Source organism: Psychrobacter sp. NZS113 (genome assembly GCF_015864825.1).
In the GTDB taxonomy this organism is placed as follows: Bacteria; Pseudomonadota; Gammaproteobacteria; order Pseudomonadales; family Moraxellaceae; genus Psychrobacter.
On the sequence record NZ_JADYWL010000001.1, the window covers coordinates 57,672 to 288,357 of the forward strand.

General features: G+C 41.8%; 195 protein-coding genes, 2 tRNA genes and 2 riboswitches (2 of these 199 only partly in view). Of the genes, 117 read left to right on the forward strand and 80 right to left on the reverse strand.

What is annotated here, in order from left to right:
- The 12 genes from I6E61_RS00265 to fmt form a co-directional block, all read right to left on the reverse strand.
- Nucleotides 1-238: the beginning of a hypothetical protein gene (locus I6E61_RS00265; RefSeq protein ID WP_197128428.1), read on the reverse strand. The gene continues 263 nt to the left of window position 1, outside the view; the window shows 238 of its 501 coding nt (coding positions 1-238); it begins with the start codon at nt 236-238; the stop codon falls past the left edge of the window.
- Nucleotides 239-350: 112 nt separating this feature from the next.
- Nucleotides 351-812, reverse strand: a complete 462-nt coding sequence (locus tag I6E61_RS00270; RefSeq protein ID WP_197128430.1) for a hypothetical protein — start codon at nt 810-812, stop codon at nt 351-353.
- Nucleotides 813-856: 44 nt separating this feature from the next.
- The gene (locus tag I6E61_RS00275) at nt 857-1,306 is read right to left on the reverse strand and encodes a hypothetical protein (protein ID WP_197128432.1); all 450 of its coding nucleotides are present in this window, start codon (nt 1,304-1,306) and stop codon (nt 857-859) included.
- 41 nt (nt 1,307-1,347) lie between these two features.
- Nucleotides 1,348-2,301 carry a fatty acid desaturase gene (locus tag I6E61_RS00280; RefSeq protein WP_197128434.1) on the reverse strand — a complete coding sequence of 318 codons (954 nt, stop codon included), beginning with the start codon at nt 2,299-2,301 and terminating at the stop codon, nt 1,348-1,350.
- Nucleotides 2,302-2,455: 154 nt separating this feature from the next.
- Complete coding sequence (locus I6E61_RS00285) at nt 2,456-2,974, reverse strand: GbsR/MarR family transcriptional regulator (protein WP_110922156.1); 519 nt, start codon at nt 2,972-2,974, stop codon at nt 2,456-2,458.
- A gap of 152 nt (nt 2,975-3,126) precedes the next feature.
- Entirely contained in the window at nt 3,127-3,765 is a 639-nt protein-coding gene (locus I6E61_RS00290; RefSeq protein ID WP_197128436.1) for an L-threonylcarbamoyladenylate synthase, read from the reverse strand.
- Between the two features lie 158 nt (nt 3,766-3,923).
- Nucleotides 3,924-5,162 carry a DNA-processing protein DprA gene (gene dprA / locus I6E61_RS00295; RefSeq protein WP_197128438.1) on the reverse strand — a complete coding sequence of 413 codons (1,239 nt, stop codon included), beginning with the start codon at nt 5,160-5,162 and terminating at the stop codon, nt 3,924-3,926.
- A gap of 62 nt (nt 5,163-5,224) precedes the next feature.
- Nucleotides 5,225-6,322 carry a LysM peptidoglycan-binding domain-containing protein gene (locus I6E61_RS00300; RefSeq protein ID WP_227685610.1) on the reverse strand — a complete coding sequence of 366 codons (1,098 nt, stop codon included), beginning with the start codon at nt 6,320-6,322 and terminating at the stop codon, nt 5,225-5,227.
- A 354-nt stretch (nt 6,323-6,676) separates the two neighbouring features.
- Nucleotides 6,677-8,098, reverse strand: a complete 1,422-nt coding sequence (thrC, locus tag I6E61_RS00305) for a threonine synthase (RefSeq protein WP_197128442.1) — start codon at nt 8,096-8,098, stop codon at nt 6,677-6,679.
- Between the two features lie 50 nt (nt 8,099-8,148).
- Nucleotides 8,149-8,682, reverse strand: a complete 534-nt coding sequence (locus tag I6E61_RS00310; RefSeq protein WP_197128444.1) for a hypothetical protein — start codon at nt 8,680-8,682, stop codon at nt 8,149-8,151.
- A gap of 9 nt (nt 8,683-8,691) precedes the next feature.
- A complete protein-coding gene (locus I6E61_RS00315) occupies nt 8,692-10,275 on the reverse strand; it encodes a transcription antitermination factor NusB (RefSeq protein ID WP_197128446.1) in 1,584 nt (527 codons plus the stop codon).
- 66 nt (nt 10,276-10,341) lie between these two features.
- Nucleotides 10,342-11,412 carry a methionyl-tRNA formyltransferase gene (fmt, locus tag I6E61_RS00320; RefSeq protein ID WP_197128448.1) on the reverse strand — a complete coding sequence of 357 codons (1,071 nt, stop codon included), beginning with the start codon at nt 11,410-11,412 and terminating at the stop codon, nt 10,342-10,344.
- 217 nt (nt 11,413-11,629) lie between these two features.
- On the opposite strand from fmt, the gene I6E61_RS00325 reads away from it, so the two are divergent.
- The gene (locus I6E61_RS00325) at nt 11,630-14,467 is read left to right on the forward strand and encodes a hybrid sensor histidine kinase/response regulator (protein WP_197128450.1); all 2,838 of its coding nucleotides are present in this window, start codon (nt 11,630-11,632) and stop codon (nt 14,465-14,467) included.
- A gap of 82 nt (nt 14,468-14,549) precedes the next feature.
- Here the strand turns inward: I6E61_RS00325 and I6E61_RS00330 are convergent, their stop codons facing one another.
- The 8 genes from I6E61_RS00330 to rpmH all read right to left on the reverse strand — a co-directional run bounded on the left by I6E61_RS00330 (nt 14,550) and on the right by rpmH (nt 21,973).
- Nucleotides 14,550-15,224 carry a riboflavin synthase gene (locus I6E61_RS00330; protein ID WP_197128452.1) on the reverse strand — a complete coding sequence of 225 codons (675 nt, stop codon included), beginning with the start codon at nt 15,222-15,224 and terminating at the stop codon, nt 14,550-14,552.
- Between the two features lie 422 nt (nt 15,225-15,646).
- Nucleotides 15,647-16,702 carry a bifunctional diaminohydroxyphosphoribosylaminopyrimidine deaminase/5-amino-6-(5-phosphoribosylamino)uracil reductase RibD gene (gene ribD, locus I6E61_RS00335; protein WP_197128454.1) on the reverse strand — a complete coding sequence of 352 codons (1,056 nt, stop codon included), beginning with the start codon at nt 16,700-16,702 and terminating at the stop codon, nt 15,647-15,649.
- A 78-nt stretch (nt 16,703-16,780) separates the two neighbouring features.
- A complete protein-coding gene (nrdR, locus tag I6E61_RS00340) occupies nt 16,781-17,257 on the reverse strand; it encodes a transcriptional regulator NrdR (protein ID WP_197128456.1) in 477 nt (158 codons plus the stop codon).
- Between the two features lie 84 nt (nt 17,258-17,341).
- Nucleotides 17,342-18,775 (reverse strand): tRNA uridine-5-carboxymethylaminomethyl(34) synthesis GTPase MnmE, encoded by a 1,434-nt coding sequence (gene mnmE, locus I6E61_RS00345; protein WP_197129410.1) that lies wholly within the window; start codon nt 18,773-18,775, stop codon nt 17,342-17,344.
- Nucleotides 18,776-18,996: 221 nt separating this feature from the next.
- A complete protein-coding gene (gene yidC / locus I6E61_RS00350; protein WP_197128458.1) occupies nt 18,997-20,685 on the reverse strand; it encodes a membrane protein insertase YidC in 1,689 nt (562 codons plus the stop codon).
- A gap of 210 nt (nt 20,686-20,895) precedes the next feature.
- Entirely contained in the window at nt 20,896-21,279 is a 384-nt protein-coding gene (gene yidD / locus I6E61_RS00355) for a membrane protein insertion efficiency factor YidD (protein ID WP_197128460.1), read from the reverse strand.
- Between the two features lies 1 nt (nt 21,280).
- Nucleotides 21,281-21,652, reverse strand: a complete 372-nt coding sequence (gene rnpA / locus I6E61_RS00360; RefSeq protein ID WP_197128462.1) for a ribonuclease P protein component — start codon at nt 21,650-21,652, stop codon at nt 21,281-21,283.
- Nucleotides 21,653-21,838: 186 nt separating this feature from the next.
- Nucleotides 21,839-21,973 (reverse strand): 50S ribosomal protein L34, encoded by a 135-nt coding sequence (rpmH, locus tag I6E61_RS00365; RefSeq protein WP_007394757.1) that lies wholly within the window; start codon nt 21,971-21,973, stop codon nt 21,839-21,841.
- Between the two features lie 612 nt (nt 21,974-22,585).
- Here rpmH and dnaA point away from each other — a divergent pair.
- The 5 genes from dnaA to I6E61_RS00390 all read left to right on the forward strand — a co-directional run bounded on the left by dnaA (nt 22,586) and on the right by I6E61_RS00390 (nt 30,594).
- Nucleotides 22,586-24,028 (forward strand): chromosomal replication initiator protein DnaA, encoded by a 1,443-nt coding sequence (gene dnaA, locus I6E61_RS00370; protein WP_194196268.1) that lies wholly within the window; start codon nt 22,586-22,588, stop codon nt 24,026-24,028.
- A 170-nt stretch (nt 24,029-24,198) separates the two neighbouring features.
- Nucleotides 24,199-25,374: a DNA polymerase III subunit beta gene (gene dnaN / locus I6E61_RS00375; RefSeq protein WP_197128464.1), complete on the forward strand. Its 1,176-nt coding sequence runs from the start codon at nt 24,199-24,201 to the stop codon at nt 25,372-25,374.
- Between the two features lie 168 nt (nt 25,375-25,542).
- Nucleotides 25,543-26,748 (forward strand): DNA replication/repair protein RecF, encoded by a 1,206-nt coding sequence (locus tag I6E61_RS00380; protein WP_197128466.1) that lies wholly within the window; start codon nt 25,543-25,545, stop codon nt 26,746-26,748.
- A gap of 503 nt (nt 26,749-27,251) precedes the next feature.
- Nucleotides 27,252-29,858 carry a DNA topoisomerase (ATP-hydrolyzing) subunit B gene (gyrB, locus tag I6E61_RS00385; RefSeq protein ID WP_227685611.1) on the forward strand — a complete coding sequence of 869 codons (2,607 nt, stop codon included), beginning with the start codon at nt 27,252-27,254 and terminating at the stop codon, nt 29,856-29,858.
- A gap of 106 nt (nt 29,859-29,964) precedes the next feature.
- Nucleotides 29,965-30,594 (forward strand): manganese efflux pump MntP family protein, encoded by a 630-nt coding sequence (locus I6E61_RS00390; protein ID WP_197128468.1) that lies wholly within the window; start codon nt 29,965-29,967, stop codon nt 30,592-30,594.
- 212 nt (nt 30,595-30,806) lie between these two features.
- Here I6E61_RS00390 and rlmF read toward each other — a convergent pair whose 3' ends face one another.
- Nucleotides 30,807-31,865, reverse strand: coding sequence for a 23S rRNA (adenine(1618)-N(6))-methyltransferase RlmF (gene rlmF, locus I6E61_RS00395; RefSeq protein ID WP_197129416.1), 1,059 nt, complete (start codon nt 31,863-31,865; stop codon nt 30,807-30,809).
- Nucleotides 31,866-31,894: 29 nt separating this feature from the next.
- Entirely contained in the window at nt 31,895-32,626 is a 732-nt protein-coding gene (locus I6E61_RS00400; RefSeq protein ID WP_197128470.1) for a LysE family translocator, read from the reverse strand.
- Nucleotides 32,627-32,955: 329 nt separating this feature from the next.
- On the opposite strand from I6E61_RS00400, the gene I6E61_RS00405 reads away from it, so the two are divergent.
- Together I6E61_RS00405 and I6E61_RS00410 are read left to right on the forward strand one after the other, a co-directional pair.
- On the forward strand, nt 32,956-33,756 hold the full coding sequence (locus I6E61_RS00405) for a crotonase/enoyl-CoA hydratase family protein (protein WP_197128472.1): 801 nt from the start codon (nt 32,956-32,958) through the stop codon (nt 33,754-33,756).
- Between the two features lie 25 nt (nt 33,757-33,781).
- The gene (locus tag I6E61_RS00410) at nt 33,782-34,468 is read left to right on the forward strand and encodes a tetratricopeptide repeat protein (RefSeq protein WP_197128474.1); all 687 of its coding nucleotides are present in this window, start codon (nt 33,782-33,784) and stop codon (nt 34,466-34,468) included.
- A gap of 151 nt (nt 34,469-34,619) precedes the next feature.
- Here the strand turns inward: I6E61_RS00410 and I6E61_RS00415 are convergent, their stop codons facing one another.
- Nucleotides 34,620-35,471, reverse strand: coding sequence for a hypothetical protein (locus I6E61_RS00415; protein WP_197128475.1), 852 nt, complete (start codon nt 35,469-35,471; stop codon nt 34,620-34,622).
- 367 nt (nt 35,472-35,838) lie between these two features.
- Between I6E61_RS00415 and I6E61_RS00420 the strand changes: the two genes are divergently transcribed.
- Nucleotides 35,839-37,002: a MalY/PatB family protein gene (locus tag I6E61_RS00420; RefSeq protein ID WP_197128477.1), complete on the forward strand. Its 1,164-nt coding sequence runs from the start codon at nt 35,839-35,841 to the stop codon at nt 37,000-37,002.
- A 132-nt stretch (nt 37,003-37,134) separates the two neighbouring features.
- Here the strand turns inward: I6E61_RS00420 and I6E61_RS00425 are convergent, their stop codons facing one another.
- Complete coding sequence (locus I6E61_RS00425; RefSeq protein ID WP_265091271.1) at nt 37,135-39,003, reverse strand: BCCT family transporter; 1,869 nt, start codon at nt 39,001-39,003, stop codon at nt 37,135-37,137.
- Between the two features lie 522 nt (nt 39,004-39,525).
- On the opposite strand from I6E61_RS00425, the gene guaA reads away from it, so the two are divergent.
- From guaA to I6E61_RS00440, 3 genes are all read left to right on the forward strand, one after another.
- The gene (guaA, locus tag I6E61_RS00430) at nt 39,526-41,121 is read left to right on the forward strand and encodes a glutamine-hydrolyzing GMP synthase (protein WP_197128480.1); all 1,596 of its coding nucleotides are present in this window, start codon (nt 39,526-39,528) and stop codon (nt 41,119-41,121) included.
- Between the two features lie 348 nt (nt 41,122-41,469).
- Complete coding sequence (locus I6E61_RS00435) at nt 41,470-42,156, forward strand: zinc ribbon domain-containing protein (protein WP_197128482.1); 687 nt, start codon at nt 41,470-41,472, stop codon at nt 42,154-42,156.
- Nucleotides 42,157-42,199: 43 nt separating this feature from the next.
- Complete coding sequence (locus tag I6E61_RS00440; RefSeq protein WP_197129516.1) at nt 42,200-43,021, forward strand: hypothetical protein; 822 nt, start codon at nt 42,200-42,202, stop codon at nt 43,019-43,021.
- A gap of 81 nt (nt 43,022-43,102) precedes the next feature.
- Here I6E61_RS00440 and I6E61_RS00445 read toward each other — a convergent pair whose 3' ends face one another.
- From I6E61_RS00445 to I6E61_RS00455, 3 genes are all read right to left on the reverse strand, one after another.
- Nucleotides 43,103-43,999 carry a hypothetical protein gene (locus I6E61_RS00445; RefSeq protein ID WP_197128484.1) on the reverse strand — a complete coding sequence of 299 codons (897 nt, stop codon included), beginning with the start codon at nt 43,997-43,999 and terminating at the stop codon, nt 43,103-43,105.
- Nucleotides 44,000-44,175: 176 nt separating this feature from the next.
- The gene (locus tag I6E61_RS00450; RefSeq protein ID WP_197128486.1) at nt 44,176-45,180 is read right to left on the reverse strand and encodes a YhdH/YhfP family quinone oxidoreductase; all 1,005 of its coding nucleotides are present in this window, start codon (nt 45,178-45,180) and stop codon (nt 44,176-44,178) included.
- Between the two features lie 175 nt (nt 45,181-45,355).
- Entirely contained in the window at nt 45,356-46,333 is a 978-nt protein-coding gene (locus I6E61_RS00455; RefSeq protein ID WP_197128488.1) for a zinc-binding dehydrogenase, read from the reverse strand.
- A gap of 1,004 nt (nt 46,334-47,337) precedes the next feature.
- Here I6E61_RS00455 and I6E61_RS00460 point away from each other — a divergent pair.
- The 5 genes from I6E61_RS00460 to oppF all read left to right on the forward strand — a co-directional run bounded on the left by I6E61_RS00460 (nt 47,338) and on the right by oppF (nt 53,360).
- Entirely contained in the window at nt 47,338-49,008 is a 1,671-nt protein-coding gene (locus I6E61_RS00460; RefSeq protein ID WP_197128490.1) for an ABC transporter substrate-binding protein, read from the forward strand.
- A 189-nt stretch (nt 49,009-49,197) separates the two neighbouring features.
- Nucleotides 49,198-50,118, forward strand: coding sequence for an oligopeptide ABC transporter permease OppB (oppB, locus tag I6E61_RS00465; protein ID WP_194363336.1), 921 nt, complete (start codon nt 49,198-49,200; stop codon nt 50,116-50,118).
- Between the two features lie 110 nt (nt 50,119-50,228).
- Nucleotides 50,229-51,134, forward strand: a complete 906-nt coding sequence (gene oppC, locus I6E61_RS00470; protein WP_010197600.1) for an oligopeptide ABC transporter permease OppC — start codon at nt 50,229-50,231, stop codon at nt 51,132-51,134.
- Nucleotides 51,135-51,161: 27 nt separating this feature from the next.
- Nucleotides 51,162-52,331: an oligopeptide ABC transporter ATP-binding protein OppD gene (gene oppD / locus I6E61_RS00475; RefSeq protein WP_197128492.1), complete on the forward strand. Its 1,170-nt coding sequence runs from the start codon at nt 51,162-51,164 to the stop codon at nt 52,329-52,331.
- A 3-nt stretch (nt 52,332-52,334) separates the two neighbouring features.
- Nucleotides 52,335-53,360, forward strand: coding sequence for a murein tripeptide/oligopeptide ABC transporter ATP binding protein OppF (gene oppF, locus I6E61_RS00480; protein WP_320158554.1), 1,026 nt, complete (start codon nt 52,335-52,337; stop codon nt 53,358-53,360).
- Nucleotides 53,361-53,482: 122 nt separating this feature from the next.
- Here oppF and I6E61_RS00485 read toward each other — a convergent pair whose 3' ends face one another.
- The gene (locus I6E61_RS00485; protein WP_194363338.1) at nt 53,483-53,737 is read right to left on the reverse strand and encodes a DUF2798 domain-containing protein; all 255 of its coding nucleotides are present in this window, start codon (nt 53,735-53,737) and stop codon (nt 53,483-53,485) included.
- Between the two features lie 97 nt (nt 53,738-53,834).
- Here I6E61_RS00485 and I6E61_RS00490 point away from each other — a divergent pair, with 97 nt between their 5' ends.
- Together I6E61_RS00490 and I6E61_RS00495 are read left to right on the forward strand one after the other, a co-directional pair.
- A complete protein-coding gene (locus I6E61_RS00490) occupies nt 53,835-54,545 on the forward strand; it encodes an aspartate/glutamate racemase family protein (protein WP_197128494.1) in 711 nt (236 codons plus the stop codon).
- Between the two features lie 198 nt (nt 54,546-54,743).
- Nucleotides 54,744-55,691 (forward strand): alpha/beta fold hydrolase, encoded by a 948-nt coding sequence (locus I6E61_RS00495; protein WP_197128496.1) that lies wholly within the window; start codon nt 54,744-54,746, stop codon nt 55,689-55,691.
- Between the two features lie 2 nt (nt 55,692-55,693).
- On the opposite strand, the gene I6E61_RS00500 is transcribed toward I6E61_RS00495, so the two are convergent.
- The 3 genes from I6E61_RS00500 to I6E61_RS00510 all read right to left on the reverse strand — a co-directional run bounded on the left by I6E61_RS00500 (nt 55,694) and on the right by I6E61_RS00510 (nt 60,012).
- Complete coding sequence (locus I6E61_RS00500) at nt 55,694-56,737, reverse strand: nitronate monooxygenase family protein (protein ID WP_197128499.1); 1,044 nt, start codon at nt 56,735-56,737, stop codon at nt 55,694-55,696.
- Between the two features lie 183 nt (nt 56,738-56,920).
- Complete coding sequence (locus I6E61_RS00505; RefSeq protein WP_197128501.1) at nt 56,921-57,949, reverse strand: hypothetical protein; 1,029 nt, start codon at nt 57,947-57,949, stop codon at nt 56,921-56,923.
- A gap of 287 nt (nt 57,950-58,236) precedes the next feature.
- The gene (locus I6E61_RS00510; protein ID WP_197128503.1) at nt 58,237-60,012 is read right to left on the reverse strand and encodes a hypothetical protein; all 1,776 of its coding nucleotides are present in this window, start codon (nt 60,010-60,012) and stop codon (nt 58,237-58,239) included.
- Between the two features lie 302 nt (nt 60,013-60,314).
- Here I6E61_RS00510 and I6E61_RS00515 point away from each other — a divergent pair, with 302 nt between their 5' ends.
- On the forward strand, nt 60,315-60,674 hold the full coding sequence (locus tag I6E61_RS00515; protein WP_197128505.1) for a hypothetical protein: 360 nt from the start codon (nt 60,315-60,317) through the stop codon (nt 60,672-60,674).
- A gap of 13 nt (nt 60,675-60,687) precedes the next feature.
- The gene (locus I6E61_RS00520) at nt 60,688-61,596 is read left to right on the forward strand and encodes a viperin family antiviral radical SAM protein (protein ID WP_227685612.1); all 909 of its coding nucleotides are present in this window, start codon (nt 60,688-60,690) and stop codon (nt 61,594-61,596) included.
- Between the two features lie 252 nt (nt 61,597-61,848).
- Here the strand turns inward: I6E61_RS00520 and I6E61_RS00525 are convergent, their stop codons facing one another.
- The 4 genes from I6E61_RS00525 to I6E61_RS00540 form a co-directional block, all read right to left on the reverse strand.
- Nucleotides 61,849-62,226 carry a DsrE family protein gene (locus tag I6E61_RS00525; RefSeq protein WP_197128510.1) on the reverse strand — a complete coding sequence of 126 codons (378 nt, stop codon included), beginning with the start codon at nt 62,224-62,226 and terminating at the stop codon, nt 61,849-61,851.
- A gap of 193 nt (nt 62,227-62,419) precedes the next feature.
- Nucleotides 62,420-62,962, reverse strand: a complete 543-nt coding sequence (locus tag I6E61_RS00530) for an acyl-CoA thioesterase (protein ID WP_197128512.1) — start codon at nt 62,960-62,962, stop codon at nt 62,420-62,422.
- A gap of 49 nt (nt 62,963-63,011) precedes the next feature.
- Nucleotides 63,012-64,142 carry a YheT family hydrolase gene (locus I6E61_RS00535; RefSeq protein ID WP_197128514.1) on the reverse strand — a complete coding sequence of 377 codons (1,131 nt, stop codon included), beginning with the start codon at nt 64,140-64,142 and terminating at the stop codon, nt 63,012-63,014.
- Between the two features lie 193 nt (nt 64,143-64,335).
- Nucleotides 64,336-64,932: a YigZ family protein gene (locus I6E61_RS00540; RefSeq protein ID WP_197128516.1), complete on the reverse strand. Its 597-nt coding sequence runs from the start codon at nt 64,930-64,932 to the stop codon at nt 64,336-64,338.
- A 302-nt stretch (nt 64,933-65,234) separates the two neighbouring features.
- Here I6E61_RS00540 and I6E61_RS00545 point away from each other — a divergent pair, with 302 nt between their 5' ends.
- Nucleotides 65,235-65,939: a pseudouridine synthase gene (locus tag I6E61_RS00545; RefSeq protein ID WP_197128519.1), complete on the forward strand. Its 705-nt coding sequence runs from the start codon at nt 65,235-65,237 to the stop codon at nt 65,937-65,939.
- Nucleotides 65,940-66,294: 355 nt separating this feature from the next.
- Nucleotides 66,295-67,359 carry a disulfide isomerase DsbC N-terminal domain-containing protein gene (locus tag I6E61_RS00550; protein WP_197128521.1) on the forward strand — a complete coding sequence of 355 codons (1,065 nt, stop codon included), beginning with the start codon at nt 66,295-66,297 and terminating at the stop codon, nt 67,357-67,359.
- A 32-nt stretch (nt 67,360-67,391) separates the two neighbouring features.
- Here I6E61_RS00550 and I6E61_RS00555 read toward each other — a convergent pair whose 3' ends face one another.
- A complete protein-coding gene (locus I6E61_RS00555) occupies nt 67,392-68,381 on the reverse strand; it encodes a homocysteine S-methyltransferase family protein (protein WP_320158561.1) in 990 nt (329 codons plus the stop codon).
- Nucleotides 68,382-68,760: 379 nt separating this feature from the next.
- Nucleotides 68,761-69,411 (reverse strand): DUF2939 domain-containing protein, encoded by a 651-nt coding sequence (locus I6E61_RS00560; RefSeq protein ID WP_197128525.1) that lies wholly within the window; start codon nt 69,409-69,411, stop codon nt 68,761-68,763.
- 739 nt (nt 69,412-70,150) lie between these two features.
- Here I6E61_RS00560 and dnaJ point away from each other — a divergent pair.
- The 3 genes from dnaJ (at nt 70,151) to I6E61_RS00575 (ending at nt 73,260) form a co-directional block, all read left to right on the forward strand.
- A complete protein-coding gene (dnaJ, locus tag I6E61_RS00565) occupies nt 70,151-71,290 on the forward strand; it encodes a molecular chaperone DnaJ (RefSeq protein ID WP_197128527.1) in 1,140 nt (379 codons plus the stop codon).
- Nucleotides 71,291-71,463: 173 nt separating this feature from the next.
- Nucleotides 71,464-72,294 carry a 4-hydroxy-tetrahydrodipicolinate reductase gene (gene dapB, locus I6E61_RS00570; protein WP_197128529.1) on the forward strand — a complete coding sequence of 277 codons (831 nt, stop codon included), beginning with the start codon at nt 71,464-71,466 and terminating at the stop codon, nt 72,292-72,294.
- Nucleotides 72,295-72,354: 60 nt separating this feature from the next.
- Nucleotides 72,355-73,260 (forward strand): hypothetical protein, encoded by a 906-nt coding sequence (locus tag I6E61_RS00575; RefSeq protein ID WP_197128531.1) that lies wholly within the window; start codon nt 72,355-72,357, stop codon nt 73,258-73,260.
- A gap of 98 nt (nt 73,261-73,358) precedes the next feature.
- Here the strand turns inward: I6E61_RS00575 and I6E61_RS00580 are convergent, their stop codons facing one another.
- From I6E61_RS00580 to erpA, 8 genes are all read right to left on the reverse strand, one after another.
- On the reverse strand, nt 73,359-74,534 hold the full coding sequence (locus I6E61_RS00580) for a type III PLP-dependent enzyme (protein WP_197129420.1): 1,176 nt from the start codon (nt 74,532-74,534) through the stop codon (nt 73,359-73,361).
- A gap of 141 nt (nt 74,535-74,675) precedes the next feature.
- Entirely contained in the window at nt 74,676-75,224 is a 549-nt protein-coding gene (def, locus tag I6E61_RS00585; protein WP_197128533.1) for a peptide deformylase, read from the reverse strand.
- A gap of 218 nt (nt 75,225-75,442) precedes the next feature.
- Nucleotides 75,443-75,697 carry a GlsB/YeaQ/YmgE family stress response membrane protein gene (locus I6E61_RS00590; protein WP_197128535.1) on the reverse strand — a complete coding sequence of 85 codons (255 nt, stop codon included), beginning with the start codon at nt 75,695-75,697 and terminating at the stop codon, nt 75,443-75,445.
- 328 nt (nt 75,698-76,025) lie between these two features.
- Nucleotides 76,026-77,495, reverse strand: a complete 1,470-nt coding sequence (mpl, locus tag I6E61_RS00595) for a UDP-N-acetylmuramate:L-alanyl-gamma-D-glutamyl-meso-diaminopimelate ligase (RefSeq protein WP_197128537.1) — start codon at nt 77,493-77,495, stop codon at nt 76,026-76,028.
- 297 nt (nt 77,496-77,792) lie between these two features.
- The gene (locus I6E61_RS00600) at nt 77,793-78,437 is read right to left on the reverse strand and encodes a copper resistance protein NlpE N-terminal domain-containing protein (protein WP_197128539.1); all 645 of its coding nucleotides are present in this window, start codon (nt 78,435-78,437) and stop codon (nt 77,793-77,795) included.
- 475 nt (nt 78,438-78,912) lie between these two features.
- Nucleotides 78,913-79,440 (reverse strand): disulfide bond formation protein B, encoded by a 528-nt coding sequence (locus I6E61_RS00605; protein ID WP_197128541.1) that lies wholly within the window; start codon nt 79,438-79,440, stop codon nt 78,913-78,915.
- A gap of 55 nt (nt 79,441-79,495) precedes the next feature.
- Entirely contained in the window at nt 79,496-81,070 is a 1,575-nt protein-coding gene (gene gshA / locus I6E61_RS00610; RefSeq protein ID WP_197128543.1) for a glutamate--cysteine ligase, read from the reverse strand.
- Nucleotides 81,071-81,420: 350 nt separating this feature from the next.
- A complete protein-coding gene (erpA, locus tag I6E61_RS00615; RefSeq protein ID WP_110922102.1) occupies nt 81,421-81,801 on the reverse strand; it encodes an iron-sulfur cluster insertion protein ErpA in 381 nt (126 codons plus the stop codon).
- Nucleotides 81,802-82,277: 476 nt separating this feature from the next.
- Here erpA and I6E61_RS00620 point away from each other — a divergent pair, with 476 nt between their 5' ends.
- Entirely contained in the window at nt 82,278-84,299 is a 2,022-nt protein-coding gene (locus I6E61_RS00620; protein WP_197128545.1) for an ATP-binding cassette domain-containing protein, read from the forward strand.
- 115 nt (nt 84,300-84,414) lie between these two features.
- Here I6E61_RS00620 and I6E61_RS00625 read toward each other — a convergent pair whose 3' ends face one another.
- Nucleotides 84,415-84,777 (reverse strand): septal ring lytic transglycosylase RlpA family protein, encoded by a 363-nt coding sequence (locus I6E61_RS00625; RefSeq protein WP_197128547.1) that lies wholly within the window; start codon nt 84,775-84,777, stop codon nt 84,415-84,417.
- Between the two features lie 697 nt (nt 84,778-85,474).
- Between I6E61_RS00625 and I6E61_RS00630 the strand changes: the two genes are divergently transcribed.
- The 4 genes from I6E61_RS00630 (at nt 85,475) to I6E61_RS00645 (ending at nt 87,855) form a co-directional block, all read left to right on the forward strand.
- Complete coding sequence (locus I6E61_RS00630) at nt 85,475-85,774, forward strand: Bor family protein (RefSeq protein ID WP_197128549.1); 300 nt, start codon at nt 85,475-85,477, stop codon at nt 85,772-85,774.
- 9 nt (nt 85,775-85,783) lie between these two features.
- Entirely contained in the window at nt 85,784-86,077 is a 294-nt protein-coding gene (locus I6E61_RS00635) for a Bor family protein (RefSeq protein ID WP_197128551.1), read from the forward strand.
- A 309-nt stretch (nt 86,078-86,386) separates the two neighbouring features.
- Nucleotides 86,387-87,388 carry a DnaJ C-terminal domain-containing protein gene (locus I6E61_RS00640; RefSeq protein WP_197128552.1) on the forward strand — a complete coding sequence of 334 codons (1,002 nt, stop codon included), beginning with the start codon at nt 86,387-86,389 and terminating at the stop codon, nt 87,386-87,388.
- 143 nt (nt 87,389-87,531) lie between these two features.
- Nucleotides 87,532-87,855 (forward strand): chaperone modulator CbpM, encoded by a 324-nt coding sequence (locus I6E61_RS00645; protein ID WP_197128554.1) that lies wholly within the window; start codon nt 87,532-87,534, stop codon nt 87,853-87,855.
- Between the two features lie 111 nt (nt 87,856-87,966).
- Here I6E61_RS00645 and sstT read toward each other — a convergent pair whose 3' ends face one another.
- From sstT to I6E61_RS00665, 4 genes are all read right to left on the reverse strand, one after another.
- Nucleotides 87,967-89,169, reverse strand: coding sequence for a serine/threonine transporter SstT (sstT, locus tag I6E61_RS00650; protein ID WP_197128556.1), 1,203 nt, complete (start codon nt 89,167-89,169; stop codon nt 87,967-87,969).
- 324 nt (nt 89,170-89,493) lie between these two features.
- Nucleotides 89,494-89,994, reverse strand: coding sequence for a DNA polymerase III subunit chi (locus tag I6E61_RS00655; RefSeq protein WP_197128559.1), 501 nt, complete (start codon nt 89,992-89,994; stop codon nt 89,494-89,496).
- 7 nt (nt 89,995-90,001) lie between these two features.
- Nucleotides 90,002-91,648 carry a leucyl aminopeptidase gene (locus tag I6E61_RS00660; protein ID WP_197128561.1) on the reverse strand — a complete coding sequence of 549 codons (1,647 nt, stop codon included), beginning with the start codon at nt 91,646-91,648 and terminating at the stop codon, nt 90,002-90,004.
- A gap of 409 nt (nt 91,649-92,057) precedes the next feature.
- The gene (locus I6E61_RS00665; RefSeq protein WP_197128563.1) at nt 92,058-92,675 is read right to left on the reverse strand and encodes a cysteine hydrolase family protein; all 618 of its coding nucleotides are present in this window, start codon (nt 92,673-92,675) and stop codon (nt 92,058-92,060) included.
- Between the two features lie 541 nt (nt 92,676-93,216).
- Here I6E61_RS00665 and lptF point away from each other — a divergent pair.
- Together lptF and lptG are read left to right on the forward strand one after the other, a co-directional pair.
- Entirely contained in the window at nt 93,217-94,488 is a 1,272-nt protein-coding gene (gene lptF / locus I6E61_RS00670; protein ID WP_197128565.1) for an LPS export ABC transporter permease LptF, read from the forward strand.
- Complete coding sequence (lptG, locus tag I6E61_RS00675) at nt 94,488-95,744, forward strand: LPS export ABC transporter permease LptG (protein WP_197128567.1); 1,257 nt, start codon at nt 94,488-94,490, stop codon at nt 95,742-95,744. The genes lptF and lptG overlap by 1 nt, the downstream gene beginning before the upstream one ends.
- Nucleotides 95,745-95,929: 185 nt before the next feature.
- On the opposite strand, the gene I6E61_RS00680 is transcribed toward lptG, so the two are convergent.
- Nucleotides 95,930-96,538, reverse strand: a complete 609-nt coding sequence (locus I6E61_RS00680; RefSeq protein ID WP_197128569.1) for a class I SAM-dependent methyltransferase — start codon at nt 96,536-96,538, stop codon at nt 95,930-95,932.
- Between the two features lie 240 nt (nt 96,539-96,778).
- On the opposite strand from I6E61_RS00680, the gene I6E61_RS00685 reads away from it, so the two are divergent.
- Complete coding sequence (locus I6E61_RS00685; protein WP_197128571.1) at nt 96,779-97,222, forward strand: PH domain-containing protein; 444 nt, start codon at nt 96,779-96,781, stop codon at nt 97,220-97,222.
- A 63-nt stretch (nt 97,223-97,285) separates the two neighbouring features.
- Here the strand turns inward: I6E61_RS00685 and I6E61_RS00690 are convergent, their stop codons facing one another.
- The 8 genes from I6E61_RS00690 to recN all read right to left on the reverse strand — a co-directional run bounded on the left by I6E61_RS00690 (nt 97,286) and on the right by recN (nt 103,882).
- Nucleotides 97,286-97,624 carry a DUF3817 domain-containing protein gene (locus I6E61_RS00690; RefSeq protein ID WP_197128573.1) on the reverse strand — a complete coding sequence of 113 codons (339 nt, stop codon included), beginning with the start codon at nt 97,622-97,624 and terminating at the stop codon, nt 97,286-97,288.
- A gap of 38 nt (nt 97,625-97,662) precedes the next feature.
- On the reverse strand, nt 97,663-98,601 hold the full coding sequence (gene xerD, locus I6E61_RS00695; protein ID WP_197128575.1) for a site-specific tyrosine recombinase XerD: 939 nt from the start codon (nt 98,599-98,601) through the stop codon (nt 97,663-97,665).
- Nucleotides 98,602-98,625: 24 nt separating this feature from the next.
- On the reverse strand, nt 98,626-99,807 hold the full coding sequence (locus I6E61_RS00700; RefSeq protein ID WP_197128577.1) for a methyltransferase: 1,182 nt from the start codon (nt 99,805-99,807) through the stop codon (nt 98,626-98,628).
- Between the two features lie 120 nt (nt 99,808-99,927).
- The gene (tusA, locus tag I6E61_RS00705; RefSeq protein WP_197128579.1) at nt 99,928-100,254 is read right to left on the reverse strand and encodes a sulfurtransferase TusA; all 327 of its coding nucleotides are present in this window, start codon (nt 100,252-100,254) and stop codon (nt 99,928-99,930) included.
- 66 nt (nt 100,255-100,320) lie between these two features.
- Nucleotides 100,321-100,836, reverse strand: coding sequence for a hypothetical protein (locus I6E61_RS00710; protein ID WP_197128581.1), 516 nt, complete (start codon nt 100,834-100,836; stop codon nt 100,321-100,323).
- A 90-nt stretch (nt 100,837-100,926) separates the two neighbouring features.
- A complete protein-coding gene (ruvX, locus tag I6E61_RS00715; protein WP_197128583.1) occupies nt 100,927-101,463 on the reverse strand; it encodes a Holliday junction resolvase RuvX in 537 nt (178 codons plus the stop codon).
- Nucleotides 101,464-101,520: 57 nt separating this feature from the next.
- On the reverse strand, nt 101,521-102,084 hold the full coding sequence (locus I6E61_RS00720) for a YqgE/AlgH family protein (RefSeq protein ID WP_194196217.1): 564 nt from the start codon (nt 102,082-102,084) through the stop codon (nt 101,521-101,523).
- 118 nt (nt 102,085-102,202) lie between these two features.
- Nucleotides 102,203-103,882, reverse strand: a complete 1,680-nt coding sequence (recN, locus tag I6E61_RS00725) for a DNA repair protein RecN (RefSeq protein ID WP_197128585.1) — start codon at nt 103,880-103,882, stop codon at nt 102,203-102,205.
- Nucleotides 103,883-104,685: 803 nt separating this feature from the next.
- Between recN and I6E61_RS00730 the strand changes: the two genes are divergently transcribed.
- Together I6E61_RS00730 and rlmB are read left to right on the forward strand one after the other, a co-directional pair.
- On the forward strand, nt 104,686-105,021 hold the full coding sequence (locus I6E61_RS00730; protein WP_110922080.1) for a pyrimidine/purine nucleoside phosphorylase: 336 nt from the start codon (nt 104,686-104,688) through the stop codon (nt 105,019-105,021).
- A 255-nt stretch (nt 105,022-105,276) separates the two neighbouring features.
- Nucleotides 105,277-106,047, forward strand: a complete 771-nt coding sequence (gene rlmB / locus I6E61_RS00735) for a 23S rRNA (guanosine(2251)-2'-O)-methyltransferase RlmB (protein ID WP_194196215.1) — start codon at nt 105,277-105,279, stop codon at nt 106,045-106,047.
- Here the strand turns inward: rlmB and coaE are convergent.
- The 4 genes from coaE to pilB form a co-directional block, all read right to left on the reverse strand.
- Nucleotides 106,010-106,702, reverse strand: coding sequence for a dephospho-CoA kinase (gene coaE / locus I6E61_RS00740; protein ID WP_197128587.1), 693 nt, complete (start codon nt 106,700-106,702; stop codon nt 106,010-106,012). The genes rlmB and coaE overlap by 38 nt on opposite strands.
- A gap of 123 nt (nt 106,703-106,825) precedes the next feature.
- On the reverse strand, nt 106,826-107,725 hold the full coding sequence (locus I6E61_RS00745; RefSeq protein ID WP_197128589.1) for an A24 family peptidase: 900 nt from the start codon (nt 107,723-107,725) through the stop codon (nt 106,826-106,828).
- A gap of 25 nt (nt 107,726-107,750) precedes the next feature.
- Nucleotides 107,751-108,974, reverse strand: a complete 1,224-nt coding sequence (locus I6E61_RS00750) for a type II secretion system F family protein (RefSeq protein WP_197128591.1) — start codon at nt 108,972-108,974, stop codon at nt 107,751-107,753.
- 220 nt (nt 108,975-109,194) lie between these two features.
- On the reverse strand, nt 109,195-110,910 hold the full coding sequence (gene pilB / locus I6E61_RS00755; RefSeq protein ID WP_197128593.1) for a type IV-A pilus assembly ATPase PilB: 1,716 nt from the start codon (nt 110,908-110,910) through the stop codon (nt 109,195-109,197).
- A 451-nt stretch (nt 110,911-111,361) separates the two neighbouring features.
- Here pilB and tpiA point away from each other — a divergent pair, with 451 nt between their 5' ends.
- The 14 genes from tpiA to pnp all read left to right on the forward strand — a co-directional run bounded on the left by tpiA (nt 111,362) and on the right by pnp (nt 125,194).
- Nucleotides 111,362-112,174, forward strand: a complete 813-nt coding sequence (gene tpiA, locus I6E61_RS00760; protein ID WP_197128595.1) for a triose-phosphate isomerase — start codon at nt 111,362-111,364, stop codon at nt 112,172-112,174.
- Nucleotides 112,175-112,378: 204 nt separating this feature from the next.
- The gene (gene secG / locus I6E61_RS00765; RefSeq protein WP_197128597.1) at nt 112,379-112,687 is read left to right on the forward strand and encodes a preprotein translocase subunit SecG; all 309 of its coding nucleotides are present in this window, start codon (nt 112,379-112,381) and stop codon (nt 112,685-112,687) included.
- Nucleotides 112,688-112,829: 142 nt separating this feature from the next.
- A tRNA-Leu gene (locus I6E61_RS00770) sits at nt 112,830-112,913 on the forward strand.
- Nucleotides 112,914-113,037: 124 nt separating this feature from the next.
- Nucleotides 113,038-113,114, forward strand: a tRNA-Met gene (locus I6E61_RS00775).
- Nucleotides 113,115-113,574: 460 nt separating this feature from the next.
- On the forward strand, nt 113,575-114,075 hold the full coding sequence (rimP, locus tag I6E61_RS00780) for a ribosome maturation factor RimP (protein WP_110922072.1): 501 nt from the start codon (nt 113,575-113,577) through the stop codon (nt 114,073-114,075).
- 169 nt (nt 114,076-114,244) lie between these two features.
- Nucleotides 114,245-115,729, forward strand: coding sequence for a transcription termination factor NusA (nusA, locus tag I6E61_RS00785; RefSeq protein WP_110922071.1), 1,485 nt, complete (start codon nt 114,245-114,247; stop codon nt 115,727-115,729).
- A 151-nt stretch (nt 115,730-115,880) separates the two neighbouring features.
- Nucleotides 115,881-118,604, forward strand: a complete 2,724-nt coding sequence (gene infB, locus I6E61_RS00790; protein WP_197128599.1) for a translation initiation factor IF-2 — start codon at nt 115,881-115,883, stop codon at nt 118,602-118,604.
- Nucleotides 118,605-118,807: 203 nt separating this feature from the next.
- A complete protein-coding gene (locus tag I6E61_RS00795; RefSeq protein WP_110922069.1) occupies nt 118,808-119,197 on the forward strand; it encodes a ribosome-binding factor A in 390 nt (129 codons plus the stop codon).
- 9 nt (nt 119,198-119,206) lie between these two features.
- Nucleotides 119,207-120,268, forward strand: coding sequence for a tRNA pseudouridine(55) synthase TruB (gene truB / locus I6E61_RS00800; RefSeq protein ID WP_197128601.1), 1,062 nt, complete (start codon nt 119,207-119,209; stop codon nt 120,266-120,268).
- 406 nt (nt 120,269-120,674) lie between these two features.
- Nucleotides 120,675-121,199 carry a type 1 glutamine amidotransferase domain-containing protein gene (locus I6E61_RS00805; RefSeq protein WP_197128603.1) on the forward strand — a complete coding sequence of 175 codons (525 nt, stop codon included), beginning with the start codon at nt 120,675-120,677 and terminating at the stop codon, nt 121,197-121,199.
- Nucleotides 121,200-121,273: 74 nt separating this feature from the next.
- On the forward strand, nt 121,274-121,435 hold the full coding sequence (locus I6E61_RS00810) for a hypothetical protein (RefSeq protein ID WP_197128605.1): 162 nt from the start codon (nt 121,274-121,276) through the stop codon (nt 121,433-121,435).
- A gap of 119 nt (nt 121,436-121,554) precedes the next feature.
- Entirely contained in the window at nt 121,555-121,731 is a 177-nt protein-coding gene (locus I6E61_RS00815) for a hypothetical protein (RefSeq protein WP_197128607.1), read from the forward strand.
- A 366-nt stretch (nt 121,732-122,097) separates the two neighbouring features.
- Nucleotides 122,098-122,364 (forward strand): 30S ribosomal protein S15, encoded by a 267-nt coding sequence (gene rpsO / locus I6E61_RS00820; RefSeq protein WP_110922066.1) that lies wholly within the window; start codon nt 122,098-122,100, stop codon nt 122,362-122,364.
- Nucleotides 122,365-123,091: 727 nt separating this feature from the next.
- On the forward strand, nt 123,092-125,194 hold the full coding sequence (gene pnp, locus I6E61_RS00825) for a polyribonucleotide nucleotidyltransferase (RefSeq protein ID WP_197128609.1): 2,103 nt from the start codon (nt 123,092-123,094) through the stop codon (nt 125,192-125,194).
- A 230-nt stretch (nt 125,195-125,424) separates the two neighbouring features.
- Here pnp and I6E61_RS00830 read toward each other — a convergent pair whose 3' ends face one another.
- From I6E61_RS00830 to I6E61_RS00845, 4 genes are all read right to left on the reverse strand, one after another.
- Nucleotides 125,425-125,988 (reverse strand): hypothetical protein, encoded by a 564-nt coding sequence (locus I6E61_RS00830; protein ID WP_197128611.1) that lies wholly within the window; start codon nt 125,986-125,988, stop codon nt 125,425-125,427.
- A 34-nt stretch (nt 125,989-126,022) separates the two neighbouring features.
- Nucleotides 126,023-126,523: a hypothetical protein gene (locus tag I6E61_RS00835; protein ID WP_197128613.1), complete on the reverse strand. Its 501-nt coding sequence runs from the start codon at nt 126,521-126,523 to the stop codon at nt 126,023-126,025.
- A 120-nt stretch (nt 126,524-126,643) separates the two neighbouring features.
- Entirely contained in the window at nt 126,644-126,901 is a 258-nt protein-coding gene (locus tag I6E61_RS00840) for a YheV family putative metal-binding protein (protein WP_197128615.1), read from the reverse strand.
- Nucleotides 126,902-129,061 carry a M3 family metallopeptidase gene (locus I6E61_RS00845; RefSeq protein WP_197128617.1) on the reverse strand — a complete coding sequence of 720 codons (2,160 nt, stop codon included), beginning with the start codon at nt 129,059-129,061 and terminating at the stop codon, nt 126,902-126,904. It lies immediately after the preceding gene.
- 645 nt (nt 129,062-129,706) lie between these two features.
- Here I6E61_RS00845 and I6E61_RS00850 point away from each other — a divergent pair.
- From I6E61_RS00850 to I6E61_RS00895, 10 genes are all read left to right on the forward strand, one after another.
- Nucleotides 129,707-130,819 carry a hypothetical protein gene (locus I6E61_RS00850; RefSeq protein ID WP_197128619.1) on the forward strand — a complete coding sequence of 371 codons (1,113 nt, stop codon included), beginning with the start codon at nt 129,707-129,709 and terminating at the stop codon, nt 130,817-130,819.
- A 666-nt stretch (nt 130,820-131,485) separates the two neighbouring features.
- Nucleotides 131,486-131,599, forward strand: a riboswitch (guanidine-I (ykkC/yxkD leader).
- 45 nt (nt 131,600-131,644) lie between these two features.
- Nucleotides 131,645-132,409: an urea amidolyase associated protein UAAP1 gene (locus I6E61_RS00855; RefSeq protein WP_197128621.1), complete on the forward strand. Its 765-nt coding sequence runs from the start codon at nt 131,645-131,647 to the stop codon at nt 132,407-132,409.
- Nucleotides 132,410-132,595: 186 nt separating this feature from the next.
- Complete coding sequence (locus I6E61_RS00860) at nt 132,596-133,297, forward strand: urea amidolyase associated protein UAAP2 (protein ID WP_197128623.1); 702 nt, start codon at nt 132,596-132,598, stop codon at nt 133,295-133,297.
- A gap of 59 nt (nt 133,298-133,356) precedes the next feature.
- Nucleotides 133,357-137,010 carry an urea carboxylase gene (gene uca, locus I6E61_RS00865; protein ID WP_197128625.1) on the forward strand — a complete coding sequence of 1,218 codons (3,654 nt, stop codon included), beginning with the start codon at nt 133,357-133,359 and terminating at the stop codon, nt 137,008-137,010.
- Nucleotides 137,011-137,089: 79 nt separating this feature from the next.
- Entirely contained in the window at nt 137,090-138,916 is a 1,827-nt protein-coding gene (atzF, locus tag I6E61_RS00870) for an allophanate hydrolase (protein ID WP_197128627.1), read from the forward strand.
- A 124-nt stretch (nt 138,917-139,040) separates the two neighbouring features.
- The gene (locus tag I6E61_RS00875; RefSeq protein WP_197128629.1) at nt 139,041-140,066 is read left to right on the forward strand and encodes an ABC transporter substrate-binding protein; all 1,026 of its coding nucleotides are present in this window, start codon (nt 139,041-139,043) and stop codon (nt 140,064-140,066) included.
- A gap of 72 nt (nt 140,067-140,138) precedes the next feature.
- Nucleotides 140,139-141,080, forward strand: a complete 942-nt coding sequence (locus tag I6E61_RS00880) for an ABC transporter permease (RefSeq protein WP_197128637.1) — start codon at nt 140,139-140,141, stop codon at nt 141,078-141,080.
- A 15-nt stretch (nt 141,081-141,095) separates the two neighbouring features.
- Nucleotides 141,096-142,016: an ABC transporter ATP-binding protein gene (locus tag I6E61_RS00885; protein ID WP_197129422.1), complete on the forward strand. Its 921-nt coding sequence runs from the start codon at nt 141,096-141,098 to the stop codon at nt 142,014-142,016.
- Between the two features lie 246 nt (nt 142,017-142,262).
- The gene (locus I6E61_RS00890; RefSeq protein WP_197128639.1) at nt 142,263-143,018 is read left to right on the forward strand and encodes an endonuclease/exonuclease/phosphatase family protein; all 756 of its coding nucleotides are present in this window, start codon (nt 142,263-142,265) and stop codon (nt 143,016-143,018) included.
- Nucleotides 143,019-143,160: 142 nt separating this feature from the next.
- Nucleotides 143,161-144,156 carry an NADP-dependent oxidoreductase gene (locus tag I6E61_RS00895; RefSeq protein WP_197128641.1) on the forward strand — a complete coding sequence of 332 codons (996 nt, stop codon included), beginning with the start codon at nt 143,161-143,163 and terminating at the stop codon, nt 144,154-144,156.
- Here I6E61_RS00895 and I6E61_RS00900 read toward each other — a convergent pair.
- From I6E61_RS00900 to I6E61_RS00910, 3 genes are all read right to left on the reverse strand, one after another.
- Nucleotides 144,153-144,770, reverse strand: a complete 618-nt coding sequence (locus tag I6E61_RS00900; protein WP_197128643.1) for an alpha-ketoglutarate-dependent dioxygenase AlkB — start codon at nt 144,768-144,770, stop codon at nt 144,153-144,155. The genes I6E61_RS00895 and I6E61_RS00900 overlap by 4 nt on opposite strands.
- 20 nt (nt 144,771-144,790) lie before the next feature.
- The gene (locus tag I6E61_RS00905) at nt 144,791-145,693 is read right to left on the reverse strand and encodes an alpha/beta fold hydrolase (RefSeq protein ID WP_197128645.1); all 903 of its coding nucleotides are present in this window, start codon (nt 145,691-145,693) and stop codon (nt 144,791-144,793) included.
- Between the two features lie 90 nt (nt 145,694-145,783).
- Complete coding sequence (locus tag I6E61_RS00910; RefSeq protein ID WP_197128647.1) at nt 145,784-147,691, reverse strand: ABC transporter ATP-binding protein; 1,908 nt, start codon at nt 147,689-147,691, stop codon at nt 145,784-145,786.
- Between the two features lie 348 nt (nt 147,692-148,039).
- Here I6E61_RS00910 and I6E61_RS00915 point away from each other — a divergent pair, with 348 nt between their 5' ends.
- From I6E61_RS00915 to I6E61_RS00925, 3 genes are all read left to right on the forward strand, one after another.
- Nucleotides 148,040-148,888 carry an EamA/RhaT family transporter gene (locus tag I6E61_RS00915; RefSeq protein ID WP_197128649.1) on the forward strand — a complete coding sequence of 283 codons (849 nt, stop codon included), beginning with the start codon at nt 148,040-148,042 and terminating at the stop codon, nt 148,886-148,888.
- Nucleotides 148,889-149,070: 182 nt separating this feature from the next.
- The gene (locus tag I6E61_RS00920; protein WP_197128651.1) at nt 149,071-149,961 is read left to right on the forward strand and encodes a fructose bisphosphate aldolase; all 891 of its coding nucleotides are present in this window, start codon (nt 149,071-149,073) and stop codon (nt 149,959-149,961) included.
- Between the two features lie 125 nt (nt 149,962-150,086).
- Entirely contained in the window at nt 150,087-151,160 is a 1,074-nt protein-coding gene (locus I6E61_RS00925) for a hypothetical protein (protein ID WP_197128653.1), read from the forward strand.
- A 55-nt stretch (nt 151,161-151,215) separates the two neighbouring features.
- On the opposite strand, the gene thiC is transcribed toward I6E61_RS00925, so the two are convergent.
- On the reverse strand, nt 151,216-153,324 hold the full coding sequence (gene thiC / locus I6E61_RS00930; protein ID WP_227685613.1) for a phosphomethylpyrimidine synthase ThiC: 2,109 nt from the start codon (nt 153,322-153,324) through the stop codon (nt 151,216-151,218).
- A gap of 252 nt (nt 153,325-153,576) precedes the next feature.
- Nucleotides 153,577-153,721: riboswitch (TPP riboswitch) on the reverse strand.
- A 292-nt stretch (nt 153,722-154,013) separates the two neighbouring features.
- Between thiC and pstS the strand changes: the two genes are divergently transcribed.
- The 5 genes from pstS (at nt 154,014) to phoU (ending at nt 159,334) form a co-directional block, all read left to right on the forward strand.
- Nucleotides 154,014-155,186, forward strand: a complete 1,173-nt coding sequence (pstS, locus tag I6E61_RS00935) for a phosphate ABC transporter substrate-binding protein PstS (RefSeq protein WP_194196190.1) — start codon at nt 154,014-154,016, stop codon at nt 155,184-155,186.
- Nucleotides 155,187-155,352: 166 nt separating this feature from the next.
- Nucleotides 155,353-156,306, forward strand: a complete 954-nt coding sequence (pstC, locus tag I6E61_RS00940) for a phosphate ABC transporter permease subunit PstC (protein ID WP_194196189.1) — start codon at nt 155,353-155,355, stop codon at nt 156,304-156,306.
- A 99-nt stretch (nt 156,307-156,405) separates the two neighbouring features.
- Nucleotides 156,406-157,320 carry a phosphate ABC transporter permease PstA gene (pstA, locus tag I6E61_RS00945; protein ID WP_194196188.1) on the forward strand — a complete coding sequence of 305 codons (915 nt, stop codon included), beginning with the start codon at nt 156,406-156,408 and terminating at the stop codon, nt 157,318-157,320.
- 346 nt (nt 157,321-157,666) lie between these two features.
- Entirely contained in the window at nt 157,667-158,425 is a 759-nt protein-coding gene (gene pstB, locus I6E61_RS00950) for a phosphate ABC transporter ATP-binding protein PstB (RefSeq protein ID WP_227669196.1), read from the forward strand.
- Between the two features lie 126 nt (nt 158,426-158,551).
- Nucleotides 158,552-159,334: a phosphate signaling complex protein PhoU gene (gene phoU / locus I6E61_RS00955; protein ID WP_197128655.1), complete on the forward strand. Its 783-nt coding sequence runs from the start codon at nt 158,552-158,554 to the stop codon at nt 159,332-159,334.
- 87 nt (nt 159,335-159,421) lie between these two features.
- Here the strand turns inward: phoU and I6E61_RS00960 are convergent, their stop codons facing one another.
- Together I6E61_RS00960 and argH are read right to left on the reverse strand one after the other, a co-directional pair.
- Nucleotides 159,422-159,712 carry an oxidative damage protection protein gene (locus tag I6E61_RS00960; protein WP_197128657.1) on the reverse strand — a complete coding sequence of 97 codons (291 nt, stop codon included), beginning with the start codon at nt 159,710-159,712 and terminating at the stop codon, nt 159,422-159,424.
- Nucleotides 159,713-159,851: 139 nt separating this feature from the next.
- The gene (gene argH / locus I6E61_RS00965; protein WP_197129426.1) at nt 159,852-161,225 is read right to left on the reverse strand and encodes an argininosuccinate lyase; all 1,374 of its coding nucleotides are present in this window, start codon (nt 161,223-161,225) and stop codon (nt 159,852-159,854) included.
- A gap of 206 nt (nt 161,226-161,431) precedes the next feature.
- On the opposite strand from argH, the gene I6E61_RS00970 reads away from it, so the two are divergent.
- From I6E61_RS00970 to I6E61_RS00995, 6 genes are all read left to right on the forward strand, one after another.
- Entirely contained in the window at nt 161,432-162,478 is a 1,047-nt protein-coding gene (locus tag I6E61_RS00970) for a histidine kinase (RefSeq protein ID WP_227685614.1), read from the forward strand.
- A 332-nt stretch (nt 162,479-162,810) separates the two neighbouring features.
- Nucleotides 162,811-163,548: a LytTR family DNA-binding domain-containing protein gene (locus I6E61_RS00975; RefSeq protein WP_197128661.1), complete on the forward strand. Its 738-nt coding sequence runs from the start codon at nt 162,811-162,813 to the stop codon at nt 163,546-163,548.
- A 281-nt stretch (nt 163,549-163,829) separates the two neighbouring features.
- A complete protein-coding gene (gene hemC / locus I6E61_RS00980) occupies nt 163,830-164,864 on the forward strand; it encodes a hydroxymethylbilane synthase (RefSeq protein WP_197128663.1) in 1,035 nt (344 codons plus the stop codon).
- A gap of 97 nt (nt 164,865-164,961) precedes the next feature.
- Nucleotides 164,962-165,924 carry a uroporphyrinogen-III synthase gene (locus tag I6E61_RS00985; RefSeq protein ID WP_227685615.1) on the forward strand — a complete coding sequence of 321 codons (963 nt, stop codon included), beginning with the start codon at nt 164,962-164,964 and terminating at the stop codon, nt 165,922-165,924.
- Nucleotides 165,925-165,980: 56 nt separating this feature from the next.
- The gene (locus I6E61_RS00990; protein ID WP_197128665.1) at nt 165,981-166,922 is read left to right on the forward strand and encodes a hypothetical protein; all 942 of its coding nucleotides are present in this window, start codon (nt 165,981-165,983) and stop codon (nt 166,920-166,922) included.
- A gap of 115 nt (nt 166,923-167,037) precedes the next feature.
- On the forward strand, nt 167,038-167,526 hold the full coding sequence (locus tag I6E61_RS00995; RefSeq protein ID WP_197128667.1) for a thioesterase family protein: 489 nt from the start codon (nt 167,038-167,040) through the stop codon (nt 167,524-167,526).
- A 138-nt stretch (nt 167,527-167,664) separates the two neighbouring features.
- On the opposite strand, the gene ribBA is transcribed toward I6E61_RS00995, so the two are convergent.
- Both ribBA and I6E61_RS01005 read right to left on the reverse strand, forming a co-directional pair.
- Nucleotides 167,665-168,777 carry a bifunctional 3,4-dihydroxy-2-butanone-4-phosphate synthase/GTP cyclohydrolase II gene (gene ribBA, locus I6E61_RS01000; protein ID WP_197128669.1) on the reverse strand — a complete coding sequence of 371 codons (1,113 nt, stop codon included), beginning with the start codon at nt 168,775-168,777 and terminating at the stop codon, nt 167,665-167,667.
- A 349-nt stretch (nt 168,778-169,126) separates the two neighbouring features.
- Nucleotides 169,127-170,416, reverse strand: a complete 1,290-nt coding sequence (locus I6E61_RS01005; RefSeq protein ID WP_197128671.1) for a replication-associated recombination protein A — start codon at nt 170,414-170,416, stop codon at nt 169,127-169,129.
- A 518-nt stretch (nt 170,417-170,934) separates the two neighbouring features.
- Between I6E61_RS01005 and I6E61_RS01010 the strand changes: the two genes are divergently transcribed.
- Both I6E61_RS01010 and I6E61_RS01015 read left to right on the forward strand, forming a co-directional pair.
- Nucleotides 170,935-171,468: a type IV secretion protein Rhs gene (locus I6E61_RS01010; protein ID WP_227685643.1), complete on the forward strand. Its 534-nt coding sequence runs from the start codon at nt 170,935-170,937 to the stop codon at nt 171,466-171,468.
- Nucleotides 171,469-171,733: 265 nt separating this feature from the next.
- A complete protein-coding gene (locus I6E61_RS01015) occupies nt 171,734-172,723 on the forward strand; it encodes a hypothetical protein (RefSeq protein ID WP_197128673.1) in 990 nt (329 codons plus the stop codon).
- A gap of 87 nt (nt 172,724-172,810) precedes the next feature.
- Here I6E61_RS01015 and gltA read toward each other — a convergent pair whose 3' ends face one another.
- Nucleotides 172,811-174,091 carry a citrate synthase gene (gltA, locus tag I6E61_RS01020; protein WP_197128675.1) on the reverse strand — a complete coding sequence of 427 codons (1,281 nt, stop codon included), beginning with the start codon at nt 174,089-174,091 and terminating at the stop codon, nt 172,811-172,813.
- A gap of 1,083 nt (nt 174,092-175,174) precedes the next feature.
- On the opposite strand from gltA, the gene sdhC reads away from it, so the two are divergent.
- From sdhC to I6E61_RS01160, 28 genes are all read left to right on the forward strand, one after another.
- Complete coding sequence (gene sdhC, locus I6E61_RS01025; RefSeq protein WP_197128677.1) at nt 175,175-175,561, forward strand: succinate dehydrogenase, cytochrome b556 subunit; 387 nt, start codon at nt 175,175-175,177, stop codon at nt 175,559-175,561.
- Nucleotides 175,562-175,581: 20 nt separating this feature from the next.
- Complete coding sequence (sdhD, locus tag I6E61_RS01030; protein WP_227686587.1) at nt 175,582-175,968, forward strand: succinate dehydrogenase, hydrophobic membrane anchor protein; 387 nt, start codon at nt 175,582-175,584, stop codon at nt 175,966-175,968.
- 352 nt (nt 175,969-176,320) lie between these two features.
- Nucleotides 176,321-178,171 carry a succinate dehydrogenase flavoprotein subunit gene (sdhA, locus tag I6E61_RS01035; RefSeq protein WP_194363423.1) on the forward strand — a complete coding sequence of 617 codons (1,851 nt, stop codon included), beginning with the start codon at nt 176,321-176,323 and terminating at the stop codon, nt 178,169-178,171.
- Between the two features lie 212 nt (nt 178,172-178,383).
- Nucleotides 178,384-179,094 carry a succinate dehydrogenase iron-sulfur subunit gene (locus tag I6E61_RS01040; protein WP_194196177.1) on the forward strand — a complete coding sequence of 237 codons (711 nt, stop codon included), beginning with the start codon at nt 178,384-178,386 and terminating at the stop codon, nt 179,092-179,094.
- A gap of 789 nt (nt 179,095-179,883) precedes the next feature.
- A complete protein-coding gene (locus I6E61_RS01045; RefSeq protein ID WP_197128679.1) occupies nt 179,884-182,769 on the forward strand; it encodes a 2-oxoglutarate dehydrogenase E1 component in 2,886 nt (961 codons plus the stop codon).
- 153 nt (nt 182,770-182,922) lie between these two features.
- The gene (odhB, locus tag I6E61_RS01050) at nt 182,923-184,149 is read left to right on the forward strand and encodes a 2-oxoglutarate dehydrogenase complex dihydrolipoyllysine-residue succinyltransferase (RefSeq protein ID WP_110922032.1); all 1,227 of its coding nucleotides are present in this window, start codon (nt 182,923-182,925) and stop codon (nt 184,147-184,149) included.
- A gap of 221 nt (nt 184,150-184,370) precedes the next feature.
- Nucleotides 184,371-185,825, forward strand: coding sequence for a dihydrolipoyl dehydrogenase (lpdA, locus tag I6E61_RS01055; protein WP_197128681.1), 1,455 nt, complete (start codon nt 184,371-184,373; stop codon nt 185,823-185,825).
- A gap of 152 nt (nt 185,826-185,977) precedes the next feature.
- Nucleotides 185,978-187,144 (forward strand): ADP-forming succinate--CoA ligase subunit beta, encoded by a 1,167-nt coding sequence (sucC, locus tag I6E61_RS01060; RefSeq protein WP_197128689.1) that lies wholly within the window; start codon nt 185,978-185,980, stop codon nt 187,142-187,144.
- Between the two features lie 149 nt (nt 187,145-187,293).
- The gene (gene sucD / locus I6E61_RS01065) at nt 187,294-188,169 is read left to right on the forward strand and encodes a succinate--CoA ligase subunit alpha (protein WP_110922029.1); all 876 of its coding nucleotides are present in this window, start codon (nt 187,294-187,296) and stop codon (nt 188,167-188,169) included.
- A 97-nt stretch (nt 188,170-188,266) separates the two neighbouring features.
- Entirely contained in the window at nt 188,267-189,334 is a 1,068-nt protein-coding gene (gene galE / locus I6E61_RS01070; RefSeq protein WP_197128691.1) for a UDP-glucose 4-epimerase GalE, read from the forward strand.
- A 329-nt stretch (nt 189,335-189,663) separates the two neighbouring features.
- Complete coding sequence (gene rfbB, locus I6E61_RS01075) at nt 189,664-190,740, forward strand: dTDP-glucose 4,6-dehydratase (RefSeq protein WP_197128693.1); 1,077 nt, start codon at nt 189,664-189,666, stop codon at nt 190,738-190,740.
- Nucleotides 190,737-191,648, forward strand: coding sequence for a dTDP-4-dehydrorhamnose reductase (gene rfbD / locus I6E61_RS01080; RefSeq protein WP_197128695.1), 912 nt, complete (start codon nt 190,737-190,739; stop codon nt 191,646-191,648). Before rfbB ends, rfbD begins: the two co-directional genes overlap by 4 nt.
- A gap of 54 nt (nt 191,649-191,702) precedes the next feature.
- Entirely contained in the window at nt 191,703-192,572 is an 870-nt protein-coding gene (rfbA, locus tag I6E61_RS01085) for a glucose-1-phosphate thymidylyltransferase RfbA (RefSeq protein WP_197128697.1), read from the forward strand.
- A 51-nt stretch (nt 192,573-192,623) separates the two neighbouring features.
- On the forward strand, nt 192,624-193,304 hold the full coding sequence (locus tag I6E61_RS01090) for a hypothetical protein (RefSeq protein WP_197128699.1): 681 nt from the start codon (nt 192,624-192,626) through the stop codon (nt 193,302-193,304).
- 60 nt (nt 193,305-193,364) lie between these two features.
- Nucleotides 193,365-193,907, forward strand: coding sequence for a dTDP-4-dehydrorhamnose 3,5-epimerase (gene rfbC / locus I6E61_RS01095; RefSeq protein WP_197128702.1), 543 nt, complete (start codon nt 193,365-193,367; stop codon nt 193,905-193,907).
- 45 nt (nt 193,908-193,952) lie between these two features.
- Nucleotides 193,953-195,776, forward strand: coding sequence for a glycosyltransferase (locus tag I6E61_RS01100; RefSeq protein WP_197128704.1), 1,824 nt, complete (start codon nt 193,953-193,955; stop codon nt 195,774-195,776).
- A gap of 18 nt (nt 195,777-195,794) precedes the next feature.
- Nucleotides 195,795-198,248: a glycosyltransferase gene (locus I6E61_RS01105; RefSeq protein WP_197128706.1), complete on the forward strand. Its 2,454-nt coding sequence runs from the start codon at nt 195,795-195,797 to the stop codon at nt 198,246-198,248.
- Between the two features lie 20 nt (nt 198,249-198,268).
- Complete coding sequence (locus I6E61_RS01110) at nt 198,269-199,624, forward strand: glycosyltransferase family 2 protein (protein ID WP_197128708.1); 1,356 nt, start codon at nt 198,269-198,271, stop codon at nt 199,622-199,624.
- A gap of 35 nt (nt 199,625-199,659) precedes the next feature.
- A complete protein-coding gene (locus I6E61_RS01115) occupies nt 199,660-200,622 on the forward strand; it encodes a hypothetical protein (protein ID WP_197128710.1) in 963 nt (320 codons plus the stop codon).
- Between the two features lie 95 nt (nt 200,623-200,717).
- Nucleotides 200,718-202,319 (forward strand): aldolase catalytic domain-containing protein, encoded by a 1,602-nt coding sequence (locus I6E61_RS01120; RefSeq protein WP_197128712.1) that lies wholly within the window; start codon nt 200,718-200,720, stop codon nt 202,317-202,319.
- On the forward strand, nt 202,319-203,011 hold the full coding sequence (locus I6E61_RS01125; RefSeq protein ID WP_227685616.1) for an acylneuraminate cytidylyltransferase family protein: 693 nt from the start codon (nt 202,319-202,321) through the stop codon (nt 203,009-203,011). Before I6E61_RS01120 ends, I6E61_RS01125 begins: the two co-directional genes overlap by 1 nt.
- A complete protein-coding gene (locus I6E61_RS01130; protein ID WP_197128714.1) occupies nt 203,008-203,676 on the forward strand; it encodes an HAD family hydrolase in 669 nt (222 codons plus the stop codon). The genes I6E61_RS01125 and I6E61_RS01130 overlap by 4 nt, the downstream gene beginning before the upstream one ends.
- A 51-nt stretch (nt 203,677-203,727) precedes the next feature.
- Complete coding sequence (locus I6E61_RS01135; RefSeq protein ID WP_197128723.1) at nt 203,728-204,900, forward strand: nucleotide sugar dehydrogenase; 1,173 nt, start codon at nt 203,728-203,730, stop codon at nt 204,898-204,900.
- A 19-nt stretch (nt 204,901-204,919) separates the two neighbouring features.
- Nucleotides 204,920-206,347, forward strand: coding sequence for a hypothetical protein (locus I6E61_RS01140; RefSeq protein WP_197128725.1), 1,428 nt, complete (start codon nt 204,920-204,922; stop codon nt 206,345-206,347).
- 213 nt (nt 206,348-206,560) lie between these two features.
- Nucleotides 206,561-208,072, forward strand: a complete 1,512-nt coding sequence (locus I6E61_RS01145) for a glycosyltransferase family 2 protein (RefSeq protein ID WP_197128727.1) — start codon at nt 206,561-206,563, stop codon at nt 208,070-208,072.
- 240 nt (nt 208,073-208,312) lie between these two features.
- Nucleotides 208,313-209,194 carry a UTP--glucose-1-phosphate uridylyltransferase gene (locus I6E61_RS01150; RefSeq protein WP_197128729.1) on the forward strand — a complete coding sequence of 294 codons (882 nt, stop codon included), beginning with the start codon at nt 208,313-208,315 and terminating at the stop codon, nt 209,192-209,194.
- Between the two features lie 19 nt (nt 209,195-209,213).
- The gene (gene pgi, locus I6E61_RS01155; RefSeq protein ID WP_197129437.1) at nt 209,214-210,878 is read left to right on the forward strand and encodes a glucose-6-phosphate isomerase; all 1,665 of its coding nucleotides are present in this window, start codon (nt 209,214-209,216) and stop codon (nt 210,876-210,878) included.
- Between the two features lie 40 nt (nt 210,879-210,918).
- Nucleotides 210,919-212,331: a UDP-glucose/GDP-mannose dehydrogenase family protein gene (locus tag I6E61_RS01160; RefSeq protein WP_197128731.1), complete on the forward strand. Its 1,413-nt coding sequence runs from the start codon at nt 210,919-210,921 to the stop codon at nt 212,329-212,331.
- Nucleotides 212,332-212,429: 98 nt separating this feature from the next.
- Here the strand turns inward: I6E61_RS01160 and I6E61_RS01165 are convergent, their stop codons facing one another.
- Nucleotides 212,430-213,917, reverse strand: coding sequence for a phosphomannomutase CpsG (locus I6E61_RS01165; protein ID WP_197128733.1), 1,488 nt, complete (start codon nt 213,915-213,917; stop codon nt 212,430-212,432).
- A 228-nt stretch (nt 213,918-214,145) separates the two neighbouring features.
- Between I6E61_RS01165 and mazG the strand changes: the two genes are divergently transcribed.
- The 8 genes from mazG to yjgA all read left to right on the forward strand — a co-directional run bounded on the left by mazG (nt 214,146) and on the right by yjgA (nt 221,731).
- Nucleotides 214,146-215,027: a nucleoside triphosphate pyrophosphohydrolase gene (mazG, locus tag I6E61_RS01170; protein ID WP_197128735.1), complete on the forward strand. Its 882-nt coding sequence runs from the start codon at nt 214,146-214,148 to the stop codon at nt 215,025-215,027.
- Nucleotides 215,011-215,385 (forward strand): ComEA family DNA-binding protein, encoded by a 375-nt coding sequence (locus tag I6E61_RS01175; RefSeq protein WP_197128738.1) that lies wholly within the window; start codon nt 215,011-215,013, stop codon nt 215,383-215,385. The genes mazG and I6E61_RS01175 overlap by 17 nt, the downstream gene beginning before the upstream one ends.
- 166 nt (nt 215,386-215,551) lie before the next feature.
- The gene (pcnB, locus tag I6E61_RS01180) at nt 215,552-217,780 is read left to right on the forward strand and encodes a polynucleotide adenylyltransferase PcnB (RefSeq protein ID WP_197128740.1); all 2,229 of its coding nucleotides are present in this window, start codon (nt 215,552-215,554) and stop codon (nt 217,778-217,780) included.
- Nucleotides 217,773-218,306, forward strand: a complete 534-nt coding sequence (gene folK / locus I6E61_RS01185) for a 2-amino-4-hydroxy-6-hydroxymethyldihydropteridine diphosphokinase (RefSeq protein WP_197128742.1) — start codon at nt 217,773-217,775, stop codon at nt 218,304-218,306. The genes pcnB and folK overlap by 8 nt, the downstream gene beginning before the upstream one ends.
- 83 nt (nt 218,307-218,389) lie before the next feature.
- On the forward strand, nt 218,390-219,190 hold the full coding sequence (gene panB / locus I6E61_RS01190; protein WP_197128743.1) for a 3-methyl-2-oxobutanoate hydroxymethyltransferase: 801 nt from the start codon (nt 218,390-218,392) through the stop codon (nt 219,188-219,190).
- Between the two features lie 39 nt (nt 219,191-219,229).
- Nucleotides 219,230-220,129: a pantoate--beta-alanine ligase gene (gene panC, locus I6E61_RS01195; protein WP_194196154.1), complete on the forward strand. Its 900-nt coding sequence runs from the start codon at nt 219,230-219,232 to the stop codon at nt 220,127-220,129.
- Nucleotides 220,130-220,203: 74 nt separating this feature from the next.
- The gene (gene rapZ, locus I6E61_RS01200; protein ID WP_194196153.1) at nt 220,204-221,169 is read left to right on the forward strand and encodes an RNase adapter RapZ; all 966 of its coding nucleotides are present in this window, start codon (nt 220,204-220,206) and stop codon (nt 221,167-221,169) included.
- 49 nt (nt 221,170-221,218) lie between these two features.
- Complete coding sequence (gene yjgA, locus I6E61_RS01205) at nt 221,219-221,731, forward strand: ribosome biogenesis factor YjgA (RefSeq protein ID WP_110922009.1); 513 nt, start codon at nt 221,219-221,221, stop codon at nt 221,729-221,731.
- 186 nt (nt 221,732-221,917) lie between these two features.
- On the opposite strand, the gene I6E61_RS01210 is transcribed toward yjgA, so the two are convergent.
- Nucleotides 221,918-222,541, reverse strand: coding sequence for a thiol:disulfide interchange protein DsbA/DsbL (locus tag I6E61_RS01210; protein ID WP_194196152.1), 624 nt, complete (start codon nt 222,539-222,541; stop codon nt 221,918-221,920).
- 506 nt (nt 222,542-223,047) lie between these two features.
- On the opposite strand from I6E61_RS01210, the gene ubiG reads away from it, so the two are divergent.
- The 4 genes from ubiG (at nt 223,048) to I6E61_RS01230 (ending at nt 226,020) form a co-directional block, all read left to right on the forward strand.
- A complete protein-coding gene (ubiG, locus tag I6E61_RS01215) occupies nt 223,048-223,875 on the forward strand; it encodes a bifunctional 2-polyprenyl-6-hydroxyphenol methylase/3-demethylubiquinol 3-O-methyltransferase UbiG (protein WP_197128745.1) in 828 nt (275 codons plus the stop codon).
- Between the two features lie 77 nt (nt 223,876-223,952).
- The gene (locus I6E61_RS01220; RefSeq protein ID WP_197128748.1) at nt 223,953-224,663 is read left to right on the forward strand and encodes an HAD family hydrolase; all 711 of its coding nucleotides are present in this window, start codon (nt 223,953-223,955) and stop codon (nt 224,661-224,663) included.
- Nucleotides 224,664-224,816: 153 nt separating this feature from the next.
- Complete coding sequence (locus I6E61_RS01225; RefSeq protein ID WP_197129440.1) at nt 224,817-225,602, forward strand: YciK family oxidoreductase; 786 nt, start codon at nt 224,817-224,819, stop codon at nt 225,600-225,602.
- A 151-nt stretch (nt 225,603-225,753) separates the two neighbouring features.
- On the forward strand, nt 225,754-226,020 hold the full coding sequence (locus I6E61_RS01230; protein ID WP_194196149.1) for a DksA/TraR family C4-type zinc finger protein: 267 nt from the start codon (nt 225,754-225,756) through the stop codon (nt 226,018-226,020).
- An 83-nt stretch (nt 226,021-226,103) separates the two neighbouring features.
- Here I6E61_RS01230 and I6E61_RS01235 read toward each other — a convergent pair whose 3' ends face one another.
- Nucleotides 226,104-227,282, reverse strand: a complete 1,179-nt coding sequence (locus I6E61_RS01235; protein WP_320158555.1) for a GTP-binding protein — start codon at nt 227,280-227,282, stop codon at nt 226,104-226,106.
- Nucleotides 227,283-227,361: 79 nt separating this feature from the next.
- Nucleotides 227,362-228,120 carry a two-component system response regulator OmpR gene (ompR, locus tag I6E61_RS01240; RefSeq protein ID WP_110922003.1) on the reverse strand — a complete coding sequence of 253 codons (759 nt, stop codon included), beginning with the start codon at nt 228,118-228,120 and terminating at the stop codon, nt 227,362-227,364.
- 379 nt (nt 228,121-228,499) lie between these two features.
- On the opposite strand from ompR, the gene I6E61_RS01245 reads away from it, so the two are divergent.
- Nucleotides 228,500-230,686, forward strand: partial view of a Tex family protein gene (locus I6E61_RS01245; RefSeq protein ID WP_197128752.1) — the 5' portion only. It continues 351 nt past the right edge of the window; only the first 2,187 of its 2,538 coding nucleotides appear in the window; it begins with the start codon at nt 228,500-228,502; the stop codon falls past the right edge of the window.

Sequence of the window (230,686 nt, forward strand, 5' to 3'; positions counted from 1 at the left end):
AATCACCGCGCCATATCTGTTGACTTGCAACGATCATACCCGTTAATAAAGCAGGAATAAAACCAAGTAATCCAACATACAATAATGGCTGATAACCAATTTGAGCAAAATCAGCATCTCTAAAGATAAATAATAAAAACAGCTGCGCTACCAGCCCACCAACCAAGCTACCAATCCCTGCAAACAGAACAACCACTTGTACATAAGGATACGCACCTAACTTATTATTCGTTTTCATTCTATTTATTCCATTAACATTCGTCGTTAATTTAGTATAAATATGGCGTTGGCAAAGCCCATGAAATTACTGTGGATAATTGATGATTAATTATGTAACTTATCTCCGTGAATCATACCTTTGGTAAGACAAACAACCCTGTGAAATATCCACTAGAACTTCCAATCAAGGTAGCAAAGATACAAGCAGCAAATGAAAAAGGGATATCGTTAAAAACCATGAGTAGAAAAGTACAGATAACCGTCGATATTGTACCGATGATAGCTGAATACGATAAACCTTTATGATTGCGGTATAACTTCAAACTCGCGACTAAACAACCAGTCAATGTTGCAGGGATCAGACCTATCATGAAACCAAAGAATGCACAGATAGGTACTGCTAATACAGCTAGCACTATTGATCTAACGATATTCTGCAAGACATCACTTTGCAAGACAGCCTCTAAGACCATCAGCATAGCTATTATTAATCCTATTAAGCTGCCACCAATGGCTCCACCAAAGAATAAATAGGATGCTATGACATTTGCTTTTGAATAATTTTCATGACCTTTGTTAGAATCTGAACCCATGACGATATCCTTAGAGACAGTTTTTTAGCTATTTTTCCAGTCGATTAGCTCAAGCATTCAACATTTTCTTCTAAAGTAGGTAATGCTGACATGCCTGCTAACACAGCACTTATACCTCCCGTTAAACCAATCCCTAACAAATAAGGGATACCTGCTATAGAACTTAAAAAAAGAACATAGAATATAGTCGTGACAATATAGCCAACTAAGAAAGTCTGTATCCACCATCCTTTTTTGATAAATCGCTTTTTACTGACGTGCCAAGCACTAATGATAGACATCATACTCATCCCAAGTAGCCCACCACCTATGATATATACTGGAAAAAACAAGATAACCAATAAACCTATGCTTTCATCAAAGGTGAATAAAATCGCTATAAATGGAAATAAGATTAGCTGAAATAAAGTACCCGAAAGTATGAACGTTCTATGCACTTTCTTCTCAGGGTAAATATTCAAACTATTACTTGGCTGAGTCGATGATATTTGCATACAACTATCCTTTTATTTGACTACCCAATTTGATAACCACACTAAGCAAAACGCTTACGAATAGGACATTCACTATCATTACTATTTTGATCTTTGTCTTTTAACTTACTTGCATAATGATTTATAAATTCCATTATAGTAGCCATATTTGGCAATACATGTGCCTTAGTCAGATATGGTGCTGCTGCATCTAAACGCTTAGCAAGCTCAGGTAAATGATTGGATGGCACAGCAGGAAATAGATGATGCTCTACGTGATAAAGTAAATTAAAGGTCAGTAAGTTGACCAAAGGATTGCGCTCGGTGCGAGCAACTGTCTCATCACAATCGTGATGCACGCCCCACACAGCGATGATACCAACGCTGGCATTGGCCAACATCATCGTCAGTAGGTGATATATCAGCACTTGCGCCAACGTTGCAATAGCAGGAACAGCCACAGGAAGCACAGTCAGTACCAGCGCCGTGATAATAACAAGGAAAATCAAGCCAAATTCCAACCATGCAATATGTTGGTTACGACGGCTGCTAAGAAGCAGTCCTTGGCGATAAATATCCAATCGATACGCTATTCCGCCAAGCAGCGCTTGCCACCATGAACCTTTTGCCAAACGGCCTTCGATATCACTGTCACCCAATGGATTGCGGTGATGTTCCATATGGGTGGCTCGGATACTATGCAAACTGGTCATCGATAGTACGCTGAGCAATAATAGTATGCCGGTAACGGTACGTTTGCTCACGCCCAAGCTATGGTGATAACCGTCGTGCGCTTGGCGAAAAGCAGCAGCGAAAAACAAATAAGAGGCGCCACATGCCAACACATACCAAGACTGACTGGCGAACCACCAAGACAACAGTAAAAATGGATAAGGCAAAATGAGGTTATAAGCAATTTGAGCGCGCGTTAGTTGGCGCAAATCCTGCCACTCAACTGAAGCCATTACATTTTTAATGGCTGGTTCTTTATTAGCGTGTGTCTTATTTGCGTTCATTTTACACGTCCATTTGTCGTTGCTGTTTCTTGCTGCTACTTTGACTGAAACTCGCATCATTTAAACTTGGCTAGTCTTTATATTTCTTACATAAATTTCTGTCTAAACAGAAATAATTACTCAAATTTTTTATTTTAGATAACACATATCACTATCAACGTAGAATTTTTTTAATACTCGCACCCAGTTTAAGGACTTTTTTGAGAATACTGGTAGGTAGCTTGAGCATCTCAGCTGACCAAGTGGTTAGCGTACTAACGAACTCTTGGGTGTCACGGATGCGTGCTTTTACGTCACTATTCTCATGTTCGAATTCAGGACTGTCCATCAGTTCTTGTAAGAATTGCACCGTTGGCTCTAACTCGCGCTTTTGTCGTTCGACCACAATGATGCGTGCTAACTCCCAAACATCGGTATTGGTTGTGAAATGATCGCGACGATCGCCCAATATGGATACCTTTTGTACCAAGCCCCAGTGCTGCAATTCTTTAATACTGTTTGAGACGTTAGAGCGAGCAACGCCAAGTGTTTCGGTAATTTCCTCAGCATTTAACGGCTTACCAATGATGAATAACAATGCATGAATCTGTGACATAGTGCGATTGACGCCCCACTGCGAGCCCATTTCACCCCAATGTAAGATAAATTTTTCGGTCACAGGATTTAGTTTCATAATAGTTATTCACTTAATATTTTATAAGATATAGGTAATCCTTTAGCTCATCTTGCGCCATTCTTTTATTTCTGTCAATAGTGAAATATAAAAACAATACTTATCATTTATATAGTGACGCTTACTCATTATGTTTAGATGACTGCTACTGTTTAGCGAATAACTAAGCCAGTGATTGCATCACGAATTTGACTCGGCAAGGTATAGCCCAGCGTTTCAGCTTGTAAGTAACTGATGTGCTCGCCAAAATAGGCATAAGCATCGTCGAAGGACATGGCTGGCTGCTGTCCTGATGGATTGCAGCTGGTAGAGACCAATAGCCCAAATGGATTGTGTGCGCTGACCAATTGCTGGCACAACTGACGAATAATAGGATGAGCAATGACCCTTACTGCGACTGTCTGATGCTGCCCCGTTATCCAAGGAGGAATAGTAGTAGCCAGTGTCTGCGGGATAGGCAGCAACCATGTATGTGCTTGCTTATATTGCAAACCATCATCGTTATTATGACCACTATCTATCTGCCAACTCTTTAGAATAGGGTTGCGCTGTTCATCCGTTAAAGAAGACAGCAAAGGAGCCAAACGTTCTGCGCTGTCCGTAATGACAATCATGCCTTTGGATTGTGGACGCTGCTTAATATCTAGAATACGTTGAACAGCTTGTTGATTATAAGCATCACAACCAATGCCCCACACGCTCTCGGTAGGATACGCGAGCAACTGCCCTTCTTTGAGGCTGTGAGCTGCTTGTGAGATAGAATCGGTGATAAAAGGTGTGAGATGGTTCATGGCTGAAATGGTTTAGACTAGTAAAAGATTAGGTACTAATCATAACACAGGAAAAAGTTGGGCTCAGACAACAAATTTCAAAAGTTGCCAATTTTTTATTGAAATTAATGACCTAAAGACTAGAATGCTGAAAAGCTTCAAGTAAGGTAAATATAGTGTTAAACGCGTAAATAACGCCCGCCCTGTACACTGATAATACCCAGTAACTCAAGCTCCATCAACTGTCCAATCAATTGTGGTGGTGCAAGCGTAGTTGCTACGATAAGCGCATCTAAATCCTGCCCATGCCAATCAAGCTGCTCATAAATAAGCGTTAAATGCTCAGGTACGACGATAGCGCTAGGAGGAGTTTTGATATTAGAGGGTGATGAAGTAACATGGCTAGCTGCTACTTCGCTTCTATCCGTACCTATCGTTTTTTGAGATGAACTGTCATTCGATTGCGATACACTTGTTGTTTTATAAGAACCACGGTCATAGTTCAACTGACCGCTGACATCTTCTAATACTTGCTGAGGATGATAAATCAATGTAGCGCCTTCACGTATCAAGTGATGACAGCCCTCAGCATTGCTATTGTCAATATGACTGGGAATCGCAAAGACTTGCTTACCCTGCTCAGAGGTTAGGCGTGCAGTAATGAGTGATCCGCTTTGAATAGTCGCTTCTGTCACGATTGTCGCTAGTCCAAGTCCAGCGACCAAACGGTTGCGACGTGGGAAAGTATGTTTGTGCGGCTGCGTATGAGGCAAGAGCTCACTGATAATACAGCCACCTTGATCGATAATTTGAGCAAACAACTTATCATGATGGTTAGGATAATTAACATCAATACCCGTACCCATCACCCCAACTGTTCGACCTTGGTATTCAGCGTCCGCTTGAGCCAACGCACCTAAATGCGCTCGTTTATCCACACCCATAGCTAAACCACTGGTGATGATATAGCCTGCCTGCGCCAAATATTGAGCGATATCAAAAGTGATTTTCTGTGCATGTGCGGTGGGTTTTCGGCTGCCGACGATAGCGATTTGTGCTTGATGTAGACGTGCGTGATTGCCACGATAAAATAACAACGGTGGTGGATCATAAATTTGTAAGAGTTGGGCGGGATAGTCGGACTCATCAGCAAATAGTAGGCCGTAACATCCCTCTATAAGAGCTTGCTGAATTTTATCAATATTGGCAAGTGTTTGCTCTGGCTGTTCATGACGTTTGAGATGAGTATGGTGAATCCCTGCTTGCCGCCATGCTTCTACTTTGGCTTGCCAAGCAAGTTCTGCATTTCCAAAAGAAGTAAGGAGCTTATGGTAAGCAGATAATGACGCATTCACTTCATACCACAGCGCCAGTACGGCGCGCTGATCGTCTGTTAAAGAAGAAGTGACTGCTGTCATAGTCATTTATCTCTTATAGGCGGATTTGGAATGGCTAGCCTTCCAGTAATCCTTTTACTTCCTTATAGATAAGGAGGTGGTAGTAACTGATCACCGACACTAAGCGGCAGCTCAGAACTAAGTACATAAGCATAGCTAATATGATCAAAAGTATTAAAGACCATCACCATACCCGTTTGTTCATTTGGCAGACGTACAGGCGTATCTTCATCTTTGATATCACGTACCAAAGCGCCTTTTTGATAGACCGTCAGTACATCACCAGGCTTAGCACCTTCTATACTGCCTAGATTAATAGCGACCACACTACCCTTCGCCGCTGAACTGATTGAATCCATCACACGTACAATCATACCACCACGAGTAGTACTAGCAGGCGTTGGATAAAACACAGGTGGAATGGAGTTATTCAATTCAACAAATACGCGGTCACCTTCACGCACTTCTTTACCATAGCTGTCTGTCAGCTGTAAGCTGGTAACGCCATTGGTTTCAGTAGAAGTAACCAAGCCTGTTGCCACTTGCGTGACCTCTAAACCAATAATCTCTTTGGTCGTAGAATCTGTATATAACTCACCCTCACGATAGATACCATAACGCTGTCCGACGATAAGCGGCACACCCTTGGCATATATCTTGTCACCAGCTGCAGTGATTAGGTTGCCTTTTTTGGAGGCAAGTATATAAGGAGTCGTATTAAAATCTTGTTGATTGACAATAACTGTCTTGTCTAGCCAATGTTGAATAGCAGACTGAGGAATAGAAGGAATGCTGTTGGCAGTTGAAGTAACCGTTACTCTATTGGCAACCACATTGCCCGTAAGCTGCTTTTCAACCCCAGCACAACCTTCACCTGTATCTACACCAATGAGCGTCTGACCTTTAATCACACACAAGATAAGAATGTCATTAGGATAGATAAGATTGGGGTTTTTGATTTGCTTATTGGTCGCCCAAATCTCTTTCCAGCGCCATGGACTGTCTAGATAGCGCCCTGAGATATCCCACAACGTATCACCCTTTTTGACAGTGTAGCGATTGGGTGCATCTGCTTTGAGAGTGGGTGGTGGATTGTTAGCGTGGGCAGTGCTCATCAGCATTGCACTGCTAAATGTCGTCAGTAACAGTGCTTTTGCTATCTTTTTTAAGCTCATCTTCATTGTTATATCCACAATATGTACCGCTATTGTCGCCATTAAAATCGCATTAGAGTCTATTATTCTGAAGGCTCTTTTTTTGATGCCTAAGCGAATAAGCCAGCATCAAGATCCAAAAAAACTATAGACTTAACTTTACGTTTGTTGTGACGCCTAGAGGGCAGCTGTTCAGTGTAGTTGACTGGTTTTATTCCTAAAAAAGCGCCTAGCACAATGATCACTCGCCGACGCTGTTCCTAATATTACAATTATATCTACCATAACACAATCATAAACACTTTATTACAATAGTGTAACCTTTATGTGGATACTTTCTTTACTTTTTCTGTTGGATATAAGCTCACCATTAACAGTGGACTATGCAGGGTTTGGCGTGACATGCTGACGAATTTGCTCCGCGACCAGTTCAGCATTGTTGTCTAGCACGACTACATACTGCGGTAAACTCTCTAACCCTTCAGTATGAGCGGGGCGAGCGATATTTATCTGACCAATAGCCTCAACGATGGTATCTGCAAACTTAACGGGTAATGCTGTCTCTGCACAAATAATGATTTCACCCTCTTTCTGCAACTCTTTAGCGACCTTGATACCATCAGCAGTGTGTGGATCAACCAGTTCACCATGTTGCTCATACAGTGCTTTGATGGTCTGCAAGCGATCGTTGTGAGTCGATTTACCAGCAGCAAACCCATAGCGAGTATTAACCGCTTCCATTAACTCAGATAAATCAAAACCTTGACCAGATTTTACGCCGTCAAATAACTCATGAACACGCGCGCTATCTTTTTCTAATAGTAGATAAACAAAACGCTCAAAATTAGAGGCTTTTGAGATATCCATCGACGGGCTTGAGGTGATATAGGTTTTTTCAGTTGGACGCGGCTGATAAGCACCTTGATTAAAAAAGTCATTCAGTACGTCGTTTTCATTGGTTGCGACAATCAAACGGTCGATTGGCAGACCCATTTCACGAGCGATGTGACCGGCACAGATGTTACCGAAGTTACCTGATGGTACGCTAAAGCTGACTTTTTCATCATTGCTCGTCGTAACCGCAAAGTAAGCTTTAAAGTAGTAAACAATCTGCGCTAGGATACGGCCCCAGTTGATAGAGTTTACCGTGCCTAGGTTATAAGCCGCTTTAAACTCAGCGTCTTGCTGTAGCGCTTTAACGATGTCCTGACAATCATCAAACATACCATCGATAGCAATGTTATGAATATTATCATCGGTCAAACTATACATCTGCGCACGTTGGAATTCACTCATCTTGCCATGCGGTGATAGCATAAACACTTCGACATTTTCTTTACCGCGCAGTGCATACTCTGCTGCACTACCCGTGTCGCCACTGGTCGCACCAATGATCGTAATACGCGCATCTTTTTTCTTGAGTACATATTCAAAGGCATTACCCAAAAACTGCATGGCAACATCTTTAAATGCCAATGTCGGACCGTTTGATAACCCTAGAATATATAAATTATCTTCAAGCTTGCGGACAGGAACAATCTCGTCAGAGCCAAACACCTCAGTGGTATAAGTGCGCTCAATGAGGTCTTGCAAATCAGCCACAGGAATATCTGTCGCAAAACGCTGCATAATCGCCATCGCAAGCTGTGGATAGCTGAGCGTACGCCACTCATCGAGGGTTGCACTATCGATGTTCGGATAATGCTCAGGCAACATTAAACCACCATCTGGGGCAAGACCCATCAAAAGCACATCACTAAAATCCATCGGAGCTGTCTGACCACGGGTACTGATATATTTCATGGTTTATCCTATATAAGCTTAGTTTTATATGACTTCAGTCTGTATAAGTATCAACTGATACAAAATTTCGTTGGGAAATCAATATCTGCAAATTCATCTCGGTGTTGATAAGCTTCAGTGAATTCTTTCATAAACTGACTGAACACTTTTTCAAAATCATCTTTAGCAAACGTTAATTCAGGTACAGTAACAAACCAATCAATAGCTTCTGAATTTTGCCTCTGAATTAGACCTGTAAGTAGTCCGAAACGCTTCCATACCACTTTATCATCCATAACATATTGCTCAGTTACAACGACGGTACAAGACAAATCATTGTCTTCAGGGCAGACTAATAGTGGTACATAGCTAACATTACCATCATCTAACTGCCCTAAATAGTGCCAAACAATCTTAGTATCGGAATATAAATCTAGATTCAAACTTAACCCTAGCTCTTTGACACCTAATTTTTTTAACTGAGTACTTTTATCTATATATTTAGCAAGCCACTCACTAAGTAATACACCATCAACTATAAGCTCTGAATAAAATACTTCAGGGTTATATTCTTGCTGAATATTAATCATAGAAAGGTTGTTCATGCTATTACATTAACTCTTCATCAACAACGCATAATAGAAACCATCGCCGCTTGCGCTATCAATCGGTAAGCACTGACGACCGATGGCTTGTTCGATACCCCAACTGCATTCCTCGGTAAACTCAATCGCTACTGCATCATTATGATGAGTGATAAAGTCCTGCATTTGCTCGACGTTCTCTTGCTTTAAGATAGAACATGTCACGTACAGCAGATAACCACCAGCTTTGAGTTGTGGCCATAAGTTATGCAAGATATCTGCTTGCAACAGTGCCGTTTGCTCGATGTCTTCTTCGGTACGCAGGATACTGATATCAGGATGACGACGGATCACGCCCGTCGCGGTACAAGGAGAATCTAATAATATCGCATCAAATACGGGTTCATTTGTCGCCGCTTTTTTATTCTTGCCATACTGCCATCTGGTGGCATCTGCACAGACGATATTCAATGCGATGCTGTTATCTACTTGCTGCAAATCATGCTGACTCAGATTTAGACGCTGTAAATTCTCACGAATACGCTCGATACGTGGTGCTTCATTATCGATAGCCGTTACCTTGATATCAGCAGTCACAAGTGACGTTTCAGCATCATCTTGTTTCACGTGAAACAACGATGATTCGTCATTAGCGCTTATGAGCTCTAACCAGTGAGCCAATTTACCACCAGGTGCCGCACAAGCATCTAAAATGTGTAGCTCATTATTATTACTTTCATCACTGTCGCTGTCAGTATTCGCACTTTGAGCAATGAGCTTAGCCATCAATGCTTGATTAATAATCGGTGCCGCTAGCTGGGCATGCAGGTCTTGGACGCTAGCCGTTCCTAAAGCGAAATCAGGCAAAGCGTTAACGGCAGTGCTTTGATGTAGTCTAAGGCCTTTGGTTGATAGCGTGGTAGCAGCGGCAGACTCTGACGAGCTCGCTACCTTAAAACCAGTCGTTAGCTCAACGATGTCTGCATCAATTTCTGCCCCATCCAATGCATGCTGATAATCCTCTACCGACGTAACCGCAGAGTTCACTCGTAAAAACATCGGTGCTGGTTGGCGCAAGCCTTGTGTCAGCTCATCATACTGCTCGCTCCAGTCTTGCTTAAGCTGATAAGCGAGCCAATTCGGTAGACTATGCTTTTTATCGCACTTCTTACGGAATTTGCTTGAATTCTTCGCGACTTTACGCAAAATAGCATTTACTAAACCAGTCGAATGAGCAAACTCAATCTCTTTGGCAGCTTCAACGGTTTCATGAATTGCAGCATGGTCAGCCACTTCTAAATACAGCAACTGTACTAAACCTACTTGAATGGTGGTACGTACCTCAACTTCGTCGATAGGGTTGTCTGCTAAGCTGTCGAGCAAACGTGCCAGCGCATGCCACTGACGCAATGTCGTGAGCAGTAAGGCATGGGCAAAGCCTTTGTCGCCATCATGCAAACTGTTTAGTAACGGATCAAGGACGCTTGAGAGCGACTGGCCATTTTGAATAGCCAGTAAGGTGCGAATCACACGCACGCGTACGCTACCATTCATAATAAGGTTGCTTGATGGTTTGAGCTTATTGTTTCTAGGCGCAGTACTGTTTTGTCTCATTAAATTTCATTTCCTTGACGTATCATCGATAGCGTCTTGTGCAAGTAGGTTAAATATAAGTAAAAATTATTTTGATTCTGTCGTAAATTGATCACCGTCATTTAATTGGTTGCCGTGGCAAACTTGTTCAGCAGTCATTGGCTTACCGCCGGCAAACTGTAAGTGAGTAATGGCTAAAGTGGTGGCTGATGATTCAGTTTCACTCTTTTTACCACAAGCGACTAAAATCGCTTTACGTCCGACACTGATCACAGTTCCAGCAGGTTCATTAGTTTGCTGAGATGTATTCACAGGTAAGCTAGCCAAGACTTTGACACGTTGCCCTGCCAAAAAAGTATAAGCGCCCGGCCATGGGGTCAGCCCTCGGATTTGGCGTTCAATAGCGGCAGCAGACTGCGACCAGTTAACTTCGCCTTCCGTTTTGACTAATTTCTCAGCATAGTTGGCTTGACTATCATCTTGAGCGATAGCTTGCGCTTGATAGGTAGATAAGTCTTTTAGCACCGTACTGATGGCTGTTGCACCAAGCGTAGCCATTTTATCGTGTAGACTGGCAGCAGTATCAATAGGATCAATACTAGCGCTGACTTTATAAATCATGTCGCCTGTATCCAATCCTTTGTCCATCTGCATAATAGTAATACCCGTCTCATCATCTCCTGCCAAGAGTGCGCGATGGATAGGTGCAGCACCACGCCAGCGTGGCAACAGTGAGGCATGGATATTTAAGCAACCATGAGTAGGCGTCTCTAATACACCGATAGGCAAAATCAATCCGTAAGCGGCGACGATCATGACATCAGGCTGGTAAGTGCGCAGAGTTTGCCTAGCGGCCAATCCTTCGGTGCTGGATTTTTTAAAGGTGAGCGGTTGCTCTACAGGGATATCGTTTGCGAGGGCAACCTCTTTTACCGCAGAAGCCGCCAGCTTTTGGCCGCGACCTGCCTTGCGATCAGGCTGTGTGTACACCGCGACAATCTCTATATTTAGTACGTCTTGCTGACTGATTAGTGACTCAAGACTAATCGCTGCAAACTCAGGAGTTCCAGCAAATACTACCCTCAATCGGCCAGTAGATAGAGGATTATGGGGAATAGATGGCGTAGATAGGTCTGAGGTAGAAGCAATTATAGTCATAATCATGCATTATATAAGGTTAAGTTGCTCATTATAGGTGAGTTTACAACGTTGTGCCATGATTGTAACCGTAGCAATGGGACGTTACTAATGACACCGTTTGTCTTTATAATAGCTAAAGAACTTAAAACCATAAGGAATTAAGCAAACCAACTACTGATTTAAACTTATAATTCACTCACTATGTTTTTTCGTGTCGATATAGGACCACGTTTTCATGCAACAATTTCAGTCCTTAAAACGCCTACTCATATTTTATGCACTGACGTTGCTAGTGATGCTAGTGCTGTATTACTTCTCGCTCTTTCACGAGATAAAAACAAACAGTGAACAACAAAGTATCGATACTTTTTACTCATTACAACATGAAATTACTGAGCATACGGGCCCACTAAACCCTGAAATTGACAGATTTTTGAAGCAGCTTGCTTTTGAAGGTACTAGCTATCAATTGGTATTTATGATGCCATCTGGTCAGACTTACATTCACCGCTATACCCGTCCAAATGAGCGTGCCTTCCCTACCGTCAGCTTTCCTACTATTACATCATCACCTCCTGATAACAGTAGTCATAGTGCCTATAAGTTGAACAGCCGTAACTTGACAGGTACCATCAAGCTTAAAAGTGGGCATCAAATTTATATTATATTGCGCCATAGACCATTTATTATTGACTGGATATCTTACCGCTATTGGTTACCGCTAATGACAGCGATTATACTTTTTATCATCGCTTTGCTTTACATGCTCAATCGTCGCATCAACTGGGAACAGCTATTAAGTTATACCGACAACTTGAACAGTCATAAACAAGAAGTTTATAGCACACCACCTTTCTTATATAAAAAATCCACGCCTGAGTTTTTGCGTTTGGGGCATACTCTGAGCCGTGTCAGCTACCAACTACACAGCAACCATCGCCGTATAAAAACCCTCACACATCGTCTTGAACGTTTGGTAAACCAAGCACCATTGCCGATGATCATGATTATGCGTCACGGTCAGATTAGTTTTTGTAATCAACGTTTTGACCAAGTATTTATTTGCCCTGATGAAAGTGAAAAAGATTATGAGCTAACAGATTTCGTCGCAGGTAAAGACGAATCTACTCAACTACTATTACACTCATTATCTAATTTGCGTGTCACTCGTACATTGACTGTCTATGGATTAGAGGATAAACAAGCCTATCAATTAAATATTACGCCATGGTTTGGTGAACACGGACAAGTTCACGGCTTTACAGTGATTTTTAACAACATTAATGAAATCGTTAAGCAAAACGAGCAATTGCAGCAACAAAATGAACAGCTGCAACACAAACTTGATGAATTCTATAAGCTTCGTCTTGTTATCGGTCATAAGCTACGTATACCGATAGAGGCAATGATCGACACTCTTGAGCCAATCGATCCCAACAATTTGGATGCTAGGCAGAATAAGACGTTAGACACTCTGATAAGAACCAGCCAAGACATGCTAACCGTCCTCAATGATACGCTGCATATTGGTAATATTGAAGTTAGGAAAAGTCGACTGAGTATTGAACGTGTTGATATTTATAAACTGAGTAAAGAAATTAATAATCTAGTCGTCAATGACATAAGACAGCAGGGGTTGGAATTGATTTATTTCTTTGCCCCAGACTGCCCGCGTTACATTGATACTGATGAAGTTCGTCTACGCCACATCCTATTAGATTTATTGAAAAATGCCATAAAATTTACAACTTCAGGCTATGTCGCACTTACTATAGACCGCGTCACAGAAGAGCAAATCAAACACATAAATAGTGACCGTGTACTTGCTACCCATAATGCTATGGCACCTACTCACGCTTCCCACTGGGTTCATTTCAGTATAAAAGATACAGGGGTAGGCATCGATACTGATAAAAAAAATCAGCTCATCACTGTTTTTAATCAAAAAGACAATCAAAATAATAGCGAATCAAGTCAAGATACTGGGCCGGCAGGTGCAGGATTAAATAATGCCAATAGCTTTGCACAATTATTGGGCGGTTTCATCCAATTGCAGAGCACGATAGGTAAGGAGAGTATATTTAATCTGTACCTCCCTTGTCGCCGCCCTAACTATCAATCGGTATACCATCATAGTTCGCATTTGAGTGGTATTCATCTTATCGCTGTCATCGATCAACCGCTGGTTGCTGAAAACTTACAGCGCTTGTGCACGCACTTAGCTATATCGATGACTATTTATAGCACTTTAGATTTGGCCACATTAAGACAGCTAACAGATACATTGGTACAGAACGAGCAGATGCTCACGCCTATACTACTACTGGATTATGAGTACTATAAAACCATTACATTAACTAACGACGACAACTCTCAAAAGATAGAAGTAGATATATTAGAGAAGCAAATAGAGTCGAAAGATAAAACACTCAATAATGACGATAAGCTTCACGCTTTAAACGACTTACTAGCGACACCTTCGTTACCAAAGATATTGTTTAGTATGAAGCCCGAACGTCATATTCCGTCTGTATTATTAGACAAATATGATGGCTTTCTAACCAAACCGTTAGATGCTAATTTACTGATTTCTGAATTGCTGCGCTTAACGGTATCCGCTAGGCAGAAGCTTGCGGCATCTGTAGGTTCCGAAGACCGTAGTTGTCAGCAGTTGGTAGATATAGATGAACCAAAAGACGAAACCCTATCGCCACTTATTTTGGTAGCAGAAGACAGTCCGACCAATCAGAAAATAACTTGCAAGATACTAAGCAAACTTGGTTATCGTAGTGTTGTCGCAGAAGATGGTCAGCAAGCATTACACAAACTGAAAGAGCAGCGTCAAGATATTTCCCTTATCTTGATGGATTGTAGAATGCCTATCATGGACGGGTTACAGGCTACTCGGGCTATCCGTGCACAAGATGACGATATTCCTATCGTGGCGCTGACAGCAAACAATGCACAAGAAGATCGTGATGCATGTATGCAGGTAGGAATGGATGATTTTTTATCTAAACCGATTAACAAGAAAGAATTGGAAGCCGTATTAGAACGCTTGATAGAAGCATAAAAATCACGCTAATTGCAACTGAGTAGCATGGTTATTAGACAGCTACTCAGTTGCTCAATCAGCTATTTTATATAATTAGCGATTACTTCATAAAGCCATTATCTGCTAAGAAAGCTTCTGTAATCTGACTTTGTGGATTTGGCGCATTCATACTGCTAGCTTGCGACTTGTTTAATAGACGCTCTAAATAACGTGCAACAATATCCACTTCGACATTAACTTTGTTTCCAACCAGCCAATGTTTAGCGATATTGGTTACTTGTGATGTATGTGGAATAATATTTAAAGAAACAATGTTGTCACGTACAAGGTTGGTCGTCAGGCTAATACCATCAATCGTAATAGAGCCTTTCGTCGCTGTGTAATGTGCCAGCTCTTGTGGTATTTCGATTTCAATATAGATAGAGCGTGCATCTTGCTGGAGCTTGCTGACTACCCCGACGCCATCTACGTGACCAGCCACAATGTGGCCACCAAAACGTGTTGTTGGTAACATGGCTTTTTCTAGATTGACAACATGTCCTGGTTTTAATGTCTCTAACGCTGTACGAGCGATTGTCTCACGTGAAACATCGACAGAATAATGATTGCTACCGAACTCTACCACCGTCAAACAAATGCCATTTGAGGCAATCGAATCTCCCAGCTTTACATCACTGAAATCCAAATCATTAGATTCTACTGTCAAACGTATATCACCGCCCGTAGGCTGCATAGATTTTACTTTTCCGACACTCTCTATAATTCCAGTAAACATATTGGCCTCATCTCTTTGTAATATTGCCGTTATCGACAATATATTTTAATTCATTCATATTTTAGCGGTATTTATCCACACTAGGTTTTTAGTGAAACCTAAGCTAATTCTATGCTCATTATGGGATAACTTGTGGATAAGTAATGATAAATCAACCCTTAGCAAGCCAAAACCCCTCGATAATATCAAGTTATCCACAGGAAAGTAAAAATTGAGACTAGGATTAAAAAGTTAGGATTGATAGTTAAGTTATTGATTTTAATAAAATTAAAACTATTATCACACAGAGAAAGAAATAATAAGTTCCATGTGAAACGAAGTTATACACAGTTTCATGTGAAACCTGAGCTATATAGCGTTACTTATCCACATTTAGCCCACATCAGATATAAATTATGGATAAACCCTTTATACTCAATGGCTTATAGAGGTAACAGCGTTAACTTAAGATCAGAGCCTACCTGTTCATGGCTACTAACACTAAAACGTAGCTGCTCTGCTAAAGACAGCGGATTGAACTCGACCATAGGTTTGGCCTGTGCGCCTAATAAACAGGGAGCTTGATAGACGATTAATTCATCCACTAACTGTTGGCTTAGAAAGCTGCCAGCGACGCTAGCACCAGCTTCTACCAATACGTCGTAACACTGATATTCACTCACTAAAGTTTTTAATAACGTAGTCAGATCATCTGTACGCCAATATAGCGTACTTGGAAGACGACATAACTGATGACTAGACTCTGGATTATGCGCTAGCCGTTGACGTCTATCGAGTACTACTACGAAAGGTGGTGGCACTTGTTCAGGTAAAATCCCTAATTGTCCAGAACGTACATTGAGCTGTGGATTATCAGCAATGACCGTTTCACTACCCGTAATAATTGCGCCACTTTGGGCACGTAGCTTTTGCACATCTTCACGGGCAGCTGTTGAGGTAATCCATTTTGACTCACCAGATGCCATCGCTGTGCGACCGTCCAGACTAGTAGCAATCTTAAGACGTACATAAGGCATCTGAGTACGCATCGCCTTTAAAAACCCACGATTCAATGCTTCTGCTTGCTCTGTCAGTACACCAACGACAACCTCAATACCAGCCTGCTCTAACAACACTACACCGCGTCCAGCAACCTGTGGATTGGGGTCAAGACCCGCAATCACAACACGCTTTATACCCACATCGATGAGACCCAATGCACAAGGTGGTGTGCGCCCCGTATGACTACAAGGCTCTAAGGTCACATAAGCAGTTGCCCCTACAGCTTTCATACCTGCTTCTTTGAGCGCAAATACTTCTGCGTGAGGCTCACCTGCTTTGGGATGAAACCCTTGACCAACCACTTCTGTTGCTTGGACAATGACACAACCCACTGCAGGGTTGGGTCTTGTGGTATACAAACCTTGCTTAGCCTGTTCAATAGCAAGCATCATAAAGTAGCAATCTTGGGCATCTTGAGCATGGTTCTGAATAGACATAGCGGTAAACTTAATCAATGATTGAGGGTTCTATATAGAAGAACACAGACTTGAGATCTGACCAATAATTGGGGGTTACTAATCAGTTTCGTTCGATTGTTTTTCATTTGGGCGGATATTCGCAATTTCTTGATGAAAAGCATCAATGTCTTGGAAGTCTCGATAGACACTAGCAAAACGCACATAAGCGACATCATCTAGCGTTTTGAGCTCACTCATGATGATTTCACCTAAGACCTTACTGCTGATTTCGCGCTCACCCATTTGTCTAACACGTTTCTCAATTCGGCTAATCATCGCCTCTTGCTCATCAATTGTGATGGGACGCTTTTGTAGAGGCAATAAAATAGAACGACGTAATTTTTCATTATCATAAGGCTCAATCTTACCACTTGACTTGATAATTCTTGGCATCACGACTTCGACCATCTCAAAGGTAGTGAAACGCTCTTGGCAGCTATTGCATGAGCGGCGGCGGCGAACTTGTGCACCTTCCGCAGCAAGACGCGAGTCAATAACTTTAGTCTCTGACGCATTACAATACGGGCAGTGCATCGCATTTTCCTTGTTTTAATATTGAGAGTAAAAGTCTTTATTTATGAGACCCATGCTAGACTAATACATCATAGTATTACTTTATTATTTGCCAATACAAAAGCTACCAAAAATCTTACCTAGTAAGTCATCCGCACTAAACTCACCCGTAATCTCGCCTAGACTGCGCTGTGCTTGACGTAAGCTATCAGCGACTAATTCTCCTGCTTGAAAGACCGTTAACTGTTCGTGTGCTTCGCCCAAATAATCAGCCGTCCGCCTAAGGGCATCTAAATGTCTTGTACGAGCAATGAGACTGTTTTCTGGTGGATGAAAACCCACTTTAGCACACAATGTTTCGACCAGATTATCGATACCAATACCTGTTTCACATGAAACGTTCACTTGTTCATAGCCACGACTTTCTATTTCAGCTTGCGAAGTGGAAGTAGCTCGCTCGCGCTTACTGTCGTTTAATAAGTCGCTTTTATTAGCAATGATTAATAAGCGTTTAGCCTCTGGCAACTCGCCAAATAATTGCTCTGCAAGCTGTAGCGGTGTACTTTCTTCCTCAAGATCACGGGTGACATCATAGACCATGAGTAGCATATCAGCCTGAGTAATGGCCGTGCGTGCACGCTCAATACCAATACGCTCTACTGTGTCTTCTGTGTCACGTAGACCTGCTGTATCAGTCAAATGAAGCGTGAGCCCATTGAGAACTACTGTCTCTTGCAGCGTATCACGAGTAGTCCCTGCTACGTCAGTAACGATAGCCCTCTCCTGACCTGCTAGACGATTGAGCAGGCTTGATTTCCCTGCATTTGGTCTACCTGCTAGTACCACATGAATACCATCACGTAGCAGCTGGCCTTGTTTTGCCGTTGCCAGTACTTGCTGTATTTTTTCTTGTGTTTGCTCAAGCTTATTTTGTATCACACCATCAGATAAAAAGTCGACGTCCTCTTCATCAGGAAAATCAATAGCCGCTTCAACGTGCAAGCGCAGATGAATAAGTTGCTCTAACAATTGATTAATTTTTTGTGAAAACTCACCGCTGAGAGAGCGAATAGCACTACTAGCTGCCGCCGCACTGGTCGCATCGATCGCATCAGCGATAGCCTCTGCTTGAACCAAATCTAATTTGTCATTATCAAAAGCTCTATAAGAGAACTCCCCTGCACTGGCTTGTTTTGCACCCAACTCAAACACACGGGCTAGCAATTGGTTTTGCAAAATCATTCCACCATGCCCTTGCAGCTCAATCACATCTTCGCCAGTGAATGAATGTGGGCCTTTGAAATACAGTACCAAACCTTCATCAATCACTGTGCCGTCAGCCTGATAAAATCGGCAAAAACTGGCCATACGTGGCGTAAAGGCAGACTTACCTGTTAAGGCACAGGCCATATCATACGCACGCGCACCTGACAAACGTATAATGCCGACACCACCACGGCCAAGCGGTGTTGCAATGGCTGCAATCGTAGCCAATCCAGCCGAGCTAGGTTTATTAGATGAGTGATGCGAGGTTGACACGTTTTCTAGGGAATCCACTATAACTCTCAATAACTAAAAACCCCATTATAGACGCCTCAGCGCAGACTGACAAAGCAAACTTTACATAGTGATACTTTGAGCATGTGGCACGTTTCTTTTATTTTTTATTGAGAATAATTTAAAGGCGATAGATATGTGCCACGCATAAAAAAACCACCGCCGTAGCGATGGTTTTCTATCAATTCATAAGCTAGAGCTAGTTAGTCCAGTACTTTCACAGTACGGCGCTTTTGCTCTTCTTCAACTTTTTTATTGACGATATATTGCTGAGTCATACTAAACAAGTTGTTCACAGTCCAGTATAGAACCAAACCCGCTGGGAAGAACAGCATGAATGCAGTAAAGATAATCGGTAAGAACTTCATAACCTTTGCTTGCATTGGATCAGCTGGTTGTGGATTAAGCTGTTGCTGAATAAACATGGATGCGCCCATTAGCAGCGGCAAAATGAACCATGGATCCATCGATGACAAATCCTGAATCCACAAGATCCAAGGAGCGTGACGCAGCTCAACACTTTCGACCAATACCCAATATAACGCCAAGAAGATTGGCATTTGCATCAGAATAGGCAAACAACCCGCCATTGGATTGACTTTCTCTTCTTTATAAATGGCCATCATCTCTTGCGACATCTTCATACGATCATCGCCATGCTCTTCTTTGAGCGCTTTGAGTTTCGGTCCGATAGCTCGCATTTTCGCCATTGAGTAATAGCTCTTGTTAGAGAACCACATCAAAGCAATTTTAACTAAAACCGTCAATAGAATAATTGACCAACCCCAATTACCAATGATTTTGTGGATACCATCCAAGATAGCAAACAAGATCTTAGATATTGGCCATAACAGACCATAATCGACCGTTTTGTTGAGGCCTACCGAAACTTCTTTTAATTCAGACTGTACTTTTGGACCAGCATATAACGTGGCATTCAACGTCAACTGCTTGTTTGGTGCTACATTAATAGGCTGACTATTAAAACCAATAAAGTAATCATCACCCGTTTCGCGGCTGAAGAAATTACCGGTAAAGTTTTCAGGCGTCCATGCAGATACAAAGTAATGCTGCACGATACCAACCCAACCTTTATCACTGGTAGTCGTCAACTCGCCATCACTAAAGTCACCAAATTTCAGCTTATTATAAGGATCGTCAGGAGTACCCCAAGCGCCGCCCAAATAAGTAGCCATGCTCAATGCGCCTTTGTCAGACGTACCAGGGTCTTTACTGTCATCACGCTTTAACTGCGCAAACATCTGACCTTGCCAAGCATTAGTAGAGGTGTTTTGAATTTGATAGCTAATATCAATCGGATACTTACTTTCAGTAAAGGTGAATGTCTTGGTAATTGTCACGCCATCTTTTTTGTAAGTTAGCGGTACAGACAGTGTTTGCTGCCCTTCTTCCATTACATAATTATTGGCAGTATGACTGTAATTGGCACGACCTTCTGCCGTATCAATACCATCTTGACCAATTAAACCAGACTGAGCCACGTATACACGATTGCTATTATTTTCTAGCAATACGAAAGGCTTATCGCTATCGAGCTTCGCGTTATATTGCTTAAGAGCAGCATAAACAATATCGCCGCCTTCTGGATTGATTTTTATATCATAACGATCGGTCGTAACCGTGATTAGACCTGTGTCTTTAGCAGGAGCAGGGGTCGCAGTCACTGTGTCGCTATCGACAGGTTGTGTCTGTGCCGGAATATCACCTGCTGCACCGGTCGAAGATGGAATATCAGCACCCACTGAAGTGGTCGTTTCTGGCAGCACATCTACCGCTGGTGCATCGGCATAATCATCTCGCCATGCCAAAATCAGCAGATAAGCGGTGATTAGCATCGCAATGATGATCATCACCCGAAATATCTTTTGCATAAACCTTTCCTAGATTAAAAAATTAGGGAATGAAAAATTAGGGCATGTGTCATGACTCTACAGCACGGCTGTTCTCATATTCAACAACAGTATTGCGAGTCATTTACATAAAATGTGCATTATTTTACTAAAAATTAGCCTCAAATGATACCAAGAGTGTGGATAACTTGTGGGTAACTTCTTGGTCTCTATATGAAAGCAGACCGACACTCACTTTGATTCTAACGTCATCAAATGATTAAGACGTGGAACATAGCTTTTGCTATCTCGATAAACACCCAGTCCTTGAACATTTATATTATGAGGTAAGCATGCAGAAGATACATAATTATATTGATAAGAGGCTAAAGGTAACGGCACGAAATCAATACCATGTCCACCTAAAGGGTGACATCTACTGATACGTTTTAAGAGTAGCCAACTGCCAGATCGGACACCATGCCACATCAAGGCATGTTTGCCATAATTAGAACAAGTTGGATAATATCTACAACGAGCAGGTATCATTGGGCTAACTATTTTTTGATAAAGAATAATTAATTTAAATAAAAATATATAAATAATTTTTTTATTTAAATTTATAAAAAAATTCATTTTATTTTATTTCTATTTTTTTAAAAATGTTATTTATTTGATTTTTTAATTCTTTTCTATCTATATCTTTTATTGATTTCTTAACGATAAACACAATATCTTTATTTTCTATTTTAAAAGCCTTTGATCGAAACTGTTCACGTATTTGTCGTTTGATTAAATTTCGAGCGACTGCAGTAGGTACTTTTCGCTTTGTAATAGCCATACCGACTCTCGGTTTATCATGAGTATTGGTACGTATAAAGGCCATCAAATGGCTCTGATGAATCTTACGTTCAGGCGCATCAAAAACCTCGCGAAAAGCCGCTGGAGTTAGCAGGCGCTGCTCTTTAGTAAAATTGGCAGCAGGTGTAGCTGAAACAGTATGTGGCATATTAAGACCTAGTATAAGAGCTAATAGCAGGATTAGAAATAATAGTAAAATATAAAGACAAAAAAAGCGCCTATTTGGGCGCTTTTAATATATGGCTAAGTGTCAGTTGTGATGATTGACTATCGCAATCTATGCATAATATAGACACAACAAGCACAATTAGCCATGCTTATCGCAATCTACTGATTATACAGTAAGGCGATGACGTCCTTTAGCGCGGCGACGAGCTAAGACCTGGCGGCCTTTTTTAGTTGCCATACGAGCACGGAAACCGTGAGTACGTTTACGCTTGATCACGCTTGGTTGGAATGTACGTTTCATAACTCACCTATCAAAATAATGGACTAAATTCGTAATAACGGAGGATTATACCACCAGATATTGTCTTGGTCAACGAACTAATTTAATTCATGTTTGTACAAGTAGAAATCACTATTGTCAAATAGCAAGTTTTTAGTAGCTGTTTTCTGATAAGTAGAAATATACCGCGTTAATTTAACTGCTCAGTAAACCTAATTTTTGAAACTAATATTAAAAAGTTATCCACAGTTTCTGTCGAACTCTATAATAATTAACTATTAATATATATAAGTATTGTTGTTATTGGGAGCCCTATTATCTGTGGTTAACTAAGATTTTCCTTTTACAATCAAAATACTAGGCTATGGGTAAACTTGTGGATAACCTGTGGGTTAAATATGGATAACTCAAGGTATGAAGTTGTCCACAAAACTATCCACAGTCTTATCCCCAAAAAACAAGGTTTTATCCACAGGGTAACTGTGTTAAATTAGCACCCTACTCGACGTCTAGTTTTACTCGATCTACGGGGACTGTCTTTGGTTTAGCGATCAGACACTGTATTAGTGTTTAATAGCAATTTATACCGTTGATATATATCTATTGTTTCAAATTATAGGGTTAGTATTTTTCATGATAGACACTGCAAATATTTGGGATAAATGTTTAAACGATTTACGCTATAACGTAAAAGACAATGTATTTACTATGTGGTTGAGACCTTTATCAGCCCATCAGGAGGCTCAAACCCTTATCATACTTGCTCCTAACGATTATTTTGTCACTTATATTAAAAAAAACCATTTGCAAGATATTCAGCAATTGGTTGCTAAGCATAGCCAAGGAAGTATTGAAGAGGTTATCGTACGTGTTGATAATGTGGGTCGTGATACTGATGATAACCAACCACAGTCAGGATCTTTATTTGCAGAAGATAAGCCCTCCCCTCCCCCAGTGGAACATAATTTTGAAACGATCCATCATAACAATGCGAAAGCGGATATTGATGCCAACATGCGTCATGCAGAACTAGTTGATTCTGCTGATGCTAAGTCACTTAGCTATCTCAATCCTGAGTTTACTTTTGAGACATTCGTGACAGGCAAATCTAATAACCTTGCTTACAAAGCCTGTTATGAGCTTGGTAAGCGCCAGTCGAAAAATCGCCACAATCCTCTTTTTATATATGGACCTTCTGGTTTGGGGAAAACGCATTTAATGCATTCTGTAGCACACCGCTATTTAAAAAATAATCAAAGTTTTTACTATTTCACTTCTGAAAAATTTATTAATCAATTAGTTTATTCATTAAGAAATAATAAAATAGAAGATTTTAAAAAGAAAATTAAAAAAGTAGATTTATTAATTGTAGATGATATTCATGTATTAGCAGGAAAGACTAAAAGTAGTAATGAGTTTTTGACGTTGTTTGCAGATTTTACTAGCGGTGACAAACAACTTATTTTGGCCTCTGATCGTCATCCATCACAAATGACTGAGTTTGACGAGCGCTTTAGATCAAGATTCTCTTGGGGTTTGACCGTAGCAGTTGATCCACCTGAGATTGACACTCGTGTTCAAATTTTGCAGAAAAAAGCAGCATCATATGGAATGGTGTTACCTAAAGAATGCGCCCTATTTATCGCACAAAATGTGGTATCAAATGTTAGGCGATTAGAAGGTGCGCTAAATCAAGTCTTTGCCAATGCGAATTTAACAGGGGCACAGATAACGCTTGAAATGGTGCAATATGCGCTAAAAGATATTGTCGCGATGCGTGTACAAGCCGTTAACATGGATAATATTCGTAAAGTAGTCGCTGAATACTATGATGTAACTATCAAAGATATGATGGGTCGTAAGCGCACGCGTAGTATTGCTAGACCTCGTCAAATTGCGATGGCACTATCACGTGAATTGACGGGAGATAGTTTTCCTGAGATTGGCCAGTCATTTGGTGGACGTGATCACACAACGGTGATGCATGCCTGTGATAAGGTCAATGAACTGCGAGCCGCAGACCCCGCATTTGATAAGGATTACAAGACCCTAGCGTTGATGCTGCAAGCGGGTTAGCAGGCCGCAGTATCACTATGTTTTAGTAGGATGATATGGTTTATAATATTGACAATATACGCACACAGATAGCTAATGGATTATAGTCCGTAGACAAGGTATTATTAAGCAGCCTAAGCCATTGTTCTGAATTGATAAAAATACAGTCATTTAAATAAGAGTAACTAAGCATGCAATTATCGATTAATCGAGAGTCGTTACTGAAAGCCATTAACTTGATCGCCAAGGCTGCTGATAAACGCCATAATATGGTTATTTTGGGCAATATTAAGCTACAGCTGTCTGAATCAGCACTTATTTTAACTGCCTCTGATTTGGAAGTAGAGTTGACGTCGACGTTGAAATTGCCTGCAGGTGCTTGTGTTGAAGCTGGAACAACCACCTTACCTGCGACGAAGCTGAAAGATATTTGCAAATCATTACCAGCACAAGCACAAGTTAATCTGGCAACTCAAGCGAATGAACGTTGCCTACTGACTAGCGGTAAGAGTCGCTTTACATTAGGTACATTGCCAGCCGAAGACTATCCAAGCTTGGGTAACCCAGAAAACATCACACCATTAATTATCAGCCGTAGCCGCCTTACTGATTTGATCCATAAAACTCAGTTTGCGATGGCGATTCAGGATGTGCGTTACTATCTAACCGGCATGTTGTTTGATGTATCACAGCAGCAGCTAACCACGGTTGCAACTGATGGACATAGATTGGCTTTAGCGCGTAGTGTCATCGATGTGAGTGCTGATCTGAATATGCAGGCTATCTTGCCACGCAAAGCTGTCATTGAGCTTGAGCGTTTGGCTTCTGAGCTTGGTAAAATGCTTGGTGATAAAGATAATCCAGTTACCTTAAGTTTTGGTCGTGAGTTTCTGCAAGTCAGCTTACCGTTTGGTGATGTTGATAGTGTAGGGCAGGTGAGTGATAATTTAATGGTCACTTTTACGGCACGCCTGATCGATGGTAAGTTCCCAGATTATCGCCGTGTCATGCCAAGTAATACGGATAAATTGGCTTTGTTCAACCAAGAAAAAATGACTGATGTGCTACGTCGTGTTGCGATTTTGAGTAATGAAAAATCTCGCGGTGTGGTTTTTAACTTTGCCAGTGACGGTATGGTAGAAGTACGTGCTAATAATGCTGAGCAAGACGAAGCGGTGGAAATGATACAAGCTAAGTATCAAGGTGAGCCAATGGAGCTATCGTTTAACGCTGCTTACTTACAAGATGTATTGGGCGTTATTCAAGGTGATTTGCAAATGCATATGAGCCAATCAAATGCTTCAGTGCTGGTTAACCAGCTGAATGATGAATTTCATCAGTATGTCATTATGCCAATGCGAATATAGTGATATTCATTTTATAAGGGTGGCAGAGTTGGATGTTGGAGCTTTATTTAAGTGCAAATTTACTCTTAGAGTGGATTTGCATTTTTAGAGTTTAGCCTCCTATATTTATATTTTATTCAACTTATGCCTGCTTTTTATATGCTATTTTAATAGGCGGTTATCGGTATTATGATTGAACGTCTGCAAATATCACACCTTCGAAACCTAACGCAAGTCAATCTACAGTCCGCTGCCTGTAACGTCATTATCGGCGCGAATGGTAGCGGAAAAACATCCTTACTTGAAGCCATATTCTTGCTGTCTAGAGGCAAAAGCTTCCGTCATCATCAGCCCAAGCGTTATATTCAACATTATCAAAATACCGTTACTGTACATGCTAATCTTAATGATAGCAGTACATTAGCTATCCAAAAACAAGCTGATGCTACCACACTCTTGCGTCTTAATCAGACGACTGTCTACAACCAAAGTATCTTAACTGAGCAACTGCCAACACTACTGATAGATCCTTCAACGATGGATATGTTAGAGCAGGGTAGCGCCAGTCGTAGACAGCTATTGGATTGGCTAGTGTTTCACATGAAACAGGGTTTTCACCCGCAGTGGGTTGCTTATCAGCGATTGCTAAAACAGCGCAATAGTTTACTAAAAAAATCGCGTCATTTGACTCAGGTGCAGCTTGCTGAGTTGAAATCATGGGATAAGGGCTTGAGTAGTCATGCAGCACTTATTCATCATTATCGCGAGCGGATATTTGCCGAATGGCAGCCTTATTTTGCTGAAAGCATTGAGCAGTTACTACCATCTTATGCTGAACAGTTGAGCTTAAGCTACAATGCTGGCTACGATACGAGTATTGCATTAGATGTGCAGCTTAACGAGCGACTAGAGCAGGATCTGCAGCTGGGATACACTCGTATTGGTAACCACCGAGCTGATGTTCATGTGCATTGGCATTCTGATGATTCAGTAGAGATGAATAGTGAGTATGCAAGTGCAGCGCTAAAAAAGGATGTTAGTGCTAAATTGCCGACTCTAAAAGAACAGGCCGCTAATGTACTGTCTCGTGGTGAAAAGAAGCTACTAATCACTGCACTACGGTTGTCTCAGTTACCGCTATTGCTCAATGCTGAACAGGATATTGATTCACAGAGAGACGGATTTAATACTAGAGCTACGCCAGTCGTATTGCTAGACGATATAACGGCAGAGCTTGATGGTAGGGCAATAGAGATTTTATTATCAACTTTATCGCAGTTACCCTGTCAGGTATTTATGAGCAGTTTGACCGATGATATCGTACCATTGGTCAAAGAATTATGGTCGAACCCTAATATGTTTCATGTGAAACAAGGCAACATTCAACCTCTTTAGTAATGTTCCTATACTACCTATTTCACCCTCACTTATTACCTCGTAACTCCTTTGTACCTACCATTACTTTCCTACAATACCGTTTATTTTTTGAGAGTCACTCATACTAAGAAAACTGTCAGTAAACAGTGACTTAGAAGCAAAAAAATGCTAAAATTAGGCTTTATTTTTATCCTGTTTTCAGCAAGTTGTTTAATAGCGTTATGTAGATATTTTTTATTATCTATAGGTTTCTAAGTGTTTGATAAGTATGTGTTTAATTGATTCTGCTAGCTTTAATAATGTTTAAAAAAAAGAAGCTGATTGTGAAGTTATAATGCACTGACTTTGTGTTCTCTGAGTCAATATCATCTCTGACGAAATTTTGGTTAATTATGTTTTAGCCAATGATGCGTATCGAAGATTTTTACTACAACAGTTGAGTCTAAAATAACGTTATGAGGCATCATCGTAGTGGTGAGTCCATAGCAAACGGCTGATTATGGCTAGATTAAGGAAGACACATGAGTGATTCATTACCTACCGACCACGAGCAACTGACATCAGATAGTATTGCTGCAACGACGGTGCCAGCTGTGGCGCCTGGAGTATTGCCCTCTGATTATAGCTCTAAAGATATTCGCGTATTACGTGGGCTAGAAGCGGTACGTGTACGTCCTGGTATGTATATCGGTGATACCGATGATGGTACAGGCCTCCACCACATGGTCTTTGAGGTAGTGGATAACTCTATTGACGAAGCGCTTGCAGGCCACTGTGATCAGATTGACATCATTATCCATGAAGACGAATCTGTCAGTGTGATGGACAACGGTCGCGGTGTGCCTGTCGATATCCATCCAGAAGAGGGTGTATCTGCAGCACAGGTCATTATGACGGTACTGCATGCGGGTGGTAAGTTCGATGACAATAGCTATAAAGTGTCAGGTGGTCTGCATGGCGTAGGCATTTCAGTGGTCAATGCCTTATCTAGAAAGCTAGAGATGAATATCTGGCGTGAAGGCTATCATTACAATCAGACTTATACTGATGGCGTACCAGATAGCGATATTCAACAGATGGAAGCGACGAATCAAACAGGTACGCAAATCCGTTTTTACCCTAGCAGTGATGTGTTCACTGGTACTATTTTTGAATATGACATTTTGGCAAAACGCTTACGTGAGCTATCATTTTTGAACTCTGGTGTGCGTATTGTATTGACTGATGAGCGCATTGATAAGCGTCATGAGTTTGAACATAAAGGTGGGTTGCTCGAGTTCGTTAGTTATATTAATGCTGGCAAAGACGGCGTCAACGAAGTCTTCCATTTTACCAGTCAACAAGACGACGGTATCAGCGTTGAAGTTGCACTTCAATGGACAGACACTTATAACGAAAAAGTACTGTGTTTCACCAACAACATCCCTCAAAAGGATGGTGGTACTCACTTATCAGGTTTCCGTTCAGCATTGACGCGCTGCCTGAATAGCTATATGGATCGTGAAAATTTATTCAAAAAAGAAAAAGTAGCTGCAACTGGTGATGATGCCCGTGAAGGTCTGACGGCTATCGTTTCTGTAAAAGTACCGGATCCAAAATTCTCTAGTCAGACCAAAGACAAGCTAGTATCAAGCGAAGTAAAATCAGCTGTTGAATCAGCGATGCATGATAAGTTTAATGATTATCTACTAGAAAACCCAAGTGCAGGTAAAGCGATTGCGAGTAAGATTATCGATGCGGCACGTGCACGTGACGCTGCTCGTAAAGCGCGTGAGATGACGCGTCGCAAGACGACTTTGGATATCGCAGGCTTGCCGGGTAAATTGGCTGATTGCCAAGAAAAAGACCCAGTATTATCAGAGCTATATATTGTGGAGGGTGACTCTGCAGGTGGTTCAGCCAAACAGGGTCGTAGCCGTAAAACCCAAGCTATTTTGCCATTAAAAGGTAAAATCTTGAACGTTGAGCGTGCTCGTTTTGACAAGATGCTATCTTCTGCTGAAGTAGGTAATCTGATTACGGCACTTGGTTGTGGTATTGGCCCTGATGAATATAATCCTGATAAAGTACGCTATCATAAAATCATTATCATGACCGATGCCGATGTTGATGGATCACACATTCGTACGTTGCTGTTGACTTTCTTCTTCCGTCAAACGCCTGAATTAATCGAGCGTGGTTATGTTTATATCGCTCAGCCACCGCTATATAAAGTGAAAAAAGGTCGTCAAGAGCTATACCTAAAAGACGATGAAGCACTTAAAGCGTATCTACTGTCATCGACAATTGACAATACTAAGCTACATATCAGTGCTGATGCGCCTGCGATCACTGGTCAAGCGCTTGAGACACTACTGAATGACTATAACCAAACGCAGCTGATCAAAGCCCGTTTACAGATTCGTTTCCCAGCGGTGCTTTTGGATGCATTGACGCATACACCAAAGCTGACCACGGATATGACTAACGATAAATCTGCTATGCAAGCATGGAAAGACGCTATGCAAACGCAGCTAGACCATTTCGGTAGTGATCTAAGTCCTGAGATTGAACTGATCAATATCCATGCACCGCAGCCAAAAAATATGGACGCGGCAGCAGCTGATTTACTGGGTATGAAGCCAGAAGTAGTAGAAGAAACTATCGACGGTGAAGCGTTATCTACCAAAGCACAGTGGCTACCACGTATCACGGTCTATGTGCATCAGTTGGCTCATCATTATCTACTGGATGCGAGTTTCATTAGTTCAGGTGAATACAGCAAGCTGTTGCGCTTGTCTGCTGAATGGAACACGTTGCTTGAGAGTGATGCCTTTATCCGCCGTGAAGCAACAGCGAGTACGACTAAAGACATCCCAGTACGTGACTTCGATTATCTCTGGCAGCAAATGATGGTTGATGCACGTCGTGGTCTAGCCATTCAGCGCTATAAAGGGCTAGGGGAGATGAACGCCGATCAGCTTTGGGACACAACGATGGATCCTGAAAACCGTCGTATGCTGCGCGTCACTATCGAAGATGCGATCGCCGCTGACCATATGTTTACGTGCCTAATGGGCGATCATGTTGAGCCGCGCCGTATCTTCATCGAAGAGAATGCACTGACAGTGTCAAACCTAGATATCTAAGTCTCAGACTATCATTAATGATATATAAAACACCGCTTCGATACTCGAAGCGGTGTTTTTGTTTCACGTGGAACAAAAAAACTGACTATTTTATGAGAAAAACAAAATGATTGAAGTCGTACTACTCGCTATCGCATTGGCAATGGATGCATTCGCTGTGGCTATTGGACTGGGTGCTAAGTCACAAAAACAGAGTAAGTCGTATTTACTACTATTAGGTATTTATGCAGCATTATATTTTGGAATCGCGCAGGGCGTAATGCCGCTTATAGGTTACTTGTTAGGTGCAGCATTATTAGGTTGGTTGGCAGCAGCTGCACCTTGGATTGGTGGATTTATTCTGATCGCTCTCGGCGGAAAGATGCTTTACGAAGTATTTACTGCGGATGAGGAGGATGCTGTTGATAGTGCACTTCACACAAAGGGCGATGCTATAAATGCTGATAGTGAGGCAATGTCAGTTAGTCATAACGGTCATAAAACTATCAATCACCGCACCTTATTTACGCTCGCCATTGCGACGAGTATTGATGCGATGGCAGCAGGATTTACACTTAATTTGTTAGAACTAAATGCATGGTTAGCTTGTTTAATCATAGCGTTGATCACTGCTGGATTTAGTTTGTTTGGTGTTTATTTAGGCTGGCGATCTGGTACATGGCTAGAGGATAAAGCAGAAGCGCTAGGTGGGTTGGTACTTATATTAATTGGGTTAAAGGTGATGTTTTTTAGTTAATATAGTCAAAGAATTACTAAATTGCTACGGCGTTACCCTCCTTAGATGTACGAATTGTACTATCTGCAGTCGGCTGCCTTGTATCTATTTTAGATTTCTTTGACTATCAGTTGTTTTCCAAATTTATTATTCTCAATAAAAAGCACCGCTCTAAACTGTAGAGCGGTGCTTTTTTGTTTCACGTGAAACTTAAGTAGATAAGCTTCTAACGGTTACTCTTCGTCAGTGTTAAAGCGCCATGCCAATACACGGGTGCTCTTTTGACCCTGACTCATCTCGATAATACGCATTTGAGCGACATCAAGTTGCTTTAATAATAGCTGTAGAGGCTTTACGTTTTCAGACTTTGATACTAGGGTCGTAAACCAACCGACATGCTCTGCAAAATCTTGGCTCTCTTTTGCCATTTTGGTCAAAAAGGCAATCTCGCCACCTTCACTCCATAGCTCTTTATGCTGACCACCGAAGTTTAGGTTTTGTGCCGCATTACCTGTCTTCGACGAACTGCGGCTTATTTGCTCGTTTTCATTTTTGCCGCGATGTCTTTGCAAGTTATGCTGCTTGCGGCTGTTGGATTCCATCGCTTCTTCTAATGAGGCATGGAATGGAGGGTTACAGACCACCACATCGAAGTAGTCTTGACGACCGATGATGCCTGCGAACATATGCTTAGGATTGGTTTGCAGTTTTACTTTTACCGCACCTTTTAGCTTTGGATTGGCATCGCAAATCAGCGCGGCGGTATTGACCGAAATTGGATCAATATCGCTGGCAGTAAAGCGCCAACCGTAGCTTTGGCTACCAATAATTGGATAGATAGCACTGGCACCCGTTCCAATATCTAAGGCGTGGATTTCTTTACCTGTCGGCGGTGTGTTATCTGCATTCACATGAGTGGTTTGCGCAAGCAAATCAGCGATATAGTGAATATAATCAGCACGTCCTGGGATAGGCGGACACAAATAGCCTTCTGGAATGTCCCAAAACTTCACGCCATAATAATGGGCCAATAGCGCCTGATTGAGAACACGTACAGCTTGGTGATCCGAGAAGTTAATCGTCGGCTCGCCTTTAGGGTTGGTAATAGTATGATTGGCAAGCTCAGGCAACGCGCGAGTCAATACCGCAAAGTCATAACGACCTTGATGCGGGTTACGCGGATGTAGCTGACCGAGTTTTTTGGCGGTCGCCGGCGATCTGTTTCTGTGTGTACTATTTGCTGGAATACGGGTCATAGTGTGTGGCTTTGATGTTTGAATATAATCAACCATTTTAGCAGATTTCACGAGTAACGAATGTCTTATCGACTACGTAAAATCAGATTTAATCCCAATACTATCATCGCTGTACCCAATATGCGGTCGATCCAATGCTCAAAACGTTGAAAGCGGCGATGAATAGCAGGAATAGAAAGAAGCATCACGACCGTACTAAACCATGCCATTTGTAAGACCATCATCCATACGCCATAAATGGCCAACTGCCACAGCGGTATATCAGGTGACAATACGAGTGTGAATATCGCGACGAAATATACGGGCGCTTTTGGATTAAAGACATTGCAAAAAAATCCACGACGCAACGTAGCAAAGGTGGATTCGCTATTGCTTGGTAACTTTTGGGTAGAGATATCTTTAGTTAGAGGTATGGTTTGGCTAGTAAGCGCATCCTGTGAAACGTGAGCGCTTGAACTTACTTCTGAATCTGCTGCATTTGTTAAGTTGGCTAAATCTGATGGCTTTTTAGGCTTGGCTTGTATGCCCTGCCAACCAAGATAAATCAGATAACCACCGCCCAACCATTTGATAGTAGTCAATAGTGGCTGCGAATGTGCGATGACCGTCGCCAGTCCCAACACTGAATAGATAATGTGTACGGCAAGACCCAAGGTAATACCGAGACTACAGATCAAACCTGTGCGTCGACCCTTTGCCAACGTCTGCTGCGATACCAAGACAAAGTCAGGTCCCGGGGAGGCTGCAGCCAGTAAGTGGACTGTAGTAATCAGCAAAAAACCGTGCCAAAATTCCATAGAATGCTCTGAGTAATGCCTATATTTTCCTTATGGTTACACTTAACATGAATTGGGTCAACTGATATTGATATGAGCTTTATTCGTAGCAGTTCTACTGCTTGTGTTATCGCGCGAGGATGTCTATATTAAAAGTGGGTTTATCGACAAATTTCTATGAATCTATTGCCGAATTATCATCTTCATTGGCAAGACCTGTATTGGTAAGAACTGTATGGAAGATAAATGATCGCTGTGACTGAGGATATATCAAGGCTATCAAGGATATCGAGGCGCAACGACATAACCACCCATTACATAATAATGATTATTTCAATAAGGACAGAACCATGACTACGGACAGCAACGCAACAGAAAACCGCATCACTTATAACACGCAAGGCCATGTTTGCCTTGTCGGACTCAATCGCGCCAATAAACGTAACGCCTTTGACAGTCATATGATTGGCCAGTTGTCTGATGCGATGACACGCTACGAGCAAGACGACAACTTACGCTGCGCATTGATATTTGCGCATGGTGATCACTTTACCGCTGGGCTGGATTTGGTCGAGCTACAAGATAAGCTAAACGATGGTGTGTTTGAATTTGATGGTAACCAAATTGACCCATGGGGCATCAGTGGAAAACTGCGTACTAAGCCAGTAGTGGTCGCGGTAAAAGGCACATGCTTCACCGTGGCTATTGAGCTAATGCTAAATAGTGATGTGGTCATCGCTAGTGACAACTGCAACTTTGCACAAATGGAAGTCCAGCGCGGCATCATGCCTTTTGGCGGGGCGACGGTACGCTTTGTCGCGGCAGCAGGCTGGCAAAAAGCCATGCCGTATCTACTCACTGGGAAAGCATTCGATGCGCAAACGGCTGATAGGTTAAATTTAGTCAGCGAAGTGGTAGCCAATGGTACTGAATATGAGCGTGCATTGACGTTGGCGCAAGAGATCTGCAAAGCCGCGCCTTTGGGTGTGAGAGGGGCCTTGTCTTCAGCACAAGATGCTAGCCGTAATGGGGCAGCGACTGCATTGGCTAATATTCATAGCTATCTGCCACCGCTCTTTCATTCAGAAGATGCGAAAGAAGGTGTAATGGCGATGGTTGAGAGACGTGAGGCTGAGTTTAAGGGGTGTTAGACTTAATAATATAAGGTCAACTATGATGAAAGGATTATTTCTATCAGTAGGTTTGTTTTTGTGGATATCATCAGGGCATGCATATATTCAAATGCATGAGAAAAATCATGCCCAAACGAAAGTACAAAGCTGCGACATGATCGACGCTTATGATGACCATCTCCATGAGAGATATAATGCTCCAGAACCAGATATAGAAATCCAAGGGATGATTGAGGCATGTCAACAATCCGTATTAGAAAACCCTAATAATCCGTATTATATCTATCAACTGGCACAAGCTTATTATAATCATAAAGATTATGCCCAAGCCTACTCTTATTACCTGAAAGCAGCGCAGCAAGGTTATGCACCTGCTGAGCAAAGTGTAGGTAAGCTTTATAGAATGGGCAGAGGGGTTGCTCAATCTGATACTGAAGCGGCTAAATGGTTTTTAAAAGCAGCAAAGCAAGGAGATACCCATGCGCAGTCTGATTTAGGTGGAATGTATTATCAAGGTCGTGGTGTGGTGCAATCTCATGAACAAGCGCTAAAGTGGACGCTGTTAGCCGCTGAACAGGGCGATTCTTATGCTCAGTATAATGTGGGGCTAATCTATGAGACGGGTAGAGGGGTTGCTCAGTCATACGAGAAAGCCATAGAGTGGTATCAAAAATCTGCTGATCAAGGTAATGCTTCTGCACAATCCAAACTGGACTACCTACAACGCTAGGTTTATGTATCTCGCACTTGTATACACTCTTATCAGCCAAAAATTCATCATACAAACTAGCTATACCAACCAAAAAAACCTCGCAATCGCGAGGTTTTTGTTTTATCTATTATGACTGGCTATAACGTCAGTGTTAACCACTCAACTACAATCATTTAGCTTTTTGGTAGTAATCAACCATCATAGTGCCTAAAGTGCCGTTGTCATCGATCGTGACTATTCTAACGGTACCTGATTGTGCTGCTGTACTTGATTGTACTTGTCCGGCACTACCTAAGACAACTTGGTTGTTTTTAGCTGCCTTTGCCTCGTTACCGATAGCGATGCTATTCATGCCAGCTGCCATAGATTTATTACCGACCGCGACCGAGTTTGCACCTTGTGCTGCTGCCGCTTCACCGACTGCCGTAGCACGAACGCCACTAGCGTCAGCCAAATGACCGAACGCTTGTGCACGCTCGTTTGTGGCTTTAGATTTCCAGCCGATAGACGTTGAGCCTAGACCAGCAGCGTTTGCTTCGCCACCCACAGCCGTTGCTGAGTTTAGACCTGCATTGGCTTTGTTACCGACAGCGACTGTATCGTTAGTACCACCAGCCATGGCTGCTTCACCAACTGCGGTAGAGCGTACACCGCTAGCATTGGCTAGATGACCGAACGCTTGCGCGCGTTCAGCGGTGGCTTTTGATTGCCAACCGATAGAGGTTGAGCCTAGCCCTGCTGCATTGGCTTGACCACCGACAGCCGTTGCTGAGTTTAGACCTGCATTGGCCTGACTACCGATAGCGACGGTATCATTAGTGCCGCTAGTCGTGGCAGCGTTGCCAAGAGTGATGGCGGTACTGCTAGTCGCAGTTGCAGTGATTGGAGCGTCTGACATTTTATGCTCAGCACCTGTTGCCATTGTCGTGCATGCCGTGGTTGCGGCGATAGCTAAAGTAAGGGCGCTAATCTTGAGTGCTGTACTCTTAAGTGCTACGTTTGATAGAAAGTCCATTTTCATTATGCATCGTCCTGTAAAAAAGCCATAGAGACTTTATGGTGGGGTTATAGGTGACTTGGAATCATCAGGTTGTTAGTATTAATATACTGTGATGACATGAGTTCCAATCGGTACGTAAAATTAACTATACGACTTTCACATTAACTTATAATGACAATTCAATCAATAAATGCTTTATACCCTTTATATGCTCAAAGAGTGGTCAAGCGGAGAATAGATAGTTATGCTCTAAAGGCACGCTAAAAAGGCATGCTAACTATTCGTCTATTGATACAAATACAATAAAGTATATCGGTAACGTAGTACATATACGGCACTGTATTTTTTTTACCCAAAACCATTATTTTTATAATTAAGAAGAAGTCCAATGCAATACAACTTTGATGAGATAATCGACAGACGTGATACAGGCTCACTTAAATGGCATTATACCGATGACACGATTCCGTTGTGGGTCGCAGACATGGACTTTAAAGCCGCCCAACCCATCTTAGATGCCGTTGAGAAGGTCGTGCAGCACGGCATATTGGGTTATACCAAACCCACCGATGCCTTATATGACTCAATCATTAAATGGCATGGCAGTCGTTATGATTTGCAGCTTACCAAGCAAAATATTTTATTCTCTCCCGGTGTCGTCCCAAGTTTAGCGCTAATGATGACTGTCTTTACCGAAGTAGGCGAAGCAGTATTAGTGAATGATCCTATTTATACACCTTTTATGAGCAAAGTTGAGCAAAATGGTCGCAAGCTTGTGCTCTCTGCATTAAAGGAAGTCGAGGGTAAATATCATTTAGACTTGGCTGATATCGAAGCCAAAATTATCGAGCATGATGTTAAGCTTTATCTACTCTGTAATCCACACAATCCGGGTGGGCGCGTGTGGACGATTGATGAGCTTGAAGCATTACTTTCTATTTGTAAAAAGCATAACGTAGCGATTGTCAGTGATGAAATCCATCAAGACTTGACCTTGAACGGTCACACATTTATACCGTTTCTAACGCTAGCAAAAGGCTATGAGCACAACGTGGTTAGCCTGACATCAATGACCAAAACCTTTAACATCGCAGGCATCAAAGGCTCGATGATATTTGCGACAGATAAGGCATTAGTCAAAAAAATTAGCCAGCAGCAGCACTTAAATGATGAATACGAGCTAAATTTATTTGCTTATACGGCCATGCGTGTGGCTTATGAGCAGGGCGATGAGTGGTTGGCGCAGGCGCTGAGCTATATCGAAGCCAATATTGATTTAACGGTGCAGTTTTTAGAAGAGAAGTTGCCTAAGATTAAGGTCATGCGCCCAGAGGCCTCATACTTAATTTGGGTAGATTGCTCAGCATATGCTAAAGACGATCAAGTGCTTTATGACACGCTTAGAGAAGCTAAAATTGAGCTGAGTGCGGGATTTAAATATGGTGAGGAAGGGCATCTTAAAATGCGTATTAACGTCGCATGTCCTAGGGCATTGCTGCTAGAAGGGCTCAATCGTATGCATGCAGCGTTGGCTGATGTTGTTAAACCCTGAGTGATAGCGTCAAGCTTTTATAAAGTGGCTATATAACAAAAAATCTAGATAACAAAAAAGGCTGGACTATCAAGGTAGTCCAGCCTTTTCCTTACTTTAAAACAAGGTTAATGGTGATTTTATTAGTAATAATTAATCATCATTTTTCGCGTTCTCAGCATTTTCATTATCCTCACGCATTTGCTCCCACTCTTCATGTTGATGCATAACCGAGCCTTCGAGTGATTCTGAGGTTTTGCCTACTTCCCACGGCGCATTATCTGGTAGCTCTTCGATATGGATGGTTTTTAGACCATAATCAGGCTGATAAGCCAGATCATATCGAGCGGCTTTGATCACAGATATCATCATCATACACAGAATGACAATGAGCGGTGCCCCCGCGATAATAGAAGCCGTCTGCAAGGTTTGCAGATCTCCTAAAAACATCAAAATGGCGGGTAATAAACACAAAGTAAATGCCCAAAACAGGCGATTCCAGCGATGCGGCTCATCATCTACTTCTATCTGTACGACAGATGCCAAGATATAAGAGATTGAGTCAAAGGTTGTGGCAGTAAAGATAACGGCCAAAAAGGTAAACACAGCGATGACTAAATAAGACATCGGTAAGCTGTTTAATATCGCAAAGATGGCAGCCGTTGGAGATTCATTATTGAGTACTGCAACCACATCGACCGTACCTGTCAGCTGTAGATACAAACCATAGTTACCTAAGATAATCATAAACATGGCACAGCCAAGCGAGCCATAGAACATGGACCCCAAGACCATATTGCGTATGGTGCGTCCTCTAGAGATTTTGGCAATAAATAGACCGATAGTTGGTGCAAATACTAGCCACCATGCCCAATAGAAAACCGTCCAATCTTGTGGAAAGGTCGTGTGCTCAAAACCGAACTCTGGGAAGTCTTTAAAGGGTTCGATATAGGTCATCATGCGCGGCATTTCAGTGATAGAACGCCCTAGCGCTTCTAAGCCCGTATTCAAAATAAAGACGGTTGGCCCGACAATTAGAATAAATAATAAGAAGGCGACCGCTAAGTAAAAGTTAATGTTGGAGAGTTTTTGAATACCGCCTTTTAACCCTTGATAGGCGCTATAAGCGAAAATCATGGTAGTCACTAACAACACGACAATCTGCATCGTGGTGTTACGTGGCAGACCAAACAGGTTGTGTAAGCCTTCATTGATAAGCGGAGAGGCCAGACCTAGCGTCGTCGCGCCACCACCAACCATACCGAAGACAAATAGTACATCAAGCATCTTGGCCCAGTTACTGCCAGCCAGCTTTTCACCCAACAATGGCATGAGTGTTTGGCTAACTTTGAGTATGGGTGTCTGACGCACGTAATAAAAATAAGCGATAGGCACAGCAGGTACTAGGTAGATGGCCCAAGCAACAGGACCCCAGTGAAAGATACCGTAGGTAGTCGCCCAGCGGATGGCGTCTGGTGAGCCGCCCGGTAGATTAAAAGGAGGGCCTTGATAATAATAAGCCCACTCAATCAGTCCCCAATACAGGATACTGGCACCAATACCGCCGCAAAATAACATGGACGCCCAAGAAGAATCTGAAAACTCAGGAGTTTCTTCTGGGCGGCCTAGTTTGATCTTACCGATGTCAGATATCACGATGTAAATGACAAACATCATGGCGAGCGCACCGAATGCTAGATAAGCGAAGCCAAAGTTATCAACCACAAAGCTTCGTGCTATTCCTACCCAAGCTTTGCCTTGTTCGGGGAATAATATCAAAGGTATGGCGATACTGAAAAGGATGGCCAGCACCATAAAAAACGTGAATTTGTCGATACGGGTGTCAGGTACGTGGTCAGGTCGCCACTGTGGTACCGACATCCCGACATCGAAGGTGCCTAGGTGTGGAGGTTTGTGGTGCTTTGATCGTGCTTTTACATAATCTGGAAGGTATTCTTTTGAAGATTTATTCATGCCCTTATCTGGTTTCTGACGATTTTGCTCGTTATCAAAGTTACTCATTTCATTGTCTCTTTATATTGCTCTTTGTATTTGATGTTACTGTCTATCACCTACTATTTATCACTTATTCAGTTTTTAAATCTAGAATTCCTTTTTCTCGTGGTTGATATATTTCCTGCAATTAATGTTTGGATATTCTAAAGTACTAATCAATTTTCCAAGACTACTCACTAGGTAGCCTTCATCTTCATTACTACTACTATGTGTATTATATTTTTATCGTAATGGTCAGTATGGTAGATATAAGCCTACCTTCTATGAGCATAACCACTACGACTATAACTACTATGAGCATAGTAGCGGTAAATACATGGTTTTGTTTGTTTAATTGCAATACTCCCGTAATGAACTGGTTTTGATTTTCTTTATTATTTACTTTAGGTCGGGTTGTTTTCGAGCACTTACCTTCTAAAAATTCAAATATTTATGCATAACTGTTAATAATCGAACATCTAATAGCCAATAGAGGGCGTAAACTTGTTAAAATAGGGCACCAATTTATCTATTGATGGACATCGATTTATGACCACTGCCGCTGCCACTCCTACCATTAAAGAAGACCGCATCTTAATTCTCGATTTTGGCTCGCAGTATAGCCAGCTGATCGCTCGCCGTGTACGTGATTCTGGCGTATTTTGTGAGATGTTCCCTTATGATATCGACGCTCAACGCATCATCGATTTTGGCGCAAAAGGCGTTATCTTATCGGGTGGCCCTGAGAGCGTCCATGCTGAAAACAGCCCACGTATCAACGACGCTGTGTTTGATTTGGGCGTACCAGTACTAGGTATTTGCTACGGTATGCAGGCGATGGCAGATCGTTTCGGCGGGCAGGTTCATGCCAGTGATATCCATGAATTTGGCGCAGCGACTATCAATATCAATGGTACCTCTACCTTGATCGATGGTATCGAAGATGCGGCTGGCACGCTCAATGTCTGGATGAGTCATGGTGACAAAGTGGTAGATGCACCAGCTGGCTTTGATATTGTGGCCAGCACACCAAGTTGCCCAATTGCAATTATGGCCAATGATGACAAGCAATATTATGGTCTACAGTTCCACCCAGAAGTGACGCATACTCTACAAGGTCAAGCATTGCTTGGTCGTTTCGTCCATCAGATTTGCGAGTGCGCTGGTGAGTGGACGCCAGACAATATCGCTGATATGCGTATCGCACAGTTAAAAGAGCAAATCGGTGACAAGCAGGTATTGCTGGGTCTATCAGGCGGTGTCGATAGCTCAGTAGTAGCCGCGCTATTGCACAAAGCGATTGGTGATCAGCTTACCTGCGTATTTGTAGACAACGGCTTACTTCGTTTGAACGAAGGCGACCAAGTGATGCAAATCTTTGCAGAAAACATGGGCGTAAAAGTCATTCGTGTTGATGCCGAAGATTTGTTCTTAAACGCACTAGCAGGCGAGTCTGATCCAGAGAAGAAACGTAAAATCATCGGCAAAACCTTCATCGACGTATTCGCTGATAGTGCGCGTCAAGTGAGCGAGCAGAGCGATGGTAAAGTCGTTGAGTTCTTAGCACAGGGTACGATTTACCCAGACGTCATCGAATCTGCTAAGTCACATCAAGGCAAAGCACACGTCATTAAAAGCCATCATAACGTAGGTGGTTTGCCAGACGACTTAGCATTCAAGCTGATTGAGCCATTACGTGATTTGTTCAAAGACGAAGTGCGCAAGCTTGGTATCACTTTGGGCCTACCAGCCAAAATGATCTATCGTCATCCGTTCCCAGGTCCAGGTTTGGGCGTGCGTATCCTTGGTGAAGTGAAAAAAGAATACGCTGATATCCTGCGTTTGGCTGATGCCATCTTTATGGCAGAGCTAGAAAAATCAGGCTGGTACGATAAGACTGCACAGGCCTTTGCCGTATTCCAACCCATCAAATCAGTCGGCGTGGTTGGCGATGGTCGCCGCTATGCGTGGGTAATCGCGCTGCGTGCCGTTGAAACCGTAGACTTCATGACGGCTCGCTTTGCGCATCTGCCGTATGATTTGATTGAGACGGTATCGAACCGCATTATGAATGAAATCGCTGAAGTATCACGCGTGACTTATGATGTTTCGAGCAAGCCACCTGCGACAATTGAGTGGGAATAAATCGTTTAAGTATTCTAAACGGTAACGGTGTTAACCTCGCTAGATGTACAAACACGTACTATCTGCGCTCGGTTGCCTTGTTACCACCTTAGACTACGTAAACTTATCTAAATAGCTTTTCAACTCAGGTTTTTTGAATTGATATACAGCTTGTCGTCAACAAAAAATCACTCAACTTGATTGGGTGTTTTTTTTGGTTTGAATAAACAGGCAACTAAGAATGCTTTAGTTTTTTATTGAACATTTGTTTTTATTATCTATAATATAGCCAACTTTAATTGGCTATTGATTATTGAAGTCGAGATAAGACAACTAACCGTTCAGTATTTATTAAAACTAAGGGATAAGATGCTTTGTAATAATTGTGGTCAAGAAAACTCAAGTGAAGCAGGATTTTGTTCGAAATGTGGGCATCAGCTGTCTAATACTCAAGCACAAACACCACCACCGCTCACTGCCGTAAATATCTCAAAAGATGCGCAAAGCCCACAAAACACAGTATCTTCTGACTCTGAGACAGCGGACACTTTACTGGCGGCCTTCGTTGGTGAAAAGTATGATGGTTTTTACCGTGATAAATGGTTTAAGGACAGTGAGCCACGCCTAGAAGTTAATAACGATGGTTCGAGCATTCACAGTTTTAATATTGTCGGACTTCTCTTGGGAACATCATGGTTGTGTTATCGCAAGATGTACCTAGTAGCCCTATGTATTGTAGTTAGTATAAATACGGTCGATTTGATTTTAATGTATACGCTCGGTATGGAAACGTATAACTCTCTTGGTCAAACCAGTTTTTTTATCGCATGGGCAGTATTGACGGGTATGTTAGGTAATTATTTTTACTTTAGTCATAGCGTTAAAAATATTAAAACAGCCATGAGTGGCACAGCAGATCCAGTTACGCTTAAACAAACATTAGCGGAAAAAGGTGGTACATCATGGGTTGGCGCAATCGTGGGTAGTATATTGGCGGTGTTGCTATCAATGGGTATGTCCTACTTTTTTGCCCCTGATTGGTATTGGTTGGTGTAGCTTGTATGATATAGATAGTGCTAAATTAAAAAATGGATAATTAATGATGGAAGCGTTAACACAAGCATTCGATTTGGAACTAACGGACAAAGATCATGGGCAAGGCTGGGCCTTTGGTCATCCTGTTGGTATTGCCACTAATCAATGGCCACGAAGTAGAATAAATGGTCTACCAATGGCGCACTTATGGACGATATTAGTACCTGAAGCGTATCGCGTAAAAGGAAGGGCTCTGGTGGCAATATCATTTTTTCAAGCGGATGATGCCTTTGAAGATAGGGTTGATGGTGTCGAGGAAATGATTACTAACCTCACTGAGATGAATAATATAGACGCTAAGGATTTTTGGGCGTCATTGAGTCATTACGCCAACCATCGCCATCCACAAGAAACTTATCTGGAAGATATTATTGGTGGTGGCTGGGCATTGATTTGGCTAACGGAAGCAGAGTTCTCTGGTGGGTCCACACCGATGCCCAATAAAGAAAATACTATATGTCCAAGCTATGAAGTAGAAGAGTGGAGTAGTACTTGCTTTGTCAAAGATGCACCTGCTCAGTTTATTAAGCACGTTATCCGAATAGATGATCCTAATATTGGCAAGATGCTCGATGAGTGGCCAGATGAAGATGAAGATGATGAGAATGCTTATATTTCGATGTTCCCTGAAAAAGGTGAAACGTTAGGGCTTGATAGGTTTCATGCAAAAAATCATTTTGGTGGTACGGCCAATCCCATTCAGGGCATGCCAGAATTTAGTCCATTTTATATTGAGTTTGAAGAAATGCTTGGTGATGCCAATATGGGCGGTGGTAATGGGCAAATTGATTTGCTGAATGATCAGTTTGACTGGGCGTGTGGCTAGTTTTTGATTGGATTAGGATGGTCATGTCAGCTCAATATAGCAATAAAAAGCACTCAACTTGTTTGGGTGTTTTTTTATTACTTATCTTCGGTAAAGTCCTTTAATTATTTGTACTGACTTTTCAAAGTCACTATTATAAAAATAAGCATTATTTTTGTTATTATTAATTTTCCATTGATTAAACTCAGCTCTATCATTATCGAAACCGAAGTATGTTACTTTAGCTTTTGAGTTGCCAAGTATGCTCCAAATATGCTTGTCTATTTCATGAACGCGTACACCTACTACAAAAATGTTAGACGATTTATTAACTTGTTCTTTCCACATCTCATATTGGTTTCGAACGTAATCAGGACTAATTCTTACAGCTTTTCCTTCAGCAAACATTGCAATGGCAGGAGCAACACTGTCTTCTTGCTCACATTTATTAAGAGTATCAATTTGATTTAATGGTCTAATAGGGCAAACTATATCAGCTATACCGCTACCAGAAAAGTTGCAATTACTAAAACTTCCCGTAGGAATGTCAGGCCAAAAGTTACTTGAACCATGAATCTTTAGAAGTCTGACGCCTCCCTGATGGTATTCAGATGAATAAGTCGTAAACAAACCTAGTTTGGCTGCTGACAATTCAAAAAGAAGGTCGTAGTTTAAACTGCTATAAACAACTCTCTGGCAACCTAACTCTCTTATAAGTCTCAAATATACGTTAAATTCTGTTGGTTTAAAGTGAGCTAAATAGTAGGCCAATTCTCTTTGAAATGACATTATGTTCTTATTGGAATACTTGAAATATTCTGCCATTCCATCTTCAAAGTTATTCTCAAAAAGATGCTTTATATATTCTGGTAAAGTCGCCGCCACTCCACCCCTTTTTACTAAATCATTAAACAAGCCATTACCGAGAGGCGGTGTATAAGGTTCGACACCGACACTACCAAAACTAGCACCTGCCCCTAATAATACAACTACAGCCATTAAAACCTCCTTAGAAGATAATCTTTTTTATCAATTTAGGAAATCATTATAGTTGATGCTAAAAAGGTTATGTTATCTTACTGATAAGCTTTGATATAATTTCTTTCAAATTAAAAAAGGCAGCACCTCAAAAGAGATGCTGCCTTTTTATAATGTTCAACCGCTAAGCTAAAATTCTAACCCTTCACATTCACCACATAACGCCCAACCACTTTGCTCGACATAAAGCGATCTAAGTATTCTGGCGTTTGCTCTAGCGTAATCTCTTCACCATAGCTCTCAAGATTAGGCAGCTTCATATCGGTGGCAACACGTTTCCAAATGGCTTCTTTATCAGCCAGTGGAATATAGACCGAATCGATACCCAATAATGACACCGCGCGGGTGATAAAAGGTATTACCGACATCGAAAAATCAGCGCCACTGGCTAGGCCGCAACTGGTCACTGCACCGCCCGCTTTAGTTTGCTTTAGTAGGTTGGGTAAGTAGTCACCACCAATGGTATCAATGGCGTTTGCCCATAGCTCACGGCCGACAGGTTTGTTACCAATTTCATTGATGGTATCGCGATGACGTACTTCGCTCGCGCCCAATGCTTTTAGATGCTCGCTTTGCTCAGGCTTACCTGAGAACGCAATCACCTCATAGCCGAGCTGCTTTAGGATAGCGATACTGATCGTACCGACGCCACCTGTTGCGCCAGTCACAGCGACTGGACCATCACTTGGTTTTGCGCCCATTTTCTCTAGCTTTTGCACACTCAGCGCTGCGGTCAATCCGCCAGTACCATAAGTCATTGCTTCTTTTAGCGTGAGCGTTTCTGGACAAGCCAGTGCCCAATCTGTTGGGATTGAGATCATCTGACCCAGACCACCATCTGTATCCATACCGAGATCATAGCCGAATACCAATACTTCTTGCCCTACGGTAAACGTGCCTGATTTGTCACTGACGACCACGCCTGCTGCATCGATACCAGGGGTATGTGGATACTGTTTGGTGATTCGTTTATTACCCGATGCCGACATTGCATCTTTAAAATTCAATGATGAGTAATGTACTTCGATGAGCAAATCGTTTTCTGGTAGGTCACTGATTTTGCGTTCTTGAATGCTTTTTTTAAATTCGCCATCGCTGGTTTCTTCAACGACTAAGGCTTTGAAAGTTGTATCGTTTGACATGGTTATATCCCTATTCAGTTTTATTATTTGTGTTCATTAACTTAGCGATATTAGTACTGCAGAATGGTTAAAAAAAGCCCATCGTATCTTATTGTTCATACACATGGGCTTTCTTATTTTTTCTAATACCGCTAGTTTTTGCACTCATTACGAGATTAAGAGACGAGTGCAGGAATTAAGGTTTTAAAAGAACTTTGCCTTTTTTACCTGATTGCACTTTTCCAGACACTGCGGTGGCGATATCGTCCAGACTATAGATAGCTTCGATTGGTAGTTTTAGATCGCCATTCGTTGCGCGTTCTAGTAGCTCATCGATCAGACGTTGTTTGTTGTCTAGATCCATTTCTTGGCTGGTTTTGCTGCCCCAGAATCCTTTTACAGTCGCTTGCTTAAAGATTAAGCTGCCAGCGTCCAGTGCCATTGGCTTGCCTGACATGATACCAAATGAGACCAGCGTTCCTTTGCTACCAAGTAATGATAGTAGCTCGTTGCTCGACTCACCACCGACCGAGTCAACGGCTGCTGTAATCTTGTCATCACCAATGATGGCGCGAACTTGGTCTTTCCAGTCATCGTCAGCTGTGACGACATTGTTTTTGATATCAAGTGAGGTCAGCTCTTCTATCGCGTCTTTACTACGTACGAGGTTAATCGTATTTACACCGCGCGCTGCTGCTAGCATCGCAAGGGTTTTACCGACAGCACCGTTTGCCGCGTTGTGGATGATCCATTGACCGCTACTCACTTCTAAGAATTCTAATAACATTAAGGCAGATAGTGGCATAGCAATCAGCTGTGCAGCCAGTTCGTCTTCGATGCTATCAGGCATGTTAAATACCATACTAGCAGGGGCGACAAAATACTCCGCCCACGTCTCATGCACACTGGCACACGCCACACGCTGACCAACACTAAATTCTGTCACATCATCGCCTACGGCATCGATAATGCCTAGCGCTTCACTACCGCCGATGGCTGGCATCTCAGGCTTATAGCCATATTGTCCACTCACTGTCAGCATGTCATGGTTGTGAATAGGTGAGAGGATAGTTTTGATACGGACTTCGTTGGCAGCAGGCTGCGGCATAGGACTGTCGCCCACGCTCAATACGTCAGAAGGTTTGCCAAAGCTGTTATGAATAGCACTACGCATAATAATTTCCTTTATGTATTTATGATTTGGTTTATTTATAAGTGTATGAATAACCGACTATAAATATCATGTTATCAAGGTCATTCACCAATGTATTTTTTCTTCTAGTAGAAACGATACCATGATAATGATGCTTATAGGTTATCGACTCACAAAGACACTATACTTAAAAATAGACTGGTCGTCTAGACGTTGGATACATTTGCGCTAACGGGATTTTATTATAGAAAGCTTGGCTTACATCGGTAGTATTCTTGGCGATACCGTTAGTATGGATGTAAAGCCGTTTATAGTATTTGATTATGGGCTTCAGCAAGATTCTGTAGTTAGTATGACCTTTGGAAAAGAAACTAAAAAGAAAAATTATTGGTAACATGACTCAATAAATTATGGCGAATATAGCAATTAATTACTTATGTTAATTAACCACCATGCTACTCGCGGTCGCATTAGAAATTGTTACATTACGTGACATGAGCAGTCTTCGATATGATTCTCTAAATTCTCAGATGTCTTACACTCGATAGCATATCACTACTTCAAACATTAATTCGTCAGCACTATAAAGTTTCAAATAGATGTCAGCTACAATTTATCACAACAGAATAATATTTTAATGAGTGATGGGTTTTTATGAAAAAAATGTATAAATCCTTGTAAAATTCTATGAATGAGTATGTTTTTCGTTCGTTTCTACTCATTATTAGTACATGCAGATGTTTGACTATATTTACATTTCTTCTATGAACTGAAAAATTGTTGACATAGATGGCTTTTTTGATTATTACTATTACTAATAACTTTATAACGTTCATTATTCACAGATGTTAGTCATCAGAAATTTAGATATTCGAAATGTCTGATTAATCATCGCTATGAGGTTAGTGGTCAGAATATGACCCCTAACTACGTAATAATGAATATGAAAACGATAAACTTTCAACTTTAATGGATTTATGAACAGGTTGATTAATCTGTTCGCCATCTGCCCGCTAGGACGCCATATGACCCACAACCCTGTCTCATTCCGTACTGCTATCTTTTTACCCACTTCCCTTGTACTTGCTATGTTTATGACCGGTTGTAGTGACGATACGGCAAACAATAATGCCAGCTCATCAGCTGATATTGATCCAAGCGTACTGGCAGAGACTCAGGAAATGGTCATCAATAACGGGACGGAACCTGAGTCGCTAGATCCTCATAAGGTGTCTGGTGTACCTGAGTCTAATATTGGTCGCCAATTATTTGAAGGATTGACCAATACCGATGCAGACGGCAAAACCATTCCAGGAATGGCAACTGAGTGGGAGAGTCCAGACAACAAAGTCTGGACGTTCAAACTGCGTGACGCTAAGTGGTCAAACGGCGATCCTGTGACGGCGCAAGATTTTGTCTATAGTATGCGCCGATTGGTCGATCCAGATACCGCATCCCCTTATTCAAGCTATTTGGTTGATGCAAAGGTCGTCGGCGCTGACAAAATCGTCGAAGGCGCTGCTGGCATCGAGACGCTTGGGGTAAAAGCAATCGATGACAAAATATTGCAAATCACGTTGTCAGAGCCCGTACCTTATTTTCCAGATATGCTGATTCACAACTCCGTCAAACCTGTGCATCAAAAAACCATCGAAGCATTCGGTGATAAATGGACAGATCCTGCCAACATCGTCGTCAATGGTCCTTACAAAGTCAGTAAGTGGAAGATCAACGATGAACTCGTTTTGACACGTAATCCTTCTTATTATGACGATGCCAATACGACGCTGAACACCATCACGATACTACCGATTCCTTCTAGCACCACCGATGTTGCGCGCTATCAGGCTGGTGAAGTGGATGTCACTTATAACGAGATTCCAACCGAGCAGTTCGCTTCCTTAAAAGAGAGCAATGGTGATGAGCTTAGAGTCTCTCCTTATCTTTGTACGTATTACTATGAATTTAATACGGTCAAACCGCCTTTTGATAATCCAAAAGTACGTCGCGCGTTAGCCTTGGCATTGGATCGCGACACTATTGCAGATAAGGTGATCGGTCAAGGACAAACGGCGGCTTATCAGCTCACGCCTACCGCCGCGAATGGAGATGTGGCTAATACACCAGAATGGTCTACTTGGGATAAAGAAAAGCGTATCGCTGAGGCTAAAAAACTCTTGAATGAAGCCGGCTACAACGAGAGTAATCCACTCGCGTTTGAGCTGCTGTATAACACCAATGACAACCATAAAAAGGTCGCAGTTGCTGCCACTTCGTTATGGACGCAAGCACTTGGTTTTGTTGATGTGACATTGACGAATAAAGAGTGGAAAACCTATCTGGATACGCGCCGCAACGGTAACTATCAAATCGCTCGTGCTGGCTGGTGTGCGGATTATAACGAACCTTCAGCCTTTTTGAATATTGCCAAATCTGACAATAGCGGTAACTACGGTAAGTATGCTAATGCCAATTTTGATAGCTTAATGGCTCAAACGTTAAAAGCGGGTGTCACACCTGAGCAGCGTGCAAGCTTGTATCAAAAAGCTGAGGCACAGTTAGATCAAGATATGGGGCTACTCAATATCTATCATTACGTCAGCCCTCGTTTGGTAAAACCTTACGTCATCGGCTTTTCAAAGAACGATCCTCTAGATAATTGGCAAGGTAAAGATATCTCTATCGCCAAGCACTGATCATTAAGCACTGATCATCAAAGAATGACCATCCAATAGTCTTATCAGCAGGCGCTATGAAAAGGAGTAATTCCGATTGATAGCGTCGGTCTGCTATGGATTAGAGAAAATCTGAAAGCAGCGTAAATACTCAAAACGAGCATTTTAAAATCAGGCATCGTTGTACAGGTAATATTATAAAGAGGCATTATGCTAAAGCTTATTTTTCGGCGGATTTTAGAAGCCATTCCGACCATGTTTGTGTTGATAACCGTGTCCTTTTTTATGATGCGGTTAGCACCGGGCAGTCCTTTTAGTAGTGAGCGCAGCTTGTCGCCAGCGGTATTGGCCAATATCGAAGCCAAATACAATCTTAACGATCCTATGTGGCTGCAATATATCCACTATCTACAGCAGCTGGCAGTAGGCGATTTTGGCCCGTCTTTTAAATATAAAGACTATACGGTCAATGAGCTATTGTCGCAGTCGTTTCCAGTGTCTATGGAACTGGGTATGTACGCTTTTATATTGGCACTGGTGTTAGGACTTATCCTTGGTGTGATAGCGGCGCTCAAGCAAAACTCGTGGATGGATTATGTACTGATGGCGTTTGCCATGACAGGTGTTGTGATTCCAAGCTTTGTGAAAGCCCCACTATTGGTACTTATTTTTGCCATTATTTTGCAGTGGCTGCCAGCAGGTGGCTGGAACGATGGGGCCGTGCGAAATTTGATATTGCCCGTCACCGCCTTGGCATTGGCTTATGTCGCCAGTATCGCGCGTATCATGCGTGGCTCTATGATTGAGGTGATGAACAGCCAGTACATTCGCACGGCCCGGTCTAAAGGCTTGCCGATGCGACAAATCGTGATGAAGCATGCGCTCAGACCAGCTTTATTACCCGTCATCTCTTATCTAGGTCCTGCTTTCGTGGGTATTATTACCGGCTCTATCGTGATCGAGACTATTTTTGGTTTGCCGGGTATCGGACAGTTATTTGTGAATGGAGCGCTCAATCGTGATTATGGGGTCGTGCTCAGTTTGACCATTTTGGTTGGTGTATTAACGATCGCCTTTAACGCCATCGTCGATATTTTATACGCCATCATTGATCCGAAAATCCAGTATTGATATTAATATTGATGGCCGCTTAAAACACACCGTATAAATGCCAATCATCGCTTAAAAATAAATATCAGATTTTCAATTAGACCCTCAATTAGATAAGTAAAAGGACGACTATGAGCCTGACCGTAGACCAGCCAACCGAGCTTATGGATACGCCTGTTAAAGAGATTAAAGGTCGTAGCCTGTGGCAAGATGCGTGGCGACGTTTTTATCAAAACAAAGCAGCAGTGACGAGCTTTTTTATCTTATTACTCGTCGGTATGTTTGTCATCTTTGTGCCCATGCTAGCGCCTTTTGGTTATGCAGATACCGACTGGAACTTTATGCAGTCTGCACCCTCGATTGAAAACAAGCATTATTTTGGTACGGACTCGCTGGGTCGAGATTTGCTCGTGCGCACAGCAGTCGGCGGGCGAATATCTCTATTGGTGGGTATCGCTGGTGCAACGGTGGCGGTACTGGTTGGTACGGTATATGGTGCAACATCAGGCTATCTGGGCGGCAAAGTCGACATGATTATGATGCGCTTTTTAGAAATCCTTAGCGCCTTTCCTTTTATGTTCTTTGTGATTTTGCTCGTGACGATATTTGGTCGTAACCTTATTTTAATTTTCGTCGCTATCGGATTGGTCTCTTGGCTAGATGTCGCTCGTATCGTCCGTGGTCAGACGCTCAGTCTAAAAAGCAAAGAGTTTATTGAAGCGGCACACGTCGGCGGGGTATCCGGCTTTAATATTATCCTGCGTCATATCGTGCCCAACGTGCTTGGCGTGGTGGTGGTTTATGCTTCGTTACTGGTGCCAACGATGATTTTGTTTGAGTCGTTTTTGAGCTTCTTAGGACTTGGTGTACAAGAGCCTATGACCAGTTGGGGTGCGCTACTCCAAGAGGGCTCACAAACGATGCAAGTCGCCCCTTGGCAGATTTTGATTCCCTCGGCTTTTTTGGTCATTACTTTATTTTGCTTTAACTTTATTGGCGATGGTCTACGTGATGCATTCGACCCCAAAGACCGCTAGGCTCAAGCTCGCTAGGAGAACAACATCATGGCAACTCAAGATATTAATAGTGCACCTAAAAAAATAGATTCTACTGTCCGTAAGATAGGCGCTGAGTCAGAGCTCAATAATCAGGGCAATCCAGCCAGCCAAGCCAATCAAGAAAGCAGCTTGTTGGCGGTCAAAGATTTATCTGTGCAATTCACGACCGAAGATGGACTTGTGACCGCCGTGAATGGTTTAAATTTTAACCTGCATGAGGGTGAGACGTTGGGCATCGTCGGCGAATCAGGCTCTGGCAAGTCGCAGACGGCGTTTGCCATCATGGGTTTGCTAGCAAAGAATGGCCGTACCAAAGGTTCCGTAAAATTTGAAGGCAATGAGTTGCTGGGCTTATCACAAAAGGCACTGAATAAAATTCGCGCTGAGCAAATCGCTATGATCTTCCAAGATCCAATGACCTCACTCAACCCATATATGAAAATAGGCGATCAGCTTGCCGAAGTGTTGATCCTGCATAAAGGTATGAGCAAAAAAGACGCATGGGCAGAGTCGATACGTATGCTCGATGCGGTCAAAATCCCTGAGGCAAAAAACCGTATTGGCATGTATCCGCATGAGTTTTCAGGTGGTATGCGTCAGCGGGTCATGATTGCTATGGCGCTGCTGTGTCGGCCTAAACTACTGATTGCCGATGAGCCAACGACCGCACTTGATGTGACCGTACAAGCACAGATTATGGTGCTATTGAATGAGCTAAAGCGTGATTTTGGCACCACTATTGTCATGATTACGCATGATTTGGGTGTGGTGGCAGGTATCTGTGATCGGGTGCTTGTGATGTATGCTGGTCGTACCATGGCATATGGTGAGACGGAAGAGATTTTTTATACGCCGACGCATCCTTATACTATCGGGCTATTAAAAGCCATTCCGCGTCTGGATGATGATAAAGGTAAGCTTGAGACTATTCCTGGCAGTCCGCCTAATCTACTTAACCTGCCGACTGGCTGTCCTTTTCATGAGCGCTGTACGCATGCGATGGATATCTGCCGTGATGTACCGCCGCCACTTGAGTTTCTGCCTAATGAGCGTCAACGCGCTTGTCATTGGCAGCCTGAGATGCAAGTCGATAAGTCAGCAGATATTAAAGAGAGTGTTTCAGCAGACACCGATACTGATACGGGCACCAAAAATCCATCAACGCTGGAGGGCTAGAGCATGACACTATCAAATACAGAGATGGTCAAAAACAGCAGCCAAGCCCCGCTATTACAAGTACAAAATGTGCATACGACATTCAATATTAAGCAAAAAGGCACGTACTTTTGGCAAAAGCCCGATACCTTAAAAGCCGTCAATGGCGTCTCGTTTGAGCTATTCGCTGGCGAGACTTTGGGCGTGGTAGGTGAGTCGGGATGCGGTAAGTCGACGCTGGCAAGAACGATCATCGGCCTCATACAAGCCAATTCCGGCAGTATTAAATTCGGTGATGAAGAGATCGTGGGCGCTTCCAAAAAAACCATGAGAATGAAGCGCAAAGACATTCAAATGATATTCCAAGATCCGCTAGCCTCGCTCAATCCGCGTATGACCGTAGGGGATATCATCGCAGAACCGCTGCGGACGTATTATCCAAACATGAAAAAAGCAGAGGTGCAGGATGAAGTACGTGCCCTGATGAAAAAGGTTGGCCTGCTGTCCAATCAGATTAACCGCTATCCGCATGAGTTCTCTGGTGGTCAGTGTCAGCGCATTGGTATTGCTCGTGCATTGATACTAAAGCCTAAAATCATTATCTGTGATGAGCCAGTCTCCGCCCTTGACGTCTCTATTCAAGCGCAGGTCATTAATTTATTGCAAGACATACAGCAAGAGATGGGATTGGCGCTGATTTTTATCGCTCATGATCTGTCAGTGATTAAGCATATCGCCGATCGGGTACTGGTCATGTATTTAGGTCATGCGGTTGAGCTAGGGGTAGACAAGGCCGTGTATAGCAATCCGACGCATCCATATACCCAAGCGCTGATGTCTGCGGTGCCATTACCTGATCCTATCGCCGAACGTAATAAAACCATTCAGTTGTTAGAAGGGGATTTGCCAAGTCCGATCAATCCACCGTCAGGCTGCGTATTCCGTACTCGCTGCCCGATCGCTGACAGCGAGTGTGCCCAAATCAAACCTGAGTTAGAAGGTACGTTGAACCATAGAGTCGCTTGTCTAAAGAATAAAGTTGCGTCTTAGTCCATTCACAGCTATAGCAATATCCACAATGATATTGATACGAGAAAAACGCGCGCAAGCGATACATCAGTACGGCTTGCGAAGTTAACGCTATAGCGGTTTGATAATGGTTAAATTGCGTCTCAATAAAACTCTATTCTACTCAACACATGCTCTTGTACCAGATAAGCACAAATATAAGCGCTTGGCCAAGCAAAACCAAAGGCCAAAACCCAAGAATGCATCAGCTCCATAAAGAAGCCATCGATAAAGCCTTGTTTGACCACCAATAACGCTGTTGAGATGATAAGCGACATCATCAACGCCATGATGCCAGTAAAGATCAGTCGGTAGTATTTACGGCGAGTGCGGAGTTTGATAGCGGTAAGTTTTGCCATAGGTTTATGTCCTCCTACATAGTAATCGTCATGCCCCATGGGCAGTATTTCTGATACGATAAATGAGAATTAAAAAATAATAAATAGGATAAATAGCATGGGTTACCAAAAACAACGAACACTAGGTATTATTGGCGGCATGAGCTGGGAAAGTACAGAAAGCTATTATCGACTAATTAATGAAGGTGTCAAGAATAAGCTTGGCGGCTTACATTCAGCTGACTTGTTCATCCATAGTGTGGAATTTGCTTTAATCAATGAGCTACAAGAGCAGGGAATGTGGGACGAGTTGGGTGTATTGATGGCAAGTAGTGCACAGCGTTTGCAAGCTGCTGGCGTAGACGGGCTAATGATTGCTTCTAATACGATGCATAAGTTGGTTGATGATGTTCAGGCAGTCATCCATGTACCTCTCATACATATCGCTGATGCGACTACGGACACCATTAAGAAGAATAACCTAACTAAGATAGCCTTATTAGGTACGCAGTTTACGATGACACAAGACTTTTATAAACAGCGTCTTATTGATGCAGGTTTGCAAGTATTGATACCAGTAGAGGATGCGCGTGCAGAGATACATCGCATCATCAAAAAAGAGCTATGCGTTGGTCAGTTTAAAGACAGCTCACGAGAGTATTATAGCCAAGTGATCAAAGACTTGGCGGAGCAAGGTGCTGAGGGCGTGATATTAGGCTGTACCGAGATAGGCTTACTCATTAGCCAAGCCGATAGTGTGATTCCTATCTTTGATACCACGGCTATTCATGCTGAAGCTGCGGTAGCGTTTTTGCTGGATGAAGACTAACGCGCTTCATCCATTCGCTCATTTAAAACACCATCAATTGCATAGGGTGTTGTCGATCGAATAAAGTAGATACCCTGATATTCTCGTTGTTGTAAAAACACTGACTTACGCGTAATCACAAATCAATTTGCCCTAAATAGGCTTGTGCTAAGATTATCTATTCAAGTTGTTTTGCCAACCATAAATGAGGATGTTTTGATGGTATTACTGCGCACGAGTTTGGCTGCTCTACTGGCTCTTTCTGTCGTGGGATGTACGACGCCCAACACCTTTACCATCGCTACGACCCAAAAGCTAGTGCAGTACGAACGCAACAAGTCAGACCTTGAGGCCAAATCATTAACGCTGGCATCTGGCGATCAAATGACGTATTTAGAAGGCGGCAACTTAGCTGGTGAACCCTTACTATTGATTCATGGTTTTGGTGGCAATAAAGACAACTTTACTCGTATTGCAGATAAGTTAGGCGATTATCATCTGATCGTTCCTGACCTGCTAGGTTTTGGTAATTCTAGCAAACCACCAGAGGCGGACTACCGCGCTGATGCCCAAGCAAAGCGTTTGCATGAACTATTACAAGCGAAAAAAATGGCCTCGGGTATTCATGTCGGTGGCAACTCAATGGGCGGGGCTATCAGTGTCGCCTATGCAGCGATGTATCCTGATAGTGTCAAAAGCTTGTGGTTACTCGATAGTGGTGGGTTTTGGTCAGCTGAAACACAACGAGAGTTTAAAGCATTAGACCTTGATAACAGTCCTTTGTTAATTGACAACACTGAAGCATATTTTACGATGTATAAGACGGTCATGTACAAGCCACCTTATGTTCCAAAGACGATACAAGCTGTTTTTGCCCAAGAGAGTATCGCTAATCGGGCACTGAATACTAAAATACTCAAACAGATCATCGAAGACAATGTAGAAGAGCGTGCAAAAATTATCGCACAATATAATATTCCAACGCTGATCGTTTGGGGAGAAGAGGACAAGGTCATAAAACCTGAGACTGCCGAAATAATGAGCGAGCTGATGCCACAAGCACAGGTCATCATGATGTCGGAAGTGGGTCATGTACCGATGGTAGAGGCGGTAAAAGATACGGCCGAGGATTATAAAAAATTTCGTGCAACGCTAAAAGATGAATAAATCTATAACTCTTTTACCAACCGCTCAAGCAGTCTAAGCGTGCTCTCTTGTTTGACTAAGGCAACCCCTTGTCCTGCCCACAAAGAGAGGTGTTCTGCATCAGAGTTCTTACTAGCATGAGCTCGCATAAATTTCGTCATGGCATTTAAATGCGGGTAGGGCGGTAGCTTATCAGCGCTTTCAAATTGGGCAAAGTCACGTAGATAATCATTCAATAAACCACGAGCGAGCTTACCTGAGAATAATCGAGTTAGTCGCGTTTCTGAGCTGCGCTTATCTTGACTGGCATCGAGTAAAGCTTGTTTATAAATGTCATTGATGCCGCATTTGTCTGTTGTCAAAAACGCTGTTCCTATTTGAGCCAGCTCGGCACCAGCTGCCTGAATAGCTTTGATGGCTTGACTATTCATAATGCCGCCTGCTGCAATCAAAGGAATATCGGTACAGGCGCGCGTTTGGCTCATTAGTGTCAATAGCCCCAATGGATCGCTTTCACTTTGCGGCAGCCAACCACCGCGATGTCCGCCAGCTTCGACCCCTTGTACACATACCGCATCAGCACCAATATCTGCCCATGCTTTTGCTTCTAATGGATGATTAGCGGTGCCGATGACGCGCGTACCGAGACTTTGCAGACGTTGGACTTGCTCGGCACTGATAATGCCAAAGGTAAAACTGGCGACAGGAACAGGATTGTCAAAGAGCACTTGTAGCTGATCTTCGAAACTTTGAGCAGGGCGTTCAGGTAGTGCAAATTCGATATTGTTGTCTTGATAGTATTGACTTAGCCAAGCGGGTATTGCGGTATCAAAGGTCATACAGTCCTGTTCAGAGAGCACCATCAGATTGATCATAAAAGGTCGGTCAGTGAGCGATTTAATGGTATCAATTTGGCTAGTCAAAGTATCTGGTGCCGTCATGCCAGATCCTAATGAGCCCAGTCCGCCAAAGTTACTCACCGTCGCCGCCAGTTCAGGTGTGGTTGCACCTGCCATGGGAGCTTGGACGATAGGGTAGGAGAGATTCAGGGTATCAAGTAAGGTCATGACTGACTGCCTTTTTAGTAGGGTGTTTGCATGACTTACTTTAACAGAGCTGAGTACAGAGTATGTGAGATAGCGTTTATTTAGTTAGGAAATAGAAGGGGTGGGTTTTTATTAATCGGTGTTTTAGAGGATTTTAGTTTCGCTTCAAAACGCTGTGTAATGCCTTAGATTTCCTGATCTTTATCACTTCCATGGAATAGCAGCACGTATTTTTTCGCTCATTATGAAGGTTTTTATTAAGAGTAAATCCTTTTGTGTTTGCGCAACGATTGTTTTATATAACTCAATTGTTTCATTATCAGTAGATGGAATAGGCTGTTGATCAACAAAGTGCGTTAAAATTTCATGATAAGTCAAGTTATTTAACTTGAAGTTATCTGAGCCTACTTGTGATAAATAGTCGGTTATTATTTTTTCAGTTTGATAGATATTGCTATATATTTTGTCAGTATAAAAATATTGTTTATTGCGCATGCTCACCATTGAAGGCGACGAATAAATCACTGTTAATTTTCTTTCAAGGGCATCTTCTATCCAGTCAGGCTCTGAATCTAAGTGCGCCATTGAAACACCATCTAACTGTTTCATAGAACTCATGTTATTCAGGTCTTCTTTAATTTCACCAGATAAAAATTCCGCAATATCGATATTTACATTTTTACCGACAAATTGTGTTGTTTCTCCAATGAAATACCCCCAAGAATATCCTGAAAAATCATTATTAATGTAGGCGTAAGAGTTATTCAGTCTGCCTATTGTCATTGGGTGTTCTAAGTAGCTTTGCTTTATTTCAGAAAGCATTTCATCATAAGATATTAATTCAGTATCATATACAATATATACCTCTTGAATGATATTTTTGCTGTCAGCAAACACGCCAATTTCTTCTATATTTGCATCTTCAGTTGGAAACAGATCGGTGGATAGGCTATAAAATCTGTATCCCAACGGGCGATACCCGAATGCTTCACTATTCCAATCCTGTAAGGTCGGTTCAAAGCTTGGATGTTTTTGCATTGCCACGTCAATAGAGTCTTCACCAACTGTAATACCCAGCGGACTGGCAATTGCTAAATCATTACGATTAATATCGCTAAGTTTGCTAGCAACTGAAGGAGAATCTATATTGGTCGTAACTCTCTCATCAGCATGACTAAATGCGGTCGTAAGAAACCCAATGCTCAAGATAGATAAAAATAGTTTACAGTTCATTGAAATCCCTATGTAAATGAATAATTAAATACCCACCATCTTATAATGATAAGAGCTACTCAATTTATAATAATCAGCAAGCCAAATAACGATTATCCGAACATAAAAAAAGCGAGTGTTCCCCCTGTGCTTTGCTAAGTATATCCGCTCCAATCAGGGTTAGACCACTCCCCAAATCTACCTTTACTACTTTTAATAGAGTCAACTACAAAACCGTAGTCAAAATATTTGACTACGGTTTCTTCAGTATAGATCACTAGTTATTATCGATGTTACTACTTCGTCTATTATTTTTTCCGAATTCTTAGTGGTAGTGGAAATGAAGAGTTGTAAGGATAAGGTTTTGTACTAGGCTGATTGGTAATAAAGTTGACTAAAGTTTCTAAAACGTCTTCAGTAGTGTCTTCAGATAGTATTTTTACTCTACGACCCTCATTATTACGGATAGATATTGGTATCTTCTTAAAGAGATACATCATCTTGTTTTGTTTGTCCTCATCAAAGTTTGTATCAAGTTTCTGATATAACCTGTTATTTTGCCACTCTGGTTGTCCGATAAGTTTAAAAACCGACCATGAAAACATCGTTGTATTTCCCAAAATCTCATATTTATTTAAGTTTATACGCTCATTATTCTCAATCTTAGAAACAATTTTGCTAGCTCGACTAAAATTTTCATATGTATATGTACCCAAACATAAATATAAAGAAACAATATAGGTAATTAGCTCATTACGATTTTTTATTGGACTTTTTTTCGATAGGTTTTTGCTTTGAGTCTTAGTTTGGCGATTATAGTTATATGCGTCTTGTATCCTAAGAGCATCATCTAAGCATTTATTAACTTCGGATAATGGGCTGTAAAGGTCGAAATCAATAATAGAAACAATAGTCGACGGTATTTGGTCTACCTTCCTAAATAACCCAATAGAGTTCTCTGTATACCATTCGCTTAATATAGTTAATGCATCCTCATTATTAATCTTTGTCTCATGTTTATTTTCTACATAAGGTATTGCTAATATTCCAACATTTTCGTTTGCGGTACGCTCTTTAGACTCAAAACTAGCCTTTAACGCAATTTTAATATTGTCCATTAATTGTTCTAGTTGATTAAGCTTATAGATGTCCTCTAAAGGTGCTCTATCAACCGTTATAGTTACGTGACTACTGTTTCTATTATTAGCTATGTTAAAAAAATTCGTTTCCTTTGTACCATATAATATGTTTGATGAATAATTGTCGTCATGAATATAACGAAATACATCGTGTGCCCACGCACCTAGATTAATAGCTATATCTGCTCTAAGGTCTTGTATAAATATCTTTTTATCTAAATTTCCGTAATTTTTGACCAGCTCTGCATAGTGCTCTTTCCTTAGAAGATTTAATATTTTTTTCTTCTCATCCGATAGACTATATTCACTAATCCATCGCTCATGATCATCTCTAAAATCCTTTATATTTGATTCTAACTTTATTTTTTCAAATAAGGCTATCTTAATGGTGCTTTTATCATATACAGGGCTGTTGAGGAACTTCTGAAAAATAGTCATTGTATATTTGAGCGAGGCATACATCTCGTAATATGTATATTGTTTTTCACTACCTTTTAAATCTGGTTCTACACCATGAATATTATCAAGAGGAGCAAAGGCAATTTGTGCATTTTGTATAGATAATAATATTTTATCAATAGCATCAGTTTTAGTTTTATCCTTTAAAAGCAGTAACTCTAGGACGACATCATTACTGCCTTTATTAGCCTCCATCATTTGTAATATGTCACTTCTAACCTTTGAAATCTCACTTCTGTTAGATGAATCCTCGACGCTAAACACAATATCAATAAGCTTTAATCTAGCTTTAACATTTGCACCATTTTTAGGGTGCAACATCAGCTGTCTTGTGTATAGCATCACTAAAAATACTTGCTCAAACACCATCTTTGTAACATTTTTAGTCTCTTTGACAATACTATCAATATCCTTATCTCGTACTCCTAGTACTTCCAGATTTAAATCGATTAGCTTTTCATCGTATTTTTTGTAACTTGAGTTCATTAGTAATTTCCTAAATATAGTCTTATTTTTAGTTAGTTGGGGATACTGTCTGTAAGTAATTAATATGTTGAATATTCTTATAAATAATATTTGGACAGCACTAAGGTATAGGTCTACTGTTTTTTTATAAAAAAGATACGATTATTTTATATTAAAATAAAAATCGTATCTTAATAGTAATTTATTAATTTAAAATTAGATGATAATATTTTTTACCATATCTATATTACATTTTATTTATCCTACTATTATAGTATTATTTAACTCTCGATATAACAATGGTCTATAGATAGGAGGTGTTTATGAGAGTTACAACCCATATGGCACAGCGGATGAATAATCGTGGCATTGTCCAAAGCATGGTTGATTTGACTCTAGAGATAGGGATTATTAAGGGAGACAGATATATAACTGACCGTCGATGTTTGAATGACTATTTAAACGAGTTAGACACTAAATTAGTAGACTGCCGTTCAATGTATAAGAAATATAAGCACTATAGAGCTTCAAATATTATAGCTAAGGCAATAAATAATCTAATACAACTCAGGGGTTTGGTGCTCAAGATGATGAACAAAGGAGGGGTTACGGTAGTGGTTTGTGAAAACAATTTGGTGACTACCTACAATACGGATAGCCATCATCAATATAAATCATACTAATAGAGACATGAATATGCATAATACATTTGAGCTCGTTATAAATTGGCATTTTACAGAAGCTTGCAACTACGCTTGCGATTTCTGTTTCGCAAAGTGGGATAAACAAGGCAGAAAAGAGCTGTTTCATGATGAATACTTGACAGATAAACTGTTAGACGAAGTTTTTGAGTTGAAGACTATACTGGAAGGCGAACAAAATACTAAATTTGATGGTGTTAGATTAAACTTAGTTGGTGGCGAGATATTTTTATATAAAGCCAAAGCTATTCATATAATAAAGCGTGCTAAAAGTTATGGCTTTCGTGTGTCCGCTATCACAAATGGCAGTCGTCTAGATACTGAATTGCTCTCACTAATAGCTGAAAATCTAGACTGGATAGGTTTCAGTGTGGATTCTACAAACCATAAAACTAATTTGATTATCGGGAGATCTGAGAAGAACAAGGTAATGGATACTGACAAAGTTCGTAGCGATATTCATGCTTTGCGAAAGCTAAACACTGAGATAGATATCAAAATCAATACAGTAGTTAATAGTAATAATTTTAATGAAGATCTGTCGGGCTTTATTAGAGATGTTAATCCTTCTAAATGGAAAGTATTTAAGGTATTGCCCAGCCAGGGCTATACTTCAACGATTACAGACACAATGTTTAGTGTATTTTTAGATAAGCATTCAGATTTTAAAAGCATCATAGCATCAGAGGACAACAACGAGATGATGGATTCATACATTATGGTAGACCCATTAGGTCGTTTCTTCCAAAACTCTAATTTAACTGATGGTTATGTTTATAGTCATCCTATTGTCGAGATTGGAGTTAAAAAGGCACTTAGTCAAATAAACTTTAGTTTTGATAAGTTTTTAGGTCGTTATAATATTAATGAAAAGCTTATCGATACTGTTCCAAGGTTTACGTAATATTAATGCAAATTAGATTACTATTAATAAGCTCCTTGAACATAGTTATTAGCTATACTAGCTCAGACCTAATCTGATATCTTGCTTAATTAAAATAATATAAAAAATTGGTGCGCTGGGCGCACCTACTCAAAATTTCAATCTATGTGGAAAATTTATTCATTACAAAAAAAGAGCCAGCCTTCAAATCATCCAAAACGATGATTAAGAAAACTGACCCATTCTTATAATTTTACTTTTGAACGCTTGCTACTAATTCAACTGCAACGACCCCTTCGCATTCATCAACAGCTCAACCACATCATCACCACTGATGACTGTGAAGCGCTTGTCGATAGCTGACTCTCCGATACCATTGTGCTTCATACATGCACTACAGATCAAGACTTGGCCACCTTTTTCGATAAAGGCTTCTAGTAACTCGCCAGCAGGTTCAAACGGTGCGCCGATATCCACTTTTGCCAACGCGTTGGGCAATGCCAAGTGCACCGCATCTACCATCAATATAACTGAGGCAGAGTGTCCTTTTTTGAGTGCCACACCTGCCATAGTAAAAGCCAAGGTGATTTTGCTTGGGTTTGATTCGCTATTGTCGAATAGAGTACCGACGTAATCCGTATTATTAATCATATTATTTTCCTTATGAGACTATTTTTAATTAGATAGTATTTGGTTGAGTGTCAAACTCACTACTATCCTAACAATTTAATATATGTATTTATATAATGTATTGTTGTGCAATAGTAGCCATAAGGTGGCTTGTTTGTGACGTGCTTTCAATAAATGCTTAGTAAGAGTTGTTTTAAGTTGAAATTTCTAGCCACTACTCCGTTGGTGGCCATGGGCGGTCGGCATCACTCTCTATCCATTCGGCGACGTAGCCAGTTGGCGGCAGATCCCAATCAGACTGTCCCAATGCAGCCAGTACTTGAGCCGTATCGATCACTCTGCCGCCTTTTGTCACACCCGTACGCAGTAGTCCAGATGAGCAGGGCTGTCCTTTGACCCACATAGATTGCTCGATATAGAGCCAGCGTGCATCGATACCGACGATTTTTGTCTTTAGCGTGACTTTTTGAAAGGCGCGAATACGCTTACGGTATTGGATGGTGCTGCCCGCGATGACCAAACCCCAACGCTGTTTTAACAGTTGCTTGCCAAGTCCAGTGCGTACCGCAAAATCCATACGCCCCAAATCATACAACGTGAATACGCGGCCGTTATTCATCTCTAAAAAGTTATCGATATCAGATAAGCGACAGCGAAACTGAATCTCACTGGTGTCTTTAAGCGTCAATGTATCGCCCTTTTTCGTTTTTAGGGCGGCACGAGCGATGGTGCTGGCATAACGGATAAATGGGTACATAGAACTCTCTCAAAAAGGTTAAAGGATAAAGGTAGGGTTTACCAGATGATTATTGGTGCTCTTTATTAGACGGTACGCCAATATAATTAAAATAAGCACTGACGGTCTCGGGTATCCAGTTGATATCGAATTTTGAGGTCTTTGTTTTTTTACCATTGGTGCTAGATTGCTCAACGCTAGATTTATTATCAGTAGATTGACCATCTACTGAATGGGTGTCTGCGCTATTCTTTGGATGATTGTCGGAGCGATAACGCAGATAACCGATATGACCACCGTGCGGGGTATCTAAAATGGTGACACTATCAGAGACATCATTTGGCGTCGCGGTAAAGCCAATAAAAGGATCGTCCTTTGCACTAATCAGTAGCAGAGGCTTAGTTACGTTGATCAAATAAGGTAGGGCAGAAGAAGAGTGATAATAGTGATTGTTGGAGCGGTAGCCATGACGCGGGGCGGTGAAGATATCATCAAAGTCGCTGATACGATTGACGGCTTTGATAGCATCAATTTCTTCTTTGGTAATATCGTTCGCCAACGCTTTTTTGATAATTGGATTGAGCAAATAAGGCGTATAGATACGATGACTCAAAAAGCTGTGCATGGTAATGGCCGCTGACGACATATCGACGGGAGCAGAGATGACCGCAGCGCCTTTGCAGATGGCTTCGTCACCATACTCGCCCATGTACTTCGCTAGTGCATTACCACCGAGTGACACGCCAGCCGCATAGATATTGGCATACTGCGCACGTAAGTTCTGTAGCGCGTGATGCACCTCGGCAGTATCACCCGCATTATAAAAAACTCGACCATTAGCTGGAATACCGCCACAACTACGAAAGTGCACCACCACAAAATGCCAGCCTTGCGCATGCATTTGATATGCCAGCGCGCGAGCATAATGGCTATCGCTGCTGCCTTCCATACCATGAAATAGCACAATCAATGGCGTTTGCTCAAGCTCACCAGCTTTTGATGCCTCTACAGAATGCGCATCATAAAAGTCGTAAGCAATATCGGTTTCACTTAAGGAATCTTGCATCACCACGCGGCGATAGGTTGGTGCTTTGGGTGCAAAGAACTTGGGCAAGATGCTTTGTAGATGGGGATTGGTTAACCAAAATGGTGGCTTAAAAGGGGCTGGAGAGAATGGCTTGTTCGATTTGGAAACAGACATAAATGGCTCTTATTTAATTATTGTTAAAAAGCAATGGCTTATCATACCGATGGCAATGGGCAAAACCAATGACTTTCAGTGAACGCATGGTTACTGAATATCAGACACTTAAAACAACCACTGCAAAGTAGACGCTAAAAAAAGTCCTTCAAAAGTAGATACCTAAAAGCAATCAATTAGCATCATGTATCATTTAGTGCTTATCCAACACCCGCCCATCCATCGCAAGGCGTTCTTTTAAACTATCGATATCGACTTCAGCAAGCGTCACAGTCAGTGTTACTTGCTTACTATAAGCGACATCATCGATGCTGCCGTTCAGGCTATCGACGACGTAACGACATTGGGCTTCGGTGGCAAACTCTGCCAATATCTGTACTTTTGCCATTGGGACATAAGGGCTTAATGTCATCTGATCGACGGCCGCTTGTGCTGAGCCTGCATACGCACGGGTTAGACCGCCTGCGCCTAACTTAATGCCACCGAAATAACGCACCACGATGATAATGACATTGCCGATAGACTTGTGCTGCAATACATTTAATATTGGACGTCCTGCCGTGCCATTTGGCTCACCATCATCATCGAAACCAGCACTGGTGGTGTTATTTGGATCGCCAATGATATAGGCCCAGCAGTGATGACGGGCATCGGGATACTTTTCTCGTAGCTGTTCCACGTGAAACATTGCGTCCTCGCGTGACGCTACGGGATAAGCATAAGCAATAAACTCAGATTTCTTGATTTCTAAGCGAGCAGTGACGGTACGTTTTAGCGTTTGATAGCTCATATTTCATCAGGTCTAGGTTGGATATGGTAAACTGGTCTTACTTTCACTGTCGTCCATATTTGGCGCAGTGTTTATTTAATTTTTATTATAGTACCACTTCTTACCCGTGAAGATAGCGATGCAAGCTCAATGTGAGTGCCCGCGTTGCTGCTATAGTCGGTTCAAGGTAACTTAGAGACAAGAATGGTGAGTGAAAGGACTACAAACAGTAGACGACACTAGCCTGACATCCTCTCTAATTTAGATAGAACTGAATATGCTGAGGTAAAGTAGGTATCATAAAACGGATGGTAGTAAATAGTATGCGTCTAGATAAATTTATTAGTAAAGCCACTGAGCTGTCACGTAAAGAATCCAAAAAAATCATGCACGCCGGTGAGATTATGGTGAACGAGCAGGTCGTCAAGGATCCTGGTTTGCATGTCGATATCGTTAATGACGAAGTGATGTGGGGCGGTGAACCACTCTCGGTCGCGGCTGGCAGTCGTTATATTTTACTTCATAAACCTGAAGGGTTTGAATGTACGCTAAAGGCCAAAGAATACCCAATCGTCACTGAGCTGATAGCCGTGCCAGAGCTTGGTAGCTTACGCATTGCTGGTCGCTTAGATGTCGATACCACTGGCGCACTGCTGATCAGTGATGACGGTGGTTGGCTACATCGTGTGACCAGTCCTAAGCACGAGCATGCCAAAACATATGAGCTGACCTTAGCGGATGCGATGGACAGCGATGCTCAAGCCAATGCAGTCAAAGAAGTAGCGGAAGGTATCTTGTTAGAAGGTGATCACGAAGAAACCAAGCCTGCGGTTCTTGAGTTCATCGATGCAACACATGCGCGCCTGACGTTAGAGCAAGGTAAATATCATCAAGTTAAACGTATGATGGGTTATTTTGGCAATAGAGTAACTGATTTACATCGTGCCAGCATTGGTCATATTAACTTAGAAGGATTGGAGAAAGGCGATAGTCGTTTCTTAACACCAGAAGAAGTTGCTAAGTTTTAAGTCGTTGCTTTCTTTCGTTTTAAGATAACTTCGCTTTAAAATGATTTCGCTTTAAAATAACTCGCAAACATATTATCTAAAATGAGCAGCCACTAAACAGTGTGCTGCTTTTTTTCTTTTATTTTCAGGGCAGTATGTGTTGCCTATCTCTTAAAGCTAAGTAGCAATTTTGCAAAATTGAGCCTTTAACACTTTGCAAATATTATCCTTGTGCTAAAGTCTTCTCACCTCTTTAATCTCTATATTTACATAATATGTTACTTGCTATGCCACGTGGCTAGCATGAACAATGTCGTTCTTAAACACTATCGTTATTAAATACTGTCATTATTACAAATCAGATAGGACTGTCTCTGTGAAATTATCCGTATTAAAATCTGCTGGTCTAATCAGTACCATACTGTTGGCAACGACTGCATGTGCTGAGCCTAGTGCCAATGATGCTACCAGTAAGAATGTCAGTCAAAGTGCCCAAAGCCCTCAAGGTGCTGGCACAGTAAGTAAATCTATTGACAGTCGCTTGCGCCAACTGTTGGCTCAGGCAGGTATCAAAACGCAAATCACCTCTATTGTGCCATCCAACTTGCCCAATATGTATCAAGTCAATTTGGCGGGGCAGTTACCTTTGCACATCACTGAAGATGGCAGATATGTCATCCAAGGTGAGCTACAAAAGAACCCAAGCAAGCGGGTAGTGACCAAAACCCCAGCACGCAGCACGAGTGCGCAGGTAGGCAAACCTGTCAGTGCTAGCGTCAAATCTGACATGCTAGCAAATATGGCAGCGCTGAAAAATATGAGTGCTAAAACACCATTTTTCTATACTGCCGTACCTGGTGTTATTTGGGGTGCGACGTTAGAAGGCGTGCCTTTCTTATTATCAGATGATGCGCAGTACATCACCGATGGTGAGATATCTGTCATCGAAAATGGTCAGTTTATTGGGCTCGACGAAGAGTTTGAATCGCTGAAAAATCAGTCTGTGTTTGCGACGTTGGATAAGAGCCAAGTGATTACTTACACAGCGACCAGCAAAGAGCGCGCTGTCATCTATGTGGCTGATGATGTGAATTGTCCGTACTGCCGCCGATTGCATCAACAGATACCCATGCTCAATACAAAAGGTGTCACCGTCAACGTTATCGGCTATCCGATATATGAGGCATCACCTGCACAAATGCGTGGTATCTGGTGTCAAGCTGATGAAAGCAGTCGTCGCAAAGCTTTTGATAAAGCAATGCTAGCGGGTCAGATGACGCCTGCACCAGCTAACTGTAACACCGATCATATAACGCCGAACCGTGAAAAGGCAGCTGGTCTGGCCGTGATGGCGACGCCTGCTATTTACCGTGAGGATGGCGTACTCTATCAAGCCAGCTTTGAGAGCCCTGAATTCTTGGAGTTTTTGGGCGTAGACTAAACCACGCCACTAGCGATACTACTAAGATATCGTTATCTATCGGTTAGATGCTGCGCGAGTCGTTCGATATGCTCAACACCAATCCCGCAGCAACCGCCAATAATATTTGCACCCGAGGCTTGCCAAAGCTCGGCCCACGTTAGGTAATGCTCAGGTGTGGTGTCTTCACGTATGTCGCGCAGTTGTGCATTGGCTTGTTTATGGACTTGCTTTGAGACAAAAGCATTGGCATAGACGCCCAGTTGCATAGGGTGCGATGCTTTATCAGTCAGCTCTTTCGCAGTTTGCAATGCTGCATTCATGACCTCGGGCTGACTACAGTTAAACAGTACGGCATCGACATTCAATGCCATCATCGCCTGTACAGCCTCGGCTACTGATTCACCAGAGCGCAACGTCGGTGTGCTCACAGCACGATTGGAATCAGCACTGCTATTAAGGTCATCGGCAGCAATATCTAACTGACTGTCATCTAGCGTAAATGCAATCCAAATGGGTTTAGATACAGCTTCTTTTTGAGTCGCTGTAAATTCAGTAATTAGCTGATGCCACGTTTGTGCTTCAACGATACTGCTTTGTGTCTCCACCAACCACATATCCACATAATCTATCTGTGCAGACAATAACGGACGCGCAATCGTAGGGGCTTGCTTGGCATCGAACAAGTCAGGACGGTAAGAGCCGAATAGTGGCGGTAGACAGCCAGCGATTTGTACGCTTGCTGCGTGGTTAGGATTTTCGCTTTCTTGCTTTTCATTCTCTTGTACGGCCTCGAATGCGAGCTGCGCTGCAGTCCTGATGAGCTGCTCACCCTCACTAAAAAAGCTGTCTCCCAAATGATAAGGAGTGACTGCATAGCTGTTGACAGTGATAACAGTCGCACCTGCTTTTATGTAGTCCAAATGGACATCACAAACACTATCGGGCGCTAGGCTCAATGATAGCGCTGACCATTCAGGTTGGCGAAAAGGAGCGCCGCGTCGTTCAAGCTCACGTCCCATACCGCCATCTAGTATGGTGATTGGTGGTAGAGAGTTAGGCGCTGGCGTGGTAAACGAGTCATTAGGTTGAGCAGACGTTACTGTATCTGTCACTGGAGAGGTTGTTTGAGTGTGCATCGTACGCTCACTTATAAATTGGTTTAATGTAGGGCGTATCATCAACTAGCATATTAATACATTTAGTGGCCTTAAAATGGCTAAATTTTTCTCATTTTAAGCCCACAATCTAATTGATGACACGGCCTCGTTGATTCAAAAAACAGCCAAGGCAACCTTGCTAAGAATATAGGTGATATTCCTAGCGAGGTTCGCGCTGTGACTTTTTATAACGGATTATAATAGGTGCTTTTATTATAGATAATTAGCGATAGCGCAAAATTCGCAACCGCAGCGTCTTGTACTATGGCAACACTATATCGACGATTTTCCAGTTAATCAGACCCTCACGTTGCATCTCTATGGTGAGTGGATAGCCTTTAACTTGTCCGCTGATAGTGAAGCAATTGATGCCACAATAACTCAGCTTAGGTTTGTCACTATCAGAGCCTTGAGCCACTTGCTTCTCAAGTTCAGCGGCTTGTTTTGTCATGATTTCCTGCATTTGGCTTTTGACCACCGCATCGACATCACCGCGCTGGATAATGAGGTTTTGAATCAAGTTTTTCAGATTGACTTGGTTACTCGCGATAGCCCATGCCGCTGCTAACTCTTTGGTTGCTGTATTAGCCTGACCTTGCGTGTTAATAACTTTTTCAATATTCTGCGGTGTGATGGCACCATTAACTGCTTTTGCAATAAAACTATTGGCAGCCTCGGTCAAAGGCTCGCCACCCAGCTGAGAAACTAACGGATATTGGGTCATCGTCGCCGTAAACTGACTGGTTAATTGGTTTTGCACACTAGGCCTTACTTGATCATAGTCAATGGCCGCTGCAATGGTGGCACCGTCTTTGTCATCGTAGGCATTTTTGAGTTGATATGCACTGTAATAAGGCGAACCTGCATAGACGGCGACTACGATGATGATTAATAAAACAATCAGCTTCTTCATAAAAAACGATACCTTGTCGCAAACTTAGGGTCTGTTGAACATTCAAATGTGGTGCTGGCAATCACTATTTTTTAGACAATAGGCATTGAAATTTTTGATGCCTAGTCATTCTAGGTGAAACAATTTCGCCATATATTGGCAAAAAATAGTATTGCCCTCCACTCGAGCACAGCTCTTGCCTTGCGAACGGGCAAAGCAGTGCTTTGCTCGATCCGTTCTCAAGGCTGATGCTAAAATCCCCCCAAACGTTGTTGCAAACCTAGCTAAGGTCTCGACATTATCGTCGGTTTGCGCCTAGTTTGATGCAATTTTAGCAATCAGCAGCCCTAATATTTGAATGTTCAACAGACCCTAATAATTTTAAGATAAATGGCTATAAACTTGGCGATAAATACTAGCACGGCTCAATTGTATTAAGGTATGAAAAACTTTGTTCGTTCCTTAATAAAACCTTTTTGTAGTGACGAAATACTCTTAAACGATACTTTCCATCGCTGAGAGCTTGATAAATCATTATGCCATCTCCATAAATAGCGCAAACTTTTAATAATTGATTTGGCTAAGCAGCATCCCGCCGTATTCACTTGTAAGATTCTTAACATTATCATCTCTTTTTCTTCACTATTCATTGTGTTTCATGTGAAACCTTTAAGTGAGAAAACGAGTAGCAATAATATAATGATTGATAAGGGTTACTGAATCGACCGGCCGGTGGACTGTAAAGACGATAGGAGAGCCCATGAGTAAGCGTGATTTTTATGAAATATTAGGTGTCAGTAAGACCGCTGATAGCAAGGAAATTAAGCGAGCTTACCGCAAGCTGGCCATGAAATACCATCCAGATCGTAACTCTGACGACCCTGATGCTGAAGACAAGTTCAAAGAAGCATCAATGGCTTATGAAGTACTGAGCAGCGAAGAAAAACGCTCAGCCTACGATCGTATGGGTCATTCAGCGTTTGAAAACGGCATGGGCGGCGGTGGCTTTGGCGGCGGCGGTGGCGGTAATTTCCAAGATATCTTCGGTGATATCTTCGGCAACTTCGGTGATATCTTCGGTCAGCAGCGTGGTGGCGGCGGTGGCGGGCGTTCACGCCGTGGTTCTGATTTGCGTTACGTCATTGAGCTGACACTAGAAGAAGCGGTACGTGGCTGCAAAAAAGAAATTAGCTTTACAGCACCTGCACCTTGCGACACTTGTGATGGCAAAGGCGCAAAAAATGCCTCTGACGTTGTAACTTGTCAGACGTGTCATGGTCAAGGCCAAGTCCGTATGCAGCAGGGTTTCTTTGCTGTTCAGCAAGCCTGCCCACATTGCGGCGGCACTGGTAAGCAAATCAAAAACCCATGCTCTGACTGTCATGGTAATGGCGTCAAAGACAAATCACGTACGCTAGAAGTGTCTATCCCAGCGGGTGTCGATGATGGTGATCGCGTTCGTCTCGCAGGTGAAGGTGAAGCGGGCGGTGCTGGTGTCCAAAATGGCGACCTATACGTCGAAGTGCGTGTTAAACAGCACAATGTCTTCACGCGTCAAGGCGCTGATCTCTATATGGATGTGCCAGTGAGTATCACTGATGCAGCATTAGGTAAAGAAGTTGAAATCCCAACGTTAGATGGTAAAGTAAAAATCAAGGTTGCTGAAGGCACGCAAAGTGGTAAGTTGCTACGTGTCCGCGGTAAAGGCGTGACGCCAGTTCGCACGACCATGAAAGGTGATTTGATTTGTCGTGTTGTCATCGAGACGCCAGTCAATCTAACGCGTGAGCAAAAAGACTTGTTGCGTGAATTCCAAGATACATTAGATGGTGATAGCAAGCATCAACAGTCACCACATAAAAAGTCATTCTTCAAAAAGATTGGTGAGCTGTTTGACTGATAGTTTTACTTAACTAAACAATGTCATTATTTTGAGCCCAATAGTTTCACGTGAAACTATTGGGCTTTTTGCTGAGCGTATAAAAAGCCACTCAAGTGGGGATATTTGTTAAACTTACGATAAATAGTATTTCAAAACACCTTTATTAAAAACAAAGTATTTAGGACAAAAATATGAGTCAACAAGTAAAAGAACAAACCATCAAAGTTGGTGTCATTGGAGCGGGTGGTCGTATGGGCCGTATGCTTATCGAAGCGGTAAAAGACAACACGCAAACGACATTGAGCGCAGCGATCGAGCGTCAAGGATCGAGCCTAGTAGGTGCTGATGCGGGTGAAGTGGCTGCTATCGGGCGCTTAGATGTGCAGATTGTCGATGATCTAAAGGCAGTCGTAGACGACATCGACGTGCTGATTGATTTTAGCTTACCTGATGCGACTGAAAAAAATATGCAAATTTGTGCTGAGCATAATGTTGCGATGGTCATCGGTACGACAGGATTCAACGAGCAGCAAGAGCAAGTATTGGCAAAGGCGAGTGAGCAGATTGCGATTGTTTATGCAGGTAACTATTCGACGGGCGTGAATCTGTCATTGAAGCTATTAGGTATGGCAGCAAAAGCATTTGGCAATGACGCAGATGTAGAAGTCATCGAAGCACATCATAAGCACAAAATCGATGCGCCATCAGGTACCGCTTATATGATGGCAGAAGCTGTGGCAGAAGCTCGTGGACAGAACCTAAAAGACGTCGCTGTTTATGGCCGCGAAGGACAAACGGGTGAACGCGAAGCAGGTACGATTGGTATCCATGCGATTCGTGGTGGTGAAATCATCGGCGATCATACCGTGATGTTCATCGCTGACGGCGAGGTAGTCGAGATTACGCATCGTGCCCGTGCGCGCATGACTTTTGCCGCTGGTGCTGTACGCGCTGCAACTTGGATTATTCAGCAAGAAGTAGGGCAGTATAATATGCAAGATGTGTTAGGACTAAATGACTAGGGCATGTCTTCAACATGCTCTAAATCTTAATAAATGATAAGTCGCTGCTAGGAGCCAAATATGAATACGTTTAGACGGAGTTTGATAAAGGTGCTTAGCAGCGCTATTACTGCTAGTAAAAATGTTGGCTATGCAGGTCAAACAGTCTTGGCAATCAGTCTGGTGGCTTTGCCTATCGTTGCACAGGCTGCGACCTATGACACTTATGTTATTCATACTTATGGCGGTGACACATTATTGCCAGCAGTACGTCAGCAGTTAGACAGCAGTCGTGATGGTGGTACAGTCACAACTTATCAAGACAAATTAGTACTGAACACCACAGCGGCTAATTATCAAGCAGTGCAGCAGCTCTTGACTCAAATAGATGGCCAACCACAAGCGTTAACCATCTCAGTACGCGTCGGCAATGATAGCAGCGCTCAGAATAGTATCCAGAAAAGTCAGGTCATTATTACCAATCGTGGTATCCAAGGGTCAGGTATCATTAATCAAAGCAATAGCCAGCAGCAGGGCAGTAATTCATACCAAATAAAAACCTTATCTGGCAGTGCAGCGAGCATTAGTACTGGCACGCTCTATTCGCTGACTCAGAGTTATAGTGCCAATCGCTATGCAACCAACTATAACCTAAAGCCACAGATTATTATTCAGCAGCAAGTTTTGTTACCAACGACACAGGGAATTGCGGTTACGCCAAGATTGTTGCCTTCAGGTCAAGTCGAAGTACAGCTGTCTCAAGTGGAAGAAAAACTGGTGCGATCCAATTCGCCTTATAATCGAAGCGGTTCTGTTAATAATGCTATTCAAGGTCAAAGTCTGAACAGTACAATTATCGTGCCTCGCGGACAATGGGTGACTATCGGAGAAATTTCTCAAAACAGTCAAAACCAAAGTACCAGCTATGGCAGTCATCAGGCAGTCAATAGTAATAACAGTGTGCCTATTTCACTCTTGGTACAGTAGCCAGTTATCAATGACACTGCTAAACAAGCATAAAAAAGCGCGACACTGTGATGAACAGTGCCGCGCTTTTTTATGGATGACTATCTGTATATATAAAGCTAATCAATATAAATAACTTCTAATGGTGGGAAACCATTGAATTCAACTGATGAGTAAGAATTGGTATATGCACCAGTGGTTAGCCAATAGATTTTATCACCAATCTCTAGCTCTTCTGGTAACTGATAACCCGCTTCTTCATACATGATATCAGTTGAGTCACACGTTGGACCAGCCAATACCACAGTACCTTCGCTGGTTGATGTTTCCATCTTAGGCGTATAGATAGGATACTTGATGGCTTCCCCTAAGGTTTCGATTAAGCCTTGGAATAGACCCACATCCGTATAGACCCAACGGGTTAAATCGGTATGAGATTTACGAGAAATCAAAACGATGTCGCTGACTAGAACGCCTGAACCGCCGACCAATGAACGGCCTGGCTCAAGAATAATCTCAGGCATGTCCTCTTCGTTATAGTCATCTGTCAGATAACGCGTAATCTCTTCAGCGTAAACCTTGATAGGGTTTACTTCGCTGATATAGTTGGCTGGGAAACCACCACCCAAATTGATCATTTGTAGCTTGATGTCTTCTTCATTTTTCATCCAGTCAAACATATATTTGACCTTGGCTAAGGCATCATCCCAAGCGGCAACGTCTTTTTGCTGACTGCCAACATGGAACGAAATACCATAAGGCACTAAGCCCAAATCTCGGGCTTGAATCAATAGCTCAATCGCCATATTAGGGTGACAACCGAACTTACGTGATAGTGGCCATTCAGCAGTCTCTGAACCCTGAACCAAAATACGAACGAACACTTTAGAGCCAGGCGCATGCTTCGCGATATTTTTTAAATCGGCTTCTGAGTCAGTCGCATATAGATCGACACCTTTCTCAAAGGCATATTTGACATGATCTGCTTTTTTAATTGTATTACCATAAGAGATACGTGATGGCTCAACACCGCAATCAAGCACACGGTCAAGCTCGTAAATTGACGCACAGTCAAAGTTTGAACCCAGCTCAGCCAGTAGATTGATGACCTGAACAGCAGGACTGGCCTTCATGGCATAATGGATTTTGGCATTAGGAAAAAACCCAACCATCTCATGATACTTGGTCTTAATACGGCTAAGGTCCACCATCAAAAACGGTGTCTCACGACCTTCAGCAGCTTTGGTGAATTTCTGCCAGTTGGCAGGGTCAAAATATTGGTCAATTTTGATCATGGTCATGGTAAGGAACCTTTAGTATAGACAACACGTGTTAGAGGGTAAAAACGAGTATCATAATATTGTCATCTAGCCATTAGTAACACTTAGCTGATGTGACAAAAAATTCATACGACAATCAATCTGTATGATGAGTCATTAAGAGTTGGTAGGCTGTGGCTCAGCAGTTTGCTCGCCTTGTTTTTCGCGTATTTTGACGATTTTACGTACTTTATCACGAGCACGGGTCTGTTTTAGACGTGATAAATAATCGACAAATATGACGCCATTTAGGTGATCCATTTCATGTTGGATACATACCGCAAGCAAGCCTTCTACTTCTTCGTCAATTTTTTCGCCATTCTCGTCCAAGGCTTCAATACGTACTTTGTTTGGACGTTCTACGCTATCATAAACCTCAGGAACTGACAAACAACCTTCTTCATACGGTTGCTTCTCTTCTACCAGTGGTGTCACCTTTGGGTTAATGAAAACTCTAGGACTATTTTTATCTTCTGATAAATCCATGACAATCAGTTGAATATGGCGATCCACTTGGCTGGCAGCCAAACCAATACCTTGAGCATCATACATTGTCTCAATCATATCCGCGATTAAGGTTTTTATTTCAGCAGTCACTTCCTTGACAGGCTTGGCAAGTGTGCGCAGGCGTGGATCTGGATAATTTAGGATAGGGAGTAAAGCCATAACGCTTACCTCAATGATAAGGATAAAATAGGGTTGATATTATAAGATAAATGGGGACAAAAGTAATGCTTATCAATACTTTCCCGCAACTATCACTTATTCCTAATATCAAATAGCGAAGATACGAACTTATACCATAACAAACAAAAAGGCCTCGCAATCAGCAAGGCCTTTTTTGTGTATCGTCATTGCTGCATTACAATCAATACGGCAATCGATTATACGCGGCGTTTGTTAGTAATCATCTCATATGCAAACAGTAGTATGATTGCACCGATAACTGAGAAGATTAGACCAGTGAAACCGCCATCAGCGTTAATACCGACTAGTCCAGCTAAGAAACCACCGACCAAAGCACCGACGATACCCAATACGATAGTCATTATCCAACCCATAGGGTCACTGCCTGGCTTAATAGCTCGTGCCAATAAACCTGCGACCAGTCCTACAATAATCATCCAAATAAAGCTCATAGTATTCTCCTAACTTATTATCATTTATAGTAATTTTCTCGTTTTGATAGGTACATTGTAAGCATTGCATCGGCGTAAAGGTAAGCGCAAAATGTTACCAGTGTATGAGCTATGTGAGGAAATCCGTGTATTTGCTAATATGAAGGTAGGATAGGTAAATGAAAGGTTACAAAGGTAGTGAAGTCGCAAACATTAGCCGTAATCTATGATTAACAATACTACTCATAACTAAGCGAATCGTAGACGTCCAAGCATAGGTATTTAAAAAAAGCGTGGCTCGTCAATAACGATGCCACGCTTTTACTTTAATAATATTTATCCAGCTTAGCTATTTATTACGTAGAGCCGTTAATAGACGCTGATGAATACCTTCAAAGCCGCCATTAGACATGATGACAATCGCATCACCTGCTTGTGCATGCGTACTGATATGCTCAATGATGGCATCAGTACTAGACAGCACTTGTTGGTTGCCCATATTAGGGTTTGCAGCATTAGCGCGTTCGATGACTTCTCTTAGACCCCATTCAAGACCTGTAGGCTCATACCATAGCGTATGGTCAGCGAGTGCAGCTGATTCGGCTAGGCTGTCTTGATGAATACCCATTTTCATCGTATTGCTGCGCGGTTCGATAATGGCCCAGATGCGTCTTTCAGACAGTTTCTTTTTGGCACCATCTAACGTTGTAGTAATGGCGGTTGGATGATGGGCGAAATCATCGAAGACCAAGACATCATTGACGTCACCGATCAGCTCCATACGACGCTTGATACCAGCAAAGGCTGATAGTGCTTCACAAGCAGTAGAGACGCTGACACCCACATTGTAAGCGGCAGCTACCGCAACCAAAGCGTTATTAACATTATGGATGCCACTCATTGCCCAATTGACGGTGGCGGTAGAATCAAGGTCTTTGCTGAATCTTACTTTAAATTGGCTACCATCTTCGCTAATAAGCTCAGCTTGCCACTCGCTATCATTTACAAGGTTGTCAGCTGCGCTCTTATCAACCACTGATGTACGCCAAACAGGCGTCCAAACGCCTTTCGCCAACGTATCCTCTAAACTGGCAGTCGCTGCTGGCATGATAATTTTACCAGTGCTTGGAATCATACGTACCATATGATGAAATTGAGTCTGAATCGCATTGAGATCTGCAAAGATATCAGCATGATCAAATTCAAGGTTATTCAAAATAGCCGTGCGCGGGCGATAATGCACAAACTTTGAACGCTTATCAAAAAATGCAGAGTCATACTCATCAGCTTCAATGACAAAATAGCCAGTATCTGAGCTATCATCACTCGCTCTTTCTGCGCCCAAATAGCTGCTGTGTGCAAAGACTTGCTGTAGATGCTCATCAGTCGTATCGACTAATGGCACGCCACCAATCAAAAACCCAGTATCGATACCAGCATAGTGCAATATCCAAGCGAGCATAGTAGTCGTGGTGGTCTTGCCATGAGTACCCGCCACTGCTATCACGTGGCGCGATTGCAACACTTCCTCAGATAAAAACTGTGGCCCTGACGTATAACGTAGCCCTGTGTCCAACATATATTCGATCACGTCCATGCCGCGCTTCATCGCGTTACCGACGACGACCAAGTCTGGTGCTGGCTGCAAATGCTCTATCAGGTAGCCTGCTTCAATAGTGACGCCTGCATTTTCTAATTGGGTGGACATAGGCGGATACACATTGGCATCAGAGCCAGTCACGGTGTGCCCAAGTTCTCGCGCTAGTAAGGCCAACGAGCCCATAAAAGTACCACAAATACCAAGAATATGAATGTGCATAGACGTTCCGTATGAGCGTAAATTGAAAGAATGAAAACGTGAAATTATTTGTAATATCAGCAGAATAAACAGCTGATTATTATAGGTCGAACCCCGCCTAAATATCACCCGTACCAATGACCTCTATTGCAGAATGAGCAAGCAGTCATCAAAGTATCAACAGGGCAAACAGCCACTCATTGTAAAGTAAACACTATTAGATGACCAATAAAAAACGCCTTAAAAATAGGCGCTGTTTAGTGTATTGGCTTAGGTGTTTATTTGAACTTATTGATATCTGATGGTCTAGGTACTGTCTTATTTACGCGACAAGGTGTAGTCATTATTAGGACTTTCATTTTCGTCCATTAAGACAAGATGGTTGTCTTGAATACTATAAGTCTCAATCTGTTTTTGCTGGTAGACAATCGTAATCTTATTATTGTCTTGACGATAGATGCCAGACTCAAGAAGCGGTGCACGTGGCGTCTTAGGATTATTATAAATACTAGTCTTAAGTACTGAGCCATCAGCGAATAAATTCAATGTGACATCGATATTATCACAAGATGCACAGGGCACCATACCACCATAATCACCCATCAGCGTCGCTTGTAATGCGCTGCTATGTGACTTTGAATCTGTCTGTGTTTGGTATGCGTTGGACTCATTGCTCGGTTGCGCGGAAGTAATCAGCGACTGGCCTTCTGCGTTATCTTGCTCACTATCCCTATCACTATCAGAGCCTTGTGAACCGTCACTATTGTCTGACAAGCTATTTGCAAGGTCAGCTGACGCTGAGCTATCAATAGGGATAACTTCATTTATCATACCCTGATCCGTATTAGATGAAGCATTGTCACAGCTGATAAGTACGACGCAAAAAGGGAGTGCCAGCAAAAAACGGCCATAGCGTCTGATGGCAGTCAATGTAATAGAGCGAACAGGCGCAAAATATATCATGGTCACACCAAAAACAGTTTTTAAATAATATTTCTGCAGATTACCCATACTATGAGCAATGTGATTCTATCGTCAAAAATGAGAGATAGTGGGAAATATAAGCGTTGAAAGAGTCTTATTTGAGGTTTTGGTGTCAGAAGATATGATACGCAGCAGACAGAACATTAGCTAAAAACGAAGGTCAGAGTGAAAGCTATCTAAGTCATATCGACCAATCAAAAAATAAAATAAGCAAGGTCAAGATACCAAAGATTAAATATATCTCTGTAGAATTTTTGTTATGGAGTACTTGAAAGGAGAATGTGGTTTCAGCAATGGTGGCTTTGGATAAGAAGGCGTAGCAAAGGCAGTTGATGGTTCAGCAATGCTTAGTGGGAAAGCGGTCTTCATCTAAATAAATATCAAGTCATATCGCTTGTATATCTATTTAGATGAAGGATTGTAGCGTAAAGGAGGTCTGAGATTTACGTACTTGTTAAGCAGTGCGGCTAGGGGTGATAGGTCGTAAGATACGCCATAATATCAGCACATGTACCAATAACAGCACGGTAAATAGAATCAAAGACTGCTCAGGAATACTTAATCCCATAAATGTCCAGTCAACTGAAGCGCATTCACCAGAGCCTGCAAAAACTTCTTTAAATACCTGCAACACAGGTAGGGTGTCTATCCAATAGTTCAATCCTGGGCCGCAAGAAGGAACTAGGTCGGCAGGTAAGTGCTGTAACCAGACATGGCGTACTGCGACTGCCGTAGACCAGCCAATGCCTATCAAGCTACCGAGCCATAATAGCAGTCTCATCCCTTTAGACTTGGGATTAAATACTGCCGATATCAGGGCGAAACTGCCCATGACAATCAAGCCAACACGTTGAAAAATACAAAGTGGGCAAGGAGATAGCCCTAGATGACGCTGCAAAAACAACAGCGCAAAACTCATACCGATGACGGACATGATGACCAAAAACACTTGCAGAGAGCGGTAGGTGGCTAGCTTTAGCATTGGACAGTTACTCTTATAAAATAGTCAGCTATAAATGTTAAATGGTGATCAGAATTTAGCGGTACTGTTGCAAAAATTCCATAAAATCTTCTGTTTCCGCTTTTTCGATATCCGCTTGCTGCATTATCGATTTTTCTGCTAGCACTTCATACTTAGCTTGGGTATTTGGGCTGAGCGTTTGCTGTAGTAACGAGTCACGATGCTGCTGCGCTAACGTAAAGCCAAGCTGCCATAGGCTACCCAAACGCTGACTATCAGAATTGACTTGTGCTGAGATGGTTGATTCAGAGTGTCCTGCTTTGCCTTGCATCAATGCAACTGCTGCACGGTAATCATTGCCGCCATAATGAGCATCAAGTAACGCGGCAAGTGGCTGCATACGCTCTAAATGTGTCAGCATCCAGCTCTCAAGCAATTGCTCTTCGCCGTTATTGATAATGTGTAGATCATCACGGCGACCTTCGTTTACCACACGTTCAAGGTTGATAGCCAGTGCTTCTTCTTCCTCAGGTAGCAAGTCAGGAGAGTCATTGAACAGACAATACAGCGCCATCACTTCTAGGAAGCAAGCACTAGACAGACGAATACCGACATCACTATAAGGGTCAAGATCAATGGCACGGAATTCAACATATGCAATACCGCGACGCTCAAGCGCTTCAGTTGGCGTCTCGCCACTCATCGCGATTTGCTTCGGTCGGATAGGACTATAATATTCATTTTCTATTTGCAAAATATGGTTATTGATCTGAATAGGATTACCTTCAGCATCTTCTAAACCGAGTTTAGCAAAGCTCTCATGTGGCGTTTGAATCGCACGGCGCAATCCTTCGACATATTCTGGCAAGTAGTTATAACGAATATCGAGCTGCTCTTGCACACTGTTGGTATAGCCAAGCTTGCCCATACGTAGGCTAGTGGCAGTCGGCTTATAATAGGTTGAGTTGTTTAGCAGTTCTAAATCATGCTCGCGACCCGCTAAGAAACAAGGACAAACGCTTGGGCTGGCCCCCAATAGATAGAGAACCAAGCTGGTTAGGCGCTTGAAGTTCCGGATAAGCCCAAGGTATTTCTCATTTTTGAATTCTGTTGGCGTTTGGTTTTGCGCGGTAGGTGTTTGAGCTTGCCAAACGTCAAAAAGTCCATCGCCAAAAGACAAGTTATAATGCAAACCAGCAATCGTCTGCATACGGCGGCCATAACGAATGCCCAAGCCACTACGATACAAAGTCTTGAGTTTACCAGTATTAGAGCTACCATAATCCGCTAGTGGGATATCTTCATCTTTTGATGATAGCATACATGGCATAGACAGTGGCCACATCAGCTCACCTTCAGGCATGGCTTGATAGACCAATACATGTAACTGACGCAGCATGTTTAGCGTTTCTTTTGGCGAAGTCTTGGGATCAGTAATGAGCTCAAGTAGGCTTTCTGAATAATCAGTGGTGATAAATGGATGGGTAAGTTTTGATCCAAGTTTTGCTGGGTGCGGTGTTTGGGCCAGATACCCGTCAGGTCTAACACGTAGCCCTTCTTTTTCGATACCACGTAACATGCCCGCTAAATGCTTGCTGTCAAACCAGTTAGGGATTTCAAAGTTCACAAAGCTACTCGCAAAATTACTCATAATAGTCATCTATTGTTATTTATTATGGCGGATCAAAACACGACTAGCGTTCGACCATAAAAGAGGTAAATATTGGATTAAGAATCCCGTCAGTTTAGCTCAAAGCTGCCTTGAAAACCACGGACGATTACAAATACGATAAGCTTTACAATGGCTTATCTGTCTGACTATCAGCGGATATTTAGGCCACACTGTTTTTGAACAATGTGTCATTCAAGCGCTATAAAACCAAGTGAATAAAAAGCACCTACCTAGCAGATAGATGCTTTTGATAGACGACATCAAGCTATTTATCATCGCTGTAGCTAATAACTAACGCATCTGAATGAACACTCACACATACCGCTAATTTAGATTGAGAAAGACGAGCCACAGCCACAAGTGGTTGTTGCATTCGGGTTGGTCACGATAAAGCGTGCGCCTTCTAACCCTTCAGTATAGTCAACAGTAGAACCTTGCAAATACTGGTAGCTTAGCGAATCGACAACTAAAGTCACATCTTCATTGTCAAAGTTGGCATCATCTTCATTCAACTCATTGGCGAAATTAAAGCCATAAGAAAAACCTGAGCAGCCACCGCCAGTCACATAGACGCGTAGCATAAGGTCGCTATCACCTTCTTCTTCGCGCAGACGACGTACTTTTTGTGCAGCACTATCGGTTAGGCTTAAGACCGTTGGATCTACTGGCTGGCTCGAGCTTGGACTAAATTGGTTGGCTGATTCGTTCATATCTACCTCAGTTGCTAGGATCAAATGCGGTCGTCATCCTGTTTGGGTTTGCAATGAAATGGTTGCAAATAAAGATACGCACGGCGTTTGATTTAATTGGGTGCTGTTATTAGGATAAATCTATTGGAGCAATATAAGCTGTTTGTGCCATATCAAGCTAGTATTTGTGCCATCCAAATGGTTGAGCATATAGTTGGCACTTATTTTATAGCAGTATATCATAATGGGGGTCGCGAATCGTTTGTCAAGAGTGACGCGGCTAATCGAATTTATCGTATCCAATATGAGCCTTTATTGCCCTGATAATTGTCTATAAGGTGAAAGGCTTTTTAGCTTAATAAATACTTAGTTTTGAAATAGTTATTTAATCGTTTGCCTATCGGGCAAGCGTTTGAAATAATAGCCGCCAGTTAGCATGCCAGATGTGTGTTTTTATTGCCTTATTTTTTATATTACTGTTGAGATGAAGAAATTATATGATCGAATTTAAAGACGTTGGTGTTCGCCGTGATGGTCGTGAATTGTTTGCAGGTGCGAGCTTCCAGCTACATCCGGGTCACAAGGTTGGCTTAACAGGCAATAATGGCACAGGCAAATCTACTTTGTTCGCTTTATTACTAACGCGAATGGGTACGGGTGATACTGAAGTTACCCTTGATAAGGGCGAAGTGAGCATTCCTGATAGCTGGCATGTGGCACATATGGCGCAGGAAGTTGGCGCGACTAAGCAGACGGCCATTGATTATGTATTAAGTGGTGATGAGCAGTGGTATGAGATTAATGCTTCACTAAATGATTTGAGTAGTGTCAGTGATGAGCAGATTGGCATATTGCATCAGCAGTTTGATGAAATTGACGGCTATCGTACGCCCACCAAAGCTGCGCAAATTATGGCGGGTTTGGGTTTCAATACCAATCAGCATGAGCTACCAGTAGAAGGTTTTTCGGGTGGTTGGCGTATGCGTCTAAACCTTGCCAAAACTTTGATGAGCCGTGCGGATCTTATGTTACTCGATGAGCCAACCAACCATTTGGATTTGGATGCGATCCTTTGGCTAGAGACTTGGATCAATGCTTTTATGGGTCTCGTGATTGTTATCTCGCATGACCAAGCATTTTTGGATGCGACGGTTGGTCATATTCTTCATGTAGAACAACAAAAAATCACCCTGTATACAGGTAACTATCAGCAGTTCATTCGTACTCGTCATGAGCGTATGGCACAGCAGCAGCAAGCGTTTGAGAAGCAAGAAGCGACCAAAGCACATTTGGATGACTTTATTCGTCGTTTCCGTGCCAAAGCCAGTAAAGCTAAACAGGCTCAGAGCCGTATCAAGCAACTTGAGCGTATGGCAGAGTTGTCACCAATGATGGCGGACAACCCGTTCTCATTCCGCTTCTACGAGCCAGCCAATATGAGCTCACCGCTGATTGAGCTGACAAAAGCAGATATTGGTTATAGTGACGTACCACTGCTGCATAATGCCAATGTACAGGTGACGCCAGATACGCGTCTTGGCCTGCTGGGTATGAATGGTGCAGGTAAGTCAACACTGATTAAGGCATTGGTTGGCGAGCTTGGTGTATTAACCGGCACGTATCGTATGTCTGATACGCTGAAACTGGGCTATTTTAACCAGCATCAAATGGACATCTTAGATGCCAAGGCAACACCGATAGAGATGCTGCGTCGTCTAGCAGGCAAGACGTCTGATGCGATGCTACGTTCATTTTTAGGTAGCTTTGACTTCCGTGGTGATCGTATTGACACCCCAAGCGAGCTGTTCTCAGGTGGTGAGCGTGCACGTTTGACGCTAGCGTTGATTGTCTGGCAGCGCCCGAACGTGCTGGTTCTAGATGAGCCAACCAACCATTTAGATTTGCAAATGCGTCAAGCACTGACCATCGCACTACAAGGCTTTGAAGGGGCAGTGGTCTTGGTCTCGCATGATCGTGAATTGATAGCTAACGTTTGCGATGAGCTGTATTTGGTACATGACGGTATTATCGAAGAGTTCGATGGTGATATCGGTGACTATGGCAAATGGTTAGCAGAAAAGCGTAAGCAAGAGAATTCATCAGATAAAAACACTGGTAAGAAAAAAAGTAAAAAAGAGAGCAAGAAGTTCGTTTCACGTGAAACAAATACCAGTCAAGCGAATAACAGTACGTCTACTACTTCATCAAAGAGTAAAGCTGCTGAACCTACACTAAGTAAAGAAGAGCAGCGTAAGTTAGCGGCTGAACAACGCAAACTTACTGCTCCTATTCGCCGTGAGATAGAAGATACAGAAAAGCTATTGGCTAAAATTGATAAGCAGCTTGTGACGCTAGAAGAGAAGCTTGCTGATACCACGCTTTATGAAGAAAAGCGAAAGTCAGACTTGCTTGTTCTGCTTAATGAGCAAACAGCACTACAACAGCAGCATAGTAATAACGAAGAGAAACTATTGCTATCGATGACGACGTTAGAGGAAATAGAATCTGCTGCCAAGTAGAGGAGGTTATATATATAGAACTGCAACCAGAAGGTTTAAGTGTTTGCTCAGCAGTTTTTAAATTATATAAGCAGGCATAAAAAAGGGAGAGCTAACGCTCTCCCTTTTTATTACATTATTCCTTACGGTATTTACCATCACCATAAGAGAGTATTTCCATTGTCGTCGTGCACAATTGACAGTTTATTTGACCAGCAGCAGCTTTTGATAAATCAAGAATACGGCCTCGAATAAAAGGTCCTCTATCAGTGATTTTTACGATGACGCTCTGCTTTGTCTTTTGATTGGTTACTTGTACCTTCGTGCCGAACGGTAACGTGCGATGTGCAGCGGTCAATGAGTTCATGTTGAAGATACTACCACTAGCCGTACGTTTCCCATGAAACTTGCTGCCGTAATAACTGGTGTTGCCAGCGAAAACAGTGGTACTAAGCAGTAGTGATAAAGCGATAACCAAAGACTTGATTAAATAAGACATTTAATACCTTTAAGCAATTAATAAAATAGACAGATACTCTTGCCTACGTTATCTATACTCCCTATGAGTATGAATAATAGAGGGATTTTACAAGAGGGAGCTTGTCATATTATTACTGCCGTGTAAAAAACTCATCAGGTCAAATACCTGTTTTTTAAAGAGAAATACATATTTTTCAGCAGAAATAACGACGATATAAGAGCTGAAAAGAACCTTATGAAGAGTGATTCTCATAAAGAAGCCGACAAAGTATTGGAAAACCACTAATACAATATTAATAGGTAATATATAAAGACTAAATCTATCGATATAGCATAATTAACGTTATGGAAGTCTGAATAAAAATAACTAATATAATGTAAATAAACATTGCTATATTATTACTGCTTTGTATATCGTGAAAAATTAAACAATATTCTGGAATATCTATCAAAAATACTCAAAATAAATTTTATTGTACTATTGGTCAGCGTATCTTCTACCATTTTCTATCCGGCATTATAGGGCACTGAAGAACTACTTGTTTGATAGCAAAAAAGAGGTAGGTATTATTCGATGTGATAAATTCTACTCATGCTTGTGATTACTAAGTTACCATTGTAAAAGATAATGAAAAATTTACTTACAAATGTGTTGCACTATAGTTGGTTTGACAGTATTATCTGCACCAAACAAATATCAGTCATTGAGATCATGTATGAAGAAAATAGTTGCTGTGGCACTTCTCGCTGTTCTGACATCAGGATGTGCAACCCAAAATTATCTTGTGTCATCATCAGAAGCACCAAGTGCTTCAGTAAAACCATCTGCTGAAAAAATGCAGACGTTTTTCGTGAGTGGCTTAGGACAAGAAAAAGAGATTGACGCTGCCCAAGTCTGCCAAGGACAACAAAATGTTGCCAGTATCCAGACACAATCCAACTTTATTAACGTTGTACTAGGTTTTGTCTCTAATGGCATTTATACCCCTCGTCAAGTCCGTGTTTACTGCAAGTAAGGAATAACTATGAAAAAACTATTAACAACGGCATTGATGGGTTCAGTATTGTTGGCATCAGGTTGTGCGACTCAAACAGGTCTTATCCAACCAACCCAAAAGATTGTCCCAGAGTATACTAAGTCACAGACTTTCTTTATTGGTGGTATTGGGCAAGCGCAAACTGTCAATGCTGGTGAAGTATGCGGCGGCGCTCAAAACGTTGCCAAAGTACAAACTGTACAAGAGGCTAAAGACATCGCGCTAGGCTTAGTGACTTTTGGTATTTATACGCCTCGTACTGCCAAAGTTTTCTGCCGATAAGATAACGTATCAGTATATTGCTAATACTGCTTATGTATTAGTTAACGAATAATTAAGCCTTTGATAAAAAGAGCAAACAGCGACTGTTTGCTCTTTTTTATGTCCAAATAGTCAAACAATTGCTTAAAGCAAGCTAACATTTCATCAATAATGATCAATATCAATGATGCTAGAATCAAAGTAGAGTATGCTTATATACATACAATGAGTTATTTCTATAATGGGCAGGCAGTACCTAAATGCTAATTCGATTTGAGTACTTTCTATTGTGTACATAACATAAGAGCTGAGATGGTAAGGACTAATAACATGGCAGAGAAAAACTACTATGACATTTTAGGGGTCAAAAAAGACGCCTCAGACGCCGATATCAAAAAAAAATACCGCAAGCTCGTTCGTCAATATCACCCTGATGTCAGCGATCATCCAGATGCTGATAACAAGATTGCGGAGATTAATAATGCTTACGAGACCATCAGAGACAAAGACAAGCGTGCTGAATATGACGCCATGCTAGACAATCCTTTTGCAGGTCAAGCTGGTGCTGGTGGCTTCGGTGGTCAATCTACAAGTGGTGGTCAGGGTGGATTCCGTTGGGAAGATGTCAAAGACCAGTTCGGTGATGGTGAAGCCTATGGCGATGGTGGTTTTCGCTTCGATGATATTTTTTCAGCATTTGGTCATGGCGCGCGTGGCTCAACTAATGGTCAAACTGGTGGACAATCACAACGTGGCGGTTTTGGGTCGCAAGATAGCAAAGGTCAAGACCAACATGCAGAGATTACGGTTGATTTGGCCTCGGTCTATAATGGTGACGATTACAGTATCAAATTAAACGTACCAGTTCGTCAGACTAATGGCAGCGTAGATTATGATAATAAAACGCTCAAAATTAAAATTCCTAAAGGCATCACTGATGGCAAACAGATTCGCCTAGCAGGACAGGGTGCGGCGGGTGCTGGTCGTGGTAAAAATGGTGATTTGTTCCTAAAAGTCAAAATTCTGCATGCAGACAATATCAGGATAGAAGGTGCTGATGTCTATCAGACTGTCAATATAGCGCCATGGGAAGCAGCTTTGGGCGAAAAAATAACGGTCACTACGCCTGCAGGTAAGCTTGGCGTGACCATTCCTAAAAACAGTAAATCTGGCAGCAATCTACGATTAAAAGGTAAAGGTATTCCAGCCAAGCAAGTAGGTGATTTATATTTGACCCTGAATATTGTTAATCCTGATATCAATACTGAGGCGGCTAGCCAAGCTTATGAGCAATTAAAACAAGCCTTTGCCGAGACGACTATAGAGCGCTAATGGCGATGCTTGGTAATAGCGCTTAGTAACAGTGCTTAGTAACAGTGCTTAGTAACAGTGCTTAGTAACAATCAGACACCACTGCAATAGAGATGAAGACCATACGATAACGATGAAATAAAGCGCAAACGAGGATAATAGCTATGAAACACTCGCCTGAATTGACCGACATTATCATGAGCTTAGATGAGCTAGTATCTGCCTGTGGCCAAGAGCGCCAATGGGTCATCGAATTGATTGAAGAAAATATTATTGAATATGATGTGCCAGAACGTGAGCAGTTTACTGGTTATCAGCTGACGACCGTGCGCCGTGCCTCACGACTTAGCCGCGACTTTGAAGCCAGTGTCCCTGCGATTGGTTTAATACTTGAGCTGTTAGATGAAGTGGAGCAGTTACGCCAATTAAAACGCCAACTAGATCTGCAAGCACCAGTGATTGAAGTGGATATTCACCATCTAAAGTAGTCGAATTAATAGTAAAAAATAGCCGATAAAACAGAGCCAATAAAAAAGGGCCTCAATGATAAATTGGGCCCTTTTTATTTTCTCTATTTATAGCGTTTGGTTTTCTATAAATTAACGAGAATACGTCGGATCAGCTGCTGCTGTGAATAGTACATCTGTTGACGAGTTCAGTGCTGTTTCTGCCGAATCTTGTATTACCCCGATGATAAAGCCAATCGCAACTACTTGCATAGCGATGTCATTTGGAATGTTGAATAAGCTAGCAGCTAGTGGAATCAGTAGCAATGAGCCACCAGCGACACCAGAGGCTCCGCAAGCACTGATGGTTGCGACCAGGCTCAGTAGCAGCGCTGATGCAAAGCTCACTTCGATACCTAAAGTATGCGCCGCTGCAAGCGTTAAGACGTTAATCGTAATCGCTGCACCTGCCATATTGATAGTGGCACCTAGTGGAATAGTCACAGAGTAAGTGTCTTCATGCAGACCTAATTTGCGAGCAAGGTTCATATTCACTGGAATATTGGCTGCTGAACTGCGAGTGAAGAAAGCCGTAATACCTGATTCACGTAGGCATCTAAATACTAGTGGATAAGGGTTTTTACCCGTTTTGACCAGCACGATAAGAGGGTTGGCGACCAACGCAATAAATAGCATACAGCCGATGAGCACCATCAAGATACGTGCATAACCTGCCAAAGAAGCAAAGCCTGTTTCAGCGACGGTATTTGCGACCAAACCCAAGATACCGAAAGGTGCTAGCGCAATGATCCATTTGACCACTTGCGAGATCGCATCAGAAAAGTCACTGACCACTGTCCGCGCAGTATCACTGGCTTGACGTAGCGCAAAACCGATGATGATGGCCCATGCCAGAATACCAATATAATTGGCTTCAGCGATGGCATTGATAGGATTGGCCACCAAGTTCATCAGTAAGTTGGTCAATACGGCTTCTAAGTTGGCTGGTGGTACTTGCTCAATCGTCGCATTTATTAAGACTAAGTTAGTCGGGAATAAAAAGCTGGCACCTACCGCGGTCAGTGCAGCCAAAAAAGTGCCGAACATATACATGATAAGTACGGGTTTGACATAAACTTTGTTACCGCTACGGTGTTGGCTGATAGCAGCCATGACCAAAATAAATACCAGTATCGGAGCAACGGCTTTTAGCGCGCCTACAAACAGCGTACCCAATAATCCCAATGCAATACCGATTCCTGGTGCTAGCCAACCAATCAATACTCCTAGAATTAAACCAATAATAATGAGCGGCACTAGCCCTATACGCTGGTACATCGCAATTAGTGAACGCATCTATACATCCTCGATTTAGTCAATACTCCAAATTATTTATAAACAGTTACCGCATTAACCTTGCTTGAAATACGCAGTGTACGCTCGGCTGCTTGGCCGCCATTTTGAAATAATTCGACTGTAAATAAGACGTTTATAGTGAAAACAGAAAAATAATCGAAGGATGGTAGCATTTTTTAGGATAAGCGCCTACCTTTACCACGAACTGGCATAGGCGAAACAGGTGAAGGTAGAGACTTAATATGAGTCAAATTAACGCATATTCTCTGATGAGAAGTCACATTTTTATAAGAAATGAGGAGGTGTTAGGGCGCAGGCTGCAACTTAAACTTTGAAATGAGTCAGCTCATAGCCTAATTGTTGATAGGCTTTATACTTATTACGACCTTCTTGAACACTGGTCGCATCAGGTTTTATCAGCTCAAGCACTCGAGTTGGTTGCGCATTACTGGTCGCTGCCATAAAGGTATTCACGGGACGTATCGTAGTATTGAGTACGATTCCCTTAAAATCGGCTGGCATATAATTGCCAAGTAGCACAGGTGCTAGCGATTGGTTATCAGTGTTGGCAATAGCAGCATCCACATCGGTGCCTTCAGGGTCAGTACCTTGCGTACCCGTATCCAAAAGACACTGATGTGGTATAAAGCTCGTGGCCTCTTGTGCCCATAGCGCCTCATCAAGCATCGACAGTAACGCATCATCTTCGACAAGAATCAGCAGTGACTGCGTGCTTTTATTGAGCGCCGTTTGGGTCAATTGACAAATAAAGCCCAAGAAATCTTGGGCTTTATTCTCGCTTAATACATAAAAGCTAATCTTCATAAAACGCTTATACTCTAGCTGCGCTATTTTTTAGATATTGCATAAATAGTGGTACTGGACGACCAGTTGCAGCTTTGTCTTTACCTGAGTTCCATGCCGTGCCAGCGATGTCTAAATGTGCCCATGCTTGACCTTCTTCTACAAAGCGAGACAAGAAGCAAGCAGCAGTGACAGCACCTGCACCTTTACCACCGATGTTTTGCATATCAGCGATAGGCGATTCGAGCTGCGCTTGATATTCATCATCTAACGGCATATGCCAAATGAGATCACCTGATAAGTTACTGGCATTTTCTAAGTCAAACAACACGTCTTCATCATTACTAAAGACGGCCGAGCGAACACTACCGAGTGCAACCACACAAGCGCCGGTCAAGGTTGCAACATCAATAATTGCTTTTGGCTGATAACGCTGTACGTAGCATAAAGTATCTGCCAATACTAAGCGACCTTCGGCATCAGTATTCAAAATTTCAACCGATAGACCATTCATTGCTTTGACGATATCGCCTGGACGCGTCGCATCACCTGATGGCATGTTTTCAGCACAGGCTAGCGCGCCGACTACGTTGATTGGTAGACGCGCTTCACACAAGGCTTTGATTGTGCCGAGTACTGAGGCTGAGCCACCCATATCAAACTTCATCTCATCCATTGCCGCACCGGGCTTGATAGAGATACCGCCTGAATCAAACGTTACGCCTTTACCGACCAATACGATAGGGGCATCATCATTTGCTGCTTGCACATTCGCATCGTTGTTTTTAGCCGCTTTCTTGGTTGGTAGTTTATCAGCCAATGCTTTTAGACCACCGCTGACTTTAGCACTGCTAGTCGTTGCTTTGGTAGAGCCAGCATCACTACTGAAGTTAGACTTACCACGGTACTCCATGAGTACGAGCTTGCCTTCTTTGGTAGAGCCTTGCGCGACTGCTAAGAAGCAATGCATACCTAGCGCTGACATTTCATCTTCGCCTAGTACCTTAACCGTTAGTAGATCAGGATAGGTCGCTGCAAGTTCTTGGGCTTTTTCTGCCATGTAAGCTGGGAAGCAGATGTTACCTGGTTCATTGGCTACATCTCGAGTCAGACTCTGACCTGCAAACACTGATTGTGCAAATGCTAGTGCAGGCTGTAATGCAGCATCAGCAACTAGGTAGATATCAGTTAGTACAGGCGTGGCTTGCTCAGATTTATATTTATCAAAGCGGTAGCTCGCTGCCAACAGATTAAGAGCAAATTGACCGAAGTGATTTTCTTCTAGAGCATCACCCAACGCAACAGTGATAGAAGACACCCGCTTTTGCGTACTGCTATAAATAGTGTTAGCAATTTTCTGCAGGACAGTATTGTTAAACTTATCCGTATTGCCCACACCGACTAGTAATAGTTGTACAGGGTTTTGCTTGGTGGTTTTTTTGTCGCCTGCCAATGCATAATCGACAACTGTTTCACCAGCCTTACCTTTAAAGTGTGACACGTCAATCAATTGCTCAATACGTGAAGTGTAATCAGTCAGAGCAGATTCAGCTAAGATGTTTTTCTTGTCATCGACTAAAACAACTAGGCAAGCTTCATCTTTGCTCTTTGCTTCTTTTTTTAGAATTTTTTGTGTATGAGTCTTTGGTAGGTGCTGAGATAATTTAATATTCATATAGTTATCCTTATTAGAGTTATGAAAATTGCAGGATTTGTGTGATTGCTTTTACCTGTCAGATTATTAGATTATTTGGTCTATCGAGCAACCACAATAGTGTAGCATATTGCGATGACAGTGCGCAGTTAGCAAGTCTTGGGTAATGAGTTTGAACCATTCTGCTGTACCAATTTACACAATCATTTAATACTGTATCAATGGTTTATGGTGAGTGATATTAAGTAAGATATTAAACTAGGGTGTGTCCTCATTTCAAAAATGGAGATAAAAATGAGATAAATTGCCGTCAAACGAGAAAAATAGTGTAGATAATATCGAGATATTAACTAGCTATTTGACGATGTTTGGCAAAATTTAGCCATTTTTAACCCAGTTAGATGACTATCGCTTGAATTGAGGATATGCCCTAACCGTTAACCAATTCATCCGTTGTTACTAATGCGCTAAATCTATCTTGTAGCGCTGCCATTGCTGTGTCATGCATGACGTCGGCGCTTATCGTTTCTTTTGTGGCGCTAGGTAGGTCACGAGTGGCACAGGCATCATGGCACACAAAGTTTTGAAAACCCAGATCAAATGCGGCGCGGGCGGTTGAGCTGACACACATATGGCTCATAAAGCCAGCAAAGATAATCTGCTGCTTTCGTGCTGATGAAATCAATGATTGTAGCTGTGTATCATAAAAGGCATTTGGATGCTTTTTGGTAATCACTGTCTCGCCATCATGTGGCTTTAATGGCTCAACAATCTCGATATTGGGTGATAAAGGATCAAAGACATTGCCATTCTCTGGACCGTGATGCATGATATGGAAGACAGGGATGTCTTGCTGACGGGCTTTGTCCAGCAGTAGGCGGGCATTTGCGATAGCTTTAGCACCAGCTTGTCCTAATGGCATAGCACCATCAACATATTCATTCTGATAATCGATAAGGACGATAGCGCAATTGGACCAATCAAGCGTATCGAATGAGCCGCCTGCGAGCTCAAGTAGAGTAGAGGGTATGGATGTGGTTTTATTCACAAGTTTTATTCTCCGTATGGCATAAACATATTTTTTGAATATTCAACAGATGTCATTCAGTCTAGCAATTAATCTCAGTCATCCGCATTTCATGATACGAATGACAAACAAACCTTTCTAAAATAAATAAAGCAAAACATCACAACAGAAGCGCGGACAACTTAAGCATTGCTACAAGCCTCACTGTTAATATGATTAATACCGAATATATTTTTCATTTGCTGCTCTATGGTCTATCATCTGCTGTATGTGATGGGTAGTCAGCAATAAGAATGTAATGTTTCCAAACACATTTCACCGCCATTTTTAGGCAAAACATGCTAGCATTAGCGGTTATCTTTATCGCCAGTATTTATAGGGTGTCGCTAACAAGTGACGCTGTTATTTTTATACCTGCTTAAGTCTCTGACTGAGCGGTGCTGTCCCTATAATACGCAATTATCGCGCTTGAATTTGTCAGTACTCTGTCAATAATTGTGTAATTAATGAGTGCGAATACCAACCCTTTTTAAGAGTGCCTATTGTGATATTACGCCGCTACATGACCCAACAAGTTGCCTCAACCACTGCTCTGGTATTGGGGTTTTTAGTGGTGATGATGCTTGGCGGTCGTTTGATACGTTACTTTGGCATTGCAGCAGAAGGTAATCTAGATGTCAGCTTATTATTTACCATCATTGGTTATAATTTGCCGTACTTTTTAGAGTTGATTCTACCTTTAGCGTTTTTTATCGCACTCATGCTAGTGTTTGGGCGCCTGTACGTCGATCAAGAGATGGCAGTTATCAATGCCAGTGGCGTCTCGCGTGGCAAGCTTGCCCGCTTGATAACGCCCTTGATATTGGCGTTGTTTGTTGGTGAAGCCGCGCTTTCAATTGTTGGAAAACCGTGGGGCGTACGCTCTTCTGAGAGTGTTTGGCAGCAGCAAGCGTTGACCAGTGCTTTTGATTTGATACGTCCGAATGAATTTATCAGTAGTGGCAATTATCATTTGTATGTGGGCAGCTTGAGTGATGATAAAAAACAATTACAGAACGTGATCCTTATTCAGTCCGAACCTGAAGCAAAGGGTAGTGCTGCTAAAAATGCAGCGGTTGATACCAGTAACAGTATCGACCCAGAAACGGCAGAATCATTAGATATACCAGACCTGCCAGCCGCCGTTATAAATGCTAATATCAGCAAAGACACCATCACACTCGCCAATCGTGCTGAACAAGTAGACACGGGAGATAGCGGCGTGACCCAGTTAGATTTATTCCAAGGTCGCCGTTATGAGGTTGGTGCAGGCAGTCTGAAATACAATCAAGTGGGCTTTGATCGTTACCGCATCACGTTGACTGAATCATCCAAAGAAGCGGTAACCGAAGACAATATCGAAACGCAAGCGATAGGGCCACTATGGCAAGCGGCGACTGGTAGCGGGCAAGTTGGCAATACCAGTGCACTACGAGCAGCACAAGGTGAGCTTGGATATCGTTTTGCTTTACCGTGGTTGATGATTATCGCGCCTATGCTAGCCGTACCGCTCGCACAAGTACGTCCGCGTCAAGGTCGTTGGCTGCGTTTGTTCCCTTCTATTCTATTATTTGTCAGCTGCGCACTGGGTATTATTTCACTCAAAAATGCCGTAAGTAAAGGCAGTGTGAGTGTATGGGCTAATGCATGGCTGGTGCTTGGATTTATGGCACTAGCGCTTTATCTGAACTGGGGCAGCCGTGTGCAGCATCGATTACGCTTTCGCAAACAAGAGAATAAGCCATTAACGGTTATTGATAGTCAGAGCAATGGCTCACTAGGAGGACAACCTTAATGAGTGCTTTATTCTCTAAATCTCAGGATGCTAAGTCTCAAAATACTAATGCTTCAAACACTGGCCCTCAAAACCCTAAAGCTAAGTTTGCCAAAAGACCTGCCAATCTAAAAGTCCTTAGTCGCTACGTCAAACTCAATGCATTGCTCGCGATTATCGGCGCAGTTTTAGGTCTGTGGGCTTTGCAGCTGGTGTTCTCTTATTTGTCAGAGCTTGATTCATTAGATGACAGTTATACGATGGGTCAGGCGATTAAGTATATTTTTTATCGCTCGCCTTACTTTTTAGAGCAGTTTATTCCAACAGGTGCATTACTCGGTGCTGTAGTAGGCTTGGGATTACTCGCTAACAAAAGCGAGCTAGTGGTGATGCGTGCTGCTGGTGTGAGTGTGTATCGCATCGTCGGCTGGGTGCTACAGCCTGCAATGATTTTTGTGTTAATTGCATTGGCGATTAATCAGTTTGTCTTACCTTCTTCTAATCAATTGGCAAAAGAGATCAACGATGCAGATAGCCGTTCGTTGGTCACATCAGTACGCGGTTATTGGACAGTGCAGCCCCGTTTTGATAGCGCAGAGGATGGCAGTACAACGCCTGATGGTAGCGACGTTCTGTATATTGATTATGCTGATGTGCAAGGTAATATCGGTGAGGTAAAGCGTTGGCATTTGGATAATAAGGGTAGCTTACAAACGGCTGTTCATGCTGAAGATGGACAATATATCGGTCGCGAACCACTTGATACCACTACTGATGAACCAAGCGAGCAGTATCGTTACGAGTGGCAGCTGAATAATATGACCAAACTGAATATCGGTCAGGGTTTTGATAGTAGCCAAGCCATCTCGCCGTCGGATACTTTAAGTCTGCCATTTGCCCCTGAATCTGTGTATTTACTCACTCGTAAGGCAGAGGATTTATCTCTGACCCAGTTGTATGAGCATCGTCAGTTTATGGGCCAGCAAGGCACACGCTCCTTAAGTCATGAGCTGGCATTTTGGCAAAAGCTGCTATCACCGTTGTCTATTTTATCATTGGTGATCGTCGCCTGCTCATTCGTTTTTGGCTCATTGCGTACGCATAGCTTAGGCTTGCGTATTGTGGTGGCGCTATTGTTTGGCCTGCTGTTTAGTTATGTGCAAGATTTGGTGGGTTTTGTCTCGCTCGCGACAGGATTTTCGCCATTATTGATGGTGCTGCTACCGATCATCGCTAGTGCGATATTGGGCGGCTATTTGCTCAAACGGCAGATGTAGCCAGATATCATTTGCCATAAAGAAGCCCGCTAAAACACTACGTTTTAGCGGGCTTCTTATTTGTGCAGCTTTCAAAAATTTATACTATTCACAAAAATTAGAGTAGCAAGGAAAAAAAGTGCAAGTACTACATATTGTAGGCTAAGCGATTTTGACACAGCTAATCGTATTCTTGGCGGTTGGTATTAGTCTTTGGTCGCCATGGTAATGGTGTATGTTTTACCTTGCTTGACCTTATCGCTATTGCCAAACACTTCGGTAAACGAGCGCTTCACAAACTGGCGCAAACCATTGATGGTCACTACATAAAAACGGCCGCCTTTACGCATGCGAGCATACGCATCGAGGAAGTATAAATAATGCTGTTCTTTACCCACTTTGGCTGGCAAGTTCGACATCACGAGACTAAAATCTTTGTCTTTTGCCACATGGTTAAAGCCATTTGATAAATGCACATCGACATTTTTCAGACCGTTTTTCTCACAGTTATGGCGCGCATATTCTACTGCCATAAAGTCTTTATCAATCAAAGTATGCAGACCATTTGGACATTCACGTGCTGCTGTCATACCAAGCACACCATAGCCACAACCCAAATCGATCGAGTCATCGTCAGCTTCAAAGTCAATATAATCAAGCAGCATCAGACTACCATCATCAAGCTTTTGTGGTGAAAAAATACCCCATGTGGTCGCAAAATCAAATGGTTTGCCAAGCACATCTTGGCGAAAGTTAATGTCTTCGCGCCAGTGTTGGGCGTTTTTTAATAGGTCAGCAGGTGGTCTATGGCTCATGAGATTCTCGGATAATGGATAGGTAAAAGGTGGTGCGTTGCTCAGTTATGCAGCGTGCACATCATACGCGTATTGTAGCGAGAAAAGGGTAGGTTTGCAGCATCGTATTGCGGGAATTGTTCTAGCAGCTAATTTTTCTATGTAGAAAAAACTTATCAGAAAAAGATATCGGAAACATTAGGTAAGAGGTATAGCCTAAGATAGAATCTAGTTTAACCTGATAGTTTCTAAGTATTATTTATGTCAGACATTCTATTTGTATCTAAAGTCGACTTTTGGATTGCATCAGTTTTGTGGCTTGGTAGTTTGTCACTTATCCTGATTCCATTATGGGAATGGCGATGGGGCAAAAGCGATTCGCGCATGCGAAACATACTGCTTATGGCTATCCTACTGCCTTTCGCAGCACTCATGCTCATGCCTTTTTTTGGGACTAAATATACACTAACCGATAGCCAGCTACACGTGGATAGCGGTCTTTCTACTCAAAAAATAGAGCTGACAGATATCAGGTATATTACGCCAACCCGAAGCATGAGTTCTGCGCCAGCACTGTCATTGGATAGACTTAAAATAGCCTATCGAAATCAAGAAGTATTGATATCACCAAAAGACAAGTCGCGCTTTTATCAAGAGATACAGGCACGTAATCCTAAAATAGTGATAGAGACAGCAGGCGAATAGAGTGGCAATATAGTTAGCCGCACTCAGCTATACATCGTTCCTGATATTAAATTTTTCTTGAAATTACTTTCCCAACCGCTTCTTTAACACATAATCAAAAATAAATGGCCCCAAGGGTAAAAACGAGCCAAGCACACCAGCAGGTAGTGCCCATAGCGGCATTTTTATTTTGCTCGCTGTGATGATCAGCACTATGATATAGGCAACGAATAGTATCCCATGCAATGGGCCGACATAACTCACTGCTTCAGGCATACCCAGTATATATTTTAATAGCATGGCGATACCCAGCAACAGTAGAAAAGACGTGCCTTCTAAATAACCCATGATGGTTAATTTCTTGAGAGCAAAAATTTGTTTTTTAGTTAGGGCAGGTAGGGAAGATGGTTGAGCTTGCAACACGGTTTAGTCCTCTAACGATCATCAATAAAAATTAAATCCTAGCCTCGCGGATGATGCTCGGCATGCAATTTCTGCAATCTCGCCGTCGCTACGTGAGTATAGATTTGCGTCGTTGATAAATCACTGTGTCCAAGCAATAACTGCACGCTACGCAAGTCTGCGCCATGATTCAGCAAATGCGTGGCAAAAGCGTGACGTAGGGTATGCGGTGATAATTCTTTATCTATACTGGCAACCTTAGCGTACTTTTTAAGCAAATACCAAAAATTCTGCCGTGTCATATATCCACCTTGCGCCGTTAAAAATACCGCTTGGCAGTTTCCTGATTTCAAGTGTGCAATCAAATCACCACGAGCATGCGTTAGATAGTCTTCTAGTGCATCGCTGGCATATTCACCCAATGGCACCAGTCGAGTTTTATTACCTTTCCCCGTGATTTGTAGCCAGCCAGCGTTTAGATTTACTTGCTCTAATGAGAGATTAATCAATTCACTCACTCGTAGCCCGCAGGCATATAGCACCTCTAGCATGGCTTTATCACGCAGTCCGAGTGCAGTGCTGGTATCAGGCGAGGCAAGTAGATTATCGACATCAGCCTCGGCCAAGTCTTTCGGTAATGGACGACCCAGCTTTGGGCTTTTGATGCGCTCGCAAGGATTGTCTTCACGCAGATTACTGGCAATCATCCACAGATAAAACTGACGCAAGCTTGAGAGCATGCGTGCTTGGGTACGTGGGGTTTTGCCTTCTTGAGTCAGGGTTGATAAGCAGTGCAGTACATCGTCAGGCTGCCAGCGTGTCAGGGCAATAGGATTGGTCAGCTCGCAGGAACGCAGGTCGCGGACATACGCATTACGAGTACGAGTCGCTAAACCACGTGCCAGCATGGCTTGACGAAACTCAGTCATATAACTGGGTTCGTCATCTACTGCCAGCGCCTTGGGTTGGCGCTGTTGCACGGCACGATCACGGCTCATAATTCAATACTCGACGGTTGACTGTTAGATAAGCGTTAAACACCATAACGAAGTGACTTCAGCACTGCGCGCGACATGTAGAGGGTCGGTATCATCTTGGCTGCGACCATGCTTCGGTTTTGTATTGAGACGGTATTTTACTGCCAATCCAGCATCGGCAAACAAGTTTAATAGCTCATCACGGGTACGTAGCTGTAAATGCTCAGCTAAGTCCGACATTATCAACCAAAGCTCTCCGTGCTCAGCTAAGTGCTGTTTGGCGCCCTGCAACATCCCACGCAACATCGCGCTATTGGCATCATAGACTGCATATTCGAGCGGTGAGCTTGGCTTAGTAGGTAACCAAGGAGGATTGCAGACAATGAGGTTAGCGAGTGGCGCATCAGTTGGATACAAATCCGCTTGCTGTAACTGTACGTTAGATAACGTCAAACGCGCAAAGTTCTCGCTAGCACAGGCCAAAGAACGCGGATTTAAGTCAGTGGCAATCACTTGCGGAACACCACGCTGCGCTAAGATAATGGCCAATAAACCCGTGCCGGTACCGATGTCATAGGCGACATCATGAGTCGCTGGTAGCGGTGCATCGAGCAACAGTTGTACATACTCATGACGAGTTGGCGCAAACACACCATAATGCGGGAAAATCGATAACCCTAAGCTGTCTATTGGGACGCCTTTTTCGCGCCATCCTGCTGCGCCAAGTGCGCCTTGCATATCACGAAATGATAATACGCATGGCTCATCGATTGCACCAAAGGCTGCTGTACAGGCCGCACTGACATCAGGGGCGCGGCGTAGTTGGCTGACGTAACTGGCATCAAGCTCTAGTAGTAAACGGCTTAATATGCGTGAGCGTTGGGCTTGTAATTGGCGCTGCTGATGAAATAAGTTGGGAATGCCTTTAACCTTTGCTGTGTTAGGTTTATTCGCCGCTTTCTTAACCTTACGCTGTTCAGAGCGCTCATTAGTGCGATCTATACGACGACCAAGTGCTTGTAGCAGTTGTCGTGCATTATGAAAGTCACCGCGCCATAGCAGTGATGTGCCTTCGCAAGCTAAACGGTAAGCGTCGTCTGCGGTCGTTGTATCATCAACCAATACAACGCGCGCAGGTGGCATATGATTGCTTTCAGACAACCAAAGAGCATTACGTAGAGTTTCGTTTTCTTGCCATTGTACATACTGCTTTTCTGTTTGTAACACGTAGTAGCCTACCTTTTGTGAAAGATATATCTCGTACAAATCAAAGATATCTTTATATTGTTTGTTGCGCTGTCAATGTTTTGCTGTGATTAGAGCTTTGCTGCGGTAACTTGAGTGCATTTAAGCGCTTTTTTTCTTAACCAAATAGCGATAAAGCGTCACACTCATGGGTGCAGTATCATCACTATCAACCTTGATTTCATCAGGGTCAGTATCTAAGCTCACGTTCTCAGCCAGCGTCTCTTGAGTCAATAATTCGTGACCCAAATGACGACAGAAATTAGGAATATCACGAGTGGTAGCAGGGTCGGTGGCCAGTATTTCAATCACCTCGCCACTGTCTGCTTTGCGAATGACTCGATGTAGCATCATCACAGGCTCAGGGCAAATAAGCCCCTGCGTGTCCAGATGATGGCTGATAGAGGTATCTGTTATTGAAGTTGTCATAATTGTTTTAATAAACCTAAGAGATAAGTTTGATAATGGAGAGTTTGTTTACGCGTCTATCAGGAGTCAGGAAGTGCTTTCTGAGTTTTCTACAATATCTGTCTCTAGCGCTTCGTCAGTATCAGGCAAGTCAGCCACTTCTAAAAAGTTAAAAAATCGCTTAAAGCTCACTTTAAATAAAAAGGCCACTCCTAACCAACAGGACAATCCTAACCATGCAGTATCAGCGAATAATAGCCCACCAATTAATATGATGGTCGATACGCCGATACTCATTGCAATCATCGAAGGTTGGTTCAAACGATAACGATAAACGACTAAGGCATCATAAAGCGTAATGGGAATCGTGAGCGCAACCAAGGCGTATGGCAAATTATAAAATAGTTGGTAAAGCAGCTGGTTGTCATGAAAGGCTTTAATACTAGCAATGGTGCCAAAAACCATGAACGCAAAGATAGCAGCATAAATGAGATAAATCGCCACTTGGTTTATCCGTTGTGCGCCTTTGATACGAGCAATAGCAAGCGGAGAAAAACCATGTTGCGATTTATTCTGCGTGGATTGGTCTGAAACAGTAGTCATAATAATCAGTCATTTATCCGTTGAGATGATATGGTCAATCCACTATATAGCAGAAATTATTGGCATAGGAGTGGCAAGCTGATTTCTAAGCTAATCTGCTTTGATTGCATCAATGGCGATACTGCTATTCGGATCAGCAAAGTAAGTCGACATCAGGATACAAGCAGAAATATCATCAATAGGGTCGCGCTCATTCTTAATCCAGCCATTGTCCCAAGCGATTTCTCGTGCTGCGACAGAGGTCAGGCGCTCATCACAGAGTGACACGACCACTGGCAGATGCTGTTCCATAACTCTATGCGCTAGGCGACGAGCGAATTTATGCGCACGCTTAGACAGCATCGAGCTACTACCATCCATATTGAGCGGTAGGCCGATGACCACTTTTGACACGCCCCACACCTTAATAATACCGAGTAAATTATCCCAGTCAGGTTGACCATTATTCATCGCTAAGATATCAAAGGCACGCGCTGTCTCGGTAATGGTATTACCAAGTGCCATGCCCATTTTTTTGACGCCATAGTCTAAAGCTAAGACAAGATGTGGCTTAACGGTCGCTTCAGCAACGCCAGTATCAGTCTCTATTGTATTGGTGCTATCTTTTATAAGAGTGCTATCTACCATAGTAACGGATGTATCCTGTTTTGATTTTTTATTTCTGCATTCATGGAACATCTGAGGTTAAGCGTGACCGATATCACTGCTTAGGTAATCAAAGTTGATTCCGATTTTATCAGCGGCTATTTGCCAGCGCTCTTCAAATGGCGTATCAAACAATAAGTTTAGATCTGCAGGGCAGACCAACCAATCACCATTATTCAATTCTTGGTCTAGCTGTTTTTTGCCCCAGCTGGCATGACCTAAGCACAATTGATAGTGTCCAACGCCTTGACCAGCAGCGATACGCTTAAGGATATCTTGACTGGTCGTGATGCAGACATTCTCTGAGATAGCAAAAGAAGACGCCCATTCCGGCTGACCAGTATGCAGCACAAAGCCAACCTCAGGATACATAGGGCCGCCTTCTAATGCCAAGTCTTCCATCACCTGTGGATCAGTGACTTCAATATCTAAATCTTCTAGCAGCTTACCCACATGTGATTGCTCTAATGGACGATTGATGACCAAGCCGAGTGCACCGTGCTTATCATGACGGCAGATATAAATTAGCGCCTGCTCAAACCTTGGGTCTGACAGCTCTGGCGCCGCGATTAAGAAATGATGAGTCAAATTGGTTTTAGACATAGAGACAAGCAAAACCTAATAATGAAGGTGAAAGACCACTATATGGCGATAGTGAGTAAAAAATCAACTAAAGCAAATATTTAGCCGTGATGTAGAGCTAATCACAAACCCAAAACGTTTATTTAACATCCGTCAATAAACTACGAGCATGATCACGGGTAACATCAGTAATAATCACACCACCGGACATACGTGCTAGCTCATCGACCTGCGCACTATCGGTCAATATCAACAGCTCACTCTCAGTTTGTTCCTGATGGTGCTTTTGTACCAAAATATGCTGATGCGCTTGCGCCGCTACTTGTGCTTGGTGAGTAATGGCCAATAATTGCTGTGTACGGCCAAGCTCACGTAATAACTCGCCGACGACTTGCGCCGTGCCTCCACTGATACCAACATCGACTTCATCAAATACTAGCATTGGCTTGGCAGCGTTATTGTCCGCATTGGTTGCTTGCAATACTTGCATGACTAAAGCCATTCTTGACAGCTCGCCACCTGACGCAATCTTGTGCAGTGGCTGCATTGGCATACCGACGTTGGCGCTGAATAACAGATCAATATCAAAACAACCTTGCGCACTATACTGGCTAGGATCTGCTTTTTTGGTAAAGACAAACTCACAGCGGGCATTGGGTAGGGCAAGTGGTTGTAGTTGCTTAATCAGTTGTTTACTGACAATTGGTGCAGCTTTAGTGCGTTCTTCATTTAGCTGAGTGGCTAGTGTTAAATATTCTTGCAAAGCCTGTTCAATTTGTGCCGCCATCGCATCGCTACTTGGCTCATTTTCTAATTGCTCTAATTGTGTTTCCCAGCCTTTTGCTTCCTCAATTAAATCACTGGCTGGCAAGCTATGCTTTCGTGATAAACGGTGCCCTAAGCTGATAAGACTGTCTAGTGTCTGCAAGCGCTCAGGATCAGGCAGTTGTTGCTCGGCATAATCTGATAATAGGCCAGTCACTTCAGTGATTTGCTGCTGCGCTAAATGTAGCTGTTCAGACGCTTGCTCAAAGGTTTGGCTAACACTCATTTGGTTGTCACAGAGCTTGATAGCTTGTCCTAGTAAGGTCATGACATCTGGCTCATCCGTATCATTATCGAGCAGATGTAAGCCGTGGCTGGCCTCTTGCATCAGTGCTTCTATATTAGACAGCTCTTCATGCTCTGCTTCGACCTCTGCATAATCGACGGCTAGTAATGGGGCAATGTCTGCTAGTTGGCTTTGTAAAAGTTGGATACGATCTTGACGCTGAGCTTCACGACTAGCGATATCATCAGCACGGCGTTTGAGCTGCTGGTAGGTTTGATAGCTACTGGATGTTTGTAAGGCTAGAGGTGTGATTTGCGCCATCTCGTCCAACCATTTCACCACAAATTGTGGTTTAAGCAATGCTTGCTGAGCATGTTGGCTGTGAATATTGACTAATAATGTACCGAGACTTTTTAGCTCGGCCAAACTAACTGGCACACCATTTAACCATGCCTTTGAGCGGCCGTTATTACTTAGCTGACGGCGAATTAAGACTTCCGGCTCTTCTAGCGCTCTATCATTTTTAGCGAACCACTCAGCAATGATATGGTTGTCTTCTACATCGAACTGCGCATAAATATCTGCATGTGCAGCACCATGTCTGACCATCGCACTGTCTGCACGCTCACCCGCACACAATGATAGCGCATCAAGCAAAAGTGATTTCCCAGCTCCAGTCTCGCCAGTGATGACATTGAAGCCTTCAGCCACACTCAGCTCATGCTGAGCGATCAACGCAAACTGATGTAAAGTTAATGATACTAGCATCAACGCCTCTCATGATAGACAGTGAGCTTCACTTATAAAACAGTAAAGCCATATCTAAAATAGAATAAATAAGTTAAATCGTTCAGGTACTAACACTAGGGCGTGTCTTCATTTTAAAAATAGTGATAAAAGTGAGATAAATAGCCGTCAAACAAGAAAAATAGCGCAGATAATATCGGGATATTAACTAGCTATTTGACGTAGTTTGGCAAGATTTAGCCATTTTTAGCCCATTTAGATAAATATCGAGTGAATTGAAGACACGCCCTAGCTAGATAACGATAATTAGCAAATATTATGGTGTTAAATGTGGCCAAATACAAATTTTAATAGCATTGAATACAATAAAATGAGGAAAAAGTATTATCACAAAATTTACAGAAGCTAATGGTTTATCGTTATTATTCGATGACCAATATTAGCTATAAATTGAATAAGTTAATCAAATCCTAGTGATATATTAGCATTAAATGTTCAGCCGAAAAGACATTCTAGAATGGGCATTAGATAAAATTTTCCTAACCGCTTTAACAAACTTTATAGATATAATGTGGTAGCATAATCTAACATAATGATAAACTCTTACTGGCTAGCTTTCATGCCTCATGTTACATGACAACGAGTCACAATACTTTCAAATTAAGCAGGTATAGTATTAAAGGTAAGAAATTCAGCTATGATGTTATAGAGTAATAGAAAACATAGAGCACAATCTATATTTTCTAAAATATACAATTTAAACAGTACTTTACCCAGTTACTTATTTTTTAGTTTTGCAATAATTATTTGATAAGGAAGCCACTATGACAGCGGCGCAATTTACTAATGTAACAGTCAATGCTCAAGCAACGATATCTTATGATGGTCGTTGTTCTAGCCACACTATTATGTTCGAAGATGGTCGACATAAGACATTGGGTGTTATTTTGCCTTGTGATAACTTGGTTGAGCATTATCATTTTAGCACCAACACCTCTGAGCGTATCGAAATCATCGGTGGTGAGTGTGAAGTCAAAACAAATGGTGAAGAAGAGTTCAGTTACTATCGTGCAGGTCAGTCATTCGTGGTTGAAGGCAATAGTGGTTTTAACTTACGTACCGAAGAAATCGTACAGTATGTTTGTCACCTAGAAGGCTAATCTGATTGGCAGGTTTTGATCGAAACCTGCTGGTTAAAATCATAGTTTAGTGGCTTACCATTTATCATGCCAAACACTTCTCATTCAAAAGAAATAAACAATACTAAATTGGCATTGTTTATTTCTTTTTCAATTGTCACACCCCTTTATTCACAGTGACTTGCTACAATCACCTCTCTATTCTTTTTCTGTTTTATCGCATTAGGCGTTGACCACCTTACAAACAATCACTTCATAATTAGTAGGACTACTACTATGGCAAAACCTATTTATTTCTATGGTATTCATGCAATTGATGCCTTACTCGAACATCGTCCTCTTGATGGGCTTAGCTTATTTGTACAGCAAGGCCGCGAGACTGATAGCCACGTACAAGCGATTATGGCACAGGCAAGCGCAAATGGTATCAGTATTCAGCCAACGCAAAAAGACAATCTCACGCAGTTATGTGGCAGCCCACAACATCAAGGCGTCGTGCTAAATGCTCGTCCATTAGGCTTTGCTAATGAAGGGTTGCTGGATACGATTGTTGGACGTGATCAATGCTTGCTATTAGTCTTAGATCAAATCACTGATGCGCATAATTTTGGTGCTTGTTTGCGTACTGCTGTGGCGATGGGCGTAGATGCAGTGGTTTGTCCAAAGCACCATGCAGCAAGCCTAACACCAACGGTTGCCAAAGTATCTGTTGGCGCAGCTGAGATGATGCCGATTATCAGTGTAACCAATCTGGCTCGCACACTGTCACAAATAAAAAGTGCAGGTGTTTTTGTCTTTGGGACTGCGCTCAATGCGGATGCCAAGCCCATACATGCGGCTGACTTAACGGGTAAGACAGCCATTATTATGGGTTCAGAAGGGGAAGGGATGCGTCGTCTGACTATGGAGAGCTGCGATGAGCTGGTTTATATTCCGATGTCAGGGAATGAATATGGCAACCTACAGAGTTTAAATGTGAGTGTTGCCACTGGTATGGCGTTATACGAAGTTAATCGGCAGCGAACTTTAGCTGCTGGGCCAGTATAAGATATTCTTGATGTAGTGGTTCTAATTGCGAGTATAGATCTACAAGATTACTTTCATTTAGCACCACATTATCAGCATGACGATTGCGCTCTTCGCGGCTCAACTGATTGACCATAATGGCTTTAATCTTTTGCACGCTTTGCTCGTCACGCTGACTGGCACGTGCAAGCTGTGTGTCTTCAGTAGCGTCCATTACTAGAACGCGCTGGCATAGATTCGCCAACCCTGCTTCTGCAGCTTCGATGAGTAGCGGTGCTGACAACACTATATAAGGTGTAGTACTAGCCGCTAACTGAGCTTTTGCTGTCTCGCGTATCGCAGGATGAGTGATTGCTTCTAACTCAATTAATGCATCAGGGTGTGTGAATACGTGCGTTCTTACGGCTGCTCGATCCATTGATCCATCACCATTCAATACCCAATCACCAAACTTCTTCTGAATTTTACGCAAGGTTGAGCTGCCTTTGGCGACGATTTCATGGGCAATGACATCGGCATCTATAATATCAATACCTTGCTCAGCGAACCAAGCGCTAGCAGCAGACTTCCCACTGCCGATACCACCCGTCAAACCGACTACTAACGTCTTATTTTTAGTTTGTGGGCTTTGCGATTGATGTGAGTAAGGTGAAGGAACGTTTGTGTGTTTTAACATAATGATGACTTATTTGGTTGGTATCGTAATGGTAGCAATTGCCAATTGAAAATATAGCTTTCAAGTATGACAGTTAAAAGCTGATAGTTTGCTGTCACAACCTATTTTTACTGTTATAAATTATTAAGGGTACATGCCAAGATACCAGCTAACAATCTCTGAGCCATATAATAAAGCCACGATACCTGCAATAGCGATATAAGGACCAAAGGCGAACGGTTTACTCTCACCTTGCTTTTTCATTAGGATAATCCCAACAATTGACCCTAGCAAAGAAGATAGTAAGATAATCAACGGTAACATCATAGGACCGAGCCAAGCTCCTAATACTGCTAAGAGCTTAAAATCTCCTTGTCCCATACCATGTTTTTTAGTGATAAGAAAAAAGACCTTAACCACTATCCACAGTGATAAAAATCCAAGTAATAAACCCCAAATTGATTGAGTTGGCGAGACAAACCAGCCTTGGGAGTTCACGGCCAATCCTAAACCTGCTAAAGGGAAGGTTAAGCGATCTGGTAGCAACTGAGTATCAAAATCAATTCCTGTTAAAGCAATAAGTGTCCACACCAAAAGTAGCGCTGACAATCCCGCAGCACTGACCCCAAACTGATAAATCACTAATACTGACAGTAGCGCAGTGACCAACTCAACGATAGGATAGCGTAGACCAATAGAGGCTTTACAATCTGAGCAGCGTCCGCGTAGTACCAACCAACTAATTAAAGGTATGTTTTCATACCACTTGATTTTATGGCTACAATGAGGGCAGCGTGAGGCAGGGCGACTCAAGGTAATAGGTTGGTCAGCGGCTACGATATTTTTTAGAGGTAGAGTATGTTCATGTGGCAAGTCTGCTTGCTCAGACATAAACTGGCTGCATTCTTGTCGCCAACCATAAAGCATCATTAGTGGAATACGGTGAACCACCACATTTAAAAAGCTGCCAACACAAAGACCTAGTAGACCAAATATGACCAAAGCCATAGCCGTATTATCTTGTAGTAACTGTATAAATTGCATGAAATAGCAGTCCTTTAATTCGCTTTTAACCTACCACTGCGCCCATTTGGAAGATTGGCAAGTACATTGCAATCACCAAACCGCCGATTAATACCCCTAGGACCGACATAATTAGAGGCTCCATTAGGCTGGTCAACCCATCAACCGCATTATCAACTTCGTTTTCGTAATAGACAGCCACTTTATCGAGCATCTCTTCTAAGCTACCAGACTCTTCACCAATACCGACCATTTGAATGGCTAAGCTTGGGAAAAGGTTGGTTGAGCGTATGGAGAACTGCAATTGTTGGCCAGTGGATACATCATTTTTGATTTGTTGAGTGGCGTTATAAAAGACAACATTATTGGTAGCGCCGGCAGTAGAGTCTAGAGCATCAATAAGCGGTACACCTGCAGCAAAGGTAGTTGATAACGTACGTGAAAAACGCGCAATAATTGCCTGATAAGCAATGTTGCCAAAGATTGGTGCTTTCAACGTAGCACGATCTAAAAAATCACGGAATTTTTTAGATCGTTTTTTGGCCTCTGAGAAACTAATGATTGTACCACCAATAATGATGATTAAAGCGAACCACCATGCTTGCATCCACTCGGACATGGCAACCACCATTTGCGTGAATGCAGGCAGTTCTGCACCAAAAGATTCAAATAGTCCAGAAAATACGGGTACTACTTTAACTAGCAAAATAATAGTAACAATAATAGCAACCACAATAACGGCAATCGGATATTTCATGGCTTTTTTGATTTTTGCTTTGAGTAATTCACTTTTTTCTTTATAGGTCGCAACTCGTTCAAGCATGGTTTCAAGGGAACCTGACTGTTCACCCGAGTCGACCAAGGAACAAAATAGGTCATCAAAGTAGCGTGGATGGTTGCGTAATGCAGAGGCAAAAGTACCACCCGCTTCGATATCAGATTTTATCTTTAAGACCAGTTCTTTCATACTAGGATTATCAAGTGAGTCTGCGACAATCTCAAAAGATTGTGTCAGTGGTACACCTGCTTTCATCATCGTTGCTAATTGACGAGCAAAAATGGCGATATCGATAGCCTTAATAGACTTTTTGAAGGTATAAAGAGGCTTAGGTTTTTTCTTAATACCTTTGACAGAGATGCCTTGTTTCCGCAAGGTTGCTTTCGCAAGCTCCAAACTACGACTAGTGGTTTCACCTTTCACTTTTTGTCCGCGTCGGTTCACCCCGTCATAGACAAAGTCTAACAGCATGTCGGTCTTCGCTTTTGCCATGATACTACCCTCAAATATTGTCTGATATAGATATTGCAAAGATGTAAAACGATGCCTGACTCACTATTCAAAAACGGCATACTTTATTTTAACGCAAAAAACCAGTATATATCTGTTTTATATTTAAGTATATCTGGTAGGTAATATTGCTGGTTTATAAAAGTCTCAGCTAATGAACCCAAGACTTATGATAACTAGAATATTTAAGTGCTAAAAATAGCTATTCCGAGGTAACACGCATCATTTCTTGAATGCTGGTCACGCCTTGTAATACCTTTAAAATACCAGAGCGGCGTAAGTCTCGAAAACCATTTTTTATAGCGGCATCTTTGATATCTATCGCATTACCATCTTCCATGATAATTCGTGAAATATCTGGACTAACTTTCATTACCTCATAAACACCTACACGGCCTTTATAGCCTTCACGGCACTCATTACAGCCTACGGGCTCATAAATGATATTGTCTGTATCATCTAAGTCTGTATCAGTAAAGCCGATCTCAAGTAGACTTTGTCTTGGAATATTAATAGGTTTTTTACAGTTTTTACATAAACGCCGTGCCAATCGCTGAGCAATGACTAGATTGACTGATGTTGCGATATTAAACGAAGCCACACCCATGTTACGCAATCGAGTCAATGTCTCGGGTGCTGAGTTAGTATGCAAAGTCGAGAGTACCATGTGGCCCGTTTGTGCTGCTTTAATTGCAATCTCAGCAGTTTCAAGGTCACGAATCTCACCAACCATTACAATATCGGGATCTTGACGTAAAAAAGATTTGAGCGCATTGGCAAAAGTTAACCCTACTTTAGAATTGACGTTGACCTGATTGATACCTTCTAGGTTAATCTCGACTGGATCTTCAGCCGTGGAGATATTGGTTGCCCCAGTATTTAAAATATTGATACCTGTATAGAGAGAGACTGTTTTACCAGAGCCAGTAGGTCCCGTAATAAGTAACATGCCTTGTGGTTTATTAAGCGCTTCCAAAAACATCTCTTTTTGGTCGGGCTCATAGCCCAAAGCCTCAATACCGAGCATGGCAGATGAAGGATCTAAAATACGTAAGACAATTTTTTCGCCAAATAAGGTTGGTAAAGAGTTTACCCGAAAATCAATGGCCTTGTTTTTAGACAGTTTTAGTTTAATACGTCCATCTTGCGGTACACGCCGCTCTGATATGTCCATTTGCGACATGACTTTTAAGCGTGCTGCAATTTTACCTGCCAACTGTACAGGAGGGTTAGCCATGCTTTGCATCACACCATCGACACGAAATCGCACACGATATGTTTTTTCATATGGTTCAAAATGTAAGTCAGAGGCTCCCATTCTAATAGCATCAACCAGCATCTTATTAACAAATTTTACAACAGGTGCTTCATCAACACTATCAGTGAGCTTAGTTTCCCCATCACTTTCATCATCTTCACCATCGTCAAATCCAACGTTCAAATCGCTGTCATTGAAGCTATCAAAATTTTGCATGGTATCAGCGTAAAGACTTTCAATACGCTTTTTTAGCTTATCTTCTTCAACGACGATAGTTTCGATAGACAGACGCGAATTAAAGGCAATGGCATCAATGGCATCGATACGAGTGGGGTCGCTTAGTGCAACAAATAATCGTTGACCTCGCTTAAATAGTGGCAAGGCATTAAATTTACGAACGATTTTTTCGTCTACTAAATCTTTTGGAACGACATCGTTGCTTAATGCATCAAGATCAAAGAGAGGGTCGCCAAATGCTTGTGATAGCATCTTAGCAAGATGATAAGCATCCGCTAGTTTGTGATCTACTAAATAAGATACTAGCCCTATTTGTTGCTGTTGCGACTCAGACTGTGCGGTTTTCATGTTTGCTTCGCTAACAATACCTTCGCTGATTAGCTGATGTGCTAAACCACCATACTTATTAGATGTGATAGACATTACGACCTCTCCTTGATACCAAGTATTCTGTATATTTGCCTGAAATTTAGATACTATTTATAGTCTTTGACAGACACATTTTATCAGTCATCATTGCCCCTTGGGCTGTTGCTAATGAAAATTGATGAAAAGGTGTCTTTGTAAGAGGTTTAATAGATAGTTGTCTTTAATAGTATATGTCACCATCGGCTCAATACATCAGATGACTAATCATAGTCTTTTATATTTAGATGCAATAGTATAGAACTTTACTTTAGTTTAAAAACTTTATATAGAGTATTAAGCGACTAGCCCGTAAAAAACGTCACTTATAATAGTGTCGTTTTAGTATTTGCCTTAATAGCCTGTTTCTTTGCGGATAGCAGCATACTATAGCACTTGGAAATTATTTGTTATACTGGCGCGCATATCAGCCGAATTGGCAGGAATACATGAGACAGGGTAGATGAGTATGAAAGCTTGGGTAATAGGTAATTGGAAACAAAATCCAGCCGCGAGTCACGAGGTCGATACGTTGTTAGAGAACTTATTGACAGCAATAGATAGTGGAGCAGAGGCTGGTACTGAGCTTTCAAATAGTCATTGCAACTTAATGGTGGCACCAAGCTGTATTCATTTAGCAGCTGTCAGTGCTCGTCTGAAAGGTACTCCTATATTGTGTGCTGCACAAAATATTAGTGCTCATAGTGCAAGTACTGGTGCATATACGGGTGATTGTTCTGCACAACAAGTGGCTGACACTGGTGCCATGTGGACATTGCTTGGTCATTCTGAGCGCCGTCAGTATCATCAAGAGTCTAATGAGTGCTTATTGCAAAAAATGAATCACGCATTAACGCAAGATCTGGGTGTGGTACTTTGTATCGGTGAAACCCAAACGCAATATGATGCGAAGCAAACGCTAGAAGTTATTGATGCCCAGTTATCAGTCATTAAAGACTTATTGGCCCAGCAACCAGATATAGCTGCTTCATTATCTGATCGTCTGATCATTGCTTATGAGCCTGTCTGGGCGATTGGTACGGGCAAAGTACCGACCGTGATGGAGGTCAGTAAAACTCATCAGCATATAAAGCAGACAGTTGCAGGTTTTGCGGATGGATTGAATGAAATGACTGTCTTATATGGTGGTAGTGTCAATGCCGATAATGCAGATAGCTTCGCTGCCGACTCTATGATCAATGGTGCATTGGTTGGCGGCGCTTCATTGAAAGCAGAGAGTTTTTTGGCGATTGCCAATGCATTTAGTCGTGCTAACACTTAGGCCTCAATATAGCCTTTATATATAAAGCTCACTATCTGTATGTAAAGTGTCTTTATCAGTTGGCAAAAGTAGGTTTAACAGTGCCCTTGCAATCGTGTACAATGCGCCTTATTTATATAATCGATTTGGCGTGATTATACGTCCTACTAAACTTAAGATTTATTTTCTGTTATCAGTCGTCATTATGCGGCAAAAGAGGCCACCATGTTTACGTTTATATTAGCCCTGCACATTATTGTGGCGATTGCCATGATCGGCTTGATTTTGATACAGCATGGTAAAGGGGCAGACGCTGGAGCTTCTTTTGGTGCTGGCTCGTCAGGTACCGTGTTTGGTGCAGCGGGCACTGCCAACTTTTTGACGCGCGCTACCGCTGTGTTGACGGTGATATTTTTTATCACTAGTATGACGCTTGCTGTTCATGCTCGTAAGCAAGCTGAAGATCAGTTTCGTCTAGATGCACCCGTTTCAGTACCACAAACACCGCGTCCTTTGACTCAAGACCCTGAGTAAGTATCTTTTAAACATGCAGCCCTTGCTATTTTGATGCGTTAGATTTACAATGCGTTTCTGTTTTCAGAACTACCACTCTATGGATGCCTACCTTAAGCATCTTTTATAGTAGACTGGATATGAAGAAACAGAGTAGTAAAATGCGATTGTGGTGGAATGGTAGACACGCCATCTTGAGGGGGTGGTGGCGCAAGCTGTGGGGGTTCAAGTCCCCCCAATCGCACCAAGTTTTATTACGCAGCACAGCGTAAGGTTATGTTTTATAATCATCAATTGTTTTATTTGAAATTATTTTAAAATAAACGTTGACACTTCTATCAAACCTACCTATAATGTGCGTTCTAGATTGATGCGGGGTGGAGCAGTCTGGTAGCTCGTCGGGCTCATAACCCGAAGGTCGTTGGTTCAAATCCAGCCCCCGCTACCACTTTTTATACTGATGTTTTGTACACTAAATTTGTCAGTAACGATTAGCCCACCATTATGTTTGTGGGTTTTTTTGTATCTGACTGTCAGCGTTATCGCGGTCTCTATCCTACTTATGTTAAGCTCTAACTCTATAGAGTACGATAACATCTACTGTAGCTTGTCGTGACTCACCGTGATTAGAGTGATGCTTCTTAAGCACACTATCTTTATATTCCTCACTCTTTTATCGATAGTATTGCTTTATAAATAATAAAGGCATGTGTGGCTGAGCTTGATGTTTTTTATGCTTATCCCTATATAAAGGCATAGCGCACAAACAATATGCTTGTGATTTAAAACAATATGATGACCGTGTCTCCTACTATATAAGTGCATACTACTAAGTAAGAGATGAATGAAAAATTCAATACGGTTTACTAAGTATGATAGATACGTGAATAGGAAAAGATAAATAGATTATGAAGCTTTCGACTAAAGTTACAGAACTGACCAATATTATTGCCCCTGCCGTCGCTGCTTGCGATGTAGCACTATGGGGTATCGAGTTTGCACCACAAGGTAACCGCTCGTTATTACGCATTTATATTGAGGCATTGCCAGAAGAGCAAGCCCAAGATAAGCAAGTAACGATTGAAAACTGTGCTGCAGTAAATCATCAGGTAAGCGGTATTCTTGAAGTTCATGACCCGATTGCCGGTGAGTTTATTTTAGAAGTTTCTTCACCAGGTTTTGACCGCGCATTCTTCTCAGATGAGCAGATGCATGGCTATGTTGGTCAAACCGTTAGCTTACGCTTGATACAAGCAATTGGTGAAGGTGATCAAAAGCGTCGTAAAGCGACAGGTACTTTAGACAGTATCGACGCAACCTCGCTAAAATTGACATCAAGTGATGGTCAGCAGTTTGAGATTGCACTGAGTAATATAGACAAAGCCAATTTGATTTACGAAGACGCATAATCAGCTAGAGTATTCATCTTATGAATGTATCTAGTTTGATCTAATAAGCAGCTCATTATAAATCAAGATTTGAATCTCCAAATAGCCTTATAGCTAATGGTGAAAATATAATATCAGTACATAAATTATAAAATTTAAGTCAATTAAAAAATGATAGGACAGGTATAGCATGAGTCGTGAAATCTTAACGGTAGTAGAAACTGTCAGTAATGAAAAGGGCTTAAATCCTGAAGATATCTTTGAAGCGATTGAAGACGCTTTAGTGGTATCTACCAAGAAAAAAGTATACACCGAACAGCCAGAAGTGGAGGTACGGGTTGCCATCGATCGTGCAACTGGCGATTATGATACTTATCGTTATTGGACAGTGGTTGCAGATGAAGACCATGAAATGCCTGCTTGTCAGCTAGCCATTACTGATCTTGATCAAGAAGAATGGTCGATTGGCGATATAAAAGAAGAGCAGATTGAATCGATTGAGTTCGGTCGTATTGCTGCCACGCAAGCGAAGCAAGTCATTATCCAAAAAATCCGTGAAGCTGAGCGCGCGCTAGTCGCTGACGCTTTTGAGCCACGTATTGGTGAGATGATGTATGGCGAAGTCAAAAAACAGACTCGCGATGGTTATATCATCGATTTGGGCGACAATGCTGAAGGTTACTTGTCACGTGATCAGATGTTGCCACGTGAGCAGCTACGTGCAAAGTCACGTATCAACGCTATTTTATATCATGTAAACCGTGAAAACCGCGGTGCACAGTTATTGCTCTCTCGTACTCATCCTGAAATGCTTTCAGCATTGATGCAAAAAGAAGTACCTGAGATTGCTGAACAAATTATTGAAATTCGCAACGTCGCGCGTTTGCCAGGTACTCGTGCTAAAATAGCAGTGAAGACCAATGACCATCGCATTGACCCTGTAGGTGCTTGTATCGGTATGCGTGGTACGCGTATCCAAGCAGTACAGCAAGAGCTTGATGGTGAGCGTATTGATGTGGTGGTTTGGTCAGATGATCCTGCCCAATTTATCATTAGCTCTTTAGAGCCTGCCGATGTTAGCAGTATTATTTTAGACGAAGATACTCAGACTGCTGATATTATCTTTAGCACTAACGATCAGTTAGCACGTGCTATTGGCTCACAAGGCCAAAACGTACGTTTGGCATCTGAATTGACAGGCTATAAGCTCAATATGATGCTAGAAGAAGAGTATCAGCAACGTCAACAAAACGAATCTAAAGCGTTTATCGAATTATTCTATGAACGCCTAGAAGTGGATAAAGACTTAGCCCAAGCGCTTGTCGATATCGGCTTTACCAGTATTGAAGAAGTGGCTTACGTACCAGTTGAAACCTTCTATGATATCGAAGGTCTAGACGATGACGCGATTGAGATGATTCAAGAGCGTGCTAAAGAAGTGGTCATTGCTGATGAACTGGTCAAACAACAGAACATGAAAGAGCCAAGTCAAGAGCTACAAGAGCTTGAAGGTATGACCGTTAGTTGGGCTTATAAAATGGCACAGCAAGACATCATTACCGTTGATGATTTGGCAGAACAAGCAGTCTTCGATCTCGAAGATATCGAAGGTTTAGACTCTGAAACCGCAGGAAAACTCATCATGAAAGCTCGGGAATCTTGGTTCAATGAATAAGCGGTAACTGCATATCGCTGTCTTTTGGTGATATGCTATCGATAATAAAGTGCTGGTATGACTGCAACACAAATACCAGCCTTACCCCAATCATTTGTAGCCAACAACTGAATTGAACATATAGCAAATAATAGACAGTAGGTGATAATAAATGGCAGATAAGACCGTCAAAGAACTGGCAGATATGGTAGGCAAAACTGCAAGTGCTGTAAAACAGCAATTAGTAGATGCTGGACTACCTGCTCGTGCAGAGGATGACCTAGTCTCAGAAGTTGAGCAAGAGAAATTGGTGACGTATTTAAAGCAAAGTCACGGTCAGCAAGAGAAGCGTCGTATTAGTCTCAAGTCTAAAACGACTAGCACTGCGCGCGTGACTGGCTCTTCGGGTAAATCTAAGAGCGTCAATGTTGAAGTACGTAAAAAGAAAGTATTCGAAAAGCCTGATCCAGAAAAGATGGCTGAAGAATTGGCTGCGCGTGAGCAAGCGATGATTGAGTCGCAAGAACGTGCTACTAAGGATGCTGAAGAGCGTGCTGCTACTAAGAAAAAATCTGAAGAACGTCAAGCAGCAACCTTAGCTGCGATGCGTGCAAGTTTGGGTTCTAGCAAAAAATCTGATGACAAGAACGACGATATTTCAACGTCAGTTGTTGTTAAGAAAGGCGGTAAAACGACTGTTGAAGTCAAGCCTAAAGAACAACCGAAGAAAAAAGTCGCTGCTACGAAACCAAAAGTTGAAACAGCAGTAGAGCGTAAAGCTCGTGAAGCACGTGAAAAAGAAGAAGCACGTTTACGCGAAATTGAAACAGAAACACGTCGTGTTCAAGCTGAAGAAGCGCAAAAGCGTACACTTGAGCAAATGCGTAAAATGGCTGGTAAATATACGGATCAGCCTGCTGCTGAAGTTCGTAAAGATGAGCCATTGGCTGAAGGTCTAGTCGGTGACGCATTAGAAGAATCATTTGAAAAAGAACGTCGCGAAATCAAGCGCGGTGCAAGCAGCACTGGTGCTCGTGGTCGTCGTCGTAAGAATCAAGATGAACGTGAGATCAAAAACCGTAAAAACGGTTTGCGCTCAACGCAAGCGTCACAGCATAAATTTGAAAAACCTGTTGAAAAAATCGTTTATGACGTTGAGATCAGTGAGCAAATTACAGTAGCCGATCTTGCTCAGCGTATGGCAGTTAAAGCTCGCGAAGTGACCAAACTGCTTATGAAAATGGGTGAAATGGCTCGTGAGTCAGACACTATTGACCAAGCGACAGCAAGTCTACTTGTTGAAGAAATGGGTCACAACCCTGTTCCAGTCAGTGATACTAAAGTTGAAGATGACTTACAGTATGCGGTTGATGAACGTAGTAGCAACGTGCAAACGCGTCCACCAGTCGTAACCATCATGGGTCACGTCGACCATGGTAAGACGTCACTACTAGATAAAATTCGTGAAACGAAAGTTGCGAATGGTGAAGCTGGTGGTATTACACAGCATATCGGTGCTTACCATGTAAAAACTGAGCGCGGTGTTATTACCTTCCTTGACACACCAGGTCACGCAGCCTTTAGTGCTATGCGTTCACGTGGTGCTCAGGCGACTGATATTGTTGTACTTGTCGTTGCAGCTGACGATGGTATGATGCCTCAAACGGCAGAAGCCATTGATCATGCACGTGCTGCTGGTACGCCGATTATTGTTGCTATTAACAAAATGGATAAGCCAGGTGCTGATCCTGACCGCGTTCTTAATGAGTTGACGACGAAAGAAGTCGTATCAGAAGAATGGGGTGGTGATACACCAATGGCGCGTATCTCAGCCAAAACAGGCGAAGGTATCGACAACTTGCTAGAATTCATTAGCTTACAAGCTGAGCTAATGGAACTAGAAGCACCTGTAGATGGCGCTGCACAGGGTGTCGTTATTGAATCAAGACTTGAAAAAGGTCGTGGTCCTGTTGTTAGTGTCCTAGTTAAAAAAGGTACATTGAAGCAAGGCGACTTGGTTCTAGCTGGTGAGCATTATGGTAAAGTCCGTGCGCTAACAGATGAGCATGGTCAACGTATTCAATCAGCCGGTCCTTCTATCCCTGTAGAGATTTTAGGTCTGCCTGAAACGCCAGCCGCTGGTAGTGAATTCTTAGTCGTCACGGATGAGAAAAAAGCTCGTGAAGTTGCTGACTTTAGAACCAACCGTGAGCGTGAGCGTCAACTTGAACGTCAAAACGCCATGCGTTTAGAGAGTATGTTCGATCAGATGGAACAAGGCGATGTGTCATTCTTGAATATCGTATTGAAAACTGATGTTCGTGGTTCACTTGAAGCATTGCTTTCTGCACTAAATGAGTTGTCAACTGACGAAGTTAAAGTCAGAGTGATTAGTTCAGGCGTTGGTCCTATCTCTGAGTCTGACGTAACACTTGCAGAGTCTAGCGAAGCAGTATTACTAGGTTTCAACGTTCGTGCGGATGCTACAGCACGTCGTAAATCAGATTCTGCCAACATGGATATTCGCTACTATAGTGTTATCTATGGCTTGATTGACGATGTGAAATCAGCAATGAGCGGCATGCTTGCTCCTGAACATCGTGAGAAAATCCTTGGTGTTGCAGATGTCCGTGAAGTATTCCGCTCTAGTAAGTTCGGTGCGGCTGCTGGTTGTATGGTGGTTGAAGGTACAATCTATCGCAACAAACCTATCCGCGTATTGCGTGCTGATCAAGTTATCTTTACTGGTCAATTGCAATCATTGCGTCGTTACAAAGAAGACGTCAATGAAGTACGTACTGGTATGGAATGTGGCCTAGCGGTACGTGGTTACGATGTCGAAGCTGGTGATAAGATCGAAGTCTTCGAAATTCAAGAGTTCGCACGTACTATCTAAAGTCACTGTTCGATATAAAGGTTTCTAATAATGCAATACGCTTAATCCGCTGAGCATATTAGTATACCCTTCATATCTAGCTGTACTTAGGCCTAACAGGTACATCCTGCTAGGCCTTTTTTAATAAATATCAGCCCTTAAATGTATTAATAAGCAAATGGGCTAATCCATGACAATAAGCCCTACCAAATTAAGGTAATAAAATGAACCAACGTTTACAACGCTTATCCGATCAAATTCAGCGTGAGCTTGCTGTCCTTATTCGTGATGAAGTTAATGACCCGCGCTTGACTGGTTTTGTCACTATTTCTAGTGTCAAGGTTAGCCCGGATTTAGGGTATGCCGATGTCTATGTCACTATCATGGAGCCTGGGCTCAATGATGCGATGACCAAGACCAATCACGAAGAGAGCGTCACCGTACTGAATAAAGCAGCGGGTTTCTTACGTACTGAGCTCAGTCACAGTTTAAAGACACGTACTACACCGCGCTTGCGTTTTCATTATGATGAAGTGACCGCTCGTGGTAATTATATGATGGATCTGATTAGCCAGGCCGTCACTAAGACAGAACAAAATGAGAATGACGAGTAATTTTATATTATGTCTATATCACCCAAGCAATCCGATAAAATAAAAGTCTCAGGGGTTATCTTAGTAGATAAACCCAAAGGTATGACCTCGCAGCAAGTGGTGTCAAAGGTGAAATATCTGTTTAAATCACCGAATCATGACAGCAAAAAAGCGGGACATACGGGTACGCTTGATCCAATGGCAACGGGTCTATTACCGATTTGTATGGGTGAAGCAACGAAGTTTAGTCACTATCAGCTTGATGCTGACAAATCCTATGAAGCAGTTATTTTGCTTGGTGGTCAGACCGATACCGGCGACGCAGATGGTCAAATCGTTGAGCAAGCACCTATTCCAACATTTAATACTGTAATGTTAGAGCAAGTTGCTCAGAAATTCTCAGGCGCTCAGCAGCAGATACCGCCGATGTATTCTGCGCTAAAAAAAGACGGTAAAAAACTCTACGAATATGCCCGTGCCGGTATTGAAGTAGAGCGAGCACCTAGAGATATCGTCATTAAAGCGATTGATTTGAAAGCACTGGATCATGCGCAGATCCAATTGACAGTGACTTGTACTAAAGGCACTTATGTACGTGTTCTCGGTGAAGATATTGCCAAAGCATTAGGCACATTAGGGCATTTGACAGCATTACGACGTACGCAAGTTGGTGATTTTAACATTGATAATGCGATAACTTTGCCAGAGTTAGAAGCGTTAGATGGCCGACAAGAGCAGCTGATGCCAGTGGATGCTTGTATCAATATCGACGCTGAAATGATATTAACAGCCGAACAGTGTACTCGTATACATATGGGTCAACGTTTAAATGTGTTTGAGCAACTCACAGATGATGTCAGAGACTATATAGCAGACAATATTGATAGTGAATCATGGGCTAGTCAAGATATAGCTGTTCGTCAGCAAGCGGTTTCTGAGACAGATAATAACGATCAGTTTACTGATACGAAGCCATTGAAGCATGAAGTACCTGTGGATATTCGCTTGGTAAACGAAGATGGCCAGTTTTTAGGTTTAGGTGCAGTCAGTCTAAATGGTCGATTACAGCCAAAAAAATTGATTCAGCGTTAGTTTTATTCCTGTTAAACAAATCGCTGTAAAGCTTCTTTGGCTTACTAACAGTTTACACTAATCACATATCGTCACATTTTATTGCAGGTTTCACCTATGGTGGAACCTGTTTTTTTTGTACATTAGATATGTCAGCTAGGGAAAGCCAGACGAAATAATTAATATAATAAAACGATAAAAACAAAAAGTAAGAAAAACAAAAAGCAGGTTAATAATAAAAACTCACAACAATAAAAAACTAGTATGGAATAGTTCTAACAAGGAAGGTTTTACGGTTCAAGGCTCGACACTTAATAAAAATAACTCGACGCTCAATAAAAATAAGAGGCACCAATAACAAGAAAAATAGGCAAATCAATAATAAATTTTCTTATATAAAATCACAAATATAAAGACAGGAAGTATTATGAAAACTATCGCTTTTTTACTACACAATAACTTTGAACAAGCAGAGTATGAAGATGTTAATAACCAATTGAAAGACAAAGGTTATAAGACAGTTCTTATTACTACTAACGAAGACAAAGAAGTTCAAGCGATGAAGCAAGATGTCGACAAAGGTGATACTTTCACCGCTGACATTTTTGCAAGTGAGGTTAAAGTCGCTGATTACGATGCGTTGGTACTGCCAGGCGGTACCGTAAATGCAGATACCATTCGAGGCAATAAACAAGCTCATGAAATAATCAACGCCATCAATGACGCAGGTAAACCCTTGGCTGTTATCTGTCATGCCCCTTGGATACTTATTAATACAGGCATCGCTAAAGGTAAAACATTGACTGCTTATCCTACGCTTCAGACAGATCTAGAAAATGCTGGTGCAAACTATGTAGATAAAACAGTACAAGTTGAGGGCAACTTGATCACCTCGCGTAATCCAGATGATATAACTAATTTCGTTGATGCTATTGATAAAGCCTTATCTTAAAGCTTTTGCTATTTAATTATAAAAAGATTACTAATATATTTTAATCATTCATAACCATAACTAAGGAAAATATTATGTCAAATTCTAATCCAAATGATACTAAGCTTGAGCAACAACGTTCTGATGCAGCTACTGCAGCGCTCAAAGACCAGACTGAAAACAATTACGCAGCAGACACTGAAGCAGCTGCAGACCGTATTGCCGATAATGTAGAGAATACCAAAGAAGATAAGTAATTCATCCGACATGCCATTTACAGTAAGTAGGACTCTCTAATACGTTTATAGTTTGCACGTTTTAATATTGATAAGTGCAACCATAGTTAGTCCAAAATAATAATAATTCAGGAGCTAATATGAGTAATTCACCGAACAATATGGACGAGCAAGAAAAAGAGATTGAAAAGCTCGCAGAAGAGGTTAATCCTAGCGAGCATAATGTTCCAGATAGCTTAGCGGAAGTCACTACGGCGGCACCGCTCGGAGATGATGAGCTTGGTGGTAATGCTACTGAGAGCGATATCAAAAAATAAATGGTACTGTCCGATGACCAGTATAGTGTTTTTGGTAGATGCCAATTTAGCCATAAAACTAATGTGAAAAACTGCTGCGAGTTCAGCAGTTTTTTGTTATAATCAGCGTCACATTTAAATTTAGTTTAGATGGGATATTTTATTTAGTGAACTATTCATATTGGATGGTTATATTAAATGCTATCTCATAGACGCTTAATATAAATGATTGTTATAACCTATTGAGCTTGTCGTACACTAGGTCAACTCTAGTAATGCAGGGTTGTCCTGAATGACGTGCAAGTTACTTTATTTACTATTCTACTGCTTTCAAAATGACTCAAATTAGAGTGTATTTTTAAGCTTTTAGCATTGCCGGAGATATTTATGCTAACTAATACTGATCGCGAACAAATTATTGCTCAATACCAACGTGGCGAAAGCGACACTGGTTCACCAGAAGTTCAAGTAGCTTTGCTAAGTGCTCGTATCAACGATCTACAGAACCATTTTAAAGCGCATAAAGCGGATCATCATAGCCGTCGCGGTCTTATCCGTATGGTTAACACCCGCCGTAAATTGCTTGATTACCTAAAAGGTAAAGATCTTGGTCGTTATACCACCCTTATTAGCCAGTTAGGTCTACGTCGTTAATCTAGCGACAACAGTGCGAGTGGCTGCCAAATCAAAAAGTGCCCATATGTGGCATTACTTTAAAGGTTTTGCTAAGCCGCTTAGCATTTGCTCGCTAATATCGATAAAATAGATTTTTCTAAAAACGGTGTGGAATAGTTTCACGCCGTTTTTTTATGCTTATCAGTATGTGTTATTAAGATTTATTGTCTCAACTGATTGATATAGCCATCTGAGAGTAAGTAATAGATACCTGATTAGCGACAATATTGATTCTTTAATCAGAATCGAAGTGCGAACTGGCAAGATACGCGCCGTTTTGCAATTCATTGGTCAATGACTATAAATCACTGTAAAATAATGCCTAGTAAGTTTTATCATATGGCTGCTAGTTATATAGCGATTATTTACAGAGTGATTGGCTGTAGTCTAGACACTATAAATATAAATACTTAAAGAATACAGAAAATATCATGTATGGTAGTTTTGATCACTGATGCCTTTTGTATGAAGGCCTTTGATAGTATTTATAGTACAACCAAATTTGAACGATCAAATATACGTAAGTGTACGATGTCTATCATAGACATATATATGAGATAAATAGGTAGCGATATTGGCCATAGTTGACATCATCCTACAAAAGGAGGCTTGTCAGTAAACGGTTATATACAAAGAATTTTAATGACAGATATCAGATTTTTATAGCACTGATATTATTTTTGTCAGTCAACATTAGGAATATTATATGACAATGTTTAACACTATTAAGCGTGAATTCCAATACGGTAACCAGCAAGTTGTTATTGAAACTGGTCGCGTAGCACGTCAGGCAAACTCTATTTTAGTTCACATGGGCGGCGTTACTGTACTAGTCGCAGCAGTCGTAAAATCAGAAGCCAAAGCAGGTCAAAACTTCTTTCCGCTAACGGTAAATTATCAAGAAAAAATGTATGCAGCGGGTAAAATTCCGGGTGCTTACGGCAAACGTGAAGGCCGTGCAAGCGAGTTTGAAACATTAACTTCGCGCTTAATCGATCGTCCAATTCGTCCGCTATTTCCTGAAGGCTATGTTAACGAAATTCAGATCACTGCGACAGTCGTTTCATCAGATAAGACTCAGTCTGCTGATATCGCTGCACTAATTGGTGCTTCAGCAGCATTGGCTATTTCTGATGCGCCATTCAATGGTCCAGTTGCAGCGGCACGTGTTGGTTTTATCAACGGTGAATACGTTCTGAACCCAACCATTGAGCAGCTCAAAGAGAGTGATCTTGATTTGGTTGTTGCTGGTACGAAGTCTGCAGTATTGATGGTTGAATCTGAAGCGGCAGAGCTTTCAGAAGATCAGATGCTAGGCGCAGTATTATACGGTCATCAACAACAGCAAATCGTTATTGATAACATTGCGTCAATGGCAGAAGAAATCGGTACTGCTAAGCAACAGTATAGTGCCCCTGAACGCGATCAAGCGCTTACCAGCAGCATGAAAGAGCAGTTCGGTGAGCAAGTGGCAGACGCTTACACTACCACAGATAAGCAAGAACGTTACGCTAAGCTTGACGAAATCAAGCAGTCAATTATTGATGCGCTTGCTGGTGATGCTGAGTCAGAAAGTTATGCTGATACCGTAACTGAACTTAAAGAAATCTATAACGATCTTAAGTATCGCACGGTTCGTGACAATATCTTGTCAGGTAAGCCACGTATCGATGGTCGTGATCTTGAGACCGTTCGCGCGCTTGACGTACAAGTTGGTGTATTGCCATTCACGCATGGTTCAGCACTATTCACTCGTGGTGAGACGCAAGCATTGGTTACGACCACATTGGGTAACAGTCGTGACGTCAACATGATTGACTCGCTAGGTGGCACTATCCGTGACCATTTCATGCTGCATTACAACTTCCCGCATTTCTCAGTAGGTGAAACGGGTCGTGAAGGTATTCCAAAACGTCGTGAAATCGGTCATGGCCGTTTAGCACGTCGCGGTGTGCAAGCAATGCTTCCAGATAGCGAACGCTTCCCATATGTCATCCGTGTGGTATCAGAGATTACTGAATCAAATGGTTCATCTTCTATGGCGTCTGTTTGTGGTGCAAGCTTGGCATTGATGGATGCAGGTGTTCCACTAAAAGCGCCTGTTGCTGGTATCGCGATGGGTCTGGTTAAAGAAGGCGAGCGTTTCGCTGTACTATCAGACATCTTAGGTGATGAAGATCATCTTGGCGATATGGACTTTAAAGTTGCTGGTTCTAAAGATGGTATTACTGCGCTGCAGATGGATATCAAAATCGAAGGTATTACACCTGACATCATGGAGCAAGCACTTAAACAAGCCCATGCTGGTCGTATCCACATCTTAGATGCAATGAACAAAGTATTGCCTGAGAGCCGTACTGAAATTAATGCTCATGCGCCTAACTATGCGGTTATCGAAATCAATCCGGACAAAATCCGTGACGTAATCGGTAAAGGCGGCGCGATGATTCGTCAGCTAACTGAAGAAACTGGCGCCGTTATCGATATCGATGATGGTGGCACGATTCGTATCTTTGGTGAAAACAAAGCAGCGACTAAAGCAGCTATTGGTAAAATCGAAGCATTGACTGCTGAAGTTGAAGTCGGTAAAACTTATGAAGGTACAGTTGCTCGTATTGTTGACTTCGGTGCATTCGTTAACGTATTGCCAAACACTGATGGTCTAGTACATATTTCACAAATCGCAGAAGAGCGCGTAGAAAATGTATCAGATTACTTGAAAGAAGGTCAGGTCGTTAAAGTCTTCGTTCAAGACGTTGATAACCGTGGTCGCATCAAGCTGACTATGAAAGGTATTGAACAGAACTAATTTTTAACAATTAGTTTGGTTTAATTTAGTACAAAAAAACCGCTTTGAGCTACTCGTCATGAGTATTCAAGGCGGTTTTTTTATGGGTATTATTCTTAGATTGTATAATATTGGACGAGGTTATAACGTTGAACGAGCAAGGATGAGCTTTTCACTCACTGAGGCTCATCACTGCTAATAATGGTGCTTTTTGGTGCTATATTGTCTTAACCATTTCGGCTTATTCCATTTTAAAATTCAATATTTCTAGGTACATGTACGTCGATACGTAACTTAGGTAAATCTTGTAGTTTCTTAATCAGTAACGGCAAAATATCAGTATCCCAATCTAAAGGAAGTGAGTTTGCTGAATTGCGTGTATCCGTCTCATTATCCCGCGTATTACTGTAAATAAGCGGACGCGCAAGTAGGGAAATCCTACGAATACCTTGATAGCGTATCAAAGGTATGAGCTGCTGCTGAAACTCAGTCAATGCTTCAGTCACCCAACGCATGCGCGCTGGGTGATAAGGATGATCTGATATCACAAGGTTGGCGATATAGCTTGGTTGATTGCCATTACTGCTTATGCCAAGTCCAGCTTGCTCGAGTGCACGTTTATGGAGCATGCAACTGCCTACGTTTAGACTGCCATCACGGCACGCGCGATAGTAACGCTGGTAATTATCAGGAAATAAAGTTTTAGATTTTGTGAGTACAGGATCTAGAAAAATACCCGCCGTATTGACTGGCAGAATAAGTAGCTGCGCGCTACTCGTAAGAATAGGGGCGTGTGTTAATTGTAGAGTCGCCATTACCAGCCCCTTTATAATAGGTATAAATATAAATTTATTTGACCTCAGTCTTAACAGTACCATCCGCTTCTAGTTGAGCTATCTGTTGTTCAACCAATGTAATTTGCTCAGCTTTCATGTCAGCCAACTGCTTGTTCATGGCCAGCTGTTCAGCCAGCAACTTCTCTTGCTCAATTAAGCGGTTAGTCTCGTCATCGAGACGATCACTCTCTTCTTTAGCCAGACTGTCTGTTTTTGGTAAAGGCGCGCTTAAAACAGCATCGAGATCAAGTGATTGATTATTGGATAATACAGATGCGTCTGTATTATCCGAGTCACTCGTTACACTATCAAGTTGCGTAGGAATAGACTCTGTCGCTTCGATTTGTTTGGTGACTGGTAGAGAGGCGCTTGTATCAGACAAAGCTCCTTTCCAAATTAAATAACCAATAAACAAGGTTGCTAATATTAATGCCAGAAACCATTTTTTCCAAGGCTTATTCGGGCTTTCTTCTGATAGCTTGGTTGATAGAGGACGCATTTTTTGGCTTTTCATATTGTGGTCTATTTATGTTAGAAATATAGATAGCCATACTATAGCAAACTCAAAATAAAAAGCCTATCTATTGATAGATAGGCCAGTAGCGATTAGGACTTGACGCTTGATATTAGATACTTAGGATTTGAACTTCACTGTACCACTCGTACCTGTGGCCATTGCATCACGAGCCAGTTGATCTTCGAGATGGTTTTTTGCGCTGATGGCGTCAGGGTCAGGGCGATGCTCGGTATGCCCACACAGAGTACACTCGATGTATTCATCAGGTGCTGGAGCTACAATATTAACCTGTACTACCGCGTCTACTGCTTGGCATTTTGGACAGCGAACACCTGCTAAAAACCGGCGTTTAGGGCTTGATGATTGGTAGCGCATTTAAATCACCTCATGAGTCGTTTGAGCATTGGCAGCATTGACGTTTTTAGAATTATCAAAACCACTATGACGTAATAGCGCATCGATACTGGCACTACGACCACGGAAGTTCTCAAAATTGATTTTGGCTGGAAAGCTACCACCAACGGATAGGATAGTTTCGCGGAAAGCTTTACCTGTAGCTGGGTTGAAAATACCATCTTCTTCAAACTTACTAAAAGCATCTGCGGATAACAGCTCCGCCCATTTATAAGAGTAATAGCCAGCCGCATAACCTCCTGCAAAGATATGACTAAAACCATTGGCAAAGCGGTTGTAATCAGGCGTTTGCATGATAGAGATATCGCTGCGCACTGTGTTCAGAGTTGCTAAAACACCATCATAATCAAGTGCTGGCGAATGCCCATGAATCAACAGGTCAAACAGGGCGAATTCGATTTGACGCAGTGTTTGCATACCGCTTTGGAAGTTTTTAACGGCCAATAGAGCATCAAGTTTATCTTTAGGTAACGGCTCACCGGTCTCGACATGACTACTAATTAGCGCAATACCTTCCGCATCCCATGCCCAGTTTTCCATAAACTGGCTTGGTAGTTCAACTGCGTCCCACTCGACGCCATTGACACCCGCGACATCACCGACAGTCACTTGGGTTAATAGGTGATGCAAACCATGGCCGAACTCATGGAATAAAGTCAATACTTCGTCATGAGTCAATAAGCTTGGCTTGCCCGCAAGTGCAGGGGTGAAGTTACCGACCATAAAGCAAACAGGTAACTGTTGGTGATCTTGCTCGTCATAAGTATAACGCGACTGAAAACCATTCATCCACGCACCGCCTCGCTTGCCACTACGTGCAAACAAATCGAAATAGAAGCCGCCAAGTAAGTGGTCATCAGCATCAAACAACTGATAAAAACGCACATCATCATGCCAGCGTGACACAGACTCACTCTGCTCTTGTACTTTAATCCCGTACAAGCGCTCAACGATAGCAAATAGACCGCCAATCACTTTTGGCAATGGGAAGTAAGGTCGTATTTCTTCTTGTGACAAGCTGAATTCGCTTTGTTTTACTTTTTCAGCGATATAGGCACTGTCCCATGATTGTAAGTCATCGATACTATGGTTCTTTGCATATGCCTGCAATTGTTCTAGGTCTTGCTTAGCGGTAGGCGTTGCTTGCTCTGCTAGGTCACGTAAGAATGCTTCAACTTCTGCCACGTTGTCAGCCATTTTGGTCGATAGTGAGACCTCTGCATAATTATCGAAACCTAATAGCTTTGCCTTTTGCTCACGCAAACTCAGAATTTGACTCATAATATCAGCGTTGTTTAGCGACTCACCTTTGGCATTGGTATGCTCATCAAATTCAGATGCACGGGTGACGTAAGCGCGGTACATAGTCTCACGCAAATCGCGATCATCAGCATGAGTCATGATAGCGAGATAGACAGGAATGTTTAAACTCGCCACATAATAAGGCGTTGATAGCGCTTCAATATCAGCTTGCGTGAGTACACCGCTGGCAAGCTGACTGGCTTTATATTGCTCACCTGCATCTGCCAATAATGCCAAACCACTTTCGGTCAAACCTGCTAACTGATTGTCTTGTAAAGGCAGAGCAAATGCTTGTGTGGCATCTAAAACATGATCAGAGAAAGTTGCTGATAAGGTGGATAGTTTGCTTTGAATGGCCGCAAATCTTTCCTGCTCAGCTTTAGGTAATGCGACTCCTGATAGCTCAAAGCTTCGTAGCGCAAGCTCAATGGCACGTGAGCGTGCAGGTTCAAGCGCCGCAAAAAATGCTGTGTCATTCACGATAGTTTGATAACGATTAAACAGCGGTTGATGTTGTCCGACACGAGTGCCATAAGCCGATAGTTTGGGTAGCAGTTCATGATGTACATGACGGGTTTCATCATCACTCATCACGCTATTAAGATGCGATAGGACACCCCAACTACGATCTAGCGCGAGATTAATATGATCAAAAGTCATCACATCCTCTAGGGCAGCAGTACTATTATCTATGCTGTCTGTCATGGCATCTAAAAATGCATTGGCACTATCGATAGCATTGATAACTTGGCTTTGTAACATACTCGGCGTAGCAGTGGCAAAATCAACAAGCCGTAAATCTGAAGAAATAGAGGTCATAAAAGTATCCGATATTAGTAAATGAATTATTATTAATTAAGCGTGGTGTGATAAAAAATATCAATTGACCAAAAATGTAGTGCGTTTAATTTTTAATATCTTGTGATTTCATATGTAAGTTATATAAAAGATGGGTTCGTTTGATAAAAATACAACCTGATTACTCATAATATAAAGAGTAAAAGAATGAAGTTAGCGAGATACAGACTATATGGAACAAAAAATCTCAACGTCTATAGGGATATAGATTGCTCTATTTACAAAGAACCATCATTTGATTGCAAATCAGTCGTATAGATAGGATAGTCTTGCTGTTAGCATCAAAGTAATAGCACAAAAAAATAATCGTTAATACATTGATATACAAGGTATTAAGATTTTATATAAAATATTAAGTTTCTGTGTATGTAATGTCGACTACCCATACTGATATGAACGTATGTATGGGTTCGAAAGTAAAGCAATGGAGTATTAATCAAAGAGGATGTGACTAAATTCCCTGATACGCAACAGCAGGTATTTATAAGGCCTCTATTTTTTATCAGTTTTAAAAGCGTACATTGCATAAGTGGTTGGTTATTAATAACTAACACCTAGAAAATCTACAACGTTAAGAGTAAATGATAATAAAACAAGGAGCAATATATGAAAGCAACTCTCAAAAGCTTACGCGAGACCAAAGCCAATCCTGCGGTCAGTATTTTTGTCAAGACTCATCGCGAGCATCCTGCTAACGAACAAGATTCAATCGCTCTAAAAAACCAATTAAAAATCGTCGAAGAACGTTTAACCAATGAATATGACAAGCGCACAGCGACTACCATTCTAGATAATATTCATGCCAAAACCAAAGAGCTAAATCACAACCTAAATCTCGATACTCTAGCTATTTTTGCCAGTACTGACGATGTGCAAGTGATCCGTATGCCGATCGATACCACTGAACGTGTCATGATCTCACATCGTTTTGCGACCCGAGATTTGGTACGTGATATGGCAAGTGCGGTTCATTATTATACGGTAGTGCTAACCCGTGATAGTGCACGCTTGATCGAAGCGTCTAACGATCGAGTCATTAGAGAGTTAGATAAAGAAGATGACTTGCAAAACAATATGGAGAACATCCCTTTCCCGATTGAAAATAATGGCCTGTACACAACGGGAGATGGCGGCACAGATCGTTCATCGAATAATGAAAGTAGCTATTTAAAAGAGTTCTTTAACCAAGTGGACAAGAGTGTGCAAGAGCTATGGGGCGAACATAAAATGCCGCTCGTGGTTGTGGGCGATGCCAAAAATATCGGTTACTACAAAGAAGTATGCGATCGACCAGACAACATCATTGCCACAGTATCAAATGCTACCAACTTAGAAGACGGTAGCGCTCAGCATATCGTCGATAGTGTACAAGAAGCCGTAGAAGAGTACCGTACGTCATTGCATAAAGCTGCTATGGGTGATATCGATAAGGCTCGCGGTGCCAATATGCTGCAGACTGACTTACAAGAAGTGTATCGTAGCGCGTTCCAAGGGGTGGGTGAGACACTTTACGTGCGCCGTCGATACATCCAGTCGGCTAAAATTGACGAGCAAGCGCAGACATTGAGTATCGTAGATGATGCTGCCACCGAAGGCGTCACTGATGACGCAGTGGGCGAAATCATTGAGCATGTTATCCACAATGGTGGTAAAGCAGTATTTTTACCAGAAGATATCATGGGTGCCGATCAGCCGATTGCTTTGGTAACTCGATATTAGATTGGTAGTGACAGCTACTAGTGATGCTTATTTATCAATGAGCTATTGATAGTACGCAATCATGATATAGAGCATTGGTTCAATATGAGCCAGTGCTCTTTTTTTATCTAACTTTAATATGTGCTTAATACGTATTGGAAGAGGTTTTTTCTTTTCTCAGATCTAATCCTTAATGGATTGAGCACATATTACTTTTCAGACACACAAAAAGGACTGGTTCATATAGAACCAGTCCTTTTTCATGCTAAATATATTTATATCGTTCAAAAAATGAACAATACCTAGTAGCTTTCAGACGGTTCAGAATAGAGCAGTATTTATCATTATGGTGCACAGTGTTCCACTATAGTGCATTTTTTAATTTGTTTATAAATCAATTTATACCTTAGCTTATTTACTGTCGAAACCGTGTTTGCTCTCTATTGTTGAGATAGTATTAAACTTATTCTCATTCGATATGGCCTATATATATCAAGCTATAAGCGTACTTAGAAGAGAAGTTGTTTTGGAAGAATGCAACTGATACAGCCAGTGTTTTTAGGTCGCTAATCTTACTTTTAGCGAAAAACTAGAGACAAGTTGATAGCGGTGGATGACGGCTGGCACACCGCTTGCATTGTTAATAGTACACGGTTAACTACCGTATATCATCAATCTAAGAGCTAAAAAAATGCCGTCTAGGGTTCCGATATAGTAGAGGAAAGTTTTCTAAAACTATATGACTGGTCCGAGAGATGGCGGTTCGAAAGAACTACACGGAGGGATAAAAGCCCGGGAGACTCTAAGTGACACTGATCACTTAAGCTCATAACTGTGGAGTTTTTTATGTCATCCGTTTCAATCACTACTTCCGATAGTTCGTATTCAGATCGTTTCACCACGCCTCTACCAGGTGGCCACCATTGGTGTGGACGTATCAATAAAAACACTGTATTAACGCTCAAATCACTGGCAGCCAATGCCAATGCTAGCCTATATGTGGTCAATGCTGATGAGAAGCTTGAACGCTTCAACATGCCAGATAGTCTAAAAGCACAACACACCTTATACCTATCTGAAGGTCACGTACTCTACTCCGATATGGGCCGAGTGCTGGCCTCTATTATCAGCGATGACCATGGCTGGAACGATGCTATTTGTGGCCCTAGCACCGCTGCTATGATTCGCTCACAATATGGCAAAAAAACCTTCCAAGATGCTCGTAACGAGCGCTATCAAAACGGTCTTGACGGACTATTAACAGAGATGTCGAAGTTTGCGCTAAATGAGCGCGATCTTACGGCAACGGTCAATTTATTCTCCAAAGTCACCCCCGATCTACAAGGGCAGCTGTCCTATATCGCTGCTGACAACACCAACCAATCTATCGCCCTACGGTTTGAGATGAATTGCTTAGTATTCATCTGTAACGCCCCGCACCCACTTGAACCATCAGATATCTATGATCCAGCTGATATTGAGCTAACCATTCAGCAGGCAGCGCCTATAGTGCCAAAGGCAGGGTTTGATATTTGCCGTGACTCTTGCTCGCAAAACCAACGCGGGTTTGAGAATAATGCACGCTATTTTGGCGACTATACGAACGCCTAACGAAAGGCAGTGTTCGATAGGCGAAAGCAGCTATTAAATGCTTATCAATTAAGTGGCATTAAATACTAATCAAGTGGTTATCAATTTCTAATTTTTGACTGACAAAACGAGTTTTATAGGCTCATTCACATAACATTTATGCCTATAACGTTTACAACCAGTCATATCAACTAAGAGAGCAGACTCATGACAACTAACAATGATACTAAAAATAAAGATCAAGCTATTCAAAATCCAGCATCAACAACTTTAGAGTCAATCGATTCCAAGACGATCAAGCTACGTGAGGTTTGTGCTGCTGGAGAGGGGTGGATGGCAGAGGTTAAGAAAAACCAGACCTTGCGTATTATAGATACCGAAGGCAATCAAGCGGTCGATACCTTGTTTATAAGCTGTGCCGATATTGCTGAACGTTATAGTGCCACGGATACATTGGCACAAAATCAAAAGCTGTTTTTAGAGATGGGTAGTCAGCTATTCACTAATAGAGGGCGCGTCATTGCCACTATCACAGATGACACTTGCGGTCGTCATGATACGTTGGGCGGTGCATGCTCATGTGAGAGTAATACCGTGCGTTACGCTCATGATACTTATCCTATGCATAGCTGCCGAAACAACTTTATGCATACCCTAGCAACGCATTCAGTTGCTCAAAAATATGATCTGAACCTACGTCATGTCGGACCAAACATCAATTTCTTTATGAACGTGCCTATTACGCCTGATGGTAGTTTGGCGTTTGATGATGGCATCTCAGCCCCTGGCAAATACGTCGATATCACTGCACAAATGGACATGATTGTCCTGATATCGAACTGTCCTCAGCTCAACAATCCCTGCAACGGTTATAACCCCACGCCTATTGAGCTGGTGATTTATGAGTAAGTAAGCGATTTTCGAACAAGACGATACTGCCTATTAATGAGAATGCTGAGGAAGTTGTGATGTTTAAAAAAGTATTGATTGCCAATCGCGGTGCTATTGCTTGCCGAATTATACGTACTTTAAAGCAAATGGGTGTCGGCTCGGTCGTTGTCTATACCGATGTAGATCGAGGCTCACTACATGTCAGTCAGGCTGATGAAGCCATCAACATTGGCTCTGGTCCTGCCAGTGATAGCTACCTGAATATGGATAAAGTATTGCAAGCAGCGATCGATTCAGGTGCAGAAGCAATTCATCCTGGTTATGGGTTTTTATCAGAAAACGCGGCGTTCTGTGATCGCTGTACAGCAGCTGGTATTGCTTTTATTGGGCCAACCTCTGAGCAGCTGCTGAGCTTTGGGCTCAAGCATACGGCACGTAAGCTCGCCATTGACAGCCAAGTGCCATTGTTACCTGGTAGCGAACTGCTACAAGATGTGGACGAAGCATTATGTGAGGCCAAACGTATTGGTTACCCTGTCATGCTCAAAAGCACTGCAGGCGGTGGTGGTATCGGGATGCGTCTGGTATGGAACGAGATCGAACTAAAAGATGCTTACGAGTCTGTGCATCATTTGGCACAAAGCAACTTCAGTGATGCAGGGCTATATCTCGAAAAATTTGTAGAGCATGCTCGCCATATCGAGGTACAAGTATTTGGTGACGGGGCAGGTAATATCATCACCTTAGGAGAGCGTGACTGTTCTATCCAGCGTCGTAATCAAAAGGTGATTGAAGAAACACCAGCGCCTTTACTATCAGATGCACAAAGACAAAATCTACAAGAGGTGGCGACTAAGTTGATGCAACAAGTCAACTATCGCTCTGCTGGTACCGTTGAGTTTGTGATGAATGTGTCGACGCAAGACTTCTATTTCTTGGAAGTGAACACACGCTTGCAAGTTGAGCATGGTGTCACAGAAGAAATCTATCAAGTGGATTTAGTACGCTGGATGATTGAGCTGGCTGCAGGCGAGTTCGTGTTGCCAGAGCTGCCGCTGCACGCTTCAGGACATTCTATTCAAGTGCGTCTGTATGCTGAAGATCCTGTCAAAAGCTTTCAGCCAAGCACGGGGATTTTAACGGATGCCTATTTTGATACAGCGGCTCGTGTCGAGACCTGGATAGAAACGGGCAGTGAGATATCAGCCTTTTATGACCCGATGCTAGCAAAAATCATCGTGACGGCACCTGACCGCAAGCAAGCACTGGAGAAAATGAGCCAAAGTTTGGCCGTGTCACGTATGGCAGGTCTTGAAACCAATCTTGAGTATTTGCAGCAGATAGTGGCCTCAGAGACGTTTTATCAAGGCGAGCAGACTACAAGGTTTTTGAACACTTTTACATGGCTCAGTCAAAAAATTGAAGTGTTGCAGTCGGGCGTACAGACGGCCGTGCAAGATGTACTTGGCCGAGAAGGCTACTGGGATGTGGGCGTACCACCATCAGGGGCAATAGATGGTCTGAGTCTCAATACGGGTAATCAGCTGTTGGGCAATCCATTTAACACCGCAGGTCTTGAATGCGTGGTTACAGGACCGACCTTATTGTTCCATTGCGACAGTCAGATTGCCATTACTGGCGGTAACATGGCTTGTACCTTGGATGGTGTAGAGCAGCCGATGTGGCAAACCATTCCTATACGTAAAGGTCAAAAACTTATTTGTGGCAATATTACCTCAGGCTGCCGAAGCTATATCGCCATCAAAGGTGGCATAGATGTTCCTGAGTATTTGGGTAGTCAAGCGACCTTTAGTTTAGGCCAGTTTGGTGGTCATGCTGGTCGTAACTTACTTATCGGCGACATGCTACCGGTTGTACAGTGCGATACGTCTATTGCTACTAAAACCTTATCTGCTGCACAGCAACCAACGTTTAATGGACTATGGCAAATCGCGGTCATGTATGGACCACACGGCGCGCCAGATTTCTTTACGGACGCTGATGTGACGCAGTTCTTTGAACATGAATGGGACGTTCATCACAATTCTAGCCGTACTGGTATACGTCTGGTCGGACCTAAACCTGAATGGGCGCGTGAAGACGGCGGCGAGGCAGGACTACATCCCTCAAATATCCATGACAATGCATATGCTGTTGGTGCGATTGACTTCACAGGTGACATGCCGATCATTTTAGGGCCTGATGGGCCAAGCCTCGGTGGCTTTGTCTGCTTGAGCGTCATCGTCGCAGGTGAGCGCTGGAAAATGGGACAGCTCAAAGCAGGTGATCGAGTGCAGTTTGTCCCTGTCAGCTATGATCAAGCCGCACAACTACATCAGAACTACGATGACATGCTACGGGCTGATGACTGTTATTTGGTGGATTATGATTTACCTATTCATACAGAAAACGCGACTTTGCAGACAGCCATATTAGACACCTTACCCATCCATAATGACCAACCAAAAGTGGTGTATCGTCCTGCTGGAGACAGCTATATATTGATTGAGTATGGCGAGCAGGTGCTTGATTTGCAATTGCGCTTCCGCGTTCAGGCGTTGATGGAGTGCCTACAAGCACAGCATATCGATGCCATCATCGACATGACACCAGGTATCCGCTCGTTATTAGTGCATTACCATTCATTAAAATTGCCACAGGCAGCACTGCTGGCAATCCTCAAGCAAGCAGAAAGTGCATTGCCCGATATTAAGCATATGCAAGTGCCGTCCAGAATTGTTCATCTACCTATGGCGTGGGCTGACTCTCAGACTAAGCTAGCAACTGAGAAGTATCAGCAACTTGTCTATCCTGACGCACCTTGGTGCCCCGATAATATCGAGTTTATCAGACGTATCAATGGCTTGGCCTCTGCCCAAGCGGTAAAAGACATTGTCTATGATGCCAGCTACTTGGTCATGGGACTGGGTGATGTCTATTTGGGTGCGCCTGTTGCCACACCACTCGATCCAAGACATCGTTTGGTCACCACCAAATACAATCCTGCCAGAACATGGACACCAGAGAATGCGGTGGGTATCGGCGGCGCTTACATGTGCATCTACGGTATGGAAGGCCCAGGCGGCTATCAGTTCGTCGGTAGGACGCTACAAATCTGGAACCGCTATCGCTCGCATCCAAGCTTTGAAGCTGAAAAACCATGGTTACTACGATTCTTTGATCAAATTCGCTTTTATGAAGTCAGTGAAGAAGAGCTGTTATCGATGCGAACTGCCTTTAAGGCAGGTGAGCTATCGATTGAGGTTGAAGATAGTGTGTTAAACCTCGCTGAGTATTACGAGATGTTGCATGAAAACAAGGACAGTATTCAGACGTTCAAAGATCAGCAGCAAGCCAACTTTGATGCTGAGCGACAACGCTGGAAGCAGCAAGGTCTTGATCAGTATGTGGGCGAAGATATCGACGCGGTAGAAGTATCATCAGAAGTTTCTGTACCTGAGGGCGGGGTAGTCGTCAAAGCTCATATGATGGGCAGTGTCTGGAAGATTTCTTGCGCGGTAGGTGATGTGGTCGATGAGGGGCAGACCCTAGCAATCATAGAAGCCATGAAAATTGAGATACCAATTGTCTCACCCGTTACGATGCAGGTCGTGAGTATTGAAATTGAAATTGGTACTACAGTGAAACCCGAGCAACCTTTATTTGTACTTGCACCCATTACTGCTCACGAGACATTGGTGGCAGACTCAAACGCACACGAAGAAAGCTGATGCTGTACGGACTCATCTAGCCGATAGTGAGATAGCAAAACAACGATAAAAATGGCGAAGGATAATAGAGAGAGCAACTATGCAAAAGAATTGGACAATCAAAGATTGGCAAAGCGCTTATGCCAAAGGAACTACCCAGCTAAGTGATCTACTGGATTATGTGGCGGGTATTAGCAATGATAATAATGCTTGGATTGAGGTTGCTACTCCTGAGCAGCTGACCGCCCAGATTGACAGTATCGCCACGCAAAACCCCCAAGACTTACCGCTATACGGTATACCGTTTGCGGTAAAAGACAACATTGATGTGGCAGGGTTTCATACCACGGCAGGATGTACAGCTCCTTTGTATTTGGCTGACAAAGACGCACATGTGATTGCCAAGCTCAAGTCGGCAGGCGCTATCGTCATCGGCAAAACCAATCTTGACCAGTTCGCGACAGGACTGGTAGGTACGCGCTCACCTTATGGGGCGGTGGCCAACAGTTTCAATCCTGACTATATCAGTGGTGGCTCAAGCTCAGGCTCTGCGGTCAGTGTGGCAAATGGCATCGTTCCTTTTGCATTAGGAACGGATACAGCAGGCTCTGGACGTGTGCCTGCGGGTCACAACAATATCGTAGGTTTGAAGCCAACAAAAGGCTGGTTCTCCAGTACGGGTCTCATTCCCGCTTGTCGATTACATGATGTTATTTCTATTTTTGCGCTGGGTGTTGATGATGCGTGGCATGTAGCTCAGCTAATGAAAGGCTACGATAAAGAAGACGATTACAGTCGTATCCATCCTGCCACTGCTCCAGTCGCCTTTAGTCTTGGCAAAATCGCTATCCCTAATAGCTTAGAGTTTTACGGTGATACCGAATCAGAGCAGGCTTTTGAGATAGCCATCACGCAGTTACAAACGATGGGCTATGAGATCACACCGATAGACTTTACGGTCTTTAATGAGTTAGCAGATGCGCTCTATAACGATAGCTGGGTCAGTGAACGCACCTTTGCCATCGATCAGCTCGTCGAGCGTGATGAGCTGCTGCCTGTCACTCGCCAAATCATCAGTCAAGCTGAGAACTACAATGCGGTTGATGCAATGAGTGCTGAGTATTCGCGCGCTGCACTAAGTCGCCTTATTCAACAAATGCTATCTGAATTTGACGCATTAATGGTGCCAACCGCACCAACCATCTATACCATCGATGCGGTCAATGCTGACCCGTTAACGAAAAACAGCCATATGGGTGCTTATACTAATTTTGTGAATCTAGCGGACTTGTCGGCGTTGGCGTTGCCGAATCTAATCGCTAGAGATGGCCTGCCACGCGGTGTGACCTTTATCGCTATGGGCTGGCATGACGAAGCTTTAGCCAATTTTGGTCATCAGTGGCAGACCGCTCTGGATATACCAATGGGAACCTCTAACCATCGTTATCACTCCGGCACCTCTCAAACACAAACAGCTCAATCTGAACAACCGCAATCGCTTATTCCACTAAGTACAGATGACAGTGATAGTAGCGTGGCGTTAGCCGTGGTTGGTGCGCATTTGAGTGGTATGCCGCTCAATTATCAGCTGACCGATAGAGGCGGTGTGTTGTCCGAACAAACCCAAACGGCAGCAGCTTATCAGCTCTTTGCATTGGCAGGATCGACACCTGCCAAACCGGGACTGAAACGCCATGATGAAGGACGCTCTATTGCGGTAGAAGTTTGGAGAATTCCTAGAGCGAGATTTGGCGAAATCGTCAACGAGGTGCCATCACCATTAGGAATTGGCAATGTTGAATTGGCAGACGGACGCTGGGTCAAGAGCTTCATTTGTGAAGAATATGGGTTTAAAGGCGGTACAGATGTGACCGCGTTCGGTGGTTGGAAAGCTTATATAGCCAAGCAGTCAGAGCCCGTAACTTAGACTGACTCAATTGAATTACGATCCAAAAATAGTAGCGCCAGTAATATTCTCTCTCGTGGTATTGCAAACAATAATCAACGGACATTCCCATAATGGGCTTGTCTTTATTCAAGGAGCAAAACTCATGAATCGACGCTTATTTACTTTTGCGGTTCTCTCAAGCTTTATGTTATTTGGTTGTGACAATACGGCTACCGTCTCAGCACCTGAGGGCGAGGCAACATCAGAAAAAGTTACTGCCTCAAATGATGAACCGATTTCTATCGGTTATAGCGATTGGCCAGGTTTTGTTGCTTGGCAAATTGCTATCGAAAAAGGTTGGTTTGATGAGGAAGGAGTTAATGTTGAGTTTAAGTGGTTTGATTACTCTGCCTCGTTATCTGCTTTTGCATCTAGCCAGTTGGATGCTATTTCTGTTACCAATGGCGACAACCTAGTCAACGCTGCAAGTGGTAGTGAGGGCATCATTATCTTGGTCAACGACTACTCAGCAGGTAATGATCAAATCATCGCTAAACCTCCTATCAATAGCATAGCCGATCTAAAAGGTAAATCAATTGGCGTTGAGAAAGGGTTGGTAGATCACTTGATGCTTAATAGTGCGCTGGCTGCGAATGGATTGACAGAGGCTGATGTAACATTAGTGAACGCTACTACAAACGAGCTACCGCAAGTCTTCAAAAATGACAGTATTGATGCCATTGCTATCTGGCAGCCTAATGCCAACCAAGCACTGAAAAACGTGCCAAGTGCAAAAGCCATCTATACCTCAGCGGATGAGCCAGGTCTTATTTATGACACGTTAGCCGTCAGTCCAGCCAGTCTGTCTGCGCACAAGGCAGAGTACGCCAAGATCATTCAGGTGTGGGGCAAGGTCGTCAACTATATCAATGATCCAGCGACTAGAGATGATGCGATTAGCATTATGTCTAACAAGGTAAATGTGTCTGCTGACCAGTATAGTGCCTTCTTAAATGGGACAAAACTGATGAGCATTGAGGACAATAAAAGAATCTTTGCAAAATCTGATGAGCTGAGTTCTATTTATGGCTCTAGCTATCATGTCAACCAGTTCAATATTGATAATCAGATTTATGATCAGAAGCTCGATATAGATAAGTTGATCTATCCTGATTTGATTAATCAGTAAGGATAGTTGCCGTTTTATTTATTACAAAGGCAGTGGTTGTCGAGTCTTTATCATCGTTTTAGAGGGTAGTCTATGAGTCATATTAATACATATCTAACCAAGAAAACCACGCTTGGGCTCAATGTACTCTCATTTTTGATTCCAATCTTAATATGGTGTGCGGTTAGCTACCTTCCTTTTATTTGGCATCCGCAAGTTGAGATTACTGATGCAGGCGCGAGTACCTACCTACAAGAAGGCAGCCGCATCGATAAAGAGGTATTTTATCGAGAAGCACAGGATGCGATGGCCTCTGATGCAGTACCGCCGCAAGGAAAGCTGGTCAACCCTGTCTACCTGCCAGCACCTGATGAGGTAGCCACAGCGATGGTCACTGCGTTTGTTACCCCGCCTACACAAGTTGATGGTCCTTGGTTACATGAGAGTCTCTGGCAGAGTATCCGTACGGTATTTATCGCTTTTTTTATCTCATCTATCGTCGGTATACCACTAGGTCTGCTGTGCGGGTTCTCTCAGAAAATCGCACAAATCACTCAGCCTTTCGTAGAGTTCTTTCGCTATCTACCAGCGCCAGCATTTGGACCTTTGGCCGTGGCGGTGCTTGGTATCTACGATGGACCAAAAATTGCCATCATCGTGATTGGGACTCTATTTCAACAGATTCTAATCATTGCAAATACCACGCGTACCATGGATCTTGGTTTGATTGAGGCAGGCTACACGCTAGGCACGACCAAACTAAAAAGCTTCTTTTATGTACTGCTGCCTGCAGTCTTGCCTGACGTCTATAGAGACTTACGAGTCCTATTGGGCTGGGCATGGACGTATTTGATTGTCGCTGAACTGATAGGGACGACGTCAGGTATTACATGGTTTATTGTGCAACAAGCCCGCTATCAGCATTTTGATAACGTCTATGCAGGTATTCTACTCATTGGGTTTATCGGTTTAGGTACAGATATCTTGTTGTACCAGCTCGGTAAAAAACTATTCAAATGGAAAGCGAGTATTTAAATGATAAATAACGATATGGTCTCTTCCGTCCCTACAGATAGTGCACGCAACACCCATAGCGGTGCCACTGATGATTATTTCAAAGCGCTTTATCAGCGAAATGTGGTGCTGCAAGTTGATCAACTGACACAATCGTTTGATCAAGGTGGTAGCCAAAAAGTGATATTAAAAGATGTCAGCCTAAAAATCTATGAGCGTGAGTTTGTGTGTGTGATTGGTCCATCGGGTTGTGGTAAATCAACATTGGGGCGTATCGTTGCAGGATTAGATGCTTATCCCAGTGGAGAAGTAATCGTTGACAAAGAAAAAGTCAAAGGCCCAAGCGCCAGTCGTGGCATGGTTTTTCAAGGTTATACGTTATTTCCTTGGAAGACGGTGAAAGAAAATGTCATGTTTGGCCCTATCATGGGTGGCCGCAGCAAGTCGAGTGCAGAGCGTAGCGCTCGTGAGTGGCTTGATGTGGTCGGACTGACTAAGTACGAAAACCACTATCCGCATCAACTGTCTGGCGGTATGAAGCAGCGTGTTGCGATTGCGCGAGCGCTGGTCAATGAGCCAAAGGTATTGATCATGGATGAACCGTTTGGCGCACTTGATCCTTACACACGTCAAAAAATGCAAAAGCACTTGCTGGATTTGTGGCGCAATATTGATATTACTATCGTATTTATTACGCATGATATGGATGAGGCAGTATTACTGTCAGATCGTATCGTTGTACTCAAAGCCAATCCAGGAGAGGTACAAGAGATTATTGAAGTGCCGCTCGCACGTCCTCGTTCTCCCGATATTGTGACAGACAGTCATTTTTTACAACTAAAAGCTCGTATCAATAGTATCGTTCACAATCCACAGCCTATTATTGATCCTGCGTTGACAGATATGCCTGATATCCCACGTATGACGCCTTTAGACACACACAAATCAGCAACATAGCCATTTATCTTAAATTATCAGTGGCATCACCTAGTATTAATTTTAACCAGCATGATTGTTGTTAGCCATACGGCGCACAGTTGCTCTTTGTTGTATTGAGTCACAAAGACTATGATCTATTTATCAGTTTCTCTTAGCAATACTACTACGAGTTACCTATGATTAACTGCTGCTGATAAATACGACTGCTGTTATACTCAGTAGCGTATTCATCTGCTTGCTGATCTTTTTATGACGAACGAATTTATGACTACCACCTCTTTTGTGCTAACCAGCTACAATATTCACAAAGGCATGTCACCACTGAACCGCCAAGTAAAAATGCAAGGTATTGCTAAAGCACTGGAAGCTGCGGGTGCGGATATACTGTGCTTGCAAGAAGTGCAAGGACAAAACCTCAAGCGCAACATACAATATAACGAATACCCAGATCAGTCGCAGCACGAATGGTTTGGCGAGTTTTTAGATCTAGAAAACAGCTATGGTAAAAACTCAGAGTACGAGAACGGCCATCATGGTAATGCTGTATTGAGCCGATTCCCGTTAGATCCAAAGCACAATGTCAATATTACCGTCAATAAGCTCGAGCAACGCGGTGTCTTACACTGTGAGGTACAGCCTATCGGTTGGGAGCGACCTATTGTTGTATTATGTGCGCATCTCAATTTATTTGAGCGTGATCGTATTAAGCAGTATGAAGCCATTACTAACTATATATGTCATGAGATTTCTGATGATCAGCCATTGATTTTGGCAGGTGATTTTAATGACTGGAAAAAAATGTCTTGCGATAAACTGGCGCATGATCTTGGTATGACCGAAGCCTTTAAACATTGCCATGGCAAGCTAATGCCAACGTTCCCAGCCAAGTTACCCGTACTCAGTTTAGACCGTATTTATGTGCGCAATCTAAAGATAAAAGATGCGTGGGTACACACTGGTAAGCCTTGGTCAACACTATCAGATCATCTGCCGATTAGCGCAGAATTGGCTTTGCTATAAAATAGCGATAAAGTACTAAAAAAATAATGAGAAAAGTTCTATAAAATTAAGCTTGTATAAAATGCAGCCTTTATCAAATAAAGTGTCAATCAAAAAATGGGTGCAAAATAAATCGCCCGATAACATATAAGGATATATAACGATGACTAATAGTCAAATACCAAATACTCAGCATGCGGTGCTCATACGTGAATTTGGCGAGCCTGAGGTGATGCAATATCAAGATGGTGTAGCGATGCCAGAACTGGCTGACGACCAAGTATTGATAAAAATTGCCTACGCTGGTATCAATCCTGTGGACTATAAGACACGTCAAGGTAAGGGTTGGGGAGCGGCTGCCATCCAAACAGAAAAATTCGATAACGACCAGCCTGCAATTTTAGGTTTTGATGTAGCAGGCGAAGTAGTCAGCAGTAATAACGACGAGTTTGCCATCGGCGATAGAGTGGCCGCTTTGAGCTTTAGTGGTTGCGGCTATGCACAATATGCGGCAGTAGATGCCAAGTTGCTTGCAAAAGTACCAGAAAATGTCACGTTGGAGCAAGCGGGGGCATTGCCTTGTATTGGTCAAACGGCGTTACAGTTTGTAGATTTTGCAGATATAAAAGCAGATGAGCATGTGGTGATTAATGCGCCAGCAGGCGGCGTCGGACATTTATTGATTCAATTGCTCATGAATAAAGTGGCGCAAGATAATATCAAGGTGACGGTAATTTGCTCACCAGAAAAATACGCCAAGCTTGATGAATTGATAGATGTATCTAAGCTGACTGGCTGGATTGATTATACTAAGGATGAGGCATTCCCTGAGCTGCAAGCGGATGTACTGTTAGATTTGGTCGGCGGTGAGGCAGGTATACGAGCGCTTAGCGTGATCAAGCCTGAAGGTCATGTTTATGTGCTACCCACCATTTGGGTAGATAAGCTCAAAGAAGCGGGTAGTCAAAAGAACTTAAATGTGGCCGGTTATAAGTCGCAACGTAATGGTGAAGATATGGCGCGTGTTTTACAGCAAGTCGCTGATGGCAAGCTGACGCTAAAGATTCAAGAAATCTATCCATTATCTGAAGTCGTTGCCGCTCACCATGAGCTACAAAAGGGTGATGCCTTTGGCAAGATAGTTTTGAAGGCTGACTAGCTCAAAGCCATTTTTCGAAACGTCAGACTAATACGTCCTTCTGAGACTGTTTTAGTCTTAGTGATACTGTGCTTCCAAAATTTTTGCGTATCACCATGCATGACTACCAATTGACCAGACTCAAGATAAAGCTCAACTTTATCTTGGGTTTTTTTGTGCTTCAAGACAAACTTACGCGTCGCACCAAGAGATAGCGAAGCGATAACTGGCTGAGCACCTAGCTCTTTTTCATCATCTGCATGATAGCCCATACCGTCAGAGCCAGAAGGGTAATAGTTAAGCAAGCAAGTATTAAAATTAGCAGTAACACCAATTTTTGCTAAAGCCTGCTCAATATGCTGTTTCACGTGGAACACTGTGCTTGACCATGGCACTGTCTGCCGAACATGCCCTGAATATTGATAGTCTGCCTCTGTATCTCCCATCCAAACGATTTGTCGAGTCGTCACGTGAGTCTTACCAAATAACGTTACGATATCTGATTGCCAAGGAAGGTCGGTGAGTAAGGTGTTATACAAAATATCGGCGTCATCGATAATCACCCCTATATCGTTCACCTTACCATCGTAGGGTAGTAGATTATCCGTGGGTGCAGGGGCAAAGAGATCGGTCATGGGTCTGTCGTCGTAAATCCTTATTTGCTACTTTGATAGTTTTCAATGATGATTTGAGCACATAATTCAGGTGCTTCCATTGGCAACAGATGACCATATTCTAATAAGGATATTATGCGGTTGTCCGGTACGAATTTGCGCCACTGCTTGCGCACTTTATCATTGATAAACAAAGTAGGCTTGCCAGTAATCAGCGTATAAGGACATTTGAGCTGCTTCAGTGCGCTGTCAATATGAGGGGCACCAAAATAGTTGGCGAGCTCTTGCTCAGGCGCGAATATCAAGGTATAGCTGCCATCAGGATTTTTGATCAAGCTTTGCTCAGCGAATATCCGTAAGTGTGCATCGCTGATACGTCGATAGGCAGATTGCGCGCGCAAATGCTCATAATAATCATTGACATTTGACCATATGGTTTGTTTGATCAGCGTGCTTTTAAACGGCTCACGGTTCAGCAGAAACCTACGTGGCAAGAGATTATATAGTCTGGCTTGTCTTTTAATAAACGTCACAGGTTCTATTAGATATAGCTGTGAAAACAGTTCTGGGCGCTTGGCTGCTGCGATTGCAGTGGCAGTGGCTCCTTGCGAATGACCAATACCAACGACGGGCTTGTCTTGTGTTCTTTCTAGGAATTCAATAAGTATTTCGGCATCTTGCTCGCGCGTCAGACGACGACGTTGTGGTTTGTCATACCAATAGCCGCGTAAGGCGAGGGATCTGATATCAAAGTCAGTTGCCAAAGCACTTAGTAGTGGTAAGTAGGTGCCAACAGTGAAGCTATTGCCACCATAAAAATGTGCCGGTACACGTGAGGCAGTGTTTGTGTTTGTTTTTGATGGTGCCGATGGCGCAAGCCGACTAAGATTATAGTAGCGCGCTTGTTTTCCACTAATATTAATACTTTTTGCAAATGCTTTCATAAGGTAAACACCTCCTTGTGTCTGATTTTTAATGAGAATTAACCACTTTTAGCCTATTGCGATGACTATAGAGTGAATCGAAGACACGCCTTAGCTGTCTTCACCTAAGAAGCCACCACTTTGACGATGCCACAACCGTGCATAGACGCCGTGTAGAGCCAATAGCTCGTCATGACTGCCTTGCTCAATGATTCGACCTTTATCCATAACGACCAGTCGATCAAGTGCGGCAATGGTAGAGAGGCGATGGGCGATGGCAATGACTGTTTTGCCTGTCATAATGTCATTCAAGCTTTCGGTAATAGCAAATTCAATCTCAGAGTCAAGTGCACTGGTTGCTTCGTCTAATAGTAAGATCGGCGCGTTTTTTAGCATAACACGTGAGATGGCAATACGTTGACGTTGTCCGCCAGAGAGTTTGACACCACGTTCACCGACTTGGGTATCAAGACCGACATTGCCTTTATCATCATACAAGTCTTTGATGAAGTCCCACGCTTGGGCTTGCTTGGTAGCGGTAATGATTTCTTCATCGGTCGCATCAGGACGACCGTAAGCGATGTTTTCACGTACAGTACGATGTAATAAAGAAGTGTCTTGGGTGACCATACCGATTTGTTGGCGTAAGGACTCCTGAGTAACCGCATCAATCGCTTGACCATCGATTAGGATTTTACCGCTATCAACATCGAAAAAGCGTAATAGTAAATTCACCAACGTTGATTTACCCGCCCCCGAGCGACCAACCAAACCTATCTTCTCACCTGGTGCGATGTCCAAATAAAAGTTATCGAGGAGCTTGATAGTAGACGTTGCTGGTACTTTTGCTTCGTCTAAATTTTTGCCATCGATATCATCGGCATTGTTATTACTTTCATAGCTAAAATCTACGTCATCGAACACGATACGACCTTTAGATACGTCTAAAGCGGGCGCGCTTGGCTGATCGACAATGGTTTGTGGGGCCGATAGTGTGCGCATGCCATCTTGTACCGTACCGATACTTTCAAATAAACTGGCAGTTTGCCACATAATCCACCGTGTCAGACCATTCAAACGTAGTGCCATCGCAGTCGCAGCCGCAAACGCGCCCACACCGACGTCTCCTTGCTGCCATAGATATAGACCAATACCCGCAGTGCTGCTGACTAAGATAACACTGATAAGGTGAGTTGAGACTTCTAGATAACTGACCCAGCGCATCTGTGCATGGACAGTGCCCAAAAACTGACCCATGGCATTTTTAGCATAACCAAGCTCACGGCGCGAATGGCTAAATAGCTTGACGGTCATGATATTGGCATAAGCATCAGTAATGCGTCCAACCATCAATGCACGGGCATCTGCCTGAACAATGGCAGTGTGTTTTAATTTAGGAATAAAGTACCAAATACTCAGAGCAACCAAGACAAACCAGATGATAAAAGGAATTAATAGTAAGCTGTCTAAGTTGAATAAAATAATGCCCGAGGTGATAAAGTAGACAGAGACATACATGAACATGTCAGTAACGGTCATAACTGTATCACGCACAGCCAGTGCCGTTTGCATGACCTTTGCTGAGACGCGTCCTGAAAACTCATCTTGATAAAACTGCATTGATTGTCCAAGCATACGCTGATGGAAACGCCAGCGCATTTGCATAGGAAACACACCTTGCAAGGTCTGAAAATGAATGAACGATGATAAGGCAATCCACAATGGGCTGATTATCATGACTGCTAGCATCATCAGCAGCATATCGCCTTTTTCTAACCATAAATTCTGCGGGGTATACACGCCGAGCCAGTCGACAATATTGCCAATCCAAGCAAACAGCATCGCTTCATAAATACCAATACCTGCTGACAAAAGCATAAACAGCAGTAGCCAACCGCGTAGACCTTTGGTACACACCCATAGGAATTTGAGCATGCCATCACGAGGGGAAGGCAGCGGCATAGGGGAATCGGGGAAGGCAGGCAGGCGGTTTTCAAAAAAGCGAAATAGAGTATTCATAGGTAGTCATAAAACATCAATAGCAGTACGCCAAAATCAACGATATCACTCGTTATTTTGAATCTTTACTTTAGTTATTAGGATTGCTTGCTATTTTAGCAAACTTCACAATTAGACCTGCATGCTAATTGTAATTTGAACGGTATAGGTCAATTAGTTATTAGGGCTGTCATCAATTCAATCGATAGCTACGAAAAAATATTTTGTTACATGTTATTATTCTACTCTTTTGGGCAGTCCAAGTTTCATATGCAAACTTTCTGGTTTTTGAATTTGCTGTTTTTTTGAACTCTCTAGTTTTTTGAAAAGTCATCACGCAAAAATTGTCGTTTAACAAGGTAAAAGCTCATGGTGTACTTAACGATAGCGGTGTTTTGTAGCGTCGCTGTTTCAGTGTTATTAAAGATATTACGACAAAAAAACATAGACATACGTCAGACCATCGTTGCTGGTTATCCCGTGGCTTGTTTATTGACTTGGCTTTTGTTAAAACCAGATACAAGCGGGATGAGCACCCTTGGTAGTGCGTGGGGTGTGATTGTTGCTCTCGGTATAATGCTGCCCGCCGTGTTCATTATACTTGGCCGCGCAATTGAATCGGTGGGTATGGTTGCGACCGATGCAGCGCAACGTCTGTCATTAATCATTCCTATCGTGGCATCTTTTCTATTGTTTGGTGAGCTGATTACAGGTACGCATATATTGGGATTGGCATTAGGATTTCTAGCATTAGCAGCTTTGGTCTATCGTCCACAGCATGCTGAGATTAGTCAGCATGCCAAACGCACGCCACTTTGGTTGTTTGGTGTATGGGCAGGCTATGGCATTATTGATATCTTATTCAAACAGGTCGCCAAACAAGGTACTGCTTTTCCACTCACGCTATTTGTCAGCTTTGGGTTAGCAGGTTTATTACTGCTGATTTATTTACTGGTTACTCGTGTGCGCTGGCAAGGAAATGCGCTTGCAGCAGGATTGCTGTTAGGTACGCTCAATACGGGTAATATCTATGCTTATGTGCGTGCGCATCAAGTAATGCATGACTCTCCTAGTATCGTCTTTACTGGTATGAATGTTGGCGTTATCGCAGTTGCTACTTTGATTGGTGTTGGAGTCTTTAAGGAGCAGCTTAATCGTATTAATGTATTGGGTTTATTATTAGCGATTTGCTGCGTGGCGCTACTGTTTTTAGCATAATGATTTATTCTAAAGACGAGAGTGTGGTGACGACCTTATGAAAGCGTTAACCTATCAGATATAGGCGTACACAGCGTCTTATGTTAAGGTTGTCTACAGACAGCAAGACTGATATAAGTTGACAAAAAGCAGTTATTTTTGTGACACTTGACCTTAATCAATAAAAATAGGATGCACTCTCAATGGAATACGAAAAACAATTACAGCGTGTAAAAACCAGTTCAGGTTTCATCGCAGCACTTGATCAAAGTGGTGGTAGCACACCAAAGGCGCTAGAAAACTATGGTGTCACAAGTGATGATTATGACAATGACGAAGCTATGTTCGACTTAGTACATGAGATGCGTGCCCGTATGATGACTTGCACCGCTTTCGATAATGAGCGTGTACTTGGCGCAATTTTATTTGAAGATACCATGGAGCGTGAGGTCAACGGTAAGTCAACGGCCCATTATTTATGGGAAGATAAGAATATCGTGCCATTTTTAAAAGTGGATAAAGGGTTGGCTGAGCAAATGGATGGCGTGCAAGTTATGAAGCCAATGCCGAACTTAGACCTATTATTAGACAAAGCAAAAAATTATCCCGTATTTGGTACTAAGATGCGCTCAGTCATCTACGAGCTAAGTGTGGATGGTATCGAGCTGGTTGTACAGCAGCAGTTTGATGTCGCAAAGCAAGTTATTTCAAAAGGTTTGATGCCAATTGTTGAGCCTGAAGTAGATATTAATAGTAGCAAAAAGCATGAATGCGAAGTCATACTCAAGACAAGTATTTTGCATAATCTAGATCGTTTGAACGACGAGCAGCAAGTCATGCTAAAACTGACATTACCAGAGGAATCTGGTTTTTATCAAGAGCTGATCGATCATCCAAAAGTATTAAAAGTCGTGGCATTGTCGGGTGGTTATAGCCGTAGTGATGCTTGTGACAAGCTGAAGCAAAACCCAGGTATGATCGCGAGCTTCTCACGTGCCTTTACTGAAGGCTTGAGTAAGCAACAGAGTGATGAAGAATTCACCAGTGTCATTGATGCGTCAATCGAAGAGATTTATGAGGCGTCGAAGGGTTAGAGTTTAAAAACTAGAGTCGAATTTATAATCCCAGTAAATGTTATGTTTGCTGGGATTATTTTATAGTTTTTATTATGAATTAATATTAAACTTGTGTTTGTTTTTTACTGAGGTTTGGAGAGATTGTGTTTCGCTTTATCATCATAGGATTGTTATTGCTAAATTGGGCTGTTTCTAGCCAAGCTATGGAACCAGTCACCTATTCAGGAACTTGGGCAAGTGCTGCTTATTTCAATAAGAGTATTGATGTCATATCAGAGTCAGTCGACATTGATATTATAGAAGATACTAATAATGATAGTTATACGGTAACCTATGAGCTATATAACAATCGTGAAGGTCTGCAATTTCCATTAGTGCTTGAGGTGTTCGATGGTTTGGATAGTTTTGAGCAAAGTGGTGATTTCGAAATCTCTATAGATGGTCAATCAGTGCCTGTTGAAGTACTTGCCGAAGATGATACTGTGCTTGATACGGCTGACTTTTATTACTTGCCTACAGATACAGACGGTCAAACGTTTAGAGCAGAATCTAAATATATCAACGTAAATTTATCACAAGGGTTGCACACTGTTATAGCTACTTATGATGCCCATCCACACTATTATGGTAGTGATTGGACGGCAAGATATACCTACTCATATAGCTTAAAGCCTATGCAGCAGAGTGATAAAAAAAGCCAGCTATTTCAAGGTTCAACGGTCACTCTAAATTTTGATGGTGATACTAACCATGTCACTGTCAATATCAATAATGAAGAAGCGGAATTATCTGTGAATCAACCATTATATTTCAAAGATAATCTTGTGAAAGAGATTGATTTTATTATTCAGAAACCACTGAGTCCATTGGCTAAGGTTTTAACGGCGGCCTCGCCATTTATAGCTTTCATTGCGTTGTTTGCGCTAGGTATATTACATTTACGCATGATGAGTCGACGTGAAGAAACTCAGCCTGAGAATCGTTGGGTGGTTATACTGACTGGCGGATTCCTAGTCCCTTTTCTTAGTTTGATAGCCTACTATATCTTTCTACTGGTAACGGACATAGTCATTGGTAAAGGTTCAACGGGAGAAAATCGAGCTTTATTCTCTATTTGGGTCCTGCCATTAGGTTATATAGTGTTGACACCTATCTATCTGGTAATTAGCTTTGTGGCTTTTATAGAGATTAAAAGGAAGAATATAAAAAAAGCTTGAACCCAGTGGATGGATTCAAGCTTTTTAAGTTAGTCAGCTTTCAGTAAATAAAGTACTACATCTCTTTATACAACTGACGTCCTTCACTATTATACTTTTCGGTCATCTCTGACATACCTTTATGGATCTCATCTAAACTGCCTTCACCAACTTGATGAACCAGCTCGGTATCCACTTCTTTAATCATATGACCTGCATCGGTTAGGTCACCCGTTTGCGGGGTTACCTTTTTATCCGCGGCAGCCTTATCCAAACCTGCTGCATACTCACGCACGTTTTGAGTGATTTTCATTGAGCAGAATTTCGGCCCACACATAGAGCAAAAGTGCGCTGACTTGTGAGCGTCTTTTGGCAACGTTTCGTCATGGAACTCACGAGCGGTATCAGGGTCGAGCGCCAGATTGAACTGATCGTCCCAGCGGAATTCAAAACGGGCTTTGGATAACGCATTATCACGAGATTGCGCACCTGGATGACCTTTGGCTAGATCAGCTGCGTGAGCCGCGATTTTGTAAGTAATGATGCCGTCTTTCACATCTTTTTTATTTGGTAGACCTAAATGCTCTTTTGGCGTGACATAGCAGAGCATGGCAGTACCAAACCAGCCAATCATCGCTGCACCAATGGCGCTAGTGATATGGTCATAGCCCGGTGCAATATCAGTGGTCAATGGCCCTAACGTATAAAATGGGGCATCTGCGCATATCTCAAGCTGCAAATCCATATTTTCTTTAATACGGTTCATTGCCACGTGACCAGGACCTTCAATCATTACTTGTACATCATGCTTCCACGCGACCTGTGTCAGCTCGCCAAGGGTACGCAATTCACCAAACTGTGCTTCATCATTGGCGTCCTGCAAGCAGCCTGGACGCAAGCCATCACCTAAACTAAAGGCCACATCGTATTGTTTCATGATTTCGCAGATGTCTTCAAAATGCGTATACAAAAAGCTTTCTTTATGATGGGCGAGACACCACTGCGCCATGATAGAGCCACCACGTGAGACGATACCCGTCAAGCGATTGGCAGTGAGTGGCACATAACGTAGTAAGACGCCTGCATGGATAGTGAAGTAATCGACACCTTGTTCTGCTTGTTCAATGAGTGTATCGCGGAATATCTCCCACGTGAGATCTTCTGCCACGCCGTCGACTTTTTCTAATGCTTGATAAATAGGTACGGTACCAATGGGTACTGGCGAGTTACGAATTAACCATTCACGGGTTTCGTGAATATGGTTGCCAGTAGATAAATCCATGATGTTATCCGCACCCCAACGCGTGGCCCATGTCATTTTTGACACTTCTTCATCAATAGAAGAACCCAGCGCTGAGTTACCAATATTGGCATTTATTTTTACTAAAAAATTGCGCCCGATAATCATCGGCTCAGATTCTGGATGGTTGATGTTGTTTGGAATAATCGCGCGACCTGCAGCTACTTCGCTACGTACAAATTCAGGGGTAATAACAGTAGGCGTATTGGCGCCAAAGTTCTCACCATCGTGCTGACGCATATCGGTCAGCTCATGCTGCTTTTGCGTTTCGCGAATGGCGATATATTCCATTTCTGGGGTAATGATACCACGACGTGCGTAGTACATTTGCGTGACGTTGCCAGCTTTGCCGTCGACGTCTTTGGCGCGGCGCGGTTTATCAATGTGAGCAAATCTAAGGTTGGCAGTACTGATATCGCGGGCGCGTGCCTGTCCGTATGAACTAGACAATCCATTTAATTGTTCGGTATCACCACGCTCAGCAATCCAGCCTTCACGCAGCTTTGGCAAGCCTTTCGTCAAATCAATCTCGACATTGGGATCGGTATAAACGCCTGAGGTGTCATAAACATAAAAAGGTGGGTTTTGCTCCCAATCGGCTTCATCGACGCCCTGTATAGGAGTAGGGTCAAGTGTGATTTCGCGCATGGGTACTTGAATATCAGGGCGTGAGCCTTCGATATATACTTTACGAGAGGCAGGGAGTATACGGTGCAAGTCGCGAGCGTCTTCTTCGAATCGCGCATCACTTGCTGTGCGGTGAGCAGGTGTTTTTAGTGCATCAGCTTTTTTATCGGCTTTGCTGTCAGTCGTGTTGAATGACGCATTGGCTGGGATATGAGTTTGTGCAGTGTTGGGTTTTGAAATGGTATCTGAGATATTCATATGCTGTCCTAGCGTGTTGGTTTTCGAATAAAAGCAACACCGCCAGTAGCTGCGGGGGTAGCATCTGTAATTTGGGCAAGTTCAGCTCATGAGCATCATTCGCAACTAAAACTGAATGTTATAGTCGTGAATAATGCTCATTAAACGTTAGACGCAGCTTTGTATCATTCTTCACTATTTAGTAGTACATCACGCACACTAAGATAGTAATGAAGATAAAAAGGCATTTCTGCACGTCCCTTGCTATAAATAACAAAGTGCTTAAGACTTCCCTGCGTCGGTACTAACCGCATCAGGTTCGGCGGGTGATCTCTCAGCGAATGTATTAGGGCGACTGATTTAATAACGCAAGTTTAATAAATCAGGCCAATAATACACCGCACCCCGAGTCTGTCAGTGTTGTGAATCTTCTTCATACTAACAAAAATAATCATAGACGGCTAATGATATTTGGAGGCACAGCTTCTGTATTACGCTCGCCGTTCAATATCTTTGTGGATAGATGATTTCAATATTAACAGGAGCAACCAATTGGTACTACTAGGCTGTAGGTAGGTCACCTAAATATTATGTAAAGCGAATGAAAGATTGTGACAGCTGTCATTAAACTGTCATAAAAACTTGTCAAGATAGCACGCATATCACAAACAATGCTTTTTTGTATCGTTGTTAAACTTTAGGAGTCTTATATGCGTTATTCGTTATTAGCAGTGGCCGTCAGTTGTACATTAGTACTTACGGCGTGTAATAAGTCAACAGATACGGCAGAGCCAGCTGCTGATACTACCAGTAGCGCTGCCACCACGGCTGAAACAACCACTCAGACTCAAGGTACGCCTTCTGCTGATACAGGTTTTAAATCTGCTGAGAATATCGCAATGAATATCACAGGTGCAGGCGCATCGTTCCCGCAGCCTATCTATGCCAAATGGTCTTACGACTACAATGGTGCGACTGGCGGTCAAGTTAATTACCAATCAATTGGTTCATCTGGTGGTATCAAACAGATTCAATCAAAAACTGTCGATTTCGGCGCTTCTGATGCACCGATGACGCCTGAAGAGTTAGACGAAGCAGGTTTGATTCAGTTCCCAACGGTTATCGGTGGTGTCGTACCTATCGTAAACATCGATGGTGTTGAGCCTGGTCAATTACAGTTAGACGGTACAACGTTAGCAGACATCTATTTGGGCAAAATTAGCAACTGGAATGATCCGGCTATCAAAGCAATGAACCCAGATTTGACCTTGCCTGATGCTGCTATCACCACAGTATTCCGCTCAGATGGTTCAGGAACAACGTTTAACTTCACTGATTATTTGGCAAAAGTTTCCACAGACTGGAAAGACAGTGTTGGCGTTGATAAGACTGTGAAATGGCCAACCTCTGCTACTGGTGCAGGCGGTAAAGGTAACGAAGGCGTATCAAGCTACGTAAACCGTATGAAAAACTCTATCGGCTACGTTGAGTATGCTTATGCCAAGCAAAACAAAATGTCACACACAGCACTGAAAAACGCTGCTGGTAACTTCGTGCAACCTTCTGCAGAAACCTTTGCAGCGGCTGGTGACATTGACTGGTCACAGCAAGAAGGCTTCTATAAAGTTATCACCAACTCTGAGACTGAGCAAGCATGGCCTATCGCTGCTGCAACCTTTATCTTAGTACACAAGCAACCAGAAAATCCTCAGCAAGTGGCTGGCGTGTTGAACTTCTTTGATTGGGCCTATACCCAAGGCGACGATGATGCCATGGCACTAGATTACGTTCCATTCTCTGATACGGCTGTTGCCTTATTCAAAGCCAAATGGAATGACGTAAAAGGCAGTGATGGACAACCAGTCTACAAGCCAGCTCAGTAACTGTTATCTACTGGATACGCTTTAAGAGTTACCCTCTCGAATAACTATTCTCCGGTAGTTATTTGAGAGGTTTTATCACAGTAAGTTTGATCCTAAGCTTCCTGTGATAAAACCCAATAAAGATTTCTAATATTTTGACTCAACCCTATTCAATGCTGAGACACTTATGAATGATTTAAGGTCCCAATTGGCTAAACAAAAACGTTACGATTTTTTGTTTGTTAATGCAACCAAAGCTTTTGCCATTCTTGTCCTAATGTCTTTAGGTGGTATTTTAGTTTCTTTAATCGTCGGCGCATGGCCGAGCATTCAAGCATTTGGTTTGGGCTTTTATACCAGCAATAACTGGGATACAGTTGCTAATGAGTACGGTGCATTAGCGCCTATTTATGGCACGTTGGTGACATCATTTATCGCTATCTTAATTGCAGTTCCAGTCAGTTTTGGTATTGCCATATTTTTAACCGAAATGTGCCCAAAGTTCTTAAAAAAACCACTTGGTATCGCTATTGAGCTATTGGCTGGTATCCCTTCTATCATTTACGGTATGTGGGGATTGTTTGTATTTGCACCTTTCTTTGGCGATCACATTCAGCCATGGTTCATTGAGCACATTGGTCCACTACCTATCATCGGTAAGCTATTTACAGGTGCACCAATGGGGTTAGGTATGTTTACCGCCTCATTGGTATTGGCCATCATGATTATTCCATTCATTGCTGCCACCATGCGTGATGTTTTTTCTGTCGTGCCAGATCTGCTTAAAGAGTCCGCTTATGGGATGGGTGCGACGACTTGGGAAGTCATGTTCAAGATTATCTTACCGTACACTAAAGCGGGTGTGGTAGGCGGTGTTATCTTGGGATTGGGTCGTGCATTGGGCGAGACCATGGCAGTGACCTTCCTGATTGGTAACGCCTTTAATATCAGTCCAAGTCTCTTTACGTCAGGTGTTACGATTACGTCGGCCTTGGCAAATGAATTTGCAGAAGCGTCGAGTGAGCTACATTTGGCTTCCTTATTACATCTGGGCTTAATCTTATTTGTCATTACCTTCATCGTATTATCGCTTGCTAAGCTGATGCTCATGAGTATGGACAAAAAAGCAGGTAATCGTTAGTCGTTAGATTGCCTTAGTTTTATTGAGGCAGTTCGATGCAATCAATCAGTTAAGTGTCGATGGTTATTGGTATTGATAAAAATACGGGAAACACATTTTATGCCTTCTAACAATGCTACCAACGCAATCAATGCACCGTCACCGCTGAACACGGGTTTTGAAGGGCGCTATAACAGAAGCTTATATAATAAGCGCCGCTGGGCCAATAAAGTAGGCCTTGGGTTTGCCATGACGGCAATGGTTTTTGGTTTGTTTTGGCTGTTTTGGATTTTGCTTACGCTCTTTGTTGAAGGCTTCCAAGGCATGGTGCAGCTGCCTATCTTTACTGCTGATACGCCACCGCCTATGAGTGCAGGCGGTTTACGCAACGCGATTGTCGGTTCAGTCATGTTAGCGTTTTCAGGATTGTTTATCGGGGCACCTATCGGATTGATGACCGGTATTTATTTATCCGAGTTTTCTCAAGGCAGTATGCTTGGCAAGGTCACGCGATTCCTAAATGATATTTTGTTGTCAGCACCATCTATTGTTATCGGCCTGTTTATTTATGCGCTAATGGTAAAAGGTCAAAGTTTCTCTGGTTGGGCGGGCGCATTAGCCTTGGCATTAATCGTGATTCCTGTGGTCGTACGTACGACTGAGAATATGCTGAATCTGGTTCCTAATAGCATTCGCGAAGCCGCCTATGCACTAGGTACACCCAAGTGGAAGATGGTGACGCAAGTAACGATTAAAGCTGCTAGAGCTGGACTGACCACAGGGGTGTTATTGGCCTTTGCGAGAATCACGGGTGAGACGGCACCATTGCTATTTACCGCGCTTAACAACCAGTATTTCAGCACAGATATGGGTCAACCCCTTGCCAACTTACCAAATACGATCTACCAGTTTGCGATGAGTCCTTATGAAAACTGGCATACTTTAGCGTGGGCAGCGGCGCTCCTTATTACTACCTCTGTCTTAGTACTAAATATTTTGGCGAGATTCATTGGTAGTAGAGGTCAGGTTAAATAAATACTGTTAGCGAATTAGAGTAAAGTAAGCATGTACATACATCTGTAGCATTTTCAAAAATTAGAGTAGCAACAAAACGAAAGCGAGTACTACGTTTAGTAGACTAAGCAAGTTTGATACCGCTAATCATGTTTTTTGAGATTGATACTATATGAATTTTAATTGAGCCAGGTTGGATAACATTATGAATGACGTCGTAAGCAAAAAACGTGTAGAAAAGACTGCTGATAAGTTTAATACGACAACAGGCAATCTACTAAACAGGTCGATGTCCACTAGCACGCAAATGGAACAGCCAAATGTTGCCAGCCTGACCAAACAAACGCTTCATGATCTCCCAAAAAACATGCCGCCAGCAAAAATGCAGATTCGTGATCTAAGTTTTTACTATGGTGATTTTGAAGCTTTAAAAAACATCAATATTGATATCCCTGACAAAAAAGTGACAGCTTTTATCGGTCCTTCAGGCTGCGGGAAGTCTACGTTATTACGTACCTTCAACCGCATGTATGACCTATATCCAGGTATGCGTGCTGAAGGAAGTATCAAACTAGATGGCAATAATATATTGGGTAAAGACGTCGATGTGAATTTGCTACGTGCCCAAGTCGGTATGGTCTTTCAAAAACCAACCCCATTCCCAATGTCGATTTATGACAACGTTGCTTTTGGGGTACGCCTTTATGAGAAATTGAGTAAGGCTGAGTTAGACAATCGCGTGGAATGGGCACTCAAAAAATCTGCATTATGGCCAGAAGTGAAAGACAAATTAAAGGCTTCTGGATTGTCTTTATCAGGTGGACAACAGCAGCGCTTATGTATCGCACGAAGTGTCGCGACTAAGCCTGAAGTATTACTACTCGATGAGCCGACATCTGCGTTAGATCCTATCTCGACGGGTGCAATTGAAGATCTGATTGAAGATCTAAAAAACGACTATACCATCGCTATCGTCACTCACAACATGCAACAAGCTGCACGTGTATCAGACTATACAGTTTATATGTATTTAGGCGATATGATTGAGATGGGTGAGACGGACCAAGTATTTACTAAGCCTGTGCAAAAAGCGACAGAAGACTATATTACAGGTCGTTATGGCTAACACTGAGCATCAATAATCGAAAAAGTAAAAAATACTCGATACGTTTGATAATGTCTCGTGAGCCAATTCGTTTAACCTAAAAATCTCATCGCGTTACCAATATACAGATTTCAGGGAATACCTCTTATGCAAAGTGATAAGCATATCTCTAAAAGTTTCGACCAAGATCTTGACGAAGCCATTCGGTTGTTTTTGTACATGGGGGATAGAGCTGCTGATCAAGTGGCCAAAGCCATTCATGCACTTATCGATAAAAATGAGACATTGGCACAAGAGGTCATCGATCTGGATTTTGAAATCAATCGAATGGAAGTAGAGTTGGACGAGCATATTTTGTTGTTGGTCGCAAAACGCCAGCCCGCTGCCAGTGATTTACGTTTGGTCATGTCTATCAGCAAAGGTGTGGTTGACTTGGAACGTATTGGTGATGAAGCCGTAAAAATTGCCCAAATGGCAAACAAAATCGCAGCTCAAGGTAAGTTATCGTACGGCTACTCAGAAGTACAGCATCTCAGTAATCAAGTTCGCCTCATGCTACACAATTCGTTAGAGGCTTTTAGTCAATCGAATGCGGAGCAAGCATTTGAGGTCATGCGTAATGACAATGTGGTCAACGATGAATACCAATCTGCTATTCGCGCGTTGATGACTTACATTATGGAAGACTCACGCCATGTCTCAAAAGTGATTAATATTATGTGGGTATTGCGTGCGCTTGAGCGTATTGGCGATCATGCACAGAATGTCGCTGAGCTAGTGATTAACTATATTAGTGGTCAAGATGTTCGTCATTCTGACTATACACTGGTCGAAAAAGCCGTACAAGAAGCCAATGAACGTATGGCGGCGCGCCAAGTTAGCCCAATGTCAGTTTCTGAGCTGGATGCTTCAGACAGTGATGATGAATAATAGAAGCTGTTTGAACAGTATTTGATCATAAAAAACGCGCTATTGAAATAGCGCGTTTTTTGATGGTTATCAGAAAGCGAGGCAAGATTAGCTTTCTGGTGTCCAACCTTGCGCACGTTCGTAATCTTCATTATCCAAAAACTTATCACGTTGTTCGGTTAAGAACTTTTTGGCAGCAGGATCCATCATGCTTAAATGGTTTTCGTTGATCAGCATGGTTTGGTGTTCGATCCACTCTTTCCACGCTTTGTCAGATACGGTTTCTTGCAGCTCTTGACCTTTTTTATTAGGGAAAGGCGGGTGTGGCATCTTTGGCAAATTTTGCTTATATTTACGGCAAAATACAGTGTTGGCTTGAGGGTTAAAAGTCTCAGTCATAAGGCGTTCCTTATTATGTATGGGTCTTTATAGATATATTTTAAATGACGTTACCTGCTTATGGTAACAAAAACACCCGCTACTTAGGCGGGTGTTTTTCAATTATTAGAGTAATAAACTACTTGGTTATAAATTGGCTTTAAGCAAAAACTTTCAAACGAGCACGGCCATTTATTACGGCCTTTTTTACTTGATTCGGCGCAGTGCCACCTAAATGGTCACGGGCTGCTAATGAGCCTTCTAGCGTTAGATAATCAAATACATCTTCACCGATAGCATCGCTAAACTGCTGTAGCTGTGCCAATGATAAATCACTCAAATCAACGCCTTCTTTGATACCTAAAGCAACGGCATTACCGACCACTTCATGGGCATCACGGAACGCAACACCTTGGCGTACCAGATAATCTGCAAGGTCAGTGGCAGTCGCGTAGCCTTTCATAGTGGCAGCACGCATGTTTTCTTTATTAGGCGTGATGTTAGGTAGCATATCACCAAAAGCCAATAAACAGCCGGTAAGGGTATCGACGCAATCAAAGAGTGGCTCTTTGTCTTCTTGGTTGTCTTTGTTATAGGCCAGCGGCTGACTCTTCATCAGGCTAAGCAGTGTCATGAGTTGACCAAAGACACGTGCCGCTTTACCGCGTACCAATTCAGGCACATCAGGGTTTTTCTTTTGCGGCATGATAGATGAGCCAGTACAGAAGCGATCTGGAATCTGCACGAAGTTAAACTGCGCTGACATCCACAGGATAATCTCTTCACTCATGCGTGACATATGCATCATGAGAATAGATGCTGCAGAGGTAAACTCAATCGCAAAATCACGATCAGAAACCGCATCTAGCGAGTTTTGGCAAATACCTTCAAAACCAAGCAACTCAGCAGTAATCGTACGATCGATTGGGAACGTTGTACCAGCGAGCGCTGCGCTACCAAGTGGCATTTGATTAATACGGCGACGCGCATCGACTAGACGTTCAGTATCGCGATACAACATCTCAAACCATGCCATCACATGATGACCAAAGCTGACGGGCTGTGCCGTTTGCAAATGAGTAAAGCCTGGCATGATAGTATCGGTATGTTGCTCAGCCAAATCTAGCAAGCCACTTTGCAAGCGTACTAGCAGGGCGATGATATTATCCGTTTCTTCACGTAACCAAAGACGAATATCGGTGGCTACTTGATCATTACGGCTACGGCCAGTATGGAGCTTTTTACCAACCGCACCTATAATGTCAGTCAGACGTGATTCGACGTTCATGTGTACGTCTTCGAGCGCGATTGACCAATTAAACTCACCGGCTTCAATTTCGCGCAACACTTGCTGCAAGCCATCGATGATAGTGGCCACTTCGTCAGCAGTTAGAATGTCACATTCTTTGAGCATGGTCGCATGAGCGATTGAGCCTTGAATATCGTGACGCGCAAAACGTTGGTCGAAGCCGACAGATGCGGTAAAGGCAGCAACGAAGCTGTCTGTCGCTTCACTAAAGCGACCGCCCCACATTTGCTGACCCTGACTGCTTGCAGGGCTATTATTTGTTGTAGAGGCATCTGTGCTAGAATCAGAGATAGATGCAGTTACATTTGATTCGGGATTACTAAGGTTTGAAGAATTGGCGTTCATATCGGTACAAGACAAGTCAAGAGAATGAGAACTCGAGTATAGCAAAGGATGAGGTAGCCTTGCTAGCGGAGCGCTTAGAGTTTTTTATGCCCAAGCTCATGGATGTCATGAAAGCTTGGCAGTGGCTGTTATATGTCTTTTTTTGGTCGATATTCGTGACGGTGACGCATCGTTACGAGATCGCCACTTGGGCAGATTTTTTAATGCAACTCTCGAGTAGGCTACTTCAAAATACGTTAAGCATCATACCATCGCTGTATATCATCGACTATCTGCGCCATATCTTCAAAAGCATGAGCATCCCTAAAGTTACGGTATATGTAGTCAGTATACTAATGACTACCTATGCCATTTCGATGACTTTAATCAGTCTTATTATGATTAATATGGGTTGGATTGAATACAATCCTCGGACGTTCATTCCAGATATATTAGTTGATACCGTGAGTGCTGGTGGTTTTGCTTTGATATTTTTACTGTATTTTTTACGCCGCTATCGCGAGATGAACGCCCTCAAGCAATCATTTGAACACAAACTAAGTGCTCAGAACGATATAATCAAAGCACGTCTCTCCCCGCATTTTTTCTTTAATACCCTTAACACGCTTGTATCACTTATCGAAACCAATCCACCACGAGCTGCTGCCTTACTACAGAACGTTTCTGCATTATTCCGTGCCAGCTTTAATGGGGCGCGCGAGATTAGCTTTGAAGAAGAGATCGCGCTATGTGAGCATTATTTGGCGATTGAAGCCAGCCGTTTGGCAGATAAGCTTGAGGTGACATGGGATCTACCTGACGAAGATGTCATGTATGACATGGTTATCAACGCCTTAACCTTGCAGAGTATATTGGAACGAATGCTGTTAAATGTGGTTGAGATGACCACTGAAATTATCTGTATCAATATTAAAGTAACGTGGCAACAGCATCAGGTTATGATTGTGATTGGTGTCGACCTTCCCAAAAAGACGCTAATTATTAATCATGATTTGCGCCAAAACATGAGTTTTTATATCCAAGCTGAGCGTTTGCGTTCCTATTTTGGACAAAGTGCTGATATTAAAAGCACAGTGACGAACACTCAAATCATTACTGTTATTGACTATCCGCTACAAGACGTCAGTCTATGATGATTTTTTCATTACTTATTTTTATTTTTCCTGCAAATAAACCAGCATGGCATACATATTGCACCGTATCTTATATCTATATTATTGTTTTACTTTATATTTAGTAATGATTAAGAATAATTATTACTAACGGTGAACAAATAAACATAAAAAATGAGATACAAAAAATAGCCTCGTATTAAATTTATTATTGGCCCTAATTTATCGGTTATTATAGGCTTTTTTATTTGTGGTTTTATCAAATATTTTTCTGCTAAGCGAATGATAATTAGTAATAGTAAGTTTGCAGTGTCTATTAAAAGTACTAAGTTTGTCTAGGGATGGGAGTTTACATGCGTATTGTAGTTTGTGATGATGAACCGCTAGCGCGTGAGCGTTTGGTCCGAATAGTACAAGAGTCAGGTCATCAAGTAGTGGCTCAAGCAACAACAGGCAAAGAAGCTATCATGGCTGTTAAAACGCAGCAGCCAGATATCATATTGTTAGACATCCGTATGCCTGAAATGGATGGTGTGCGCTGTGCTCAAGAGCTTTCACAACTTGATCACCCACCAGCGATTATATTTGTCACCGCTTATGACCATTATGCAATTGCTGCCTTAAAAGCCAATGCGATTGGCTACTTATTGAAGCCTGCAAATAAAGATGAGCTATTAGAGGCGCTGAATAAAGCAAAAAACCTGAATGCTGCTCAGTTAAATGAAATTCGTAAGCTAGAAGATCCCACCGCGCGACCAGTACGTGAGCATATTGCAGCTCGTACTCACCGAGGTGTAGAGCTGATTAAGCTCAAGGATATCTACTATTTTACGGCTGATCAAAAGTACGTCAAAGTACGTCACAAAGATGGCATTGTACTCATTGATGAAACGCTAAAAGAGCTTGAGCAAGAGTTTGAAGATCGGCTATTTCGTGTGCATCGTAACGCGATTATTAATCTCAGCTTCTTGGATTACTTAGAAACGTTAGATGCAGGGCAGTATCAGATACGTTTTAAAGGTATTGATGAGACACTAGCCGTCAGTCGTCGTCACCTGCCAGCACTACGTGACAAGATTCAAAGTATGTAACTTAAATTATGCAACTTAAAATATGTAACTTGCTGTTTTAGTAGCGAAATAATCATCCCATATCATCAAACCCTTATTTATGCTTAAATAGGGGTATTTTTTTTGCGTCAGTATTCACTATAACTGGTTTATACCGCCCGTTGCCTGTGGCAGGTTTCCTCATCGTTTAGCACGGACGTCATGTTATACAGATATTATGTCGTACAGATACGAGTAGCACTGACAGCACAGCCCAACATCACAGCACTAACATAATAATACCGAACTTATTGAGGCCCTTTATGAGCAATTCGCAGCAAACTGCATTGACCACTTTAAACATCGCTACACGTCAGAGTCCTTTAGCACTATGGCAAGCTGAGCATATTCGTGCACGGCTATTAGAGCTGTATCCTGAATTGACGATTAACTTACTCAAAATTGTCACTAAGGGTGACAAGATATTAGATACACCGTTGGCCAAAATTGGCGGCAAGGGTTTGTTTGTCAAAGAGCTTGAGCAAGCATTGTATGACAAGCAAGCAGACATTGCAGTCCATTCATTAAAGGATGTGCCAATGCAGCTGCCTGAAGGGTTGATGCTTGGTGTCTATTGTAAACGCGCTTCGCCGACTGATGCTTTTGTCTCTAATACTTATAGTAGTATCGATGAGTTGCCACAAGGCGCGGTAGTGGGAACGTCCAGTTTGCGCCGTCAGTGTCAGATCAAAGCCTATCGCTCAGACTTACAAATCAAAACCTTGCGCGGTAATGTCGGCACTCGGTTAGGTAAGCTAGATGCGGGCGAGTATGATGCTATTATCCTAGCGACCAGTGGCTTACAGCGTATTGAGCTGGATGATCGCATACGCGGCGAGCTTGAGATTGATGCCTGCTTGCCTGCAGTTGGGCAAGGTGCGCTAGCAATTGAATGCCGTGAAGGAGACGACGAAGTATTAAAGCTGCTGGCCCCGCTTAATGATGATAAAGCCCGTATTCGTCTTATTGCAGAGCGAGCGCTAAATCGTCATCTAGAGGGTGGTTGCCAAGTGCCGATTGCGGCCTATGCTGTCTTGCAAATGGCTAATGAAACAGATGCCAATAACGATGACAATGGCGATAACGGTAATAACGACAATGGCAATGTATTGTGGCTCCGAGGTCGAGTAGGTCAAGCCGATGGTAGCAAGCTATTAAAGGCAGAAAAGCGGGTCACATTAGTGGGCACGCAAGAGAAACAAGAAATACAGGCCAATCAGCTTGGTATTGATGTTGCAAACTTACTGCTTGCCGATGGCGCTGGTGATATCTTATCAGCGATTTATCATCCTGAATAACACGTCAGTATTTTTATTGGCTGAACCATCACGCCCTCACTGTAGATGTTGATGGGTGGTCAAGCCAACTTTATCAGTCTTTTGTCATGGTACGTCTATGTCATCGTCAATGTACGTCAAATCTATGCATAACGACCAAACAACGGATGACTGTTCGTTGCTACCACAAGTCGTCATCAATACCCGCCCAGTAGAGCGGTCGACACCACTGACTCAGCACTTACAATCGGCAGGGTTGAGCGTGGTTGAGATACCAATGTTGGCGCTACAGTCGCGCCCAACGACTGATGATGAGATTATGTTGATGCAGCAGTGGCTAGCAGGGGCTTATAAGGCACTTGTTGTCGTTAGCCCAACGGCTGCTGCTGCAGGTTTAGCTGTCTTGCAAATGCTTGAGCATGAGAATCAGGTACAACATGACGAAAATGACCAAATAGAGGCATCTTTACAACCGCCGAACCACATTATCGCAGTGGGCGAAGCGACTGCATCCGTATTAAATAATAGCCCTGCAGATGAGCTAAAATATCAGGTGCGACAGCCTGAAATTGCCAATAACGAAGGTATGCTGGCAATGCCTGAAATAGAGAGTTTGCAAGCAGGTGATAAGCTGTTGGTATGGCGTGGACTTGGTGGGCGACGACTATTGGTTGATGCATTACAGGCGCGTGGTGTCCATGTCGATAGCATTGCTTGGTATGAGCGTAAGATGCCTTTAGAGGCAAGGGCTCAGTATCAGCAATGGCTACAAGATTTTCTGATGCTTTGTTCGAAGCAAGATATAGCATTATCAGAGCGGCCAAAGCCAATCGTGGTGATCAGTAGTGGTGCGGCTTTTGAGCATTGGGGAACCATCGTTAGCGCTGAGGCAGAGAAGGGCCTAGAATCAACTGCTAATAAAGCGACGACAGTTATTCAACCGCTTGAGCTAGCAGATTTTGCGTATGTGGTACTAGGAGAGCGCTTGGCCAATATGGTTGCAGACCAGCAGCTGTATTATTGGCGTGTGGAAGATTTGGCGCCAAAAACTATTCTCGCTGCGATCAGATCTAAACATTAATATTTTGAATTCTTAATTTTAACTATATTTAAACCTACCAATAACGGCGTTGCCTTATGTCAATTAATTCTGAATCGTTACCTAAGGAACCTTCGGCTGTTCAACAACGCCGGCAAGCAAATATGTTGTTGGTGCGACTGCAATGGTTCGTTATTTTACTATTGGTCGCCGCGTTATTGTGGCTTTATATTAGCCAACAGCGTTTTCAACATAACGTCAATGATCGTTTACAAAGCAATGAGCAAATCACCAGTCGTCTCAATGAGATGGATGATCGCTTATTTTCGATGAGTCAACAGACGTTACCGAAACCTAGTGCCGCTGTTAGCAGTCAAGCTCAAAACCAGTTAGATTTATTACGTATTCAGATACAAGCCGCTGATAGGTTGTTGATAGATAATAACGATAGTGCAGCGATTGAGTTGTTGCGAGGATTACATTGGCAGCTCTCACAGAGTAGTAATGAGATTGCGCCAGCGCTGACCATCGTTATCAAACAAAGCTTGATGAAAGATATCGAGCGTTTACAAGCCAGAAGCTCACAACCCAGCCCTTGGCAACTACAAAACTTAGCCATTCAAAATATTCAAGATTTTTTGCACAGTCATGAACGTGTGACTAATGTAGCGCCGCAGACAAAAACCACTGATAATAGTACAGGTCTAACACGTAGACAGCTCATGATTCATGAAGTCATCATGACATTGAATCTAGCAAGTCAAGCCAGTAATATGCGTGAACAGGATCAATTTATCAGTTATTTGACACAAGCACGAAAGCAATTGCAGAGCCTAGTTCCACAAAACTCAGAGCCAAAAAACTCAGACAAGCAAGCATTTGAAAGTACAAAAAAAGCAGCTAACAAAACCAATGTACAAACCAAATCAGCGCCTGCGAATATTTCAGAAGTTATAGATTGGTTAGACCGATTGATAGCCAATGCACCAAAACCGACACCGTTGTTAACGACTCAGATTTTGGATCAGCCAACGCGTTAATGGTTAGGGTTTTTTGAACATTCAAAGGTGGTGCTGGCAGTACTAATATTTGAATGTTTAACAAACCCTATTATGCCAAAGATTTATTAATACGAAGAATAAGAGAAATGACGTTATGGACAGTTTGAATCAAGAAGCATGTACAGCCTCTAATATCGCGGATAATCATCCTGACGAATTGTCGCATTACCCAGTAATTCATCATCAACCCATTCATTGGGGTGAAATGGATGCCTTTAATCATTTAAACAATGTTGTTTATTATCGCTATGCTGAGTCAGCACGTATTGGGTATTTGCAGGCATTAGGAATGTTTGATGGCAGTATGGTCACAGTCTTGGCGCAATCGAGCTGTCAGTATTTACGACCAGTGACTTATCCAGATACTCTATTATTAGGCGTGCGTTGTCAGCGCTTGGGTAGGACCAGCATCGTAATGGAGTACAGTTACTATAGTACGGCACAACAGGCAGTCGTTGCGACGGCTGAGGCAGTTGTGGTGCGTTTAGATAGTAGTGCGAAAGACAAGTTACCATGGACAACCGAGGAGCGTGAACGGCTCTTAGCATTAGAGGCGAAAGCTAGTCATACACCTGAGTTTTAAAAGCTAAAAGGATTGCTCTATATAAGTGAGTAAATTGAAAGAATAAGTAAAATCATCGAACACAAAAAAGGCACGCTAACATTGGAGTAGCGTACCTTTTTTAAGCTTAACTTTTCAACTCAATAACGCAAGCAGATATTAGTCTTGTTGCGGTGCTTGAACAAAATCGACCACGTTTAGCTCAAAACCTGATAACGCATAAAACTTCATTGGCGATGATAAAAGACGCATATCACGGACACCTAAGTGACGTAATATCTGCGCACCCACACCAACGCTACGATACGGCTGTTGGGTGAGCGTTGATTGCGATTCATTGTCTGCGGCTTTATCTAACGCATCCCCTAAATCAACGGGTTGGTTGCTACCAATCCAAACCAATACACCACGGTCTGAGGCGCTAATTTCTTTTAATGCCGCTTGTACACTCCAACCACTACGGCCAGTCATGTCATTTTTAGCCGCAAATAAATCACGTAATGGATGGAAGCCATGAACACGTACCGTACTGACGCCTTCGCTGACATCACCTTTGACTAATGCTAAATGGGTTTCATCAGCACCAAACTCACGGAAGCGATGCAAAGTGAACGTACCATGTTCAGTCTCAAATGGATGTGATTCTACTTCTTCTACTGTTTGCTCATTGGCTATACGATAGTTGATAAGATCAGCAATCGTACCTATTTTTAGATCGTGCTCTTTAGCAAATATTTCTAGATCATCACGGCGTGCCATCGTACCATCAGCATTGATAATTTCAACTAGCACAGATGCTGGCTCAAGACCGGCTAAGCGAGATAAGTCACAACCTGCTTCTGTGTGGCCAGCGCGATGCAATACGCCGCCATCTTGCGCGATGATAGGAAAGATATGGCCAGGCTGTACAATATCTTCAGCTTTAGCAGTAGCAGAAACGGCTGCTTGAATGGTACGAGCGCGATCGGCAGCAGAAATACCAGTCGTAACACCTTCAGCGGCTTCAATTGATACGGTAAAGTTAGTGCTAAATTTGGCTTCGTTACGTTCAGACATCAATGGCAAAGACAGCTGATGCGCACGAGCTTGCGAGATGGTTAAGCAGACTAAGCCGCGCGCATGGGTAATCATAAAGTTGATATCTTCAGGGCGCACATGGGTCGCTGCCATGATGATATCACCTTCGTTTTCGCGGTCTTCATCATCCATCAAGACGACCATCTTTCCAGCACGAATGTCTTCGATAATCTCAGGAATCGTATTTAAACTCATAGTAAATCTCAATATTTTATTATTTATAGATAGGTGTGATTTGGAATCTAAAGCATTATCTGTCTATTAGAGCAGTAGATAATACAAAGCGCTGTTACGGTCAAGCAAAGCGCTATTACGGTCAAGCAAAGCGCGCTATAAGCAATATCATTTGATATAAAGGTGACTCACTTAATTGCTTGTATGGTTCATTATGAGGTTATTTTAACGCTTTTCAGCGCAACGTGCTGTGTCATCTTCCCACTATATCGTTCAGTATGTCAAAAATAGTCATAAGTATTATCAATAATCGCTACTATTCAGGCATTAAAGAGCACGTTACATAATAAGATGGCACGTCTATACGTGGTTAGTCATTACTTGCTGCTTGGGTTTTTAGCCAATCCATAAATTGTTTGCTATGTTGTTCTCGCTGATTGTCTGCAAACTCGTAAAAGCGTGTGCCGATTAAATTTTCTGGTAAATAAGACTGCGGATAATAATGGTTGGGGTAGTCATGAGGATATACATAGTTCTGACCATAGCCTTGATGTCGCATCAGCTTAGTAACGCCATTGCGTAGATGTAGTGGCACAGGAGAGGAATCATTTTCTGCCAACATCATCGCAGCATTGATTGCTTTATAGGTGCTATTACTTTTGGCACTGGTCGCCAGATAAACCACCACTTGACCCAAAATAATACGCGCTTCGGGCATGCCGATTGATTGCACACTGCGTAATGCTGCATCAGCAAGGAGTAGGGCGTTAGGGTTGGCATTACCGATATCTTCGCTGGCCAAAATGACCAAGCGCCGCGCGATGAAGTCAGCAGATTCGCCGCCTACCAACATCCGTGCCATCCAATATAAGGCTGCATCAGGGTCAGATCCACGGACGGATTTTATCATTGCTGAGACGATATCGTAATGCTGATCACCATCTTTGTCATAGCGGATCAGTGCAGTCTGTGCTACCCGAGCGACCAATGCATCATCGACGATAATCGGTGATTGCTTAGCGTCAGCCGTTTGAATGGCAAGCTCTAATAAGTTCAACGCCTTTCTAGCATCACCATGTGCCAGTTGGCTGATAGTGTCTTTTGCTTGCAAGTCGACGGTTAGTTTTTTAAGCACGTTGTCTTCGGACAGTGCTCGCTGTAGCACTGCGCCTATCTGCTCCGGTGTTAGAGGCTCTAAGCGATACACTTGGCAACGTGACAGCAGGGCATTGTTGACACTAAATGAGGGGTTTTCTGTCGTTGCACCAATCAAGGTAATATCGCCAGACTCTACCGCGCCCAGTAGTGCATCTTGCTGTGCCTTATTAAAACGATGAATCTCGTCGATAAATACCACAGGTGATTCAAATACCAGTGAGTCCTTATTGTCTAATACTTCGCGTAGCTGTTTGACTCCAGTATTCAACGCGGACAGCGCATGAAAAGGTCGACCAACAGCGTCTGCTAGCAGCATAGCAATCGTTGTTTTACCGATACCTGCTTCCCCATGCAAAATAATCGAGGGTAAATGTCCTTGTTCGACCAAACGTCGTAGCGGTGCACCAGCGGCCAGTAAATGCTCTTGACCAATAATATCGGTAAGAGAAGTAGGGCGCATACGCTGAGCAAGTGGGGTATCGGGATGAAAACTAGGCGGCATAGGGCTCTCTATTATCAATGTAAACAGCTATCAATTGATGCGTCATAACAGTGGTTGATAGATTTTTTATAGTTGCATCTAAGCAATTACACTTCATGCTACATATATTATTCTTGTTGGAAATAAGCATTCCTACCTGTTTGGCACGATTTTCGCATTAGTAAACATTAGACCTTAGCAATATATATAGGCTAATTTATAAAAATGCTATAGTCGATTTAATTTAAAAGTAGTACAAGGCAACCGAGTATAGATGTATATGTGATACTTCAAGCGAGGTGAACGCTGTCATACTTTCATAGTGGAATGACTATATTTAGTATGTACCTACACGATAGGCTAACGCAGACTTATGTTAATGAAAGCTAGCTAAGTGTATAGCTTATGTCCTGTTCACTTTGGTTTTCAGACTTCATCCCTATTAACAGTTCAGTCATATCGATGAGCAGTATTAATATGACTGGTTAACCAAGCATGATTTATTAGAAGTTGCCTATCAAGCATAAGGTATTACAGTGATGAAGTCTCAATCGATATTTAAGCGTTTTTCGAATCGATATTTATATGGCGGCGCACAGCAGAAATCACGAATACTCACCGTCAGTGAATTAGCACTGGCACGCTCAGTATTCGGTAACAGTATCAACCTTGATGAGGTTCAGCTTAAGACTGCTTGGTGGGTGCTAAAAAATTATGCTGTTAGTCCTAATGGCAATATTTATTTTAATCCCGCAGATTGGATTACAGATTTTAGCGACGCTTCATTGAGCAAGCAAAGTTGGCTCATACATGAGCTGACTCATGTATGGCAGTTACAGCAGGGTTTAAAAGTAGTGCGTGGTGCAGTTATCGATCGTCGTTATGATTATATGCTTGAGGTAGGGAAACCCTTTTTTAAGTATGGTATCGAGCAGCAAGCACGCATGGTACAGGATTACTTTATTCTTCATCGGCGCGGGCAAGACTGCCAAGCTTTGGAAGCCTGTATTCCGTTTTTGGTCACAAGCTCTATCGACGAAACAAAAAATACAGATAGCTCGTTCACAATTTAATTTTCTTATAGAGACAAATAGTGACTATAGCTGATTCAATTTAAAAGTAGTACAAGGCAACCGAATGCAGATGTATATTTAATACTTCAAGTGAGGTCAAAGCAGTGATACTTTTATAGTGGAATGACTATATGATAAGAATTAGTATAAAGCATGCTTTGTGCTTTACAAGGTCACGATAACTCTGAGAAAAGTAAATTAGCAAAGGATTGCTAGGATAACTATAGCTTTTAATATTTGTGCTTCAACAAGGATATTTACACTCATGTTTAAATTTTTGCCAGTAAAGCTCGCTCTGAGTGCTAGCCATAAAGCGAACAACCGTTTGGCTTATGATAACTCTCTAAGTGAGAGTGTTCAGCCACGCCGCTCGTCCTCAACATTGCTGGCAGCAACACTGACTGGCATAATTTTATTGACAGGTTGTCAGCAGCAGTCAGAGACACAGCCTGTAGTTGATGCTAGTCAGACCAGTGATCCAGAAACTTTTAAAGACAGTGAGCCCATGGCGCAAAGCGAAGCAGCCGCTGCTCGTATAGAGCAATTCCAGCCTATTTACGTCACACAGATGCAAGGGTTACAGCGCCGCTTACAAGCAGAGTATGAGTCACTACAGGCTGCTGATACCTCAGAAAATGCAGACTCGCTACTTGGTACTGATATCAAGCCTGCTGACACTGACGATATCATTGATGGCAGTGATAAAAATGCAGCTGGTATCACGCCTTCAATCACAGCATCTACTAATTCGACAGATACTGCTACTACTACTACCGCCGTAGATAGTGATAGTGACTCTACTGCCGATATCAATACCAGTACAGAAGTAGGCGAGCGTGATCTGACCGTCTTAAAACGTATCAGTCTCGAGCCACGCAAACCGACTATGATGACCGAAGATCAAATCATTGACAGTTATCAGCAAGCGATGGATGCCCTTTATCAGCCTGTGACGTCTCCGCTTAATGCAGAAGATATCAATACTTTAATTAATATAGCGACATTGGCGCCACAGTTGTTTGAAAGCGCAGAAATTGCTGGGAGAGTCAGTGCAAAGAGTCCAGCGCTGGCACGGTTGATAATACAGCATCAAGTTTGGGAGCAAATAGAAGCTCAACAAGTCATTGATATGCAGCAGATGAAAATTGATCAACAAAAAGAGTTTGAGTCGCTTATGTCTAAGTTCAACGAAACGATTGAAGGATATGATGAACAGATTGCCAAGTATGAACAGACATTAGAATCGTTTAAATAAATATTTTTAGCAATTAAGACAATTTTTACTCAATAAAAAATCCCGCACAATGGCGGGATTTTTTTATTAGTTAAAGACCGTACTTAATTATTTACGGTTTTCAACTTTAACGAAGTCACGATGCGTTTCGCCCGTGTATAACTGGCGTGGGCGACCGATTTTGAACGGTGCGCTGTGCATTTCTAACCAATGGCTGATCCAACCAGAAGTACGAGCTAATGCAAAGATTACGGTAAACATTGACGTTGGGATACCGATGGCTTTTAAGATGATACCAGAGTAAAAATCAACGTTTGGATACAGGTTACGCTCAACGAAGAACGGGTCTTCTAAAGCAATTTTCTCTAACGCCATAGCCAATTCAAGTTTAGGATCGTTGATGCCAAGAGCAGCAAGTACTTCATCACAAGTTTCTTTCATTACTTGTGCGCGTGGGTCGAAGTTTTTATAAACACGGTGACCAAAGCCCATTAGCTTCACTTCACGGCTCTTCACTTTTTCCATGAATGCAGGTACGTTTTCAACTGAACCGATTTCGTCTAGCATCTCAAGAACAGCTTCGTTCGCGCCGCCATGTGATGGACCCCAAAGGGCTGCGATACCAGCAGCGATACAGGCATAAGGGTTTGCACCAGTAGAACCAGCCAAACGTACAGTAGACGTTGACGCGTTTTGCTCATGGTCAGCATGCAAAGTAAAGATTTTGTCCATTGCACGAGTGATAACGTCGTTGGTTTTATAATCAATATCAGCAGGCGTAGCAAACATCATGTACAAGAAGTTTTCTGCGTAGTTAAAGTCGTTACGCGGATACATGAACGGTTCGCCTTGTGAGTATTTATAACTCATCGCAGCAAGTGTCGGCATTTTAGCAATCAGACGGATAGCCGTGATTTCACGATGGTCTTCGTTGCTGACGTCTAGGTCTTCATGATAAAACGCTGATAAGGCACCAACGACACCAACCATAATGGCCATTGGATGCGCGTCACGGCGGAAGCCTTCAAAGAACTTGCGCAATTGGTCATGAACACCCGTATGCTTACGGATTTTTTCAAAGAAATCAGCTTTTTGCTCAGCGTTCGGTAGGTCGCCATGAATCAGTGCATAAGCAACTTCTAAGTATTCAGCGTTGTTTGCTAACTGATCGATAGGGTAGCCGCGGTGTAATAGCTCGCCTTTACCACCATCAATATAAGTAATCTTTGATTCGACAGGGGCGGTTACTTTAAAACCAGGGTCATAAGACCAAAAGCCTGAGTCTTGTAGAGCAGCAATATCGATAACTGGGCGCCCTAAAGTACCTTTGATGATAGGAAGTTCGTACTCTTCACCATTTACGGTTAGTTTGGCATTAGTGTCAGCCATAAATTGCTCTCCATTGTTTTAGCTTGTTAGAATAAAATTATTGCAGACGCATACCCTCGCGTCATCGATTATTACAGGCGCATACCCTTGCGCCATCATCAGTTAAATGCTTGAAATACATATAACTCATTTAATACGCAGAGTATATTAGCAGCAATTACTTATGATTTGAAAAGACTTTTACCGTCGATGTTGTCAATTAGTATGGTTTCGACGTGTTTATTCACTGTAATTTTTGTATCAAAATATGTCTGATAAGTAATTTGTCTTTTAAACCCCTTTTTTATAGAAAGTAATGATTATCATTAACGTTATAATATTAAAGCGTTTTTAGCAAGATTATAAGTTTAACGGTTCAGTCATATTAACTATAAAACAGACAGAGTATGAACAAACGACCATTTGATTTGAATTTATGGCTCGTTGGGGCTGGGTAATACTAATGAATTAATATTGCAAATAGCCAGCTTTTTGTTAATTAATCTCTAATAACCAATATTTAGGGGATAAATTTGTAATTAGCGCCCAGTCATTTTATAATTGGAGGGATTTAACTGGCACTAGCTTTGCGCATATTGAGCGATCATCTTAGTGGAATAATCAGTGAAGCATTGCTTTACTCATATTTTGTTACGATTGGACGACCAGTTTATAGACCAAAACCTAGCTTATCGTTTGAATATTCTTGTTAACTGTTCTATTTTTAGATAGCCAACAGTGAAGTTTACCTTAATAAATTGATCGTATAGAGATGACACAATGGCGTTATCTTTTTTTGTTAATGGGAATCAGTAAAAATAGAATAGTTAATCGATTGATCCCATGCTTCGTACTTATTGTCATAACGTAAATTGTCATAACGTAAGTAGAAGGCTCGTTAATAAAGGGTGTATCAATTCAACGAGTCAGGTTTGATAGTCTATAATGATCGTATAAGACATATTTGCCTTTTAACTTTAGCGCAAATTAAACTACGTCAGCTAGCCCTTCCTTACTTTATTCGTCTCATGTGTTGCTCGTCGCTGTTGTATAGCATTTATACAAAGCGTGGATAGCAGATACAGGAGTATAACCGCAAAAAGGATGCCCGCTGTGAAAAGCAACCGACCTATTGATCTGCCTTTAAGCCAAGTGATTAGCGTTAATCGCTCACCGATTGCAATTGCCTCAATTTTGCATCGTATATCTGGCATTATTTTATTCTTACTTATTCCTGTCATGTTGTGGTTATTACAGAATTCTTTGGCGTCGCCTGAGAGTTTTGCAACCGTATTTGACAACGTACTCGTGCGCTTTTTAGCATGGATATTTGTTGCCGCGATCGCTTATCACTTTGTGATGGGCATCAAGCACTTATTTGCTGATATGGGCATGAACGAAGAGCTGAAATCTGGACGTGCCGCTTCTAATATCAGTTTTGTGATTGCAGCGATTCTAATTGTCGCGTCATTTGTATGGGTGATGTTCTAATGATTAAAAATGATTCAGGAATAAAAAGTGCTACTGGTCTGACCGGCTCAGGCTCACGTGATTGGATTATCCAGCGTATCAGCGCTGTTGTTTTAGCCGTTTATAGTGTGGTGTTGCTGGGTTTCTTTTTGACCCATGGCGACGTCACTTATCTTGAGTGGTCATCATTCATGACTAGCTTGCCTATGCGTTTATTTAGCTTAGTAGCCGTACTTGCGCTAGCAGGTCATGCTTGGGTTGGAATGTGGACAGTGTTTACTGATTACATTACTACTGGCAAATTAGGCTCAAGCGCAGCAGGTTTACGTTTAGTGCTACAGTCATTGATGATTATCGCTATTTTAGTATTTCTATTTTGGGGTATCATGATTTTTTGGGGTAGTGGCTTCAGTGTTGTTGCCGTTTAACCAATAATTTATACCTTTACTATCTATAAATAATAACGGATGCACTTAGCAGCACTATTGGCTGCTGAATGACTCCAAAGCCGTCCGTTATAGCCGATAATAGTCATAGCATTGGGCAGTTTCTGACTTAAGCAGTCATTTAAAGATAGCTGAGTTAATTTGAAAGTAAACGAAATTAGCCCAATATAACGATAGATATGCAAATTAAGTGGTTAAAGGTTGTTTGCGTCACCGTCTTAAATAATTGCGTTCAATGGCCGAATAAATATGACATTTGGTCCTGCAATAAGATGACGATTAATACAGCTTTTTTATTTAATTCTAAGCATTAACAGGCATTAGGAAAACCGTAATGGCAACTAGACAAGATAATACCATTAGTAATATTAAGACCCTCAACTACGATGCAGTCATCGTTGGTGGTGGCGGCTCAGGTATGCGTGCTTCACTACATTTGGCTGAAGCAGGTATGAAGGTTGCAGTCCTTACCAAAGTATTCCCAACGCGTTCGCACACAGTTGCGGCGCAGGGTGGTATCGGTGCAAGTTTGGGTAACATGAGTAACGATAACTGGCACTTTCACTTTTATGATACCGTCAAAGGGTCAGATTGGTTAGGTGATCAAGACGCTATCGAATATATGTGCCGTGAAGCGCCAAAAGTCGTCTATGAGCTTGAGCACATGGGCATGCCGTTTGACCGCAATGAGGATGGCACGATTTATCAGCGTCCGTTTGGTGGTCATACGTCTAACTATGGCGAAAAAGCCGTTCAACGTGCTTGTGCTGCTGCTGACCGTACAGGCCATGCGTTGCTACATACGTTATATCAAAAAAACCTAGAGCAAGGTACTGAGTTTTTCATCGAGTGGATTGCTCTAGATTTGATCAAAGATGAAGCTGGTAACATTAATGGCGTCATCGCACTTGAGCAAGAGACCGGTACTATTGCTGTATTCCAGTCACCAATTACTGTCCTAGCGACAGGTGGTGCAGGCCGTATCTTTGCGGCTTCCACCAATGCTTATATCAATACTGGTGACGGTATTGGCATGGCGGTTCGTGCAGGTATTCCATTACAAGATATGGAATTCTGGCAGTTCCACCCGACGGGCGTTCATGGTGCAGGCGTACTATTGACCGAGGGTTGCCGTGGAGAAGGCGCTATCTTGCGTAATAAAGATGGCGAAGCATTCATGGAGCGTTATGCGCCAACCGTAAAAGACTTGGCACCACGTGATCTAGTATCACGCTCTATGGATCAAGAAATCAAAGAAGGCCGTGGTTGTGGTCCTAATGCCGACCATATCGTTATGGATATGACGCATTTGGGTGTTGAAACTATCATGAAGCGTCTGCCATCAGTATTCGAGATTGGCAAAAACTTCGCCAACGTAGACATCACTAAAGAGCCGATTCCAGTTATCCCAACCATTCACTATATGATGGGCGGTATTCCAACAACGATTCATGGTCAAGTAATCACGCCTGATCTAGAAGCGGGCACGGATGAAGACGGTTTGTATGCTAACGGCACTGTCGTTAAAGGTCTTTACGCTATCGGCGAATGTGCTTGTGTCAGTGTCCATGGTGCCAACCGGCTAGGTACGAACTCACTACTTGATCTATTGGTATTCGGCCGTGCTGCTGGTAAGCATATCGTTGATGAATTCCATCACGCTGACCATAACTACAAGCCACTTGATCCTCGTGTGCTTGATTACACTATGCGTCGTTTGGACAAGTTGCAGCAGTCTACTGAAGGTTACAATGCTCAAGACGTCGCTGATGAGATTCGTGCAGCTATGCAGATGCATGCTAGCGTATTCCGTACCCAAGCAATGATGGACGAAGGCGTTGAGAAAATTTTAGCGCTAGGCGACAAAATTGACCAGATTCATTTGGCTGATAAATCACAAGTCTTTAACACTGCGCGTATCGAAGCTTTCGAAGTTGCCAACTTGTATGAAGTGGCCAAAGCGACGATGATCTCAGCAGCGATGCGTCATGAAAGTCGCGGCGCCCACAGTGTCTCTGACTACGATCGTCCAGAAGATGATGACTATGCACCAAACGGCCGTAATGACCACGATTGGATGAAGCATACCTTATGGTATTCTGAAGGCAACCGCATTATTTATAAGCCAGTTCGCAAAGTTCCATTGACGGTTGATTATATCGAGCCAAAAGTTCGCGTCTATTAATCTTAGATGTTGCGCCTGATATATAGCAGCAGCGTTAATGTTTTATCCTTTATTAATTTATTAAAAAGGTGACCGCCAGCTACATGCACCTGACAGCGCTAGCACACTATTAATCGGTATTTGATATTGTTTATCAGTATCGATTAATAGTTAGCGTTATCCTGTTGCAATCTTTGTATGCCCGCCATCACCTACGTGTGGAGTTTAGCATTATGAGCCGAGGTACTCGCACCATCGAAATCTATCGCTACGATCCTGATCTGGACGCAGCGCCACGCATGCAAACGTATACGGTTGAGTTGTTAGACTCAGATCGTATGTTGCTTGACGTGTTATTACGCCTAAAAAAGGAAGATGAAACACTGACCTTCCGTCGCTCTTGCCGTGAAGGCATCTGTGGCTCTGATGGCATGAACATCAATGGCAAAAATGGTCTAGCATGTCTAATCAACATGAATACTTTGCCAGAAAAAGTAACCGTCCGTCCGTTACCTGGACTGCCAGTTGTTCGTGATTTGGTCGTCGATATGAACCAATTCTACGAGCAATATGAAAAAGTGCATCCGTACTTAATCAATGATCAGCCAGCACCGCCAACAGAGCGCCTACAATCGCCTGAGCAGCGTGAAAAACTGAATGGTTTGTACGAATGTATCCTATGTGCTTGCTGTTCAACCAGCTGCCCATCATTCTGGTGGAACCCTGATAAGTTCTTAGGTCCATCAGCATTGTTGCATGCCTATCGCTTTGTCGCTGATAGCCGTGATGGGGATACTCAAGCACGTTTGGCTCGTTTGGACGATCCATTTAGCCTGTTCCGTTGCCGCGGTATCATGAACTGTGTATCAGTTTGTCCAAAAGGCCTGAATCCAACCAAAGCAATTGGTCATTTACGTAATATGTTGATTGACCAAGCCGGTTAATCGTTTATAATTGCATGGTTTTTTTGCAGATTATAGTACGAAAAACACCACCTAATATATTAGGTGGTGTTTTTTATGATTTAGGCTCTGAGAGAGAGTTTAGCTTTTCCTTAAGATGCAAATAAGCTGTAGCGATGAGGAAAACGACCGATAATCAAAGGTAAGGCTGTGCTAACAATACGTTGGCCGTATGTAAGAAAGCATGATATATGCACAAGCAATCTATATAATTGGCAGTAGTAAAAAGCATTCATCGAGAGATATTGGCCAAGTTAAATGCTAGAATAGTGCATAGTTGTATTGTTAGGATATTGTGAGGAGCAAATATCAGTTAGCGATAGTTTGCGTTACTGGTAATATACCAACAAGATATCCTATTGAGACAGAATAGGATCAATATGAGGTGCCTAAGGTGAGAATAGTTATTCATTACCTAAATACCTAGTATTGAACAAACAAACTATGGCCTAAAATATAGGCGTGCTACTCTATACAGCAGTGTATGTTTGGCTGAAAAGCTGTAATATGTCAGAATTAACAAAAAATTGTAGTGAAAATTCTCAGTCAAAATGTTGATATTTTATTGATTATTTTTCACCAACAAATTGGTTATGGCTAATAGTAGTATATATAAATTAATTTTGTGAAACGAGCCAGATAAGAAAACTGGACGTTCACAAATAATTGTATTTCTAATATAAACATTGCAGGCGACAGCACTTAACGTACGACAGATTACACAATAATAAGCACGATTCCATTCATTTATCTATCAAATAGACGATTATTATGAATAGTATAACTAAAGAAGCAAAAGGCTCGGGACATACAGAACTGGCCGCTGATAACGCCCAGTATATAGAAGCTCTTTATGAGCAATACCTGAATGATCCTAGTAGCGTCGATACCGAGTGGCAAACGTATTTTGCACAATACAAATCGCCAAATGATGCACCGCATAACGCTATCAAAGACCAGTTTTTATTGCTTGCTCGCAATCAAACTGCAGGTAAGATTAGCGACCAAGCGACCAGCTCAGCCTCCAATGCTTTAGTAGATGGTGGTAACCCAAAGAAAATGGGTGTACAGCAGCTGATTTCAGCCTATCGCCGCCGTGGTCATCGCCGTGCTAGTCTCGATCCATTAAATCTAGAATCACGTGCAGAAGTAGAAGATTTAACCCTCGCTTACCATAACCTTTCAGAAGCTGACCTTGATACCGTATTCCCTACCAATGATTTAAGTATCGCTAAAGACTCAGCACCTTTACGTGAAATCATTGAGATTATGGAGCGTGTTTATTGCCGCCACATTGGTGTCGAATACATGCACGTAACCACCAGTGTAGAAAAACGCTGGATGGAAAAATATCTAGAAAGCAACTTAGGTCATATCAAATTTGATACAGAAAAACGTATCTCTATTCTTAAGCGTCTTACAGCAGCTGAAGGCCTAGAAAAGTATTTAGCACGTAAATATACGGGTGTGAAACGTTTCGGTCTAGAAGGTGGTGAAAGCTTTATCCCTGCTATCAATGAAATCATCCAACGTGCCGGCAGTTATGGTACCAAAGAGATGGTCATTGGTATGGCTCACCGCGGACGCCTAAACCTATTAGTAAACATCTTAGGTAAAAACCCTGCGGACTTGTTTGACGAGTTTGATGGTAAAGTACAGCCAGAAAAAGGCTCAGGCGACGTTAAGTACCATAATGGTTTCTCATCTAATGTGATGACACCAGGTGGCGAAGCTCATTTGGCTTTGGCCTTTAACCCGTCACATCTTGAAATCGTTGCGCCAGTATTGCAAGGTTCAGTACGTGCCCGTCAGGTGCGTCGTAATGACCAACCTCTTTTAGATAATAAAGGTGGTAATTCAGTCCTACCAATCGTCATCCATGGTGATGCCGCTTTTGCTGGTCAGGGCGTGGTTCAAGAAACCTTCCAGATGTCACAAACCCGTGCTTATACCACTGGTGGTACCGTACATATTGTTATCAACAACCAAGTAGGCTTTACCACTAGCCGTCAAGAAGATGTTCGTTCAACTGAATATTGTACTGACGTGGCGAAAATGGTACATGCGCCTATCTTGCACGTGAACGGTGATGATCCAGAATCAGTCGTATTCGCAGCTCAATTGGCGTTAGATTATCGTCGTGAGTTTGAGAAAGACATCATCATTGATCTATTCTGCTATCGTCGTAATGGTCATAACGAAGCTGATGAACCATCAGCGACGCAGCCACTTATGTATGCTGTCATCAAAAAGCTACCAACCACTCGTACGCTTTATGCACAGCAGCTTATCAAAGACGGTATTCTGAATGCCGAGCAAGAAAAGCAGTATGAAGATGAATATCGCGAGTCTTTAGACCGTGGTGACTATGTTGCTAGCTCGTTGGTTAATGAGCCTAACGAAGAGCTGTTTGTAGATTGGGCGCCTTATCTGGGTCATGACTTGGTAGATGATTGGGATACCAGTGTCGATATCGAAGTCTTAAAAGGCTACGGACGCCGTATGGCCGAAATGCCAGAAGGTTACAAGCTACAACGTCAAGTTCAAAAAGTAGTCGAGCAACGCTTGGCCATGCAAACTGGCGAAGAGGCATTGAACTGGGGTGCCGCTGAAACATTGGCTTATGCTTCATTGGTTGATAACGATAAAGTATTGGTACGTATTACTGGTGAAGATGTAGGGCGTGGTACGTTCTCGCATCGTCATAGTGAAATATATAATATCAATGATGGCAGCATGTATGTGCCATTGGCTCATATGAGTGAAGACCAAGCTCGTTTTGCAACTTATAACTCATTGTTATCAGAAGAAGCAGTGCTAGCCTTTGAATATGGTTACGCAACGACTGTCCCTAACGCATTGGTCGTTTGGGAAGCGCAGTTTGGTGATTTCGTCAACGGTGCACAGGTTGTTATCGACCAATTTATTTCAAGTGGTGAAACCAAGTGGCAGCGTGTTTGTGGTCTGACTATGCTGTTACCGCATGGCTTTGAAGGTCAAGGCCCTGAGCATTCATCTGCGCGTCTTGAACGTTTCTTACAGCTATGTGCTGAAGACAACATGCAAGTCATCACGCCGACGACTCCAGCACAGATCTATCACGCACTACGTCGTCAAGCGGTACGTCCTATTCGTAAGCCGTTGATCGTTATGTCACCGAAGAGCTTGCTACGTCATAAATTAGCAACTTCAAATCTGGAAGAGCTTGCCAATGGTAAGTTTGAAACTGTCATTTCAGAGATGGACGATCACAACGCAGACAAAGTGACTCGTATGGTGCTATGTGGCGGCAAGGTTTATTATGACTTGCTTGAGCAGCGCCGCGCATTAGGTCTCGATCATGTGGTTATCGTTCGTATCGAACAGCTTTATCCGTTGCCAGAGCAGCGTTTAATGGCTGAGATTGAAAAATATAGCAACTTGGCTGAGATCGTATGGACGCAAGAAGAGCCGCTCAACCAAGGCGCTTGGTACTACCTAGCACCGCATATGTACCGTATTGTCGTACCGCATCCAACCAAGGCGAAAGTCATGGAGCCGGTGGCACGTCCTTCTAGTGCAGCACCTGCAACAGGTTCACCAAAATTACACGCTCAACAACAGCAAGCATTAATCGCTGGCGGTCTTGGTATCAGTGTTGATGAGTTGTCTAAGTAACAGATTATTGAATGCAAATGAATCAGGCGATAACAGTCAGTAAGCTGTAATAAAATCTAGATAGTATTATCTAAGATGGCTATACAAGATGTCACTGACTGTTTATCACGACTTAATAACAAATATGAATATCCAAATCTAAGGAGTATATCGATGGCTGATATCAAAGCCCCCGTTTTTCCAGAATCGGTTGCCGACGGTACAATCGTTGAGTGGCATGTTACTGAAGGTCAGCAAGTTAACCGTGATGACCTATTGGCTGAAATCGAAACTGATAAAGTCGTATTAGAAGTTGTGGCGCCTGACAACGGTGTTGTGACCAAAATCGTCAAGCAAGTTGATGATACTGTTTTGTCTGATGAGCTTATCGCTCAGTTTGAAGCGGGTGCAAGCGCCAGTGCAGATACTGCTACAGAAGCACCAGCAGAGCCAGCACAAGCAGCAGATGGCGGCGAGCCAGTACAAGCAGCTGCTAAAAGCGACAGCAATGATGCGGATCATAAAGACCAAAGCCCAGCAGTTCGCAAAGCAGCGAAAGAAAGCGGCGTAGATCCTAAAGAAGTTGAAGGCAGTGGTCGTGGCGGTCGTGTGACCAAAACTGACATGGCTAACCCAACACTAAAATCTGACAGCAGCATTAAGTCTGACAGCGGTCGTCCAGTTGCTGAATCAACGGGTGAGCGTACTGAAAAACGTGTTCCAATGACGCGTCTACGTAAAACAGTAGCGAATCGTCTATTGTCAGCATCACAAGATACTGCGATGCTAACAACGTTCAACGAAGTGAATATGAAGCCGTTGATGGACATGCGTGCTAAGTATAAAGACCAGTTCGAAAAACGTCATGGCGTACGTTTGGGCTTTATGTCATTGTTCGTAAAAGCAGCAACAGAAGCACTCAAACGCTTCCCAGCTGTAAATGCTTCATTAGATGGCGATGATATCGTTTATCATGGTTATTATGATATCGGTGTAGCAGTCTCTTCAGATCGCGGCTTGGTTGTTCCAGTATTACGTGATACAGATCGCATGAGCATGGCTGATGTCGAAAGCCGTATTCGTGAGCTTGGAGGCCTTGCTCAAAAAGGTAAACTTGGTCTGAATGACATGACTGGCGGTACTTTCACTATCTCAAACGGTGGTGTATTTGGTTCATTGATGTCTACACCTATTTTGAACCCACCACAAACTGCTATCCTAGGTATGCATGCTATCAATGACCGCCCAATGGCAGTTGATGGTAAAGTTGAAATCTTGCCGATGATGTATCTAGCCCTATCTTATGACCATCGTATGATTGATGGTAAAGAAGCAGTACAGTTCTTAGTAACCATCAAAGAATTGGTTGAAGATCCAGCCATGCTTCTACTAGACCTGTAAGCTTCTAAGCTTGTATTGGCAACCGCTGATACAAGCTTTTTAACTTTAGTCTAGACAGTGGTAATAGTTGTTTGTTAATAAATAAGAATGTTTCGCTGACATGGTGTATTAACCATTAAGCAGAAGCATACTGAGTAAAAACATCGCTTATTTATTAACGAGATAATCCTCAGTTAAATGATATTTACAATTAGAATGATAATTAAAAATAGGAACGTACTATGAAAGACAATTATGATTTAGTCGTCATCGGCGGCGGTCCTGGTGGTTATGAAGCCGCTATCCGTGCAGGTCAGTTAGGTATGAGCGTTGCTTGTATCGAAAAACGTGTTTATAAAGGTGAGCCAGCGCTTGGTGGTACTTGCTTGAACGTTGGTTGTATCCCATCAAAAGCATTGCTTGATAGCTCACATCGCTACGAAGCGACCAAGCACGATCTTGCTGAGCATGGTATCAGCACTAGCGACGTAGCCATCGATATCGAAAAAATGATTGCTCGTAAAGAAGGCATCGTTAAGCAATTGACTGGTGGTGTTGCCGCTTTGCTAAAAGGCAATGGTGTTGATTGGCTGCAAGGCTGGGGCACATTGGTTGACGGTAAAGGCGCTGACAAGCAAATCAAATTCACTGCACTTGCAGATGAAAGCGAAACCACAATCACTGCAAAAAACGTTATCTTAGCAGCAGGTTCTGTTCCTATCGATATCCCTGTGGCCAAAACTGACGGCGATCGTATCGTTGACTCTACTGGCGCACTTGATTTCACTGAAGTTCCTAAGCGTCTAGGCGTTATTGGTGCTGGTGTTATCGGTCTTGAGCTTGGTTCAGTATGGCGTCGTTTAGGTGCTGAAGTTGTTGTCTATGAAGCGCTTCCAAGTTTCTTAGCAGCTGCTGACAAAGACATCGCAAAAGAAGCTGGCAAAATGCTGAAGAAGCAAGGTCTTGATATCCGTGTTGATACCAAAGTAACCAATGCTGAAGTTAAAGGCGATCAAGTCGTCGTTACTAGCGATACTAAAGGCGAGTCATCTGAAGAAAGCTTCGACAAACTTATCGTTTGTGTAGGCCGCCGCGCATATTCTGAAAAATTACTTGGTGATGACAGTGGTATCACATTGACTGAACGTGGTCTTATCGACGTAAACGATCAGTGTAAAACTAACCTCGATGGCGTCTATGCTATCGGTGACTTAGTCCGTGGCCCTATGCTTGCGCATAAAGCAATGGAAGAGGGCATGATGGCTGTTGAGCGTATTCATGGCGAAAAAGCTCAGGTTAATTATGATACTATCATCAACGTCATTTATACGCATCCAGAAATCGCATGGGTTGGTTTAACTGAGCAGGAAGCTGAAGCAGCTGGCTATGAAGTTAAAACTGGTTCATTCAACTTAGCAGCTAACGGCCGTGCACTTGCTCAAAGTGAAGCGGAAGGCTCTGTGAAAGTTGTTGCTGATGCCAAAACAGATCGCTTGTTAGGTATGCATGCTATCTCTGCTGGTGCTGGTGATATCGTCCATCAAGGTATGATCGCGATGGAATTTGTTTCTAGTATTGAAGATCTGCAATTGATGACGTTTGCTCATCCAACTATTTCAGAAGCTGTGCATGAAGCTGCTCTGTCTGCTGATGGCCGTGCTATTCACGCCATTCAGCGCAAAAAGCGTAAGAAATAAGTAGTTAGTTTGATAAGTAATGACTTATAACCTGACTGTAGTGTCGCTGTCAAAGCTGTCGCTACAGTCATGAGTGCGCCAGACGGATGTCTAATATATATGCGCACTCATTTTCACTTTTTATTAATTGTAAAAAATAAAGGATACAATCAATGAATTTACATGAGTATCAAGCAAAAGAGCTATTAAAAAGCTATGGTTTGCCGATTCAAGAAGGCATCATCGCCCATAACGGCGACGAAGCTGCTGCTGCTTTTGATAAAACGCCAACTGACATTGCGGTTATTAAAGCGCAAGTACATGCTGGTGGTCGCGGTAAAGCTGGTGGTGTAAAGCTGGTTAAAACTCGTGAAGAAGCTAAGCAAGTTGCTGAAGAGCTTATCGGTACCAATTTGGTTACTTTCCAAACTGACGCTGATGGTCAACCAGTTAACTTCGTATTGGTTGCAGAAGACATGTATCCAGTACAAACTGAGCTATATCTTGGTGCAGTCGTTGATCGTGCGACTCGTCGCGTAACTTTCATGGCATCAACCGAAGGTGGTGTTGATATCGAAGAAGTTGCACACAGCACCCCAGAAAAAATCTTTAAAGTACATGTTGATCCTTTAGTTGGTCTAATGCCTTTCCAAGCGCGCGATGTGGCGTTCAAACTTGGTCTAGAAGGCAAGCAAATCAATCAGTTCGTTAAATTGATGACTGGCGCTTATAAAGCATTCGTTGAAAACGACTTTGCTCTAATGGAAATCAACCCATTAGCCGTTCGTGAAAATGGCGAAATCGTTTGTGTTGATGGCAAAATCGGTATCGATTCAAACGCACTATATCGTCTGCCTAAAATTGCAGCACTACAAGACAAAACTCAAGAAAACGAGCGTGAGCTTAAAGCTGCTGAGTTTGACCTAAACTATGTTGCTCTAGAAGGTAACATCGGTTGTATGGTTAACGGTGCTGGTCTTGCAATGGCGACCATGGATATCATCAAATTGTATGGCGGCAAGCCTGCTAACTTCTTGGACGTTGGCGGCGGCGCAACTAAAGATCGCGTTGTTGAAGCATTCAAGATCATTCTTGAAGACAGCAGCGTTGAAGGTGTTCTAATCAACATCTTCGGTGGTATCGTACGTTGTGACATGATTGCAGAAGCTATTATCGCTGCTGTTAAAGAAGTCGATGTACAAGTACCTGTGGTTGTACGTCTAGAAGGTAATAATGCTGAAAAAGGCTTACAAATTTTAGAAGAGTCTGGTCTTAAATTGACTACAGCTCAAGGCCTAGCAGATGCCGCTCAAAAAATTGTCGATGCTGTTAAAGCTTAAGTCTTTAATGATTGGTGTTTAGCAATAAATACTAAAGCATAGTAGTCAACGCGTGATAGTGGCTTTTATATAAAAATTGACCATTAACATTAAATAAAAATGGTGTTGAGAGTCGCTATTACAAGACAACCGAATACAAGGAATAAATAATGAGTGTATTAATCGATAAAGATACCAAAGTATTGGTACAAGGTTTCACTGGTAAAAATGGTACGTTCCACTCTGAGCAAGCGATCGAATACGGTACTAAAGTAGTCGGCGGCGTAACGCCAGGTAAAGGTGGTCAAACGCATCTAGGCCTACCAGTATTTAATACTATGGCAGAAGCTATGGAAGCCACTCAAGCTGATGCTTCTGTTATCTATGTACCTGCACCATTCGTACTAGATTCTATCGTTGAAGCAATCGATGCTGGCGTTAAGTTGATCGTTGTGATCACTGAAGGCGTACCAACTATCGATATGCTAAAAGCAAAACGCTATCTTGAAGAAGCTGGCGACGTGCGTCTAGTTGGTCCTAACTGCCCAGGCGTTATCACTCCAGGTCAGTGCAAAATCGGCATCATGCCGGGCCATATCCATCAGCCAGGTAAAGTGGGCATCATCTCACGCTCTGGTACTTTGACTTATGAAGCCGTAGCTCAGACAACTAAGCTTGGTTTTGGTCAGTCAACTTGTATCGGTATCGGTGGTGATCCTATCCCTGGTATGAACCAGATTGATGCATTGAAATTGTTCGAAGCTGATCCACAAACTGAAGCTATCATCCTAATCGGTGAGATCGGTGGTACTGCTGAAGAAGAAGCGGCTGCTTATATCAAAGACCATGTGACTAAACCAGTTGTTGGTTATATCGCTGGTGTTACGGCTCCAGAAGGCAAGCGTATGGGTCATGCTGGCGCTATCATCTCTGGTGGTCAAGGTACTGCTGAAGAGAAATTCAAAGCTTTTGAAGATGCTGGTATCGCTTATACGCGCGACCCGTCTAAGCTTGGTGAGAAGCTAAAAGAAGTTACTGGTTGGTAATATAGACATTAGTCTACAGTGTAACTACCAAAACTACATTGAAATAGCAGAAAGACACCCCTACAATGGGGTGTCTTTTTTTATCTTTGAAAACCTTATGAAGAACAAGATACTAGTCACTGGCGGTGCTGGATATATTGGTACACACACCTGTATTGCATTGCATGAAGCAGGTTATGATATCGTCATATACGATAACTTATCTAATAGTAGCTGTGCAGCGATCAAACGTGTCTCTACGCTAATTGGACAGCCTCTTGAATTTATCGAAGGTGACATCCGTGATGCTGAGACACTTAGACAAGCATTTGTTGACCATCAATTTTTTGGTGTGATTCATTTTTCTGGGTTGAAAGCGGTCGGAGAATCAGTTACTAAACCGTTACTATATTATAATAATAATGTTAGCGGCACTATAACCTTATTAGAAGTAATGAGACAATATAATGTCAAAAACCTAATATTTTCCTCATCTGCTACTGTTTACGGCGATCCTAAATTCTTACCAATTGATGAGAGTTCATCGCGCTCTTGTACCAATCCTTATGGACAAAGTAAACTTATAGTCGAATATATCCTAGAGGACTTAGCTTTATCGGATGACAGTTGGAACTTAATTGCTCTCAGATATTTTAATCCAGTAGGGGCGCATCCATCAGGACAGATTGGTGAAGATCCGAATGATATTCCTAATAATTTGATGCCCTATATTTCACAAGTAGCAGTTGGCAAGCTTGAAAAGCTCAGTATTTTTGGTAATGATTATCCTACCGTAGACGGAACAGGTGTGCGTGACTTTATTCATGTCACTGATTTAGCGCAAGGTCATGTTGCCGCATTGAATTATTTACAGCAACAAGTCGATTTACAAAGAAGCAACTCAAAACGAAGCAGTTCAAAATCTAGCTCAGTGGGGTTTTTACCTATTAACCTAGGAACAGGTAAAGGTACCTCTGTTTTAGAATTGGTGTCTGCATTTTCTAGTATATCCGGGCAGGCTATACCTTATCAGTTTACTTCCCGACGTGTTGGTGATATTGCCAGTTGCTACGCTAGTTCTGATAAGGCGAAAAATGTATTAGGCTGGGAAGCTAAGCTTTCTATTACTGAGATGTGTCAAGATACGTGGCGTTGGCAGAGCATAAATCCTACTGGCTATGATTAGTAAGTTTACTATCGATTAATACTATGTTTTAGGTAGTATGTTTTCTAATAGGGGACCAGCTTTTATCGTTCTTGATGGTTGAAACTATAGTATGATAGTACGATCTAGATTTTTAAGGATCAGGCATTTTTAAATAAGCATAGCTAATAACTTAAATAATATTTTTTACGTGTTATGTTTTCAAAACTGTTTTTTAAAATAATTACACTCATCATTTTTAATTTTAAATTTCTTATAATATTTATCAGGAGTTCCATTGTGTACTTCTTAGAATACTTTAATAATATTAAGAAACTATTCTTTTAACTAACAGGTATTGTAGAATTATTATGGCAAAAAAAATACTAGTAACTGGTGGTGCAGGCTTTATTGGTTCTGCAGTAGTTCGTCATATCATTAATAGCACAAATGATTATGTTTTGAACTTGGATAAACTTACCTATGCGGGTTGCCTAGCGTCACTAAATGATATTGATAAGTCGCCTCGTTATAAGTTTGTAAAAGCCGATATATGTAATTTAGAACAATGTAAGTTGATTATTACTGAGTTTCAACCGGATATCATTATGCATTTGGCTGCGGAGAGTCATGTAGACAGATCTATTGATGGTCCGAAAGAGTTTATAGATACTAATATTATTGGTACTTATAATTTGCTAGAAGTCTCTAGAGAATATTATCAAAGTTTAAATGCGGACAGAAAAAATCAGTTTAGGTTTCACCATATATCTACAGACGAAGTCTATGGAGACCTAGAAGGAACTAGTGATTTATTTACAGAGGAGACAGCCTATGCTCCTAGCAGCCCGTATTCAGCTAGTAAAGCTTCTTCTGATCATTTAGTACGTGCATGGCAGCGTACTTTTAATCTACCAACCGTGATAACCAATTGCTCTAATAATTACGGTCCATATCATTTTCCTGAAAAACTCATACCTCTTACAATTCTAAATGCTCTGAAAGGAAAACCATTACCGATATATGGTGATGGTAAACAAATTAGAGATTGGTTGTTTGTAGAAGATCATGCACGTGCCTTATTGTTAGTAGCGACCACAGGCAAAACTGGTGAAACTTATAACATTGGTGGTCACAATGAGAAACAAAATATTGAAGTAGTAAAGACTATATGCAAGCACTTAGAAGAACTGGCGCCTGATAAACCTAAAGATATCTCAATGTATGCTGATCTTATTACCTATGTGACTGATAGAGCAGGTCATGATGTACGTTATGCAATTGACGCATCTAAAATTGAGAAAGAACTGGGTTGGAAACCAGAGGAGACGTTCGATTCAGGTTTGAGAAAGACTGTACAATGGTACTTAGATCATCCTAGCTGGTGGCAATCTATCTTGGATGGGTCTTATCAAGAAACTAACCAGCAATTAGTGAGTCAGTTATGAGTAGAAAAATTGTATTGCTTGCTTCTACAGGACAGGTAGGATTTGAATTGAACCGCCAACTTCAATCTTTTGGAGAGGTAGTTACAGTCACTCGTGAAAATGTCAATTTCTTAGATTTAGAAGCCGTCTATCAATATATCAATAAAATATCTCCTGATATTATTGTGAATGCTGCTGCCTATACGGCAGTGGATAAAGCCGAATCAGACATAGCTAGTACTTTTACTTTAAATCGAGATTTGCCTCGTGTTTTGGCCGAATTAAGTATTGTGCATGATGCATGGTTAGTACATTATTCATCAGATTATGTTTATCCTGGTAATGGAGATACTTCTTGGATAGAAAGTGACGCACCTGGCCCATTAAATGTTTATGGTCAATCTAAACTTGAGGGTGATTTGGCTATTGAGAGTATTGCTAGTAAATATTTAATATTTCGTACAAGTTGGGTATATGCAGCACGAGGTAATAATTTTTTACTAAGCATGTTGAGGCTAGGAAAGGAGCGTGACAGTTTAAATATTGTTAATGATCAAATTGGCGCGCCTACACCTGCTAGTCTAATTGCTACAGTAAGTACGTTATGTTTACAAAAGGTTATTAGTTTAGATTCAGCACAGTCATTCAGTGGTGTATATCATCTTGCTTCTAGAGGGCACACTAACTGGTATGATTTTGCATCGAAAATATTTGATGAGGCTCGTATTCGAGGCTTAAGCTTGGCTTTGAAAAAAGGTGGCTTAGGTCAGATATCTTCTACTGAATATCCTACACCTGCGAAAAGACCACAAAACTCCCGATTAAATTTGGATAAAATTGAATCTAAATTCGGAGTTATAATGCCTACTTGGGAAAGCCAACTTTCTCTGACGATGGAAGAGTGGTTAGATGCTAATGGCAGTGTTTAAAGACGCTGATTAGCTATAATTTTTGACTATATAATTCAATGAGGTTAAGTTCTAATGACAAAAGGTATTGTTCTCGCTGGAGGATCAGGTACTCGGCTTCATCCTATCACTATGGGAGTGTCTAAGCAGCTTTTACCTGTTTATGACAAGCCCATGATTTATTATCCAATTTCTGTATTGATGTTGGCTGGAATATCTGAAATTCTTATTATATCCACGCCTGATGATTTGCCAGCTTACAAAAAGCTTTTAGGGTGTGGAGAACAGTTTGGTATCAAACTAAGCTATGCTATACAGCCAAGTCCAGATGGTTTAGCTCAAGCATTTATTATAGGAGAGGAGTTTATAGGAGATGATTCGGTATGCTTGGTGCTAGGAGATAATATCTTTCATGGGCAACACTTCTCGGTTCAACTAAATCAAGCCATTCAAAGAACTACAGGGGCTACTGTATTTGGCTATTTAGTTAATGACCCTGAACGTTTTGGTGTAGTTGAGTTTGATGAACTTGGCAAGGCAATCTCAATAGAAGAAAAGCCTGAGTCCCCAAAATCAAGCTATGCAGTAACTGGCTTATATTTTTATGACAATGATGTAATATCTATTGCTAAGTCTGTGAAACCATCAGAACGCGGTGAGCTAGAGATTACCTCAATCAATAATGCTTATCTTGAGCGAGGTGATCTACATGTAGAAAGACTTGGCCGAGGTTTTGCTTGGCTTGATACAGGTACTCATGACTCTTTACTTCAAGCAAGTAGTTATGTTCAGACAGTAGAACAACGTCAAGGATTAAAAATTGCAAGTTTGCAGGAAATAGCATGGAGAAATGGCTGGATTGATGATCAAAAACTAGAAGAGGAAGGTAATAAGTTTAGAAAAACTCAATATGGGCAATATTTGTTAAAGTTACTCGGCCATTAACAATAGTATATATTAGATAAAATATTTATATATTTATAACGGAGTAGTTTCATGACACATATTAAGAAAGTGAGTTTTGATAAAAAATATTCCAAAAACTCAAAGAATGATTCTGAGACTGAGATAGTCTCTAAAAATATCAGTATGAATATCCAGAGTTCTATTTTAGAGTTGATAGCGGAAAATGATAAGCTCAAGAAATATTCTTCTAATTTAGAAGATGAGTTACTAGTCTCAGAGCAGAAATCTAGTTTATTAAATAACTCATTACTTAAATGTTTACATGATACTCAAGAGCAACTACTGTTTTATAGATTGAAAATTGATAGTAAAGATATAGAAACCTTTGAAGAATCTATTAGTAAAAAAGGTAATAAAGAATACTACGAAAATATCAGTAAAGAATATTATGGAGCACGCCAAAGAGTAGAGGATGATCTCCCTTACAAATTAGGACGCGTTATTATTAATTACTCTGATACCCCTCAAAATATAGCTAAAATACCTAAGCTATTATTTGAACAATACAAAGATTTTTTGCAAAACCCTGATCAATCTCGATTACCTCCAATTGAAGAATATGTTGATTATGAGGAGTCTGAGAAAATTAAGCAGCATTTAACCTACAAAGTTGGATTGATAGCCGCTGAAAGTATCAAGTCTCCAAAAAATATAATTAAGATGCCTTTTGAGATAACAAAACAGGTTCTTCTATTCAAGAAAAAAAAGTAGAACTATTAAGTGTTTCATCCTAACAAACTTATTTTTTAAGTATTATTCGAGTATATCTTTATGGAATATAAGAAATTATCAATACCTGACGTTGTATTAATGACTCCAAAAGTATTTGAAGATGAACGTGGTTTCTTTATGGAAACCTTTCGTGAGGTAGATTTCAAAAAGTATTGTGGTAATTATCACTTTGTACAGGATAACCATAGTAGTTCATCTTATGGAATATTAAGAGGATTACACTATCAGCATGAGAAACCTCAGGGCAAATTGATTAGAGTAGTGAGAGGTGAGGTCTTTGATGTTGCTGTAGATATGAGAGTGGATTCTTCTACGTATGGGCACTGGATAGGTGAATATCTCAGTGAAGAGAACAAGAGAATGTTGTGGGTACCACCTGGTTTTGCTCATGGTTTTGTTGTGCTTAGTGAGCAGGCTGAGTTCGTATATAAATGCACGGACGTCTATAACCCTGGTGATGAATATTCGCTACTCTGGAATGACGAGCATGTCGGGATTGAGTGGCCTATTGCAACTAATGATGTTGTGCTTTCTAATAAAGATGAGGAAGGTCTAAGCTTTTCTGAAGCACCAAAATTTTAGGGTTTTAAAACTATATAACGTAACCAAAGAGGTAGCAATTACTCAATGAGCACAAGTATAAGTAATGATTTTAGTATTGCTATTGTTATTCATGCCTTCTATATAGAGCAGTTTGTCACTATTGTTGAGATGGTAAAAAAAATATACGATGACAATAGGTTAAATATTAATATTGATATACATATAACGTTGAGTGAAGCCTCTGATCCAAGGATCAAAAACTATATTGATAGTGATAGATATTTGAATAAAGCTATCATTCATAGTTTTCCTAACTATGGAATGGATTTATTACCTTTTTTCCAAATTATGCCCAGTCTACAAAAATATGACTGGGTTCTTAAGTTACACACTAAAAATTGCCATGATTCATTTAGTCGAGTTTGGTTCGAAAGTCTTTGTAACGGATTAATAGCAACACCCGAAATATTTTTTGAGACACTTAACTACATTCGTTCTAACCATAAATGGAATATGGCAGGGTTAATGCCTTTTTTTGTTTCCTCTAAACACTTAATGTTTAACAATGAGCTTGATGTTGAAAAACTTGCCAAATTGTGGGATGTAAGTATTGAAGATGACTGGGGTTTTTTTGCGGGTAGTTTTTTTTGGTTAAGACCACGCTGCTATCTAGAAGCGTCAGAGAAGCTATTGGATAACAAGACTTGGTTCACTAATGCTTTTGCTAAAGATGGTCAAATGGCTCATGCAGTCGAAAGAGTTTTGACTAGAGTTGCTCAGAAATCAGGGGAGGTAGGATTGATACTTCCTTCGTTTAATAAAGAGGGTTTGTGCGATGCCCCTCTTTTCTACTCTGACAAGCATCCAATGGCAATAAATAGAGTATTCACTAAACAACTAATAGGTGGCTATAAAACGCTATCCAACGATATTCATGTATTAAACACTGTACCGCTTTTAGATGTAAAAGCATATTCTAAAGATACTAACATCAATTTCATAGAAAACATGCAGGCGTATGAACACTTTCTACTTATAGGACAGTTTAATGGTTTTTCCAAGAGCGTGAAGCCGATAGATCTTAGAGTATCAGAGTCTAAAATATTAAACTGGCAAATACAATCTCAAAAATATAGGAAAGAAACATTAGTTTCTATCATAATTCCAGTAGTCAATAATTTCAAATTGACGATAGCATGCTTAGAATCCATAAAACGACATAGTCATGATATAAACTATGAAGTAATTGTTGTTGACAATGGTAGTGACAAGATAAAGTCCATAGGGATGGATATCTATTCAAAGCTTAACAGTCATGTACGTGTTTTCCATCTACCCAATAATTTGAACTTCTCTATTGCTTGTAATTATGGGTTTAGTAAAAGTGATGGACAAACAGTAGTTTTTTTAAATAACGATACGAAAGTTACTAAAGGCTGGCTACCACCTATCCAAAAAGCAGTATCTCAGCCGAAAATTATCGCAGTACAGCCTAAATTATTGTATTTAGACGACACTATACAATGTGCGGGTGTTGATTTTGGGGATGATGGTTTTGGCATATGTAGATACGAAGGTTATGACAAAGATAATAATGAAGCTAATATCTCCCAATCATGTCCAGCTTTGACAGCGGCATGTTTAGCTATGAAAGCGAAAGATTTTGTCGCACTAAAAGGTTTTGATACATGGTATATCAACGGACAAGAAGATATGGACTTGTGCATTAGAATGCGACAAGCATTTCCTTCTCATATTCTTTGGTATGAGGCCAAAAGTAGTGTATATCATTACACTTCCAAGACTACAGGGCGTAAGTTACATATAGATCAAAATCGTGCAATCTTTAAAGCAAAATGGCACCATCAGTCCTCTTTAAATTTATTTAAAATAAAGAAAGCTAAATAATAGGGTGAAAACAGCATTATGTATCCAACTTCTCAGATTGTTAAACAGTATAACTATTTTTATCAAGCGAATGCTGCATTTAGAGAAGGCTATTATAGTTTAGCATTGCAATTATATACTCAGGCATTTCATAAATACCCAATGATTAAGGATATGATAGTTTCTAACTTACGTATTTTATTGATCAAGAAAGATGGTTATTTTTCTGAAGAAATGCTTAAGAGGATTTTGTTAAAAACCAAAGAGCAAAAGAGCATATTAAACCCTTATAAAGATTATGTCTTACTAAAAGAACATAATTTTAACTTGACGAATGTAGGCCAAAAAGACGGTATATATGTCGCTAATGACGATGATCCTCACGTCACCTTTAATACTAACTTTGAGGGTTATAACGCGGGATTTTATGGGTGGTCTTTTTACATATTTGCTAACACTGAGCTGATTGGTCAACAAGGCAGGATATATATAGATTATGGAGAGGGGTTTTCAGAAGAAAACTCAATAAGCATATTTATATTATCAGGGCTAAATGAGCGTGTCATTTTCTTGGAAAGACCGCCTATAAATATACGTTTCGACCCGTTAGAAATTCAAACTGAATTCAGTATACTTGATTTTGAAATCACTACTATTAATGAAGTTACTATAAAGCAATACTTTCAAAAGGTGCTATTAAAAGACAAGCAGCCACTTAGTAATGATGATCAACCAATTTTAGCGCTTTATGAGCAATATCAGGAACTAATCCTAAATCCTAGTCAAAACGTTGGAAAGTATGAAAAGTGGATAGCTGTAAATGAATTAGAAAATGATACTTTGTATTATGAATCAAAAAGCTTAGAACGTCATTTTGATACGAGTATTTTATTCTCAATAATAATACCAACTTACAACACTGAAGAAAAATATTTGCGAGCTTGTATTGACTCTTTACTGAATCAAAGTTTTAGCAACTTTGAGGTTTGTATTGCAGATGACTGTTCAACAGATATACGAGTCAAACAAGTCCTGAAAGAATATGAAGCTCAGGATGAACGGATTAAAGTTGTCTATAGATCGAAAAATGGTCATATATCAAAAGCCAGTAATTCAGCGATTGATATAGCTGTTGGTCGCTATCTTGTATTGGTAGATCATGATGACACATTATCATCCAATGCTTTATATTACTGTGCCAAAGCAATTTATGATAATGCAGACCTTAAAATTATTTATTCTGATGAGGATAAAATTGATGAGAATGGTGTAAGGTCGAATCCTCACTTCAAAAGTGATTGGAATCCTGATTTACTCTTTTCTCAAAACTACGTCTCTCATTTAGGTGTGTATAGTGCTTCTTTGATCGATTCAATTGGAGGATTTAGAGCAGGAGTAGAAGGCAGTCAAGACTATGACTTATTGCTTCGATGCTTGCCCAAGATAGAGTCATCACAAATTGCCCATATACCTAAAGTCTTATATCACTGGCGTGCTATCGCTGGATCGACAGCTACCGATGCTGGTGAGAAAACTTATACCACAGATGCTGGAATTAAGTCGCTTCGCGATTACTTTTCTATCAATGGTCCAAGAGGCGTAGCGGTAAAAATGGGCCAAGTACCCAATACTTATAAAGTTGACTGGCCTATTCCTCGTAAGGCTCCGAAAGTAAGTATGCTAATTCCTACTCGTGATGGGAAACAAATAACAGAGCAAGCTGTTAGAAGTATCTTGGATAAAACGACCTATCCTAACTACGATATTCTAATTATAGATAATGGTAGTGAAAAAGCGGAAACATTTGATTTCTTTGAACAAATTCAAAATGAAGACAGTCGAGTATCCGTGATAAGGTATGACCAGCCATTCAACTACTCAGCAATCAATAATTTCGGTGTCAAGCATACAGATGGTGAGATCATTGGGTTAATCAATAATGATGTTGAAGTCATTAATCCAGAATGGTTGACAGAAATGGTTATGCATGCGATTCGTCCAGAGATTGGATGTGTAGGTGCCAAGCTATACTATGCAAATGGGCAAATACAACATGCGGGCGTGATCACTAGTCTCGGTGGAGTAGCAGGGCACTCGCATAAATACTTTCCGCGTAAAGCAGTGGGGTATTTTCATAGACTTGTACTCGTACAGAATCTTACAGCAGTTACAGCGGCTTGTTTATTGGTTAAACGTAATATATATGAAGAAGTAAATGGATTAAACGAAAAAGATCTTACTGTGGCATTCAATGATGTGGATTTTTGTTTGAGAGTTTATACTGCAGGTTATCGTAATCTGTGGACACCGTATGCTGAGTTGTACCATCATGAATCTATTAGTCGTGGTGCTGAAGACAGTCCAGAAAAAATTGCACGCTTCAATAAAGAGGTTAATTATATGAAATTAACTTGGAAGCAGTTATTAGATAGAGATCCTCATTATAGCCCTAACTTAACTAAGGCTAGAGAAGATTTTTCTATAAATCAATAGTGTCAAATAAGAAGATTCTAATGGAACAACAAAATACGAGAATAAAACTGTTTGCTATAGCAAAAGATGAAGCTGCATATATTCCTCAATGGGTGCATCATCACTTTTATTTTGGCTTTGATGAGATAGAGATTTGGCTTAACAACATAGAGGACAACTCTATAGAAGTATGTGAACGTTTGTCTGACACCTATGAGAACTTTAGTTATAAGGTTGCTGATGATATTTTAGAAGAATGTAAAGAAAAGAGAATTCATTTTCAAGAATACTCTTACAATGAAGTATATAAACGTGAGTTAGCAGATAAGAATTTTACTCATATTTTTTATTTAGATTTGGATGAGATGTGGACGCCAAAAGACTTTAGTACCAATATAAAAGAATATCTAAGCTTATATCCAGATAAAGACAGTATTTCGTTCCTTTGGTATTTTGATGACGCAGGCTATGATAGATTATTATTTAGTAATGCATTTGAAACAAAGCAAAATTTATATAAAAATCAGCACGTAAAAAGCTTGCTTAAAATTACAGAAAAAGTAAGTAGAGTAGGTATTCATAATCATTCTATAACTGACGGTGATTATATTTTACAAAATGGCGATAGGTTTGATGTACATGATCCTAAATCTTTAGATGGAGCTATAGTTCCTGCAGAGTTATTTAACAAAATAAGTGATAACCTAGATTCTTCTTTTATATACCATACGGTATTTAGGTCTCAATTAGAGTACGTATCCACTTTGCTTAGAGGTAGAAAGCACGCGACTATAAAGTCAGCTTTCAAGGATAATAGGTGGGGCTATAAAAACCAAGGAAAAGGGTTTTATCTAGATATTAATGAAAGTCTTATGGAATATAACAAAAGTTATATAAAATTTTTAGATAGAAATAATATTTTCAAAGAAGTAATGAAGGCGCAAAGTTTTTTAGTGGATAGATTCTATAAAGCGAAGAACTTGATAGAGTTGGGTAATGATAAAGACCATGTACTATTCAGTAAGATACTTGATGGAGTATGCTTATCGGGGATGGAGCAATATGGATGTTTTGATTTTAGAATAGATAACGTGAAAAACGATAATAAAGTGCTCTCTATTACAGGGTGGATTGTCAAAAAAAATTCAACGAAAGATGACTTAATAGATATTAAGTTTTACTCTATGGTTAGTGGTCAAAAAAATGAAATTAGCGGGCTTTTTATACGAAAAAATCGACCAGATGTGGTTGAGAAAATAAATAAAAATGCCCCACTACTAAGTGGCTTTAGTTTTAGCTTTGAACTGAATGACCTAAATATATTTAGCAGTGATTCAAATATTAACTTGATTGATTTTAATGGTTTTAAGAACATAGCTAGTTTTTTAATAGAATGAAATAGTAATTTAAAAATTATTTTTGGATAATTTATATGAAATATAGCTTAGATTTTAGCAATAAGAACTTATCAGGTTGGGTAGCTACAAACCTGCATGATACTAGTATAGATATCGTAGATAGCTCAAATAATAATTTTATTACTGGTTTAGATAAAGTCAGAAAGGATGTTGTTTCAAAAGGCATCTGTGATAATGAAAGATGTGGGTTTTCTTTCAGTAATATATTAAAGAAAAATATAGAAGGAGACATATTTTCTTTCAATATACATAATGCTGAGATAAATATTATAGGTTCTAAGTTTTGCGGTGATAAAGAAAAATGGCGTCTAATTTTTGATGATTTTCAAGTAAGTGATAGAAATGACTTTACTATACAAGACTGTAGTATGGGAGAGTTATTCAATAGTCATCCAGATATTATAGCATTCAAAATACTTATGATTAGACTCAGGAGAGGAAAAAGATCTTTTTCATATAGAGGTGAGTTTAAAGGGCACGAATATCCCTTGATGCAGAGTGATTGGGAGTTTTTCAAGAGTTATTACATTAAGCATTTTGACTCCTTAAGTAAAATACTATCAGTACGTAGTTTATGGTCAGTTATTGACACTTTTGTTGACTTCGGTTCACCCATTGAAAAGTCTTGTGCATTAGCAATTTCTAACTATATGTATCAAGAGCGTTTCGCTCAAACCTATGCGCAAGTTTTCGAGATGGTACCTTTACAAGAAGCTAAAATGAAAGGTCAGGCTCCTTATTGGGGTGGAATGCTTTCTAATAATTTAACAAGAGATGATGCATACGATGTTTTCATGACAAAAAATATTGAAGTGTTAGAGTATGCACCTATCATAAAGAAAACTTTTGCTGTAATTTTCCTAGAAGCTATTAATAATAGTTACTCTATAATCTCAATGAATTCGTCAAATAGTATGTATTTTAAAGCTGCTTTTAAATTTTACAAAAATTATTTCTCTGATTATCTTATTAAATAGTAGTGAATTCCTTATATAAATGGCATTTTAACGATTTATGCTAAAGCACATCTAAGAAATATAGAAAATCTTACATTTTAAATTAGGTAGTATTTATGAAAATATTAGATTGTACGTTACGTGATGGCGGTTATTATAATTCTTGGGACTTCTCACAAGAGCTAGTAGAGCAATATTTAGAAGCTATGTCAGCAGCAGGTGTTAATATCGTGGAATTGGGATTGCGTTCTCTAAAAAATAGCGGTTTTAAAGGGGCTGCTGCTTTTACTACTGACGATTTTATCCGTAGTCTACCGATTCCCGAAGGGTTGACAGTAGGTGTTATGCTCAATGCTTCTGAGCTAGTGGATCTTACGACTCAAACAGAAGTTCTAGAGACATTGTTTCCAGTATCGGCTCAAGAGTCACCTGTAGAATTAGTTCGTATTGCGAGTCATGTTTATGAATTTGAAGCTGCTTTGCAGGCTGTAAACTGGTTGACCAGTAAAGGATATCGAGTCGGTTTTAACCTGATGCAGATTGCTGATCGCACCGAAGAAGAAGTTATTAATTTGGCTAGGTTGGCAAAAGAATATCCATTGGATGCTTTATATTTTGCAGATAGTATGGGAAGTATGTATCCAGAAGACGTCTCTAAAATCATCGGTTGGTTGCGTACGCACTGGCAAGGTGCTTTAGGTATACATACACACGATAACATGAGTCTGGCATTGTCCAATACCAAACGTGCAATTCGTGAAGGCGTTACGTGGGTAGATGCTACTGTGACCGGCATGGGTAGAGGTCCAGGTAATGCACGTACAGAAGAACTCGTGATTGAAGTTGCTGAGTTACGGGGTGAAACAGTTAATCTAGTACCTTTGATGAGTGTTATCCGCAAATACTTCAAGCCGATGCAAATTAAATATGGATGGGGAACCAACCCCTATTACTTTTTATCTGGTAAATATGGTATTCACCCGTCTTACATTCAGTCTATGATGAGTGATACTCGCTATGATGATGAAGATTTGCTGGCAGTCATAGATTATTTGCGAGAAGAAGGTGGCAAGAAGTTTAGTGATGAAATTCTGAACTCAGCTCGACAATTCTATACTTCGGAACCTACTGGTGATTGGTCACCATCCGAAGTCTTTGCTGACCGTGAAGTTTTATTATTGGGTAGTGGCCCAGGTGTCCAACGCCATCGTGATGCTTTAGAAAGATATATCAGGAAACAAAAACCTGTCGTGTTGGCATTAAACACACAAGCGAATATTGATGCTGAGTTAATTGACTACCGTATAGCATGTCATCCAGTTCGTCTCTTAGCTGATGTAGAAGAACATACCAAGCTGTCTCAGCCTTTAATCACACCTTATTCTATGTTGCCAAATTCTATTAAAGAACATCTTGGTAATAAAGAAGTAAAAGATTTCGGAATAAATATTGAAAATGATAAGTTTGCTTTCGGCAATAATTTTTGTACTACGCCATCGTCATTAGTTATGGCTTATGCTTTTGCAACTGTAGCTAGTGGTAGTGCTAAACGATTACTGTTAGCAGGATTTGATGGTTATCCTGGTAAGGATCCACGTAACGAGGAGATGAACAACATCGTATTAGAATTCCGTAGTTCAGATTCTAAGGTAGAAGTGTTAGCTGTGACACCTTCTCAATATGATGTTGAAAAACGAAGTGTTTACGGGATGGTATAATGTCAAAGAAAATTACTTGCTTTCTTCCTTGTCGTCAAGGAAGTGAAAGGGTTCCTAGGAAAAACATAAAGCCTTTCGCTGGATATGAGTTTGGTCTCATTCAAATCAAAATCAAACAGCTATTAAATGCTCGTTTAATTGATGAAATTGTCATTAGTACTGATGATAAAAGTATCATTGATTATGCGGAAAGTATCGAAGATGCTCGTTTAATTATACACAATAGAGATGTTCGTTTGGCATCAAGCACAACCAGTACAGATGATTTAGTGGCTCATGCGTTAGAGCTGATTCCTGAAGGTCATATTTTATGGACTCATGTAACCTCGCCTTTCATTAATAGTGCAAAATATGATGAAATTATTGAATCATATTTTGCTCAGTTAGGAAGTGGTTTCGACTCTTTAATGACAACTACCTTAATACATAGTTTTTTATGGCAACATGGGCAACCATTAAACTATGATAGATTAAAAGAAAAATGGCCGAGGTCTCAGACTTTAGAAGCTGTAGATGAAGTAAATAGTGGAGCCTTCCTTGCTTCATCAAATATATATCGCGAACATAACGACAGAATTGGAAAGGCAGTCTATTTACATCATCTTGATAAATTGGTAAGTCATGATATAGATTGGCCAGCAGACTTTATCATTGCAGAATGTTTAGCTGAGAAGAGATTAGTTGCGCTATGAACTTTCTGAAAAGTATATCCGATTATGACACTTTAGTTTTCGACTGTGATGGGGTTATTCTTAACTCAAATCGAGTAAAAACAGAAGCGTTTTATGTAGCGGCTTTAGCTTACGGAGAAGCTGCTGCAAACGCGCTAAAGAACTATCATGTATTGAATGGTGGCATTTCTAGATACAAGAAGTTTCACTATTTTCTACAAGAAATAGTCCCTAAGTATGCACCAAGTATCGAAGGTCCTAACTATGAAACATTATTAGAAGTTTTTTCTAAATATGTTCATGAAAGTTTATTGCGTTGTGAGGTAGCTGAAGGTCTTAGAGAGTTGAGAGAAATAACCAGTAATACCAACTGGTTAATTGTTTCGGGTGGTGATCAGGTCGAGTTGAACGAGATATTTTCATTACGTGGCTTAGACACGATGTTTGATGGCGGAATATTTGGAAGTCCAGATACCAAGGAGCTGATTCTAGCTCGAGAGTACGCAAAAGGAAATATTGGCCATAGAGCTTTGTTTTTAGGCGATAGCAAGTATGATTATGAAGCAGCAAAGTCTGGCAATTTGGACTTTATTTTCTTATATAAGTGGACGGAATTTGTCGACTACAAACATTTCTTTATAGACAAACCCGTGATTACTCATAAAGACATTCAGTCTTTACTTTAATAAACATAAAGTCGTATACACTACTTTTCGTAATAACTTTAAGTGATAAGTATGAAAAAAATAACTATAGTAGGAACAGGATATGTTGGATTATCTAATGCAATGTTGCTTGCTCAATATAATCAAGTAATAGCCTTAGATATAGACCCTAAGCGTGTCAGTATGCTTAACCAAGGCAAATCTCCTATAGAAGATGACTTTATTGTAGAATTTCTACTCAGTAAAGATATAACGTTTAAAGCAACGCTAGACAAAAGCGAAGCATATTTAGATGCAGATTATATTATAATCGCTACTCCTACAAACTATGACTCAGATACCAACTATTTTGATACAAGTAGTGTAGAGAACGTTATAAAAGAAGCAATGGAGTTAAACCCTAATGCTTTAATCATTATTAAATCTACAGTGCCTGTAGGATTTACCAAGCGTATAAAAGAAAGCTTGGGTATTAGCAATCTGATTTTTTCACCAGAGTTCTTGCGTGAAGGTTATGCTTTATATGACAACTTATATCCTTCAAGAGTGGTTATAGGTGAACAGTCAATAAGGGCTGAAGGCTTCTCCGAATTGATGCTGGAAGGTGCCAAAAAAGAAAATGTAGATGTGCTATTTACTGATAATACCGAAGCTGAAGCCATTAAACTATTTGCAAATACGTTTCTCGCTATGAGGGTGGCTTTTTTCAATGAACTAGATACATATGCGACTGTTCATGATCTGACTACAAAGCAGATTATAGATGGAGTATGTCTCGATCCTAGAATTGGGGACTATTATAATAATCCATCATTTGGGTATGGTGGGTACTGTTTACCAAAAGATACTAAGCAATTATTAGCTAACTATCAGGACGTACCTCAGACTCTTATAAGAGCTATAGTAGAGTCGAACCGAACTCGTAAAGACTTCATCGCTGATGATATCTTGAAGCTTGAGCCGCAGGTTGTGGGTATATATCGCCTAGTCATGAAAGCAGGATCTGATAATTTTAGAGCATCTGCTATTCAAGGTATAATGAAGCGTCTAAAATCTAAAGGCATTAGGGTTGTTATATATGAGCCTGTATCTTCTGAAAGTGAGTTCTTTAATTCACCAATAATCCATAGCTTGGATGAGTTTAAAAGTATTAGTGATGTTATTATTGCAAATCGTGTCACTGATGAATTGGAAGATGTTACTGCTAAAGTCTATACAAGAGATATATTTCGAAGCGACAAATAACACGATATAGGTTCACGTCTTGAATATAATTAGTATTAGGATAAAATCCTATAAATATTTTTTGTACTCATTGTTTTATTTTGCAAGAAAAAATAAGCAATTAGCTAAAAACTATTACCTTCTATCACTTACGAATCAAGGCACACGCAATTTTTCTCTAGAAAATAAATTGGATAACTTTTATTCTAAGAAAGATAAGAAAATTAAAATTGCTGTTTCTGGGTGGGAGCTTTCGCATAATGCTGCTGGTAGAGCTATTACATTGGCAGAGTTATATCACTATGCTGGTTTCAATGATGTGGAAATGATAGGGTCTATAATAAATAGCAAGAGTAAGCAAGCAAGAAAAATTTGGCAACCATTGCTTTCGCATCATATTCCAGTTAATTATTTTTCTATAGGTAGGAATGATATAGATGCGATTGTTTCTAAAACTATGGAGTTTGTCGTTCAAAATCCATACGATATAGTACATTTATCAAAACCACGAATAACTAATATCGTTATAGGATTGATGTATAAACTAATCTGGGGTTCTACGGTTATTATAGACATAGATGATGAAGAGTTGGCATTCGGTACTAGTAATATTAATCACTTGAAAAGTACGGATGATAGTCTAAAAGAAAATATTAGAGATGTATTCTGGACTAAGAAAGCAATACAACTAATAGAAAACTTTGATTTAGTAAGCGTATCTAATCCAGCATTACAAAAAAAATATGGTGGCTTTATTATACCTCATGTTAGAAATGAAAATATTTTTGTTCCTTCTGATAATCGAAAAAATTCAATACGAAAAAAATTTAATATACCAGTCGATAAAATCGTTGTTATATTTTTCGGTACCCCTAAACGTCATAAAGGCATCATAGAAACTGCAAAAGTACTGGCAGCGCTGAATGACGATCGTATTCTTTACACGATAGTAGGTGATTTTCAAGATAAAAGTTTGAAGCATGAGTTAGAAAGCATTTCTGGTATTAATATTTGTTTTCTTCCCAATCAAAGATTTGATGAAGCAGCAGATATAGTCTCTATGGGTGATATATGTATTCTTTTACAAGAAAAAAATAACGATATAAGTAAATATCAGTTACCAGCAAAGCTTGTAGATGCTTTAGGAATGGGTTTAAAAATATTTATACAAAAAACTGAGGCTACAGCTAACTTATCAGAAGGTAGTCAAATAGAATTTGTGGATTTAGATAATTTAGAATACTGTCTCAAAAATTATCTTGAAAATGAACATGGTAAAGGTAATGAGATATTGAGTCAGAGAGAGTATTTTCTTGAGAATTTTAGTATGAGTTCTGCGGTTGATGACATTAATTACATTATAAAAAATTACGAAGATAAAAATAATATGTCAGGTGTTAATTATGAAAATATAACCTATTACTCTAAACTTAATCTGTTTAGTTTAATTAAAAAGTGCAGATTTTAATTTTATATGTATTTTTTAATGATAGACAGTTGTATATAGATTAATAACTATCTAATGTCAGTCCAAACCTATATATATAATCACTTCAATCCAAAGTCTCAGTGTGCTTGATTTCTTGCTTTAACTGTGCCTCCTCAAAATTTAAAAACATCTTTACTAATTATTATTACTTTATTTCCATATTAACTATACTATAATTATTTAGGTTGCTTTTTGAAATATTTTTCTTACATAAATAAAAAGAAATTCATTCATGCTCTTGCTATCCTGTCACCTAAGGTACGGTACTGCACTGCAAAACGGCGCTGGTTTGCTATGCGCTTAGGATTATACCAAACTGTATTAAGACATAGAAGTAGATGTTTTTTCAAATCGAGACGTAGTATCTTAGTAAATACTATAGCCGAAATTAAACGCCAAGATCTAAATTATTTACAGGCTAAATATAGAATAAACTATATTCTTTGTAGGAAGAGATATAGAAGATTTCAGAGAGAGTTAATTAAAGAAGTTATCACTATCTATCCAGAAATAGTCTTTGATTTTTTAGAAGATAATATAAAACATCTTAATGAAAGTGACTATCAAGGGCTATATATTGCGCTTCAGCACAAATTTAATAAAGAAAATGTTCTGAATGGAAAAGTTTTTCACGATTTCTTTGGTGAAAATCAAACTGATTTCATAAACAAAAAGTGCTTATCAAATAATATTTTACTTCATAATAATATTACTAAGTTGAATAATTTAAACGAAATTTTTACTTGTCAGAACCTTTCGGTTGTTGGTCTAATAAATGATGACGAACCCTTTACGGTAACCAACCTTAAACCAATCACCGCCGTAGATAAACATAAAGTATATAACGATACTTGTGAGGAGTATAAGGTTACAGTTATTGTCACCTCTTATAATGCTAGTAAAACTATCACTAGTTGTATTAATAGCTTATTGAAGCAAACATGGCCCAATTTAGAAATCATAGTTGTAGATGATGCCAGCACTGATGATACACTCAAAATATTGAAAGAACTGAAAAAGCAATGTAGTTTTCTGAAAGTTATTTCTTTAGCTCACAACGTAGGAACATTTGTTGCTAAAAATATTGGTGCTGAGTATGCTGAGGGTACGTTCTTGACATGTCAAGATTCTGATGATTGGGCGCACCCGCAAAAAATAGCAGAGCAAGTGATGCCACTAATAAGAGACTCTAATATCATTGCGACTACATCACAATGGTTGAGGCTAGATGGTTATGGTCAGTATTATATTCGTCAAATGTACCCGTTTGTCAGGCAGAATCCAGCATCTCCTATGTTTCGTCTGAATATTGTTAGACAAGATATAGGGCTATGGCATGCAGTGAGAACTGGGGCTGATAGTGAATTTTATGAGCGTCTAAAATTAGGTTATGGTAAAAAAAGTATAATAATCATTGAGAAAATTCTAACTATTGCTAGTCATTGTTTAAGCTCTTTGATGAACTCGGAGGAGTTCGGTACGAGTAATCGTACAAGTGCTTTAGCACGTTTAGATTATTGGGAGTCATGGCGATTATGGCATATAAGCTTATTGCATCATAGCGCGGTTCCCTATATGCCTACACTATATCAACAGGCAGAAGCTGAGAAATCGATATTTGAGAATATACCAGATAGTATTAGGATCGATAGATTAGATTTGAAGCGTATTTTAGAAAATAATAAACCACTGAATATAAATTAATTTGTAGCCTTGTTTTGGCAAAGGTAATGACAATAGAAATCATAGTTAAGTAAAAAATATCCATTAATACGTTTTTATTTCTTCATTGATCGATGGTAGGTTTCAGCTGTGCTCAGCTAATGATATCCATTCTAATGATATTTAGATCATGTTTTGGATATTAGCCCAAATAAACTTTAGTAAATCAACATGTAGTATTAAAAAATGTCTTGATTTTAATCAAATAGGATTCCTTTAAAAATGCGAAAGATAACCCATGCTGTTATTCCTGTTGCAGGTTTTGGCACTCGTATGTTACCGCTGTCTAAATCAGTACCTAAAGAGCTACTACCACTCGGTAATCGCCCTGCTATTCATTATGTAGTAGAAGAAGCTATCGCAGCGGGTATTAAACATATTGTGTTGGTTAGCCACTCTCAAAAAGGTGCAATTGAGAACTATTTTGATATAAATATTGAGATAGATAACCAATTGCGTGAGAAGGGTAAAGATGAAGTAGCAGACAGCCTAAATTGGCTACCTAGTGACGTCACAGTTTCAATGATACGTCAAGGAAGGGCATTAGGTTTGGGGCATGCAGTATTGGCTGCAAAACCAATCATTGGAAATGATGATTTTGTAGTGTTGTTGCCTGATGTGGTACTTGATCCCTTTACTACGAATATGTCTACTGATAATTTAGCCTTTATGATCGATGAATTTACCAAAGATGGACATTCACAAATTTTGGTTGATACGGTTGCAGATAAAGATGTACACAAATATGGTATCGCTAAACTGAGAGATTCTATTGAGATTGATTGTGAAGCGAGTAGCAGAAATAGTAATGCTAGCTTTAAAGTCGCAGGTTTTGTAGAAAAGCCTAGTTTGGCTGAAGCACCTTCAAGATTAGCAGTGGTAGGGCGATATGTATTTAGCAATAAAATTTTTGATTATTTGTCTAGCACTACAGCCTCAGTTGGTGGTGAAATTCAGCTGACGGATGCTATTGATGCTTTGATTAGCGAATACGGTGTGAGTGTGACGACTATGCGTGGTAGCAGCTATGATGCAGGCGATATGCGCTCTTATATGCATGCGTTTATCTATTTTGCTCAGCAGCAATTAATAGAAGGTAAGTAATTGACTGATGGCAAATTTAATGGATGACAAAATAAAGGATCCTATGGCTTACCGAAATGCACGTTGCTCTCCGTACTGGCAAGAGCTGAAAAATCTTGCCACTCAAACATGGTCTTTGGCAGCCTTGTTCGAGCAAGACAATAGCCGTGCTATGCGCTTCAGTATCCAAGCTGGCGCTTTATATATGGACTACAGTAAACAGTGTATAGACGAGCAAGTGCTAGAAACACTCTTACAGTTAGCCGAGAGTTGTGATTTATCGCTACGAATCGACTCCCTTATGCAAGGCGCTATGGTGAATACTAGTGAGCAACGTGCGGCATTACACACCGCGCTACGTTTACCAGAAACAGCAACGCTAGATGTTAATGGTCAAAATATAGTTAATGATGTGCATAGTAGTTTGACACAAGTAGCAAGATTGTCCGAACGTGTGCGTAATGGTACATGGCGTGGGTTCTCTGGTAAAGCTATTACCGATGTTATTAATATTGGCGTTGGTGGTTCTGATTTAGGTCCGTTAATGGCTACAACTTCACTTGATGAATGGGCCGATACAAATATCAAAGTGCATTTTGTTTCTAATATGGATGGTACTCATCTGGATAATTTACTGAAACATCTAAATCCTGAAACAACTTTGTTTATAATTTCATCCAAATCTTTTAGTACAGTTGATACCTTATCCAATGCTAAAACAGCATTATCGTGGCTATTGGCGACAGCTAAACTGCGTGCAGGTACAGAAGATAGCGTCCTACGTCGTCACTTTATTGGCATCTCTGCCAACAATGAAAAAATGAGTATATGGGGCATTCATCCAGAGCATCAACTGCAGCTTTGGGAATGGGTCGGTGGTCGATTCTCTTTATGGTCAGCTATTGGATTGGCCATTGCTATTCGTGTTGGCATGCCTAGATTTAGAGAGTTATTAAGCGGTGCTCATAGTATGGATGAGCACTTTGCACAGGCTGGATTTTCACAAAACCTACCTGTCTTATTGGGTTTACTTGCTGTTTGGAACAGTACTTTTCTACAAGTAAATGCTCATACCGTATTACCTTACGACGGCCGTCTCAGTTACTTACCTAGCTATTTGACCCAGCTTGAAATGGAAAGTAACGGTAAGTCGGTTACTCAGCATGGTGAACGTATTGACTACGGTACTTGTCCCATTCTATGGGGTGAAATTGGCTCAAACGCTCAGCATGCATTCTATCAGTTACTGCATCAAGGTACACAGCAAGTTTCTTGCGACTTTATTGCCTGCGTGCGCCGTTATAGTGATGAGGTAAAAAATGCTTCATTACAACAGCAGCATGAACTGTCTTTAGCCAACTGCTTGGCACAAAGTCGTGTATTAGCTTTTGGTAACGCTGCCATTACTGATACAGTACGATCTAGCCCATCGGATAAGTATAAGCATTACCGTGGTAATCAGCCATCAACCACGCTGCTGATCGATGAACTGACGCCACATAGTTTAGGAGCACTAATTGCGCTCTATGAACATAAAGTCTATGTTATGGCCAGTATTTGGGATATCAATCCGTTTGATCAGTGGGGTGTTGAGATGGGTAAGCAAATGGCAGAGTCGGTGCATCATGCTATGCAGCACGAGATTGCAGGACTATTCGATACCTCTACTGACCAGCTGTTACAGCATATTAAACAGCTACCCTAATGGTACGACTGATACGTTAACAATATTAAAAGGTAAGTTCATGAAGATTGCTGCCCAAATTCAAGATAGCTCTGAATACAAGAATAAATGTGAAACAATGCAGTCTAATAATCCTACCGTTTGTGTACTTGTCGGTCATTGTGTCGAAGCTATTACTAGTGCAGTAGTGCTAGCAAGCTTAGGGCAGTATGTGCATTTGTATGCAGATGTAGACTTATTAGCACAGCAGTTACAGCAGTATGGTTTTGAGCATCATTTACAATCACTTTGGCAAATGTATGAGCAGAAAAAAACTATTATTATCCATACGTTGCCAGATAGCGCTGACAAGCTAATACAGAGCTATGAAAAAATAAGCAGTGGTATTGATAATGATATCGAAGAAGTTTGTCATACTGGTGAAAGTAATAATGCTGCCCTATACTGGTTATTTTTAGATAGTATTAAGCCAATATGGGTAGAAAACAACTGGCTTACAGCATTTAATCGTAGTAGTCAGCAAGCATTACCAGTAATTATAAGCGGTATTGAACAGCTGGGAAAAGTTTCAGAGCTGGCTAAACGTTTACAGCGCCCTTGGGTGTACTATGTGCCTTTCGTTTTTTTACAAGATGGCGATGCTTACAGTTCAATGTTAAATCCTTCGCTATGGTTACTTGGTGAAAAAAATCCAAATAGTAGTCAGCACTTATACATGTTGAAGCCTATAATGCAACATGCTAGCGCCACTCATTATGCTGATATAGCATTAATAGAATTTGCTCGTAGTAGTATTATGCTTATGTTGGCGACGCGGGTGAGCTTCATGAATGAGCTCTCTCGTTTGGCGGATAGCCATCATATAGATATTCAGCAGGTTGGTCATATCATGGGACTTGACGATCGCGTGAGTAGTAGTTATTTGCAAGCAGGTTGGGGATTTGGAGGCAAAGCCTTACCTGCTGAGCTGCTACAATTACAACAATCGAACAAAGAGCACAGTTTAGAGATGCCATTGTTAGAATCTGTTATTCATATCAATAAAGATCAAAAAGAACTGATATTTCGTAAATTTTGGCAGTATTTTGATGGTTTTATTGATAATAAGACAGTTATGATCTGGGGTGGAAGTTACAAATCAGGTTCAGGGCGTACGATAGGCTCAGCCATTCACCCATTACTGTCTTTACTGTGGTCTTATAATATTCGTACTATAGTTTATAGTGATAAAGCACAGGCCGAACTGGCCGTGCTCTATGAGCAGCAACCCTTACTTGAGTTAATTGATAATCCTTATGAAAAACTTCGTGACGCTCAGGCCATTTTTATTGTTAGTTGGTCACCACGAGACCAATTAGATATTGCCAAAATTAATCAACAAGCTATGCCGGTATTTGATGCGCAAAATATTTTCACTCGTTTGCAGATAGACAGCTTAGTGGGTGATTACATGGGTATTGGTCGTTCCAAGTAGGTGCTTTCAAGATCTTTTATCATTAAAAAAGCTCGCTAATAACCCTTAGCGAGCTTTTTTGATTAATAACCAAACTGTTTTTGTTCAAAATTATAGTCTTATGCTAGCCTCGCTCCTTGGGCCGCTAACCATTCATTTATTTCTTGTATCTTAATATCTAATAACTCTCTATCACCGCGACTTTCAATGTTTAATCTGATCAACGGCTCTGTGTTAGATGCTCGCAAATTAAAGCGCCACTCTCCAAAGTTCAGACTCAAGCCATCAAGCGTTGATTTGACTGGATTTTGCACGCTAAATTTTTCTTCAATGGCACTGATGATAGTGGGTGCATCGTGAGTGGTGAGGTGAAAGTTTAATTCGCCTGAGCTAGGGTATGCTTGGATATAGCATGTGACCAATTCTGATAAGGTTTTACCTGTGATAGACAGTAGCTCAATGGTTAGTAACCAAGGAATCATGCCGCTATCGCAATAGAAAAAATCACGGAAATAGTGATGGGCAGACATTTCACCACCATAAACAGCCCCAGAGTCACGCATAACTTGCTTAATAAATGAGTGTCCAGACTTACTGATGACGGTCTTGCCATTATGGTCTTTAATTACTGCTTCAGTATTGTATATCACTCGTGGATCGTAAACGATTGACTCGTTTGGGTATTTATTTAAAAACGCTTGCGCAAGCATACCAACAATGTAGCTACCATCGATAAATTCACCGCTTTCATCGAATAAAAAGCAACGGTCGAAATCCCCATCAAAGGCAATGCCAAGATCGGCATTATGTTCTAAAACAGCTTGCTGGGTAGCCACTCTATTGGCTTCAATCATAGGATTGGGAATGCCATTAGGGAAGCTGCCATCAGGAGCATGATGTAATTTAATCACTTCAACAGGCGCATTAGCTTGTGCTAACTTCTCAATCAATAAGTCCACCACTGGCCCAGCACTACCATTGCCTGAATTAATGACCAGCTTGAGCGGCTTTAACTTATCAGTATCGATAAAGGTCATGACATGATCAACATAAGCGCTTTTATCGGTCAGTAATTGTAGTTTTCCTGATGGATTGTCAGTCGTAAATTGCCCGGATTCTGCTAACGCCTGAATCTCTGCAAGACCGTCATCGGCACTGATTGGTTTTGAATGTTCTTTGACCAGTTTCAAGCCATTATAATTAATAGGATTGTGACTGGCTGTGACTTCGATACCGCCCAATGCCTGATAATGACTGGTGGCAAAATATACTTCCTCAGTACCAGTCATACCTAAATCAATCACATCAACCCCAGCATCCATAATACCTGCTATAGTGGCTTGTTTAAGCTGTTCACTAGAATGACGAATGTCGCTGCCGATGACAATGGCAGGTTTTAGATTTGTCATATCATTGTCACGAGTCTCACTTACTGTACTATTGCGCTGATATAGAATCTGCGCAAAGGCGCGCCCGATACGGTAAGCAATCTCTTCATCCAGATTAACGCCAAGCTCACCGCGTATATCGTAAGCTTTAAATGAGCTGATCATAATAGGATTGAATTCAGTTTTTGGCTGATAGCTAATGGTCGCAGAAGTAGACATAATGGTAAAAATTCCTTGCGCGTAAGCAATGGTAAAATAATAGAGTAGATGGCACAATTATAAGCTAATAAGCGTTCAATGCTACACTATCGTCAACTTATTACAAAAGAGTGAAAACGTTAACCTGGCGTGAAATGGCATGTATACAGCTGCATTTGATTGCTTTATTCCCTTTGAACATTGAATCAATCACAACTATTACATTAAGCAAAAATAAGAGCCTCCTTTATGAATACTCTCGACAATAAAATCACAGCGCCTGCACCAGTACAAGGAACACCAGAAGCCACAGGCCAGCTTAATGATCTCTTGGCATTGATGGCGCGGCTGCGAGTTGATTGTCCGTGGGACAAAAAGCAAAGCAATCATAGCCTCATTCCTTATGCCATCGAAGAATCTTATGAGCTAGGCGAAGCGGTACAAGGCGATGATGATGAAGATATCAAAGGCGAGCTGGGCGATGTGCTATTGCAAGTTGTGTTTCATTGTCAGATGTATGCTGAGCAAGGGCGCTTTGACATGAGTGACGTTATTACTACTCTACAAGAGAAGCTGATTCGTCGTCATCCTCATGTGTTTGAAGCCGAAACTCTAACAGACGATGCAGCGGTCAAAGTACGCTGGGATGAGATTAAAGCGGAGGAGCAGCAAGCACGCGAGGCACGCGGTAAACCAAAGCGACATTTGGATAATACCAAAGCGGGTAGTGCGCTCATGCAAGCACAAGATGTACAGAAACAAGCCTCAAAGTTGGGGTTTGATTGGAAAGGCATTGCAGGGGCAGTGGATAAGCTAGATGAAGAGATTGCCGAACTAAAAAATGAGTTGACGGATAAATCTAAAGAAGCTGCTAAATATGATATAAGCAAAGCTAATATTAGAGAGGTTGAAAAGGAATTGGGTGATTGTATGTTTGCCCTAGTTAATGTCGCACGCAAGTTAAACCTTGATGCAGAAACAGCAACGCTGACGTGTGTGCATAAGTTTAAGTCACGTTTTGGTTATATTGAAGCGCAATTAGATGCAGCTGGCAAGCTTTTGGAAGACAGCGACATAACAGAGATGGATGCATTATGGGAAGCGGCGAAACAACATGAACGCTCATCCTAAAATCTCGTTTGCTAGCCTAGCCAAAACTGCTATTTTAGGTTGTGTTTTGGCTATTCTGATGCTTGATAATACTAATGCTGCGCCCTGTTTTGATAATCCTCAAAGCGCCTATGAGTACCTGTTGTCACAAGAAAATGCAAAAACTCAAGCGCGTGAGCAATATACCGTGAATATCAATCGTGCCGGCGAAGGTGAGTTGGTTTCACTCAATGGTATCGGTAGTAGCAAAGCCCAAGCGATTATTTTATATCGTGAGATGTTTGGCAACTTTAAGACAGTTGATGAGTTAGCAAAGGTCAAAGGTATTGGTGCAAAAACCGTTGAGAAAAATCGAGGACGTTTAAGCGTACAAGATTAAGGGCATTATTTTGCTTTAATTAACCCCGATATTGACAAAATAGCACGTAAGTAAATGTCATAACACACCTACTGCGTCCAAAATTTGTTAAACTAGTGGGTACATCCGCCTGATAAACGCTGTGTTCATCAGGGGTGGTCAAAGAATACCGGCGAGGAGTAGATGCATGGCCGAGCGTGCCGCCAAGCAGTTAGAACTGAATAAATCTGAATTACCCAATTCCATTACTGAAGTAATTGCCACTTTAACCCGAGCTGGGTTTGACGCATATATCGTCGGTGGTGGTGTGCGTGACACCTTATTGGGTCTGCGTCCAAAAGACTTTGATGCGGTCACTGATGCCAAACCGCATGAAATCAAAGACGTCTTTGGTAAGCGCTGCCGTATTATCGGTCGCCGCTTTCAGTTGGCGCACGTGTATTCAGGCAGAGAACTGATTGAGGTTGCTACCTTCCGTGGTCCGCCAACGAGTGATGCTAATACCAATCAAGATGGCATGATTCTGCGTGATAATGTTTGGGGTGATATCAAACAGGACTTCTCTCGTCGTGATTTTTCTATCAATGCACTCTATTATCAACCGCTTAAAGGTGTGGTTCATGATTTTTGTGGTGCGCTTGAAGATATTGATAACAAAATCATTCGACTGCTTGGCCATGCGCCCGTTCGTATAGAAGAAGACCCCGTACGGTTATTACGTGCCTTACGTTTTAAGGCCAAGCTTGGTTTTGAATTTGATGAGGCATTATCTGATCAATTTCATGATGGTAATTGGGCGTTGCTTGAGCAAATATCACCGCATCGCCTCTATGATGAAACGCAGAAGATGTTTACGGGTGGCTATCTAGTGCCATTGCTGCCGTTATTGTTTGAATCAGGTGCAATAGACAGCTTAATTATTTATCCACCGTCTGAGCCAAGTGCGCTCGTCAAACAAGTGGCTATCAATACGGACAAACGTATTGCAGCGGGCAAAAGTATCAATCCTGCGTTCTTTTATGCTGCGCTATTGTGGGAAAACTACCTCCATCAATTGGCAAAAGCTAAAAAGCGTAATATGCCATTTGCTGAAGCGCAAATGCATGCTGCTGGTAAAGTAATTGATCGTCAACGTATTAAGACCGCGATTCCTAAGTTTGCAGAGCAGTTTATCCGTGATATTTGGGTATTACAGCCAAAACTTGCCGCCCCACGTAGCAAGCAAATCGTCCAGCTCTCTGAGCATCCACGCTTCCGTGCGGGTTTTGACTTTTTGTTATTGCGCGAGCAATGCGGTGATGCGGAGCATCCGTTGTCAGAGTCAACTAATGGTATGGGTGACTGGTGGCAGACGTATCAGACATTGTCTGAGCAAGACCAAGAGCAAGCTGTAGATGAGTTTGATGAAAATATTCGTCGTGGTGCCTATAAGCAGCAAGGGCAGCGTGGTCGCGGGCGCAATCGTCAAAAACCAGAGTCAAATAGTGCTGATAATACAGTCTCTCATCAAAAAAATACCAAGCAAAGCAAAGCGAGTAACAGTGCCGAGCAGGGTGGGAATGTGCAGACAATGGTAAATGATGCGTCAAATATTCCAGCACGCCGTCGCCGCGCTGCCAGTCAATCAGCTCCTGCTAAGCAGTCTGGTGGCAACAAGAATAATAGCCAAGAGTTTCAGCAAGCAAAGCAGGACAGTATTGAGCTTGCCCAGTTACAGCAGTTATCTCTTGCCAATACTAGCAGCCAAACTGCAAATAAACGCCATCATTCTAAGCCTGCACCGCTATTTGTTATAGAGCATGAGAAAGTCGTGCCACCATTGCAAAAGCAACTGTCAGGTAATGATAAGTCTAAACGTTCTAATGAACCTGTGCAGCAAAAAGCAGCAACTCAGAACACGTCGACTAAGACGGCGGAGCGAGTAGAAGGTACACGTCCGGCTCGTTCAAATAGTGTTCCATCGTCTAAAGCTAAACCATCAGAGACTCAGCCTGTATCTACAACACATATTACTCGTTCGGTGGCCAGATCGCCTGCACTAGTAAGTATGAATAATGAGCCGATACCGCATAAGCGCCGTCGTCGCGAGCCTACTGTAGACAATGCAACGCCTCAGATAGCGGCTAATAACGAGCAAGCTACTGCTAGTGCTAAGTACGCGAAAAAAGCACCTAAGCCAGCAGTTCAGTCCGCTGATAAAGCAGACACTAAAGCCAAAAATCCGCCCGAGCGTAAGCCAGTAGCGAAAGTTACGGCTCCTGCAAAAGCTAGAAAGTCAGCGAAAGCGACAGAAAGTCAGGCTGCTAAAACCAGTCAAGCGGCTCATAGCAAGGTTACTGCTAATAATGTGAGTGACAATAAAGGACCTGTGCCATCGAAGCGTCGCCGTCGCCAGCCAAGTATTGAAAATGCCTAATATGGATAACAATACGGATAATATCAGTTGGGTTACCTGCTATGTAGGCTTGGGTAGCAATCTCGCTAATGAGCTGGGTTCGCCAGCAGAGCATTTGCAGCAAGCAGTGGCAATAATGCGAGAACATGAGCAAATACGTGAAATTCAAGTATCCTCATTTTATGCATCGGCTCCTATGGGACCGCAGGATCAGTCTGATTTTGTCAATGCAGTTGTTGGTTTTGAGACGACGTTACCCGCGCTTGAGCTGCTTGCATTTTGCCAGCAACTAGAATCGCAAGCCATGCGTGCCCGCATACGACACTGGGGCGAGCGTAGTCTCGATGTCGATATTTTATTGTACGGTGACGTGCATATTACAGAACCGCAATTAAGCGTACCGCATGTTGGATTGACTGAGCGTAATTTCGTATTGATACCGCTCAGGGAGCTGTCTCCAAACTTGATAATCACAGGAATGGCGATCAGCGATTATCCACAAAGTAAAGATTGGACAGGTCTAAAACTATTATCAAGCGGCGACTAGTTTTTCTAGTGATAGGCAAGATGATAGGTATTGGTAATTGAAACATCATTAACTAAAAGCATTGAGTATTAATCGAGGGTCATATGACGACGCTATCTACTTTAAATAAATTCAAAAAAGAGGGTGCTAAGTTCACTTGCTTGACGTGCTATGACTCTATGTTTGCACGGATGATGGACAAGGTAAAGATTGATACCATTTTGATTGGTGATAGTTTGGGCATGGTCGTGCAAGGTCATGACTCAACGCTGCCCGTGACAGTCGATGATATGGCTTATCATACAGCCAATATCGCCCGTAGTAACAGCCATGCACTCATTTTATCTGATCTGCCGTTTATGAGTTATGTGACACTGCCAGAAGCGATTGCTAATAGCCGTAAGCTGATGCAAGCGGGCGCGCACGTGATCAAAATTGAGGGCGGTAGCGAGCTCTGTGAGTTGGTCACGACATTAGCACAAGCAGGCACACCCACTTGTGTGCATCTTGGTCTGACTCCGCAATCAGTCAATGTATTTGGCGGCTATAAAATTCAAGGTCGCGGTGATGAAGCGGCTGATAAACTGCTTGCTGATGCCAAAGCAGTGGTTGACGCTGGTGCTGCACTGCTAGTATTAGAATGTGTACCTGCTGAGCTTGCAAAAGCCGTGACAGATGCGGTTGCCGTGCCAGTCATTGGCATTGGTGCTGGTGCAGATACTGACGGTCAAGTCTTGGTTATGCATGACATGCTAGGTATGGCTCATGGCCGTGTGCCACGCTTTGTTCACGATTTTCTTACAGATGAGCGTAATACTGCGCACAGCATTGAAGGGGCATTTGCCCTTTATCAACAGTCGGTACGTGAAGGTAACTTCCCTACTGAACAGCATCAATTCAATTAATAGTTAGTTTTACGATTATAAATAGAAGAATATTTAATCATGCCTATTATCCATCATCATATCTCAGCACTGCGTGCCGCTTTACAGTCTTATCGTGGTCAAAAAAATGAGAATCAAAATAGCCAGCCACGCATCGCGTTAGTGCCGACGATGGGCAATTTGCATGATGGTCATCTTGAATTAGTGAAAATTGCCAAGCAATATGCGGATATCGTGGTGGTTAGTATTTTCGTCAATCCTACTCAGTTTGGAGAAGGAGAGGACTTTGAGAGCTATCCTCGCACGCTCGATGAGGATGTGGCTAAGCTTGCGACAGTGGGTACAGATTACGTGTTTGCTCCTAGTATCGAGGAGATGTACCCAGTATTACCGCCACCGACCTCCGTTCTTGCTGGTGCTATTACGACTCAGTTATGTGGACAATCGCGTCCAGGACATTTTGATGGCGTTGGTATTGTCGTCTCTAAATTGTTTAATATCGTACAACCAGATATTGCTGTTTTTGGACAAAAAGACTATCAGCAATTAGCAATTATTAAGCAGTTGGTACGTGATCTAAGTTACCCCATTCATATTATCGGTGCACCTATTGTGCGTGCTGTTGATGGTTTGGCACTATCATCGCGGAACCAATACTTAAGCGCTGCTGAGCGTCAAGTAGCACCTATATTACATCAAGCGTTGCAGTATTTAGCAATGCAGTTAGAGAGTGGTGAGCAGAGCCAGCAGGGCGTTCAATTATTGCTAGTAGAAACGCAGCAGCGTATTACTGACGCTGGTTTCACAATTGATTATTTAGAAATAAAAACTGACACGCTAGACTCGGTTGTTAGTGAGACTGCCATTTTTAATGTAGAAAATAAAAACTTGATTATTCTGGTTGCTGCTTGGCTAGGACGTGCGCGTTTGTTGGACAATCAATTAGTGACAGTAGGTTAACGCTGTAATTCCTTTATAGTGGATTGAGTATACAAGGCGATTTGTTAGGTGCAATGGACTAAGGTAAGCGGATTATGGATATAAATCAAGGCGAAAACAACAATCAATCTGAGTCGGTAGCAGGTAAAGTAGCCACTGACAAGCTCAGTATTTTAGTTGTATCAGGTCGTTCAGGATCAGGTAAAACCTCGGTATTGAATATCTTAGAAGATTTGGGATATTACTCTATTGATAATCTACCGTTATCGCTATTGCCTAATGCCGCGCATAAGTTGGTGAACGAAAGTGGTATTCGCCGTATTGCACTCGGTGTCGATATCCGAACGCCGCGTGCCGATCTGTCCAATTTTGCAGAGACGTACGCATCGCTAAAAGAAATATATGGAACACAAGCAGTAAAAGTCGTTTATGTGACTGCACAAGAAAGCACATTGATAGCACGTTTTAATGCGACTCGACGGGTACATCCTCTGATGTCGCAGGATATTGATAGTGATAATGCAAAGCATATCGCTTTTAATTTGCCAGCGGCTATCAAAAAAGAAGTTGAGTTATTAGAGCCAATTGCGGGTCATGCCGATATTAGAATTGATACCAGCACGCTGAATATCCATCAATTAAAAGACAGTTTGCGCGAGCATACTGGTGTCGATAATCAGATAGTCATTAATTTGCTGTCTTTCGGTTTTAAATACGGCAGTCCTATTGATGCTGATTTTGTATTCGATGTGAGAATTTTGCCGAATCCCCATTGGAGCCCTGAACTACGTACATCGACAGGTTTGGATGCTGAAGTGGCAGCGTTCTTTGCAGATTATCCAGAAGTCGCCGAGATGACCAATGATCTCGAAAAGTTCTTAACACGTTGGCTACCAGATTTTTTACACAATAACCGCCATACGGTGACAGTGGCGATTGGCTGCACTGGTGGCAAGCACCGTTCAGTATTTATCACTGATAATTTACAGCGTCGTCTTGCTGATGTTATGCCGAAAGGCGTAAAGGTGCTGGCTAAACATCGCGAAAAAAGTCGCTGGTAATAGCAGCAGACACTATTCATTTTATTATTTATTATTTTGGAAAGCTTTTATGATCGACTGGAAAGAACAGGATATGCGCGTCTCGCGCACAGAACTCAAAAAAGCCCATGAGCGCTTGCAGCAGTTATCGATACCACTTGCTAGTTTGTCAAAAAAACAGCTAAAAGCCTTGCCTGCCAGTGATTATTTTATGGCAGAGCTGATGGCACTAGCTGATATCACTAGCGCCAATGCTCGTAATCGTCAGACTAAACGAGTTGGCAAGCTTATGATTGAAGAAAATCGCCATGAGCTGATTAAGGCACTATTCGATTCATACTTTCCTAAAGAGCAAGTTTCTAAGATAGAGAGCTGGTATGAGCGTCTAAACATCAATGATGAAGGTACGCTCAAGCAGTTTGTCAAACAATACAAAGCTTCTGAGCATCATAGTATGTATCAGTTATTGCTTTGGATTGAGTATGCTAAACATACAAATGATGATGAGCTAATGTCAGAGTCAAAAGCAGATTTGGCCAGTTATATTCGTGAAGTGGCTATACTGTCACAGCTAAAAAAATAACGAACGTATAAACTTGATAGTCAGGCTTAGTTTATAGACACTACAGCCTTTATAGAGCTAAAGGCTAGACAAAATACTTAATCAGCAGTATTGAAATGCAAAAAAGCCAATCATTATATGATTGGCTTTTTTATGTATTGCTTAATTTATGTCTCTCTCTCTTATCTATAATAGATAGAAGTTATATTATTTTTTCTTTTCAGCACGAACTTTATCAACTAAAAAGTCAACGATCTTAGGTACAGTAGCGTCTTGGCCACTGATGACATATTTACCTTGTACCACAACCGTTGGTACACCTGATACTTGATAGCGTTTAGCACCAGCTTGTGAGCGACCAATTTTTGTACCGACAGCGAATGAGTTATAAAGGCTGTTGAATTTTTTCTCGTCAACACCTTGTGAACCATACCATTTGCTTATTGACTGTTGGTCAAACAGTTTTTTACCATCTTTGTGAATTGCATCAAACATGGCATCATGTGTTTTGCTTTCGAATCCTAATAACTGCGCTGCATAGAAACCACGAGCATTGGTTTCCCAAACAGGATTCATTGCTGCTGGGGTTTTGAAGAAGGCAACGTCTTTGTCTTTGTTCTTTGCCCATTTTTCCATATGTGGATTCAATGCGTTACAATGCGGGCAACCGTACCAAAAAAACTCACGAACAATGATAGCATCACCGCTAATTTTTTCTGGATTATCTAGCACGCGATAGTCTTTTCCAGCGACATAGTCGGCGGCTTGTGCGCCTGTAGTGGCAAGACCAATAGCCATGGCCAAACCAGTCAATGTGATGACACGTTTCATACTTTATCCTTGAGATGTAGAGACTTAGGGTGTGTTAGAGGGCTTCTATAGCTATAGTTTTGAGTATATAAACGATATAGCGTCGAGTATAATCGAACTATAATAGCGTATCGACCATGATAATGTAAAATGTGTGTACTTGTGAATCTGATTCTTAACCAATGGTTGTAAAGCTGTGAGCTATTATTTAAGGTATATTGCTAATCATTTTTTACATTCGTTGTTATTTAATCTTATGATTTTTGGTCTTGTTTTTTAGAGTATGACTGCCTGAATCGTATGCTGCTTGAACCAATTATTGAATATTGCTATTTGAAGTTATCAAAGTACATTCATCTATTATATAAGCTTTGAGAGCTTATGATTCAAAATAGTAAATTGCCAAAGTTTGTGAAGACATTTCACAATCGGTGACGATGTCCTCACAACAAAATTGCTGCTCGCATGCTAATATTAAACACATAATTGCATACTGTACATGATAATGACAATAAAGGAAAAACGCTATGAGTTCAGCTTTATCTTCCCAGCCTTTTTTAAATGAGCAAGTGAATACCACTGCCGATGACATCCATGCTAATGCTATCAATGTCGATCCTAGCGAAGTCGAAAAATTTAATAAATTGGCTAGCGAATGGTGGAGCAATACGGGCGCGTTTGCAACTTTACATGAAATCAATCCATTGCGTTTAAATTGGATAGAAGAAAACGTTAAACGCAGTTATCAAAGCAATAATGCCAACAAAGCAGCTGAGACAGGATTAGTGGGTAAAAAAGTGTTGGATGTCGGTTGTGGCGGCGGTATATTGTCTGAATCAATGGCACGGCGTGGCGCTGACGTAACTGGTGTCGATCTAGGTACTGAAAACCTAAAAGCGGCAGCGTTACATGCAGAGCAGAGCGGCTTAGAGGATACTCTACGCTATCAGCATATCCCAGTAGAGACCTTAGCAAAAACTCACGCAGGTCAATTTGATGTGGTGAGTTGTATGGAAATGCTGGAGCATGTTCCCGATCCAAGCTCGATTGTGCAGGCGTGTTTTGATCTGCTAGCACCAGGCGGGGTTTGTGTGCTTTCAACCATTAACCGTAATCCCAAGTCATACTTGTTTGCCATTGTTGGAGCAGAGTATGTACTGCGCTTACTCGATCGCGGTACTCATGATTATGCCAAGTTTATTACCCCAGCTGAATTAGATAAAATGGCAAGCAATGCTGGATTTGTGCGTAAAGATATCATTGGGCTACATTATAATCCATTGACCAAGCGCTATTGGTTGGCACAAAACGTCGATGTTAACTATATGATAGCTGTGCAAAAGCCAATGGTTTAGAACTCTGACACTGTATTCGGTTGCGTTTGTGACATCAGATTTTATTAATTTTGTTATTCAATTTAAGAGTATTTGCTATGGCCCAATTTGTAAAAGCAGTTTTGTTTGACCTCGATGGGACCTTAATTGATACTGCTGCTGACTTTGTCCGTATCATCGGTAAGATGAGCATCGAAAATAATTGGCAAGCACCACCTGAGACGGAGATACGTGAGCAGGTCTCTGCAGGTGCCTCAGCGATGGTACAGTTAATGTTACGACATAATGAGCAACTCGATGTCAGTGAAGAAACTTTGCTTGATTTTCGTCAGCAGTTTTTGGATGATTATGAAGCGGATATATGTGTTGATAGCTGTGTATTCGCTGAGTTAGAGGAAGTACTTACAGACCTCGAAGCGAAAAGTGTGCCATGGGGCATTGTGACCAACAAGCCGCGTTATTTGGCAGAGAAGCTATTAAGTACCATGCAGTTGGACGAACGCTGTGCCGTCTTGGTATGTCCTGAGGATGTGTCTCGCTCAAAACCTGATCCAGAGCCTATGTATATGGCGCTAGAAAAGCTAGGTATACCTCGTGGTGCATCTGGCTGTGTGATTTATGTTGGCGATCATATACGGGATATCGAATCTGGTAACGCCGCTGGCATGCCAACTATTTTGGCAGCATATGGTTATATCCCGCCTGAAGATCAAAAAAATCTAAAAAAATGGGGCGCAGATTACATTACCGAGACACCTGAGCAGTTGAATAAATTGCTGCTGTCATCTGGTAAATTTGATTATTTATAATTGATCCAACATCCAGAAAATACACGGATATAAGTGATATCTAATAGATAACTTTGAATCAGACAATGCAAGTACATATCCCAACCTATTAAACGATAAGCAGTGAGCAATTACATGAGCGTAAATATCGATCAGTCGTCTGACCAAAAAGAGATGCAAAACACCAATCAACCTTTAACTCATGATGATATTCGTCGTTTTGTGCCATCTGATAACTGTTTAGATGGTAAGACTATTTTGGTGACGGGTGCCGGTGATGGTATTGGTCGCGTCGCTGCATTGACCTACGCTCGTTATGGTGCAACAGTGCTGCTCCTAGGGCGTACCAGTAGCAAGCTTGAATATGTGTATGATGAGATTGAGAGCCTTGGTGGTAAACAACCGGCGATGCTACCGATGAATCTAGAGGGCGCAACTTATGCTGAAATGCAGCAGCTCGAAGGGTTGATTGATAAAGAAATCGGTAAACTGGACGGTATATTGCACAATGCAGGTCTGCTTGGACAGCTGACGCCGCTTGAGATGTATGACGTCGATACCTTTGCTCAAGTGATGAAAGTCAACTTTACATCGACGTTTATGCTCACCCAAGCGCTACTACCACTACTTAAAGATGCGGATAATGGCTCTATTGTCTTTACCTCTAGCACAGTTGGTACACATCCTCGTGCATTCTGGGGCGCTTACGCACTTTCAAAGCAGGCGGTAGAAGGTATGAGCGATATCTTTACTCAGGAGACGCAAAACACCACGAATCTGCGTTTTAACTGTATCAATCCTGGCGGTACACGTACCAACATGCGAGCCCATGCTTATCCAGGAGAAAGTCCAATGAGTCTAAAAACACCGGAAGACATCATGGCAGGCTATGTCTGTCTAATGAGTGATGAGAGTATTGGCGTACGCGGGCAAGTGGTCGAGCTGCAACCAAAAGATTAGCAGGGTGATTTTTGCTCGGGAATGTGGTTATTTAACACTTTTATACATGACTTTTGAACCTAGTAGTAGGTTGTAATCAATTATAAACAACCCCATCTATCTGTTATTAAAGTGATTTATAATATCTAATGATAATAAATAGGATGGAGTTATGGCAGGTGGTTGGTCAAGAGATGGTGCTGAGCACGAACAGATGGATGCGACCGTTAATGATGCATTAGAACGGGCACGACGTTCGTTGCCAACGGGTGTTAGTGCAGAGCTTTGTGATGAATGTGGCAATCCCATTCCAGAGGCAAGACGGTTAGCAGTACCTGGTATCCAACACTGCGTAGGTTGTCAGACAGAACTTGAACAAGAGGCTCATGCTGCTGAGATATTCAATCGGCGTGGTAGTAAAGACAGTCAATTACGTTAGTAAAAAAGACCCTGCTATATAAAATAGCAGGGCCTTTTTTTGTATATATAATTTGATCTAATTACGTATTCTATTGCTATGAGCTATACAACCATAGCCATCAGCTCGTGATCACAGGTATCCCAATCTATAGCGGTTGCTGATAATTCAGGTTTGTATTTAATCGCTACATCTTCTCTAGCTGTATTATCATTTTCGTCTAACTGCAAAATTATTTCTATTCGACTATCAATCTGCACGCTGGCTGTGCTGGTCGTCAGACTATCAGGGGTGAAGTTGATCTGTAGCCAACCCTCAGTAGTATTGACAACTCCTTTGATACGTAGCCAGTTGGGTAACTTTAATAACCAATTATGCAAGTTATCGGCGTTTAGCCTATAGTGTGCGGGTAATCGCCAACCTGCCAGTAGTATGTCTTGTTGCTTTTCATGATAGCGGTAAGGCTGCTCGATATCTATGTTGCTCTGATCTTCGTCGCTTTCGCTTGAAAGCTCAGATAACGGTGACGTCGATATAGATCCGCTACGAGGCTGCAAGCCCATAACAGATTTTTGGGGTTGAGCGATATTTACTTTGCGTTGTTTGGAAATTGTTTGGCTAGAATTGCTCAGTTGATCGTTCAATGCCAATAGGTAAGTGTTTTTAATATCAAATGTAGCTTGCTCAGACGGTACCCAGATAATATTTACTTGCGAATTTAGCTTGGCTATCCACTCCACTAAGGCGTGTCTGTCGCTATCCTGCAATTGATCATAGCGATTAATCACTAGTGCATCTGCATCATGGACATGCGCTTGAAACCCATCATTATTGCGATATTTATCTTGTTGCCATTGGCTGCCACTGAGTACAGTTATCACCGCTTGCATTTTCAGCGCTGTCTGCCAATGCGGAGCACTGAGTTGCATGATAAGCTCACGTGGATGGGCAAGTCCTGTCGGCTCAATGAGCAGGCGCTGTGGATGGTGCTCACTGAGTAGGCGGCTGATAGCTATTTGTAAAGGCAGTTGACTGGTACAGCAAATACAGCCACCGCTGACCTCACGAATGGCAATCTTTTGTTGTTCAAGATTGCTATCTTGTGAGCTGGCTAGCAATGCACCATCAATACCGATACGACCAAATTCATTAATCAGTAATGCCCAGCGTTCATCGGTAGGCTTTGTAGCGAGGAGCTGATTAACGACCGTGGTTTTGCCAGCACCCAAAAACCCTGTCACCAAAGTGCAGGGTATGTTTTGAAAGATAATAGGGTTTTTCACAGATATGCTCATCATATTGGCACGTGTTTGTGAACAACCAAACACGGCCTATATTAAAAAAAATGACATCAGCCAAAGGTTATTCACTCTTAATGGCTTCTACTTCAGCTTCATCAGGGACGAACACATAGCCCACGCCCCAAACCGTTTGTATGTAGCGTGCTTGAGAAGGGTTATCTTCGATCAAGCGACGTAAACGTGATACCTGTACATCGATAGAGCGCTCCATCGCACCCCATTCACGACCACGCGCAAGGTTCATCAATTTGTCACGGGTCAAAGGCTCACGTGGATGCTGTACTAAAGCTTTTAGTACCGAAAACTCACCTGTTGTTAAAGTAACAACGTTGCCGTCACGTTTGAGCGTACGGGTCGATAGATCTAGTGTCCATGGCCCAAATTCAACCACTTCAAGCTGATGGCTTGGTGCACCAGGTAGCTCGCGGTTTTGGCGACGCAGTACTGCTTTGATACGGGCCAATAGCTCTTTTGGATTAAATGGCTTAGGCAGATAATCATCAGCACCCGCTTCGAGTCCTGCAATGCGATCTGCATCGCCACCTTTAGCGGTCAGCATAATGATAGGGATGTCGCCATTGTCTTCGCGCAGACGTTGGCAGATACTAATACCGTCTTCGCCTGGTAGCATCAAATCTAGTACGACTAAAGAAAACAGTTCGCGCTGCATTAACTTATCCATCTGACTGCCATCATGAGCAGTACGAACGACAAAACCGTCGTCTTCCAGAAAGCGTTGTAACAACGAGCGCAGACGTGCATCGTCATCGACGACTAAAATACGCTGGGTTAAAGTATCAGGGCTGGTATTATCAGGCATACAGGCATCCTCTTATAAAAATTATTATTAGCAGAAAATATACATAAAAACATGTGTAAAAAATTATGAATAAAGCAGTATCATTATCTAACTCCTGGTAAGGAGCAATATTTTCATTTAATTGAAAACTATTGTTCAATGTACCAGAACATACCGATATTTTAGTTATTGATACTTTAGTGTATAAGATTGCACAACTAATTGCATCACTCATAAGGACAAATGCTGTATGCGTTTGTTTAACAAGGCGACAGAACCTATGATATTAGGCGATTTCTGCTATAAAACACGTGATAAATAACGAAAAGATAAAAAGGATTTTTATTCATGCAGCTTTTGCTATAATGCAAAACTACATTTCTCAACGATTGATACGTATATGAGTAGCACTGATACCTTAACGCCATCTCAAACCTCGACAAATGCAAAGGTTTTGGATGCAACCACACACGCGAATATTCACGACAAGCTTGCTCGCGCGCTTGGCATTAAGACTGCTCAAGTCAATGCGTTTGTCAAACTTTACGATGAAGGCGCGACTGTTCCGTTTATTGCCCGTTACCGCAAAGAGAAGACTCAGGATCTTGATGATGCTCAATTGCGAGCGTTAGAGAAGTCTCTCAATTACGAGCGTGACATGGCCACTCGTCGCCTAAAAATTACTGAGCTGCTCAGCACACAAGGTAATTTAACCGACGAGTTGCAGATGCGTATCGATAATGCGACGTCTAAACTTGAGCTAGAAGACATTTACCTACCATATCGTCCACGTCGCCGTTCACCTGCTGCTAAAGCACGTGCTGCTGGTCTCGATGTTGCTGCCCAAGCGGTGCTAACACAAGAGATTACCCCAACAGATGCACTAGCAGACTATCAAGTACAATCCAGCATTACCGATGACAGTGGTAATGAGATTGACGTTGATTTCAGCGATATCGAAAAACAATTGGCTGGTGTACAAGCCATCATCGTTGATGAATGGACGCAAGCGCTAGATTTGCTAGACAACTTGCGCAGTGGTTTTGCCAAGACGGCCAGTATCGTGACGAGCGTTGCCAGTGAAGAAAAGCGTGAAGTCGGTGAAAAATTCAAAGATTACTTTGAGCACAGCGAAAGCCTAGCTCGCCTGCCTAATCATCGCCTATTAGCGATGTTACGTGGTCGTCAAGAAAACGTCTTGGGTCTGAAAATTGAAGGCGAAGACGCACCCTTTATCGAAAAAGCTATTAGCCATTTCAATGTTGATGCTACTGCACCAGCAGCTCGCCGTGAGTTTTTAACAGAAGCGGCTAGCAGCCTATGGAAAGACAAATGGCGTCCGCATATTGAACATCGCTTATTGACTGAAAAACGTCTGACTGCTGAAGCGGATGCCATCGATGTGTTTGCAAATAACCTGCAGCACTTATTAATGTCAGCGCCTGCTGGTCGCAAAGTTATTTTAGGTGTCGATCCTGGTATTCGCCATGGTGTCAAAATGTCGATTGTCGATGCTCAAGGCCATGTCATGCTAGACAGCGAAGACAAGCCTGTTGTTTCGACCGTCTATCCGTTTGCACCTGACAATAAAATGGGTGAAGCCAAAAAAGTCATTGATGAATTATTAAGTACTTATAATGTCGATTTAGTGGCTATCGGAAATGGTACGGCGAGTCGTGAAACAGACGCGATGATTAAAGAGATTTTAGCAGCCAATTCTGAGCTAAAAGCCAAAGCAGTTATCGTTAACGAGTCGGGTGCATCTGTCTATTCAGCCAGTGAGCTGGCCAGTGATGAGCTTGGCAATATGGACGTTTCTGTACGTGGCGCGGTATCTATCGCTCGCCGCTTGCAAGATCCGTTGTCAGAGCTCGTTAAGGTTGATCCAAAAGCTATTGGTGTTGGTCAATATCAGCATGATGTGAATCAGACTCAATTAGCAGATAGTCTAGACAAAGTAACTCAAGATAGCGTAAACGCGGTTGGTGTCGACGTGAACACTGCTAGCCCTGCTATTTTGGCACATATCGCTGGTCTGAATCGCAATGTCGCTCAACAAATCGTCACCTATCGTAAAGAACACGGTGCATTCGACAGTCGTGAATCATTGAAGAATGTCCCACGCTTGGGTGCTAAGACCTTTGAACAAGCAGCAGGCTTCTTACGTATCCATGATGGTAGTAATCCACTTGACGCTACCGGTGTGCATCCAGAAAGCTATGTATTGGTCGATAGCTTACTGGCACAAACAGGTAAAACATTGCCAGAAATCATTGGTAATGATGGAATACTAAACACTATCGATACCACTGCAGTTGCTGCTAATGATGACAATATCAGCATAAAAGCAATCTTAGATGAACTGGCTAAGCCAGCACGTGATCCACGTCCTGAGTTTAAGACAGCTAATTTCCGTGATGACGTAAATAGCATTAAAGACTTAGAAGAAGGCATGCAGCTTGAAGGCGTAGTAACCAACGTGACTGCCTTTGGTTGTTTCGTTGATGTTGGTGTTCACCAAGACGGTTTGGTTCATATTTCACAGATGGCCAATGATTTCGTTGCTGATCCTATGAACCGTGTCAAG

What these genes read in the sequence shown, in the direction of transcription:
- I6E61_RS00270 (WP_197128430.1), bottom strand. Translation starts at nt 812, where the DNA reads ATGGGTTCAGATTCTAACAAAGGTCATGAAAATTATTCAAAAGCAAAT.
- I6E61_RS00275 (WP_197128432.1), bottom strand. Translation starts at nt 1,306, where the DNA reads ATGCAAATATCATCGACTCAGCCAAGTAATAGTTTGAATATTTACCCT.
- I6E61_RS00280 (WP_197128434.1), bottom strand. Translation starts at nt 2,301, where the DNA reads ATGAACGCAAATAAGACACACGCTAATAAAGAACCAGCCATTAAAAAT.
- I6E61_RS00285 (WP_110922156.1), bottom strand. Translation starts at nt 2,974, where the DNA reads ATGAAACTAAATCCTGTGACCGAAAAATTTATCTTACATTGGGGTGAA.
- I6E61_RS00290 (WP_197128436.1), bottom strand. Translation starts at nt 3,765, where the DNA reads ATGAACCATCTCACACCTTTTATCACCGATTCTATCTCACAAGCAGCT.
- dprA (WP_197128438.1), bottom strand. Translation starts at nt 5,162, where the DNA reads ATGACAGCAGTCACTTCTTCTTTAACAGACGATCAGCGCGCCGTACTG.
- I6E61_RS00300 (WP_227685610.1), bottom strand. Translation starts at nt 6,322, where the DNA reads ATGAAGATGAGCTTAAAAAAGATAGCAAAAGCACTGTTACTGACGACA.
- thrC (WP_197128442.1), bottom strand. Translation starts at nt 8,098, where the DNA reads ATGAAATATATCAGTACCCGTGGTCAGACAGCTCCGATGGATTTTAGT.
- I6E61_RS00310 (WP_197128444.1), bottom strand. Translation starts at nt 8,682, where the DNA reads ATGAACAACCTTTCTATGATTAATATTCAGCAAGAATATAACCCTGAA.
- I6E61_RS00315 (WP_197128446.1), bottom strand. Translation starts at nt 10,275, where the DNA reads ATGAGACAAAACAGTACTGCGCCTAGAAACAATAAGCTCAAACCATCA.
- fmt (WP_197128448.1), bottom strand. Translation starts at nt 11,412, where the DNA reads ATGACTATAATTGCTTCTACCTCAGACCTATCTACGCCATCTATTCCC.
- I6E61_RS00325 (WP_197128450.1), top strand. Translation starts at nt 11,630, where the DNA reads ATGCAACAATTTCAGTCCTTAAAACGCCTACTCATATTTTATGCACTG.
- I6E61_RS00330 (WP_197128452.1), bottom strand. Translation starts at nt 15,224, where the DNA reads ATGTTTACTGGAATTATAGAGAGTGTCGGAAAAGTAAAATCTATGCAG.
- ribD (WP_197128454.1), bottom strand. Translation starts at nt 16,702, where the DNA reads ATGTCTATTCAGAACCATGCTCAAGATGCCCAAGATTGCTACTTTATG.
- nrdR (WP_197128456.1), bottom strand. Translation starts at nt 17,257, where the DNA reads ATGCACTGCCCGTATTGTAATGCGTCAGAGACTAAAGTTATTGACTCG.
- yidC (WP_197128458.1), bottom strand. Translation starts at nt 20,685, where the DNA reads ATGCAAAAGATATTTCGGGTGATGATCATCATTGCGATGCTAATCACC.
- yidD (WP_197128460.1), bottom strand. Translation starts at nt 21,279, where the DNA reads ATGAATTTTTTTATAAATTTAAATAAAAAAATTATTTATATATTTTTA.
- rnpA (WP_197128462.1), bottom strand. Translation starts at nt 21,652, where the DNA reads ATGCCACATACTGTTTCAGCTACACCTGCTGCCAATTTTACTAAAGAG.
- rpmH (WP_007394757.1), bottom strand. Translation starts at nt 21,973, where the DNA reads ATGAAACGTACATTCCAACCAAGCGTGATCAAGCGTAAACGTACTCAC.
- dnaA (WP_194196268.1), top strand. Translation starts at nt 22,586, where the DNA reads ATGATAGACACTGCAAATATTTGGGATAAATGTTTAAACGATTTACGC.
- dnaN (WP_197128464.1), top strand. Translation starts at nt 24,199, where the DNA reads ATGCAATTATCGATTAATCGAGAGTCGTTACTGAAAGCCATTAACTTG.
- I6E61_RS00380 (WP_197128466.1), top strand. Translation starts at nt 25,543, where the DNA reads ATGATTGAACGTCTGCAAATATCACACCTTCGAAACCTAACGCAAGTC.
- gyrB (WP_227685611.1), top strand. Translation starts at nt 27,252, where the DNA reads ATGAGTGATTCATTACCTACCGACCACGAGCAACTGACATCAGATAGT.
- I6E61_RS00390 (WP_197128468.1), top strand. Translation starts at nt 29,965, where the DNA reads ATGATTGAAGTCGTACTACTCGCTATCGCATTGGCAATGGATGCATTC.
- rlmF (WP_197129416.1), bottom strand. Translation starts at nt 31,865, where the DNA reads ATGGTTGATTATATTCAAACATCAAAGCCACACACTATGACCCGTATT.
- I6E61_RS00400 (WP_197128470.1), bottom strand. Translation starts at nt 32,626, where the DNA reads ATGGAATTTTGGCACGGTTTTTTGCTGATTACTACAGTCCACTTACTG.
- I6E61_RS00405 (WP_197128472.1), top strand. Translation starts at nt 32,956, where the DNA reads ATGACTACGGACAGCAACGCAACAGAAAACCGCATCACTTATAACACG.
- I6E61_RS00410 (WP_197128474.1), top strand. Translation starts at nt 33,782, where the DNA reads ATGAAAGGATTATTTCTATCAGTAGGTTTGTTTTTGTGGATATCATCA.
- I6E61_RS00415 (WP_197128475.1), bottom strand. Translation starts at nt 35,471, where the DNA reads ATGAAAATGGACTTTCTATCAAACGTAGCACTTAAGAGTACAGCACTC.
- I6E61_RS00420 (WP_197128477.1), top strand. Translation starts at nt 35,839, where the DNA reads ATGCAATACAACTTTGATGAGATAATCGACAGACGTGATACAGGCTCA.
- I6E61_RS00425 (WP_265091271.1), bottom strand. Translation starts at nt 39,003, where the DNA reads ATGAGTAACTTTGATAACGAGCAAAATCGTCAGAAACCAGATAAGGGC.
- guaA (WP_197128480.1), top strand. Translation starts at nt 39,526, where the DNA reads ATGACCACTGCCGCTGCCACTCCTACCATTAAAGAAGACCGCATCTTA.
- I6E61_RS00435 (WP_197128482.1), top strand. Translation starts at nt 41,470, where the DNA reads ATGCTTTGTAATAATTGTGGTCAAGAAAACTCAAGTGAAGCAGGATTT.
- I6E61_RS00440 (WP_197129516.1), top strand. Translation starts at nt 42,200, where the DNA reads ATGATGGAAGCGTTAACACAAGCATTCGATTTGGAACTAACGGACAAA.
- I6E61_RS00445 (WP_197128484.1), bottom strand. Translation starts at nt 43,999, where the DNA reads ATGGCTGTAGTTGTATTATTAGGGGCAGGTGCTAGTTTTGGTAGTGTC.
- I6E61_RS00450 (WP_197128486.1), bottom strand. Translation starts at nt 45,180, where the DNA reads ATGTCAAACGATACAACTTTCAAAGCCTTAGTCGTTGAAGAAACCAGC.
- I6E61_RS00455 (WP_197128488.1), bottom strand. Translation starts at nt 46,333, where the DNA reads ATGCGTAGTGCTATTCATAACAGCTTTGGCAAACCTTCTGACGTATTG.
- I6E61_RS00460 (WP_197128490.1), top strand. Translation starts at nt 47,338, where the DNA reads ATGACCCACAACCCTGTCTCATTCCGTACTGCTATCTTTTTACCCACT.
- oppB (WP_194363336.1), top strand. Translation starts at nt 49,198, where the DNA reads ATGCTAAAGCTTATTTTTCGGCGGATTTTAGAAGCCATTCCGACCATG.
- oppC (WP_010197600.1), top strand. Translation starts at nt 50,229, where the DNA reads ATGAGCCTGACCGTAGACCAGCCAACCGAGCTTATGGATACGCCTGTT.
- oppD (WP_197128492.1), top strand. Translation starts at nt 51,162, where the DNA reads ATGGCAACTCAAGATATTAATAGTGCACCTAAAAAAATAGATTCTACT.
- oppF (WP_320158554.1), top strand. Translation starts at nt 52,335, where the DNA reads ATGACACTATCAAATACAGAGATGGTCAAAAACAGCAGCCAAGCCCCG.
- I6E61_RS00485 (WP_194363338.1), bottom strand. Translation starts at nt 53,737, where the DNA reads ATGGCAAAACTTACCGCTATCAAACTCCGCACTCGCCGTAAATACTAC.
- I6E61_RS00490 (WP_197128494.1), top strand. Translation starts at nt 53,835, where the DNA reads ATGGGTTACCAAAAACAACGAACACTAGGTATTATTGGCGGCATGAGC.
- I6E61_RS00495 (WP_197128496.1), top strand. Translation starts at nt 54,744, where the DNA reads ATGGTATTACTGCGCACGAGTTTGGCTGCTCTACTGGCTCTTTCTGTC.
- I6E61_RS00500 (WP_197128499.1), bottom strand. Translation starts at nt 56,737, where the DNA reads ATGACCTTACTTGATACCCTGAATCTCTCCTACCCTATCGTCCAAGCT.
- I6E61_RS00505 (WP_197128501.1), bottom strand. Translation starts at nt 57,949, where the DNA reads ATGAACTGTAAACTATTTTTATCTATCTTGAGCATTGGGTTTCTTACG.
- I6E61_RS00510 (WP_197128503.1), bottom strand. Translation starts at nt 60,012, where the DNA reads ATGAACTCAAGTTACAAAAAATACGATGAAAAGCTAATCGATTTAAAT.
- I6E61_RS00515 (WP_197128505.1), top strand. Translation starts at nt 60,315, where the DNA reads ATGAGAGTTACAACCCATATGGCACAGCGGATGAATAATCGTGGCATT.
- I6E61_RS00520 (WP_227685612.1), top strand. Translation starts at nt 60,688, where the DNA reads ATGCATAATACATTTGAGCTCGTTATAAATTGGCATTTTACAGAAGCT.
- I6E61_RS00525 (WP_197128510.1), bottom strand. Translation starts at nt 62,226, where the DNA reads ATGATTAATAATACGGATTACGTCGGTACTCTATTCGACAATAGCGAA.
- I6E61_RS00530 (WP_197128512.1), bottom strand. Translation starts at nt 62,962, where the DNA reads ATGTACCCATTTATCCGTTATGCCAGCACCATCGCTCGTGCCGCCCTA.
- I6E61_RS00535 (WP_197128514.1), bottom strand. Translation starts at nt 64,142, where the DNA reads ATGTCTGTTTCCAAATCGAACAAGCCATTCTCTCCAGCCCCTTTTAAG.
- I6E61_RS00540 (WP_197128516.1), bottom strand. Translation starts at nt 64,932, where the DNA reads ATGAGCTATCAAACGCTAAAACGTACCGTCACTGCTCGCTTAGAAATC.
- I6E61_RS00545 (WP_197128519.1), top strand. Translation starts at nt 65,235, where the DNA reads ATGCGTCTAGATAAATTTATTAGTAAAGCCACTGAGCTGTCACGTAAA.
- I6E61_RS00560 (WP_197128525.1), bottom strand. Translation starts at nt 69,411, where the DNA reads ATGAAGAAGCTGATTGTTTTATTAATCATCATCGTAGTCGCCGTCTAT.
- dnaJ (WP_197128527.1), top strand. Translation starts at nt 70,151, where the DNA reads ATGAGTAAGCGTGATTTTTATGAAATATTAGGTGTCAGTAAGACCGCT.
- dapB (WP_197128529.1), top strand. Translation starts at nt 71,464, where the DNA reads ATGAGTCAACAAGTAAAAGAACAAACCATCAAAGTTGGTGTCATTGGA.
- I6E61_RS00575 (WP_197128531.1), top strand. Translation starts at nt 72,355, where the DNA reads ATGAATACGTTTAGACGGAGTTTGATAAAGGTGCTTAGCAGCGCTATT.
- I6E61_RS00580 (WP_197129420.1), bottom strand. Translation starts at nt 74,534, where the DNA reads ATGATCAAAATTGACCAATATTTTGACCCTGCCAACTGGCAGAAATTC.
- def (WP_197128533.1), bottom strand. Translation starts at nt 75,224, where the DNA reads ATGGCTTTACTCCCTATCCTAAATTATCCAGATCCACGCCTGCGCACA.
- I6E61_RS00590 (WP_197128535.1), bottom strand. Translation starts at nt 75,697, where the DNA reads ATGAGCTTTATTTGGATGATTATTGTAGGACTGGTCGCAGGTTTATTG.
- mpl (WP_197128537.1), bottom strand. Translation starts at nt 77,495, where the DNA reads ATGCACATTCATATTCTTGGTATTTGTGGTACTTTTATGGGCTCGTTG.
- I6E61_RS00600 (WP_197128539.1), bottom strand. Translation starts at nt 78,437, where the DNA reads ATGATATATTTTGCGCCTGTTCGCTCTATTACATTGACTGCCATCAGA.
- I6E61_RS00605 (WP_197128541.1), bottom strand. Translation starts at nt 79,440, where the DNA reads ATGCTAAAGCTAGCCACCTACCGCTCTCTGCAAGTGTTTTTGGTCATC.
- gshA (WP_197128543.1), bottom strand. Translation starts at nt 81,070, where the DNA reads ATGAGTAATTTTGCGAGTAGCTTTGTGAACTTTGAAATCCCTAACTGG.
- erpA (WP_110922102.1), bottom strand. Translation starts at nt 81,801, where the DNA reads ATGAACGAATCAGCCAACCAATTTAGTCCAAGCTCGAGCCAGCCAGTA.
- I6E61_RS00620 (WP_197128545.1), top strand. Translation starts at nt 82,278, where the DNA reads ATGATCGAATTTAAAGACGTTGGTGTTCGCCGTGATGGTCGTGAATTG.
- I6E61_RS00625 (WP_197128547.1), bottom strand. Translation starts at nt 84,777, where the DNA reads ATGTCTTATTTAATCAAGTCTTTGGTTATCGCTTTATCACTACTGCTT.
- I6E61_RS00630 (WP_197128549.1), top strand. Translation starts at nt 85,475, where the DNA reads ATGAAGAAAATAGTTGCTGTGGCACTTCTCGCTGTTCTGACATCAGGA.
- I6E61_RS00635 (WP_197128551.1), top strand. Translation starts at nt 85,784, where the DNA reads ATGAAAAAACTATTAACAACGGCATTGATGGGTTCAGTATTGTTGGCA.
- I6E61_RS00640 (WP_197128552.1), top strand. Translation starts at nt 86,387, where the DNA reads ATGGCAGAGAAAAACTACTATGACATTTTAGGGGTCAAAAAAGACGCC.
- I6E61_RS00645 (WP_197128554.1), top strand. Translation starts at nt 87,532, where the DNA reads ATGAAACACTCGCCTGAATTGACCGACATTATCATGAGCTTAGATGAG.
- sstT (WP_197128556.1), bottom strand. Translation starts at nt 89,169, where the DNA reads ATGCGTTCACTAATTGCGATGTACCAGCGTATAGGGCTAGTGCCGCTC.
- I6E61_RS00655 (WP_197128559.1), bottom strand. Translation starts at nt 89,994, where the DNA reads ATGAAGATTAGCTTTTATGTATTAAGCGAGAATAAAGCCCAAGATTTC.
- I6E61_RS00660 (WP_197128561.1), bottom strand. Translation starts at nt 91,648, where the DNA reads ATGAATATTAAATTATCTCAGCACCTACCAAAGACTCATACACAAAAA.
- lptF (WP_197128565.1), top strand. Translation starts at nt 93,217, where the DNA reads ATGACCCAACAAGTTGCCTCAACCACTGCTCTGGTATTGGGGTTTTTA.
- lptG (WP_197128567.1), top strand. Translation starts at nt 94,488, where the DNA reads ATGAGTGCTTTATTCTCTAAATCTCAGGATGCTAAGTCTCAAAATACT.
- I6E61_RS00680 (WP_197128569.1), bottom strand. Translation starts at nt 96,538, where the DNA reads ATGAGCCATAGACCACCTGCTGACCTATTAAAAAACGCCCAACACTGG.
- I6E61_RS00685 (WP_197128571.1), top strand. Translation starts at nt 96,779, where the DNA reads ATGTCAGACATTCTATTTGTATCTAAAGTCGACTTTTGGATTGCATCA.
- xerD (WP_197128575.1), bottom strand. Translation starts at nt 98,601, where the DNA reads ATGAGCCGTGATCGTGCCGTGCAACAGCGCCAACCCAAGGCGCTGGCA.
- tusA (WP_197128579.1), bottom strand. Translation starts at nt 100,254, where the DNA reads ATGACAACTTCAATAACAGATACCTCTATCAGCCATCATCTGGACACG.
- I6E61_RS00710 (WP_197128581.1), bottom strand. Translation starts at nt 100,836, where the DNA reads ATGACTACTGTTTCAGACCAATCCACGCAGAATAAATCGCAACATGGT.
- ruvX (WP_197128583.1), bottom strand. Translation starts at nt 101,463, where the DNA reads ATGGTAGATAGCACTCTTATAAAAGATAGCACCAATACAATAGAGACT.
- I6E61_RS00720 (WP_194196217.1), bottom strand. Translation starts at nt 102,084, where the DNA reads ATGTCTAAAACCAATTTGACTCATCATTTCTTAATCGCGGCGCCAGAG.
- recN (WP_197128585.1), bottom strand. Translation starts at nt 103,882, where the DNA reads ATGCTAGTATCATTAACTTTACATCAGTTTGCGTTGATCGCTCAGCAT.
- I6E61_RS00730 (WP_110922080.1), top strand. Translation starts at nt 104,686, where the DNA reads ATGACAGCGGCGCAATTTACTAATGTAACAGTCAATGCTCAAGCAACG.
- rlmB (WP_194196215.1), top strand. Translation starts at nt 105,277, where the DNA reads ATGGCAAAACCTATTTATTTCTATGGTATTCATGCAATTGATGCCTTA.
- coaE (WP_197128587.1), bottom strand. Translation starts at nt 106,702, where the DNA reads ATGTTAAAACACACAAACGTTCCTTCACCTTACTCACATCAATCGCAA.
- I6E61_RS00745 (WP_197128589.1), bottom strand. Translation starts at nt 107,725, where the DNA reads ATGCAATTTATACAGTTACTACAAGATAATACGGCTATGGCTTTGGTC.
- I6E61_RS00750 (WP_197128591.1), bottom strand. Translation starts at nt 108,974, where the DNA reads ATGGCAAAAGCGAAGACCGACATGCTGTTAGACTTTGTCTATGACGGG.
- pilB (WP_197128593.1), bottom strand. Translation starts at nt 110,910, where the DNA reads ATGTCTATCACATCTAATAAGTATGGTGGTTTAGCACATCAGCTAATC.
- tpiA (WP_197128595.1), top strand. Translation starts at nt 111,362, where the DNA reads ATGAAAGCTTGGGTAATAGGTAATTGGAAACAAAATCCAGCCGCGAGT.
- secG (WP_197128597.1), top strand. Translation starts at nt 112,379, where the DNA reads ATGTTTACGTTTATATTAGCCCTGCACATTATTGTGGCGATTGCCATG.
- rimP (WP_110922072.1), top strand. Translation starts at nt 113,575, where the DNA reads ATGAAGCTTTCGACTAAAGTTACAGAACTGACCAATATTATTGCCCCT.
- nusA (WP_110922071.1), top strand. Translation starts at nt 114,245, where the DNA reads ATGAGTCGTGAAATCTTAACGGTAGTAGAAACTGTCAGTAATGAAAAG.
- infB (WP_197128599.1), top strand. Translation starts at nt 115,881, where the DNA reads ATGGCAGATAAGACCGTCAAAGAACTGGCAGATATGGTAGGCAAAACT.
- I6E61_RS00795 (WP_110922069.1), top strand. Translation starts at nt 118,808, where the DNA reads ATGAACCAACGTTTACAACGCTTATCCGATCAAATTCAGCGTGAGCTT.
- truB (WP_197128601.1), top strand. Translation starts at nt 119,207, where the DNA reads ATGTCTATATCACCCAAGCAATCCGATAAAATAAAAGTCTCAGGGGTT.
- I6E61_RS00805 (WP_197128603.1), top strand. Translation starts at nt 120,675, where the DNA reads ATGAAAACTATCGCTTTTTTACTACACAATAACTTTGAACAAGCAGAG.
- I6E61_RS00810 (WP_197128605.1), top strand. Translation starts at nt 121,274, where the DNA reads ATGTCAAATTCTAATCCAAATGATACTAAGCTTGAGCAACAACGTTCT.
- I6E61_RS00815 (WP_197128607.1), top strand. Translation starts at nt 121,555, where the DNA reads ATGAGTAATTCACCGAACAATATGGACGAGCAAGAAAAAGAGATTGAA.
- rpsO (WP_110922066.1), top strand. Translation starts at nt 122,098, where the DNA reads ATGCTAACTAATACTGATCGCGAACAAATTATTGCTCAATACCAACGT.
- pnp (WP_197128609.1), top strand. Translation starts at nt 123,092, where the DNA reads ATGACAATGTTTAACACTATTAAGCGTGAATTCCAATACGGTAACCAG.
- I6E61_RS00830 (WP_197128611.1), bottom strand. Translation starts at nt 125,988, where the DNA reads ATGGCGACTCTACAATTAACACACGCCCCTATTCTTACGAGTAGCGCG.
- I6E61_RS00835 (WP_197128613.1), bottom strand. Translation starts at nt 126,523, where the DNA reads ATGAAAAGCCAAAAAATGCGTCCTCTATCAACCAAGCTATCAGAAGAA.
- I6E61_RS00840 (WP_197128615.1), bottom strand. Translation starts at nt 126,901, where the DNA reads ATGCGCTACCAATCATCAAGCCCTAAACGCCGGTTTTTAGCAGGTGTT.
- I6E61_RS00845 (WP_197128617.1), bottom strand. Translation starts at nt 129,061, where the DNA reads ATGACCTCTATTTCTTCAGATTTACGGCTTGTTGATTTTGCCACTGCT.
- I6E61_RS00850 (WP_197128619.1), top strand. Translation starts at nt 129,707, where the DNA reads ATGAAAGCAACTCTCAAAAGCTTACGCGAGACCAAAGCCAATCCTGCG.
- I6E61_RS00855 (WP_197128621.1), top strand. Translation starts at nt 131,645, where the DNA reads ATGTCATCCGTTTCAATCACTACTTCCGATAGTTCGTATTCAGATCGT.
- I6E61_RS00860 (WP_197128623.1), top strand. Translation starts at nt 132,596, where the DNA reads ATGACAACTAACAATGATACTAAAAATAAAGATCAAGCTATTCAAAAT.
- uca (WP_197128625.1), top strand. Translation starts at nt 133,357, where the DNA reads ATGTTTAAAAAAGTATTGATTGCCAATCGCGGTGCTATTGCTTGCCGA.
- atzF (WP_197128627.1), top strand. Translation starts at nt 137,090, where the DNA reads ATGCAAAAGAATTGGACAATCAAAGATTGGCAAAGCGCTTATGCCAAA.
- I6E61_RS00875 (WP_197128629.1), top strand. Translation starts at nt 139,041, where the DNA reads ATGAATCGACGCTTATTTACTTTTGCGGTTCTCTCAAGCTTTATGTTA.
- I6E61_RS00880 (WP_197128637.1), top strand. Translation starts at nt 140,139, where the DNA reads ATGAGTCATATTAATACATATCTAACCAAGAAAACCACGCTTGGGCTC.
- I6E61_RS00885 (WP_197129422.1), top strand. Translation starts at nt 141,096, where the DNA reads ATGGTCTCTTCCGTCCCTACAGATAGTGCACGCAACACCCATAGCGGT.
- I6E61_RS00890 (WP_197128639.1), top strand. Translation starts at nt 142,263, where the DNA reads ATGACTACCACCTCTTTTGTGCTAACCAGCTACAATATTCACAAAGGC.
- I6E61_RS00895 (WP_197128641.1), top strand. Translation starts at nt 143,161, where the DNA reads ATGACTAATAGTCAAATACCAAATACTCAGCATGCGGTGCTCATACGT.
- I6E61_RS00900 (WP_197128643.1), bottom strand. Translation starts at nt 144,770, where the DNA reads ATGACCGATCTCTTTGCCCCTGCACCCACGGATAATCTACTACCCTAC.
- I6E61_RS00905 (WP_197128645.1), bottom strand. Translation starts at nt 145,693, where the DNA reads ATGAAAGCATTTGCAAAAAGTATTAATATTAGTGGAAAACAAGCGCGC.
- I6E61_RS00910 (WP_197128647.1), bottom strand. Translation starts at nt 147,691, where the DNA reads ATGAATACTCTATTTCGCTTTTTTGAAAACCGCCTGCCTGCCTTCCCC.
- I6E61_RS00915 (WP_197128649.1), top strand. Translation starts at nt 148,040, where the DNA reads ATGGTGTACTTAACGATAGCGGTGTTTTGTAGCGTCGCTGTTTCAGTG.
- I6E61_RS00920 (WP_197128651.1), top strand. Translation starts at nt 149,071, where the DNA reads ATGGAATACGAAAAACAATTACAGCGTGTAAAAACCAGTTCAGGTTTC.
- thiC (WP_227685613.1), bottom strand. Translation starts at nt 153,324, where the DNA reads ATGAATATCTCAGATACCATTTCAAAACCCAACACTGCACAAACTCAT.
- pstS (WP_194196190.1), top strand. Translation starts at nt 154,014, where the DNA reads ATGCGTTATTCGTTATTAGCAGTGGCCGTCAGTTGTACATTAGTACTT.
- pstC (WP_194196189.1), top strand. Translation starts at nt 155,353, where the DNA reads ATGAATGATTTAAGGTCCCAATTGGCTAAACAAAAACGTTACGATTTT.
- pstA (WP_194196188.1), top strand. Translation starts at nt 156,406, where the DNA reads ATGCCTTCTAACAATGCTACCAACGCAATCAATGCACCGTCACCGCTG.
- pstB (WP_227669196.1), top strand. Translation starts at nt 157,667, where the DNA reads ATGCCGCCAGCAAAAATGCAGATTCGTGATCTAAGTTTTTACTATGGT.
- phoU (WP_197128655.1), top strand. Translation starts at nt 158,552, where the DNA reads ATGCAAAGTGATAAGCATATCTCTAAAAGTTTCGACCAAGATCTTGAC.
- I6E61_RS00960 (WP_197128657.1), bottom strand. Translation starts at nt 159,712, where the DNA reads ATGACTGAGACTTTTAACCCTCAAGCCAACACTGTATTTTGCCGTAAA.
- argH (WP_197129426.1), bottom strand. Translation starts at nt 161,225, where the DNA reads ATGTGGGGCGGTCGCTTTAGTGAAGCGACAGACAGCTTCGTTGCTGCC.
- I6E61_RS00970 (WP_227685614.1), top strand. Translation starts at nt 161,432, where the DNA reads ATGCCCAAGCTCATGGATGTCATGAAAGCTTGGCAGTGGCTGTTATAT.
- I6E61_RS00975 (WP_197128661.1), top strand. Translation starts at nt 162,811, where the DNA reads ATGCGTATTGTAGTTTGTGATGATGAACCGCTAGCGCGTGAGCGTTTG.
- hemC (WP_197128663.1), top strand. Translation starts at nt 163,830, where the DNA reads ATGAGCAATTCGCAGCAAACTGCATTGACCACTTTAAACATCGCTACA.
- I6E61_RS00985 (WP_227685615.1), top strand. Translation starts at nt 164,962, where the DNA reads ATGTCATCGTCAATGTACGTCAAATCTATGCATAACGACCAAACAACG.
- I6E61_RS00990 (WP_197128665.1), top strand. Translation starts at nt 165,981, where the DNA reads ATGTCAATTAATTCTGAATCGTTACCTAAGGAACCTTCGGCTGTTCAA.
- I6E61_RS00995 (WP_197128667.1), top strand. Translation starts at nt 167,038, where the DNA reads ATGGACAGTTTGAATCAAGAAGCATGTACAGCCTCTAATATCGCGGAT.
- ribBA (WP_197128669.1), bottom strand. Translation starts at nt 168,777, where the DNA reads ATGAGTTTAAATACGATTCCTGAGATTATCGAAGACATTCGTGCTGGA.
- I6E61_RS01005 (WP_197128671.1), bottom strand. Translation starts at nt 170,416, where the DNA reads ATGCCGCCTAGTTTTCATCCCGATACCCCACTTGCTCAGCGTATGCGC.
- I6E61_RS01010 (WP_227685643.1), top strand. Translation starts at nt 170,935, where the DNA reads ATGAAGTCTCAATCGATATTTAAGCGTTTTTCGAATCGATATTTATAT.
- I6E61_RS01015 (WP_197128673.1), top strand. Translation starts at nt 171,734, where the DNA reads ATGTTTAAATTTTTGCCAGTAAAGCTCGCTCTGAGTGCTAGCCATAAA.
- gltA (WP_197128675.1), bottom strand. Translation starts at nt 174,091, where the DNA reads ATGGCTGACACTAATGCCAAACTAACCGTAAATGGTGAAGAGTACGAA.
- sdhC (WP_197128677.1), top strand. Translation starts at nt 175,175, where the DNA reads ATGCCCGCTGTGAAAAGCAACCGACCTATTGATCTGCCTTTAAGCCAA.
- sdhA (WP_194363423.1), top strand. Translation starts at nt 176,321, where the DNA reads ATGGCAACTAGACAAGATAATACCATTAGTAATATTAAGACCCTCAAC.
- I6E61_RS01040 (WP_194196177.1), top strand. Translation starts at nt 178,384, where the DNA reads ATGAGCCGAGGTACTCGCACCATCGAAATCTATCGCTACGATCCTGAT.
- I6E61_RS01045 (WP_197128679.1), top strand. Translation starts at nt 179,884, where the DNA reads ATGAATAGTATAACTAAAGAAGCAAAAGGCTCGGGACATACAGAACTG.
- odhB (WP_110922032.1), top strand. Translation starts at nt 182,923, where the DNA reads ATGGCTGATATCAAAGCCCCCGTTTTTCCAGAATCGGTTGCCGACGGT.
- lpdA (WP_197128681.1), top strand. Translation starts at nt 184,371, where the DNA reads ATGAAAGACAATTATGATTTAGTCGTCATCGGCGGCGGTCCTGGTGGT.
- sucC (WP_197128689.1), top strand. Translation starts at nt 185,978, where the DNA reads ATGAATTTACATGAGTATCAAGCAAAAGAGCTATTAAAAAGCTATGGT.
- sucD (WP_110922029.1), top strand. Translation starts at nt 187,294, where the DNA reads ATGAGTGTATTAATCGATAAAGATACCAAAGTATTGGTACAAGGTTTC.
- galE (WP_197128691.1), top strand. Translation starts at nt 188,267, where the DNA reads ATGAAGAACAAGATACTAGTCACTGGCGGTGCTGGATATATTGGTACA.
- rfbB (WP_197128693.1), top strand. Translation starts at nt 189,664, where the DNA reads ATGGCAAAAAAAATACTAGTAACTGGTGGTGCAGGCTTTATTGGTTCT.
- rfbD (WP_197128695.1), top strand. Translation starts at nt 190,737, where the DNA reads ATGAGTAGAAAAATTGTATTGCTTGCTTCTACAGGACAGGTAGGATTT.
- rfbA (WP_197128697.1), top strand. Translation starts at nt 191,703, where the DNA reads ATGACAAAAGGTATTGTTCTCGCTGGAGGATCAGGTACTCGGCTTCAT.
- I6E61_RS01090 (WP_197128699.1), top strand. Translation starts at nt 192,624, where the DNA reads ATGACACATATTAAGAAAGTGAGTTTTGATAAAAAATATTCCAAAAAC.
- rfbC (WP_197128702.1), top strand. Translation starts at nt 193,365, where the DNA reads ATGGAATATAAGAAATTATCAATACCTGACGTTGTATTAATGACTCCA.
- I6E61_RS01100 (WP_197128704.1), top strand. Translation starts at nt 193,953, where the DNA reads ATGAGCACAAGTATAAGTAATGATTTTAGTATTGCTATTGTTATTCAT.
- I6E61_RS01105 (WP_197128706.1), top strand. Translation starts at nt 195,795, where the DNA reads ATGTATCCAACTTCTCAGATTGTTAAACAGTATAACTATTTTTATCAA.
- I6E61_RS01110 (WP_197128708.1), top strand. Translation starts at nt 198,269, where the DNA reads ATGGAACAACAAAATACGAGAATAAAACTGTTTGCTATAGCAAAAGAT.
- I6E61_RS01115 (WP_197128710.1), top strand. Translation starts at nt 199,660, where the DNA reads ATGAAATATAGCTTAGATTTTAGCAATAAGAACTTATCAGGTTGGGTA.
- I6E61_RS01120 (WP_197128712.1), top strand. Translation starts at nt 200,718, where the DNA reads ATGAAAATATTAGATTGTACGTTACGTGATGGCGGTTATTATAATTCT.
- I6E61_RS01125 (WP_227685616.1), top strand. Translation starts at nt 202,319, where the DNA reads ATGTCAAAGAAAATTACTTGCTTTCTTCCTTGTCGTCAAGGAAGTGAA.
- I6E61_RS01130 (WP_197128714.1), top strand. Translation starts at nt 203,008, where the DNA reads ATGAACTTTCTGAAAAGTATATCCGATTATGACACTTTAGTTTTCGAC.
- I6E61_RS01135 (WP_197128723.1), top strand. Translation starts at nt 203,728, where the DNA reads ATGAAAAAAATAACTATAGTAGGAACAGGATATGTTGGATTATCTAAT.
- I6E61_RS01150 (WP_197128729.1), top strand. Translation starts at nt 208,313, where the DNA reads ATGCGAAAGATAACCCATGCTGTTATTCCTGTTGCAGGTTTTGGCACT.
- pgi (WP_197129437.1), top strand. Translation starts at nt 209,214, where the DNA reads ATGGATGACAAAATAAAGGATCCTATGGCTTACCGAAATGCACGTTGC.
- I6E61_RS01160 (WP_197128731.1), top strand. Translation starts at nt 210,919, where the DNA reads ATGAAGATTGCTGCCCAAATTCAAGATAGCTCTGAATACAAGAATAAA.
- I6E61_RS01165 (WP_197128733.1), bottom strand. Translation starts at nt 213,917, where the DNA reads ATGTCTACTTCTGCGACCATTAGCTATCAGCCAAAAACTGAATTCAAT.
- mazG (WP_197128735.1), top strand. Translation starts at nt 214,146, where the DNA reads ATGAATACTCTCGACAATAAAATCACAGCGCCTGCACCAGTACAAGGA.
- I6E61_RS01175 (WP_197128738.1), top strand. Translation starts at nt 215,011, where the DNA reads ATGAACGCTCATCCTAAAATCTCGTTTGCTAGCCTAGCCAAAACTGCT.
- pcnB (WP_197128740.1), top strand. Translation starts at nt 215,552, where the DNA reads ATGGCCGAGCGTGCCGCCAAGCAGTTAGAACTGAATAAATCTGAATTA.
- folK (WP_197128742.1), top strand. Translation starts at nt 217,773, where the DNA reads ATGCCTAATATGGATAACAATACGGATAATATCAGTTGGGTTACCTGC.
- panB (WP_197128743.1), top strand. Translation starts at nt 218,390, where the DNA reads ATGACGACGCTATCTACTTTAAATAAATTCAAAAAAGAGGGTGCTAAG.
- panC (WP_194196154.1), top strand. Translation starts at nt 219,230, where the DNA reads ATGCCTATTATCCATCATCATATCTCAGCACTGCGTGCCGCTTTACAG.
- rapZ (WP_194196153.1), top strand. Translation starts at nt 220,204, where the DNA reads ATGGATATAAATCAAGGCGAAAACAACAATCAATCTGAGTCGGTAGCA.
- yjgA (WP_110922009.1), top strand. Translation starts at nt 221,219, where the DNA reads ATGATCGACTGGAAAGAACAGGATATGCGCGTCTCGCGCACAGAACTC.
- I6E61_RS01210 (WP_194196152.1), bottom strand. Translation starts at nt 222,541, where the DNA reads ATGAAACGTGTCATCACATTGACTGGTTTGGCCATGGCTATTGGTCTT.
- ubiG (WP_197128745.1), top strand. Translation starts at nt 223,048, where the DNA reads ATGAGTTCAGCTTTATCTTCCCAGCCTTTTTTAAATGAGCAAGTGAAT.
- I6E61_RS01220 (WP_197128748.1), top strand. Translation starts at nt 223,953, where the DNA reads ATGGCCCAATTTGTAAAAGCAGTTTTGTTTGACCTCGATGGGACCTTA.
- I6E61_RS01225 (WP_197129440.1), top strand. Translation starts at nt 224,817, where the DNA reads ATGCAAAACACCAATCAACCTTTAACTCATGATGATATTCGTCGTTTT.
- I6E61_RS01230 (WP_194196149.1), top strand. Translation starts at nt 225,754, where the DNA reads ATGGCAGGTGGTTGGTCAAGAGATGGTGCTGAGCACGAACAGATGGAT.
- ompR (WP_110922003.1), bottom strand. Translation starts at nt 228,120, where the DNA reads ATGCCTGATAATACCAGCCCTGATACTTTAACCCAGCGTATTTTAGTC.